This window comes from Microbacterium sp. H37-C3, from assembly GCF_027157935.1.
GTDB lineage: Bacteria > Actinomycetota > Actinomycetes > Actinomycetales > Microbacteriaceae > Microbacterium > Microbacterium plantarum.
In genome coordinates, this window is sequence record NZ_JAPVLR010000003.1 from 1 (window position 1) to 229,301 (window position 229,301).

Consider the following 229,301-nt stretch of genomic DNA (forward strand, 5'->3'; position numbering starts at 1 on the left):
ATACCTAGGTTTGCAGGTGCCTCCGACATTGGACCGGGCAAGCCCGGAATCATGCGGATTCTGGCGGTTCTCGTAGTACCCCTGGACGGATTCGAACCGCCGACCCGCTCCTTAGGACGGAGTGGCTCTTCCACTGAGCTACAGAGGCAAGGCACCCCAAGTCTAGACGGCCGCGGGCCGCGACATCCCGCCCCTCCGCAACCCTGACCAACCCCAGCCCTATGCTGACCACGTGACCCGAGATGCCCCAGCGAGCGCGCCAGCGCGCAGGCCGCTGCGGATGGCACTCGGAGTCCTCGCCGCGTTCGTGCTCTTCTTCGCCACGATGGCGACCTGGATCGGCGGGCTCATCGCGTTCCACGCGCTCGGTATCCCGATGCAGGGCGATGAGTGGCTCGGCTGGGTGCTCGCGGGGCTCATCGCCCTCGCGGTGTGGCCGCTCGCGGGACGGCGAGCACATCGCGAGTTCTGGGCTCACCAGCATCACGGAGCTACGCCGCCGAAAGCCTCCGCGACGACACCGGATCGCGCTCTCCGCATCCTCGTCATGGTCGTCGGCGCGGCGGGGCTCGTCGCGCTGTGCGGGCCGCGCAACATCACCCTTGCGCTGGCCGAGGCGTGGCAGATCATCGCTCCGGGCGGACGGCCATCTAGTGCGCTCCTGCAGCTGATCGGTCTGCTGCTGTGCTTCGTGCTGATGGTTCCGCCGATGCTCATCACCCAGCGGAGCCTCCGCCGCACCCCGCGCGATCACCCGGATCGCCTCGGCCTCGAGCTCCGGCAGAACTGGTACGTCTCGGCGACGACCGCGTGGGCCTGCTGCCTGCTGCTTGGGCTGATCGTGAGCTTCGTTCTCGCCAAAACCCTCTGACGCGGTAGTCACCCACCGACCTTCAGAATCCCCTGGGAGTCGGCGCTCACGTTTGCGTTCGGCTCGGATTCTCGGAATCGTGGCGGGCTCCGCAGCAATCCACGGAAGGAGAGCTTCATGCTCACGCTCACCGAGAACGCCGCCACCGCGGTGAAGAACCTCACCGCCCAAATCCCCGCCGAGACCGGCGGCATCCGTATCAGCGACTCCGGCTCGCCCGAGACCGGCTTCGCCCTCTCCCTCGCCGAGGCCCCGCACAGCGAGGATGCCGTCGTCGAAGCCGATGGTGCACGCATCTTCGTCGACCCGGCCGCGGCTCTCGCGCTGGATGACCGCGTGCTCGACGCGCAGGTCGACGGCGAGGGCGCGATCAGCTTCGCGCTCGGCGTCCGGGGCTGATACCCCGACAGACTTCGAGAGCCCCGGCATCCGCATCCTCAGCGCGGAGGCCGGGGCTCTCGTCTGTCCGGCCCGGCACGCTGAAAGGCCCCTCGATAGGGTCGAAGGGATGGAAGTCGAGATCATCCCCCGCATCGTCCTGTTCGTCACGATGGCCGGCTCGGGTGCTCTGCTGATCTGGATGGCGCGGGCTGCGGCATCTGGAAAGCTGAAGCGGAACTCGCTCGCCGGCATCCGCACCCCCAGCACTATGGCCAGCGACGAAGCCTGGCTCGCCGCTCACGTGCGCTCGAAAGGCGCGACGCTCGCCACCGGCTACGTGTCCGTCGCGATCGGCGTGGTCTCCCTCGTGCCGATGCCGCCGGCAGCCCTCGGGATCATGGTGCTCGTGGGCGCAATACTCATGGTCATCGTGATGATGTGGGGAACCCGCGTCGGCACCAAAGCGGCGCTGGCGGCAACCGAGGCAGCACGATGACAACATCCCCCGTCGAGATCGACCTGCACGACGACGTCGTCTTGCGGTCGCTCCGCCCAGAGGATGCCGCGGCTCTCGCCGAGGCGTACCGCGTGAACTCCGAGCACCTCGCACCTTTCGAGCCCCTGCGCCCGGCGAACTTCACCACCGAGGCAGGTCAGCGCACCGAGATCGCCGCGCTTCTCGCGAGCTGCGAGGCCGGTACGGCACTCCCCCTCGTGCTCGCCCACGGATCGCGGACCATCGGGCGGACCACGCTCTCGGGCATCACACGCGGAGCCTTTCAGAGCGGCAACCTCGGCTACTGGATCGACCAGAGCTACGCAGGTCGCGGCCTCATGACCGCGGCGGTCAACGAGATCTCGCGCCTCGCGGCAGACGACCTGCAACTGCACCGCATCCAGGCGGGCACGCTCGTAGACAACGTCGCCTCGCAAACCGTGCTCAGAAAGTGTGGCTTCATCGAATTCGGCCTCGCACCTGAATACCTGCTCATCGCCGGGCGCTGGCAGGACCACCGGCTATTCCAGAAGATCCTCGAGGCCTAAGGCTCAAGTCAGGCTGACACGATGCCTCGGTTGACACTTCGCGCCCTGTCCCGGCGTCGGTGGCGGCAGGAAGTGCCAGGCGAAACCCGTCGCGCACCCCGCGCACGACCCGCCCGTGTAGACCCAGGTACTGGTCACCCGCGTAAGTCCGAACCGCAGTCCGATGTGGCATCTCGCGCCCCTTCATAGCGTCGATGGGGACGAAAGGTGACACATGATTCGTGTTCAATCGCTATCGAAACGGTACGGGCAGAAGGTCGCGGTCGACGGCCTGAACTTCGCCGTCGAGCCGGGCCGCGTGACGGGATTCCTCGGCCCGAACGGCGCCGGCAAGTCGACGACCATGCGCATGATCGTGGGGCTCGATAAGCCGACATCCGGCACGGCCGAGGTCAACGGCCGCGCCTACCGCGACCTGCCCGCACCGCTGCGCGAAGTCGGGGTGCTGCTCGATGCCCGCGCCGCGCACAAGCGCCGCACCGCTTACAAGCACCTGCTCGCGATCGCCGCGACTCACCGTATTCGCGCCCCACGCGTGCGCGAGGTCATGGAGCGCACCGGCATCGACTCCGTGGCGAGCAAGCGCGTCGGCGGCTTCTCGCTCGGCATGGGCCAGCGGCTCGGCATCGCCGCAGCGCTGCTCGGCGACCCGCAGACGATCATCCTCGACGAGCCCATCAATGGACTCGACCCCGACGGCATCCTGTGGATCCGCCGCCTGCTGCGCGAGCTCGCCGCCGAGGGCCGCACGGTGCTGCTCTCCTCGCACGTCATGAGCGAGATGGCGCAGACCGCCGACCATCTGATCGTCATCGGCCGCGGCGCGATCATCGCCGACGGGCCGATGCGCGATGTCATCGCGGGAGCGACGCAGCCGGTCGTCCGGGTGCGCACGCACGACACCGAGCGGCTCGTGGCGGCGATCGCCCGCCCAGGAGTCACCGTCATCACGCGCGAAGACGGGGCACTCGACATCACCGACCTGACCGCCGAAGAGGTGGCAGGCATTGCCGGCGCCGCAGGAGTCGTGCTGTACGAGGTGACATCGGTCTCGGGCTCGCTCGAAGACGCCTATCTCGCCCTCACCGCCCAGGCGACCGAATACCCGTCGGCACCGAGCCACAACGAGAAGGACAACTGATGGCCCTCACCACCAAGCCCCACCGCCTCGACGCCCGCACGCAGCGCCCGCCCTTCACCGCCGTGGTGCACTCCGAGTTGATCAAGGTCGTGAGCCTGCCGTCATCCGTGCTCGCGCTCGTCGGCATCGTGGCGGTCGGAATCGGCGGCAGCCTGTTCCTGGGTCTGACCCTCGAATCATCCGGCGTGCCCTCGGTTCCATCCATCGAGCGCACAATGGCCGACGTGACCGTGCCGACGGTCGTGCTCGGGCAGATCATCGCCGGTATCTTCGGCGTCATGACGATCGGCGCCGAATACTCTTCCGGCGCCATGCAGACGACGCTCGTTGCCGTGCCCCATCGGATCCGGATGCTGGCCGCCAAGACGCTCGTCACCTTCACGACCGTCACCGCCGTGGCCCTCGCCGCGGTGTTCGGGGCGTGGGCGGTCACGAACCCGATCTACGACGGCTTCGGTCTGGGCGCTCCCCTCACCGCACCGGACGTGATGCTCGCGCTCGTGGGCTCGGCCGTCTACCTCGGGCTCTGCGCGGTGTTCGGACTCGGCGTGACGGCCCTGGTCCGCTCGACCACGGCAGGATCGATCATCGTCTTCGCCGCAACGCTGCTGCTGCCGGTGCTGAGCTCGGTGCTGCCGTTCGGGCTCCTCTCCCGCGTCATCCGTCTCGGCCTGCTCGGCAACGCCGGTGACGCCATGGGCCGGGTGGGAATCGAGGGCGGACCGTTCCTCGACCTCTGGAGCGGGCACATGAGCGTCGGAGCCGGCTGGCTCATCGCCGCGGTCTGGGCCGCGACAGCGCTCGTGGTCGGCGCGGTCGCACTGCGGACGAGGGACGCGTGAGCCCGTCGCAGCGACGACGAGACGTGGCGGATGCCGTCACCCTCGTCTCGTATCTGATCGTCGCGCTGTTCCTCGGGTACCTCTCCGTCGAGTCGACGATCGCCACTCCCCTGTGGCCGATGCTGCTGCTCGCGCTCGCCGGGGCGGCGGATGTCGCGGCCGCGCGGCGGCACCCGGCGCTCGGCTTCGGCGCCGCCGTCGCCCTGATGCTCGTATCCTTCGCCGTCGGTACTGGGGCGGAGGCCCTCCTCGTGGTGGTCGCGCTTTACCGCGTCGGTCTCGACGAGGCACGCCGCGCATGGCTCTGGTTCGGGTGGGCGACCGCGGGAGCGCTCGTGGCGTCGCTCGCGCTCGCCGTGCGGGTACGCGTCGGTCCGCCGCTGCTCGGCCTGGCACCACGAGAGGATGCCGCCGCCTGGGCCACCGACTGGGTGAGCATCGCCGTCGCGGTCGTCGCCGCGAGCCTCATCGCGACCCTGCTCGGCATCAACGCGGGGCACGGCCGGCGGCAGGCCGCAGCGCTCGCCGAGCGGGCGGAGCACCTGCGGCGCGAGCGCGATCAGGAGGCGAGCATCGCGGCCGCGGCCGAGCGCGAACGTATCGCCCGCGAGATGCACGACGTCATCGCGCACAGCCTCGCGGTGATGGTCGCGCTCGCCGACGGCGCGCAGGCCTCGGTCGACCAGCGGCCCGACGAAGCGCACCGCGCCATCGGTCGGGTGAGTGAGACCGGGCGGCGGACCCTCGGCGAGGTGCGGCGGCTGCTGACCGCGGTGCGCGGCGAGCGCGATGCGCCGCTGGCGACGGAGGCACCCCGGGTGGAGCGGATCCCGGCGCTCGTCGAGGAGTTCCGAGCGGCCGGCATCCCCGTGCGCCTGGAGCAGACCGGAACCGTGACCGAGGGCGCGGCCGTGAGCCTGACGATCTACCGCATCGTGCAGGAGGCGCTGACGAACGTCCTGCGGCACGGACGTGACGTGCGCGACGTGCTCGTGCGGCTGGTGTTTGAGCGCTCCGAGGTGACGATCCTGGTGAAGGACGTGTCGGCGCCGGCAGCCACGCCCGCATCTCCGGGGCGCGGGCTCGTCGGTATCCGCGAACGGGCCGCCTTCTACGATGGCTCGGTGGAGGCGGGACCGGTCGGCGGCGGCGGCTGGCGGGTTCTCGTCCGCCTCTCGACGGAGGAACGATGACCCAGCCCGGCGCGCCCGAGGCCCGTACGGCGGTGCTGCTCGTCGACGATCAGGAGCTCATCCGCTACGGCCTGCGGCTCGTGCTCGAGGCTCAGCCCGACCTGGTCGTGGTGGGTGAGGCATCAGATGGCGCCGAAGCCGTGCAGGCAGCGCAGCGACTGCGCCCCGACGTCGTGCTGATGGACGTCCGCATGCCGGGACTCGACGGCATCGAGGCCACCCGCCGGCTGACCGCGGCTCTGCCCGAGACGCGGATCATCGTGCTGACGACGTACGACCTCGACGAGTTCGCGTTCGGCGCGCTGCGGGCGGGCGCGGCCGGCTTCCTGCTGAAGAACACCCGCCCCGACGAGCTCGTCGCCGCGGTGCGGGCCGTGTCCACGGGTGATGCCGTCGTGTCTCCTCGGATCACCGCGAAGCTCATCGACGCGGCCATGCCGCACCTGTCGGGCACCGGCCGACCGGCATCCCCCGATGCGCTCTCGGCACTGTCGCCGCGCGAGCGCGACGTCTTCCGCCACGTCGGGCTGGGGCTGACCAACGCCGAGATCGCTGGGGCGCTGCACCTGAGCGAATCGACGGTGAAGGCCCACTTCGGCCGCATCCTCGTGAAGCTCGATCTCGCGAACCGCGTACAGGCTGTGATCCTCGCCTACGAGCTCGGAGTGGTCAGCGTCGACCGCTGAGCCTGTTTGTGGCACGGCTGCGCCGGGGTGGCTCGTCCGGGCTGGCGCTTCGCTTGGCACCTTGCGCCCCCTCGGGTCGGGGATGGGGGCCACAGCTGCCAAGTGAACCGCGTGAGCCGATGCATACTGACCTCGTGAGGATCGCGATCGCCGGCAGCACCGGCACCGTCGGCAAGCTCGTCCACAGCATCGCCACCGAACGCGGACACGACGTCGTCGCGCTCGCGCGCAGCAACGGTCACGACCTCGAGCATGCCTCGCTCCCGCCCTCGGTGCTGGACGGTGTCGACACGATCGTCGACGTCAGCGGCATCCAGACGCTCTCGCGGCATCGCTCGCGCCGGTTCTTCGAGAGCGTGTCAGCCAACCTGCAACAGGCGGGAACCGCCGCCGGAGTCGGGCACCTCGTCGCGCTCTCGATCGTCGGCATCGACAGGGTGGATGCCGCCTACTACGGCGGCAAACTCGCGCACGAGCGGGCGGTGCAGCGCGGGGCGCTCCCCCACACGCTGCTCCGCGCTGCGCAGTTCCACGAGTTCGCCGAGCAGACGCTCGTCCGCGGGAAGTTGGGTCCGCTCACGGTTGTTCCCGCGGCCCGGGTTCGCCCCGTCGCGGCAGAGGAGGTCGCCGACCACCTCGTCACGCTCGCGGAGGGCGAGCCGGTGGGCCGCGCGCGCGATCTGACCGGGCCGCGCGACGAGCTCCTCATCGACATGGTGTGAGCGCTGCTCGATGCCCGAGGCATCCGCCGCACCACGATCGAGATGCGTCTGCCGGGCTCGTTCGGTCGCGCGATGTCGTCGGGGCGCCTGCGCGGGCACGCGAACGCCGAACGCGGAACCGTCACGTTCGCGCAGTGGCTCGCGAACCAGAGCTGAGAGGCGCGCCACCGAGGCGGCGGAACTCATAAAGCACAAGAACTGTTGCGCAATGGTTCTTGTGCATCTAGCGTTGCGGGTATGACCTCTGCCGACAGCTCCGCTTCTCGACTCGAGACCGCTGCCGCCATGCGCGTGCTGGCGCACCCGACCCGGCTGCGACTGCTCGGCCTCCTGCGCGAGAACGGACCGCAGACCGCGGCTCAGCTCGGCGAAGTCGTCGACGAAGCGCCGGGCACGATCAGCTACCACCTGAGCAAACTCGCCTCGATCGATCTCATCGAGCCCGCCGAGCCGCGCAGCGCCGACCAGCGCGAGCGCTGGTGGCAGGCCGCCGCATCCGAGACGACGTGGGAACCGGCCGAACACCTCGACGACCCGGCCCAACGGGCTGCCTCATCGGCGCTGGAGAAGTCGATCGCGCAGATCTACGCCGCCCGCTACAGCGAGTACGTCGACGCGATGCCGACCCTCCCGGCCGAGTGGGTGGCCGCCGGGGCGACCGGCGACCGCACGATGCGCCTCACGCTCGACGAGCTGACCGCGATGCGCTCCGAGCTCGAATCGCTGATGCACCGGTGGCAGGAAGCGAGCGCGCGACACGACGACGCAGACGAGACCACCGCACCGGTCGCCCTCGTCTACCAGGCCTACCGCCGGCCATGACCACGACCGACTCCCCTGTCCGTTCGGCCGATGCGACGCGCCGGCGCGCAGCATCCCGCGCTCTCTACGCCCTGCTGTCGGCGCACGCGATCTCGCAGACGGGCAACGTCATCACGGCCTTCGCGATCCCCTTCTACGTCCTGGCCACGGGCGGCTCGGGCGTCGAGGTCGGGCTGGCCGCGTTCGCCGCGACCGCGCCCGTCATCGTGGGAGGCGTGTTCGGCGGGGTGGTCGTCGACCGCATCGGCGGCCGTCGCGCCGCGATCGTCGCCGACATCGTGAGCGGCGTGACGGTTCTCGCGATCCCCGCGCTCGCGCTCACGGTGGGCCTGCCCTTCTGGGCTCTGCTGGCACTCGTCTTCACGAGCGGCGTGCTCGACACCCCCGGCCAGATCGCCCGTCGCGTGATGCTGCCCGAGCTCACGGATGCCGCGCACGTCAGGCTCGAGCGGAGCGTCGGACTGCTCGACGGCTCGGAGCGCCTCTCCAAGCTCATCGGCGCGTCCGTCGCCGGCGCGCTCGTCGCCCTCCTCGGACCAATGGCGGCGCTCGTCACGAACGCTGTCGCGTTTCTCATCTCGGCTGCGATCACCCGCCTGATGGTCCCGGCGACGACAGTGCGAATGGCCGCCGACGGCGACACGGATGCTGCAGCCCGGCGCTCGTACTGGCGCGAGCTGCGTGACGGGTTCCGGTTCGTCGTGCGTGATCCGCTCATGCGGCTCATCGTCGGCATGGTGCTCGTCACCAACCTGCTCGATGCGGCCCGCAGCGCCTCGCTGATGCCTCTCTACGCGAACGCCGAGCTCGGCGGCGCCGGAGCCCTCGCCGTCATCGTCGCCGTCATGGGCGGGTGCGCGCTCATGGGCAACATCGCTTTCGGCTTCATCGCGCACCGGATGCCGCGGCGTGTGACCTTCGCGCTGTGCTTCCTCGTCGCCGGCGGCCCGTCCAGCGCGGTGTTCGCCCTCGGCGCGCCGTTCCCGGTGCTCGTCGCTGCCGCCGGCGTCTCGGGGCTCGCGGCCGGCGCGTTGAACCCGATCCTCGGCGCGGTGCAGCTCGAGCGCGTCCCGGCGCCCATGCGCGGTCGCGTCTTCGGCCTGCTCAACGCCGGCACGTGGGCAGGGGTCCCGCTCGGCGCGCTGCTCGGCGGCATCGCCGCCGATGGCCTCGGTCTCTTCGCATCGTTCGGCATCGTCGCGATCATCTACACCGTGGTCACGACGGCACCCCTCACGGGCGGAGCCTGGCGGCTGATGGAACGGCGACCGAACGAACAGGCGGCACTCTAGGCCCCTGCGCCGCGTCTCGCACGTCGTTCCCTATCCGGCATCCGCTCGTGTTGACTGCCGGGATGAGCAACTGGGCCGAGACCGTCATGTTGTGGCACGTGTACCCGCTGGGGTTCACGGGAGCACCGATCCGGCCGGACGGCGCCGACGACGACGGCCAGTCGGATGCCGGCGCCGCAGACCAGCCCGTCGAGCACCGACTGAACCGCATCGAGGCCTGGCTCGATCACGTCGTCGAGCTCGGCCTGAACGGGCTGCTCCTCGGCCCGGTCTTCCCCTCGAGCACGCACGGATACGACACCGTCGACTACTTCCGCATCGATGCCCGGCTCGGTGATGACGGCGACATCGATCGTCTGATCGCGGCCGCCCACGACCGCGGCATCCGCGTGCTGTTCGACGGCGTCTTCAACCATGTGGGGCGCGAGCATCCGGCATTCGAAGCTCTCGAGGAACGGGGCCCGGAAGCCGACACCGCTGACCTCTTCCGCGTGCGGTGGGATGGCTGGCAGCCCGGCGAGCCGGTCGACGCCGGCGTTTTCGAGGGGCACGACGCCCTGGTCACGCTGAACCACGACTCCCCCGCCGTCGCGGATCTCGTCGTGGAGGTAATGACGCACTGGCTGGGTCGCGGCATCGACGGCTGGCGACTGGATGCCGCCTACGCCGTGCCTCCCGCGTTTTGGGCTCGGGTGCTGCCGCGGGTCCGCGCCGAGTATCCCGAGGCGTGGTTCCTCGGCGAGGTCATCCACGGCGACGCCGCCCGCATCGTCGAGGAGTCGACGATCGACTCGCTGACGCAGTACGAGCTGTGGCAGGGCATCTGGCACGGCATCGCCGACCGCAACCTGTTCGAGCTGAAGCACGCGATCGAGCGGAACAACGAGCTCCTGTCGGTCTTCGCTCCGCAGACCTTCGTCGGCAACCACGACGTCACGCGGATCGCCTCGGCGGTCGGCCCCGACCTGATGCCGCACGCACTGGCGGTGCTGTTCACGGTGGCAGGCGTGCCGTCGGTGTATGCGGGCGACGAGTACGGCTACGAGGCGGTGAAGGAGGAACGTCTCGGCGGCGACGACGCGGTGCGCCCCGAGTTCCCCGATGCGCCGCCCGCCCCCGGGTCGCTGCCCGAGAGCGCGCAGCACATCCTCCGCACGCATCAGCAGCTCATCGCCGTGCGCCGGCAGCATCCCTGGTTGCATCGCGCCCACACCGACGTGATCCATATCGACAACACCGCGATGGTGCTGCGGACCGCGACGGGAACGGATGCCGTCATCACGGCGCTCAACGTCGGCGACGCGCCGGTGTCCGTGCCGGTGGCCGATGCGACACAGGTGCTCGCCGGGTCGCTGGCCGACGACATCGACAGGCGCGCCCGCGAGGCATCCCTTCCCCCGCACGGCTGGGCAGTGCTATCGGCTACCCCCGCCTGACCCGCGACCCGACCCAGATGGCGGTTCTCCCCCACGCGTGACGACCATTCGCGTCGGCTCGCATCGGGTCGCGCGGGGCGTCAGCGGAAGTCTCGTGACTGGTGCCTCACCCCCACTCGCAGGTCTTCGAAGGCGTCGGCGAGGATGTTCACGACCCCCTCGTTCGACCGTTCGAGGATGCCGCGGACGATGAGCGCCGGGCTGTCGCGCACCACTCGCCGGTAGCGGTGCCACATGCCCGTCGAGCAGATGACGTTCATCAGCCCGTGCTCGTCCTCGAGGTTGAGGAACGTGATGCCGGATGCCGTCGCCGGCCGCTGCCGGTGGGTGACGAGCCCGGCGATCTCGATACGGCGCCCCGACTCGTGCTGTCGCAGATCGTTCGCGGTGAGCACGCCGCGCGCGTCGAGCTGGGAACGGTAGTGGGTCATCGGATGGTCATCGGGTGAGATGCCCGTTGCCCACAGGTCGGAGGCCAGCACGTCGTAGCTCGACTGATCGGTGAACAGCGGCGGCTGCACGGCGATGAGCGAGTCGGGCAAGTACTCGATGCGGTCCTGCGCAGCCGACCCCGCCAGCCAGATCGCTTCGCGGCGCGTGTGCCCGAAGCACTCCAGCGCCCCCGCGGTCGCGAGCGCTTCGAGCTGCGTCGTGTCGGCTCCGGTGCGGCGCACCAGGTCGCGCATGTCGCGGTAGGGACCGGATGCCTCGCGCTCGGCGACGATCCGCTCGGCGAACCTCTTGCCGATGCCGGTGACCGCGGCGAGCCCCAACCGCACGGCGAAGCCGCCGTCGCGACGATGGGCCGCCGACTCGTCGGGGGCGTTGATGTCGAAGACCGGCACGGGAGGCTGCTCGCCGAGGCAGCTGTCGAGCCCTGTCGGCCCCGACCGCCCCGCCTCACCCGACACGGATTCGAGCACGGCCTCGGCTCCCGAGAGCTGCAGGTCGGGGCGCCGCACCTCGACTCCGTGACGGCGGGCATCGGCCGCCAGCGTCGCCGGTGAGTAGAAGCCCATCGGCTGAGCCCGCAGGAGTCCGGCGAGGAACGCCGCCGGGTAGTGCAGCTTGATCCACGAGCTGGCGTAGACGAGCAGCCCGAACGACAGCGAGTGGCTCTCGGCGAAGCCGAAGTTCGCGAACGCCTGGATCTTCGCGTAGATGTCGTCGGCGGCATCCCCCACCAGGCCGTTCTCGGCCATGCCCTCGTAGAGCTTCTGCTTGAGCGAGTCGATGCGCTCGATGCCGCGCTTGGAGCCCATCGCACGACGCAGCAGGTCGGCATCCTCGCCCGAGAGTCCGCCGATGACCATGCCCATCTGCATGAGCTGCTCCTGGAAGACCGGCACCCCGAGCGTGCGTTCGAGCACGGGCTTGAGCTTCTCGTGCGGATACGTCGTTTTCTCGTATCCGAGCTTGCGGCGCACGTACGGGTGCACGGCACCGCCCTGGATGGGCCCCGGCCGGATGAGCGCGATCTCGATGACGAGGTCATAGAACCGTCGCGGCTGCAGGCGCGGCAGCAGTCCCATCTGCGCGCGGGACTCGACCTGGAACACCCCGATCGAGTCGGCCCGGCACAGCATGTCGTAGACGGCGGCCTCTTCCTTCGGCAGCGTCGAGAGCTCGAACCTCTCCCCCGTCGCTCCCTCGATGAGGTCGAAGCAGTACTGCAACGCGGCGAGCATCCCGAGGCCCAGCAGGTCGAACTTCACCAGGCCCATCCAGGCGGCGTCGTCTTTGTCCCACTGGATGACGGTGCGGTCCTGCATCCGGGCGTGCTCGATCGGCACGACCTCGCCGACGGGACGATCGGTCAGCACCATGCCGCCCGAGTGGATGCCCAGGTGCCGGGGTGCCTTCAGCAGCTCGGCGGCGTAGCTGAGCACCCGCTCGGGGATGTCGTGGTCGGGACCGGTGTCGAGCGTGGCCCCCCAGCGTTCGACCTGCTTCGACCAGGCGTCCTGCTGTCCCGGGGAGTGCCCGAGCGCCTTCGCCATGTCGCGCACGGCGTTCTTGGGCCGGTACTGGATGACGTTCGCCACCTGCGCCGCCCGCTCGCGCCCGTAGGTGGCATAGACCCACTGAATGATCTCCTCGCGCCGGTCGGAGTCGAAGTCGACGTCGATGTCGGGTTCCTCCTCGCGGAGGGCCGAGAGGAAGCGCTCGAACGGCAGCCGGTAGTAGATGGAGTCGATCGCGGTGATGTCGAGCAGGTAGCAGACGGCGCTGTTGGCCGCCGATCCTCGCCCCTGGCACAGGATGCCGCGACGCCGTGCCTCTTGCACGATGCCGTGGACGATGAGGAAGTAACCCGGAAAGTCCTTCTGCTCGATGACCGCGAGCTCTCGCTCGATGCGGTCGCGGTCTTCGGGCGGGAGGTTCGGGTACTTGCGGGGCACTGCCTCCCACACGATCTGGCGCAGCCACGACATCGGCGTGTGCCCCTCGGGAACGGGAAGCTTCGGCAGGGCGGGCTTGGCTCGACGCAGCGGGAAAGCGAGCTCGTCGGCGAGCTCGACGGTGCGTGCCACGGCTCCGGGGAACCGGCGGAAGCGCCGCGTCATCTCGGCTCCCGACCGCAGGTGCGCCCCGGCGTGGGACGGCAGCCACCCGTCGAGCTCGTCGAGACCGCGGTTGGCCCGGACCGCCGCGATCGCGGCAGCGAGGTGGGCGCGATCGGGCACGGCGTAGTGCACGTTGTTCGTCGCGAGGACCGGCAGGCCGCGCTCACGCGCGAGGCCGGCGAGGATGTCGTTGTGCCGCGAGTCCAGCGGCTCGCCGTGGTCCATCAGCTCGACCTCGACCGCGTCGCGCCCGAACCGGTCGACCAGGGCGTCGAGCTCGGCGGCGGCAGCATCCGGTCCGCGCTCGATGAGCGCCCGGCGCACTGCTCCCTTGCGGCATCCGGTGAGGATGCTCCATTCGCCTCCGGCGATGTCGGCCAGATCGTCGAGCCGGTACCGGGGCTTGCCCTTCTCCGCTCCCGCGAGCTGGCCCTGCGTGAGCGCCCGCGCCAGCCGGTGGTACCCCTCTTCGCCGCGGGCGAGGATGAGCAGATGCTCGCCCGGCGGGTCGGCCTCGTTGCGCGCGGCGCCGACGCGCTGCGGCAGATCGAGCGACAGCTCCGCCCCGAACACGGTCTTCACCGCCAGCTGCTCGGCGGCCTCGGCGAAGCGGACGATGCCATAGAACCCGTCGTGATCGGTGACAGCCAGGGCGTGCAGCCCCAACCGTTCGGCCTCTTCAGCCAGCTCTTCGGGCGATGAGGCCCCGTCGAGGAACGAGTACGACGTGTGCGCGTGCAGCTCGGCGTACGGCACCGCGTTCTCGGGACGCTCGATCCTCGGCGCGGAGTACTTACCCCGCTTGCGCGACCACGCGGGACTGTCGCCCCCGTCCGCACCCGGCGGCGCGCTCGGCGCGCGGTTGCCGCTGAGCAGCCGCTCCATCTCGGACCATGGCACCGAGGGGTTGTTGAAGCCCATCAGTCGTACCGCCCCTCAACCGACCATTCGCCGCCGTCGCACACCAGCAGCCATGCGGTCTGGGTGGCATCGACCATCTGGAAGCGGTGGGCATGGCGCGCTCGCGCGGCATCCCACGCCCGTTCGATCACCGGCCACGGTCCCGCCCACGAGCGGATGCCGCGAGACCCGGTCGACGACACCAGAGCGGCCGGGATCGCCGTCAGCTCGCCCCGCCCGTCGACGGCCACCATGTCGCCCTCCCGATCGACGACCGCCAGCGGCAGCGCCCGCTCGAAGACCGTCGCGGGCAGCGGATCGGGCAGGCTCCCCGGCCAGGGCCGTTCGCGCGAGCTCGTCACCGGCCGGTCACCCCACGGCACGAGCACCTGCCGCTCGGCGAGCCAGCGGCCACCGCCCACGACCGGGGTCACGACGCCCGTGTGGCCGAGCATCGCCTGCACCCGCGACAGAGCGTGATGCACCCGCTGCTCGGGACCGGAGCCGAACAGCGAGACGGCGTGATGGGATGCCGCATCCACCGCTTCGGGCTCGATCTTGACCCGGGCCACACCGCTGGTGAGCTTGCCGCTCTCGGCCAGCTGCCAGCGCACCCGGTCGACGACGGCGGCGGCGTCGAAGGTGCCGGGGTGGAGCCAGACGCGGTTGCTCGTCTCGCCCCGGTCGCCGGTGAGGATGACGCGCAGCTCGGTGCACACGAGATCGACCGCGCCGAGTCCGGAGATGAACTCCTCGGCCGCGACCCTCATGCCGAACGCGACCTGGTCGGCGAGGTCGAGCGGAGGCTCGAACGAGGCCTCGCGGTGCAGCTCGGGCGGCGGAGTGCGCGGGACCACCGGGCGTGAATCGGCGCCGGAGGCGAGGCCGTGCAAGCGCGCGCCGCGGGGGCCGAAGCGTTCGACCAGTCGTTCGGGCTCGATCGCGGCGAGGTCGCCGAGGGTCTGCACGCCGAGCCGGGCGAAGAGGTCGACGGAGTCGTCGTCGAGCACCGCGACCGTCAACGGAGCGAGGAACTCCGCCGAGCGCCCGGCCTCGACCACCCGGATGGGCCGGTCGGGGCGGGTGCTCATCCGCGCGGCCTGCTGCGCCGTGAAGGGTCCGTCGGCGACACCGGCCCGCACGTCGAGGTCGCCCTCGGCGACCGCGGCCAGCAGCGCGCCGGCGGCCTCGGTCTCACCGCCGTAGAAACGCGCGGGGCCGCGCACGCGCAGCGCGCAGAGCCCCGCCTCGAGCACCTGCACTCCTGGCGCCATCTCTTCGAGGCGCGCCACGATCGGCGCGAACTCCCGGTGATCGCGCACCGCATCCGCGTCGGCCACCTGCAGCGCGGGGCATCGGGCCTGAGCGTCGCGGCGACGCTGCCCTCGTGCGACGCCGTCGGCCCGCGCAGCCGCCGAACACGCGATGACCACGCCCTTCTCGAAGACCGCGATCGGCGCGTTCGGATCGCCGCCGCTTTCGCGCACGAACGCCACGACCGGCCAGTCGGGCACCCACACCACGAGGCTGCGTACCGGTGCCGTCGCCTCCTGCTCCCCCACGTCAGACCGCCCGTCGCATCGGGATCGGCTTGACGACCGGGCCGCCCGCTAGAGCCCGCTCGTGCGGAGCAGCCGAGATCGCGCCATCGGGCGCGGGCAGCAGCATCCGCGCCGATCGGGGAACCGGGAACCGCCGGCTCGACACGGTGACCGTCAGCTCGCGGTCGCTGAGGTAGCCATCGCCGTCGCCCAATCCCGACCACCGCGGATCGGTGACGTCGAGCATCGCCTCGGTCTGCGGCCACGGCCCCTGCACGAGCAGCACCGTGCCGCGGTCGCGCAGCCGGCCGGCGAGCTTGGCGATATCGGAGTCTTTCGCCCGTTCGGGCGGACGCACCGCGACGATAGGAAGCACGTCGGCGATCGTCGCGGTGACGGCGAGCCACCGGGCTCCCGGATCGGGGATCAGCACGACGCGGGACAGATCGACCCCGGCGTGCTCCGCCGCTTCGGCCCCGAAGCCCGGCATCCCGACCACACCGCACCACGACCCGGTCTGCGACGGCTGGGCGAGCAGGGCGAACAGCAGCGAGGACGACGAGCCGAGCGAATAGGCGGCGCCGGGCCGCAGCCCCCGCCCGGGCAACAGCCCGGCCAGGGCAGGATGGGTCGGCAGCACCGGAGCATCGAGGCGGCGCCCCTGCATCCGCTCCATCTGCGCGCGCAGTCGCTGCACGTCCTCGGCGGCAGCGGGATTGCGCATGATCGACCTCACTCAGCAAGGGTAGAACATATGTTCTAGACCATCAATGTCGAGATCGAAGATACGACCGACGTCCGACATCGCGTGGCAGATTGGATCGCGTGAACGCCTCCGACACCCCGCCCGTGACCCTGCGCCCCTACCGGTCGGCCGTCTGACGAACTACCGAATGCGGAAGGTCCTGTCACACGTCACGCGTTCTGAGGACGAGAAGAGCGGCGAGCGTCGTCCATAGCGTGAAGATCGCCATGATCCCGAGTCCCACCAGCGGCGGCATCCCGCTCGTCGTCCCGACAGCGTACGAGGCCTGGCCGGCCGTCGTGGGCCAGTAGGTACCCGCGAACTCACCGACGACCCCGGGCATTCCCGGGGCGAGAGCGGGCACGAGAAGCGCAACGGACACGATGATCGCGAGCGCACCGGAAGAGCTTCGCGTGATGATGCCGAATCCGAGGCCGAGGACGGCCGCGAGGACGAGGTACACGATCGCACAGACGATGGCCCGAGCAGTTCCAGGGTCATCGAGTGCCGACACGGGCAGGCCGGCCGCAGCGAGCGCGGCCTGCGTGGCACCGAAGCTGCCTGCCACCGCCGCGACTGCCACGACCAAGCCGATGAGCGCCGAGACTCCCAGCTTCGAAGCCAGGAGAGCCCCGCGCCGGGGCACGATGGCGAGGCTCGTGACGATCTGCCCCGAGCCGTATTCACTGGTGATGGCCTGCGATCCGATGGTCGCCAGGAGGATCTGACCGACCAGGATGCCCTTGAAGCTGATGCCGGTGGGGTCAAAATCGGAAGGGAGCGCGGCCTGCCAGTCGGCCACGAGCCCGCTCACCCCCAGCAGGCTGACCATCACCGTCACGACGACGGCCGAGGCAGCGAGGATCCAGGTGCTGTGGACGCTGCGGGCTTTGATCCATTCGGAAGCGAAGAGGTTCATGTCAGGCGGCCTTCTGCTCGATTGCGGTCATGGCGAGAAACGCGTCTTCGAGCGAGTCCCGAACGAGGGTGAGCTCGAACACCTCGGCGCCGGCGGCGGAGGCGATGCGGCCGACGCTCTCCGTCGTCACCCCCGAGACGATGAGGACGTCGTTGCGATCGGCGTCTGCCCGAACCAGAAGCCCGGCTCGCCGGAGCGCATCACGCAGGACGTCGGCATTCGGAGTCCGAACGCGGACGTACTCGTTCGTGTGCGAGGCGATGAATGCGTCCAAAGACTGGTCGGCGAGCAGACGACCGTGGTTGATCACGATGAGGTGATCCGCCGTCAGTTGCATCTCACCCATCAGATGGCTCGAGAACAGCACCAATCGGCCTTCCGCAGCGAGCTCGCGCATCAGGGATCGAGCCCAGCGGATGCCTTCCGGGTCGAGCCCGTTGAGAGGTTCGTCGAAGATGACGATGCCGGGGTCGCCGATCAACGCCGTGGCGATCCCCAGCCGTTGCTTCATCCCGAGCGAGAAGTCGCCAGCCGGCCGGCTCCCTGCTTCAGCCAGGCCCACCAACTCCAGAACCTCCCCGACTCGACCCCGCGGCACGCCTCCAGCACGCGCGACGGACGCGACATGATCCACGGCCGTACGCCGCGGATGAACGGCACGCGCATCGAGCATCGCGCCGATCACCCGCATCGGATGGGGCAACTCATGCAGACGATGCCCGTTCACGGTCGCGGCGCCGCTCGTGGGCTTGTCCAGGCCGAGGAACATGCGGAGAGTGGTGGACTTGCCCGCCCCGTTCGGCCCGAGGAAGCCGGTCACGATCCCGGGCCGAACCTGGAATGACAGACCGCCCACGGCGGTGACGGTTCCATAGCGCTTGACGAGATCGTGAGCTTGGAGAGATGCCTGCGTTGTCTTCTGCACGGCAGGTACACTACACCGTACCGTGTAGCTTTGCTGCACTGGTCGGTGTAGAGTTCGGGAAGAGCAAAGGATGACGATGAGCGATGCGAGGCCGGTTAGGCAGGGCCAGGAGCAGAAGCGCTCCGCGATACTCACGGCGGCGCGAGAGCTCTTCGTCGAGGTGGGCGTCGAGCGATCGAGTATGGATGCCGTTTCGGCGCGCGCGGGTGTCTCCAAGCGCACCGTCTACGACTACTACGGCGATAAACGGCGGCTGCTGCTCGGAGTGGTCGAGAGCGCGGGCGAGACGGCCGTGAACACCCTCCGAGAGCTGGCCGAGACGCACCTGCCGGACACCGTCGCGATCGACGGCCGCGATGGATTGCACCAGGCTGTGATCGCGTTCGCCGCCGAACTCGGGGGGTTCCTCGCCACGTCGACGAACTACGCAGCCGCTGTCAAGCTGATCTCGGAGAACGAGTCGCTCCTGCCCGAACTCGAGGACCACCCGCTGGACCGAGCGCACGCCGACGTTCTCGCCGAGCGCTTCGCTCACTTCGCGACCGAGGGTCTGCTCGACCTCGACGACCCGGGACTCGCCGCCGAGCATTTCCACGCGCTCACGACGCTCCGGGTTCTCAACGAGCCCGCTCGCCGCCGGACGGACGCCGAGCGGGTCCGACAGATCATGACCGATGGCGCCGGCGCATTCCTGCGCGCTTACGGCCCGAGAGCGCGGTAGGCGCGCACCGCGGCGATCAGGCGGCGAGACTCAGGTACGGCTCCCAGCGCGGGTCGGATCGCTCCGTGCCCCGTACGGCCCACTGCGGGCCTCGCGGGGGCTTCGGCAGCCATCGCAGCTCCCACCCCATCTCCTGCGGAGTGTGGTCGCTCTTGAGGTTGTTGCACCGCAGGCAGCAGGCGACGAGGTTCTCCCACGAGTTGCTGCCCCCGCGCGAACGCGGCATCACGTGGTCGATCGTCGACGCCGCTTTCCCGCAATAGGCGCATCGGTGCGCGTCGCGGCGGAGCACGCCACGCCGCGTCACCGGCACGCGGCGCGCATTCGGGATACGGACGTACCGGGTCAGGACGATCACGGCCGGGCGTTCGTACGTTCCATCGATCCCGAGAACGGGATCGTGGACGACGTGCTCGACGATCGTCGCCTTGTCGTTCAACACCAGGAGGAGGGCCCGACGGAACGACACCACAGCGAGTGGCTCATACCCGGCGTTCAGTACCAGAGTGCGCATTTCCTGTCCTCACGAACTGCCCTGACGGCTTCAGCGGATGTTCGATGACCGACGTCGCGCGAGCCGTGCGGGCAGGCCCCGCGAGGGTGCGAGCACGAAAAAAGGCGCTGTCATGAAGACAGCGCCTTGATTCACGGCCGAGGCCGCAGTGGTGCACACGATGCCGCAGGACGTAGCGACCGATCGCATTCACGGTTCGAATGCCCGGTACTGGTCCCATCGGCTCCCCCTCGGCGTGCGCGAGCGTCGCGTTCAGGGTAATACACCCTTGACCCAGGAAGGTCGACGGGAGATGAACGGATGATGCGTGTCGTCAGCCCGCGTTCGCGACGAGCCACGACTCGGCGTTCATGTACGCACCGTCGACCACGATCTCGAGATGCAGGTGCGTTCCGAACGCGCGGCCCGTATCGCCGACCTGGCCGAGCAGCTGTCCCGCCGAGACGGTGTCGCCGACCTGCACCGCGCGGGTGCCCCAGTCCATGTGCGCGTAGAGGCTCGTGACGTTCGTGCCGTTGATGTTGTGCGCGACCTTGACGTACACGCCCCAGCCCGGACCGCTCTCGCTCGAGGCGACGACCGTGCCGTCGGCGACCGAGTAGATCGGCGTGCCACGGTCGGCCATGTAGTCGGTGCCGCGGTGACCTGCGTACGGGGTGCCGAAGTTGTTGAACGACATCAGCGGACGACGCACGAGACCGGAACCCGGCGCGACGAGCGGGATCGACTGGCTGTACGACGTCGACGACGAGGCGGTCGAGCTGCTCGCGGAGATGCGGTTCGCGAGGGCCTCGGCGGCTGCCTTGGCGGCGGCCTCCTCGTCCTTCTTCTTCTTGATCTCTTCGGGCGTGGTCGCCGTGAAGCCACTGCGGTCGAGAGACGCGGGTCCGACCTCGGACGCGACGACGATCGACTGCGCGTTGTTGGCGGCGACCTGCTGCAGCGTCATCGCGTCGGCCGACGTACCGCGCACGGCGGCGAAGGCCGGGATGGCGACGGTGGCGACAAGGCCGACCACGGCAGCGACGGTGAAGGTGCTGCGAACGGGGTGGACCCGGCGACGGCTCCGGCGGGAAGCGCGGTTCTCGATGGTCGCGACGTCCCGCTTCTGCTTCTTCGCCATCGGGAAGCGGCGGCCACGCAGGGCGCGACCAGAGCGTTCGGGATTCGTCGCGTCGACCTCGGGTACGTCTACCGACGAATCGTTGTGTTCAGCCAAATCAGTCCTCCGGCGCCTCTGCGCGATGGTCTGCGCTGGCTCGTCGACACTGCGCGTGTAGGTCCACGCGACATTCGGGTGTCACCGCGTGGACGACGAGCCGAAGAGGCAATCCATGCAGCGGTCTCGGGCGGGCTTCTCGCCTGAAGACTTCTCGAGGCTACCGGAAGGTAACGAATAAGTCACGCTGTCGTTCCCTTCCCCACCGGACGCTCAGGTCCGGTGGCCAAACGCTCGCGGACTCAGTCGCGACGCGTGAGGAAGATGTGCGACGCGACCTCGACGGGCAGCTCGAGCCCCTCGTCGACACCGTCCATCTGAACGAGGACGTACCCCTCCGAGAACTGGAACGTGCCGTCGCGGCCGGGGACGACGCCCGCTGCCCGCAGCTGCTGCAGCAGTTCGGGGTCGACCTGGGCCGGCTCGGCGAGCCGTCGCACGGTGCCCTCGATCGGCCCGCCGGTCTCGTTCAGCAGACGCACGAGGCCCACCACTCCGTCGTCGAAGGTGCGCGCAGGCACATCACCGAGCTGGTCGAGACCGGGGATCGGGTTGCCGTAGGGCGATTCCGTGGGGTGACCGAGCAGCTCGATGAGGCGACGCTCGACGAGCTCGCTCATCACGTGCTCCCAGCGGCAGGCCTCTTCGTGGACATAGGCCCAGTCGAGTCCGATGACATCACTGAGCAGGCGCTCGGCGAGACGGTGCTTGCGCATGACGTCGACCGCCTTCTGCCGGCCGCTGTCGGTCAGCTCGAGCGAGCGGTCTTCCGACACGACGACGAGTCCGTCGCGCTCCATGCGGCCGACCGTCTGCGAGACGGTGGGGCCGGAGTGCCCGAGGCGCTCGGAGATGCGTGCACGCAGGGGGACGATCGCCTCTTCCTCGAGTTCGAGGATGGTACGCAGATACATCTCTGTCGTGTCGATGAGATCGGTCATCACAGCCCTTGTCGTGCGCGTGGTCGGGAGGATCCCAGCCTATCCGCTGGTGAGGACATGCGAGGCTGCCCTTACCTCCTGCTCATGGCACGGCGGGCCCGGACGCCGCCCCTAGAATCGGCTCATGGCGCACGTCACCCTGCCCCGAGACATCCTTCCCCGCGACGGCCGCTTCGGCTGCGGTCCCGCCAAGATCCGCCCCGAGCAGGTCGCCGCCCTGTCGGGTCCCGGCTCGATCCTGCTCGGCACGTCGCACCGCCAATCGCCGGTGAAGAGCCTCGTCGGCCAGGTCCGCTCCGGCCTGTCCGATCTGCTGCGGCTGCCCAACGGATACGAGATCATCCTCGGCAACGGCGGATCGACCGCGTTCTGGGATGCCGCGGCATTCGGCCTCATCGAGAACCGCAGCCAGAACCTCGTCTTCGGCGAGTTCGGCGGCAAGTTCGGCGCGGCCGCATCCGCGCCCTGGCTCCAGGCTCCCGACATCCGCAAGGCGGAGCCCGGCTCGAGCATCTCGGCCGAGGCTGTGGAGGGCGTCGACGTGTACGCCTGGCCCCACAACGAGACGTCGACCGGTGTCGCCGCCCCCGTGCGCCGCGTCGTCGGCGACGAAGGCGCGCTGACCGTCATCGATGCCACGAGCGCGGCGGGCGGAATCGACTTCTCGGTCTCGCAGTGCGACGTCTACTACTTCGCCCCGCAGAAGAACCTCGGCTCGGATGGCGGCATCTGGTTCGCCGCGGTCTCCCCCGCCGCGATCGAGCGGATCGAGCGGGTCGCCGCGTCGGGCCGCTACATCCCCGAGTTCCTGAGCCTGAAGAACGCGCTCGACAACTCGCGACTCAACCAGACACTGAACACGCCCGCCGTCGCGACGCTCTATCTGCTCGACAAGCAGCTCGAGTGGATCCACAGCAACGGCGGCCTGCAGTGGGCGGCTGACCGCACCGCAGAGTCCTCTTCGGCGCTGTACGACTGGGCCGAGGCGTCCGAGCACGCGACGCCGTTCGTCGCCGATCCCGCCGACCGCTCCCCCGTCGTGGTGACGATCGACTTCGACGACACCGTCGATGCCGCTGCCGTCGCCAAGAGCCTGCGCGGCAACGGCATCGTCGACACCGAGCCGTACCGCAAGCTGGGCCGCAACCAGCTGCGCATCGCGACGTTCGTCTCGATCGAGCCCGACGACGTGCGCCAGCTGATCAAGTGCATCGACTACACGATCGACCGTCTCTGAGCGCGTAACGCCGCTGAGACGACAGAAGGGATGCCGCACCGCGCGGCATCCCTTCTGTCGTTCCCGTTCGAGCGGTCAGCGCTCCCAGGGCGATTCGTCATGGTCGGAGTCGTCGTTCTCGTCCGAATCATCGTCCTCGTCCGAGTCGTCATCATCGTCGTCGAACTCGTCATCCGAGTCGTCTTCGTCGTCATCGGCAGCGCCGGAATCGAGCGCGTCGATGTCGACCCCGTCGACGTCGCCCGCGTGGGTGACCGCCGTGCTGCCGTCCGCGAAGTCGTCTTCGTCCGCGTCGTCGTCGAGGTCGTCCGCGTCGTCATCGAGATCCGCCGCGTCGTCGTCGAGATCGTCCGCGTCGTCGTCGCTGTCATCGTCCTCGTCCGCGGCGGCCTGAGCGGCCTGGTAATCCGCGAGCCGCACGGCCCACGGAACCCACTCGGGAGCGAGCAGCGCTCCGACGGCCGGGAGCAGCTCGACCTCGAGCACCGTCGGCTCGGCGTCTTCGACCACGGCGACGCTGACCGTCCACAGCCACCCGGGGTAGCCGGCCAGACGGTTGGCGAAGCGCAGGGATACGACGCCTGCGGCCTCGACGACGTAGTCGACGGGATCGCCGACGGTCGACGGGGGCGTGATCTCGGCGAGCGCAGCCAGGGCGAGATCGTGAGCGGCGAGCAGACGCTCGTCGACCGCAACCGGCTCGGACGCTACGGCATCTTGGGTCGCTGCGGCCTCGCCGGACGCCGGCTGGATGACTTCGACCTCGTCCGTCGCCGACGTGTCGGCGGGCTCAGGCGTCGAGGTCATCGGCGACCTTGCGCAGCACCGCGGCGATCTTCTTGCCGTGACCCGAGCTGGGGTAGCGACCGCGACGGAGATCGGCGCCGATGCCGTCGAGGAGCTTCACGAGGTCCTCGACGATGATCGCCATGTCGTCCGCGGGCTTGCGGTTGCGCTTGCTCAGGCTCACGGGAGCCTCGAGCACGCGGACGGCCAGCGCCTGCAGACCGCGCTTGCCATCAGCGACACCGAACTCGAGGCGCGTGCCGGGCTTGAGCGACTCGGTGCCCGCCGGGAGTGCCGTGGCGTGCAGGAAGACGTCCTGGCCGTCATCGGAGGAGATGAAGCCGAACCCCTTCTCGTCGTCGTAGAACCTGACCTTGCCGGTGGGCATGTGCGTACCTCGCTGTCACGGACCGCGTTTCGCGGGCAGAACCGAATGCCGGGGCCGTGTCAGCCCCGGTAACCAGCCTACGGCACCACTGCGAACCGCTACGCTGATGCGGATGAGCACGCGCAGCACGGGCGACGACCTTCCGGTCCGCCGTATCGACCGCATCCTCGCGTTCATGTCGCTGGGGCTGCTGATTCTGGCGATCGTCTGTTTCTTCGCGATCATCATCGGCACCGCGACCGGCATGGAGCAGGCAGACTTCGGCACCGGAGCGTGGCCCACGGTCAGCGCCATCGTGTGGATCGCGCCGCCCGTCGCGTTCGCCCTGCTGCTGACGGTGCTGATCATGACCTTCATCCGACGGAGCCGGGCCAACAAGGGCCGGTGACGTGTCTCCCGTCGACGCCCGTGCCCTCGCGAGCTGGCTCGCCACGGTCGACGACGACGTCCTGACGGACCTGCTCCGTCGACGACGCGTCTCGCCCGACGTCGCCTGGGCCGATTTCTTCGACGCCGCCGAGGCCCTGCTCGATCCCGCGGCGGTGGCCAAGGCCGCTCCGCTTCTCTCCCGGCCGCTCGTCGAGGCCATGGACGACGCGGTCGCCTCCGGCGATGCGGTTCCGCCCGGTACGGCACGCGACGCCCTGCTGCATCTCGGGCTCGTCTCTCCTGGCGGGATGCCCTACGCCGGTGCCGCTGCGGCGTGGCGCGATGTCCCCCGCCCCGAGGCCCCCGGCCGTTCCATCACGAGGGGCTCGCCGGAGGATGATGCGCAGCTGGCCGAACGCGCCTTCACCGCGCTCTCATCACTCGCCGATGTCCTGTCGCTGACGCAGCCCTCGCCCCTCGGACGCACCGGTGCGGGAACCCTGGGTGCCGCCGACCGCCGCCGGCTGATCGAAGCAGGAGCGGTGGCGGATGCCGAGACAGCCGACCTCGTGATCGGGATCGGTCTCGACGCCGGGCTCCTCGGTCCGGTCGACCGCGAGTGGCGGGTGACGACCGAGGGAACCGCCTGGTTGCTCCGTGGCTCCGCCGATCGCTGGGCCGACACCGCCGGCCGCCTGCGCGACGCGCTCCCGGCGGCTCTGCGGACGGCGGGCGGCGGATGGCAGCCGCCGGCGCAGTGGCACCTCGCCTATCCGCTCGACCCGCAGTGGTACGCCCGCGCCGACCGCCTGACGGCGCAGTGGCGGCTGTGGGCGATCATCGACGCATCGGGGCGCCCGGCAGCCTGGGCGACGGCGCTCGCGAACGGAGGCGACGTCGACCGGACGACGCTGCAGGAGCACCTGCCCGGCGAGGTCGACCGCATCTTCCTCCAGAACGACCTCACGGCGATCGCGCCCGGGCCGCTCGAGCCCGCGATCGATGCGCGGCTGCGCCGGGCGGCGCGGCGCGAGTCGCGCGCGCAGGCGTCGACCTACCGGTTCTCGGCCGAATCGATCGGAGCGGCGCTCGCGGCCGGAGAGGATCCGGCATCCCTCGCCGAGTTCCTCACCGCGATCTCGCTGACCGGCCTGCCGCAGCCGCTGGCGTACGAGCTCGAACGGGCGGCCGGCCGCCACGGCCGACTGCGCGTGGGCTCCGACCCCACCGGTCGAACGCAGGTCACCGCATCCGACCAGGGTGCCCTCGACACGCTCGCCGTCGATCAGGCACTGCGTCCGCTCGGGCTCGTGCGCGATGGCGACCGGCTCGTCAGCCGCAGCTCGGTCGACGCCGTCTTCTGGATGCTGAGCGACGCTCGCTACCCCGTCGCCGCGGTCGACGAGAACGGAGAGGTACGGATCCTCGACCGCGCCAAGCTGGCCGCATCGGCGGACGACGCACCGGCGGGCACCGACGACACCCGCTTCTTGCCTCTCATCGAGCGAATGCGTCGAGCCCATTCCTCCGACGACGCGGATGCCGCGTGGCTGGGGCGCGAGCTCGAGCAGGCGGTCAAGGCACGCGCGGTGATCGAGGTGAGCGTGCGTCTGCCGGACGGCTCGACGCGTGACTTCGTGCTCGAAGCGACGGGGCTGGGCGGCGGCCGGCTGCGTGGGCGCGACCGCGCCTCGGATGTCGAACGCACTCTGCCGGTGTCGAGCATCGTCTCCGCCCGGCTGACCTGAGCATCGCAGGCACTCTCCGTACAGGCCGACGTGGGCTGAGCACCGGTACGATTGCTCGTTATGGCTGATGGCCCCCTGATCGTCCAGAGCGACCGCACCGTGCTGCTGGAAGTCGCCCACCCGAGCGCGGAGGACGCGCGGCACGAACTGGCGATCTTCGCCGAGCTCGAGCGGGCGCCCGAGCACATCCACACCTATCGCATCACGCGCCTGGGACTGTGGAACGCACGCGCCGCGGGGCACGATGCCGAAGACATGCTGGCCACACTCGACCGCTGGTCGCGCTTCCCCGTGCCGCCGTCGGTGTCGACCGACATCCGCGAGACGGTCACGCGCTACGGACGCCTGGTCATCGAGCGCGACGACGAGGGCACCCTGATCCTGCGCTCGAGCGACGCGGCCGTTCTCTCGGAGGTCACGCGCAACAAGCGCATCCAGCCGCTGCTCCTGGGCAACCCCACGCCCGACACGTATGTCATCGACGCCTGGGCCCGCGGCCAGATCAAGCAGGAGCTGCTGAAGATCGGCTGGCCCGCCGAAGACCTCGCCGGCTTCACCCCCGGCACACCGCATGAGATCGAGCTGCACGAGGACGGCTGGAACCTGCGCCCCTACCAGCGCAAGGCGGTCGACATCTTCACCGAGGGCGGCTCAGGCGTCGTCGTACTCCCCTGCGGGGCCGGTAAGACGCTCGTCGGAGCCGCAGCGATGGCCGACACGAAGACGACCACGCTCATCCTCGTGACCAACACCGTCAGCGCGCGGCAGTGGCGCAACGAGCTGCTCAAGCGCACGAGCCTGACCCCGGAGGAGATCGGCGAGTACTCCGGTCAGTCGAAGGAGGTCAAGCCGGTCACGATCGCGACCTACCAGATCCTCACCGCGAAGCGGAAAGGCGAATACGCCCACCTCGCGCTCCTCGACGCGCTCGACTGGGGTCTCGTCGTGTACGACGAGGTGCACCTGCTGCCCGCCCCCGTGTTCAAGCTCACCGCCGACCTGCAGGCGCGACGCCGGCTCGGCCTCACCGCGACCCTCGTCCGGGAGGACGGCCGCGAAGGCGACGTGTTCAGCCTCATCGGCCCCAAGCGCTTCGACGCGCCGTGGAAGGAGATCGAGGCACAGGGCTTCATCTCCCCCGCCGTCTGCTACGAGGTGCGCGTCGACCTCCCGGCATCCGACCGCCTCGAGTACGCGGCCTCGGCCGATGACGAGCGGTACCGCCTGGCTGCCACCGCGCACGCGAAGATCGGGGTCGTTCGCGACCTCGTCGCGAAGCACACAGGCGAGCAGATCCTCGTGATCGGCCAGTACCTCGATCAGATCGATGTGCTGTCCGACGCGCTGGGAGCGCCGAAGATCACGGGTTCGACGCCCGTCGACGAGCGCGAGGAGCTGTACGAGGCGTTCCGAACGGGCGAGATCCCGGTGCTGATCGTGTCGAAGGTCGCGAACTTCTCGATCGACCTCCCCGACGCCTCCGTCGCCATTCAGGTCTCGGGATCGTTCGGCTCGCGCCAGGAGGAGGCGCAGCGACTCGGGCGTCTGCTGCGTCCGAAGTCCAACGGTCACACCGCGAGCTTCTACACGCTCATCGCGCGCGACACCGTCGACCAGGACTTCGCGCAGAACCGGCAGCGCTTTCTCGCCGAGCAGGGGTACAGCTACACGATCCTCGACGCCGAGAAGCTCGAAGCCGCCTGAGCCGGTCGACGTGCGGGGCGCGTGTCAGGGCTTGGTGAGCTCGGGCGTCGGCTCGCCGGGAAGCGGCACGGTCGCCGTCGGCGTCGGCATGGGGATCGGCGGCGGCAGCTGGGTTCGCGGCAGCCCGTACGTGCGCGCGATCGGTCGCCGCCGCAGCACGTACTCGACGGCGAGACAGTAGCCCCCGAGCAGCAGCACCGACGTCGCGAAGCTGACCCAGCCGACATCCGCCGCCGCCGGGTCGGTTCCCGCCACGATCCCGGTCACGAAGGCCAGCAGGTTGTTGACGATGTGCACCGCGATCGCGGCCTCGAGTCCGCCGGTGCGCCACGTGAGCCAGCCCGCGGCGATCGCGAAGAGCGCGACGGCTGCCTGACCGACCGGGTCGTAGAGGTGTCCGATGACGAACAGGGGCACCGGCAGCAGGATGGCGAACAGCGGATGCCGCAGCCACCGCCCGATCGACTGCATCAGGTAGCCACGGAAGATGTACTCCTCTGCGGCGGCCTGGACCGGCACCACGAGGATGACCACGAGCAGACTCAGCCACAGCGTGGCGCCCGCCGGGGGCGTGAGCGACGCTCCGCCCTGCTCGGCCGGGAGCAGCGAGGTGACGATCGCGACGACGACCGCCATGGCCGCGGCGAGCCCGACGCACACGATCAGCCACCGCCAGCGCAGCCGCCCGAACACGGCGGAGGCGAACCCGAGACGACGTCCGTTGATGAGGAGCGACGCGAGCAGGTACGCGGGCAGCAGCAGCGCGATCGCGCCGAGGCCGACCAGCAGCGACAGCGGGTTCGTGACATCCAGGGAGTCGGAGGTCTCGAGCACGCGGTTCAGCGCCCGAGCCGCGTCGTCGCTCGACAGCGCGACGAGAAGCGCCGCGAGCGCGACGACGAGCAGCATGGCGAGATAGAAGACGATGCCGACGGCGCCCACCGCGAGCGGGGTCCACCACCCCGAACGACGACGTGCGAAGACGAGCCGATGGAATGCGAGACGGTCGGAATCGATCGGACGCGGCATGCCTCCATCCTCTCGCGCCCCCTACCAGGTCGACCCCTCGCGGCGCGATATCCAGCAAACCGATGGGATCCGGTGCCAGTATGGGCCTATGACAGCACCGCGCATTCTCGTCGTGGACGACGAACCGAACATCCGTGACCTGCTGATCACCGGGCTGAAGTTCGCCGGCTACCAGGTCCGCGCCGTGGGCAACGGCGCGCAGACGATCTCGGCCGTGCTCGAGGAGGAGCCCGACCTGATCGTGCTCGACGTGATGCTGCCCGACATGAACGGCTTCAGCGTCACCAAGCGCCTGCGGGGCGCGGGCTACACCGCGCCGATCCTCTTCCTCACCGCCAAGGACGAGACCGAGGACAAGATCGAGGGGCTCAACGCCGGCGGCGACGACTACGTCACCAAGCCGTTCAGCCTCGACGAGATCGTCGCGCGCATCCAGGCGATCCTGCGTCGCACGATGCAGGCCGACGAGGAGTCGATCATCCGGGCCGGCGAGCTGACGATGGACCAGGACACCCACGACGTCCAGGTCGGCGATGTCTCGATCGATCTGTCCCCCACCGAGTTCAAGCTGCTGCGCTACCTGATGCTCAACCCGAACCGGGTGCTCAGCAAGGCCCAGATCCTCGATCACGTCTGGGAGTACGACTTCAACGGCGACGCCGGCATCGTCGAGAGCTACATCTCGTACCTGCGGCGCAAGATCGATCCGCACTCGTCCGAGCCGCTGATCCAGACCAAGCGCGGCTTCGGATACATGCTCAAGGCCGACAAGTCGGCCTGATCCGCGGGAGCGCAGACGCCTGAGCGATTCCGCGAACGACGGCGTCACCCGATGGTGGCGCGGCATCAGCCTGCGCACGAAGGTGACCGGGGTCATCGTCACGTTGCTCGCGATGGGTCTGATCGCCGCGGGCGTCGGCACGATGATCTTCCTCCGGAACGCCCAAGTCGCAGCGCTCGACGGCAGCCTCCGTTCGCTGGCCCCGACCGACCTGGCGAGCACGGTGATGGATGTCACCGTCGAAGACGGCATCGCGCTCTTCGAGGCGAAGGAGTCACCGGCGCCGACCACCTTCGTCGTCGCGATCTACAGCGCCGAGGGCGAGCTGCTGTCGGTCGCGGGCGGACCCGAGTCGGTCCGCCCCGATCTGCCCGCCTCGTTCCCCCTCGACCGCACGGTCGTCAAGGGCACCGAGCCTTTCGAGCTCGCCGCCCGTCAGGGAACCGGCACCTTCCACGCGAGTGTCGATGTCCTCCAGCCCGAGGGGTCGCGTGAGAGCTATACGCAACTCGTCGCGCTGCCGCTCACCTCGGTGACACAGACCGTCGCGAACTTCATCAGCATCTACACCGTGATCGCCGCCCTCATCCTCGTGGCCGGCGCTCTCGGCACCCGCTGGCTCGTGACCCTCACCTTCCGCAGCCTCAGCCAGGTCGAGGAGACCGCGATGACGATCGCGGCGGGCGATCTGAGCCAGCGCATGGGCGACATCTCCCCCGGTACCGAGGTCGGCCGGCTGAAGATCGCCATCAACGCGATGCTCGACCGTATCGACACCGCCCTGGCCCAGCGCGACGCCACGGTCCAGCAGATGCGGCGGTTCATCGGCGACGCCAGCCACGAGCTGCGCACGCCGCTCGTGACGGTCCGCGGATACGCGGAGCTGTACCGCATGGGCGCGATCACCGACGCCGAGCACACCGCGCAGTCGATGGAGCGGATCGAGAAGGAGGCCGTTCGGATGAGCGGCCTCGTCGAAGACCTCCTGGCGCTCGCGCGCCTCGACGAACGCCGCGACCTGGTCATCGCGCCGGTCGACCTGCGTCCCATCGCCCGTGACGCCGCGCTCGACACGCGAGCGGCGGCGCCCGAGCGCCATGTCTCGGTGATCGAGTACTCCGATGAGACGCTCACGGTGGAGCTGCCGACGAACACGGGGACCGGCACGACGACGAAGCGTTCCGGCGGTGCCCGCAACCGCACCGGCCAGACGCTCTCCCGCCTGCGGCGGCGACCGAAGGACGAGCGGGGCGCTCGTTCGGGAGACTCCGGCACGGCGTCCCGGAAGACGGATGCCGCGTCCGCGAGCACGTCGCCCGGCGCGACCGCCGACACGAAGCCGCTGCTGCAGCCGAGCGAGCCGCCTCTCGTACCGGTCGTCCTCGGCGACGAGAACCGCATCCGCCAGGTCGTCGCCAACCTCATCGGCAACGCGCGGCGCTACAGCCCGGAGGGCACCCCGATCGAGATCGCCGTGGGCCTGGACCGCGACGCCCGCATGGGATGGATCTCGGTGATCGATCACGGCGAAGGCATCCCCGAACCCCTGCGCGAAAAGATCTTCCAGCGGTTCTGGCGGGCCGACACGTCGCGCACGCGCGAGACCGGCGGCTCGGGCCTCGGCCTGTCCATCGTCGCCTCGATCGTGGAGGCGCTGCACGGTTCGATCGACGTCCAGGCCACGCCGGGCGGCGGCGCCACGTTCCGGGTCGCATTCCCCTTGGCCGATCGCCGCGAGGCCGCCGAGCATCTCTGGATCGAGACCCAACCGCTGCCGCGTCTGCGCGACGAGCGCTGAGCGGAGTCGCGGCGGCTTCTCCCCCGCCGCATCGGGTGCCGGTCTCTCCCCGATCGCTTCCGCGGGCGAGCGCAGCGTGTCGGCGGCGACCTAGCGTGTCGGCATCCACCGCACACGACGCAAGGAGCGACATGGCCACCTTTTCGATCGACAGCGACGCCGTGGCGAGCGCCACCGCCGCCATCCGTGCCACCTCGGGACGCATCGAGAGCGACACCGGCGCGATGATGGCGCAACTGACACAACTGCAGGGATCGTGGACCGGCAGCGCCGCTCTCGCTTTCCAGGCCGTCGTCGAGAGGTGGCGCGCGGCGCAGCGCGAGGTGGAGGCGGCGCTCGGCGACATCGGATCGGCACTGGATGCCGCCGGCCAGCAGTACCTGCAGGCCGAAGCCGCGGCCGCGGGGCTGTTCCGCTGAAGCTCCCCCGAAACGCAGAACGGCCCCTCCCGAAGGAGGGGCCGTTCTGTATGCGATGGATCAGAAGTCCATGCCACCCGTGGGGTCGCCCGCGGGAGCCGGGGTCTTCTCCGGCTTGTCCGCCACGACCGCCTCGGTCGTGAGGAACAGGCCCGCGATCGACGCGGCGTTCTGCAGCGCGGAGCGCGTCACCTTGGCCGGGTCGATGATGCCCTGCTCGAACAGGTTGCCGTACTCGCCGGTCGCGGCGTTCAGGCCGTGTCCGATCTCGAGCTCGGCCACCTTGTTGGCGACGACGCCCGGCTCGAGGCCGGCGTTCAGAGCGATCTGCTTCAGAGGAGCCTCGATCGCGACCTTGACGATGTTCGCACCGGTCGCCTCGTCGCCCGAGAGCTCGAGACCGCTGAACGCGTTCTTGCCGGCCTGGATGAGCGCGACACCACCACCGGCGACGACACCCTCTTCCACAGCTGCCTTGGCGTTGCGGACGGCGTCCTCGATGCGGTGCTTGCGCTCCTTGAGCTCGACCTCGGTCGCAGCTCCGGCCTTGATGACGGCGACGCCACCGGCGAGCTTCGCGAGGCGCTCCTGGAGCTTCTCGCGGTCGTAGTCACTGTCGGTGTTGTCGATCTCGCGACGGATCTGGGTCACGCGGCCCTCGAGCTGAGCCGAGTCACCGGCACCCTCGACGATCGTGGTCTCGTCCTTCGTGATGATGACCTTGCGCGCACGGCCGAGCAGGTCGACGGTGGCGTTCTCGAGCTTGAGGCCCACCTCTTCGGTGATGACCTGGCCGCCGGTGAGGATCGCGATGTCCTGCAGCTGAGCCTTGCGACGGTCGCCGAAGCCGGGAGCCTTGACGGCAGCCGACTTGAAGATGCCGCGGATCTTGTTGAGGACCAGCGTCGCGAGAGCCTCGCCCTCGACGTCCTCGGCGATGATGAGGAGCTCCTTGCCCTCCTGGATCACCTTGTCGACGATGGGCAGAAGGTCCTTGATGTTCGAGATCTTCTGGTTCGCGATGAGGATGTACGGGTCCTCGAAGACGGCCTCCTGGCGCTCCGGGTCCGTGACGAAGTAGGGGTTGATGTAACCCTTGTCGAAGCGCATGCCCTCGGTGAGCTCGAGCTCGGTGCCGAAGGTGTTCGACTCCTCGACGGTGACGACGCCCTCCTTGCCGACCTTGTCGATGGCCTCGGCGATCAGCTCGCCGATCGAGGCGTCAGCAGCCGAGATCGAAGCGGTGGCAGCGATCTGCTCCTTCGACTCGACCTCCTTGGCGTCAGCGAGGAGCTGGTCGGTGATGGCCTTGACGGCCTTCTCGATGCCCTTCTTGAGCGAGATGGGGTCGGCGCCGGCTGCGACGTTGCGCAGGCCTTCGCGGACGAGCGCCTGAGCGAGGACGGTCGCGGTGGTCGTTCCGTCACCGGCGACGTCGTCGGTCTTCTTGGCGACCTCCTTGACGAGCTCCGCACCGATCTTCTCGTACGGGTCGTCGAGCTCGATCTCCTTGGCGATCGAGACGCCATCGTTCGTGATGGTGGGGGCGCCCCACTTCTTTTCGAGCACGACGTTGCGACCGCGCGGGCCGAGCGTCACCTTGACGGCGTCGGCCAGCGTGTTCAGGCCGCGCTCGAGGCCGCGGCGGGCCTCCTCGTCGAAAGCGATGATCTTTGCCATGTGTGTGTCGTCCCTCCCGGACGGTGGAGAACAGTCTTTAGCACTCGATGAACGTGAGTGCTAAAGCCATTCTGGCACTCGCCCATGGGGAGTGCAAGCCGCGTGGTCGGTGACGCGACCCGGGGAAACGACGGAGCGCACCGCGATGGCGGTGCGCTCCGTGGAGTGTTGCGATTCAGGCGACGACGCGCACCGATTCCGCTTGCGGACCCTTCTGCCCCGTCCCCACGGTGAACTCGACCGCCTGCCCCTCTTCGAGCACGCGGAAGCCGCTCATCTCGATGTTGGAGTAGTGGACGAAGACGTCCTGCCCTTCGTTCACGGTGATGAAGCCGAAACCCTTCTCGGCGTTGAACCACTTGACGGTGCCCTGTGTCATGCGAATCTCCTGATGCTGTGCGACAGCGTCATCGTATGCAGGGCGTTCCGCCGGATCCGGCGCTTCCGGTCACTGTTGACACGGCCGCATCGAGAATTTCACGAGCATGAAACACGCCCGGTCGTCAGCCCTCGCCGCCACCGCCCGCGCGGTCCTCGCCGACGACCACGGTGAGCTGCTTGCTGGGCTCCCCGTCCGCGCCGTCCGGGCCTGCATAGGCCTCGCTCATCTCCACGTCCGCTCCGCCAATCACTTGGGCGAGGCCCCGCGCGGCACCCTCGTCCTCCGCATGGACGTAGAAGATCGTGGTCGTCGCGAAGTCATGAGTGCTGGCGTCACCCGCGTCGACGACATCCGAGTTCCATCCGGCACCGACGACGGTGTCGCGGAGGGCGGTCGCCAGTCCGCGTTCCGACGTCGCGTTGAGGATCAGGACGGGATACGAGGTGTCGACGACCGGATCGGCCTCGACGGGAGCCTCGACCACGGACGTCGCCGTGGGCGCCGCCGGGAACAGCCCGATGCGACCGGTGACGATCATCGTGCCGAGGACGCCCGCCGCCACCAGGACGAGGACCGCGACGGCAGCCCAGACCAGGAGCACGCCGGCACGCAGCCGGGGGTTCTCGGCCCGGTGGGCGCCGACGCGGGTGGTGTCGGCGGGCAGCTCGTCGAAGCGGTCTTTCGGGTATGTCGTTGTCGGCACGGAGGAATGCTATCTGCCGAAGCTTCGCGTCACATGGCCGCGCGGTCGGCGCGCGAGCGCTCGGCCGCTGCACGCATGCGCCGCAGGCGGTGCACGAGCAGGGGGTCGTGCGACACCGCGTCGACCGACTCGATGATCCGCCCGAGCAGCTGGTAGTACCGCGCAGGGCTCAGCGCGAGCTCTTCGCGAACGGCCTCTTCTTTCGCGCCGCTGTGAGCACCCCAACGCGCCTCGAAATCGAGGATCGAGCGGTCGCGTTCGGAAAGTGCCACATCTCCACGCTACGACCGCGCGCGCTCGGAGCCGGGACGCCACTCCCACCATCGCCCGAGCGGGTCGGCCGCAGCGTCGATCTCCCCGTCGAGGGCGACCGCGAAGCCGTCGCGCCAGCCGGAGGGAGCACCGCCCGCCCAGCCGTCATGGGTGGCGGGCTCGTCGATCGTCAGCCAGCGCCCCAGTCCGCGCGCACGCGTGACCACGCCCGCGCGTCGTTCCCGCGGGATGTGCACGAGCACCCCGGGCGTGGTGATCACGAGCGTCGCGTCGGCCGGGGCGAGCGCTGCCACGTCCGGAAGAAGGTCGTACGCGTCGCCGGCGAACAGAAGGGGCGGGTCGGATGCCGCGACAGCCGCCGCCGCTCGGATGCGCTCCGCCCGCCCGCTCTCGCCCGGCCACACCAGGCGCGTCAGCCAGTCGACGTCGCGGGGATCGCGCACGTCCAACGGGGCGAGATCGATGCCGGCGCGCCAGACGATCTCGGGATGCCGCACGCGCGGCATCCGTGCGCCCCTCACCGCGCTCGTCAGCTCGACCGCAGACGCCCCCGCACGCGGATCGAGGCGCGTCTCGCCGTCGTCGCCCACGTACCGATACGAGTAGCGGTCGGGATACAGGCACAGTCCGGCACTGGCTCCCACTTCGAGCAGCGCGATCGGCCCGGCGACGCGCGACAGCGTCGGAAGAAGCGCCGCACAACGGAGCGGCTCGTTCGTCTGCACCGAGCGGACGAGGGTCTCCGTGACGACGGCGTCGGCGTGGGCGAGCACCCACGATGCCCACGACGATGAATCCACGTCGCCGGAACCCAGCAGGCGGCAGACCGCGAACACCAGCGGCGGCTGGCGGCGGTTCGCGGGAAGCCGCGAGAGCACGTGCTGGAGGTCTCGGTCTTCGACGACGCGACGCGCCCATGCCGCGTAGAGGTCGGAGCGTCCGGGCGCCTCGTCGACGGCGAAGCGCCGATATCGCTCGATCACGGCGGCGTACTCGTCGGACATGAAGCCATTCTCAGGGAACATCAACCGCCCGGGTCGAGTTGAATAGGACGAGGCGAAGGAGCAGACATGACCTATTCCGTGAACAAGACCGACGAGCAGTGGCGCGAAGAGCTCACCCCCGAGCAGTACGCCGTGCTGCGCCAGGCTGGTACCGAGCGTGCCTGGACGGGAGAACTGCTCGATGAGAGCCGCGCGGGCCTGTACACCTGCGCCGCCTGCGGTTCCGAGCTGTTCCAGAGCGGCACGAAGTTCGACTCGCACTGCGGTTGGCCGAGCTTCTACGAGTCGGTGCGCCCCGAGGCCGTCGAGCTGATCGAGGACCGCTCGCACGGCATGGTGCGCACGGAAGTGCGCTGCGCGAACTGCGGTTCGCACCTGGGGCACGTCTTCCCCGACGGTTTCGGCACGCCCACCGGAGACCGCTACTGCATGAACTCGCTGTCACTGTCGTTCACTCCCGAGCAGGAGAAGTGACCGGAGCCTTCGAGGCCGCCAGTGCGCGGAGATCGTGGTCGAAGGTCACCGACGCCGCGCCGACGCACGACGAACTCGCGCGGCTGGTGTCGGCCGCCGGCCGTGTCGCCGACCATTCCTCGTTGCGCCCCTGGCGACTCATCGAAATCCGAGGCGAGGGGCGCGACCGGCTGGGCCGGGCACTCGCCAAGGCCGAGGGTAAGCGCGGCGTCTCAACGAAGCCGCTGCGCGCTCCCCTGCTCATCGCGGTCGTCGCGAGCTACAGCAAGAAGACCAAGGTTCCGCGCTGGGAGCAAGAGGCTGTGGCATCCGGTGTCGCTCACATGCTGAGCCTGCTGCTCGACGAGGCCGGGTGGGGCGTGTTCTGGCGCACGGGAGGCGCGACGCGCTCCAAGCCGGTCGCTAAGGCGCACAAGCTCGGCAAGCGCGAAGAGCTGCTCGGGTGGCTCTACGTCGGCGGCAAGCCCGTCGATCGCGATTCCGGGCGCCGCAAGTCGATCGACGGCGAGGCGTTTCTGAGCCCGATGCCCTGAATCGGCCTCAGGTCGGAGGGTGCAAGCGGGATCCGAGCCTGCGTGCCGACAGCCGGCTTTCGTCGAGGAGGTCGGCGATGTCGACGTCGAGCGCTGCCGAGATCCGCGCCAGCTCTTCGATCGACATCGCCGACGGCTGCCGAACATGCAGGCGGCGGGCGAGCGTTCGCATCGGAATTCCGCTCGCCTCCGCCAGCCATTCCTGCGTCAATCGCTCATCCGCGAGAACTGCACGGATGGACCGAGCCACTCGAGCGCTTAGCAAGCCGTCTGCCATATGGCAACACTATTGACACTCTTGCCACATGGCAATAGTTGCGCCAAACTTGGCACGTGCCCACAGGAAGAACGCCGAACCCCGGCCCGCTCAGTCGCCACGTCGCAGATGCGCTGCTCGGAGAGATCGCTCGTCGCGGGTTGCGGCAGGCCGAAGTCGCCGCCCGAGCCGGCATGTCGGCCTCGCAGCTGTCTCGCGTCCTCGCCGCGAAGAAGGTCTTCACGATCGATCAGCTCGACGCGGTGTGCCGCGCCGTCGGCATCCCCATCGGGCAGGTCGTCGTCATGCCCGGTCAACGGAAGTGGCCCGGCGGCGGGGCCGTCGACGTCGCCGTAGCCAAGGCACCGCAGGAAGACCGCGGAGCCGACGACGGTGACGGTTGAGGAGGTAACGCGGCACGATGACGACAACTCCGCCAAACTGGGCATGTGCCCTCAGGAAAGACCCCGGAACCCGGCCCGCTCAGTCATCACGTCGCGAAGCTGCTGGCGACCGAGATCGCACGCCGCGGACTGCGGCAGACCGACGTCGCCGCCCAAGCGGGCATGTCGGCCTCGCAGTTGTCGCGCGTCCTCGCTGTCAAGAAGGTGTTCACGATCGACCAGCTCGACGCGGTCTGCCGCGCCGTCGGCATCCCCATCACCCAGGTCGTCGTCGTACCGGGCCAGCAGTCGCGCCGGACCCGCGACGGCTCCCCCATCCGTCGCATCGATGTCGGACCCTCACGCAATACTGAGCGGGCGGTGGCCAAAGCGCCACACGATGACCGCGGAGGGGACGACGGTGACGGATGACGAACTTCTCGACACACTTGATCTTCTCGGCGTACGCCTGACCATCACCGACCTGCCTCCCGATCGCGACGGAGAGTACGAGCACGGGCTCCGTATCGTCCGGCTCCGGCCGGGAATGGCCCGACGCCTCTATCGGTCGGTGCTGGCGCACGAGTGCGCCCATGCCGTCCACGGTGATGTGCCGCTTCGCGACCCGCACCACGCCGAACGGCAGGAGGCGAGAGCCGACGAATGGGCGGCGCGGATGCTGGTGTCCGTCGACGACTACGCGCGCGCCGAGAGCATTCACGACGGACACGTGGATGCGATGGCCCTCGAGCTCGATGTGACCGTCGACCTCATCCGGGCCTTCCAACGCACGCTCCGGCATCCTCGCACCCTTCGTATGCCGGACATTCCGACGGGCGCGCCGCGGTAGCACAGCGATCCGCATGCAGCCGACCGCATGAGTCGAGACGTAAAATCGAGGGATGCCCGGAGGCGCCTCGAGCGCGGGTCGGAGGCAGAAGCCGCTGGCCACCGGAGACACCGCGGGAGTCGCATTGCACGGAAACGCCACCACTCGTTACGACGACGTCGCCCTCCTCTCGGTGGCGAGTGTCCTCCCCTCCCGCATCACCCCGTCAGACGCGATAGAGGAGCGGCTGTCGGATGTGCTGCGTCAGCTGAAGCTCAAGCCCGGACTGCTGCGACGCGTCGCCGGCGTGAACGAGCGACGCAATTGGGCGGCGGGCGAGTCGTCCGACGACGCGACGATCCAGGCCGGTCGGCGAGCGCTCGACGAGGCGGGTGTGCGCCCGGATCAGATCGGGCTGCTCATCAACACCTCCGTGTCGCGCAAGCATCTCGAGCCGTCGGTCGCGGTGCGACTGCACCATGGGCTCGGCCTGCCCACCTCGGCCATCAACTTCGACGTGGCCAACGCCTGCCTCGGATTCATCAACGGCATGAGCCTCGCGTCGGGCATGATCCAGTCGGGCCAGATCGACTACGCGATCATCGTCAACGGCGAGGATGCCGACGAGATCCAGGTCAACACCGTCGAGCGACTCAATCGCGGCGGTCTCGGCCGCGACGGCTTCATGAGCGAGTTCGCGTCGCTCACGCTCGGCTCCGGCGCCGCCGCGGCCGTGCTGGGGCGGGCGAGCGAGAACCCCGGCGGGCACCGGATCGTCGGTGGCGTCACCCGCGCGGCCACGCAGTTCCACGAGCTGTGCGTCGGCAGCGTCGACGGGATGTTCACCGACGCCAAAGCGCTCCTGAAAGGCGGGCTCGCGCTCGTCGTCGATGCGTGGAAGGAAGCGCAGTCGACCTTTTCGTGGTCGACGATCGACCGCTACATCACGCATCAGGTCTCGTCCGTGCACACCAACGCGATCGTCAAGGCGGTCGGTCTCGACCGGCGTCGTGTGCCGGTGACCTACCCTCACCTGGGCAACGTCGGACCGGCGTCCATCCCGATCACCCTCGATGCGGAGAAGTCGACGTTGCAGCGTGGCGACCGGGTCCTGCTGATGGGGGTCGGGTCGGGCCTGAACACCAGCATGCTGGAGCTCGCCTGGTGATCCCCTCGGTGCCGCGGGAGCTGCCCGGAGTAGAGAGCAACGTATCGACGACCCGCGTCGTCACCGGTGTCAGCGCCGACGCCGGGTCGCAGCGCCGCTGGCACCTGCTCGACACCGCCCCGCTGCTCGCGCGCGAAGGAATCACGCCCGTCGGGACGATCGTCGCCGTGCACGGCAACCCGACCTGGTCGTATCTCTGGCGCGGGCTCGTCGCTGCGTCGCTGCAGCGCGCACGGGCCGGCCGGCCGGCCTGGCGGATCGTCGCCGTCGACCAGCTCGAGATGGGCTACTCCGAACGGACGTCGCTGACGAGAGGCCTGCCGCAGCGCATCGCCGACCTCGGTGCGATCATCGACGACCTCGACATCACCGGCACCCTCGTCACTCTCGGACACGACTGGGGCGGCCCGGTCTCTCTCGGGTGGGCCGTGCGCAATCGTGGCCGGGTCGACGCCGTCGCCGTGCTCAACACGGCTGTGCACCACCCGGCCGGAATGCCGCTGCCCTCGGCGCTGCGCGTCGCGGGAGCCCGATCGCTGCTGGCAACCACGACGGTCAAGACGACCGCGTTCCTCGACACGACCCTCGCGCTGGCCGATCCCCCGCTCGCGCCCGACGTGCGCGCCGCCTACCGGGCACCCTACGCGTCGAGCGAGCTCCGCCGGGGCATCGGCGCTTTCGTCGCCGACATTCCCGCGACTCCCGACCACCCGAGCACGCCGGCGCTCGATGAGCTCGCGGGCGGTCTCGTCGACCTCACCGTGCCCGCCCTGCTGCTGCGCGGACCGCGCGACCCCGTCTTCGGCGAGCACCACCTCGACGATCTCGCGCGTCGCCTCCCGCACGCCGACGTCCACCGTTTCGAAGGCGCCGGTCACATGCTCGCCGAGGAACGACCGTACGCAGAGCTGGTGCTCGACTGGCTCGACGACAAGGGCCTGTCCGGCGGCGACCCCGTCGACCGCGGCATCCGCGCCGAGGAGGAGAACGCGCACGACGACGCTCAGCCGTTCGTTCCGATCTGGCAGCGACTGTACGACCGGCGCGACGACGGTGACACCGCCGTAGTCGACCTCACCCGTCGGGTCGGCGGCGAACCGCTCGATGTGAGCTGGAACGAGCTCGCGCAGCGCGTCGACCAGCTCGCCGCCGGATTCGCGGCGTTCGGAATCCGTACCGGAGACCGCGTCTCGCTCCTGGTCCAACCCGGCCCGACCCTGACAGCCGTGCTCTACGCATGCCTTCGCATCGGTGCCGTCGTGGTCGTCGCGGACCGGGGGCTGGGCATTCGCGGACTCTCGCGGGCCGTTCGCGGCACCGAGCCCGCTTTCGTCATCGGCGAGCAGGCGGGCCTCGCAGCGGCCCGCGCACTCGGATGGCCCGGCCGACGCATCTCGGCGCCGAACCTCCCGGCGCCGGCAGCGCGCGCGCTCGGCGTCGAGGCGAGTCTGGCCGAGATCGCGGCTTCCGGGTCGCGTGCCACCGTTCCGGCACCCCCGAGCGCGCACGACGAGGCGGCCATCCTCTTCACGTCGGGTTCGACGGGACCGGCGAAGGGCGTCGTCTATACGCACGCGCAGCTGGCCGCGCTGCGCGACACCCTGGGGGCGCACTTCGACGTCACCCCGGACGTCGGACTGGTCACGGGCTTCGCTCCGTTCGCGCTGCTCGGGCCCGCGCTCGGCACGCGCTCGGCGACGCCGCGCATGGACGTCTCGGCACCGCGCACCCTCACGGCCTCCGCCGTCGCCGAAGCCGTGCGCGCCTCGCGTGCGCGAATCGTGTTCCTTTCCCCCGCTGCCGTCGCGAACGTCTGCGCCACAGCCGACGCCCTCACTCCTGACGATCGCGCAGCGCTCGCGCAGGTCCGGACGTTCCTCTCGACCGGCGCGCCGGTGAGCATCGATCTCCTGCGTCAGGCGCACCAGCTCATGCCCGCCGCCGCGGCGCATACGCCGTACGGCATGACCGAGTGCCTGCTCGTCACCGACGTCACCCTCGGCGAGCTCGAGAGCGCACAGCAGGCACCCGACGCCGGGGTCTGCGTCGGCACGCCGATCGGATCGGGCACGGTGCGCATCTCGGCTCTCGACGACGATGGGCGCGCAACGGGCGATCTGTCCGACATGCCGCACGTGACGGGTGAGATCGTCGTCTCGGCACCGCACCTCAAGCGCGGATATCACCGCCTCTGGGCTACCGACCGCGATGCCGTACGCGGCACTCAGGCGCATCCGGGACGCTGGCATCGCACCGGCGATGTCGGCCACCTCGACGGCGAAGGCAGGCTCTGGGTCGAGGGGCGGCTCCCCCACGTCATCGTCACGACCGACGGCCCCGTGACGCCCGTCGGTCCCGAGCAGCAGATCGAGAGCATCGACGACGTTCGCCGTGCCGCGATCGTCGGGGTCGGACCGCGCGGCCGCCAGGTCTGCGTCGCGGTCGTCGAGACGACGCCCGGCGCGCGTCGGCCGGGCCTCGCACCGTCGGATTTGGCCGAGCGCATCCGCGCGGCATCCGACACGCCCGTCGCTGCGGCGCTCGTCGTCCCGGCGCTGCCGACCGACATCCGTCACAACTCCAAGATCGACCGATCGCGCCTGGCGGCCTGGGCCGAGCGCGTGCTCGCGGGCGAGAAGCCGAGCGCGCCGTGATCGTCCTCGCCACCGGTGCATCCGGATTCCTCGGTCGCGCCGTCGTCGCCGAGCTGATCTCCGCCGGACATGAGGTGCGGACGCTGCAGCGTCGCCCCTCGGGTGTCGCCGGGGCGCACGACGTCCGGGGATCCGTCACGGATGCGACGACCGTGTCGGATGCGGTGGCGGGCGCCGATGCCGTCGTCCACCTCGCCGCGAAGGTGTCGCTCGCCGGTGACCGGCGCGAGTTCCACGACGTCAACGTCGGTGGCACGACGACCCTCCTCGACGCCGCGGCGGCAGCCGGCGTGGCGCGCTTCGTTCAGGTCTCCTCACCATCGGTCGCCCATGCCGGGTCTGCGCTCGCGGGAGCGGGGACCGACCCGGCCGACCCCGTCCGCGCGCGCGGCCAATACGCGCGCACGAAGGCGGAGGCCGAGCTCATCGCGCTGAGCCGCGACAGCGCAGCCATGCACGTCGTCGCGGTGCGGCCGCATCTGGTGTGGGGGCCGGGCGACCCGCAGCTCATCGAGCGCATCATCGCTCGCGCGCGGCGGCGCACCCTGCCCCTCCTCAACGGCGGCACGGCGCTGATCGACACCACGTACGTCGACAACGCCGCCTCCGGCATCGTCGCGGCGCTGCACCGGGCGGATGCCGTCGGCGGTCGCGCCTACGTGCTCACCAACGGCGAACCGCGGCCCGTGGGCGACCTGATGGCCGGCATCTGCCGCGCGGCGGGAGCCCCCGAGCCGAAGCTGCGCCTACCGGCTGCCGTCGCGCGTGCGGCGGGAGCCGCCGTGGAGAAGGTCTGGGAGGTGCGTCCCGGCGCCGACGAGCCGCCGATGACGCGTTTCCTCGCCGAACAGCTGTCGACCGCGCACTGGTTCGATCAGACCGACATCCGGCGGGACCTGCAGTGGGCGCCGACCGTCTCGATCGATGAGGGCCTCGCGCGCCTCGCGGAGCACTACGCCGCTCGTCGCTGAGTCACGCCCATCACACCTCAGCGGACTCGGCGCCGCCACGGTACGACGGCGATGACCACGCCGACGAAGGCCACACCGGCCGCGACCGTAGCGGCCAGCAGCGACGGTCCGGCCGGAGGCGGCGCGATCGCATCGAGGACGATCGATGCGGCGAGCAGCCCCACGACCGATCCGAGGCCCAGGAGCAGTACCCCGGTGCGCTTCACCAGCGCGGCCGAGATGACGATGTAGACGACCCCCATCGCGCCGCCCAGGTACATCCAGGGCTCGGACGGCAGCGCCGCGGGCATCCCGTTGACCGTCACGCTCACCGCAGCCGCGATGCCCAGCGCGATGGAGCCGCCCGTGAAGTTCACGACCGTCGTCGACAACGGGCTGCCGAGCTCCTGGCGCAGGCGCCCGTTGGTGCCCTGCTGCCAGGCGATGCCGGCTCCGGCGATGAGCGGCAGCGCCAGCATCCACCACGCGACCGGCTCACCCCGCTGACCGAGCGCGCACAGCACAACGCCGACGATCGCGAGCAGTCCCCCGACCAGGCGGGGCACGGTCACGGCGACCACCCCGGCGGGTCCGTACCCGACGCGGTCAAGTACCAGTCCGCCCGCCGTCTGGCCGGCGACCAACCCGACGGTGAAGAGCGCGACTCCGATCGTGGCGACGGTGAGTCCCTGCGTGGCGACCGTGACGGCGCCCGCGAGGCCGCCCAGCAGCATCCAGGTGGGGATGCCGCGCCCCGCCCCCGCGATCAGGAGACGGAGTCCCCGCCGCCCGCTGGGAGCCAGCAGGGTGATCGCGAGGATGAGCACCAGCCCGCTTCCGAACGAGATGGATGCCGCGACGAACCCGTCACCGATCGCTGCGCCGAGCGCGCCGTTGATGCGCGCTTGAACGGCGGTGAGGACGCCGATGAACACCGTCGCGGCGATCGCCGCTCCGAGCGGCAGAGCCGGGGGTCGAGTCTGATCGGTCACTGGGTCAATAGTGCATCAGGAGCGCCGCACGCCACGAACCCGCGAGCACTGCATCCGCCCCCTCTTGACGCTCGCAGGACGAACCGGGACCGTGGAGAAGGAGAACGGGGAACGGTTCGCGGGTCTGGTCCGCACGTCGCACATCCCCCCTCGGTGCGGCGGCCGACCCGCGAATCGTTCTTCTCGGGGACCATCATGGGGCGATTCATCTATGGCAACGGCAACACCAAAGTCGAGATCGAGGACCGCGCGCTCGCGCACCTGCAGCAGGTGATCGGGTCGAAGCTGCGGCGCAACGAGTGCTTCTTCTTCACGTGGCGCGACGACGTGAGCATTGGCGACGGGCGGCGGTCGGTCTGGATCCATCAGAATGCCGACCTGGTGTTCAAGTACCACGGTCACCGTTCGCCGCAGCTCAACCGCGACTGGCTCGAGGCGCTCACCGCCGTCGCGAATTCCGGGAGCGGTCTGTACCTGACCCCGGAGCCGACCCCTCGCGGGCGCGGCGGTCGCGATGCCGTGACGATGCACGATCGTGCCGACATGATCGGGCTGAACTGACGCGACGCTTAGGCTTGTCCCATGTACGTGGGCACCATTCGTCGTGTCGAGAACACCACCGTCGAACTTGCCGGGCACTCGCTCGAGGAGATCCGCGATCAGGCGCAGGCTGCCGCGCCGGAGGGCTTCGACCTCGTGTCGGCTCCCGTCCAGATGATCAAGGGCAGCACAGAGCTGAAGGCGACCGCGACGTATCAGCGGCGCGACGGTTTGCGCGACATCGAGGCCGATGATCGGCAGGCGCTCTTCGCGCAGGTGCCGGAGGGCTGGCAGCTCGTCAACATCCGCAAGCACTGACGACGCGTCCGCGCGCCATCTCGTCGGGATGTCGTCGGGCCATGACAGTCTTCGGGCCGGGAGAGGAGAACCCGGCCTGTGGGGACCAACAAGCGCTACGCCGATGCGATCGATCGCCGTGCCGACGAGCGCACCGAGCGGGTCCTCATGCGCATCCCGCCGTGCACGATCCCGATGCAGGCCTACGGCCCCGACCCGCTCGAGTGGCCGGCGGAGCGGCCCGCAGTGTGGGCGTGGGTGTCGTGGCCGCACAAGCCGGCCGAACGAGTCGCGGCCGTCGCACACGGATGGAACGACCGCGTCGTGGTGGTGCATTGGATGAGCCCCGCCGGCGAGCTCAACACGGTCGTCTGGCGCAACGCCGTCACGCGTCGGAGCGACCACAGGCGCGGTTAGCCCGCCGAGCGCGAGTTGGCAACCCCGTGCCGCATCGCGGGGTGCGGTGGCATCGTGCACGGCGATGCGTTACGTGAAGTACGGGGGCGAGACTTTCATCACCAGCGACGCCGTCGCCCGCGCGCTGCTGGCTCTGACCGCGAGCGTCGCCGCCACATCGGGAAGTGAAGTCGTCACCATCCTCGCGATCGAACCGGGATCGGAGGAACCCGCGCAGGTCGACCTCGTGATCGGGGCGGGCATCCACATCCTGTCCCGGCCCGCCGCCATCGACATCCCGGAACCCGACTTCGAGGATGCCGTCGGATGGCTGCAGCTTCATCCCGACTATCCGCGGCTCTCATCGGAGCCCGAAGCGACGCAGAATCCCGACGATCTCTCGTCGTGGAATGACGACTTCGGCGGAGCGATCGACATCATCTGAGAGACCCAGGGTGAGGCTGGCCGCAGGACACCGCTGAGCCCGCGCCGTCGACGCCAAGGCCGACATCGACATCCGCACCGACACCGACAGTCGTCTCCGTGCCGTCGTGCGCCGAGATGCTGACGACCGAGCAGGTGCGTGCAGCTGCTAACGACGACGCCAGAATCGGTGCGCTATCCACCATCGCGTGGAGCGCTGAAGCTCTGGCCGGCCCGCTGGCTCGCGCCGCATACGAGGGCGCCCGCGAAACGACGAGTTGCGGCTGGGGAATCCCGATGTCAGACGGCGTCGTGAACGTGGAGGTCGCCCTGCTGGAGCCGCCGGTGGCTCAGGAGCTCCGAACCGCGCTCACGGCCTCGAACGAGTACGCATACGACAGCTTCTCAAGTGTCGACGTCTTCCACCGCGACCTCGAGGACGGCATCGGGAGTGCTCTCGCATACGCGATGAGCGACGGCGTGTGGGTGATCGTCGACGGCACACTCGTCGACGAGACGACCGCCGCGGAACTCGCTCGCGAGGTGATGGGGCGAATCCTCACGAGCTGAGAGAGCCTGGAGCCGACTACGGGACTCGAACCCGTAACCCCCGTATTACAAGTACGGTGCGCTACCAATTGCGCCAAGTCGGCAAGGCGTCCAGTCTAGCGACGGACGCGAGCGGCGCCGAAACGTCGGCGGCCGCAGGCAGCCCGTCAGGACGCGGGCGCCTCGGTCGGGGTCGGAGTCGGGGTGGGCGCGGACTTGTAGTACGCGTCGCTCGCGGTCGTCAGCACGAACTGCGAGAACTCGGCCGGGTCGCTCAGGTCGCCGATGTACTGCTTGCCGTTGACGAGCACCATCGGCGTACCGGTCAGCGCCAGCCCATTCGTGTCAGGGATGCCGGCGACGGCGCGCTCGGTCGCCGACTTCGCCCATGCGGCGTACGAGCCCGACTCGATGCAGTCGCGGACCACGCGGGTCGAATCGACGCCGGAAGCCTGCGCCATGTTGGCGAGCTCGGTGTCGGAGTAGCCGTCGGAGTCGACCTCGGGCTGACGCGTCAGCAGTTCGTTGTTGAACGCGAAGAAGGCGTCGGGCGCGTTCGTCGCAACGCAGGCTGCAGCGCTGGCCGCACGGAGCGAGTACTTCGTTCCGTTCGACTTCGCCGTCAGCATCGCGACCGGGTAGTAGCTGAGCGTGACCGCACCGTCGTCGACCCACGAGGTCAGCTGCTGCGCATTGGCGACCTGCCACTCGCGCGCGCCAGCGGAGAGGTAGTCGACGTAGACCCGGATCTCGACGGGCGGTGCCGTCGTGGAGGTCGGACTAGGAAGGCCCTCGGCGGGAGTCGCGGCCGCGGCATCCGGGGCGGGCTCGGCAGGCGCGGACGCGTCGGTCTCGGCGGCGATGTCGGTGGAGACCGAGGTATTGACGACGTCGGCGACGACGAAGCCGTCGCCCGACGCGGTGGCGGGCTCGAGCTGCGGCTTGCTGCCGGCGCTCGAGACGGTCATGGTGACGGCCACCGCTGCGGCTGCCACGACTCCGACGGCGAGCACCCCGAGACCCGAGCGACGCGCGATGCGGGCGCGCGACTGCCGGGTGTGAACCTGCAGCGCCTTCTCGCGCACCGCCTCGCGACGGTCGATGACTGCCGGCGATTCGGGAGCGTCAGGAGTGTCGTCAGAAGACATGGAACCTCGGGGAACAGAAGTAAGGAGGAGGCCGCGCGGGGCGACTCGCGACGGGCCTCACGGGTCACTCGATGGTAATCAGCCAGCCTGGGAAAGCCCAGAGCACCACCCGGAATGCGTTGTCTCCCGCACGCCCGCGCCCGTGCCATACTGAGAGCGCGCCCGATGAGGGGCGTACGGGGGCGACCCCGTTCCATTCACAACGGATCGTCCGGCACGTACCTGCCGGTGAAGGAGAAGAAACGATGGCGACTGTCACTTTCGACAACGCAACCCGTCTGTACCCCGGTGGCACGCGCCCCGCGGTCGACAAGCTCAACCTCGAAGTGGGCGACGGCGAGTTCCTCGTCCTGGTCGGCCCCTCCGGTTGCGGAAAGTCCACCTCGCTGCGCATGCTCGCCGGCCTCGAAGAGGTCAACTCGGGCAGCATCCGCATCGGTGAGCGCGACGTCACCGACGTTCCCCCGAAGGACCGCGACATCGCGATGGTCTTCCAGAACTACGCGCTCTACCCGCACATGACGGTCGCCGAGAACATGGGCTTTGCGCTCAAGATTGCCGGTGTCGGCAAGGAAGAGCGCGCGCAGCGCGTGCTCGAGGCCGCCAAGCTCCTCGACCTCGAGGAGTACCTGACCCGCAAGCCGAAGGCCCTCTCGGGTGGTCAGCGTCAGCGTGTCGCGATGGGCCGCGCCATCGTCCGCAAGCCCCAGGTGTTCCTCATGGACGAGCCGCTGTCGAACCTCGACGCCAAGCTCCGCGTCCAGACGCGCACCCAGATCGCTTCGCTGCAGCGCAGCCTCGGGGTCACCACGGTCTACGTCACGCATGACCAGACCGAGGCCCTCACCATGGGTGACCGCATCGCGGTCCTCAAGGACGGCATCCTGCAGCAGGTCGGCACCCCGCGCGACCTGTACGAGAAGCCGAACAACGTCTTCGTCGCCGGCTTCATCGGCTCGCCTGCCATGAACCTGTTCACGGCGTCGCTCGCCGAGGGCGGTGTGCAGTTCGGCACCAAGGTCGCCGCGGTCGAGGCCGACACGCTCGGCAAGGCACACGGTTCGACGGTCACGATCGGCATCCGCCCCGAGGACATCATCGTCAACCCCGAGGACGGCCAGGGCCTGACCGTCGACGTCGACCTGGTCGAGGAGCTCGGTGCTGACGGCTACCTCTACGGCCACACCGACATCAACGGCAAGCGCACCGACATCGTCGCGCGCGTCGACGGCCGCCGTCACCCGAACGCGGGCGACAAGGTCGTCCTGGCTCCCGTCACCGGACACGTTCACGTGTTCGACGGCGAGACCGGCGAGCGCCTCACCGACAAGGCCATCGCTTCGGCCTGATCCGGTATCTTCGTACGCTGCGGCGCGGGTGGCCTCTGGTCGCCCGCGCCGCAGTCTTTGCGCCTCACATCCGATCGGAGAATCCGTGACCGCCTCGCTCTCGATCACCGCCAGCAGCGTCGACCCGGGTCTGCTCGCCCTACCCTGGTCGACGACCCTCGCCGACTGGTCGACGCCCGACATCGTCTACCTTCCCAAGGGCATCTCGCGTCACCTCGTGCGCTTCGCGAACCTGTCCGGACGCGTCGTCGCGATCAAGGAGACGACGGCGACGATGGCTCGGCGCGAGTACGAGATGCTCGGCTCGCTGCAGCGCCTCGACGTGCCCTGCGTCGAGCGCGTCGCAGTCATCGACGGACGTCGCGACGAGAACGGCGAGGAACTGCCGGCTGCCCTCGTCACGGCTCACCTGAAGTTCTCCCTCCCCTACCGCGCCCTTTTCACCCAGGTGCTGCGTCCCGACACGGCGACGCGCCTCGTCGACGCCCTCGCCGTGCTCCTCGTGCGCCTGCACAACGTCGGCTTCTTCTGGGGCGACGTCTCGCTGTCGAACACGCTCTTCCGCCGCGACGCCGGCGCGTTCGCCGCGTACCTGGTCGACGCCGAGACCGGCGAGCTGCACGAGCGGGGCCTCACGCGCGGTCAGCGGATGCACGACCTCGACATCGCACGCACGAACATCGCCGGCGAGATCATGGACCTCGAAGCCGGTGGCCGCCTCGAGGGCGGTGTGGACGCCATCGCGATCGCCGACGGCATCATGTCGTCGTACCACTCCCTGTGGGCGGCCCTCACCGACCAGGAGACGTTCTCGGCGAACGAGTCGTGGCGCATCACCGAGCGCGTCCAGAAGCTCAACTCGCTCGGGTTCGACATCGGCGAGATGTCGATCGACGCGGCCGCCGACGGCACGCGCGTATCGATCCAACCGAAGGTCGTCGACGCCGGCCACCACCAGCGTCGCCTGCTCCGCCTGACGGGACTGGATGTCGAGGAGAATCAGGCCCGCCGTCTGCTCAACGACCTCGACGAGTTCAGCGCGCGTGTGTCACGCCTCGGGTCGAACGAGGAGATGGTCGCGCACGAGTGGCTGACCCGCGTGTTCGAGCCCGTCGTCCTCTCGGTGCCGTGGGACCTGCGCGCCAAGCTCGAACCGGCGGAGCTCTTCCATCAGGTGCTCGAGCACCGCTGGTACCTCTCGCAGACCGAGGGGCGGTCCGTTCCCCTCGCAGAGGTGCTGTCGTCGTACGTCGAGAACGTGCTCCGTCACCGGCGCGACGAGGCGACCGTCATGGGGCCGCCGACCGAGACGATGTCGGTGCCGATCGTCACCGACTCCGTCCCGGTCGACGACGACGAGGCGGAGGTCGACTGGCGCGACCTGGTCTGAGCGCCCGGTCGCCGGCGCTCCGAGGGCGTGCCGCCGGTCAGTAGCCGACGGTGAAGCGCTCGCGGACGTGCTTCGAGTTCTCGATCTCGTCGACGACCGCGATGGCGAAGTCGGCGCCCGAAATGAACGAGTCGCCGTTCTCGTCCGTCACGAGCACGTCTCCACCGTCGCGATAGTGTCCGGTGCGCTCGCCCGGGTTGAATGAGCCGAAGCCGCCGGCGGGGTGGATGAAGAACCAGTCACGACCGCTCTCGTCGGCCTGCAGATCTTCGAGGATGCCGATCGCCTCGAGCGCCTCGTCCTTGAACTCCTCGGGGAAGCCGCTGTCGATCAGGCGCGGACCGCCCGGCGCGACGAGGCTGCCACCCGCGCCGCCGACCACGCCGACGCGCACGTTCTCGGGAAGACTCTCGACCAGCAGCGCCGTGTTCGGGCGCACCTGGCCCTGCATGTCGCCGCGCGGTGCGACGGCCGAGACCACGACATCGACGCCCTCGAGCTGACCGACGAGCGCGGGCACGTCGAGCAGGGTGCCTTCGAGGTAGGTCGCACCCTCGACGCGCTCAGCGGGAACCTTGCGGGCGACCGAGACCACGGTGTGGCCGCGCGACACGGCTTCCTCGACGATGTGGCTGCCGGCGTAGCCGGTGCCTCCGATGACAGCGATGCGTGCCATGACTGTTACCTCCGTTGGATGTCGAGCGCAGACCGCGGTCCGCGCGTGTGGCGAGTCAGCGAGCGGGCTGGGTGTGCCAGATACGGTCGATGTAATCGCGGATGGAGCGGTCCGACGAGAAGAAACCCGTGCGGGCGACGTTCAGGATGGCCGAACGGGTCCAGGCATCGCGGTCGGCGTAGGCGGCATCCACCCGCTCCTGCGCCGCGATGTACGACGTGTAGTCGGCCAGCACCATGAACCGGTCGTCGTAGAGCAGGTTCGACACGACGGGCTCGAAGGTCGAGCGGTCGCCCTCCGAGAACGCGCCCGACCCGATCAGGTCCAGGGCACGGCGCAGCTCGTCGTCAGCCTGGGCGAACTCTCCCGGCCGGTAGCCGGCGGCCCAGAGTTCCTCGACCTCGGGCTCGCTCATGCCGAACAGGAAGAAGTTGTCGTCGCCGACGAGCTCACGGATCTCCACGTTCGCGCCGTCATCGGTGCCGATGGTGAGCGCGCCGTTCAGGGCGAACTTCATGTTGCCCGTGCCCGAAGCCTCCTTGCCGGCCAGCGAGATCTGCTCCGACAGGTCGGCGGCGGGGATGACCCGCTCGGCCAGGGTGACGTTGTAGTTCGGCGGGAAGACGACCTTGAGGCGCCCCTCGAGGCGCGGGTCGTTGTTGACGACGGCGCCGACCGCGTTGATGAGATGGATCACCCGCTTGGCCATCGCGTAGCCGGGAGCCGCCTTCGCGCCGAAGATGAAGGTGCGCGGCTGCAGGTCGGATACCGCCACTCGGCCCGACACGACACGCTCGTAGAGGGTGACGATGTGCAGCAGCTTCAGCGTCTGACGCTTGTACTCGTGCAGCCGCTTGACCATGACGTCCAGCAGATGGTCGTCGGCGATCTCGAAGCCGTCGCGCTTCATCAGAACGTCGTTGAGGCGCCGCTTGTTCGCGGCCTTCACGTCGGCGAAGGCAGCGCGGAAGTCCGGATCCTCCGCGTACGATTCGAGTTCACGCAACCGCTCGAGGTCGGTGAGCCAGCCCGTGCCGAGCGCGGCCGTGATGAGCTCGGAGAGCTTCGGGTTCGCCAGCCGCATGAACCGGCGCGGCGTGACGCCGTTCGTGACGTTCGTGAACTTCTCGGGCATCATCTCGTCGAACTGATGCAGCACCTTCTCGCGCAGCAGCTGCGAGTGCAGCTCGGCGACACCGTTCACCTTCGCCCCGGCGACCGTCGCGAGGTAGGCCATGCGCACGGCCCGGTGCTCGGAGACGATCGACATGTCGCGCAGACGCTGCTCGTCGTCGCCGAACCGCTCGCGCACGCGCAGCAGGAACTCGTCGTTGATGCGGTAGATGATCTCGAGATGCCGCGGCAGCAGGCGACCGAGCAGATCGACCGACCAGACCTCGAGCGCCTCGGGCAGCAGGGTGTGGCAGGTGTAGGCGAAGCACTTCTGGGTGATCGCCCACGCGGCATCCCAGTCGAGCTTCCGCTCGTCGACCAGCACGCGCATCATCTCGGGGACGGCGATGACGGGGTGGGTGTCGTTGAGCTGGAAGATGACGCGGTCGGGCAGATCCTCGAGATCGAAGTCCTCCGGCAGCACCTTCGTCATGTAGTCGGCGATGGATGCCGCGACGAAGAAGTACTGCTGCTGCAGGCGCAGCTCTTTGCCCTGCGGAGTGGAGTCCTCGGGGTAGAGGACCTTCGAGATGTTCTCGGCGAAGGTCTGCGCGCGCACCGCCTCGACGTAGTCGCCGCTGTTGAAGGTGCGCAGGTCGAAGGCCTTCGTCGCCTCGGCGCTCCAGAGGCGAAGGGTGTTCACCCGACCGTTCTGGTAGCCGGGGACCATGTAGTTGTAGGGCACGGCACGGACGCTCCAGGCCGGCACCCACCGGCTGCGGATGACGCCGTCATCGTCGTAGGTCTCGGTGTGACCCGCGAACGACACGATCTGCGCCGCTTCGGGGTGACGGAACTCCCACGGCGAGCCGAGTGCGAGCCAGGCATCCGGCTTCTCGATCTGCTCGCCGCCCCGGAACACCTGCCGGAAGATGCCGTATTCGTAGCGGATGCCGTAGCCGATACTTGGCACGCTGAGGGTGGCCAGCGAATCGACGAAGCACGCGGCCAGTCGCCCGAGACCGCCGTTGCCGAGGCCCGGCTCGACCTCGTGGGCACGCATCGTGTCGATGTCGATGCCGCACGCGGCCAGTGCTTCGGTGGCGATGTCGGTGAGCCCCGACGCGAGCAGGTTGTTGTCGAGCTGGCGCCCGAGCAGATACTCCGCCGACAGGTAGCAGACGGCCTTCCGCTGGTCCTCGCGCTGACGTCGCTGATCTTCGAGCCACCGCGCGACGAGGTAATCGCGGACGGTCGCCGCGAGCGCCATGTACTTGTCGGTCTCGGTGGCCGCCGACAGCGCGACGCCGCGCTCCATGTTGAGGTTCAGCAGAAACTCACGCACGAAACCGTCGACCGTGGCCGGAGGCGAGCTCACCGGCGCGAGCGCCAGCGGGTGGGTCGCGACGATCGTGCGGGAGCCGGAGGTGTTGTCGTTCTCGCTCACGGTTCGAAACTACCCGCTGGATCGTCATCCCACGGGGTCGTCTCTGATGGACCGCCCGGAATTTACAGGAAGGTCATCGCTCGGTCACAGCCGGCGTCACCGCGATCACTCCTGGGCGGCGCGGATCGTGGCGACCTGGTAGAGCGCGACGGACGCCGCGATGCCGGCGTTCAGCGACTCGGTCGCCGACGAGATGGGGATCGAGACGACCTGGTCGCACGTCTCCGTCACCAGACGCGAGAGCCCCTTGCCCTCCGAGCCCACGACGATGACGACCGGGCGGTCGGCCAGCTGCAGCGCCGGCAGCGCGACGTCTCCCCCGCCATCGAGACCGAGTACGAAGACGCCCTGCTTCTTGAACTCCTTCAGCGTGGTCGTCAGGTTCGGTGCGATCACGACCGGGATGCGCGCGGCCGCGCCGGCGCTGGTCTTCCAGGCGGCCGAGTTGACGCCCGCTGAGCGGCGCTGCGGCACGATGACGCCCTGGCTGCCGAAGGCGGCCGCCGAGCGCATGATCGCCCCGAGGTTGCGGGGGTCGGTGACGCCGTCGAGCGCGACGAGCAGCGGTGTCTCGCCCGAGTCGATGACCTTCTCGAGAAGATCCTGCGGGTGGCCGTACTCGTACGGGGGCACCTTGATCGCGACGCCCTGGTGCACGCCGTCGAACCCGGCCATGCGGTCGAGTTCCTGCCGCGTGACCTCGAGCACGGGGATGCCGCGGTTCGTGGCGATCGACAGCATCTCCTTGACGCGGTCGTCCATCTCGACGCGCTGCGCGATGTAGAAGGCGGTGGCGGGGATCTTGGCGCGCAGCGCCTCGAGGACGCTGTTGCGGCCGGTGACCGTCTCGGTGTCGTCACCCGACTTCGACTTGGGCGCGCGGTTCGAGCTGCCCTGGCGCTGCTGCGGCTTGCCGCCGGCAGCGATGTAGCGCTCCTGGGCGGCCTTGCGCTTACCGGCGGGGTGCCAGGCGCGGTCTTCGGCCTTCGGGGTCGGGCCGCGCCCCTCGAGCGAGCGACGGTTCTTGCCGCCGGTGCCCTTGGTGGGGCCCTTCTTCTTGCCGCGTCCGGCGGACGGGTTTCCTGGCTTAGCCACGGTTCACACTCCAATGGGTCCCCTCGGGACCGTCTTCGAGGACGATGCCGGCCGCCGCGATCGCGTCGCGGATGCGGTCGGCCGTCGCCCAGTCCTTGGTGGCGCGCGCCTCGGCGCGCTGGTCGATCATGGTGCGCACGAGCGCATCGAGAGCGATGGTCTCGGCGTCGTCGCCGCGCGCCTCGCCGGCGGGGTCGAGTCCGAGCACAGCGAGCATTCCCGAGACGGCTGCGACGGCATGCGCCACTGCGTCTCGATCGCCGACGTCGAGAGCGGTGTTGCCCGCCCGAACCGTCTCATGCAGCACGGCGAGCGCCTGCGGGACGGCGAGATCGTCGTCCATCGCCGAGGCGAAGGCGGCGGGAAGTTCGACGTCGCGAGGCGCTGATGCGTCGGGAAGCACGCGCGCGGCGCGCTGCAGGAACGCCTGGATGCGGGCGAGCGCCGCCTCCGCCTCATCGAAACTCTGTGAGGTCAGGTCGAGGCTCGATCGGTAGTGGGCGGCTCCGAGCGCGTATCGCACGACGCGGGGGTCGCGCTCACGCAGCACATCGTCGGCGAGCAGGAAGTTGCCGAGCGACTTCGACATCTTCTGATCGCCGACCGTGACGAGGCCGTTGTGAACCCAGTAGCGCGCGAAGGCGTCACCCGCGGCGGTGGACTGCGCGAGCTCGTTCTCGTGGTGCGGGAAGCGCAGGTCGAGCCCGCCGCCGTGGATGTCGAACTCGCCGCCGAGGTAGCGCCGGCTCATCGCCGAGCACTCGATGTGCCAGCCGGGACGGCCGAGTCCCCAGGGGGAGCTCCAGGCGGCGTCCGACGGCTCTTCGGGCTTGGCGCCCTTCCACAGGGCGAAGTCGCGCGGATCGCGCTTGCCTCGGGGGTCGGCGTCCGCCGCGGCCTCCATCGCGTCGAGCGACTGGCGCGTCAACGAGCCGTAATCGGGCCACGACCGCACATCGAAGTACACGTCTCCCGATCCGTCCGGCGCCGCATAGGCGTGGCCGCGCTCGATGAGGGTCTCGATGAGCCCGATCATCTGCGGAACGGATGCCGTGGCGCGCGGCTCGTACGTCGGCGCGAGCACGCCGACCGCCGCATAAGCTCGAGTGAACTCGAGCTCGATCCGGTAGGCGAGCGCCCACCAGGGCTCGGCATCCGTCGCATTGGCGAGGATCTTGTCGTCGATGTCGGTGACGTTGCGGACGAAAGTCACCCGCCCGTGACGGTACTCGAGCCAGCGACGCAGGATGTCGAACCCGACAGCGGCCCGGACATGGCCGATGTGGGGCCCCGACTGGACCGTCGGACCGCAGACGTAGACCGTGACGTTCGACGGGTCGCGCGGCGCGAAATCGCGCAGCGCCTGCGCGCGGGTGTCGTAGAGGCGAACGGTCACTGCACCAGCCTACCGGCGGGCTGCCGCGCCGCCGTGGCATGAGCGCGCTCTGAGACGCGGTAGAACTGGAGGGTGCTGCCCGTGATCGCCGTCCTCGCCGCGGCAGTGCTGTTCGGCACGACCGGCACCGCACAGGCCCTCGGCCCCGAGAGCACCACACCACTGGGGGTCGGCGCCGCCCGGCTCATCGTCGGCGGCACGGCGCTCGCTGCCGTCGGCCTTTCGGTCGGGGCCCGAAGACAGCGCGCACGCTTCGCTCGCGACGGCATCCGCCCGGTCACGAGTTCGCGCGCCGTCGCCCTCATGGCACTGACCGGGCTCTGCCTCGCCCTCTACCAGCCGTTGTTCTTCCTCGGCACGGCGCGCAACGGTGTCGCCGTAGGGACGGTCATCGCACTCGGATCCGCGCCGGTGCTGGCGGGACTGCTCGAGTGGGCCCTCACGCGGCGGCGGCCGACGACGTCGTGGATGACCGCGACCGCCCTGGCCACGGCCGGAGTCGCCCTGCTCGCCGTCGCGGGAGGCGGCTCGGCGGGGGCGGACGGTCTCGGCGTGCTGGGGTCACTCGGGGCGGGCGCCTCGTTCGCGGTGATCGCCAACGCGCAGCGGCGGCTGATCTCCGGCGGCTGGGACGCCTTCACCGTCTCGGGCGCGATGGGAGCCGGAGCTGCGGCGTGCGGCGTCGCGATGCTCCCCTTCACCGACATGGGCTGGCTTACCGACCCCCGCGGCTGGACGATGGCTCTCTGGCTCGGGCTCGCGACCGTCGCGCTCGCCTACGCCCTGTTCACCTGGGGGCTCGGCGGTCTGAGCGACGCGACCGCGGCGACTCTCACCCTCGCCGAACCGCTGACGGCAAGTCTGCTCGGCGTCATCCTGCTCGGTGAACGTCTCGCTCCGCTCGCGCTCGTTGGGCTGGCGGTGCTCGCCGCGGGCCTGGTGCTGCTCGCCGCGACCTCGCGCTCTCGTAGCAACCCCGCCCCGACACCCCTGGAGGCCTGACATGACGGAATCGCTCACCATCGTCCGAGATGATCTCTCCGGCCTCGCGACGCGCGGGCTGCTGGCCGCACATCTGGCCGGCATGCTCGCGAACACGCCCGTCGAGAGCGTGCACGCACTCGACCTGACGGCGCTGCAGCATCCCTCCGTGCGGGTGTACTCGGCTTGGCTGGGCGACGAGATCGCCGCCGTCGGAGCGTTCAAGGTCTTCGGCAGCGACCGCGCGGAGATCAAATCCATGCGCGTCTCGGAGGCCTTCGTCGGGCGCGGGCTCGGGCGCGCGATGCTGCAGCACCTCGAGCGGGAAGCCCGGGACGCCGGCATCCGCTCGCTCTGGCTCGAGACCGGCTCCGGCGCGGCTTTCGTCCCGGCACGCGGACTCTACGAGAGCGCCGGGTTCTCGTACTGCCCGCCCTTCGGCGACTACTCCCCCGATCCGCTGTCGGTGTTCATGACGCGCGACCTCGATCCCGCGACTGAGTCCGCTGCTCGCTGAGCCGCAGCGCGGTCGACGTCGGGCGCACTTCGATGCATCAGGCGCAGCTCGAACCGCGCTTCATCCACGCAACTGCGCCCGAGCCGCGGCGGATGCCGGTCGGCCCCTCAGCGGATGCGGTGAACGAGGGCGACGGCGGTCGCTGAGACGCCTTCGCCGGCGCCGGTGAACCCGAGCCCGTCGGTCGTCGTCGCGGCGACGGAAACCGGCGCCCCGAGGGCATCTGTCAAGACCGCCTCGGCCTCGGCCCGGCGCGGCGCGAATCGCGGGCGGTTGGCCTGCACCTGAACCGAGACGTTGCCGATCGCGAACCCGGCCTCAGACACGAGCTCGCGCACCCGCCGCAGGAAGACGACGCCCGAGGCGCCCGCATACTCAGGGCGGTCGACGCCGAAGTGGGTGCCGATATCGCCGAGGCCCGCGGCCGCGAGCACCGCGTCGACGATCGCGTGGGCGACGGCGTCACCGTCGGAGTGACCGCGCAGTCCGGCCTCATCGGGCCAATCGAGCCCAGCCAGCCGCAATGCCCCGTCTCCCCCGAACGCGTGGACGTCCGTACCGATACCGACGAGCGGGATCACGGATGCCGCAGCAGTCGCCGGCCGCAACAGGTGACACGCTCGATCGAGGTCGGCGGGCGTGGTGATCTTGAACGACAGGTCGTCGCCCATCACCGTGTGGACGGGGTGACCGACGGCCGCGAACAGGGCGGCGTCGTCGGTGTACTCCTCGGCCGCCGCGGCGTACGCCGCCTCGAGGAGAGCGCGGGGGAAACCCTGGGGGGTCTGCGCCGCTACGAGCGGAGTGCGATCGACGGCTTCATCGACCACGGCGCCGGTCACGCGTTTGAGCGTATCGACGACCGGTCGGGCGGGGATGACCCCGGCGCCGGTGCGTTCGACCTCGGCGATCACCCGTTCGAAGACATCCGGCGGGGTGAGGGCGCGAGCGGCGTCATGGACGAGGACGGTCTCGACGTCGGCCCACAGCGCTGCGAGCCCCGCGGCGACCGACTGCTGCCGCGTCTGGCCACCGACGACGACCGAGACGAGATCGGAACGCCCGCCGAACGCCGCTTCGGCCTCGGTCAGCGCGTCGCCTTCACGCCCGCGCGGAACGACGATCACGACCTGCGCCGCCGGCGCAGCGGAAATGCCGTCGAGCGCGTGCCTCAGGATCGAATGCTCGTCGATGCCGACGAAAGCCTTCGGCGCCCCGGCCGACAAGCGTGTTCCGGAACCGGCCGCGACGACGACGATAGCGACGCGCGGAACGGGGATGATGCCCACGGCAGCGGATGCCGGATCGGCCTCAGGAGGCGAGGACCTCGTCGAGGACGCCCGAAGCGTGGTCCTCATCTGCCTTCAGCGCGAGCGCGATCTCGGAGACGAGGATCTGACGCGCCTTGGCGAGCATGCGCTTCTCACCCGCGGACAGGCCACGGTCCTGATCGCGACGCCACAGGTCGCGAACGACTTCGCTCACCTTGATGACATCGCCCGAGGCGAGCTTCTCGAGGTTGGCCTTGTACCGACGCGACCAGTTGGTCGGCTCTTCGGTGAAGGGCGCGCGCAGGACGTCGAACACGCGCTCGAGACCGTCCTTGCCGATGACGTCGCGAACGCCGACCAGGTCGACGTTGTCAGCCGGGACCTCGATGATGAGGTCTCCCTGGGTGACGTTGAGCTTCAGGTATTTCTTCGTCTCGCCCTTGATGATCCGGTCCTTGACCTCGATGATCGTGGCTGCCCCGTGGTGGGGGTAGACGACGGTTTCGCCAACCTCAAAAAGCATGGAGTTATATCCCTTCGGCAACATCCAGGATAACACAGGGGGCATACAGTAAGGTTTGCCGCCGCTTATGCCCCGCAGCGTCCAGCCAGTGTCGGCGGACCAGCCTCGTCACCCTCTAGACTGCTGATGACGCCGTCTGCCTGCCTGGAGGATCCGTGAAACTGCGAATCGTCGCTTCGATTGCCGTGGGCGCCGCCCTGACCCTGGGAGCCGCCGGCTGCAGCATGATCGCGCCGCAGGCGACCACGATCGACTTCTCCGCTTCGGACGGCGTGAACATCCCGCCGTCCGGCCCGCTCGACGTCCGCAACGCGATGGTCATCGCCGACGAGTCCGGCACGGCCGGCAACTTCCTCGCCGCCATCGTCAACCCCACCGACGAGGACCACACGCTCATCTTCGGGTTCGACGGCGTCACCACCGAGATCGAGGTTCCGGCCCGCGACAGCATCAGCCTGGGCGTCGACGGCAACGAGCCGATCCTGCTCGACGGCATCGACACCAAGCCCGGCGCGACCCTTCCGATGTCGTTCCAGTCGGGCGACGCCGAGGGCGTACGCATCGACGTGCCCGTCCTCGACGGCAAGCTTCCCTACTACACCGAGTACGTCCCGCTCGAGACGCCGACCCCGTCGGCGACCCCCACACCGACGGCGACGCCCACCCCGTGACGACTCGGCGCATCTGACGCGAAGAGAGGGCCCCGCGTTCATCGCCGGGCCCTCTCTTTTCATCGCGCTCGCGAGCGTCAGCCTTCGAATCGATAGCCGAGGCCCCGAACGGTGAGCAGCATCGACGGCTGCCCCGGGTCGCTCTCGATACGCGAGCGGATGCGCTTGATGTGCACGTCCAAGGTCTTCGTGTCACCGAAGTAGTCGCTGCCCCACACGCGGTCGATCAGCTGCCCGCGGGTCATCACGCGTCCGGCGTTGCGCATGAGCACTTCGAGCAGCTCGAACTCCTTGAGCGGCATGTTGATCACGCTGCCGTCCACGGCGACCGTGTGACGGTCGAGGTCGATCGTCACCCGACCGCCGACGAGCACGCGTTCGTCGACATCGACCTCTGCGGTCGCCGCACGGCGCAGCACAGCCCGCATCCGCGCCAGCAGCTCGCGCGACGAGTACGGCTTCGTCACGTAATCGTCGGCGCCCAATTCCAGCCCGACGACGATGTCGACCTCGGAGTCCTTGGCCGTGAGCATGATGATCGGGATCTTCGACGTCGTCCGGATGATGCGGCACACCTCGGTTCCCGGCATCCCGGGCAGCATGAGGTCGAGTAGCACGATGTCGGCACCACGCGACTCGAAAGCCTCGAGCGCAGCGGGTCCGTCCTCGGCGATCTCGACCTCGAAGCCCTCCCGTCGCAGCAGGTAGGCCAGCGGGTCGGCGAGGTCGGGCTCATCCTCCACGAGCAGGACACGGGTCATGATGGGTCTCCCTTCGTCCGGGCGGGAAGGGCCCGGGCGATCTTCTTTCTGGTCTTCCGGGGCGTCGGCGCCGCGCCGTCGGGCGCGGCGATCGCGGGAAGGCGGATGGTGAACGTGGAGCCGCGGCCCGGCCGCGACCACAGCTGGACCTCGCCCCCGTGGCGTTGCACGGCGTGCTTGACGATCGACAGCCCGAGCCCGGTGCCCCCGGTGCGTCGGGAACGGGCGTAGTCGGCCCGGTAGAAGCGCTCGAAGACGCGCTGCTGCTCGCTCTCGGGGATCCCGATGCCCCGGTCGGTGACGGCGATCTCCACCGTGTCGCCGTTGCCACGGATGCCCACGCCCACTTGGCTCGCCGGCGGCGAATAGACGATGGCGTTGGCGATGAGATTGCCCACCGCCTCGCTCAGCACCTGCACGTCCCCGCGGACGTAGAGCCCGCGGTCGCCACCGCGCACGAGGGCGACGCCCGCCGACTCGGCAGCGATCGCGTGCGTCTCGATCGCCGACGTGACGACCTCGTCGATCGCGACGTCGCGCAGCTCGGTCAGCTCGTCGGAGGATTGCAGGCGAGACAGGCTCATGATGCGCGAGGTCAGGTTGCCGAGCCGCATCGCCTCGGCGCTCAGCCTGCTGGCGAACGAGCGCACCTGTTCCGGGTCGTCGGCAGCGGACTCGATCGCCTCGGCGAGCAGAGTGACGGCTCCGACCGGTGTTTTCAGCTCGTGGCTCGTGTTGGCCACGAAGTCGCGTCGCATCTCGGCGAGGCGCTCGCGCTCGGTGATGTCGCGGACCAGCACGAGCGTGAAACGCGGCGTGATGCTGCTGGCGCGCGCGACGATGAGGCGTGGTTCCGCCGGCGCGACGCCGCGTCGGAGCTTCAGCGTTCCCGTCTCGGAGTGCGGCACGCCGCGGGAAGACCGCAGCAGCTCGCGCAGCTCGTCGCCGGGGATCGACTCGCCCTCAAAGAGACCGAACAGCTCGGCGGAGGGCGACGTCGCGACGATCGTGAACGACGCGTCGACGATGAGCGCAGCCTCGTCGAGGGCGCCCAGAACGTCACGCGCGCCCGCAGGCAGTTCACCGTCGGCCTGTTCCTGCGCCTGAGCGCGAGCACGCCAGGCGAGGAAGGCCACGGCGCTGATGAGAAGGCCGACGAACACGCCCGCGAGAAGGGCGAGCAGCGCGAGCTGCGTCGGATTCATTCCTCCAGATTAGAACGCGGCGCAGGGTCCGCCCATCGCGTCTCGGCCGTTCCTCCCCCGACTCGCGCGGATGTTCATCGGCTCGGCACCGTTCGTTAACCTTGTCGAGCGACAATCGCGTCGCCGTGAGTACGGCGTCGTGCTGTCTCCGCAAGAAGGAAAGGTGCTCCGATGCGCGAAGTCTTCCACCAGTCCCTCGAGGACGTCCAGACCCGCCTGGTCGAGATCTCCGAGCTGGTGACCGTCGCGATCGAGAAGGCCACGCGTGCATTCGGCACGAGCGACATCACCCTCGCCGAAGAGGTCATCGACGCGGATGCCGTGATCGACGAGAAGGCCATCGCGATCGACGAGCTGGCGATCGAGATCCTCGCCCGCCAGCAGCCGGTCGCCCGTGACCTCCGCATCGTCGTCTCGGCGCTGCGTACGAGCGCGTCGCTCGAGCGCATGGGCGACATCGCCGAGCACATCGCGCAGCTCACCCGCATGCGCTTCCCCGAGCGCGCCATCCCGAAGGGCCTGAAGGGCACCTTCACCAAGATGGGCGAGATCGACGTCGAGGTGGCGCGCACGCTGACCGAACTGCTGCGCTCGGAAGACCTCGCGCTCGTCGAGACGCTACGTGCTCTCGACGACCGGCTCGACGACCTCCACCTCAGCGTCTTCGAGAAGGTGCTCAGCGAGAACTGGCAGGGCGAGGCCGCGGCCACGGTCGACGCGACCCTCGCCAGCCGGTACCACGAGCGCTTCGCCGATCACGCGGTCACGGTCGGCAAGCGCGTGGCCTACCTCGCGACAGGTGAATGGCGCCCCGACACCGAGACGATCAACGTCATCGTGAACGAGAGCGGTCTCTGACCGACATCCGATCTCGACGCACGAAGGGGCGGTGCCGATCGGCACCGCCCCTTCGTGCGTGTCGTACTTAGGCCTTGCCCTGGTTGGCCACGGCAGCAGCTCCCGCTGCGGCCGCCTCGGGGTCGAGGTACTCGCCCGGACCGAGCGGCTGCAGGTTCTCGTCGAGCTTGTAGACGAGCGGGATGCCGGTGGGGATGTTCAGCTCGGCGATGTCGTCGTCGCTGATGCCCTCGAGCTGCTTGACGAGCGCGCGGAGCGAGTTGCCGTGAGCGGTGACGAGCACGGTCTTGCCGGCACGCAGGTCGGTGGCGATGTCGGACTCCCAGTAGGGCAGCAGACGGTCGATGACGAGCTTCAGCGACTCGGTGCGGGGCACCTCGCCGTCGATGTCCGCATAGCGCGGGTCGTTCACCTGGCTGTACTGGTCGTCGTCGGCGAGGGGCGGCGGCGGCACGTCGAACGAACGACGCCACAGCATGAACTGCTCGTTGCCGAACTCCGCGAGGGTCTGCGCCTTGTCCTTGCCCTGCAGGGCGCCGTAGTGGCGCTCGTTCAGACGCCACGAACGCTTCACCGGGATCCAGAGGCGGTCGGCCGCATCGAGCGCGATCTGAGCGGTCTGGATGGCGCGGCTGAGGACCGATGTGTACAGGACGTCGGGAAGCAGGCCCGCCTCGGCGAGCAGCTCACCGCCGCGCTGGGCCTCGGCCTTGCCCTGGTCGGTGAGTCGGACGTCGACCCAGCCGGTGAACTGGTTGGACTTGTTCCACTCGCTCTGCCCGTGGCGGAGGAGGATCAGCGTGTAGGGCGCACTCATGCTCCGAGTCTATCGAGCCGGGGCCTGCGATCATGGGGTCATGGCCCCGGGACATATCGGGCAGGCCACCCGTGGAACCACGAACACGAACCGCCTGCGTCGCGTCGATCGCTGGATCGCGCGGCATCCCGTGCTGCGCCGGTGCGCCGACCCCCTGGTGATCGACCTCGGCTACGGCGCGAGCGGCGTGACGGCGTTCGAGCTGGAGGCACGTCTGCGCCCCGCGCGAGCCGACGTCGAGGTGCTCGGGCTCGAGATCGATCCCGAGCGCGTCGCTCGCGCGCGCTCGCAGCTCGAGGAGGCGCAGGCCGGACGCACGCCCTTCGCCCCGGACGCCCGCGTCGGATTCGCGCGAGGCGGGTTCGAGGTGCCCGTGCCGGGTGGCCGTCGCCCGGCGATCATCCGCGCGTTCAACGTGTTGCGCCAATACGACGAGGCGGATGTCGCCGACGCGTGGTCTCGGATGACGTCGCGCCTCGCGCCCGACGGGATGCTCGTCGAGGGCACGTGCGACGAGATCGGCCGGGTGAGCACCTGGATCGAGGTGGGCCCGGATGCCGTACCCCGTAGCCTCACGGTCTCGCTCCGTCTCGCGGGGCTCGACTCCCCCGCGATCGCGGCCGAGCGGCTGCCGAAGGCCCTCATCCACCGCAACGTCGCCGGTGAGCGGGTGCACGAGCTGCTGTCGTCGCTCGACGACGAGTGGCGGCGGGCCGCGCCGGCATCCGCTTTCGGCCCCGTGCAACGGTGGCGCACGGCCCTGGGGGCGATGGCTGACCGCGGAATCGATCTCGGCGACCGTTCCCGGTGGCGCCTGGGCGAGTTCACCGTTCCCTGGAGCGCAGTCGCGCCGCGCTGACGCCCGCCGCGTCCGTCATCGCGAGAGGTCAGCCCTCGTTCCAGTCAGCGGCGTCCCGTCGCGCGGCAGCACGGCGAGCGATGGCGACGGCGGCCTCGTAGCCCTCCTCGGGGTACGAGACGAGGTGCTCCGTCGCGAGCGCATGCATGCGGACGTTCCACTCCCCCGCTGCCGCAGCACGGTCGATGGCGTCGCGGCCCGATTCGCCGAGCATCACGAACGCCCGGCTCAGACTCTGCTGCAGATCGTCCGGCCCGAGGCCGAAGTGCGCCGCCAGTTCCGATGCGAGCGCGGCGCGCTCGGCCTCGGGCGCGAGTCCGGCTGCCGTACGCCACGCGGTCCGCGCGACGTCGGCGTCCTCGTCGTGCAGGAGCTCCGATGTGATCGCCGGCCAGGCCCGGGGGTCGCGGATCTTCGAGAGCGTGTGGAGCGCCTGAGCCCGTGCTCTCGGGAACGGCGATCCGAGCTCGGGAAGCACCCGATCGAGAGTCGTGTCGCGGTCCTGCCGGGTGAGGGCCCAGGTCAGGGTCTCGCGAACGGTGAGGTCGGGCTCGTGCGCGCACTGCTCGACGAGAACCGCTACGTACTCGGGACGCGGGTAGGTTCCGGCTGCCATCGCGCTGCGGACCCGCTCCGACCCGTCGGGTGAGTCCAGTGCGCGGCGCAGCAGATCCGCGGCCGTGGGGGCGTTCTCGCTGGTCATGTGGCCTCCCTCCCCCTCCATCGAACACGCGCGCCGGCTCGCTTGTTCCGTCGACAGGCTGAGCGTGCCGGCAGGCCCGGTGCGGCGACGGCCGCACCGACTCAGCCTGTCCTCGGGCCGGTTCGGGGTCAGCCGACGATGTCGAGCGCGACCTTGATCCAGCCGGGCTCGCGGCCTGGCCGATCGGATATACCTCGGCCAGCGGCGAGTACACCCCGATGATCCCGATGCGGCCGTACTTCGCGGGGCCCGCCGTGTCCGAGGATGATGCCCTCCTTCATCCCCGACATCGTACCGCGGATGAAATGGAGATCGGTGCCGCAGATCGCGCTGCGGGTGATGCGGACGATGGCGTCATGCCCGTCTTCGATGCGCGGTTCGTCGACCTCGTCGAGCCGGATGTCGCCGATGCCGTGCCAGACCACTGCCTTCATGATCGCTCCTCACTCCAGGGGAAGACGACCACGCTAGGGAGGCGCCGGGATGCCGCGCGAGGCGGTTGCGAACCCCTGCTGCCTGCCGTACCGTCGGCGGGCGCTCAGATCCGCGGCATCGCAGCGCGGGCCTCGGCCTGCGGCATCCCCGCCGCCGTGAGCAGATCGACGACCAGTGGACGCAGCGCCGTGATGACGTTCTGGTCGCCGAGTGAGGAACCGGGCGCCAGACTGGTCGGATCGAGCCGGGTCGCGACCGCGAGCAGCGACTCTCGGGCGGCCGGTTCCAGCGCGATGTCGTCGATCGACTGGCCCAGCAGGTCGGCGGAGCGCGCGATCTGGGCGAGCAGGTCCGCCGCGATCGGGCGCGGCTGGCGGTCTTCGAGGGCGTACACCACGCGGCGTGCGATGACCCGGAGGTTGCGTGTCGCGAGGTCGAGGGAGGCGCGCATCCGGTCCTGACGTTGCAGCTCCTCACGCTGGCGCCGGAGGAACGGCGAGATGCGCGCTACGGCGAGCCCGGAGTCCAGCGAGGTCGTCCAGTCGTCGACGAGCGGCTGCAGCGCTCGCGCCTTCTCGAGTCCGCGGTCAGCACGCACGCGGTCGCCGCGGCGCAGCGCCTGGATGACGGTCGCCGCCGCGCCGTCGAAGTCCGCGAACAGGGCGCGGCCCGCGCGCGAGACTTCGCGCAGCGGCCGGCGCGGCAGCAGGGCCGTCGCCAGCAGCGCGGCCACCGCTCCCACCGATCCGTCGACGAGGCGAAGGAACGGCATGCTTCCGGGAATCGCGATCACGATCACCGACTGGATCGCTGCCGAGATCGCGAAGCTCGGCTGCGCCGAGAGCGCCCGTGCGGTGAGCAGCGTCGCGGCGAGAGCCAGGGCGAGCTGCCAGGTTCCCGATCCGACGACGACCACGATGAGTTCCGAGACGAGCACGCCCACCAGCATCCCGATCACCGTCTCGAGAACCCGACGAGGCCGCGCGTCGCGCACCAGACCCAGGCTCGAGATGGTCACGGTCGCCGCGAGCAGGGGCGACGGATGCCCCAGCACGAGGTGCGCGAAGGCGTAGGCCGCGGATGCCGCGACGACGATCTGCACGATCGCCGGAGCGGAGTCGCGCGCGCGCTCGAAACCGCGACGCGGGCGCACGCGCGCCCGCCAGCCGGTCGCGATGGGTGCCGTGACGGCGGGCGGCTCGTCGGAGCGCTCGGGCGACACGTCAGGTGCGGCGGCTCAGGCGCGGCAGCCTCGGCGGCGCAGCGGTGCGCCCGGCGTCGGGCGGCACGACGACCTCCTGCACAGCGGCCACGCTCTCGCCGTCCGCGTCCACCACGAGCTCGGCGTCGACGGGCACCGACCGCTTGACGATGGCGAGGGCGATCGGGCCCTGCTCGAAGTGCCGGGCGACCGAGGTGATGCGACCGACCTCGTCGCCGTCGCGGCGCACGACCGCGCCGCGTTCAGGAAGCACCGCGTCGCTGCCGTCGAGCTGCAGGGCCACGAGCCGTCGGGGTGGATGGCCGAGGTTGTGCACCTTCGCCACCGTCTCCTGGCCGCGGTAGCAGCCCTTCGACAGATGGACGGCGGTGCGGAGCCAGTCGACCTCGTGGGGAAGCGTCATGCCGTCGGCCTCGGTGGCCGCGCGCGGCCGCCACGCGGCGACGCGCAGGGCGTCCGCAGCCCATCGCCCGGCGACACGGCGACGGCCCGCGGCGGCATCGTCGGCGAGCCGGCGGAGGTCCTCGCGGTCGACGATCGCCTCGGCCCAGTCGCGTCCGGCGCCGGGATGCCCCTCACCGGCCGCGTACCCCCACCCTCCGATCGAGACCTCGGGCCACGGGTCGCGCCACACGGCGGACGATGCGAGGTCGGCCACTGCTGATGCCGTTCCGCCGACGACCGCCGTGTCGCCGGAACGATCGACGACCTCGACCCGCAGCCGGAACCGCATGCGCGTGAGCCAAGTGACCAGCGCCTCGAGACGCTCGACGTCGGTGATGAGCCAGGTCATCTCGCCATCGTCGACGACGGATGCCGCGTGCTCTACGTGACCATGCGGGTCGAGCACGAGCAGTTCGGTGCTCTCCCCCGGGAGCAGCTGCGTCAGCGCCTGCGACGTGAGCGAGTCGAGCCAACTGAGCCGGTCGGGGCCCGCGACCGTGACCACGGCACGGTCGCCCAGGGGTGCGACCGCACCGCCACTGTCGAGGAGCTGCTGCTCGCGCATCGGATTGCCGATGTGCGTGAGCCCGAGGTCGTCGCACACCGCTCCGTCGACGCCGGCGAAGGTCGCGCCGTCGCCCGGCATCACTCGGCCTTGGCCAGACGGGCGGAGGCGTGGGAGGCGAGCTCGCCGCCGAGCGCCGCGATGTCCCACGCCCAGAGGAGGTGGCCGTCGACCAGCCCGTACATGCGAGTCGCCGCGGTGTACTCCTTCGCCCCCGCCGTGCGGACGACGGCGTCCGTCGCGAGGTCGATGCGCGGCCCGCGGACCTGCCCGAGGTAGAGCTCGCTCACGCCGTCGGAGTGCACGAGGGCGACCTCCAGGTCGAAGCCGCCTTCAGCGTTGCGGAGCGCCTCGACGTCGTCGACGGTGCGCTCGCGCCCGGGTGCGGATGCCGGAAGCAGTCCCGGTCCCGCATCCTCGGCTCCAGCCGGACGCGCGACCCTCCAATAGCCGGTCTCGGCGACCAGCGGGCGGATGCGTGCACCGCTGTCATCGAGGAGCCAGGCGCTGGCGGAGTAGTTCAGATAGTCGCCACCGTCGTGGCTGAAGCTCACCTGGTGCGCGAACTCGCCGGTCAGATGACCGTCGGCCGTCTCGTAGTCGATGACGCCCGAGCCCTCCCAGACTCCGAGCAGCCACGACAGCGGGACGAGGTCCGCCGGCAGGTCGGTGGGCAGCTCGAGCACGATGTCAGCGCTGGCCGCGGTAGAGGTTCTTCACGACGACACCCGACACGAAGACGATGGCGAGCGACGCCAGTCCGAGCAGGCCCACGTAGAAGATTTCGAGCGCGAGGAGATCCATGTCTCTACTCTATGCCCGCGCGGACCGTTCACGCCTGTGGCAAGCCGTTGCGGTTGCGGTCAGGCTCCGACGAGCGACGCGAGCCCGAACCCGATGCCGATGAAGCCCATGACGAACAGCGCGCCGAGCACGCTCACGGCCACGCGCTCGATGAAGCCGCGCACCCGTCCCAGCGCCAGCTGGATCGCGAAGGCGAGGATCAGGCAGCCGCCGAGGGCCACCGGCATCCACATGGCCCGGTCTTCGGCGGGGGCGAGGATCCCGACGACGACTGCGGCGACGGCCGCGGCGATCCAGACGGCGACGACTCCGACGACGGTGCGCGGGGGTGCGAGATCGGGCGTGGTCACCGTCCCATTGTGGCCCACCATGTCGCGCGGTGCGACGGTGCGCACAGGCCGCGCCCAGCGAACGCCTAAGATGAGGTCACGTCCCGGCCGCTCCCGGAGGAATCCCCGTTGGCACAGCTTCTCGTTCTGAGTTCCACGCACGGCGGTGGTCTCGCGCTCCCGGCGCTCGAGCTGCTCAGCCACCGGGTGCGGCAGATCCCCGCCGAACCCGCACAGCTGGTCAACGCCCCCAGCGCCGAAGTCGTCTTCGTCGACGCGCGTCATGACCTCGTGGGGGCGAAGTCGCTGTGCAAGATCCTCGGCAGCACCGGCATCGACGCACCGCTCGTGCTCATCGTCACCGAGGGCGGCCTCACCGCCGTCTCCACCGACTGGGGCATCGATGACGTCATTCTCGCGACCGCCGGCCCCGCCGAGATCGACGCGCGCATCCGTCTGGCGATCGGACGTGTGAGCAAGGACGCGGTCTCGAGCCGCATCCAGACCTCCGGCATCACGATCGACGAGTCGTCGTACTCAGCGAAGGTGCACGGACGGCCGCTCGATCTCACGTACAAGGAGTTCCAGCTGCTGCACTTCTTCGCGACGCACCCCTCGCGGGTGTTCACCCGCGAGCAGCTGCTGAGCGAGGTCTGGGGATACGACTACTTCGGCGGCACGCGGACGGTCGACGTTCACGTCCGGCGACTGCGCGCGAAGCTCGGCGACCTCGAGCAGCTGATCGGCACCGTCCGCAACGTCGGCTACCGCTTCAACGTGTACGAAGACGAGCCGGTTCCCGCCGGCGGCGCATCCGCGCAGAGCTGACTCTCCGCCTCGTTCACCGGCAGGACACGCAGGACTGCCATGATGAGGGGATGATCGACACCGAGGCTCTGGACTCCGGTCTGGGCGACGCCGACGACGACGACTTCGACCCGGCCGTCGAAGACGTCGACGCGCAGCTGCCCGACCACCGCTACACCGACCGTGAGATCAGCTGGCTCGCCTTCAACCAGCGCGTGCTCGAGCTCGCCGAAGACCCGACGCTGCCGGTGCTTGAGCGGGCCAACTTCCTGGCGATCTTCGCGAGCAACCTCGACGAGTTCTTCATGGTGCGCGTCGCCGGCCTCAAGCGGCGAATCGTCACCGGCCTCGCGGTACCCACCAACGTCGGCCGAGCTCCGCAGGAGGTGCTCTCCGACATCTCGGCCGAGGCGCACGCGCTGCAGCTGCGCCACGCCGGCGCATGGGGCGACATGGTGCAGCCCGCCCTGGCGGAGGCGGGCATCGAGATCGTCGGTTGGGACGACCTCGACGATTCCGAGCGCGGCCGTCTGTACGACTACTTCCAGGCGCAGGTCTTCCCCGTTCTGATGCCGCTAGCCGTCGACCCGGCACACCCCTTCCCCTATATCTCGGGGCTGTCGCTGAACCTCGCGATCCGCATCCGCAACGCCAAGACCGGCCGGCAGGAGTTCGCGCGCCTGAAGGTGCCGCCGATGCTCCCGCGGTTCGTCGAGCTGAACACCGGCACGTCGGTCAAGCGCTACCTGCCGCTCGAGGACCTGATCGCGAACAACCTCGAAGACCTCTTCCCCGGCATGGAGATCCTCGAGCACCACACCTTCCGGCTCACGCGCAACGAGGATGTCGTGATCGAGGAGGACGAGACTGAGAACCTGATCCAGGCCCTCGAGGCCGAGCTGCTCCGGCGTCGCTTCGGGCCGCCGATCCGGCTCGAAGTGACCGAGGACATGGACGACGTCACGCTCGACCTGCTCCTCGGCGAGCTCGACATCACCGACCAAGAGGTCTACCGGCTGCCGGGACTGCTCGATCTGCGCGGACTCTTCGACCTCGCGCGCATCGACCGCCCCGAGCTGCGGTACAAGCCCCACGTCCCCACGACGGCGACCGCTTTCCAGCCCGCCGAGCAGAACGGGCGCACCGACTTCTTCGGCGCCATCCGCGCCGGCGACGTCCTCGTACACCACCCGTACGAGTCGTTCACCACGAGTGTCGTCGCGTTCCTCGAGCAGGCGGCCCGCGATCCCCACGTGCTCGCCATCAAGCAGACGCTCTACCGCACCTCGGGCGACAGCCCCATCGTGCAGGCGCTGATCGACGCCGCCGAGCGCGGCAAGCAGGTGCTGGCGCTCGTCGAGGTGAAGGCCCGCTTCGACGAGGCCGCCAACATCGTGTGGGCTCGCAAGCTCGAGAAGGCCGGTGTGCACGTCGTCTACGGCCTCGTGGGGCTGAAGACCCACTGCAAGCTGCTGCACGTCATCCGCGAAGAGGACGGCACGCTCCGCAGCTACAGCCACATCGGCACCGGCAATTACAACCCCAAGACCAGCCGGCTCTACGAGGACTTCGGCCTGTTCACGAGCGACGAGCAGGTCGGCCGCGACCTGACGCGTCTGTTCAACGAGCTCAGCGGCTACGCGATCGAGAAGAAGTTCAAGCGGCTGCTGGTCGCACCCCTCCACCTGCGGAAGGGGCTGCTGCGGCACATCGACGCCGAGCGCCGCAACGCGCTCGACGGCAAGCCCGCCCACATCCGCATCAAGGTCAACTCGATGGTCGATGAGCAGATCATCGACGCCCTGTACCGGGCGAGCCAGGCGGGCGTGCGTGTCGACGTATGGGTGCGCGGCATCTGCTCGCTGCGCACCGACCTTCCCGGCGTCACCGACAACATCACCGTCCGGTCGATCCTCGGGCGCTATCTCGAGCACTCGCGCATCTTCACGTTCAACAACGACGGCGACACGATCGCGTACATCGGCAGCGCCGACATGATGCACCGCAACCTCGACCGCCGCGTCGAGGCTCTGGTGCGCGTCGTCGCTCCTGCCCACGTGAAGGAGCTGACGACGCTGTTCGACCTGGCGATGAGCGACTCGACCAGCTCGTGGCACCTCGGTGACGGCGGAGTGTGGACGCGCCACGCGTTCGACGACGACGGCAAGCCGCTGGTCGATCTGCAGGACCGCACCATGGCTCAGGTGCAGCGGCGCCGCCGGGCGCGGGCGGTGCGATGACCGACACCGCGGTGTACGCGGCAGGCGGAGTCGTCTGGCGGTGGGTCGACGACAAGGTCAGGGTGCTGATCATCCATCGCACCAAGTACCGCGACCTCACCCTGCCCAAGGGCAAGGTCGATCCCGGTGAGATGCTCGCCGAGACGGCCGTGCGCGAGATCCGGGAGGAGACCGGCATCTCGGTCCGGCTCGGTCCGCCCGTCGGTGTCTCGAAGTACCACCTGCCGAGCAAGAAGCAGAAGATCGTCCACTACTGGGCGGCTGAGGCGACCGACCTGGCGATCAGGATGTCGACGTTCGTACCGAACAAGGAGATCGCCGCGCTCGAGTGGATGAGTCTGAAAAAGGCTCGCAAAGCGCTCAGCTACCCCGTCGACGTCGAGATCCTCGACGAGTTCGTGCGGCTCGTCGACGAGCGCGCCATCGACACATTCCCCCTCATCGCGCTGCGGCACGCAAAAGCCGTCGCTCGCGAGGACTGGGACGGCGAGGATGCCGCGCGGCCGCTCTCGTCCCGAGGCAAGAAGCAGGCGCACGCGATCGTCGGCCCGCTCGTCGCGTTCGGCGTCCGCCGCATCATCTCGTCCGACGCGCGGCGATGCGTGCGCACCGTGACGCCCCTGGCGGCCGCGATCAGCAAGCGGATCGACAAGTCTTCGCACCTGTCGCAGGACGCCTGGGAGAACGGTCAGGCCGATGTCCGGTCGGTCGTCGGTGATCGCGTGCGCGCCCGCAAGCCGGTCGTGCTCTGCACCCACGGCCCGGTGCTGCCCGACCTCCTCAGCGAGATGGCGCTGGCCACCGGCACCCTGCGCGGGTCGTATCTCGGCAGCGCCTCATCGCTCGAGACGGGCGCATTCTCGGTCGTGCACCTGCCGCGGGAGAACCCCGGCGCCGGGATCGTCGCAATCGAAACCCACATGCCGAAGGTGTGATCTTGCACGCGATGATCCCCCGATAGCCGCGTCTTTCCGGGGCTGGGGAGCGCCGTTCACCTTCTGTTCACCCCCACAGCGCACTCTCGTAAGGGACGGTGTCTACCGTTCGGGACGAACCTGCACCGGGTTCTCGTCATCAACATGCGAAGGATTCACACAGTGAAGCTCTCCCGACTCGCCCAGCTGGGCGCCGTGGCCGCCGTGGCCTCTCTTGCCCTCGCGGGCTGCGCTGCGAACGAAGGCGGCGCTCCCGACGCCGGCGCCGGCTCGAGCGACTCCTCGGCCCCCTCCCTCGAGGGCAACCTCGTCGGTGGCGGTGCCTCGTCGCAGGAGGTCGCCGTCCAGGCCTGGACCCAGGGCCTGCAGACCGCCAACCCCGGTCTCACGATCGACTACGACCCCTCCGGCTCGGGCACGGGACGCGAGTCGTTCCAGGCCGGCGCCGTTCAGTTCGCCGGCTCGGACCGCGCGTTCAAGACCGACGAGATCACCGCCGGCCCGTTTGAGGCGTGCGCCGAGGGCTCCGACCTCGTCGAGCTCCCGACCTACATCTCGCCGATCGCCGTCGTCTTCAACATCGACGGTGTCGACTCGCTCAACCTCGACGCCATGACGCTGGCGAAGATCTTCGCGGGCCAGATCACGACGTGGAACGACCCGGCCATCACGGCCCTCAACGAGGGTGTCGAGCTGCCCGCGACCGCGATCACCCCGGTTCACCGCTCCGACAAGTCGGGCACCACCGGCAACTTCACCGACTACCTCGGCAAGACCGCTCCCGACGTCTGGACCGCCGGTTCGGTCGAGGAGTGGCCGGCCCTCGGCGGCGAAGCCGCTCAGGGTACGTCGGGTGTCATCTCGGCCGTCGAGGGCGGCCAGGGCACCATCGGCTACGCCGACGCCTCGCGCGCCGGCGACCTCGGCACCGTCGCGATCAAGGTCGGCGAGGAATTCGTCGAGTACTCCCCCGAGGCTGCTGCCGCCATCGTCGACGCCTCGCCCGAGGAGGAGGGTCGCGCCGCCACCGACATCGCGATCAAGCTCGACCGCACCAGCACCGAGGCCGGCGTCTACCCGATCGTCCTCGTGAGCTACCTCATCGGCTGCGCCGAGTACAAGGACGCCGCGACCGCTGAGATGGTCAAGGGCTTCTTCAGCTACGCCGCGAGCGCCGAGGGCCAGGATGCCGCGGCATCCGCTGCCGGCTCCGCTCCGATCTCGGAGACCCTGCGCACGCAGGTGACCGAGGCCATCGAGGCCATCAAGTAATACGCTCCGGGTGCCCGGTCCGGTTTGCGCCGGACCGGGCACCTCGCGCGGTTCCCGTCCGTCGCACAGAATCGAAGCCATGACCACCACACCCGAGGTCACCCGCACCGGAGCCCCGAAGGCCAAGACCCGAGCGGGCGACCGCTGGTTCTCCGGCACGGCGCTCTTCGCCGGCTCGATGATCCTCGTGACCCTCGCCGCGGTCGCGATCTTCCTGGTCATCCAGTCGCTCCCCGCCTTCGTCGCCACCAACGAAGACGCCTCGATCCTGCCCGACAACTTCTGGTCGTACGTCGGGCCGCTCGTCTTCGGCACCGTCTGGGCAGCCGCGCTGGCGCTGCTCATGGCCGTGCCGCTGTCGCTCGGCGTCGCCCTCTTCATCTCGCACTACGCCCCGCGCCGGCTGGCTCAGGCCCTCGGGTACGTCGTCGATCTGCTCGCGGCCGTCCCCTCCGTCGTCTTCGGCCTGTGGGGCATCGGCGTACTGGCACCGGCCGTGCAGCCGATCTACAGCTGGTTCGTCGACAACGTCGGGTGGTTCCCGCTCTTCAACGGTCCGGTCTCGAGCACGGGCCGCACGATCTTCACGGCATCCGTCGTCCTCGCGGTCATGGTCACCCCGATCATCACCGCGATCTGCCGCGAGATCTTCCTCCAGACCCCGACCCTGCACGAAGAGGCCGCGCTGGCCCTCGGGTCGACGCGCTGGGAGATGATCCGGATGGCCGTCTTCCCCTTCGCCCGCAGCGGTATCGTCTCGGCCGCCATGCTCGGCCTCGGGCGAGCACTCGGCGAGACCATGGCCGTCGCCATGGTCCTGTCCGTGTCCGGCGGGGTCACGTTCGCGCTCTTCACGTCGGGCAACCCCTCGACGATCGCGGCGAACATCGCTCTCACCTTCCCCGAGGCCTACGGGACGAACGTCAACGTCCTCATCGCCACGGGCCTCATCCTCTTCGTCGTCACCTTCGCGGTGAACGCGGTCGCGCGCTACATCGTGAGCCGCCGCAAGGAATTCTCGGGGGCCAACTGACATGACCGCGACTCTCACTCCCCCGAGCACGTCGGCGCGCAGCGCTTCGACGAGCCTCACCACGGGGCACCTGCCCAAGTGGGGGCCTTGGGCGATCCTCGGCGCCTCGCTCATGGTCGTCGGCATCTTCTTCGGCGTCATCGCCGCGGCATCCGGCGATGCGCTCAACGTCCCCGGATGGCTGATCCTGTCGGCCGTGGCATACCTCGTGCTCATCACGGCGGTCTCGGCCGCCGTGGAGGGCCGCCGCAAGTCGGTCGACCGCCTGGTGACCGGGGTCGTCACCGTCGCGTTCCTCATCGCGATGGTGCCGCTCGTCTCGGTGGCCTTCACCGTCATCACGCTCGGCGCTCCCAGCTGGAGCGGCGAGTTCTTCAGCTCGTCGATGCGCAACGTCGTCGGTGAAGGCGGCGGCGCGCTGCACGCCATCATGGGCACGGTCCTGATCACTCTCGCCGCAGCCGTGATTTCGATCCCGATCGGCATCTTCACCGCGATCTACCTCATCGAGTACGGCCAGGGGAAGCGTCTGGCTCAGGGCATCACGTTCCTCGTCGACGTCATGACGGGTATCCCGTCGATCGTCGCGGGCCTCTTCGCCTACGCCCTGTTCGCACTCTTCCTCGGCCCCGGTATCCGCCTCGGCATCATGGGGTCGGTCGCGCTCGCGGTGCTGATGATCCCGGTCGTCGTCCGCTCGACCGAGGAGATGCTGCGTCTCGTCCCCAACGAGCTGCGCGAGGCGTCGTACGCGCTCGGTGTGCCCAAGTGGCTCACGATCGCGAAGGTCGTGCTCCCCACCGCCATCGCCGGTATCACAACCGGTGTGATGCTCTCGATCTCGCGCGTCATCGGCGAGACCGCCCCGCTGCTGATCACCGCCGGCTTCACGGCATCCATGAACTACGACCTCTTCAACGGTCGTATGCAGACCCTGCCGGTCTTCACCTACACCCAGTACATGAACCAGGGCATCCCCGCCGAGGCCTTCGTCGGCCGCGCCTGGGCTTCGGCTCTGACCCTCATCGTCATCGTGATGCTGTTGAACCTCGTGGCGCGCCTGATCGCCAAGTTCTTCGCACCCAAGACCGGCCGCTGACCCGAAAGAAGAAACCTCCGTGTCCAAGAGCATCGAAGTCAACGACCTCAACGTCTACTACGGCGACTTCCTCGCCGTCGAGGGCGTCTCCCTCGACATCGAACCCCGCAGCGTCACCGCCTTCATCGGCCCGTCGGGCTGCGGCAAGTCGACCTTCCTGCGCACCCTGAACCGCATGCACGAGGTCATTCCCGGCGCTCGCGTCGAGGGAAGCGTTCTGCTCGATGGCGACAACCTGTATGGCCCCGGGGTCGACCCGGTGCTCGTGCGCCGTCAGGTCGGCATGGTGTTCCAGCGGCCGAACCCGTTCCCGACCATGTCGATCCGCGAGAACGTGCTGGCCGGCGTCAAGCTCAACAACCGTCGCATCTCGAAGTCGGACGCCGACGCGCTCGTCGAGAAGTCGCTGCGCGGCGCAAACCTCTGGAACGAGGTCAAGGACCGCCTCGACAAGCCGGGCTCCGGCCTCTCGGGCGGACAGCAGCAGCGTCTGTGCATCGCTCGCGCGATCGCGGTCTCGCCCGACGTGCTGCTGATGGACGAGCCCTGCTCGGCGCTCGACCCGATCTCGACGTTCGCGATCGAGGAGCTCATCCAGGAGCTCAAGAGCGACTACACCGTCGTCATCGTCACGCACAACATGCAGCAGGCGTCGCGCGTCAGCGACAAGACCGCGTTCTTCAACATCGCCGGAACCGGCAAGCCCGGCAAGCTGATCGAGTACGACGACACGACGTCGATCTTCACCACCCCGTCCGTGCAGGCCACCGAGGATTACGTCTCCGGCCGCTTCGGGTGAGTCGAGCCCCCGGCTCGTCGTGGGCCGGGTCCGGCAAGGGCCGGGATGCAAGGGATCGTGCGCAGCGCGCCGGTGCGAGGACTCCTCGCCCGGCGCGTCGCCGTTTCCGCCTTGCATCCCGGTGCGGCGGGCTGCGTCGGGCGTTCGGGCGGCCGTCGTGCCCGGATGCAAGGGATCCGTGCCGACACCCCGGTGAGGATGCCGTTCGGGCGGGGTGTCGGGGCGAATCCCTTGCATCGCGGAACGGGGCCGGCGGGTGGGCCGGTTCCTGCACGCGGCACCGAGCACCCGAGCAGTGCACAGAACGAGCCATGTGGCCCGCGGACGGGCTCGGGGCCGGCGACGGTGAGGAGATGTGCGAGTCGCGATCGGTCTTCACGACCCGGGAGCTCCGGGCCGACGGGCTGACGCGTCGCGAGATCGCCGCGGCGGTCGACTCCGGCCGGCTCAGCCGCATCCGGATCGGCATGTACGCTTCCCCCGGCGCGTGCGCCTCGGCCCGAGCCATTGCAGCGCACGGCGGCTCGATGGCATGCGTGACGGCCGCGAGGCATCACGGCCTCTGGACCCTCGATGACGACGACGAACCGCACGTATGGCTGAAGACCGGCCAGCGAGCCCACCACGACGGGTCCTGCGGGTGCATCGAGCACTGGGACCGAGATGCGCGTGACGCGGCATCCGGTCCTCTTCCCCTCCGGCGGGTGCTGCGCCAGATCCTCGGATGCCGCGGTCCTGAGCACTTCTTCGTCACGCTCGAATCCGCGCTGCGACAGCGCAGCCTCACTCGGGACGATCTGCGGTGGCTCCGCCGGCACTCCGATGCCCGCGGCCGGGAGGCGCTGCGCCTCGCTCGAACGGATGCTGACAGCGGACTCGAGTCGCTCCTGCGGTGGCGTCTACGGAAGCACGGCCTCCGGGTGAGGACGCAGGTCTCCGTCTTCGGAGTCGGCGTCGTCGACGCGCTGATCGGCGACCGGCTCATCGTCGAGCTCGACGGCAGGGCCAATCATCACGGCGAGGCGAAGCGCCACAAGGACCTCACTCGCGACGCGAACGCGGCCTCGTGGGGTTACGTGACACTGCGCTTCGACTACGCGCTCGTCGTCCACGACTGGGAGCTCGTCGAGTCCGCCGTCCTCGGCGCCCTGCGATCGCACCCGAGCCTGGCGCTCGCGGCACCCGCCTGACGCCCACTCCACACCTTCGGCCTCGACCGCCGAGATCCGGGGTCAGTCGCGCGGCAAGAGCAGGTATGCGTTGAGGGAGGCCGTGAACTCGGCGTCCATATCGAGAGCGGCGCCGTCGAGCTCGATGATGGGTGCCGCGAGCCGGACGCTCGACACCAGCCACGCGGCATCCGCTCGTCGCAGCTCGTCGACCGGAATCGTCTCGTACGCCGTCTCGAAGCCGCGCTCCGCGAGGTGCTCGAACAGGCTCAGCTGCGTCGTGCCGTGCAGGATCCCGCCGTTGGGCGCCGGGGTGACGAATGCGTCGCCGCGCCGCAGGATGAGCGATGCCGTCGGCGCCTCGAGCACGAACCCGTCGGAGCTGAGGAAGATCGCATCGTCGGCTCCCCGCCGGTGCGCCTCGCGCAGGGCGGCCATGTTCACGGCATACGACAGGGTCTTCGCACCCAGGAGCAGCCACGGAGCCTGCGCGGGCGCATCGATGGCGTAGCCGCGGTCGAGCGTCACGACGCGGATCCCGCTCGCGCGCGGCTCGCTGAAGTCCGCCGCGGCCGCTGCCGTCGCCCACGCCGTCGGGGTCGGTCCGTGCTCGATGCCGCGGCTGAGGATCAGCTTCACGACTCCCTCGCCCGAACCGCACTCGGATGCCGCGACGGTCACGGCCTCCCGCCACTGGCCGATGTTCGGCACCGGCAGGTCGCAGAGCTCGGCGGAGTGCGCCAGGCGCTCGAGGTGCGCCTCGACCTCCTGGGGGTGGCCGTCGACCACGCCGATCGACTCGAAGATGCCGTCGCCGCGCTGGGTGCTGAGCTCCCCCACCGTCAGCGCCGGGGCCGCGGGATCGACCGCGGTGAAGGTCGACGCGAAGTCCGACCGGGTGTCATCCGCCGCGAGCGGGTCGATCATCAGCGCGAAACGCAGTGCCATGCGCCGAGCCTACGACGCGCCCGGTGCCGGGATGCACGACATCCTGAGCGACACCCCGGTACGGATGCCGCTCCCCCGGCGCGTCGCCCACGATCCCTTGCATCGCGGCCCGCCCGCCGCCGCCCGCGAGTCCCCGCCAGTACCGGCCGACCACCGGTTTTGTCTACCCCGGGAATGCCCACGTCCGAGGCTCCGTTAGACTGTATGTGCCGGGCCGCAGTAACCCCGGGCTCCATCTTCAGCCGCTGCGAGCGGCCACGCGCCGAGAGGCGTTCTGCGGCCCGGCACTTCTCTTTTCCGGGGTCTTTGCCGGCTTTCTCTCCGGACGCCGGCGCTACCTCAGGTGAGAGCCTCGCGGCGCCACAGCCCCGCGCACGAGCCCAGGTCGTCGGCGTACGTGCTCAGGCGCAGGGCGCGTGCGGTCAGCGCCGACGAACGGTCGGGTTCACTGACGTCGTGGTCGTCGGCCACCGAGGTCGCTCCGGCGGATTGCACGCGGCAGAACGACGCGGCCCGTTCGAGCGCGACGGCGAAGTCGCCGCGGAAGACGCCGCGCATGATCACGTCGATGAGGGCCACGAGCTCTTCCGGCCCCGCCGGTGTGGGAGCCCCCGCGATCACTTCGTCGGCAGAACGCAGCACGACCCGTCCACGTTCATAGAGCAGCGCGGCGGTGCGCGGGTCGCGGTGGATCATCAGCTGCAGCAGGTAAAGCCGCCAGAGCGCGCCCGGCAGCGACTTCGCGGGCGATCGCGACCACAGCTCGGCGACGGTGTCGATGCCGTGCTCGGCGGTGAATCCGACGAGGCGGTCGACCACGGCGTCGCTCGGGTCTTCGCGCACCCGCGACAACAGGGCACCCGCCGTCGCGTGGGCGACGCGAGACACCTCCGCCGGATCTTCACCCGCGAAGTGCCGATCGAACTCGTCGGCGGGTCGCCGAACGGGCTTGTGGTAGTCCCGGGATCCGTCCGTCATCATTCCAGGCTAAGCGAGAGCGGCGGCCCTCCGGCCCTCGCGGGCACAAGCTGGAAACGACGAAACGGCCGGCCCACTCGGGGCCGGCCGTTCCGCTGCCGGATAACGGGGTCGGGCAGTCAGGCGCTCGTCGGGATCGCGACGATGGGGTCGGTGGTGGGCAGGCCACTGGGCGACCCGCCGCTCTGCTCGATGGTGAGGGCGATGACGTCCTCAGGCTGCATGTCACCCTCGAGAAGCATGGCGGCCGAACCGTCGCTCGATTCGAACGCGCCCGCCGGGATCGGCGCGCTGCCGCGCACGAACCATGCCTCGTACGACTGGTCGTCGGCGATCTCGGGCAGACCTTCGGCGACGAGCACGACGCCGTCGACGCTGGGCGACCAGTGAACAGTGGCTTCGCCGCCGTCCACCAGCTGTGCGGTGCTCGACTGGGCGTCGCCGGAGCGCTCGATCTGCGCGAGCACGCTCTCGGCGGACGGCGCGCGCATGCCCTGCGTCAGGGTGCCGACACCCCAGCCGATGCCGACGAGCAGCGCGATCGAGGCGGTCAGTGCGAAGAGGCTGCGCGTCCAATTGCGACGCTGCACCAGCTGCACTTCCTCGGTCACGGGAGAGCCGACGGGGTAGCCGGATGCCGCGGCCCGCGGGTCGTCGTCCTGGAGCTCGTCCGCCGGGTCGGCGATGTCGTCTTCGTGACGCGGCGCTTCGACGGGTGCGGACGTCTCGGCCTGCGGCTCGACCACGTCGGACGCACCGATCTGCGCGAGCAGGCTCGCTTTCAGGCCGGGCGGGGGCGTCACGTCGGCGACGCCCTCCGACAGCAGAGCCGCGGCTGCGGCATCCGCCTCGACCAGGGGCATCCACTCGGGGTGCGCGTCGAGGGCCTCGCGGTAGGCGAGCTCGTCCTCAGGCGACAGCGCTCCGAGCGCGTACCCTGCCGAGAGCTCGGCGAATGTCTGTTCGTTCACGATGTCACCCCCATTGCACTACGGAGCTTGGTCAATCCGTCACGCATCCGTGTCTTGATCGTTCCGAGCGGCGCTCCCACCAGCGCTGCGATCTCGCTTTGACTGTAACCCCCGTAGTAGGCGAGGGTGATGGCCTCTCGTTGCGCCTCGGGTAGAGAGCTGAGAGCCCGAGCGACGCGCCGTCCTTCGATGCGCAGCTCCACCTGTTCGGCGACACCTTCGGGCTGTGTCGCCATCTCTCGGTAGCCCGCACGCACATCGCGATCGCTGCTCGCCTGCGACGACCGGACTCGGTCTACCGCTCGGCGGTGGGCGATCGTGAGAACCCACGATCTTCCTTGCCCCTTCTTCGGAGCGAACGTCGAAGCGGATTGCCATACCTCGAGGAAGACCTCCTGGAGCACTTCCTCGCTCTGCGCGCGGTCGACCAGCACGCGCAGGATGAGTCCGAAGACCCGTCCGGACAGGATGTCGTACAGGCGGGCGAAAGCACTGTGGTCACCGTCGGCGCAACGCTGGATCAGCTCCGCGACGTGATCCGTCGACGGCCCGTCGTCGGGCACGTCCATTCCATCTATGACCATCGCTACCAGCATGCCGCATCCTCCGACCTGTTCCCGGATGCAGCGCCGACCTGTTATCGGTTCTCTACCTGCCGCGCTCGCGGCCACGGCCGTCACGGCATCGGTGTCGCCCTTCTTCGTATGAGAGGGGTGCTTCGGATGCCTGAAAACTCGGTTTCGAACTTTCTTGAACTTTTTCCGATCCGATCGGGAGGGGCCTCCGAAGAACCCTCGACGCCGGGGACGGACCCACGGCGGAGAACACACGGAGGCAATCATGCTCAGCACCAAGAAGAAGTTCACTGCTGCCCTGGCCCTCGGCTTCGCCGGAGCCCTCGCTCTGTCGGCCTGCTCGTCGGGATCGGGTGACACCATGACCGAGGAGACCGAGGCCCCCTCGTCGTCCGCCGCTCCCATGGAGACGGCTTCGCCCGACGCTTCGATGGACCCGGCCGCCAACCTCGTCGGCCCCGGCTGTGCCGACTACGCCGCAGCCGTTCCGGACGGATCCGGCTCGGTCGCCGGCATGGCTCAGGACCCGGTGGCGACCGCAGCCTCGAACAACCCGCTGCTCACCACCCTCGTCGCCGCCGTCAGCGGACAGCTCAACCCTGACGTCAACCTCGTCGACACGCTGAACGGTGACGAGTTCACCGTTTTCGCTCCCGTCGACGACGCTTTCGCGAAGATCGACCCCGCCACCATCGAGTCGCTGAAGACCGACTCGGCGACCCTCACGTCGATCCTCACCTACCACGTCGTGCCCGGCCAGATCGCGCCCGACGAGATCGACGGCACCCACACCACCGTCAACGGTGCCGACCTGACCGTCACCGGCTCGGGCGACAACATCATGGTCAACGACAGCGCCGCGGTCATCTGCGGTGGCGTCACGACGGCCAACGCCACGGTCTACCTCATCGACACGGTGCTGATGCCCCCGATGTGACCCGAACAGCCGCGGTGAGGGGTTCCCGCGGCACGGCCTCGGTATCTCCGTGGCCGAGGCGAAGCCGCCGGTGCGAGCACACCGGCGGCTTTGTCGTGCCCGGACGGATGTCGGCGGGTCGGGTGTCGGTCGGTTCGGGGCCTCCCCCCGCGGCTACTAAGCTGGGAACCTCAGGGCCTCTAGCTCAGTCGGTAGAGCATCGGACTTTTAATCCGCGGGTCGTGGGTTCGAGCCCCACGGGGCCCACTCCTCGAAGGATGGCACGGCACGCAGAACGCGGTCAGCGCAGCACTCGAGCTGTGCTTGCGCGGACCACGAATTCCACCGACGGAAGCTGGACGGCCTCCGGTTCTTTGCCTTCGACCAGCGCGACCAGGGCATGCGCACATGCTCTGCCCCAGGCGATCACATCCTGACGCACCGTTGTCAGCGGCGGCACGATGTACGGCGCGAGCGGGATGTCGTCGAACCCGACGATCGACAAGTCACCGGGCACAGTCAGCCCGCGGTCGATGGCGGCCGACATCCCGGCGATGGCCATCAGATCGTTGGCGTAGACGATCGCCGTCGGAGGATCCGACAGGTCAAGTAGCTCGTGGGTCGCCGAGGCCCCCGCCGCACCGGTGAAATCGGCGCTGACAGCGGGCCCGGGCGGCAGCCCCAGGTGCGCCATCTCTTGCTCCCAGGCCTGCCGACGGACGTGGGAGTGGATGTAGCGGTCCGGGCCGCCGACATGCGCGATCCGTCGGTGCCCGAGGGCGCTCAGGTGGCGCACGGCGCGCCGGACGCCAGCGGCGTCGTCCAAGCCGATGGGCGCTATGTCGCCACTCCCGGGACCAGCCGGCCCGACCATGACGAAGGGCATGCCGAGGCGCGTCAACTCATCGGGCCGGGCGTCGTCCATACGCAGGTCGCCGAGGAAGACGCCATCCACCCGCGACTCGCGCGCGAAGCTGACATACGCTGCGTGCTCGGCATCTTCGCTCTCGACCACCTGGAGCATGAGCGCATAGCCGATGCCCGACAGGCCGCTCTCGACGCCAGCGATGAACTGCGGAAAGAAGGGGTCGGTGCTGAACAACTCGGGCTCGCGGCGCACGACATAGCCCAGAGCCTGCGCACGGCTGCGAGAGAGGGCACGCGCGCGCGAATCAGGACGCCAGTCGAGATCGGCCGCGGCCTGCAGGATGCGCTGACGAGCGGTGTCGCCCACACCGCCGCGTCCATTGAAGACGAACGACACGGCGCTCTTCGATACGCCCGCGCGCGCGGCGACGTCGCCGATGGTCACCTTGCGCTCCCGATGCTCGCCGCGGGACGGGCGGGGCCGGTCCTCGGGGCTCTCCGAAGCAGCCGGGCCTGGCGGGGGCGTGGTCATCGCCCCATCATAGCGCGCGTTTTAGCGCTCTTTTAGTGCGGATCGCCCGCGTTGATCCGCGTTCTGGCGCGGTGACGACGCGTTCGCGCCCGAGAGTTGACCTACGGGAGACAAACCGGTTTACTACCATCGTCGGGATGCCTGCCGTCCACCCACGACCGACGGCGCACGCGACTCGAGAATGAGGAGTGCCGCGATGACGCGCGTAGCAGACAGGGTCTCCGATCCGACCGGCGTCGTCTCGCCCCAGACGACCGCAACACCGCGACGAAAGCGACGAGTGCATCGCTGGCTGGGCGAGAATCCGATCGGCCTGCTCTTGAGCAGCCCCTATGTCGCCTTCGTCGTCGTCGTCTTCCTCGTGCCGTTCTGCTTCGGCATCTGGATGTCGTTCCACGAGTTCTTCTTCACCGCCCCCGGCGTCGCGGTACCGCATCCGTTCGTCGGATTCGACAACTTCGCCACGGTGCTCGCCGACAGCCAGGTGCGGCAGGCGTTCCTGAACCTGCTGATCTTCCTCGTCATCAACGTGCCGCTGACGGTCGTGCTCGGCCTGCTGCTCTCGAGCGGACTCAACGCCGTCGTGCACTGGAAGGGCTTCTTCCGCGTCGCCTACTACATCCCCTACGTCACCGCGTCGGTCGCGACGATCGCGGTGTGGATCTTCTTGTTCAACGGCAACGGCGTCGTGAACGCGCTGCTCGGTAGCCTCTCCCCCGACCCGACGTGGCTCGCGAATCCGACGATCATCATGCCGCTGATCGCGGTGTACGTGACGTGGAAGAACCTCGGCTTCTACATCCTGCTCTATCTGGCCGCACTGCAGAACGTGCCCGAAGAGCAGTACGAGGCCGCGCAGCTCGATGGTGCCGGGCGCTGGCAGCGCTTCCGCTCGGTCACCCTGCCGGGAGTGGCTCCGGTGACGTCACTGGTCATTCTGCTGTCCATCATCACGACCGGCCAGATCTTCACCGAGCCATATCTGCTCACCGGCGGTGGGCCGAACGGCGCCTCGCTGACACCGGCTCTGCTCATGTACCAGAAGGGGATCCAGCAGGGGCAGCCCGACATCGCCGCCGCGATCGGCATGATCCTCGTCGTGGCCGTGATGCTCGTATCGCTCGTGTCGCGCCGCCTGACGGAGAGGAAGAACTGATGACCACCGAAACCCCCCTCCCCGTCGACGCACGTACAACACGCGCCCGTAGGCCCGGCGGGTCGCGTATCCTCGCCGCGCTCCGCTTCGGCGCGCTCGGCGTCGGCGCCCTCGCCGCGCTCGTGCCCTTCTACTACATGGTCATCGGGGCGCTGCAGCGCGAACGCGACACCAGCCTGTTCGGCCTCCTCCCACTTCCGGGCAACCTGACGCTCGACAACTTCACCGAGGTCAACGAGTCGATCAATCTGCTGCGCTCGCTCGGCAACTCGCTGATCATGACGGCCGGTGTCGTCGGCTGCACGCTCGTGTTCGGCCTGCTCGTCGGCTACGCGCTGTCGATCCTCCAGTTCCGCGGTCAGGGCCTCGTGTTCGCCCTCGTGCTGCTGGTACAGGCGATCCCCTTCCAGCTGCTGATGATCCCCCTCTACGTCATGGTCGTGCGCTACTTCAACCTCGCCGACAACTACATCGGCATGATCTTGCCGTTTGCAATCAACTCGGTCGCGGTTCTGATCTTCCGCCAGTACTTCCTGCAGATCCCGAAAGAGATCTTCGACGCCGCTCGCATCGATGGGGCGAGCGAGATGCGCATCCTGCGGTCGATCGCGGTGCCCCTCGTGCGCCCCGCAGTACTGACCGCCATGCTCGTGACCTTCATCGGGCCGTGGAACGAGTTCCTCTGGCCTTTCCTAGTCACCAAGAACGCCGACCTGCAGACCCTCGCCGTGAGCCTGGCCAACTTCTCGCAGTCCAACGGCACCTTCCTCGCCAACCCGATGGGTGCCGTACTCGCCGGAGCCTGCGTACTGGCCGTGCCGGTCGTCGTGCTGTTCCTGCTCTTCCAGCGCCATTTCACCTCAGCGAACCTCGGGTCCGCCGTCAAGGGCTGACGCAGCCCGTCCCTCCGAATGAAAGACACACGATGACCACTCATTCCCCCGTGGGCTCGATGACCGACGTGCCGTACGCGCTGCGCCGGATCGGCACGATCATGACCTCCGACGCGAACGATCCTTTCGAAGTCGAAGGCGTGCTCAACCCCGGCACCGCCTGGGGCCCCGATGGAGAGCTGTACCTCTACCCACGCATCGTCGCCGAGGGCAACGTGTCTCGCATCGCACGCGCACGCGTCGTCGTCGACGACGGCCAGCCGGTCGCGGTCGAGCGTCTCGGCGTCGTGCTCGCGCCCGACGAGGGATGGGAGTACGGCGCGAGCAACGCCGGCGTCGAAGACCCGCGCATTACCTTCGTGGAGCCCCTCGGTCTGCACGTGATGACCTACGTCGCCTATGGCCCACTCGGTCCGAAGTCGGCCATGGCCGTGTCGACCGACACCGTCACGTGGCGTCGACTCGGGCCCGTGCGGTTCGCGTACCAGCCCGAACTCGACTCAGACCTGAACCTGTTTCCCAATAAAGACATCGTGTTCTTCCCGGACGCCGTTCCGGGCCCCGATGGTCGCCCGAGCCTCGCGGTGCTGCACCGCCCCATGTGGGACCTCGATTGGTTGCGCGACGGCGAGGGGGCGCGCCCTCCGGCGGGGATCGACGACGACCGCCCCTCGATCTGGATCGGCTACATCGACCTCGAGGCTGCGACACGCGACCTGTCGACGCTCACCCACATCGAGAAGTCCGAGATGATCGTCGCGCCGGAGGCCTGGTACGAGAGCGCCAAGATCGGCGCCGGCCCCTCCCCGCTCCGCGTTCCCGAAGGCTGGCTGCTGCTGCACCACGGCGTCTCGGGCGCGCAGCCGAAGGGGTTCGAGCTCGCACATGGCTCGAAGTACGCCGCGGGCGCCATCATCCTCGACGCGGCGGACCCACGCCGGATCATCGCGCGCTCGTCCGAGCCGCTGCTCGCGCCCGAGGTCGCAGAAGAGGTGTCGGGCACGCTCGGCAACGTCGTCTTCCCGACGGCCATCGAGACCATCGGCGGGCGCGACTTCGTGTTCTACGGCATGGCCGACTCGTCGATCGGCGTCGCAGAGCTGCGGCGCACGACCGACTGATCCGCACCGCGAACCGAGCCGCGCACAACGGAACCCCCTTCCACCGGGAGGGGGTTCCGTCGTGTGTGCACTCCGGCACTCGCGGGTCGGACAGACGAGTGCGGCCGGTACCCCGCAGGGCTCCGGCCGCACTGTCGCTCCGGTTTCAGGCGCGGTTTCGACGAGCGCCGCGCACCGCGGCGGCTCCCGCTACCAGCAGCGCCCCGGCGATGCCGATCGCCCACATGACGCCCGCGATCTGCCCGCCCGTAGCCGACAGCTCACCGTCGCGGTCGGGGTCCCCGGCGGACGGAGGGCCGGCGGGGTCGCCACCCGAACCGCCGCCTGCGCCGCCGTCCGAGCCACCGCCCGTGCCGTCATCCGAGGGCGCAGCGGCGACCGTGACCACCAGCGACGCGACATCCGTCTCGCCCTGCATCGCGACGAGCGTGTGCTCCCCCGGTGCGACATCGGCAGGCACCGTCGCCCTCAGCTCGAACGCCCCTTCGGCATCCGCGATGACTGCGCCCAGGTCGACAGGCGTCGAACGCAACTGCACCACGTACTCGGCGCCGCTTTCGAACCCGGTGCCGACGACGCTGATCGGCGATCCGGCCCGCACCTCGCCCGACACCGACAGCGTCGGCGTCGCGGGTGCTTCATCGACGAGGAGCCCATCGATCGCCGCGCGGAGCGCCGCGGCTCGAGCATCCGCCGTCTCCTGCGAGACGCCCGCGGGCGCCCGAAGCAGCTCCTTCGCGGCCTCGAGGGCCGGAAGCAGCGGTTGCCAGCTTTCGGCGGTGTACCGCGTGCTGTCGAGTGCGTTCGCCTGCTCGACCAGCCTCTGCAACTCCGCGGTCGAGATGGCGATGCTTACGCTCGACCACACCGGCTCGTCGCCGTTGGCGTGCAGCAGCAGCACCGACGTCGACCCCGACCGGCCCGTTGTCAGGTCGAACTCGATCCGACCGTCGGCTGCCACGCGGGCGTCACCGTCGACTGTCGCGACCGCAGCGTCGAGCGGGTACGCCGAGAACGTGTCATCGCCGTCGAGCGGGGTGATGGATGCCGCGACCACCGCGGTGCTGTCCGCTTCGGCGGTCACCGACTCGGTCAGCGACGCGAAGTTGTACCCGCCGTACAGCTCGAGCTCGAAGATCGACATGCCGTAACGAGTGACGGGCAGCCCCTCGACACGCACGTAGCGCACTTCGGTGTCGACGAAATCGACGACATTGCGCAGCTCGGTCGATGTCTTCCGCACCCGCGCGAGCTCGCTCCACGTCGTGCCGTCGATCGACCCCTGCACACGGTAGTCGTTCGACGTCGCCGCCTCCCACGTGATGACCGCCTGGTTGACCGTGCGCTCAGCGCCCAGGTCGACCTGCAGCCAGCGCGGAGTCGTATACGGCGCGTTCTGTCGCAGCGACGCCCACCGCGTCGTCGTATTGCCGTCGGTGGCGTACTGAGCGGCGAGCGCATCGCTGAACTGCGAGTCGGCTGTTGTGTCCTTGCCGAGGGCGAGATTCTCGCGGCCTGCGGGCGCTGCGTTCGCCGAGACGATGAGGTCATCGGGGAACACCTCGAACTCCCACAGCGAAACGCCGTATTGCGAGGCACTGCGCGCCGACGCCTGCATCCGGACGTACCGGGCGTCTGCGTCGATCGCGAGCACGTCGACGCCCCCGTCGCTGCCGGATTCCGGGGTGGTGTAGACATCACGCCACAGCGCGGCGTCATCGGAGACCTGGATGCGGTAGCGGGTCGCGTACGACGCCTCCCACCAGAGCCGCACCGCTCCGATCGGCTGCACCGACCCCAGGTCGACCTGCGTCCATGCGGTGTCCGACAGGTTCGAGCTCCACCGGGTGGCCATGTTGCCGTCGGTGATGCTCCCGATCGCGCTGCCTCCCGACGCGGTCGCCGACCGGCCGAGGGCGATGTTGCGCGTCGAGCTGACCTCGAACTCTGCGACGCCGTACGACCCGTCGCCGACGCTTTCGAGCATCAGCAGGCGCACGTAGGTGGCCGCCTGCGGCGCGAAATCGACCGCATCTGTACCACCGTCGCCGTCCTGCACGACCCGCTGATCGACCCAGGTGCGGCCGTCGAGAGATGTCTGCAGCAGGTAGCGCTCGGCCGCGGCATCCTCCCACTCGATCGTGACCCCTGTGACGAATGACCCGACGCCGACATCGGCGGTGAGCCACTGCACACCGGCCTCGCTCGATCGCCACGCGGTGCCGGCGTCGCCGTCGCCCGCGAACGCGGCGTCGGACCCGGCCGCCGTGCTGCTGGCGGTGAATGGCGACGCAGCGCCGCCCTCGGAATCGGTCAGCGGCGCGGTCACCGTCTGCCCCAGATAGGCGCCCGAACCGAGCGCAAACGTGCCGCGCTGGCTCGTCTCTGCGCCGATGAGGTCCACCCGCACCAGAAGCGCCGGCTTGTCAGGGTTGGCGAGGCTGACGACCGGAGAGTCGCCCGACTCGTCGAGGATGACGATGGCCGGCTGGTCGACGCGCAGCACGCGTCCGTCGCCGAGATCGAGGTCACCGGCTTCGTAGAACGTGGCCATCGTGCGCTCGAGCCCTGCGTGGCGCACCGCCTGCACCGACGCGTCATTGCGCAGCGTCTCGACTGCCGGGGCGGCGGCATACGCGGCGACCTCGCCGGGGCCGGCCGCCGGCAGGACCGTGTACTCGTAGCTCGCATCCGTCGGCCGCACGCCGTGATCGAAGTAGAGCGTGAATGCGTCTCGCTCGACGACGTCTTCCTCCACCCAGCTGCCGCTCTGCAGCTGGCGCGAGACACGCAGCGAGCCGTCGTCCGGCACGACGTAGCCGACCTGGTCGTTGTAGGCCCAGCGGGCGCCGTCGAGCGGCTGGTCCGACGTGCCGGCCTCGATCGTCTCGCCGCCCACCGAGGCGTTCGACTTCGCGGACGCCTGGTTCACGACCGTGTGCACGGCGCCGTCCGACGTCGACCGGATGCCGGTGCCCAGGGCAACCATCTCGTCGTCGAAGTAGTAGTAGCTCTTGCTCGCCTTCGACGACGAACGGTCGAGCGTGTACACGCTCGCACCGTACGTGCCGTCGGAGACACCGCCGGTGAAGCTGCCGCCGTTGCCGACGCGCCCGTTCGTGCCGCGCGTCTGTTCCTTGACGTAGGGCGCGGTCACTCCCGGGTAATGGAACCAGTCGAAGGCGGGCCCGAGCTCGAGGTACTCATGACCGGTCACCTGGATCGCGGTTGCGCCGGCGGAGTTCCAGTACACCTCGTTACCGACTGCGGGACGGAACGTCGACCGGTACTCGGCTCCGACGGTGCGGCTGGAGTTCAGGCGGGTGAAGATGCCGTAGTCATCGCGCAGCTGCGAGGAGAACTCCGAGCGCCAGAAGTACTTGTTTCCGGTTACTCCGTTCCCGACCGCCTGCCCGCGGATATTGGCCGCGAGATCGCGGTACGCGGTGGCGTACAGGGCGTCGGTGCGCACCATCTGATCGAGCGGCTCGAGGAACTCGGCGGCGTAGCCGGTGACGCCGTCGACCGTCTTGGGCGGACGGTAGCCGAGATACAGCATCCCGACCTCGCCGCGGATCATCCATCGAGTGCCGTTGATGATGTAGAACGCGATCGTGTCGAGCTGCTCCCGGGTGAAGCCGAGGCTCGTCCCGCGTGCAGCATCCGCCCAGATCGCGACGTTGGTGAAGAGGGCCATGCCGTAGCCCTCGCTGTACAGCTGGGCCTCGTGGGCCCAGAAGCTCGCATCGGGCTGCACCGCTTCGTTGACGTCACCGGACTCGTCGACTTCGACCGTCTCGACCATCGTGGCGAAACCGGCGGTGATGTCCTCGAAGTTGCGGGTCGACACCGCCTCGAAGAGGTAGTTGGTCGTGCGCCACGCACCGTTCGCGCCGACGGGGTCGAGCTTGCCGGTGTTGTGCTCCTGCGCCGCGTCGAACGCCTCGCCCGACAGCTCATCACCCACGAAGACTGCTATGCGGCCCATCACCATCGACTCGCCGATCTCGGTCTCCCACCAGTTCTGGTTGCCGGGGTCGACCCGATCCCAGTGCACGAGGGCGCGATCGAGAGCTGCTATCAGTTCAGGGTCCTCGAACCCGGGGGCGTCGGGCGACCGGTAGGCCTGGGCCATCGCGAGCATGCGGTACAGGGCGATGTAGGCGGACCACGTCGAGCCGTTCGCAGAACTCGTGCGGTCGGCGTAGTTCACGTCCTCCCACGAGCCGTCCTCGTTCTGCGAGGCGGCGTACTCCTGGGCCTCCGACGCGCGCGCGAGGAAGATGCCGTTGGCGATGATGATGTCATCGCCCTGCCCCAGGTAGTAGTCCTGCAGGCGGCTGACGATCGTGTCGACGTCGTCGTCGAGGGTGGCAGCAGCCGCCGGCGGAGCGATGAGGGCGCCGGCGCCGAGCACCAGGGCGGTGATGGTCGCGGCGAGCGCGGTAAGGGATCTCAAGACGGCTCCTTCGGCCTGACGGGCGCAGTGGAGCGTCGGTACGCAGCACTGCGGAGATGGGGATGATGCAGGACGGCATGAACACCGTCGACGGAAGGGAAAGGCCGGGCGGAGGACACCCTCCGCCCGGCCCGGGAATCAGCCCTGCGAGGCGAGCTGGTCGATCGTGTCGGCTGCGCTCTGCATGGTCTCGTCGAGATCGGCGCTACCGGTCTGCACCGCTGCGCCCCAGGCATCGCGGAAGGTCTGCCAGATCTCCGACGCGTTCGCGATGTTGGGCACGTCGACCGTCAGCGGCACCTCTTCGGCGAAGGTGGCGAGCAGCCGGTCACCGGCGAGATAGTCGGCGGCGACCTCGGTCAGGTCGGTGCGGATCGGGAACTGCCCCGTCGTCTCGAGCAGCGCCAGGTCGTTGTCTGCGTTCATCGAGAACTGGGTGAAGTCCCACGCGGTCTGCTTGTTCTCGCACGAGGAGTAGATGCCCACGTTCTTCGAGTCGCCGAACGTGTACGTCTCCTCGAGCGGAATGCCGTCGGCCGTGGGAAGCGGCACCACTCCGAACTCGACCTTGCCCTCGAACTGCGCGGCACCCCAGGGCCCCGCGATACCCATCGCCGCGACCCCGTCGGCGAACGGGCCAGCCCAGGCGTCGCCGGAGTAGGCCTCGGCCGACGCGTAGCCCTCGGCATAGAGCGTCTTCCAGAACTCGAGCGTCTCGAGTCCCTCCGGGCTCGTGAACGTTGCGGCTCCGTCAGCCACGAGCTGCTCACCGCCCGAGTTGGCCAGGAAGAAGGGGTAGAAGTCGAACAGGGCGTTCGTGTAGTCACCGGATGCCGGCGGGTACAGCGCGAAGTCCGCCGAACCCGCGGTCTTGATCGCCGCCGCGGCGGCCAGCACGTCGTCATACGTCGACAGGCTCGGGTTCTCGGCATCCAATCCGGCCTGGGCGAAGGCCGTCTTGTTGTAGTAGAGCATGAACGGATTCGCTTTCCAGGGCACCTGGTACAGGTCACCGTCGGGCGAACGGAATCCGTCTGCGGCATCGCCTGAACGCTCGGTGATGAATGACTCACCGTCGTCGAACGTCTTCGAGATATTGACCAGACCGCCCTGCTTCTGGAACGCGGGTACCGCAGCAGGCGCCGTGTTGTAGACGAGGCACGGCGTGTTGCCCGCGGTGATGGCGGCCGCGATCGCGTCTTCGGAAGACTTGCCCGAGGGGATGGCCTCGGCGGTCACCTGCGCGTCGGGATTCTCGGCGTTCCACGCGTCGACGACGGCCTCAGCCCACGCGATCTCCTGCTCGTTGGTCGAGTACCAGATCTTGATCGGGCCTTCGGTCAGCTCAGAGCCTGAGCCGGGACCGGTTCCACCACCTGCACAGGCGGTGAGCGGCAGGGCGACGGCGACGAGTGCGGCGGCCGCGACAACGGAACGCTTCATTGCGCGCTAACTCCTTCGTATGGCGCTGCCCGCGTCAGCGACGGAACTTCACTGTGATGCGGCTCCCGATGCGGTCATCGGCGACGACTTCGGCACGCCGGAACGAGTTCGAAGTCGCGTCCTGCCACGATTCACGCGTGCGGGCCGCGTTCGTCGTGACGGTGGATGCTGCAGTTCTAGTAAACCGGTTTGGTCGGAGACATGTCAAGGCGCAATACAGCCTCTCGCCCGGCAACTAAAACGGTCCATCCCGACCACGCCGGCGCACCCGCAGCACAGGATCCCCCCGGTCGATTCGCCAGGATCTGCGCATGCCTGGAGCCCAGGATCCGCCATACGTGGCGACTCGACGATCGGAGCACCCCGCAACCCCCTTCCGACCGCATCCCCTCCCCCGTAGCGTCGGCCGCATCCCCACGACGATGCGAACCATACGGAGGACGCGATGACCGATGTATCGAACCAGGGCCCGGCTGAGGGCGACGAGCGCCCCGAGCTGACCACGCGACAGGGACACCCCGTCTACGACAACCAGAATCAGCGGACGGTCGGAGCTCGCGGGCCCGCGACGCTCGAGAACTACCACTTCCTCGAGAAGATCAGCCACTTCGACCGCGAGCGCATCCCCGAGCGGGTCGTGCACGCGCGCGGCTTCGTCGCTTTCGGCTACTTCGAGGCGACCGGGATGTGGGGCGACGAGCCCATCTCGCAGTTCACGCGCGCGAAGCTCTTCCAGGAGCCGGGCAAGCGCACCGACCTCGCCGTCCGGTTCTCGACCGTCATCGGCGGACGCGATTCGTCGGAGGCGGCGCGCGACCCGCGCGGCTTCGCCGTGAAGTTCTACACCGAAGACGGCAATTGGGATCTCGTCGGCAATAACCTCGGTGTCTTCTTCATCCGTGACGCGATCAAGTTCCCCGACGTCATCCACTCGCTCAAGCCCGACCCGGTCACTTTCCGGCAGGAGCCGGCGCGCATCTTCGACTTCATGTCGCAGACGCCCGAGTCGATGCACATGCTCGTCAACCTCTTCAGCCCCCGCGGCATCCCGGCGAACTATCGCACCCAGCAGGGTTTCGGGGTGAACACCTACAAATGGGTCAATGAGCACGGCGAGACGAAGCTGGTCAAGTACCACTGGATCCCCTCGGTCGGCGTCAGCTCGATGACCGAAGCGGATGCCGCCGCCGTGCAAGCCGGTGATCTCGGTCACGCATCCCGCGATATGTACGAGGCGATCGAGCGCGGCGAGTATCCCGAATGGGAACTCCAGGTGCAGATGATGGACGACCACGACCACCCCGAGCTCGATTTCGACCCGCTCGACGACACGAAGGTGTGGCCCGAGAACGAGTTCCCGCCGCGTGTCGTCGGCAAGATGGTGCTCAATCGGAACGTGTCGAACTTCTTCGCCGAGAACGAGCAGATCTCGTTCGGCACCGGCGTCCTCGTCGACGGCCTCGACTTCTCCGACGACAAGATGCTGGTAGGGCGCACGTTCTCGTACTCCGACACTCAGCGCTACCGCGTCGGTCCGAATTACCTGCAGCTGCCGGTCAATTCCCCGAAGAACGCCTCGGTCGCGACGAACCTCCGCGATGGACAGATGGCGTACCACGTCGACAACGGCGGTGAGAATCCCCACGTCAACTACGAGCCGTCCATCACCGGCGGGCTCCGCGAAGCCCAGTACCCGACCCACGACGAGCAGGGGCCGGAGATCGTGGGGCGGCTGACGCGCAAGCGGATCCCCCGGACGAACGACTACACGCAGGCCGGACATCGGTACCTGCTGATGGAGGACTGGGAGCGCGATGACCTCGTGGCGAACTTCGTCGACCCGATCGGACAGGCCGCTCGCCCCGTCCAAGAGCGGATGCTCTGGCACTTCTACATGGTGGAGGACGACCTCGGCCGTCGCGTCGGCGAGGGCTTGGGAATCACGCTGGAAGAAATCAAGGACCTGCCGCCTCTGCAGTCGCAAACGCTCAGCGAGGCCGAGCTCGAGCGACTGCGCAATCTCGGGCACAACGGACCTCGCGACGTGGCGGGTCTTCAGATGACTCATTGCGTTCCCAATGCGCGCGCACAGGTGGCCTGAGCATCAGATAGCCACGACACGAAATACTGCGGTCACGTGGTGATGCAGAACGCCGTCAAACCGTTAATATGTCAGCCATGGCCCGCAAACAAATCACCCAGCTCATCGACGATCTCGACGGAACCGTTCTCGAGAGCGGCGAAGGAAAGCAGATCACCTTCTCGATCGAGGGACGCGCTTACGAGATCGACCTCTCGGACGACAACGCCGAGAAGTTCTACAAGGCGCTGGCACCGTTCGTGGACGTCGCTCGTTCGATCCGCGCGAACACGCCTTCGCGTTCGCGCTCCTCGCGCGCGAACAAGAGCGACCTCGACCTGACGGCCGTCCGTGAATGGGCGCGTTCGAACGGTCACACCGTCAACGAGCGCGGCCGAGTTCCGGCATCCATCATCGAGGCTTACCGAGCGGCCAACTGACCGCATCCCATCGCAGAAATGGCTCAGGCACCTCCAGGCCTGAGCCATTTCTCGTTCTCCTCGATGGACGGAGCATCCCATGACCGAGCCGCCATCCGGCGATAGCGATAGCGATAGCGCGAGCAAGAGCGGCGGTGCGAACGGGGTCGCGATCGGGATCGCGCTCGGCCTTCCGCTCGGCAGCGCCATCGGCATGCTCGCGTTCGACAACATCGCGCTCGGCGGCGCAATCGGCCTTTCCATCGGAATCGTGCTGGGCGTCGCGGCCGACGCGCGCCGCCGCGATCAGTCGGATGATGCCGATGCCGGCGCTTGATCACGCGGGTCACGGCGCCGCATGAAACCCCGAGTACGATCAGTCGTCGCGGGACGCCCGTGAACCCCGCCGCCGGCGGATGCCGAAAACCAGCGCCACCACCCAGTAGAGCGCGAGCAATGGCGAGATGACGGCGAGCACGATGCGGATGACGTCGCCGCCGTTGAGCGCCCAGGGAATCCAGATGGCCGACATCCCGACCCAGACGACCGCCTGCATGACGATAACCCCGAATGGGGTCGCGGCCGAAGCGGCTCCGATTCGCTCGAACAGACTGTGCACCCAGCGAACCTAACAGTCGATCAGGCCCCGTCTGACCCCTCCCCTAGCGTGCCGTCTAAAGGCTGAGCGCCGACCGGATCCCTGTGCTCGACAGATTCCTTGCTTCCGCCTGAGAACGGCGCAGAACTCCGCTTAGCCGCCATCTCTAAGCTGAGGTCGTGCCCGGCTTCTTCACACTGCTCTTTGCCGCGCTCGGCATCCTCCTCGCCGCCCGCGATCCACGACGACTGCTGCCGGGCGTCCTGCTGACGCTCGCGGCGAGTGCGCTCGTGGCCGAGGTGGCAGTTTTCATCCTCGGCGTGGGCCTCGTCCTGGCGACACTGACCGTTCCCGGGAACAGCGTCGTCTCGCTCGTGCTGATCTTCAGCATCCCCCTGCTCGCAGCGGTGGGACTCGGCGTCGCGCTGCTCGCCAACGGCGTGGTGATGATCCAGCGCGAAGGACGGTCGCTGGCGAACCGCCTCTCGCTCCTGGCCGGAGTCGGCGTCTTGGCCATCCTCGCGCTCGGCATCGTCGCCGTCACAGCGGGATGGTTCGAGCTCGCCGTCATCCTTCTGCTGCTCGCCGCTCCGATCGGCTACGTCGGCATGGGGTTCGTCGCCTACCTCTGCTGGTCGGCGGTGTACGCGCGCCTCGCGCGACGCGCGCCCGCGCCGGCAGCGATCGTCACCCTCGGGTCGGGTCTGCGCCGAGACGGGAGCGTGCCGCCGCTACTCGCCCAACGCGTGGCGCTCGGGGTCGAGACCCTGCAGCGCTCCCCCGGCGCGATGCTCGTCGTCTCGGGCGGCCAGGGCGCAGACGAACCGCGAAGCGAGGCGGCGGCGATGGCGGAGTACGCCGCAGAGCTCGGCGCCCCCGCGAATCGGCTGCTCGTCGAAAGTGCATCTCGCACCACCGAGGAGAACCTCACACTGACCCGCGCGATCCTCGCAGAACGCGGCATCACCGGCCCGGTGCTCGCCGTGACGAGCGACTATCACGCGTTCCGCGCCGCGACGCTGCTGCGCACCCTCGGCATGCCGGGCCACGCGATCGGCGCGCGCACCGCCCGCTACTATCGGCCGAGCGCGTTGCTGCGCGAGTACCTCGCCCTGCTGCGCGACCACCTCGTGCTCAACGCCGTCGCGCTCGGCGTCCTGATGTTGCCGCTCATCGCGTTCGTTGCGATGTCGCTGATCACTCTGTTCGCGGATTGAACGTCATCCCGCGGGGGTAGGCGAGATCCATCGACAGGCTCACGACACGAGCCCTGCCTCGGGCGAGGCTGGAAGCATGATCGAAACCGCACGATTCCTCGTCATCTCAGACGAGTGGCTGCCGCGCGAGTGGATGCCGGGGGTGGCCACATCCGTCGTCGTGGTGCTCGCCGTGATCGCTGCCCTTGCGGCGATCCTGTTCATCTCGAGCCTGATCTCGATCCTCGCTTCGCCGCGCTACACCGGCGGCGGCAAGCTGCTGTGGATCATCGGGATCTTCGTCTTCCCGATCGCCGGCCCGCTCGTCTGGTGGCTCGGTGGCCGCAAGGCTCGCATCCGCACCGACCGCGTGTGACCGGAAGCGCCCCGCCACGTCGTCAGACGATCGCGACGGCGTGCCCCGAGACGGTGATGCCTCCCTCGGCGGGGATGTCGACGGTCAGCTCCCCCGGCCGGCCGACATGGGCGCCCTGCTCGATGACGATGACCGCGGGGGCGTCGACGGCGCCGAGCGAGCGCAGGTAGGCCCCGAACGACGCCGCAGCCGACCCCGTCGCCGGGTCCTCCGTGATCCGACCGACGGGGAAGAGGTTGCGCGCTTGGAAACGATCGGATGCCGCGCGGAACGCAACGGTGATGGTGGCGGGCCACCCTCGGTCGTCGAGCAGCGCACGAACCGCGTCGGGGTCGAACGAGAAGTCGTCGAAGGTCTTCTGCTCTGCCAGCACGATGACCGGATGCGTGTTGCCCGTGTTCGCGAGCCGCGGCGGCAGCTCGGGGTCGAGGTCGGCCCGCGTGAGGCCGAGCAGACCGAGAATCGCCTCGAGATCGGCGTCGTCGAGGTCGCGGACCGATGGCTCGATGCTGGTGAAGGACGCGCGGATGCCGTCGTCGTCGCGCGAGACCGCGATCGACACGACGCCGACGGGGGTATCGAAGCGAACCGCGCCGTCTGCGGCGACCTGACCTCGCTCGGCGAGCGCGACCGCCGTGGCCACCGTCGCATGGCCGCAGAACGGAACCTCGGCGATGGGCGAGAAGTAGCGGACCGAGCGTGCACCGTCGGCGGTCGTGCCGGTGACGAAGGCCGTCTCGGCGTAGTCGACATCGGCAGCGATACGCTGCATGGCGCTGAGGTCGAGAGCGCCGGCATCCAGGACCACGCCGGCGGGGTTTCCGCCCTCGGGTCGCGTGCTGAACGCGGTGTATCGCAAGACCTCGGGCGTACTCATCCGTTCAGGCTACGCCCGCGCGTCGGTGGCACGCCGAAGCCGCCGACGACGCGGCGACGCTCAGCGCTCGGGCGACGGGGCGAGCCGGTACAGCACCTGCGGACGGCCGCGTTTGCCGTAGCGATGCGAGAGATGGATGACGCCGGTGTCGACCAGGTGCGTCAGGTAGCGGTTCGCGGTAGCGCGAGAGATGCCGCAGGCCGCGGCCACCTCGGCTCCCGTGAGCGCGACGACCGGGTCGAGGGCGGCGACGACCTGCGCGAGCGTCGGCGCAGCGAGGCCCTTCGGCAGGCCGGCGTGGTCACCACCGCCCGTCATCCGTCCCTCCCCCCGGTGCGATCCGGATGCCGCGACCGGCGCGGTTCGGATGGTGCCGGTCGACAGCAGCCGGTCGATCTCGCCCTGAGCCAGAAGCGCGTCACGGTCGCCGCTGACGATCCGCTCGCGGTCGGCGGCATAGCGTTCGAGTCGCTCGCTCAGCGCGGCCTGCGTGAAGGGCTTCACGAGGTAGCCGACGACCCGCGCCGCGAGGGCCTGACGCACGGTGGTCTGATCCTGCGACGAGCTGATGACCAGCACGTCGGGTCCGTCGTCGCCGAGCGTGCGCAGCCGATGGAGCACCTCGATGCCGCTGATGCCGGGCAGCCGCATATCGAGCAGGATCAGGTCGACCCCGGACCGGCTGTGCTCGAGAGCCGCCTCGCCGGTACCCGCGGTGGCGACGACGACGAAGCCGGGGGTGTCGGAGACGAATCCCGCGTGGAGGGCGCGCGCACCGCGGTCGTCATCGACGACGAGGACCCGGATCGGTCCGGTCATCGCGCAGCCTCCAGCTCGAAGGCGAATCGCGCTCCCCCGAGCGCCGATCTCCCGACCTCGACCGAGCCCGATCGGGCCGTGACGATTCGGCGTACGACATCCAGTCCTAACCCTCGACCGAGGCCCGTCGTGTCGGTCTTCGAGGAGTAACCGGGCGCGAAGATGCGGCGGGCGACGCGCGGCTCGACACCCGGGCCGTCGTCGTCGACCGAGCCCACGATGCGGGACCCCCGGCGGCCCAGCTCGCAGATCACATTCGCCGCGCCCGCCTCCGCCGCGTTGCGGCACAGGTTCGACACCACCGACACGACCCCCTCGTCGATGTCGTCATCGATGTCGAGGTCGAAGCGCACCCGAGCCCCGATCTCGTGCAGCTCGGCACGCACGGTCGGGATCATCGCGGCGAGCACGGGCTGGTCGTCGCGGGCCCCGTCGTCGCCGGCGCCGAGGGGGCGGCGCACGCTCGCGATGTCTTCGATGTATCCACGAGCCTCGTCGGTGTCGCCGCGCGACAGGAGGCCGTGGATGACGTGCAGCCGTGTGCTGAACTCATGCGACTGCTCGCGGAGAGCCGTCGCCGTCCGCCGCATCTGCGCGTGCTCCGCGGCGATGACATCCAGCCGGCGGAACCGGCGCTCGACCGCGGCGGTCAGGATCGAGCTCGCGAGCGTCGCGACGACGAGCGCACCGAGCGCCCAGGGCAGCAGGGCGCCGACGGCCTCGTCGAGCTCGCCGGCGATCTGCGACTCGAGCACACCCACAGCCACCATCCCGATGGGTGTTCCGTCCGAACCGCGCACCGGGACCTTCGCACGCAGCGACGGCCCCGAGGCGCCGACCTCCGTGCCGACGAACGTCTCGCCCGCGAGCACGGAGGCGTTGGCGGTCTCGACCTGCACGCCGCGCTCGGACGCGAGGGGGTGGGTGATCCGGACACCCTCGTCGTCGGTGATGACGACGTAATAGACACCCGCGGCCTCGCCGACGAGCTCCGCGATCGGCTGCAGGACCGCGGTCGCATCGGCCAGGTCGGCCGCATCCGCCAGGTCGGTCGACGACCCGGCTCCCGTGGCCCCGGTCACGGCCTCGCGCACCTCCGGAAGGTCGGCGAGGCTCGAGGCCACCTCGAGCACGCGTTCGGTCGTCGCCTCCCGGATCGTCCGTTCCTGCGCCGCGAGAGCGATGGCCACCGTGGCCGACAACGCCGCGAGGGTCACCACCGACGGGAGCACGAGCAGCACGAGGCGCGCGGCAGACGCTCTCACCGTGAACGGCATCCTGTCCACTTCCTCGTGCGATCGGACGCTGTCGGGCCGTGCCCGTGCGCATCTATGAGAACAAATCCCGCCACGCTCGGGGGCGGCTCAGCGAAGTGCCATCCTAATTCGATCTCGCGGAGACGACGATGTCCGCGCGAATGGAGTGATCATGACGCATAGCGCGACAGACGCCGGCGCGCGCCCGGCGCACCGTGGCCGCACGCTCGCGGCCCGCATCATCGGGGGCGTCGTCGCGGCGGCGGCCATCGCGACCGCTGCGGTCGGCTCGGTCACCTCGGCCGCCACCGGCCAGGAGATCAACGCCTCGATGACGATCATCGCCCCCGCGGCCGCCGGCGGCGGCTGGGACGGCGTGGCCCGCGAGCTGCAGCAGGCGCAGAAGGCCAACGGCCTCGTCAACAACGTGCAGGTGGTGAACATGCCGGGCGCGGGCGGGACGATCGCGCTCGGCAACGTCTCGGTGCTCGACGGTCAACCGGGCAACATGCTCGTCGGCGGCACCGGACTGCTCGCGGCGACGATCCAGTTCGACTCAGCCGCCAAGCTCAGCGACGTGACTCCGCTCGCGGTCGTCGTCGAGGAGTACGACGTCATCGTCGTGCCGGCCGACTCGCCGTACGAGACTCTCGACGACCTCGTGAACGCCTGGCGCGAGAACCCGAAGTCGATTCCGTGGACGGGCGGCGGATCGTTCGATCAGCTCGTGGTCACCGACCTGGCCCTCGCCGCGGGCATCGACCCCGTCGACACGACCTACATCTCGTCCGACGGCGGTGGTGAGGCCATCCAGGCGCTCCTCAACGGCACCGCGAAAGCGGCCGCCGGCGGCTACCCCGACAACATCGATCAGATCGAGGCGGGCCGGCTGCGGGCGCTCGCGCTCGTCGCGAAGGAACCGATCGACGGCATCGACATCCCCACCGCCGCTGAGCAGGGCTACGACATCTCGCTGTCGAACTGGCGCATGCTCGCGGCGCCCTCGGGGCTCGATGAGGCCGACGTGACCGCTCTGACCGAGCTCGTGCTCGACTCTGTCGCCACCCCGGAGTGGCAGGACGCGATCGAGCGCTACCGCTGGACCGAGCGGATCATCACCGGAGACGAGCTGACCGCCTTCCTCGACGACGAGGAAGAGCGCATCACGAACCTGTACGAGGAGATGGGACTATGACGTTCCCCCCGAACCCGACCGCGACCTCGGCCGTCGTCGGCGATCGCTTGAGGCTCGTCTCGGGCCCCGGCATCGCCGCCCTGCTCAAGGGGCTGACGATGCCGGTGATCATCGCCGCGTTCGCCACCTATCTGCTGGTGGGGATCTTCACGATGAAGGTGCCGGCGAACGCCGTGTTCCCCGGTCCCCAGTTCTTCCCGGCGATCATCGCCGGGGGGCTCTACATCTTCGCGGCGGCGCTCGTCGTCTCGGCGGTGAAGGAGATGCGCGAGACGAGCGCGGCACAGCCCGACATCGCAGCGGTCAGCGCCGACGTCATCGGCGGCGACGAAGCGGATGCCGAATCCGACGGGGCCGCTCCCGCCCGAGCGGTCCGGGTGGACGTGCGTTCGCTGCTGTGGGTCGTCCTGTCGTTCCTCGGCTTCGCCTTCCTGCTCGAGATCCTGGGCTGGATCATCGCGGCAGGTCTCCTCTTCTGGTGCGTCGCGCGCGCCTTCGGCTCGACGAGGCATCTCGGCGGACTCGTCGTCGGGCTCACGGTGAGCTCGATCGCCTACATCGGTTTCGACATGGTGCTCGGGATGCCGCTCCCCTCCGGCATCCTCGGAGGGTTCTGACATGGATGTGCTTCAGCTTCTCGGCGAGGGCTTCGCCGGCGCACTGACCCCCGCCAACCTGCTCTGGGTGCTCGTGGGGTGTCTGCTCGGCACCGCAGTCGGCGTTCTCCCCGGACTCGGCTCCTCGATGGCGGTCGCCCTGCTGCTGCCGATCACGTTCTCGCTCGACCCGACGGCCGCCTTCATCATGTTCGCGGGCGTGTACTTCGGCGGTCTGTTCGGCGACTCGACCATGGGCATCCTCATGAACACCCCCGGCCAGGCCTCGGCGATCGCGTCGACCTTCGAGGGCCACAAGATGGCCCTGAACGGACGCGCGGCCCAGGCACTCGCGACGGCAGCCATCGGCGCGTTCATCGGCGGCTTCGTGGCGTCGATCGTCGTGGTCTTCGTCGCTCCGGCCCTCGCAGACTTCTCGAGCAGGTTCGGCCCCGCCGAGTTCTTCGCGCTCGCGGTCTTCGCATTCGCGGCGACGTCGTCGGTCGTCACCGACAACGTCGTCAAGGGCCTCACCGCGCTGTTCATCGGCCTCGGCATCGCCGTCATCGGCATCGACGGCGTCTCGGGCGCTCCGCGCTTCACGATGGACTCCCCCAACCTGTTCGACGGCATCTCCCTCGTCACGGTGACGGTCGCGATCCTCGCCCTCGGTGAGGTCATCTACGTCGCCTGCCTCGAACGGCATACCTCGAACAAGGCGCTCATCAAGCCGACGGGGCGCCCGTGGCTCTCGCGTCGCGAGCTGAGGGAAGCCGCGCCCGCCTGGGCACGCGGCACCGCGATCGGTCTGCCGTTCGGCGTCGTGCCGGCCGGCGGTTCGGAGATCCCAACCTTCCTCGCCTACGGCCTGGAGAAGCGACTCGACGCGCGGCGCAAGAAGCCGCAGTTCGGCAAGGGCGCCATCCGTGGTCTCGCCGCTCCGGAAGCCGCCGGCAACTCCACGACGGGTATGGCGATGGGTGCGCTGCTCGCGCTCGGGCTGCCGATCTCGGCGACGGCCGCGATCATGCTGGCCGCCTTCCGCCAGTACGGCCTGCAGCCCGGCCCGCTACTGTTCGACCGGGCGCCCGACCTCGTCTGGTCGCTGCTGGCGAGCTTCTTCATCGCGATGATCGTGCTGCTCATCCTGAACCTCCCGTTCGCGATGCTGTGGGCGAAGCTGCTGCTGATCCCGCGCCCGTACCTCTACGCGGGGATCACGGTGTTCTGCGGCCTGGGCATCTACGCGACCTCGGGCTCGACGTTCGACCTGCTCATGCTGCTGGGCATCGGACTGCTCGGGTTCCTCATGCGCGCGCTCGACTTCCCGCTCGCGCCGCTGATCATCGGCATGGTGCTGGGGCCGCTGGCCGAGACGAGCCTGCGCGACGCGGCGATGAGCTCCAACGGCGACTTCTCCGTGCTCGTCCAGAGCCCGATCACGATCGTGCTCTACGCGCTCCTCGCGCTCGTGCTGATCGTCTCGGTGCGGGGCCGCGTCGTCGCCCGCAAGCGCGAGAAGCAGCTCGTGAAGAGCTGAACCCGGTACGGACGACGAAGGGCGGATGCCGCAGCACGCGGCGGCCGCCCTTCGTCGTTCTCCGCCGATCAGGCCGAGGCGAGGAGTCGATCCGCCGTGCGCAACGAGAGCGCCATCTGCGTCAGTCCCGGATTCGCCGACAACGCGCTCGGGAACGTGGAGTTGTCGCAGATCCACATGTTCGGGATGTCGTGCGACCGGCCCTCCGGATCGACGACGCCCTCTGCGGGGTCGGCACTCATGCGACACGTGCCGATCGTGTGCGCTGTGCGCGCGAGCACGCGCGTCTCACGTGCGCCCGCGGCTTCGAGGATGCGCGTCATGACCCCGACGGCATGGTCGTCGATAGCCGTCTCGTTCGGCCCGGGCGAGAAGCTGATCTCGGCGCGCGGGATGCCCCATTCGTCGGCCTCCTCCGAGAGGATCAGCCGGTTGTCGTCGGACGGGAGGCACTCACCGTTGATCCCGATGCCCGCGGAGAACTGCCAGGCGTCGAGGGCGTCCATGAGGTCCTGTCCCCAGAGCGAACCGCCGCGCACGAGCGATGTCGCATACGTCAGCGGCATGACTCCGAGGCTCTGAATGAGGTAGCCGCCCGCGAAGTCGACGCCCTCGGGCCGCACGAAGTCCTCCGTGATCGCTGCGGACGGGTAGCCCCGGTAGCCCCGGACGCTCTCGTCGAACCGGCCCCACACCTGCACGGCGCCGTGAGCGAGGAAGTTCCGCCCCACCTGTCCACTGGAGTTCGCGAGCCCGGTGTTCAGCAGCAGCCGGGGCGTCTCGATGCCCCCGCCTGCGAGAACCAGGGCGGCGCAGCGTTGCCGGTACTCGGCTCCCCCGTGCAGGTAGACGACACCGGTCACCCGACCGGCGGCATCCTGCTCGATGCGGTGCACCATCGAGTCGGGACGGATCTCCGCGCCGTGCGCGACCGCGACCGGCAGGTACGTGATCGCGGTCGTCGCCTTGTACCCGAATCGGTCTCCCTGGTGGATGCCGCCGACGTCGATGCTCGCTTTGCGCAGACCGTAGTGCGGCTGGTCGCGATCGCTGGTGATGATGGCGGCCGGAGCGTCCGTCGCGGTGATCCCCAGACGCTCGCAGCCCTGCAGCACGAGATCGGCCGGCGCGTTACGGCGGGTCGGACCGTCGAGGTATTCGCGCTGCGGATCCCACGGGTAGGGAGTGGGACCGCTGACGCCGATGACCCGCTCGACCTCGACGATGTACCGGATGAGTTCGTCGTAGTCGACCGGCCAGTCGTGGCCCTGCCCCGTCTCGCTGCGCAACGAAAGGTCGCGGCGGTCCGGGCGCGGGGTGAACGCACCCCAGTGCAGCGTCCCGCCGCCGACGCCCCAGCCGCTGTTGTTCGGGCCGAAGGCTGTGGGGGTGTCGCCGCCGCTGAACCGGTCGGACATCCAGTTGATGCGCGTCGCCTCGCGCTCATCGGGGGTGAACTCGTCCATCTCGAGGTTCGGTCCGGCCTCCAGCGCGACGACCCGCAGTCCGCGCTCGGCGAGCCTGCTGAGCAACGGCCCGCCGCCGGCTCCGGTCCCGACGACGACGACATCCACGACCTCGTCGAGGTCGTATCGGCGCATTCCGGAGAGGTTCATGCGGTGCGTCCTTTCACGGCGCCGAGGCGTCCGAGCTCTTCGGGTTCCCATTCCTCGCGCTCGCCCGCGGCCAACACGAGGTAGCCGGCGGGCTCCGGTCCGGTTCCGCCGGTCGCGAAGCCGGTGTAGCCGACACGTGCGAGCGACGCCGGGTGCGACAGCCAGACGCGGGCGAGGTCGTTACGGGCGTCCTCGAACCACAGGCTCAGCTGATCGGGGGTGAGGACCGTGCCGGAGGGGGCTTCGCCCTCGATCACCTGACGGATGACGGCATCCTGGGCGGCAGGTCCGCGCATCCAGATGGCGGCCAGTGCATCGAGTCCTGCCCGGTATGCCTCGGCATCGGTCGACATGCCGGTGGGACGCCAGCCGTCGCTCTCCCCCGCTTCGATCATGCGGTCGAGGCGGGCAGCGAGATCGATCGTCGCTCCGGCGCCCTGCGGGATGATGCGGCGCGCGACTTCGCGCAGAAGGGCGAGCTGCTCGGGGGTGAGCGCTCGCGGACGGTAGGCCGGATCGTCGACGAGCGCTCTGCGGGCGAGGGTGGCGCGCACGGCGACATCCGTCCGCGACGAGGCGATGACCTGCGCCCACGGCTCGGGAACGCGCGGGCCCCACGCGGCGATGTTCGCCGCGAGGTCGCGGACGGACGCCGCCACGTCCTCCGTCGCGGCCGCGGGCACCTCATGCTCTCGGATGCCGTCGGGGATCACCGTCCCCTCGAGCACGACCCCGGCAAGCCCGAAGACGCCGAGCGCGCCGCCGAGGATCCGCTCGACGAGATCTTCCGCGAGCCTGTGATCGTCGTAGCCGGCCACGAGGATCCACGGTGTGGTGATCTCGGCGTGGGCGATCTCCTCGATCAGAGCATCGGCGCCGAGAGCCGGGTCAACCGTGATCTGCCGGAACGGGCCGGCGGAATCATCGGACGCGTCGTCGAGCTGCGGTACGGCTCCCCGAAACGAGACGACCGCGAATGGGTGGGCGCTCACGGGGTGACCATGCCCCCGTTGACATTCAGCGTCTCGCCCGAGACGTAGCTCGACTCGGCAGAGGCGAGGAAGACGAAGGCGGGAGCGATTTCGGCGGGCTGGCCGGCGCGCTGGTAGGTGCTCTCGTCGTCGAAGGCCTGCATCTGGTCGTCCGAGACGCCGTCGCTCACCTGCAGCGCCGACCAGGTCGGACCGGGCGCGACGACGTTGACCCGGATGCCGCGGGGCGCGAGCTGCTGTGCGAGCCCCTTCGAGAGATTGTTGATCGCGGCCTTCGTCGCGGCATAGTCGACCCGGTCGGGTGCCGGCTTGTACGCCTCCAGCGAGGCGGTGTTGATGATCGAGGCGCCCGCCGGAAGGTGGGGCAGGGCGGCCTTCGTGATCCAGAAGTTGGCGAACACGTTGGTGTGGAAGGTGGCTGCGAACTGTTCGTCCGACAGGTCTTCCAGTTTCTCGACGGCGACCTGCTTGCCCGCGTTGTTGACGAGGATGTCGATACCCCCGAGGAAGTCGGCGGCCTCCGCGACGAGGGAGCGGCACGCCTCCGCGCTGGAGATGTCGGCGGCGATCGCGTGCCCGCGCACGCCGGCGTCCGCAATGAGGCCCAGGATGCGGTCAGCGTCGCGCTGCTCGGCCGGGAGGTGCACGATCACGACGTCGGCGCCCTCGCGAGCGAAGGCGATCGCGGTCGCGCCGCCGATACCGGAGTCACCGCCGGTGATGAGGGCCTTGCGTCCGAACAGGCGCCCGGAGCCGCGGTAGGTCTCCTCGCCGAGGTCGGGGACGGGATGCATGTCAGCCTGGATGCCGGGCTCGGGCTGGTGCTGAACCGGCGGCTCGACCCGGTCGTATCGGGCCACCGGGTTGTCGAAGGTGTACTGATCGCTGTGCTCCACGGGCTCACGGTAGGCCTCGTCCGAATCTCGGCGCGAACGCTTGCCAAAAGTCAAGGGAGGGGCGTAAAGCGGATCACGGACAGACGATCCGGCATCCGCGGCACGCGGTCAAGGCTGCGGCGACCCCGTGACGAGCGCGATGGCCGTGCCCACAGAGTCCGCCGCACCGGCGGCGTCCACGCGCGCGAGGGCGAACGCCGATACGACCAAACCCGTGCACGCGTCCGCGATGGTCGCGACCTGAGCGACGTCGAGGTCGGGGCGGCGCGCGGCCACGCCGCGACCGAAGGCTGCCCGGAGCTCAGCGCGGTACCCGGCGACCACGTGCGCCACGGCCTCGTCGCGCCCGATGGGAGCCGCCGCCGTGTTCACGAGCAGACATCCGCTCGATGCCGGCAGCGAGCTCGGCTGCCGGAGGGCGGCGCGCAGGCCGTGAAGGTACTCCTCCAGGGCACCCGGGGCGACCTCGTCGGCGACCAGCGGCGACAGCCTCGGTCGGATGATCTCGTCGAGGTAGCTCTCGACGGCGGCGTCGAAGAGGCCGCGCTTCGAACCGAACGCATGGTAGATGCTTGATCGATTCAGGCCGGTGACGCGCTCGAGCTCGGGTAACGGCGCCCCCTCGTAGCCCTGCTCCCAGAAGACGCCCCGCGCCGCGCGGACGACGTCGTCGCGGTCGTAACTTTGCGTTCGGCCCATGCGCCGCGCCCCCTTTTGTGTATCGGTCAGTTCAGTATATATTGAACCAAGCGATACAAAAAATGCGGTGTCTACCGCCGGAAGGGAACAGCTCATGATCATCGTCGGTCTTGCGCTCGCGGGCCTCGCAGCGCTCATCCACGTTTTCATCTTCTACCTCGAGTCCATCGCCTGGACGAGCAAGCGGGCGCGCGAGACGTTCGGCACCGGAACGGTGGCGCAGGCCGAGACCCAGAAGGCGCTGGCCTTCAACCAGGGCTTCTACAACCTGTTCCTCGCGATCACGGTGTTCGCCGGCATCGCCTTCGTCACGGCCGGGAATCCCGCCGTGGGCGCCGCGCTCGTGTTCACCGGAGCCGGCTCCATGGTCGCGGCGAGCCTCGTGCTGATCCTCTCCGATCGCTCCAAGGCCTCCGCCGCCCTGAAGCAGGGCGTGATCCCTGCCCTCGGCGTCATCGCACTCGCGCTCGGCCTCGCCCTCTGACCCGGCGCGCATCCGCGACTTCCCCTCGTCCGCGCCTCCGACCGAGTCCGCGGCATCCGTCACCCGACCCCTCACGAAGGAGCAGTATGACCCACGCAACCAGCACGCAGATTCGTCTCGCACGCCGCCCCCAGGGCTGGCCGACGCCCGACGACTTCTCGATCGAGCGCGTCGAGCTGAGCGAGCCCGCCCCCGGCGAGGTGCGCGTGGCGAACGAGTTCGTCTCCGTCGACCCGTACATGCGCGGACGCATGAACGACGTGCGCAGCTACGTTCCGCCGTACGCTCTCGGCGACGTGATCGCCGGCGGCGCGATCGGCCGCGTCGTGGCGAGCGCCTCGGACGACCTGCCCGTGGGCACGGTCGTGCTGCACCAGCACGGGTGGTCGGATGTCGTCCAGGCCGACGCCTCGACGTTCCGCGCCGTCCCCGAGGTGCCGGGCCTTCCGCTGTCGGTGCGCCTGCACATCCTCGGGATGACGGGCCTGACCGCCTACGTCGGCCTCACCGCCATCGCGCACATGAAGCCGGGCGACACTGTTTTCGTCTCGGGCGCAGCCGGAGCCGTCGGCACCGCCGTCGGTCAGATCGCCAAGCTGCTCGGAGCGGGCCGGGTCATCGGCTCGGCCGGCTCTGCGGAGAAGGTCGCGCTGCTCACCGAGAAGTACGGCTACGACGCAGCCTTCAACTACAAGGACGCGCCCGTCCGCGAGCAGCTCGCCGCGCACGCCCCCGACGGCGTCGACGTGTTCTTCGACAACGTGGGTGGCGACCACCTCGAGGCCGCGCTCGACGTCATGAACACCGGCGGACGCCTCGCTCTCTGCGGCGCGATCACCGGCTACAACACCACCGAGAAGACGCCCGGGCCCGACAACATGGCCAACATGATCACCCGCGGTCTCACCGCGACGGGCTTCACGCTCGCCGCCTACCTGCACCTCGCGCCGGAGTTCACCGAGAGGATGACCGCCTGGTTCGCGGAGGGCAAGATCGCCTACGACGAGACCGTCGTCGACGGCATCGAGAACACCGTCGAAGCGTTCCTGGCAATGATGCGCGGTGCCAACACCGGCAAGATGCTCGTGCGGACCTCCGCGCGGTAAGCCCTCGACCCGACCGAAAAGGCGGTGACGCTCCGCGCGTCACCGCCTTTCGCGTCGGCTCGGCGACGGAAGGGGGGCGTGAACGAGAGGGTTCAGCGCGATGAGGCCGCCGCGGTCGACGTCGTCTCCGCGTCGGTCGTCGCCGACCTCCGCCGGTCGCGAATGCGCAGAGCGAAGCTCGTGCCGTCCGCGAAGGTCGAGTTGGCGAGCCCGATGTCGCCGAGCACGGGCGACAGGAGAAGCGGCAGGAAGGTGATCGCCACACCGTTCACGAAGGCGCCCGGGACGGCGCCTCGACGACCACCGACGGCCTTGCCGATGACGCCCGACGGAGCACCCGTCATGAAGTGTGCGACGACGCCGGGGATGACGATCGCGGTGCCGAGCGCGGCCATCCCGAGCATGCCGACAATGCCGCCGACGAAGCTCGCGAGGAACCCGATGAGCACCGCGTTCGGGGCGAAGGGGAAGACGATCGGCACGTCGAGCGCGGGCTTGGCGTTCTTCACGAGCTTCTCGGAGATGCCCTCAAAGGCGGGCACGATCTCGGCGAGCACGACGCGCACACCGGCGAGGATGATGAAGACGCCGGCCGAGAACGTCGCGGCCTGCAGGGCGAGGAAGACGATTCGCCGAACCGACGGAAAGGGCGGTGGTGCTTCGCGCATCACCGCCCTTTCCGTCGGGTGGGCGTCCGTCAGGGCCGCGGCGCCGCGACGGGAGCCGGCCGGCGGACGAAGAACGTCAGCACCACCGCCGCCGAGGCGATGCAGGCGCCGGTGACGAACGCCGTGTGCACCCCCGTCGCGGTCGCGGCGACGGCATCCATCCCTCCGGCGACAGCCGATGCGGCACCGACCGACATCAGGGTCACGAACAGAGCGGTTCCGGCTGCGCCGGCGACCTGCTGCAGTGTGCTCACCGTCGCGCTGCCGTGGGAGTACAGCCGCACCGGCAGCGAGCCCAGCGCCGAGGTGAGCAGCGGCGTGAACACACACCCCAGGCCGAGGTTGAGGCCCATGTGGACAGCGATGATCGAGGCGATCGGGGTTCCGACTCCGAACGTCGTCATGCCCCACAGCGCGGATGCCGCGACGATCATGCCCGGGATGACCAGCGGGGTCGGGCCGAACCGGTCGAACAGCGCGCCGACCACGGGAGCGATGAGCCCCATGAGCACGCCGCCGGGCAGCAGCATCAGGCCCACGGTCAGGGTGTCGAGACCGAGCACCTGCTGCAGGTAGAGCGGCAGCAGGATGAGCGATCCGAACAGCGCCGACATCACGACCACGACCAGCACGACGGCGAGGCTGAACGGCCGCGACTGGAAGGTCCGCAGGTCGAGCAAGGCCGCATCGGTGCGCTGCAGCTTCAGCTGACGCACGACGAAGGCGGCGAGCGACAAGGCACCCACGACGAGGGGTATCCACACCGGGACCGGTGCGTGGCCGGTCGCCGACTCCCCGATCGAGCTCAACCCGAAGATCAGCCCGCCGAAGCCGAGAGCGGAGAGCACGACGGATCCGACGTCGAAGCGCGCCTCGCGTGTCTCGGTGACGTTCTGCACCCAGATCGCGCCGAGGCCGAGCGCCAGCAGCGCGATCGGAAGGACGAGCCAGAACATCCAGCGCCAGTCGAGCACCGACAGGATCAGACCCGAGACGGTCGGTCCGATCGCCGGGGCGACGGCGATGACGATGCTGATGACGCCCATCATCCGCCCGCGACGAGCGGGTTCGACCACATTCAGGACGGTGGTCATGAGCAGCGGCATCATGATGGCGGTGCCGGAGGCCTGCACGACACGACCGGTGAGCAGCATCCCGAAGCCCGGCGCGAGCGCCGCGATCAGCGTGCCCGCGGCGAACAGCGACATCGCGGTGAAGAAGACGCCGCGGATCGGGAAGCGTGCGAGCACGTAGCCCGTCAGAGGGATGACGACGGCCATCGTCAGGAGGAATCCGGTGGTCAGCCACTGCGCGGTCGCGGCGGTGATCTGCAGGTCGACCATGAGCCGCGGCAGCGCGACACCCATGATCGTCTCGTTCAGGATGACCACGAACGCCGAGGCGACGAGCAGTGCGATGACGGGGCCGGTGCGCACAGTCGTCGCGCGGGAGGCAGGAGGTGTCGGGATGGCTGAGGTATCGGGATGCTGCTGCTCAAGTGTCACTGACTGATCATATGGCAGTCTCTGCCACATTGGCGCTGTGCGACACTGAGGTCATGCACCGCGACGGCGAGAACGACGCCCCGATCATCGAGGAGCATCCCGCGGGTCTGCGCGAACGACGACGCCAGGAGACCCAGCGCGAGCTGTCGGATGCCGCGCTCGACCTCTTCGAGCAGCACGGTGTGCATGGCACCACGGTGGACGACATCGCACGCCGCGCCGGCACGTCGCAGCGCACCTTCTTCCGCTACTTCGCGACGAAGGAGGCAGCCGTGTTCGCCAGCGCCGACGACTCGGCGCGCGTCGTGGGCGACGCCATCGACGCCGTGCGCGCGGGAGCGTCCGTCGTCGAAGGGATCGAACGCAGCTGGCTGAAGCTCCTCGACCGCTTCGACGCGCATCCCGACGAGCACATCCGCGCGCTGCGCATCCGCCGTCTCGTCGGCTCGGAGCCGTCGCTGCTGGCCGTCGCGCTACGCAATGAGGCCGAAGAGGTCGAGCAGCTCACCGACGCCGCCGTCGACGCGGCGGGCGCCGACGCCGATGTGCTCGCCGCTCGCGCGGCCGTCTCGACGATGGCGCTGGTCCTCCGGCTCACGATCGACGAGTGGGTCCGGCGTGCCGAGCTCAACGAGCGCGCGAGCGTCCGCCAGATCTACCTCGAGATGCGCCGAGGCGTCGCGACGGTCGCCCGCGACCTCGAGGCCGACCCCCCGCACCACGGCTGACCGAGGTCCCACTTCGACCGGGAAAACCGGCGGTGGACCCGGCCCGAGTGGGACCTCGCAGGGTGGAGTCGGAGCTCAGGCGCGCACGCGCTGAGGCGACGCCGGGCCGCGGGTGCGTCGTCGCGGCGAGCGCGCATTGCGGCGTGCAGATGCCGGCCGGGCCGCTTCGGCGACGGCTGCAGCAGCCGCGTCGGGCGAGGCGTGCGTGCCGAGATCTGCGCCGTGGCCGCTCTCGGCGTCGAAGGTCGCCGGTGCTGAACCGGTGGTCACGAATCCGGCGTACTGGCCGTCGAGAGTCGCGACGAAGAAGTCGGCGTCCGCTTGTCGCCAGACGAGCGCGGGCGCGGAAGAAGAAAGAGTTGAAAGCACGATGTCCTGAGAATGAGCGCGCACAGCATGATGCGCGGAAGAAGAAGGGAGCTGGATGAACCAGTGATCGCGTCGGACGATCTGCTCGACAGTGAGCCAGGCGAACGACACACGAGCCCCGAAGGGACGTTTCAACGCTAGCACGCCCCCGATGAGTGGGGGCCGGACGGGGTCATCCGCTCCAATGCGCGGCCAGCCCGCGGAGCCTGACGATCGCCGCGGCGACGAAGTCGGGGTGGGCCCGGTACCACTCGGCGTGCGCTTCGGCGACGAGTGCCGGATCGACCTCGACCCCGTCGACCATCCACGAGGGCCGCGGCGCGTCGGGCAAGCCCCAGGCATCAAGCACCCAGTCCTCCTGTGGCGCCCGGACCGCGTTCAGCAGCGGACGACCCGGGTCGGTCGGGGCACCCGACTGTCCGAGCGCCGACAGCACGCGCTCGGCCAGGGGCAGCCAGACGACGTTGCCCGGATGGTTGATCGTGCGCATGACCTCAACCGAGGTGGGTCGTAGCAGATCCGACGCAGCGACATCGATCGACTCCTCCCGACGACGCAGCTCGGCGAGCGAATCGCTTTCGACCTCGTGCACGGCCCGCCGGTCCAGCAGCGGGCGCACAGGAAGCCCGGCCGCCGCGGCGAGCGTGCGGATGTCGTGGTACGCGACGATCGGCGGCACCTCCTCGATCCCGTCCACGTGCAACGCGGCCTGGAACGGGTGCAGACCCGCGTAACGGACGACCGGGAAAGTCACGAGGCGGGCGGATGAAGGGAGGGATGCCGCCAGCTGACGGGTTCCGAGGCGCAGGCCGTGGTAGTCGTCCCGAACAGGCTGAGCGACGAGGAAGGAAGCCCAGGGAAGCAGTTCGTGCAGGCGCTCGACGTCGGCGGCATCCATCTCGTGAACGGGAGGAACCCGAACCGTCGGACGGTCGGGGGCGTCGAGCACGATGCGCATCGATTCGGCCTGGCAGTTGCCGACGACGAGCCCGAAGCCCTCCGGCGGTTCGACACCCCGAAACGGGGAGGGGGCGTGGTGCATCCCTCCACTGTGACCCTCCGCCGCGACGGGCGCCGCTGTTTGCGGTCACTCCGCCCGATGCGCTATCGCCGACCGCGCCCGGTGACGACGCACGCCGTCGCGATTGGCGCAGCGAACCGAGCAGTAGCGCTGCCGGCCGTTACGGGTCACGTCGACCACGACGTTGCGGCACGGGTCGCCGGGAACACGGCCCGCGGCGCACCGCGACAGGCGCTCCATCCCCCGCGTCGTCACGTGCAGGGCCGTTCCGACCGCGATGACCGCGCGGAGCACCTGAGGCAGACGCTGGTCGTCGTCGCGGTAGTGGAGGTGCCACTCGCCGTCGTGGTCGGTCAGCCGGGGGTACGCCGTCGCTGCGGCCATGAGCCGGTTGAGCAGCGTGGCGCGCTGCGCTGCCGACTCGGCATCGACGACCTCGAGCCACGAGTCGATGACCGCACGGGTCGCATCGAGGTCGGACGGGGCCGCCGGGGCGTAGATCGCGGTCATCCCGAACTCGTATGTGCGCGCGACGATCACATCTCGATCGCTCGGCCAGTCGTTGGCCAGCGAAGCGGCGAGCAGGACCGCGTACTCGCCGTAAGGGTTGAGCTGCATAACGGCATTACATCACGATCGAATCATGTCGCCCTCATCCCCCGCATCTCCCATCGCGCCGCTGCACACGCGCACTCACGAACACGGCTGGACGACCGAGTCCGCGCACCCCACGTCGGAGGGGATCGTCCGCTACGTCCGATGCGCGGGATGCGGCATCCGACGGGTCGACCTGCAATCGACACCATCCCTCCCGCCGGTCGCGGAGACCGCGGAAATCGATTAGCCGATTTCACCCGGATGAGTGAGACGCCACCACTCGGAGGGAGGCTCGATCTCACCGTCGAGCACGACGGGCACAGTGACCGACTCCGGGCCGGCCGACCAGGTGATCTCACCGAGCACCTCGCCGTCGGTCCAGAGGCGGGGCTCGCGCACGTCTCCATCGACGACGATGGGCGTGTCGGACCACGTGCGCAACGAGGCCCCCTCCCCCAGCACGACCCGGGCGGAGCTGCCCCACGCGGTCGTGTACGTGCCGATCTGCTGGCGGGGCTGCGCGACAGAGGTGACGTGGAACCCGTCGGAGACACGTTGCAGGATGCCGAGCACACTGGCGCCCACGCCGCCTTGCGATGAGCCGCCGAGCGCCACCCCCACGACGCTCAGCGGCTCGGGAAGACCGACGTCGACGGTCGCCGTGTAGAGCAGATTCGCACCGCTTTCCTCGAGCGTGCCCGTCTTGAGTCCCGTGATCCCGCTCTGTCCGAGCAACCCGTTGGTGTTCGCCATGGCCCCCGGCCCGGGCAGGTTCAGAGACGGCGTCGCGGCGATCGCCGCCACCGTCGGATCTGCCGCGGCGATGCGACCGAGTGCGATCAGGTCGCTCGGGGAGCTGGTATTCCGGGGATCCAGGCCGGACGGCTCGACGATGCTCGTCCGCTCCAGGCCGTTCGCCGTGAGCCACCGATCGGCAGCTGCGCGGAAGCCCGACACCGAGCCGAACGCCCACACGGCGATCGCCTCGGCGTAGTTGCTCGCCGACGGGATGAGCATGGTCGCCAGGGCGTCGCGCAGCGAGAGCGAGCTGCCGATCGGCATCGGAGCGATCGTCGCGTCACGGACGAAGTACGCGTCGTAGAGCGCGTGATCGTCGCGGTCGAAGGTGAGCGTCGGCCCCCGGTCGCCGTCGGTGATCGGGTAGGCGTCGAGGACCACGAGCGCTGTGACGAGTTTGGTGATGCTGGCGATCGGGCGAGGATCGTCACCGCCCTGGACCATCCAGACCCCGGCTGCCTCCGGGCCGAGATACGGCTCGGCGCCCGCGACCGAGAGGGCGGCTGCGCCATCAGCGGTAAGACCGAGGTCGACGGCAGCCGGCGGGGCGGGCGCTCGGGGAATCGAGACCTCGCCCGCAGCCGGCTTGAGCGGGGCCGTTAACGCCCAGGCGGCGTATCCCCCGGGCGCACCGAGCATGATCGCGGCCGTAACGCTTGCGGCGATCCAGCCGGTGCGGCGTCGACGGCGGCGCGATGCCGACACTTCTTCCGGGGACGCCACAGGCACCCCAGCGGCTGCCGAGAAGAACTCCCCGAATTCGCCGAGGTCGTCGCTTTCCGAGTCGCGTCGCGTCATCGCGGTTCCCTCCGTCTGTGTCGCCCATCTTCACCCAAACGTCATCCTCATGGATGATTCGCGACTCTCAGCGACCCCATAGTGTTGAGGCGATCTTGAAACAAGGGGGTTGCACGTGCACCGCAAAACGCTTCGATGGGCCGCACCGGCCGCGATCGGTCTCGTCTTCGTTCTGGCCGGTTGCACGGCCGCCGACGGTTCCGCCGACGCGGCTGAGGAATCGCCGCTCTCCGAGTATTTCTCCGCCTTCTACGGCAGCGACATGAGCGAAGAAGAGCAGCAGGCGAAGTTCGAGAAGGAGAACAAGCAGCGCGAAGAACTCGTCGCGCAATGCATGCAGGACGAGGGCTTCGAGTACATCCCCGCCCCCAGCAGCATGTCGTTCAGCTCGGGCACCGAATGGAAGCCCGAGGATCGCGACTTCGTGGCCCAGTGGGGTTACGGCGCTGTGAAGTACCCCGAGGCGGACGAGCAGCCTGAGCCCGAGCAGATGACCCCCGACCCCAACTCGGACTACGTCATGGCGCTCTCCGAGTCGGAGCAGGCCGCGTATTACGAGGCGTTGTACGGGCCGACCCCGAGCGAAGAGGAGATGTCGGAGGACGGATCGTACGAATACAACTGGGAGACAGCCGGCTGCAACGGCTGGGCCTCTCACGAGATCAGCGGCGACGACCCCCTGCAGTCCGACGAATTCGCCGACGTGATGGACGCCATCACGAAGTTCTACGAGAACTCCGCGTCGCTGCCCGCCATCGCCGACCTCGACCGCGAATGGTCCGCGTGCATGGATGCCGCGGGATACCCCGGATTCGCTACGCAGGCGGACGCCCAGAACTCGATCTTCGACGAGCTCAACGAGATGTACGAGACCATGACGGAAGCCGGGCCCGACCAGGCGACGATGGACGAGATCCACGAGCGCGAGGTCGAACTCGCTCTGGCCGATCTCGACTGCCGCAAGGAGACCGACTACCGCGCGAAGTACGACAAGGCGCAGTTCGACGCCGAGGAGCAGTTCATCGCCGATCACAAGACGGAGCTCGAGGCGATGAAGGCGGCGGCTGAGCAGGCTCGCCCGTGAGTGGTGAGCGCGTGAACGACGCCTCGGCGGCTGACGACTCGTTCGATGAACTCGTCGGCGACCCCGCGGAGGCGCCCGACGCCGCCGACAGCACGGATGCCGCGGCATCCGCGCCGGTGGCCGGAGGTGGGCGACTCGCCGTCTGGCAGTCGGTCGTCTCACGCAACCGCGTGCTCTGGATCTCCGCAGCAGTCGCTGTGGTCGCGCTGGTCGGCGGGCTTCTCGTCGGCCGGTTCGTCATGGCGCCCGCCTCGGCGGCGGCAGACGACGCCCCCGCACCCGGTCTCGTGACCGTCCCGGTGGAGTTCGGCCCGTTAAGCAATGACGTCACCATCCGCGGTGAGGTGGGCTTCGCCGACCCCGTCGAGGTGAAGATCGACACGTCCGCGATCTCGGGTCCTGCCGTCGTCACCGGGCAGGTTCCGGCCCTGGGAGCCGAGCTGACGCAGCTCTCGATCGCGCTCGAGGTCGCGGGGCGTCCCGTCATCACGCTGCCCGGCGAGCTGCCTGCGTACCGCACACTCCGGTTCGGCGTTTCCGGCCCCGATGTCGTGCAGTTCAAGGAAGCCATGCGCTCCGTCGGCATCGACGCGGGAGATCCCGCCGACAACGTCTTCGACGAGCAGGCGGCGAACGCGGTCACCGCGCTGTACGCCGCTGTCGGCTACACCGGCCCCGAGTCGGAAGAAGACGGTGACAGCGCGGTGCGCGCGGCGCAGGACAGCGTCCGATCGGCCGAGCAAGCTCTCTCCGCCGCGCGCGCTCAGCTGGCCTCGGCCGGGCGAGACGGTGACGCCATCGCTCGCGCCGACCTCGAGGTCGCGAACGCCCGCGCCGTCCTGCAGGGTGCGCGGGATAACGGCGCCTCCTGGGACGAGATCGTCGCCGCCCAGAACCAGGTGGCTACCGCGGAGCTCGCGCGAGAGCAGGCGAACGCCGCCCCCGACACGAGCAGCGAGCGCGCCGCCGTCGACGCCGCCGCGAGCCAGCTCTCGCAGGCGCAGGACGACCTCGCCCGAGCCCGCCAGCAAGCGCTGCCCGCTCTGCCGGCCGGCGAAGTGCTCTATCTGACCGAGCTGCCCCGCCGCGTCGACGCGGTCACGGCCGAGCGCGGCAGCATCCTCTCCGGCGCGGCGATGACCGTCTCCGGAGCGACCGTGGCGCTGAACGGCTCGGCGGCCGAGGCCGACGCGAAGCTGCTCACAGTCGGCTCGGCTGCCACCTTCGCGCTGCCCGATGGGGCTGAGCACGCCGCGACCGTGACCGCGGTGGAACCGGGCACCGGCGGCGAAAGCCGGTGGAAGGTCAGCCTCGAGCCGGCGGAGCTGACCCCCGAGCAGATCTCGCAGCTCCAGGGCACGAACGTGCGCGTGACGATCGCCGTCGGCGCAACCGCCGGCGACGTGCTGAGCGTTCCCGCGGCGGCGCTGACGGCCGGGCCGGGCGGCGAGACCCGCGTCGAGGTCGTCGAGGGCGACCCGCGTGACCCAGACGCCCGTACCCGGCTCGTCGTCGTGGAGACCGGACTGTCGGCCGGCGGCGCCGTCGAGGTGCGCGCCACCGAGGGCGAACTCGCGGAGGACGATCTCGTCGTGGTCGGGCGATGACAGACACGATCGTCGCCACCTCCGACCGTTCCGCCACGCCTGACGCGGGCGAGGACGTCATCCGATCGAATGAAATTCCGCCGGTGATCGAACTGCGCGACGTCACTCGATCGTTCCCCGGACCGCCCGAGGTGCAGGCGCTCAAAGGCATCAATCTGACCGTCTCCGACGGTGAGTACGTGTCGATCGTCGGGCCGAGCGGGTCGGGCAAGTCGACGATGCTCAACATCCTCGGCCTCCTCGACCGCCCGACGGTGGGTGAATACCGCCTCGCGGGCGAGCTCACCGGCGGATACACCGAGGACGAGCGCGCCGCGGTGCGAGCACGTCGGCTCGGGTTCGTGTTCCAGGCCTTCCACCTGATGCCGCGGCGGACCGTGCTCGAGAACGTCATGCTGCCGATGCTCTACAGCGGCACACCGCGGGCCGAGCGCGCCGACCGCGCACGGGCCGCGCTCGAGCGCGTCGGCCTCGGTCACCGCGTCGACTTCCGGCCCGGTCTCCTCTCGGGCGGCGAGCGCCAGCGGGTGGCGGTGGCGCGTGCCGTCGTCACCCAGCCGCGGGTCATCCTCGCCGACGAGCCGACCGGCAACCTGGACCAGTCCACGACGGCGGACATCATGGCGCTGTTCGAGGAGCTGAACGCGGGTGGGCTGACCTTCGTCGTCATCACCCACGACCAAGGCGTGGCCGACCGCGCGGCACGGCGCATCCGCATCGCCGACGGCCGGATGAGCGAGCTGAGCTGATGCCGGCGTTCTGGAAGAAGCTCCGCGAGCGCGTCTCTCGCCGCCGCACCGACGTCGAGACGACGACTGCGGTCGCTGAGGCACGCCAGGTGGCGCGCGCCGATCGCTTCGGATTCGGCGACCTCGTGCTCGAGGCGACGACCGACATCGGCTCACGCCCGGGACGCCTCGTGATGACCGTCATGGGAACCGTGCTGGGCATCGGCGCGCTCGTCGCGACCGTCGGCTTCGCGCAGACCGCAGCCGGGCAGATCGCCCGACAGTTCGACGCGGCCGCAGCCACCCATCTGAGCATCGCCCCGACCGAAGCGCAGGCGCGGGGCGGACAGCGGGTCGCGACCGCCTCGCTGCCGTGGGACGCCCCCCTGCGCCTCGAGCACCTCGCCGGCGTCGAGTCCGCCGCCGTGCTGGCGCCCGTCACGCTGCGCGAGAACACGATCACCACCGTCCCCATCAACGATCCCTCGATCGCGGCGCCCGCTCCGCCGGCGCTCTTCGCGGCCTCGGGCGAGATACTCGACACCCTCGGCGGGCGCATCGTCACCGGCCGATCGTTCGACGAGGGGCACGACGCACGCGGCGACCGCGTCGCGATGCTGGGGTCGCGGGCCGCCGAGCGGCTCGCGATCAACCGCGTCGACACGCAGCCGTCGGTGTTCATCGGAGGGGTGGCCTACGCCATCGTCGGCATCTTCGACGAACTCGACCGCCGCGCCGAGGTCGTCGATGCCGTGGTGATCCCCACGGGCGCTGCCCGGCAGGACTTCCAGCTCGCCTCCCCGGGCGACGCGATCGCGCGCATCGTGGTCGGCACAGGTCCGCAATTGCGCGAGCAGGCACCGCTGGCCCTCGCCCCCGACGCGGTCGACACGCTCGAGGTCAGCGCACCGCAGGGGCGTTCCGACCTCGCCCGCGACGTGCAGGGAGACGTGAATGTGGTCTTCCTCATCCTCGGCGTCATCGTGCTGCTGGCGGGAGGGCTGGGGATCGCGAACGTCACGACCCTCTCGGTGCTCGAACGCACCGGCGAGATCGGGCTGCGCCGCGCGCTGGGGTCCACCGGCAGGCAGATCGCCGGCCAGTTCGTCGTCGAGTCCATCGTCATCGGATTGCTCGGTGGCCTCATCGGGTCGGCGCTCGGCGTGTTCGCCGTGCTGGGGGTCTCGATCGTGCAGCAGTGGTCGCCGGTGCTCGACCCGTGGGTAGCACTCGGCGGAACGGTCCTCGGAGCGATCATCGGCCTCGCCGCCGGCGGCATCCCGGCTCGACGAGCCTCTCGCATCGAACCCGTCGTCGCCCTGCGCGGCAACGCCTGAACCGTCGCCCCATAGCGCGGACCGGGCCCGAGCGCCAGTCCTCTTCGCTCGGGGTCGCGCAGGTCTACCGTTGCTCGCGGTGGGGACGGCCGAGGACGAGGACGCGGGATGATCGACGGTGTCGCGAACGATGATGTCGCGCTGCCGGGCGCCCTCCTGGCGGGCCGGTATCGCGTCGGCGAGCCGATCGGCTCGGGCGGCATGGCGCGGGTGTTCCTCGCGCGCGACGAGGCCCTCGGACGCCCGGTCGCTGTCAAAGTGCTGCGGCCCGAGCTGACCGACAGTGCCGCGTCCGATCGTGCGGCGATCGAGACGCGCCTGCTCGCCTCGCTGAACCACCCGGGACTGGTCACGCTGTTCGACGCCCATCTGACGGCCGAACCGCGCTTCCTCGTGATGGAGCACGTCGTCGGGACGACGCTGGCCCAGCGGATCGCGACAGGTGTGCTCGACGAGGGCGAGCTCGCAGCGCTCGGCGGCCAGCTCGCGGACGCGCTTCACGTCGTCCACGACGCGGGAATCGTGCACCGCGACGTGAAGCCGTCCAACATCCTCCTCGCGCGCTCGACGGTCCCGGGGGTTCCGCTGCGCGCCAAGCTCGCCGACTTCGGCATCGCCCACCTTCTGGACAGCGAACGTGTCACCTCACCGAGCCTGCTGATCGGCACCGCCGCCTATATTGCTCCCGAGCTGCTGCACGGGGCCGACCCGGCCCCGCCGTCGGACATCTACGCCCTCGGCCTCGTGATGCTCGAGGCGGCCACGGGCGAGCGCGCGTTCTCCGGGTCGGACGGCAATCGCGGCCAGCTGCTGGCACGCTTGTCACGCGATCCCGACATGCCCCAGGGGCTCGATCATCACTGGCGCGACCTGCTGTGCGCGATGACAGCACGCCGCCCCGAGGATCGCCCGACCGCGCTCGAGGTCATGTCACGGCTGAGTGGGGCGCGCGCCCAGGCCGACGTCGCGGGAGAAGCCACCGTCGCCTTCCCGGCGAGCACAGCAGCGACGCGATCCGGCTTCGTGCCCGCCGCGAGCCGCGCCGCTCAGGCTGACGTCGCGACCGCCGCGTGGCCGCTCACCTCGACGCACGGGACCACGTCGCCGACGAACCTCGACGCCCCCGTGACGGCAGCCGCGGCTCTCGCGGCACGCGGAGCGGGCACCGAACCCACGTTCTTCTCGCCCAGCCTCAGTGCGACCGCAACGTCCGCACCGGAACGGGTCACCGCCGCCCGACAGCGTCGCCGAAAGCGGACGGCGATGGCTGTCGGCGCCCTCGCCGCAGCGTCGGCTGGCGTGGTGGTCGCCGCACATCTCGCGCTGATGCCGCCGCAGGCCTCTCCGGTGACGGATGTCGCCGTGCCGACTGTCGTCGAGACTCCGTCCCCGTCCGTTTCGGGCATCGACGGCGATGCAGGCGAGAGCGAGGAGCCGGAGACGCCCGCGGACGATGTCACGACGGGGACGCAGACTGTCGTCGCCCCCGGCACCGGTCAGGCCGGCGCTCCGACGCAGACCACCGACACTGTGCCGGCCGACATCGTGCCAGCCGACACCCCGACCACCGAAACAGTCATCACCGACGCGCCTCCCGCGGGGAGCAACGGATCAGCACCGGGCGAGAACAGCGGCAACGGTAACGGTCCCGGCGCGAACAGCGGCGCGGGGCCGATGTCCAACGGTCCGGGCTCTCAGAAGCCGGGGAAGCCGGAGAAGCCGGGCGGCTGAGCTCTCAGCGGTCCGTGCTGGCGGCGAGCGCCGCGCCCGCGTGGGCCAGCTCGACGAGCGCGGCCGCGCTCGATTCTTCCGCGACTCCCGCCACGAGGTCGGTCAGGATGCGTACCCGACGACCGTGCGCGATCGCGTCGAGGGCCGATGCGCGCACGCAGTAGTCGGTCGCGATGCCGACGATGTCGACGTCGACGACCCCGTGCTGCGTCAGCAGGTCGGCGACGGCATGCCCCTCCTCGGTCGTCCCTTCGAAGAGCGAGTACGCGGGTACGCCCTGCCCCTTCTTCACGTGGTGGGTCACGGCGGACACGTCGAGCTCGGGGTCGTACTCCGCGCCCGCGGTGTCGGCGACGCAGTGCACCGGCCAGGTGTCGACGTAGTCGGGCTCGTCGACGGCGAAGTGCCCGCCGTTGTCATGATCGCCGTGATGCCAGTCGCGCGAGGCGACGATGATCTCGTAATCGCCGGCGTGCTCCCGGAGGTGACGCGTGATCGCCACGGCGACCGCGTCACCCCCGGTCACACCGAGTGCTCCGCCTTCGGTGAAGTCGTTCTGGACATCGACGATGAACAGGGCACGGGTCATGCGTCGAGGGTACGCCGCGTGTCCTCGCGCTGCACGTCCCGTTCGCGTCGCCACTGCTTCGAGGGCCACCAGATGGCGGGGCCGATGTCGTGAGCGAGTGCGGGGACGAGGAGCGAGCGGACGACGAAGGTGTCGAGCAGCACCCCGAAGGCCACGATGAAGGCGATCTGCGCGAGGAACAGGATCGGGATGACGCCGAGAGCCGCGAACGTCGCCGCCAGCACGAGCCCCGCCGAGGTGATGACACCGCCGGTCGCCACGAGCCCCCGGGCGATGCCTCGACGGGTTCCGTGTTGGAGAGTCTCCTCACGAACACGCGACATGAGGAAGATGTTGTAGTCGACCCCCAGCGCCACCAGGAACACGAAGCCGTACAGCGGCACCGCGGGATCGCCTCCGGGGAAGTCGAACACGTGGTTGAACACGAGGGCGCTCACTCCCAACGCCGTGCCGAACGACAGGATGGTGCTCAGGATGAGCAGCACCGGCGCGAGGATCGATCGCAGCAGCAGCATCAGGATGAGCAGGATCACGACCAGGATGACCGGGATGATGACTGTCCGGTCGCGGATCGAGGTGTCGTTGGTGTCGACGTTCGTCGCTGTCGTCCCGCCCACGAGCACCTCGGGTACCTCGTCGGCGAAGGTCGCTCGCAGATCGCGCACCGTCTGCTCGGCATCGAGCGAGTCCGCCGGATCGGCGAGCGTCACCGACAGCAGGACATCGCCCTCCGACACCGTCGGCTCGGGGGCCGGTGCCCCCGGGGGCCCGGCGGCGGTGAAGACCGGCTCGCCGTCCTTGAGAGCCACCGAGACCTGTCCGGTGGGCGAGTCCGCTGCGACCGCGGCGACCGACGAGATGCCGGGGTTCTCCTCGATCACGGCGAGCGCGTCGGCGAGACGGTCTTGCGGAACGATCACGGACGCCGGGCTGCCCGACCCCGCCGGGAAGTGCTCGGCGAGAGCGGCCTGACCGTCGCGGGCTTCTGAGGCTCCGAGCACGAGGTCGCTCGAGGGCACACCGTTCGCGTTGAGCTGCAGCACGCCTGCAGCCCCGACGAGCAGCACGACGGTACTCGCGATCCAGACCGTCCGGGCACGACGTGCGACGAAGCGCGCCTGACGCGGCCAGAGTCCGCGAACCGGCTCCCGCGGGTCGTCAGGAAGATCGATGGCGCCGGTGCGGGGGATGAAGGGCCAGAAGGCGGCCCGCCCGAACAGCGCCAGGAGTGCCGGCAGGAAGGTCAGCGCCGAGAGCATCGAGAACGCGATGCCGATGGAGGCGATCGGACCGAGCGCCTTGTTGCTCGCCAGGTCGCTGAGCAGCAGGCAGAGAAGGCCCGCGATCACGGTGCCGCCCGAGGCGAGGATCGGCTCGACAGCGCCCTTCCAGGCGCGGAGCGCCGCGTCCCAGCGGGATGCGCCCGCCCCGATCGCCTCGCGGTAACGAGCCGTGTAGAGCAGCGCGTAGTCGGTCGCCGCCCCGATCACCAGGATGAAGAGGATGCCCTGCACCTGTCCGTTGAGGACGACGATGTCGGCCTTGGCGAGCCACCAGACCGTCAGGAGGGCGACGCACAGCGCAAAGACCGATGTGAGCAGAACGAGGATCGGCAGCAACGGCGAGCGATAGACGACGACCAGGATGATGAACACCGCGGCCAGCGCGACGATCAGAAGCAGTCCGTCGATGCCGAGGAAGCCCTCGGCGAGATCCGCCGTGAAGCCGGCGGGTCCCGTGACCCACGCTTCGACGCCCGCGGGCAGGTCCCCCTGGACGAGCGCCCGGACCTCTTCGACGACGTCGCGCACCTCCCCCGAGGCGTCGATCGGCACGAAGACCTGGACAGCCAGACCGTCCTCGGACGGGATGGGCGGCGACACCTCGCCGACACCGTCGAGCTCGCCGATGGCGGTGCCGAGCTCGCCGAGTGCTGCGAGCTGCGCCTCGTCGAGCGGATCGGATGCCGCGGCGACAACGACCGCCGGGATCTCCTCACCGCCGGTGAAGTCGGTCAGGCGCTCACTGACCTTCGTCGCGTCGGCGCTCGCGGGGAGGAACGAGGACTGGTCGTTCGTGGCCACCTCGCTGACGCGCCCGAAGTAGGGTCCACCCACCGAGCCGCCCACGAGCCAGACGAGCACGAGCAGGGCGGGAATGCCGATGCGCAGCCAGCGTGGGACACTTCGTTCGCTATTCACGTAGGTAGCTTATCTAGCTACATTCGGATACGCCAGTCCGTCTGCCGACTCGAGACCCCGCTCAGCCGCGGACGAAGAGGACGATCCAGGATGCGACGAGCGCGACGACGCCCACAGCGAGAAGTCCGGATGACAAGCCGACGAGCAGTCGGCGAACCGGCGGCCGACGGGTCAGCCGCATCCTTCCCCGCCACCCGTGGCGATACCAGATGTCGGCGCGATCGCGGCCCGCGAGGAGCGCCGCCATGTGCTCATCGACCCGCGCGCTGTTCGCCTCACCCTCGTCGTCGAACCAGCGCACCCACGTGCCGTCGGGCTCGTGGTCGACGAGCGCGTCGGCCGGAAGCCACGTCCCGTCCGCCGCCCACAGCACGAGGAGTGCGATGCCGAACGTGACAGCGCCGCCGAAGCCCGCCCAGCTGAGGATCTCGAGGACCGCATCGAGAGTCGTCGTCATGCGCGCCGCCGGCTCGGGAAGCGGGTCGCTCGGGCCATGCACTCAGTATGGTTCACGCCGGGCGCGAATTCATGACGGACGCAGGAGCACTGCGAGAGAGGCAAGCGTGCGCTCAAGCTCGATCGAGGGCTCGAGGAGCCACTGGATCTGCAAGCCGTCGGATGCCGCGATGAGCAGAGCCGCCAGTTGTTCCGCCGGCACGTCGTCACGAACGGTTCCCGCACGCTGCTCGGCCCGCAGCCGCTCGGCAAGCTCGCCTCGAATGCGCTCGAACCGGGCCGTGAAGAAGCGCTTGCCGTGCTCACTCCCCGCCTCGAGCGCACCGGCGACGAGGATCGAGTAGAGCTCGACGAGGCCCGGAACCTCGAGATTGTCGACGGCTGCGCGCGTCATCACCCCGACCGCCGTTTCGGGCGGAGTCCGACCGCGCTGTCCGCGCTGGGTCTCAGCGTGCTCGTACACGGCCACGAGGAGCTGCTCGCGTGACTCGAAGTAGTGCAGCAGTGCGGCGTGCGAGACCCCGATGGCCTCGGCGATCCGCCGCAGCGACGTTCCCTGCAGCCCACGCTCCTGGAAGACCTCGATCGCGCGGTCGAGGATCTCCTGACGTCGCGCCACACCCTTGGCGTACGCGCCGGGGCGCCCCATGTTCGCGCGATCGTCGTTGCTCACACCGCGACTGTAACAAGAAACCTCCACCTGGATGTATTACGTGTTAGCGTGACGTCGTGCCACTACAGGCACCCCGCACGATGACGTACGAAAGAAGGTCGACTGTGACTCAGGTCCAGGCATCCGTCCAGCTCTATTCGCTTGCGAAGGAGTTCTCCGCCGACATGTCCGGCTCGCTGGCGAAGCTCGCCGAGATCGGATTCGCACACGTCGAGGCGTTCGACTTCGTCTCGCGTCCGACCGAGATCCGCGCGGCGCTGGATGCCGCCGGCCTCACCTCGCCGACCGGTCACGCTCCCCTGCTGACCGATGAGCTCTGGACGCCGGACGGCTCCATCCCGACCCCCGCGCCCGAGGTCGTCTACGAGGCCGCCGCAACGATCGGCATGAAGACGGTCATCGACCCGTTCGTCGCCCCCGACCGCTGGCTCACCGAGGACGGCGTCGCCGACATCGCCCAGCGCCTGAACGCGCAGGCCGAGATCGCCGCCGGATTCGGCCTGAGCGTCGGCTACCACAACCACGCGCAGGAGTTCGTCGCGTCGTTCGACGGTCAGAGCGCCTACGAGCGCTTCGTCTCGCTCCTCGACGAGCGGGTCACCCTCGAGCTCGACCTCTTCTGGGCCCTCACCGGCGGGCAGGACGTCCCCGCCCTCGTGACGAGCCTCGGCGACCGGCTCATCGCCGTCCACGTCAAGGACGGCGTCGTGCCGGCATCCAACCCCTGGGCCCCGGGAGCCGCGGAGTTCGGATCCGACAGCCTCGACCAGCGTCACGCCGGCACGGGCGACGTCCCCCTCGCCGAGTCGCTGCGCGCGGCGACCGCTCTGAAGTACGCCGTCGTCGAATACGACAAGGCACCCGGCGACGTCTTCGCCGACGTCGCCGCCAGCCTGGCGTTCCTGCGTGAGAACGGAGTCAGCGCATGACCGGGCCCGTCGGAGTCGGTTTCGTCGGCGTCGGTGTCATCAGCGACACCTACCTCGAGAACCTCGGCTCGTTCCCCGATGTCCGCGTCGTCATCCTCGGCGACCTCGACGTCGACCGCGCCAAGGCTCAGGCCGAGAAGCACGGCGTCGCCGAATGGGGCACGACCGACGATGTCCTCGCGCACCCCGATGTCGACGTCGTCGTCAACCTGACGATCCCCGCCGTCCACGTCGAGATCTCCTCGCGTGCGATCGCGGCGGGCAAGCACGTCTGGACCGAGAAGCCGCTGGGCCTCGACCGCGAGAGCACGGCGGAGCTCCTGCGCCAGGCGGATGCCGCGGGCCTGCGCATCGGTTCGGCCCCCGACACGCTCCTCGGCCCCGGCTTCCAGACGGCGAAGCGCGCGATCCAGAGCGGTGTGATCGGCGAGCCCATGTTCGCGTCGACGACGTTCCAGACCGTCGGCCCCGACCTGTGGCACCCGAGCCCCGCGTTCCTCTTCGCCCAGGGAGCCGGACCGCTGCTCGACATGGGTCCGTACTACTTCAGTGGTCTCGTCAGCCTCTTCGGGTCGGTCGACCGCGTCGCCGCCGTCGGGCGTAAGAAGCTCGAGGAGCGAACCATCCAGGCCGGGCCCAACGCGGGCACCGTCTTCCCCGTCGAGGTGCCCACCACGATGCAGGTCATCACGGCCTTCGAGGCGGGTCAGCAGGCGGCGAGCCTGCTGAGCTTCGACTCGGCCCTCGAACGCCACGGCGTGTTCGAGGTGCACGGCACCGAGGGCTCCATCGTGCTCCCCGACCCCAACCAGTTCGAAGGACGCATCGCCTACGTCAAGGCGCGGACGTCGATCTCGGACGGCAACTGGGGCGAGCAGGAGTGGATCGAGATCGAGCAGGAGGGCAAGCTCACCGGCCGCGGCCTGGGCCTGCTCGACATGGCCCGCGCGATCGCAGAGGACCGGCCGCATGTCGCCACCGGCGAGCTCGGCTACCACGTGCTCGACGTCATGCTCTCGGCGCAGGAATCGGCCGCCTCGGGCGAGTTCGTGAAGGTCGCGAGCACCGTGGCGCCCGTGCCCACCGTGCCGGTCGACTTCGACCCGTTCGCCGCGACGCTGTAAGCCGCGCGGCGGCCCGCACAGCGGGTACGCGAAAGGCCCGGACTCTTCGGAGTCCGGGCCTTTCGTTGTGGAGCCGCCTAAGGGAATCGAACCCTTGACCTATTCATTACGAGTGAATCGCTCTGCCGTCTGAGCTAAGGCGGCGCGCGTCGCTGTGCGATGCACGATCAGCAATGTTACATGGTCTCCGACCCCGTCGCGAACCGGCGGCGCGGCCGACGCCCTTATATCGGGAGACGCCGTGTTACGCGACGATTACTCCCCGTCCACCCGTGGCGCTTACCGTCGGAGGGCACCGCGATGAGGCGAGCGCGACCCCGGTCGCGCACGGGCGGGTCACCGCCCCGCGGTGCCCGATCCAAGGAGCACCACTCATGTCCAAGCGACTTCTGACCGCGGCCGCCCTGGCCCTCCCCCTGACCCTCCTGCTCGGCGCGTGCGCGTCGGACGCCGGCGACGGCGACTCAGGCGACGCCGCTCAGGACGGCCCCGTGCGCATCGGCGTCGTCGGCGCCGGCGACCCGTACTGGGAGACCTACAAGGAGGCCGCTGCCGACGAGGGGATCGAGGTCGAGATCGTCGACTTCACCGAGTACACGCAGCCCAACCCCGCACTGTCGGCCGACGAGCTGGACCTCAACCAGTTCCAGCACATCATCTACCTCGCGACCTACAACGTGAACGCCGGCGACGACCTCGTGGCCGTCGGCTCGACCGCGACCTACCCGCTGGGCCTGTACTCGACGCAGTACGACTCGGTCGACGACATCCCCGAAGGCGCCACCGTCGCCGTCCCCAACGACGAGAGCAACCAGGCCCGCGGGCTGCTCGTGCTGCAGGCGCAGGGCCTCATCGAGCTCAAGGACGGCGGGTCGGTCTTCTCGACGACCGCCGACGTCGAGCCCGGCTCGAAGGTCAAGGTCGAGGCGCTCGACGCCGCCCTCACCGCGACGTCGCTGCCCGATGTCGCCGCCGCGATCATCAACAACGACTTCGTCGAGGATGCCGGCCTGAAGTTCGACGACGCGCTCGCGACCGACGACCCCAGCGACCCGAGCGCGCAGCCGTACATCAACATCTTCGCCGCGAAGGCCGAGGACGCCGACAACCCGACCTACCAGAAGCTCGTCGAGATCTTCCAGGACACCCAGGCGGTCACCGACGGACTGCAGGAGGCGTCCGGCGGCTCGGCCGTGCTCGTGAAGACGCCGAAGGACGAGCTGGCTTCCGCCCTGAAGCAGGTCGAGGACGACATCCGCGCCAACCAGTGACATCCCCGCGTGTGCGGCCCGCTCCCCCGGACGGGCCGCACACGCATGTCCCGTTCGAGGAGCCCCGCATGACCCTCATCCGCCTGTCCGGCGTGACCAAACGCTTCCCACCGTCCACGAAGGGCGGCGAGCCCGTCGTCGCAGTCGATGGCGTCGACCTCGAGATCGGGGCCGGAACCGTGTGCGGCATCGTCGGGTACTCCGGCGCGGGAAAGAGCACGGTGCTGCGCCTGGTCAACGCGCTCGAGACGCCGACGAGCGGCAGCGTCGAGATCGACGGCCGCGACGTCACGGGGCTCCGCGAGCGCGAGCTGCGCACCCTGCGCGGTGACATCGGCATGATCTTCCAGCAGTTCAACCTGTTCGACTCGCGCACCGTCGCGGGCAACGTGGCGTACCCGCTCGAGGTCGCCGGACGCTCGCGTGCCGAGGTCAAGCAACGCGTGGCCGAACTGCTGGAGTTCGTCGGGCTCTCGGGCAAGGCCAAGAACTACCCCGAACAGCTCTCGGGCGGGCAGCGGCAGCGCGTCGGCATCGCGCGGGCGCTGGCCACGAGCCCCCGCATCCTGCTGGCGGACGAGGCGACGAGCGCTCTCGACCCCGACACGACTCAGGAGGTGCTCGCCCTCCTCAAGCGCATCAACACCGAGCTCGGCGTGACGATCCTCGTCATCACCCACGAGATGGAAGTCGTCCGCGCGATCGCCGACCGCGTCGTCGTGATGGAGCACGGACGAGTCATCGAGAGCGGTGACGTGTTCGACGTTCTCTCGGCACCGTCGCACGACGCCACGCGCCGCTTCGTGGCGAGCATCATCGATGAGGCGCCCGCGGGCGACAAGCTCGCGGCACTGCGCGCCCGGCACCCCGGCCGCATCGTCACCTTCACGATCCGCGAGGGCGAGTCGCCGCAGGCGGACGTGTTCGCGGCGCTGTCGTCGCACGGCGTACGGTTCGAGCTCATCCACGGCGGCATCAACGACATCCGCGGTCGCGTCTTCGGCCATCTGACCCTCGCTCTGTCGGGAGAAAAGGACGCCGTCGACCGTGCCGTGGCGGCGGCATCCGCCCACGCACCGCTCATCGAGGAGGACTCCCGTGGATAGGCTCATCGACCTGCTCCCCGACCTCTGGCCGGCGACGGCCGAGACGCTCTACATGATCACACTGAGCCTCGTGTTCGGCGGTATCGCGGGCTTCCTTATCGGCCTCGCACTGTACGCGACCCGGGCCGGCAGCCTGTTCCCCAACCGCGTCGTGTTCGGCATCGTCAATGTGATCGTCAACACGTTCCGGCCGATCCCGTTCATCATCTTCATGGCCGCGGTTCAGCCGCTCGCCCGCGCGTTCAGCATCCGCGGCATCGGCATCGAGTTCGCCGTCTTCGCGATCTCGATCGCGTCGATGTTCGCCATCGGACGCATCGTCGAGCAGAACCTGCTGACGGTGCGCCCTGGGGTGATCGAGGCTGCCCGCGCCGCCGGTGCGAGCCGCTCGCGCATCCTGTTCCGGCTGGTCCCCCGCGAGTCGCTCGGACCGCTCGTGCTCGGCTACACCTTCATCGTGGTCGCGCTCGTCGACATGACCGCGGTCGCCGGCGCGATCGCGGCGGGTGGCCTCGGTCAGTTCGCGCTGGTGAACGGCTTCCGTCAGTTCAACCCGTGGGTGACCTGGGCGGCCGTGATCATCATCATCCTGCTCGTGCAGGGCGTACAGTTCCTCGGCAACGCCCTCGCGCGCCGCATCCTTCGACGCTGATACCCGCCGAGGTCCCCGTTGGGCGGGGTCCGCGCCCGTCGAGGTTCCAGTTCGGCCGGGTATGGCGGCATCATTCCCGGCCCAAGTGGGACCTCGGCGGCGGGGGCTAGCCTGGCGGCATGCTTTCGGATGCCGATCTGGTTCGCATCGCCCGTGATCTTGCAGCGACGCCGGGCGTGGTCGCGGTGGCGCTCGGCGGCAGCCGCGCGCGCGGCACGCATGCCGCCGACTCGGACGTCGATCTCGGCGTCTACGTCGACGGGCGAACATTCGACCGCGGCGCCCTCTCCGCGTCGGTGTCTCGCTGGGCCGGGACGTCGGTCACCATCGGACCGTCCGGGAGCTGGGGCCCGTGGGTGGACAGCGGCGCGTGGGCGACGATCGCGGGAATGCCCGTCGACGTCATCATCCGCGACGCCGACCGCGTTCGAGCTCAGGTCGCGAGGGCTCGCCGCGGCGAGTTCGCCTTCCACGCACAGCCGGGGCATCCATTCGGGTTCCTGGACGTCGCATACGCCGGCGAGGTCGCGCTCGCGAAGCCGCTCGTGGATGGCGCGGGTTTCCTGCGCGATAGCTCCGCTGCCCTCATTCCCTACCCCGTGCCGCTGCGGCAGGCCTTCCTCGACGATCTGTGGCAGGTGGATTTCCTCGTGGACGCCGCAGCGAAGGTCGCTGGTCGCGGCGACACCGCCTACCTCAGCCTCTGCCTGAGCAACGCGGCCGTGCGGCTTGCGTACGCGTGGCACGCCCACGCCAGGACCTGGGTGATCAACGAGAAGGGCATCGTCAGCGGCGTCCCGCGCCTCCCCTTGGCGCCGGCCGACTTCGACATCCGGGTCGCCGCTGCTCTCAGCGCGCTCAACGCCTCACCCGAGGGCGCGCGGGCAGCGGTCGAGATGCTCCGGACCCTGCCTCGCCCGTCCTGACCGCCGCCGAGGTCCCACGTGGGCCGGTTTCAGCGGCCCCGTTCCCGGCCGAACTGCGACCTCACGCGGCAAGCTGGGACCGGGGGGATGCCGAGGAAGCAGAGGCCTAGCGGCAGACGAGGCCGTCCTCGGGCACCGTGTCGTCGAGGAAGAAGGCCTCGACCGCGTCGTCGACGCACGAGTTGCCCTTCTGGAACCCGGTGTGCCCCTCGCCCTCTCGCGTGACGAGCACGCCCGAGGCGAGCTGATCGGCGAGCGATTCCGACCACTCGTACGGAGTGGCGGGATCGTTGGTCGTGCCCACGACGACGATCGGCGCGGCACCGTCGGCCGTGATCTCGTCGCGGGTACCGGTGGGCGGGTACGGCCAGACTGCGCAGGCGTCGACGCCCTCCCAGTACGGTGCGACCGTCGGCGCTTCCACCGCGAGGCGCGCCTTCGACGCGGCCTCGGCCTCGGGGTCGTTCTCGACCGGGTAGTCCATGCAGTTGTACGCGCGGAACGCCTCGGACGAGTTGTCCGAGTACTGCCCATCGGACGTGCGCGCGTAGTAGAAGTCGGCGAGCAGGAACGCCGTCTGCGGGTCGCCCGCCAGCGTCTGCGAGAGAGCCTGCCGCAGGATCGGCCAGTTGTCCTGCGAGTACAGCGCGGCGATGATCGCGGTCATGAGCGAGTCGGCGCCGAGCCGGCGACCGTCGGATGCCGGCAGGGGCGAGGCGTCCACGCTCGCAAGCAGCGTCCCGAGGTCGGTCATCGCGTCATCGACGGACCCTCGGAAGGGGCAGTCCTCTTCCTCGATGCAGGCCGCCATGAACGCGCGCAGCGCCGACTCGAAGCCGACCGCCTGGGTGGCGCTGACATCGAGAGACGACACGCTCGGGTCGATCGCACCGTCGAGCACGAGACGCCCGACGTTCTCGGGGTAGAGCTTGGCGTAGGTCGCCCCGAGGAAGGTTCCGTACGAGTACCCGAGGTAGTTGAGCTTCTCGTCGCCGAGCACCGCACGCAGCAGATCCATGTCGCGCGCGGCGAACTCGGTCGTGATGAAGGGCAGGATGCCGCCGCTGTTCTCGTCGCACGCGGCGGCGAACTGCTCGTTGCGCTCCGTCAACTCCGCTTCCCACTCCGGCGTACCGCGAGGGGCGGCCGGGATGTCGAAGAAGTAGGCGTCGGTGCCCGCGGCGTCGAAGCACGCGACGGCGCTCGAGCGGCCCACGCCACGCGGGTCGAACCCGATGACGTCGTAGGCGTCGGCCAGCACTGACCCGACCGCGAACTGCGCACTGTCGGCGATCAGGTCGTACCCGCTCGCGCCGGGACCGCCGGGATTGACCAGCAGCGACCCGAGCGCTTCGCCCGATCCCGCCGCCCGCCGCACGACCGCGAGCTCGATCTCGCCCGCGGACGGCTCATTCCAGTCACGCGGCGCGAGCACCGTCGTGCAATCGTATGAACCCGAGTCGGCGCCCACGCAGGACTCCCATTCGAGTTCCTGCCCGTAGAACGGCATCAGATCCGCTGAGACGCCCTCGGTGATAGGTGTGCGGCTCGGCGCGGGCGAAGCCTGGTCGGGGCTTCCCTTGAAGACGCATCCGGTGAGGACCGTCACCGTGGCCGCGGCGATCGCGACGACGGTGACCAGACGACGGGGAGCTTTCACGGTGTCCTTCCGCTGGCGACGGTGATGAGCATGCTCTCGAGGGCGAGCAGGGGTGCCGCGTTGCCTTCGAGGGCGCTCCGCGTGGCCGAGATGCGATCGAGCACGACGAGCGTGCGGTCGGGAGTCCATGCCGACGCGAGAGCGGCGAGCTCGCTCGTCAGCTCGCGATTGATGAGGTCGCCCTCCCGGCCGAACTGCAGCATCAGCGTGTCGCGGTACATCGATTCGAGATCGGTGAGGACCCGGTCGATGCCGTCGCGCAGGCTGCGCGTCGCCCGACGCTTCTGCTCGTCCTCGAGCGCGCTGAGCTGACCGCGCACGGCGGGCGGCACGGGTGCACCCGGAGCGACCCCGAGCGTACGCCGGAGCGCCTCGCGCTCGGACTCGTCGCGTTCGGCCGTCAGAGCCTTGGCATCTTCCGTCGCGGCGCTCACGATGCGACCGGCCGTCTCGACGGCGTCGGACACCCCGCGCACCGCCAGCACCGCGCGCAGCGTCGCGTCACGGCGCTCCCGAGAGGCGGCATCCGTCGCGAGGCGCTGGGCCATACCGATGTGGCGCTGGGCGAGACGAGCGGACTGCTCGGCCACCGCTTCGTCGACACCCGTGCGCGCGGAGATGAGCCGTGCGACATCCGCCACGTCGGGCTCACGCAGTCGAAGCGTTCGCACGCGCGAGCGGATCGTCGGCAGCAGATCGGCATCACTCGGCGCGCACAGCACCCAGACCGTCTGCTCTGGCGGCTCTTCGAGAGCCTTGAGCAGAACGTTGCTCGTCCGCTCCACCATCCGGTCGGCGTCTTCGACGACGATGACGCGGTAGCGACCGAGAGACGGCGAGAAGTACGACCGTTCGACGAGCGCTCGGGCGTCGCGGATGGAGATGACCACGCCCTCCGTGCGGAGGGCCGTGAGATCGGGATGCGTGCCCGCGAGGACCTGCCGCATCGCGCCCTCATCCCCCGGCTCGGCGATCAGCGCTGCCGCGAACGCGTGCGCGAGCGTCGAACGCCCCGAGCCGGGCGGTCCCGTGATGAGCCAGGCGTGCGCGAGCTGCGCGGGGTCGGATGCCGCGGCCTGCAGCGCCGCGACGGCCGAGTCCTGACCCCAGACCTCGCCCCACGGCGGCGCGAGCGGAGCGGAGGCGGTCATGGGTCCAGCCTACGGGGAGCCCCCGACCTCGGTTACCCCGGGCCGCGCGGGCCACAGTCCGCCGCCCGCGCCGACTCAGCCGCGCAGCGAACGTTCGACGCGTGCGCGGATCTCGACGGACAGGTCGACCGGCGGACGGGATGCGTCGAGCACGAGGAACCGCTCGGGTTCCGCGGCGGCGAGCCCGAGGAAGGCGGTGCGCACACGCTCGTGGAAATCGGCCTTCTCGGCCTCGAGCCGGTCGAACGGTTTGTCGTCGGCGTCGAGACGTGCTCGGGCGGCGGCGGGGTCGAGGTCGAGCAGCACCGTGATGTCGGGCAGCGCGCCGTCGGTGGCCCACAGCGAGAGGTCGCGCACCTCACCGGCATCCAGGACCCGTCCGGCCCCTTGGTAGGCCACGGACGAATCGAGGTACCGATCCTGCACGACGACGGCGCCGTGGTCGAGGGCCGGACGGACCACGGTCGCGACGTGGTGAGCGCGGTCGGCGGCGTACAGCAGGGCTTCGGCGCGCGGAGCGATGTCTCCGCGGTGGTGCAGGACGATGTCGCGAATGAGCACGCCCACGTCGCTGCCGCCCGGCTCGCGCGTGCGAACGACCTCGCGTCCGCTCTCGCGGAGCCAGGCCTCGAGAGCGGTCGCCTGGGTGGTCTTCCCCGACCCGTCGCCGCCCTCGAGGGTGATCCAGAGTCCGCGGTCGGCGGAGCCGGTCACTTCTTCTTTGCCGCGGGCTTGCGCGTCGTCGTGGTCTTGCGCGCCGCCGTCTTGCGCTTGGGCGCCGGACCCTTGGCGCGCTTGTCGGCGAGCAGCTGAACGGCGCGTTCGAACGTGACCTCTTCGGCGTTCTCACCGCGCGGGATCGTCGCGTTGGTCTCGCCGTCGGTGACATAAGGCCCGAAGCGGCCGTCCTTCAGCTTGATCGGCTTGCCGCTGGTGGGGTCGGCTTCGAACTCCTTGAGCGCACTGGACGCCGCGCGAGCGCCGTACTTGGGCTGCGCGTAGACAGCGAGGGCTTCCTCGAGCGTGATGTCGAACAGCTGCTGCTCGCTCGCGAGCGTGCGCGAGTCGGTGCCCTTCTTCAGGTACGGACCGTAGCGGCCGTTCTGCGCGGTGATCTCATTCCCCGACTCGGGGTCGACGCCCACGACGCGAGGAAGCGACAGCAGCTTGAGCGCCTGTTCGAGGTCGACCGTGTCGACGCTCATAGACTTGAACAGCGACGCCGTCCGCGGCTTGGGGGCCGCTTCCTTCTTCTTCGTCGTCTTCTTCTTGGCGGGGGCGACCTCGCCGGTCGCCTCGTCGACGGTCTCCTCGGGCTCGGGCTCGAGCTCCTGCACGTAAGGGCCGAAGCGTCCGTCCTTGACGACGATGAGCTTGCCGTTCTCGGGGTTCTCACCGAGGACGCGGTCACCGGCGACGGGAGCGTCGATGAGTTCCTGCGCCTTCTCGGGCGTCAGCTCGTCGGGCGCGAGGTCGTCCGGGACGTTGACGATGCGCGTCTCGCCCTCGCCGACGGGGACGTCGAGGTACGGCCCGTACTTGCCGAACCGCAGGGTCGCCACGTCGCCGATGGGCGTCGCGTTGAGCTCGCGGGCGTCGATGTCACCGAGGTTCTCGACGATGTTGCGCAGGCCCACGTGGTTGTCCGAGCCGAAGTAGAACTCCTTCAGCCACGCCTCGCGCGCCTGCTCACCCCGGGCGATGGCGTCGAGGTCGTCTTCGAGCGCCGCCGTGAAGTCGTAGTCGACGAGGTCGGAGAAGTGCTGCTCGAGCAGCCGCACGACGCTGAACGAGAGCCAGCTGGGGACGAGCGCCTGGCCACGCTTGGTGACGTAGCCGCGCTCGAGGATGACGTCGATGATGCTCGCGAAGGTCGACGGACGGCCAATGCCCTTCTCCTCGAGCGCCTTGACGAGGCTCGCCTCGGTGTAGCGGGGCTTGGGACTCGTCGCATGGCCCTTGGGCTCGACATCCGACAGCGCGAGCTCGTCGCCCACGGCGACGGGCGGCAGCGACTGGTCGGCAGAGCGGTCGTTGTCGCCGCGCTTCTCGTCGTTGCCCTCTTCGTACGCCTCGAGGAAGCCCTTGAAGGTGTAGACGGTTCCGGATGCCGTGAAAGCGGCCCGCTTGCCGGCTGCGTCGACCTCGAGCGTGACGGTCGTGGTCTCGTACTTCGCGTCGGACATCTGGCTGGCGACGGTGCGCTTCCAAATGAGGTCGTACAGGCGCTGCTCGTCGCGGTCGAGACCGGACGCGACGGATGCAGGCGTGCGGAACTCCTCGCCCGACGGGCGGATCGCCTCGTGCGCCTCCTGGGCGTTCTTGGCGTTGTTGCGGTACGAGCGCGGGCTCGCGGGAACAGCACGGTCACCGTACAGCGCGACCGCCTGCGTGCGCGCGGCCGTCACGGCCTGCGCCGAGAGCGCGGTCGAGTCGGTACGCATATAGGTGATGTAGCCCTTCTCGTAGAGACGCTGGGCGACGCTCATCGCGTGCTTGGCGCTCATCGAGAGCTTGCGGCCGGCCTCCTGCTGCATCGTGGAGGTCGTGAAGGGCGGCTTGGGGCTGCGGGTTCCGGGCTTGGCCTCGACCGCGGTGACGGCGGCGGTGGCGGCCTTCTCGATCGCTGCGGCGAGCTCGCGGGCGTCCTTCTCGCTGAGGACGACGACCGCCTTCTTGAGCGAGCCGGCGTCGTCGAAGTCGGTGCCGCGGGCCAGCGGGGCGCCGTCGAGACGCGCGAGGCGGGTCGAGAACGAGCCGCCGTCCTTCGCCGCGTGGGCCTCGATGTCCCAGTACGACGCCGAGACGAACGACATCCGCTCGCGCTCGCGCTCGACGACCATGCGGGTCGCGGCGGACTGCACGCGGCCGGCGCTCAGCGCCTGACCGTCGCGGCCGGAGCCGATCTTGCGCCAGAGCACGGGTGAGACGTCCCACCCGTACAGGCGGTCGAGGACGCGGCGGGTCTCCTGCGCGTTGACGAGTGCGAGGTCGAGCTCGCGGGTGTTGTCGGCAGCCGCGCGGATGGCGTCCTTGGTGATCTCGTGGAAGACCATGCGCTTGACGGGGACCTTGGGCTTGAGCACCTCGAGCAGGTGCCAGGCGATCGCCTCGCCCTCGCGGTCTTCATCGGTGGCGAGCAGGACCTCGTCGGCGTCCTTCAGGGCGCGCTTGAGCTCGGCAACGGTCTTGGTCTTGCGATCGCTGACCACGTAATACGCATCGAAGCCGTTCTCGACGTCGATGGAGTACTTGCCGTACGCCTGCTTCTTGTCGGCCGGGATGTCCTCTTTCTTAGCGAGGTCCCGGATGTGCCCGACCGAGCTGAGCACTTCGTACTCGTCGCCCAGGTAGCCCTGGATCGACTTCATCTTGGTCGGGGACTCGACGATGACGAGTTTCTTGCCGCCTGCCACGAGTCTTCCTTTCTCCAGCGCACACCATACACGCGCCACACGGTGGAGGACGCTGGGAACGGCGCGCCATATCCTCGCGTCGGCATGCCGGGGCTCACGGGCCGCGCGGGCGCGCGCGTGCACGCGAAATACACCCTTCACAGGCCCGCCTGGCGACGGCAGGATGCGACGGGGTTCAGCCGGGAATCACGCATTGCGGATGACCCCCACGCGGCGGATGACGGACGCCCCCTACGATCGCAGCAAGCCGGCGGTTCCTGATCAGTCCCACTCGGCCAGGCCCGGTGGCTGAGGCGACCGGGCCGCTCCCCTGGGTGGCGGGTTCACGACCGCGGTCGAGACATCGAATGAGTCACTCCGGCGGGCCGGCCCGGGCGCGCGCCTGAACGGCGAACACGCCGGCCGACGACGCGACCGCGACGGTCGCGACCACGCCGTCCACCTCGCACGCTGTGAGCGCGAGCCCCGACCGTGCGACGACGTGCCCGGCTCGCTCGCACGGCACTCCCCGGACGAACCCGAGCGCGGCATCGGCCGCCGCGAGCGCCGCCGTGTCGGCGACGGCAGACACCCGCGCCGACTGGATCCCCGCGACTCCCGCCAGGGCGCAGCCCGCGGCGACCGTCGCCGTCACCGCCAGAACGCCGATGGCCGTCGCAACGCCCGCCATCAGAGCCCTCCGGTGAGCGCGCAGCTCTCCGCGCGCGGTGACGGCAGCGGCAGCGGGATCGCATGATCGGCCGTCACGATCGCGCACGTGAGGTCCGCGTCGGATCGCACGTCGAGCGCGGCGCGCCCTGCCGCCGCCTGCACCGCCGCCGCCGCGCGCCCGGGATCCTCGCCGCGCGCGACGAGCCGCGCGGCCTGAGCAGCCGCATGCTCGAGCCGGATCTGCGTGCCCGCCGCCCCCAACGCGGCGACGGCGAGCAGCACCAGGAGCATCGCGGCCGGAACGACGACCGCGAATTCGGCGGCCACCGAACCGCGCTCGTCTCGGCAGAACCTCATTCGACGGTCAACGCCCGCCGCACGAGATCGGTGAGGATGCCGCGCACCTCGTCGCTGCGCATGATCATCACCAGCAGGCCCGCGAAGGCGACGGCGGCCATCGTCGCGATGGCGTACTCCGCCGTCGCGGCGCCGGACTCGTCGGCGAAGAGCCTCGCAGCGCGCGCTCGCGTCAATCGAGGAAGGGATCGGTTCATGTTCGCTCCGTTCTGTCGTTGAGTGTTCGGATCGGGCACGGTGGGCACGGTCTGGGTCTGGTCGGACGTGAGCGCGCTCGCGCGGGGGTAGCGACGTCACAGCGTCACCGAGGTGCTCGTCATCGCGCTGAGGAGCATCGGCGCGACGCCGATCAGGAGGAACGCGGGCAGGGTGCAGACCCCGAGCGGCAGCAGCAGCCGTGATGTCAGCTGCGCCGCCCGCATCCGCCCCTCGATGCGGGCGCGGTGGCGCTCGAGCTCCGCGGTGGCGCGCAGAAGATCCACCGCGGGCACGCCTGCCGAGGTCGACAGATCCAGGACGTCGCGGTCGGCATCCGCCGGCGAGACGTCGACGGACGCCAGTACCTCCTCTGCGCGGCCGATCGATACGCCGCTCGACAGCGCGATCGCGAGGAACTCCGCCGACATGCCCGGGATACCACCGCCCGGCCGGGCGCGAGCTACGAGACGACGTGTCCACACGTGCGCGCCCACCATCAGCAGCGCCCCGACGACGAGGCACGCGGCGCCCACGGGGTGCTGCAGCGTGGCGAGCACATCGAAACCGAGCAGCAAAGCCAGCGCGACGGCGACGAGCGGCAGCCACCCGACCAGGCGCGCCGTGGCCGTCGGCTCGGCGAGCGCGACGCGGATGTCGTCACGAGCTGCCTCGGCGTCGCGGAGCGCCTCGGCCATCCCGCGCAGCGTGCGCGCGAGTGGGGCGCCCACCGTCGTCGCGACCTGCCAGGCTTCGGCGACCTCGCGCCAGGCGCCCTCCTCGGCAGCGATGGCGTCGGCGAGGGGTCGGCCCGCTCGTCGTCGTTCGTGCACGCGCCGAGGTGCCGCGTCGCCCGAGGCGGCGAGGTGCTCCCAGGCCCGGTCTGGCGCGATTCCTGCTTCGAGGAGCACGGTGAGACGGTGCAGGACGGGTGCGACATCCGCAGCTGCAGCATCCGGCTCAGCCGCGGAACGGCGCCAGCGCCAACTCCGCGTCATGCTCGTTCCTCGATTCCGAGGCGCCCGTCCCGGAGGACCGGGCGGGCGATCCCCATGACCCGTCGCACACCGCCGACGTTTCCTACGTGGACGACCGCGCCGATCGCGCTCACCACCTGGCGGGCGACGCCGTGATCGTCAAGGCCTGCCAGCGCCCCCAGTGCCTCGAGCCGGGCCGGGACGTCGGCCAGACCGCTCGCGTGCACCGTCCCCGCGCCGCCGTGGTGCCCCGTGTTGAGGGCGGTCAGCAGCTCGCGGACCTCTTCGCCTCGGCACTCGCCCACCACGAGCCGATCGGGTCGCATGCGCAATGCCTCCCGCACCAGCCGAGCGAGCGGCACCGCCCCGGCGCCTTCGAGGTTGGGCTGGCGCGCCTCGAGTCGCACATGGTGCGGGTGATCGAGCCTCAGCTCGGCGACATCCTCGATCGTGACGATCCGGTCGGTCGGGCTCGCGGCCGACAGCAGCGCTGCGAGGAGCGTCGTCTTGCCGGCGCCCGTGGCCCCTGTGACGAGGAGGTTGGTCCGCTCCTCGACGAGCCGACGAAGGTCCGCGGCGACCGCGGTGTCGAACATGCCTCGCTGCTCGAGATCGGCGAGACTCAGTTGCTCGACCGCGGGGAGCCGGATCGAGATCACCGACCCCTCGCAGGCCACCGGCGAAAGCACGGCGTGCACCCGGATGCCGCCGGCCCAGCGCACGTCGGCACAGGGCGTAGCGTCGTCGAGATGACGCCCGCCGAGGGCGATCAACGCGACGGCGAGAGCGCGCACCTCCGCCTCATTCGGACACCACCCCTCGACGGCCTCGGCGCCCCGACCGCGGTCGATGAAGACGCCGCGTTCCCCGTTGACGAAGACGTCCGTCACATCGGGATCGAGCAGATACTCGCGCAGCGGGTCGAGCGCCGCATCATCGGGGAGCTGTCGCCGCGGTCCCGGCACCGACGCCGGTTCGCCGCGTGAGGCCGCAGCGGAGCCCGGGCGCGGAACGACGACGAATGCTGATGCCATGCCCCGACACTAGAAAGCGCCCACGCCCTCATTCGCGGGCCGCCGCCATTCGTGGCACAAGCCGTGTCTTATCCCCGTTGGGGAGGAACCGGAACGAGACACTGGCATGGTGGTTCAGGACGAGTCGACCGGTGCGGTTCACCGCAACACGGGCTTCCGATGGTTGCGGGCGTCGAATGCCCTCCAGGAGACCGGACGCCAGTTCGCGACACTCGCCCTGTCGGTGACGGCGGTGGCCGTCCTCGGAGCCGAGGCGTGGCAGGTCGGTGTCATCTCCGCGCTCGGCCTGAGCGCCTATCTCGTGATCGGTCTCCCGGCCGGCGTCTGGGGCGATCGGTGGCCTAAGAGGCCCGTCCTCGTGTGCACCGAGCTCATCCGTGCTGTCGGTGCGGCGAGCGTCGTGGTCGCGTACATCGCCGGCTGGCTCTCGGTGTGGCAGCTCATGGTGGTCGCCGCGATCATCAGCGTGACGTCGGTATTCTCCGACACGGCGCAGACGGCGTTCACCCCGGCCATCGTCGGGCCGTCGCGGGTATCCGAGGCAACGGCTCGAATCCAGTCGACCGACACCTCGATGCAGGTCGTCGGCCCCGCGCTGGCAGCAGCCGTGCTCACACGCCTGGCGGCACCGCTCCTCTACGTCATCACGTCGGTCACCGGCATCCTGGCCGCCGTCGCGGCCTCGCTCATCCGCGCACCGGAGCCTCGCGAGGAGGGTGTCGCCCCTCCCCCGTTCTGGGCGTCGCTCGTCGAGGGGATCGCGTTCGTCCGGCGGCATCCCGTTCTCCGGACCATGCTCGTCACGAATGCCGGCCTGCGCGCCGAGGCGACTCCGCCACAGCTGATGGGACGAGCCACCGCCGCGAACCGATTCATCACGCAGGGCGCCATGCCCCTCGGGGCGCTCGTCGCGGGCATCGTCGGCAGCGCGGCATCGAACGGTGTCGCCCTGTTGCTGTCGCCTCTGCTGCTGACACTCGCAGCGGCCGCGTTCGCTCTCTCGCCGCTGCGGCCCCACCGTGCGCTGCCGGACGAGTGGAAGCACCACCTCGCCGCGTGAAACCCGGGAGGAAAGAAGAAGGACGGCACCCCACATTGGGGGATAGGGGTGCCGCCCACGCAACGTCCCGCCGCTTGGGGGGTAGGTCGGGCCGCCACGGGCGCGAACGATGTCGCAGCCACGGATCAGCTTACGCTGTCGAACCGGCTGCGACCCAATCACCGCACCCTCGCGCCACCGTCGGCCTGACCACCCACTATCGGCGGTAGTCTCCTGATCTCGCCGCGGTCTAGATTGACCGCACGCCGCCCGCGCGCGGCGCCATCGACCGCGAAGGAGCGTGCCGTATGAGCAGCCAGATCGACCACCTGCTGACCGAGACCCGACGGTTCGCGCCGTCGCCCGAGTTCGCCGCATCCGCCGTCGGCACCGCCGAGCTCTACGAGCGCGCCGCAGCCGACCGCGAGGGCTTCTGGGCCGACCAGGCCCGGGAGCTGCACTGGCACAAGCCCTTCACGCAGGTACTCGACTGGTCGAATCCCCCGTTCGCGGAGTGGTTCGCCGACGGCGAGCTGAACGTCGCGTACAACTGCCTCGACCGTCACGTCGAGGCCGGCCTCGGCGACCGTGTCGCGCTGCTGTGGGAGGGCGAGCCGGGCGATGACCGCGCCGTCACCTACGGCGAACTCACCGACGAGGTCAAGCGCCTGGCCAACGTCCTGACAGAGCTCGGGATCGAGCAGGGAGACCGCGTCGCGATCTACATGCCGATGATCCCCGAGGCCGTCGCCGCGATGCTCGCCGTCGCCCGCGTCGGCGCCGTGCACTCGGTCGTGTTCGGCGGGTTCTCTGCCGACAGCCTGCGGACCCGCATCGACGACGCCGGAGCCAAGCTCGTCATCACCGCCGACGGCGGCTATCGCAAGGGCAAGGTCTCTCCGCTCAAGCCCGCCGTCGACCAGGCGCTGGCCGACCGGGGTACCGGCCCGCAGCTCACCGTCGAGCACGTCATCGTCGTACGGCGCGGCGGCAACGACATCGAGTGGAACGCCGAGCGCGACCTGTGGTGGCACGACGTCGTGCCCGCGGCATCCCCCGATCACGAGGCGCAGGCGTTCCCCGCCGAGAACCCGCTGTTCATCCTGTACACCTCGGGCACGACGGGAAAGCCGAAGGGCATCCTGCACACCTCCGGCGGATACCTGACGCAGGCCGGGTTCACCAACCGCGTCGTGCACGACCTGCACGCCGAGACCGACGTCTACTGGTGCACCGCCGACATCGGGTGGGTCACCGGCCACAGCTACGTCACATACGGCCCGCTCGCCAACGGCGCGACGCAGGTGCTCTACGAGGGAACCCCCGACACGCCCCACTCGGGCCGCTCGTGGGAGATCATCCAGAAGTACGGCGTGACGATCTACTACACCGCCCCCACCGCGATCCGTTCCTTCATGAAGCTCGGCCGTCAGGTTCCGGCGCAGTACGACCTGTCGAGCATCCGCCTGCTCGGCTCGGTGGGCGAGCCCATCAACCCCGAGGCGTGGATGTGGTACCGCAAGGTCATCGGCGGCAAGAAGGCCCCCATCGTCGACACGTGGTGGCAGACCGAGACCGGCGCCATCATGATCTCGGCGCTGCCGGGCGTCACCGAGACGAAGCCTGGATCCGCGCAGGTCGCGCTTCCCGGCATCTCGATCGACGTCGTCGACGAGGAGGGCAACCGTGTGGGCGAGGGCAACGGCGGGCTGCTCGTCATCACCGAGCCCTGGCCGAGCATGCTGCGGGGTATCTGGGGCGACCCCGACCGCTTCGTCGAGACCTATTGGGAGAAGTTCCAGAAGCAGGACTACTACTTCGCCGGCGACGGTGCCCGGCTCGACGACGACGGCGACATCTGGCTCATGGGCCGCGTCGACGACGTCATGAACGTCTCGGGCCACCGCCTGTCGACGACCGAGATCGAATCCGCGCTCGTCGCGCACGAGTCCACCGCCGAGGCGGCCGTCGTCGGAGCCTCCGACGAGACCACGGGCCAGGCCGTCGTGGCCTTCGTCATCATCAAGCAGAGCTACCTCGACGCCCACTCCCCCGACGGTCTCGCGACGTCGCTCCGGCAATGGGTCGGCGAGCAGATCGGACCCATCGCACGGCCCCGCGACGTCTACATCGTGGGCGAGCTGCCGAAGACCCGCTCGGGCAAGATCATGCGACGACTGCTGCGGGATGTCGCCGAGGGCCGGGAGGTCGGCGACACCACGACACTCGCCGACACCGCGGTGATGTCGGTCATCAGCGCACAGCTGAAGTAGCCCGCGTGCGGGCTCGATCGCGTCACTCGGCGTCGCGATCGAGTCCGCGGGCCCGGATCTCCTCGATGTCGAGGTCGGCGAGGATGCGGCGTGCCACGAGGTCGTCGATCGTGCCGTCGCGCCGCAGGCGCAGCAGCACCTCGCGCTTGCGATCGAGCATCGCCAGCCGCAGCCGCGTCGCCTCCCGGTGCCGGATGAGCGGCGAGCGCTGCGTCAGGTCGATGTCGTCGCTCACGGCGAGCATCTCGAGCTGCGGCGCAGGCCGATGCCCGTCCCCGTCCGACGGCCCGGGCGGCACGGGGCCCATGCGCGAGGCATCCTCGTCGGATGAGTCGTCGTCGATGTCGGCATCCGGGTCGCGTTCCTCCGCCGCCCGCTGGCGCGCGACGGCGCGGGCGTTGGCGAGCTCGAGGCGTTCGTAGCCCTCGTGCCGGGCACGGTCGCGGACACGATCGCTGACCCCGTGCTCTGCGGCGAGGTCGTCGAGAGCCGCGAGAGCGGCGCCCGAGATCGCGCGTTGCGCGAGCTCGTACTCCTCGATCGCCGCATCGTCGGCGGGCAGCTTCGCCCAGCGGATGACGACGGGCAGCAGCGGCCCCTGCACGAGCAGCGTGAGCACGATGACCCCCGCCGTGACGAACACGATCGAGTCGCGTCCCTCGACCGGCTCCCCCGAAGCCGTCGTGATCGGCACCGACAGCGCGATGGCGAGCGACACGGCGCCGCGAAACCCCGACACGGTGCTGACGACCCGCGAGCGATGACGCAGCGATCTGTTCGACCCGACCGCCGGGCGCGAGAAGGGCGAGAACAGCCACTGGAACAGGTAGCGCACGACGAAGAGGGCGACCCACGCCGCGAGGGTGACGAGAAGCAGGATGCCGATCTCCGACGGCGAGATCTCATGCAGCACCAGCTGCACCTCGAGGCCGATCAGCACGAACAGCGCACCGTTGAGCAGGTACACCCCGAACGGCCAGGTGGCATCGGCGGCACGGCGCGACATCGCCGTCGTGATGCGCGGCGACACCCAGGCGATGATGAGCCCGGCGAAGACCACGGCGAGCACGCCGGACGCCTCGATCAGCTCGGCGATGAGGAACGCGACGAACGGGACGAGCAGCAGCGTCAGGTTGATCGTCAGAGTCGACTGCATCCGCCGCAGCGCGAGGAAGGCGAGAGCCGCGACGGCGATGCCGGCCGCAGCGCCGCCGAGGTACGAGAGGAGCACCATGCCCGTGATCGAGAGGGCGCTGACCTGGTCGCCGAGCAGGAGCGAGACCGCGATGGCGTAGAGGACGAGGGCGGTGCCGTCGTTCGTGAGGCTCTCCGCCTTGAGCTTCATGAAGGTGCGGGCGGGCAGCAGCCGGCCGAGCGCGGCCACCGCGGTGGCGTCGGGCGGCGCCACGGCCGCCCCGAGCACGAGCGCGGCCTCCCACGGCACACCGAGCCACGTCGCGACCGCCGCGACGGCGAACGCCGAGGCGACGACGAGCAGGGTGCTCATCGGCACGATGTAGCGCAGCGACCGGCGGACTGAGCGGAGCGACGTCGTCCACGCCTCGCGGAACAGCAGCACCGGCAGGAAGAGCAGCAGCACCGTCTCCGGCGGCAGCTCTATCGCTCGCAGCTCGGGCACGAACCCGAGCAGCAGACCGATCACGAGCAGCACCAGCGGCGTCGCGACGCGCAGCCGCGGCGCCAGGACGGTTCCGACCAGAAGGGCGATGCCCAGCAGAACCGTGACCTCGAGTCCCTGCATCCCTACCGCCCTTCCGCGTGGTCCCCACCAGAGCGTAGGGCCGCGAGCGACCGCACGGGCGGTGTTCCGGCCGAGGTTCGCGGCGGGCGGAGAGCGCGAGGATCAGACCAGGGCGAAGACGACCTCGACCTCGACGGGCGAGTCGAGCGGGAGCACGGGCACCCCGACCGCCGACCGCGCGTGACGACCGGCGTCGCCGAAGACCTCGCCCAGCACCTCGCTCGCACCGTTGATGACACCGGGCTGTCCCGTGAACTCGGGGATGGACGCCACGAACCCGGTCACCTTCACGACCCGAGCGAGGTTGTCGACACCGCCGGCCACATCCGCCGCGGCGGCGATGGCGTTGAGCGCGCACTGACGCGCGAGCTGCTTGGCCGCGTCGGCGGCGACGTGACCGTCGCCCTCGCCGACCTTGCCGGTCGCGGGCAGCGAGCCGTCGACCATGGGCAGCTGCCCGGAGGTGTAGACGAGACCGTCGTGCTCAGTCGCGGGGATGTAGGCGGCGACGGGCGGGACGACGGGCGGAAGCTGGATGCCGAGCTCGGCCAGACGCGCCGAGACGCTCATGCGCCCGTGCCCTCGAACTGTTGGGCCGCCTGGTGGGCCGCCCCGAGACCGGCGTTGGCTGCTCCCCCGCCCACGGGACGCTTGAAGTAGGCGACGAGCCCGCCCTCGGGTCCGGGAACGACCTGCACGAGCTCCCAGCCCTGCTTGCCCCAGTTGTTGAGGATCGCCGCGGTGTTGTGGATCAGCAGGGGCGTGGTGAGGTACTCCCACGTCGTCATCGGGGCTCCGATCTGTGGCTTTCGCACGCGCGCCGGCATGCGCGGACGCACGCGCGCAAGGGGTGGTCCTGAGGCGGATGCCCAGGTATCTCGCTTACGATCACCCTATGCCTCACAAGAAACGCACGGCCACCGGTGTGCTCGGCGGTCTCGCCGGCCTGGTCGGCCTGAGCGCTGTGGCCGGGATCCTCGTCACGGCGACCGTGACCCCCGCCATCGCCGTGTCGGGTTACGCGGCGAGCAGCGCGATCGACGTCTTCGACAACATGCCGAGCTACCTCGAGGTCGACGAGCTCATGCTGCCGACCGAGTTCTACCGCAAGGACAGCGACGGCAACGACGTCCTCATGACGCAGTTCTACGACCAGAACCGCATCCCGGTCACGTGGGATGAGGTCGCACCGGTCATGTTCGACGCGATCACATCGAGCGAGGACAAGAACTACTACACGCACGGCGGCGTCGACCTCCTCGGCACCGCGAGCGCGGTGTTCGGCAACCTGCGCGGTGGCGACACCCGCGGTGGCTCGTCCATCACCCAGCAGTACGTGAAGAACGTGCTGCAGCAGGCGTGCGAGAAGGAAGCGAAGTCGCAGGACGAGGTCGAGGCGTGCTTCCGCTCGACCACCGTCTCCTCCGGCACCGACGGCATCGAGCGCAAGCTGCAGGAGATGCGGTACGCGATCCAGCTCGAGAAGCGGTACCCGAAGAACGAGATCCTGCTCGGCTACCTCAACATCGCGCACTTCGGTGGCACCGTCTACGGCATCGGCGCGGCGTCGCAGTACTACTTCGGCGTGCCGGCCTCGCAGCTCACGATCGGCCAGGCCGCCGCGATCGCCGGCATGGTGCAGGAGCCCAACACGTACCGTCTCGATCGCCCCGACAGCGAGTCGAACGGCGCCGCCAACGGCTACGAGCTGACGAAGGACCGTCAGATCTACGTGCTCAACCGCATGTTCTCGGATGGCAAGATCACGCAGGAAGAGCGGGATGCCGCTGTCGCGGAGCCCATCACCCCGAACATCCAGGAGCGCCCGCAGGGCTGCCAGCTCGCCGCCGGCGCCGAGTTCTTCTGCGAGTACGTCCGCAACATCGTCCTCGACGACCCGGCCTTCGGCGAGTCGCTCGAGGAGCGCCAACAGAACCTGCGCCGCGGCGGCATGAAGATCTACACCACTCTCGACCCGCAGCTCCAGGATGCCGCGCTCGACGCGATGTCCGTCGTGCCCGCGACCGACGACCGTCTGAACCTCGGCGCCTCCGGCGTCCAGGTCGAGGTCGGCACCGGCCGCGTGCTCTCGATGGTGCAGAATCGCCCATTCGCGCCCACCGGAGACGACGCCGGCACGGTGACCCCGGTCAACTACAACGTGCGCAACCAGGACGGCGGCGGTGGTCACTCCGCGGGCTCGACCTACAAGGTGTTCAGCCTCATCAACTGGCTCGAGCAGGGGCACTCCGTGAACGAAGTGATCAACGGCCGTGTCGGGAACAAGCGCGTGCTGACGAGCTGCGACGGCGCCACCCAGAACGTCCGCACCGGCAACAGCGGCCGGCCGAACGAGATCGGCAACTTCCAGAGCAGCAACGGCTACTCGGGCACGATCAAGAAGTTCACCGAAGACTCGCTGAACTCGGGCTTCCTCGCGATGGCCGAGCGCATCTCGGTGTGCTCGACCAACCAGGTCGCGATGAAGATGGGCGTCATGCAGTCCAACGGCGACCCGCTGGACATCAACAACAACCCGTATGACGTGCTGGGATCCGCGGCGGTGGCACCCATCGACATGGCGGAGGCCTACGCGGCGATTGCCGGTGGAGGCACGCGGTGCGAGCCGAAGGTCATCGACCGTGCGGTCAAGTCCGACGGCACCGACATCACGCCGCAGACGAGTTGCGACCAGGCCATCTCCGCCAACGTCGCCGCCACTGCCGCTTTCGCGCTCGAAGGCGTCATGAACGCGACGGGCCAGGGCGCCCGCATCTTCGACGGCGTGCCGGTGTTCGGCAAGACCGGTATCCACGAGTACGAGCACACCTGGATGGACGGTGCGAGCACCAAGGTGGCCACCGTGGTCTGGGTCGGCAACGTCGACGGCTTCGCGAAGCTCAACGAATACCGCGTCAACGGCTGGCGACTCGATCAGATCCGAAACGCGATCTGGCCGAAGATGCAGGGCGCGGCGAACGCCAAGTTCGGCGGCGATCGGTTCCCGACCCCGGACACGAACCTCACGAAGAACACCCTCACGGAGCTCCCGAACGTCGTCGGTCAGAACGTCGATGAGGCGCGCGGCACCCTCGAGGCGGCCGGCTTCTCGGTGAACGTCGCCGAGCCCACCGACTCGACCGAGCCCGAAGGCCGGATCGTGTCGCAGGATCCGGGCGCGGGTCGCGCCGCGGGCGGCGCGACCATCACGATCACACCGAGCAACGGTCAGGGCGCCACGGTGCCGCCGGTGACGGGCAACCCGCAGGAGGCCGAGCGCCAACTGCGAGCCGCCGGCTTCACGAGCGTGACGACGGCGTGTACCGAGAAGGACGACCCGCCGCAGCCGACGGTGACGGGCACCAGCCCTGCCGCAGGCGAGGCGGTCGGCCGCGGGACGCAGATCACCATCGAGTACACCGCGAAGAACTGCTGATGGCAGGCGTCCGCAGGACGCTCTCCACGATCGCCACCGCCGGCGCCCTGGGCGCCGGCGGTGCGGTCGTCTGGGGGGTGGGCATCGAGCGCCATCTGTTCACCGTCCGTCGCCACGAAGTCCACGTGCTGCCCGAGGGCAGCCCCAGCATCACCGTGCTGCACCTCTCCGACGCCCACATGGCGCCGTGGCAGCAGCGCAAGCAGCGGTGGATCGCAGAGCTGGCCGAGACGACGCAGCCGGACCTGGTCATCAACACGGGCGACAACCTCGGCCATGCCCGCGGCCTCGCCGGCATCCGCCGCGCCTTTGCTCCCCTCCGCGGCGTGCCGGGCTTCTTCGTCCACGGGTCGAACGACGTGTTCGAGCCGAGCGCGCGGAACCCGCTGCGCTACTTCACGGGCCCCTCGCGTCACGCCAAAGCGGCGCCGAAACTCGACACCGCGGCGATGGACTCGTTCTTCGCCGACGACCTCGGCTGGTCCGAGCTCGACAACGCCGCCGCTGCCGTGCGCGTGGCCGGCATGCGAATCGACGGCGTCGGGGTCGACGACGCGCACCGCGACTGGGACGACCTCGACGTGCTGCCGGGCGCTCTGGCGGCCCTGCAAGGCCGCAGAAGCGCCGACCTGACCCTGGGCGTCACCCACGCCCCGTATCGCCGCGTGCTCGACCGTTTCGTGGATCTGGGGGCGGACATGGTCTTCGGCGGTCACACTCACGGCGGGCAGGTCCGCATCCCCTTCGCCTCGCGCGCCCTCGTCGCCAACTGCGATATTCCGCTCGATCAGGCGCGCGGCCTGAGCTCATGGGGTGCGGACCGTGTCCCACTCAATGTGAGCGCGGGCCTCGGTCACTCCATCTATGCGCCGGTGCGTTTCGGGTGCCGCCCCGAGGCCTCGGTGCTGGTCCTCCGCGCTCGGGCGTGAGCCGATTCGTCTTCCGAGCCGGATCGGGGTAAGCTTGGAGGGTTGCCACGGGGTGTGGCGCAGCTTGGTAGCGCGCGTCGTTCGGGACGACGAGGCCGCAGGTTCAAATCCTGTCACCCCGACAGCGAAGAGGCTCCGCCGCAAGGCGGGGCCTCTTTCATGCCACCGGAGAACGGAGCACGGATGCCCATCCCCCGACTGGTCGCCTTCGACCTCGACGACACCCTCGCTCCCTCGAAGAGCGCCATCAACCCGCGTATCGGGCGCCAGCTGCTCGATCTTGCGGCCCGCGTCGAGGTCGCGATCATCTCCGGCGGACAGCTCGCGCAGTTCACCGCGCAGGTCGTCGACCAGCTGCCCGAGACGGATGAAGACCTGCTGTCGCACTTCCACCTGCTGCCGACCTGTGGAACGCAGTACTACCGCCTCTCCCCCGCCGGCATCGAGACGGTCTACGCCCGCTCGCTGACCGATGACCAGAAGTCCCGCGCCCTCGCCGCGGTCGAGGAAGAGGCGCGTCGGCTCGGCCTGTGGGAGAGCGAGACCTGGGGCCCCATCCTCGAGGACCGTGGGTCTCAGATCACGTTCTCCGCGCTGGGCCAGCAAGCTCCCGTCGACGCGAAGATGGCGTGGGATCCCTCCGGCGAGAAGAAGAATGCGCTGCGAGCGGCGGTGGCAGACCGCATCCCCGACCTCGAGGTGCGCGCGGGCGGCTCGACGTCGGTCGACATCACCGAGCGCGGCATCGACAAGGCCTACGGCATGACCCGGCTGATCGAGCAGAGCGGCATCCCGCAGGACGACATCCTGTTCGTCGGCGACCGTCTCGACGAGAACGGCAACGACTATCCGGTGCTCGCGATGGGCGTGGCCTGCCACGCGGTCGAGGGCTGGGAAGAGACCGCCGACTTCCTCGACCAGCTCATCCCCACGCTTCCGCTGCGCTGACCCCCTGACGCGGGCGACTGCGCACGACACGCGCCCGGGCCCCGGGCCGAGCAGCCTAACGACTGCCGGCACCGGGGCCCGTTGCTTCGCGTCCCGTCGTCAGGCTCGCGACGCCGTTTTGGCCCGCGTGGCGGCGCGACGCGGCGCTGAGCCGGTGATCGGCACGAGCCGCTGCAGCTGCGAGACGTGACGCGGCTCGAGCTCCTCGAGGCTCGAGACGCCGAGCAGCTGCATCGTGCGCTCGATCTCGCTGCGCAGGATCGCGATGGTCCGGTCCACGCCCTGACGGCCGCCCGCCATCAGCCCGTAGAGATAAGCGCGTCCGATCAGAGTGAACTTCGCGCCCTGCGCGATGGAGGCAACGATGTCGGCACCGTTCATGATGCCGGTGTCGACCATGACCGTGGCGTCCTTCCCGACCTCGCGCACGACCTGCGGCAGGAGGTGGAACGGCACGGGGGCGCGGTCGAGCTGGCGGCCGCCGTGGTTCGAGAGCACGATGCCATCGACTCCGAGGTCGATGAGCCGCTTGGAGTCCTCGACGTTCTGCACGCCCTTGACGACGATCTTCCCGGGCCACATGCTGCGGATGACCTCGAGGTCGTCGTAGCTGATGGTCGGGTCCATCGCGGCGTTGAGGAGTTCGCCGACGGTGCCGCCGGTGGTCGTGAGCGACGCGAACTCGAGCTTGGGCGTCGTGAGGAAGTCGATCCACCACCAGGGGCGCGGGATGGCGTTGACGATCGTCCCGACGGTCAGCGCGGGCGGGATAGAGAACCCGTTGCGCTTGTCACGCAGGCGCGCTCCCGCAACCGGGGTGTCCACGGTGAACATGAGAGTGTCGAAGCCCGCCTCGGCCGCCCGCTTGACGAGACCATATGAGATCTCACGATCGCGCATGACGTAGAGCTGGAACCAGTTGCGTCCGTGCGGGTTGGCCGCCCGGACGCCCTCGATCGACGTCGTCCCGAGCGTCGAGAGGGTGAACGGGATGCCGGCCGCGCCCGCGGCGGATGCCCCCGCGCTCTCGCCTTCCGTCTGCATCAACCGGGTGAATCCGGTCGGGGCGATTCCGAACGGCAACGCCGAGCGCCCGCCGAGGATCTCGGTCGACATGTCGACCGATTCCGCCGGACGCAGGATGTCGGGGTGGAACTCGATGTCCTGGAACGCCTGCCGTGCTCGCGCGAGCGAGATCTCGCCCTCCGCGGCACCGTCGGTGTAGTCGAACGCCGTCTTGGGCGTGCGGCGCTTCGCGATGGTCCGCAGATCATCGATCGTCAGGGCCGACGTGAGTCGGCGGCGGCGTCCATTGAGATCGGGGGCCTTGAACTGCATCAGTTCGAGCAGCTCGGGAATCTTGGGCAACTGTCGGGTGACCATATTCTCTCCTCAGTTCCGGCGGGGCCGACGGGGTCGGACCGGATGGGTTCAGGTGGATTCGGGGCGCACGGGGTTCGCGGACGCGTAGTACCCCGTGATGTGGTCGTGGACGGCGGTGCGGGCATCGTCTACCCGCTGTTCGTCGATCGCCGCCACGATCGCGTTGTGCTCGTCGCGCAGGCGGTCCACCGCGCTGTCCCAATCCGGGATGCGCGCAGCACCCTGGAGCACGTAGTCCTCGATCGACGATCGGAGGCCCGCCATCATCGCCGCCACGACCTCGTTGCCCGACGCCTCGGCCAAGGCGACGTGGAACTGCGCATCGAGTGCCAGGAAGTCGGCGGGGCTGAGGTCGGCGGCATCCATCGCACGGAGCGCTTCGCGCGCCCGCTCGAGATCGACGTCGGACGAGCCGGCCAGCTCACCGGCGACCCACTCCTCGAGCAGGAGACGCGTGTTCACGACATCCGAGATGGCGAAGCCCTGCGCGGCGACCTGCAACCGGAGGAGCGCCTGCATGCCGCCGGTCGGGCGGGCCACGACGATGGCCCCCGCGCTCGGCCCCGATCCCGTCGCGGTGCGGATGAGGCCCATGACCTCCAGCACGCGGAGCGCTTCGCGCACGCTGGATCGCCCGACCCCGAGCTGCGCGACGAGGTCGCGCTCGGACGGCAGTCGGTCGCCGGGACCGAGCTTGCCGGCGAGAAGATCGGACTCGATCTTCTCCAATACGACGCGCCAGGCGCGCGCCGGGGTTCCGTCAGCCATGACGCCCCTCTCCTTGGTGGCCGGACCACGATACATCTTGTGGTCTGACCGCGCAAAGCCCTGGACAGGCGCGTCGTGAAACGTATCAGTCGCCGGACGCCTCAGGCGAGGCGACCACCCGACTCGCGGAGATAGCACTCAGCGCACATCGACTCGTACGTCACCCGGTCGAGAGCGAGTTCGTCGATCGCCACCTGGTCGCCTTCGAAGACGAAGCGGCCGCCGACCAGACGTGCGTTGAAGAGGGCCTTCCGCCCGCAGCGGCAGATCGTCTTCAGCTCTTCGAGACTGTGCGCGAGCTCCATCAGACGCGCCGAACCGGGAAAGGCGCGGGTCTGAAAATCGGTGCGGATGCCGTAGGCGAGCACCGGGACGTTCTCCTCCACCACGGTCCGCAGCAGATCGTCGACCTGCTCCGACGTCAGGAACTGCGCTTCGTCGATGAGGAGGCAGGCGACATCCGCTGCCGTCTCGGCGCGCACGCGCTCACGATGCACGCCGAAGACGGCCCGCAGGTCGTCGTCCGCACCGACGAGGAAGTCGACGTCTCGCTCGACGCCCAGCCGGCTTGCGATCTGGCCGGCGCCCTTCGTGTCGATCTCGGGCTTCGCGAGCAGCACGTGCTGGCCGCGCTCCTCGTAGTTGTAAGCCGCCTGCAGCAGAGCCGTCGACTTGCCGGAGTTCATGGCTCCGTAACGGAAGTAGAGCTTGGCCATGCCCGTCAGGGATTGATCGAGAGCGCTTCGGCCGTCGCCTCGATCGACGCGCGAGCGGCATCCGCCCGCGGGTTCAGCGGCTGCCCGTAGCTCGGGATGAGCTTCTTCAGCTCGGGCTCCCAGCTCGCGATGCGGTCGGGGAAGCACGTCTTGAGAAGTCCGAGCATGATGGATGCCGCAGTCGAGGCGCCCGGTGAGGCCCCCAGCAGACCGGCGATCGACCCGTCGGCAGAGGTCACGACCTCGGTGCCGAACTGCAGCACGCCGCCCTTCTTCGGGTCCTTCTTCATGACCTGAGCACGCTGACCGGCCTGGATCAGCTCCCAGTCCTCGTCCTTCGCGGTCGGCATGAAGACGCGGAGCGACTCCACCTTCTTGCGGTGGTTCTTGAGCAGCTCGCCGACGAGGTACGAGATGAGACTCGGGTTGTCCACGGCCACCTTCAGCATCGGCAGCAGGTTGTGGGGGCGCACCTGCGACACAATGTCGGTGATGCGGCCGTTCTTGAGGAACTTCGGGCTGAACGTCGCGAACGGTCCGAACAGCAGCGAGGCCTCGCCGTCGACGACGCGCGTGTCGAGGTGGGGAACCGACATCGGCGGAGCACCCACCGAGGCTTGCGAGTACACCTTGGCCTTGTGCTGCGAGACGACGGCGGGGTTCGTGGTCTTGAGGAACTGCCCGCCGATCGGGAAGACGCCGTAGCCCTTGATCTCGGGGATACCCGACTTCTGCAGCAGCTTCAGCGCCCAGCCGCCGGCCCCGACGAAGACGAAGCGCGCGTCGGTGTGCCCGGGGGTCTTGCCGAGGCGATTGCGCCAGAAGACCCGCCACGAGCCGTCCTTCTGGCGGCTCAGCGTGCGCACCTCACGGTCGGTGATGACCTCCACGCCCTGCTCCTGCAGGTGCGAGAACAGCTGCCGGGTGAGCGATCCGAAGTCGACATCCGTGCCGGCGGGGACGCGCGTCGCCGCGAACGGCTCGCCCTTGCGGCGCTCCTGCATCAGCAGCGGCGCCCACTGGTTGATGACGCGCGAGTCTTCCGAGTACTCGATGCCCGCGAAGAGGGGCTGGTCCTTGAGCGCCTCGTAGCGGCGCTTGAGGAACGCGACGTCCTTCTCACCGCGGACGAAGGTCATGTGAGGCGTCGCGTTGATGAACGTGGAGGGCTCGTCGAGGATGCCGCGCTCGATGAGCGAGGCCCAGAGCTGACGGCTCTGCTGGAACTGCTCGTTGATCGTGATCGCCTTGCCGGGATCTACCGAGCCGTCCGACGCCTCGGGCGTGTAGTTCAGCTCGCACAGCGCGGCGTGACCCGTGCCCGCGTTGTTCCACGGGTTCGAGCTCTCCTGCGCCAGATCCGACAGGCGCTCGTGCACCTCGATCTTCCAATCGGGCTGGAGCTGCTTCAGCAGCACACCGAGCGTGGCACTCATGATGCCCCCGCCGATCAGGACGACGTCGACCTTTTCACTCACGATGCACCAGTCTATCCCGGTGGCGGCGCGCGGCATCCCGCCGCCCCGCCGTGACGTCAGAGACGCTCGGCGACGATCTCCGCGATCTGCACCGCGTTCAGCGCGGCACCCTTGCGGAGGTTGTCGTTGCTGATGAACAGCACGAGTCCCTTGCCCTCGGGCGCGGACTGGTCGGCGCGGATGCGGCCGACGTAGCTCGGGTCGTTGCCGGCTGCCTGCAGAGGCGTCGGGACCTCCTCGAGCACGACACCGGGCGCCGCGGCCAGGACCTCGCGCGCCCGCTCCGGCGTGATGTCGCGCGAGAACTCGGCGTGGATAGACAGCGAGTGACCCGTGAACACGGGGACGCGCACGCAGGTGCCGGCGACACGCAGGTCGGGCAGCTCGAGGATCTTGCGGCTCTCGTTGCGGAGTTTCTTCTCCTCATCGGTCTCATTGTCGCCGTCGTCCACCAGGTTGCCGGCGAACGGGATGACGTCGAACGCGATCGGGGCGATGTACTTCTCGGGCTGCGGGAAGTCGACCGCCGAGCCGTCGTGCACGAGATCGAGCGTGTGTCCCTGAGCGAGGACCCCCTCGACCTGGCCGAGCAGCTCTTCGGCGCCGGCGAGGCCCGAGCCCGAGACCGCCTGATAGGTCGAGACGATGAGGCGCTCGAGCCCGGCCTCGGTGTCGAGCACCTTCAGCACCGGCATCGCGGCCATCGTGGTGCAGTTCGGGTTCGCGATGATGCCCTTCGGCGGGTTCACCGTGGCGTGGGGGTTGACCTCGCTGACGACGAGGGGAACCTCGGGGTCCATGCGCCAGGCGCTGGAGTTGTCGATGACGACGGCGCCCGCTTCTGCGAAGCGCGGCGCGTGCGCGCGCGATCCGGTCGCCCCCGCAGAGAAGAGGGCGATGTCGATGCCGGCGGGGTCTGCGGTGGCGATGTCCTCGACGATCACGTCGTGCCCGGCGAATTCGATCGAGGTGCCCGCCGAGCGCGCGGTGGCGAACAAGCGCAGTTCGCGGATCGGGAAGTTCCGCTCGACGAGAATCTCGCGCATCACCTTTCCGACCTGGCCAGTGGCGCCGACGACGGCGACGGAGAGTCCGGAATCGGAGATGCGGGTCATAGCGGTTCCTTGCGTGGAGCGTGATCGGGTTTCGGCGATTCTATCGGCGCACCGGGGCGGGTCCGACGCACGTGACAGCCGATGACCGCGCGATTCACGCCATCTCGGGGCGGTTCCACTCCCCCGGCACGTCGAGGGCGCCGTAAGCGAGGTCGACCCCGCCAGTGCCGACGGAAGCGGTGCAGACGAGCAGCGACAGGGTCGGGACGCCGTACGGACGGTTGTCGCGGATGATCGCGGCGTCGTCGGTGGCCGGGGTGGCCGCGGTGTCCTGGAGCACGTCGAGCCAGGGCTGCAGGCCGTCCGCGCGATCGAGCTCCGGCGCGGCCGCCGCGAACTCGCCGAGCCAGCGACGGATCCGGGCGGTGCGCGGATCGTCGACGTCGTCGTGGGCGATCATGTGGGTTCCGGGACCGAGGTCGACCGTCCGCAGGGTCGCGGCATCCCACATCGAGACGCGGACCCCACCGGGCGAGACATCGACGAGATTGAAGCCGTGCGTGGGCGGGGCGCCCGTCGGCGGCGAGCCCGCGACCGCATCCAGGACGATGCCGCCGCGCGACAGCGCCGGCGCGTCATCCGGGAGCACGTCGGCTCGATTCAGGATGACGGCCAGCCGGCGAGCGGCCGGGTCGGCGGCGAGCCAGGCCCCGCCGGCGCGACGGTCGCGCACGCCGACGACATCGGCGTACGTGTCGGGCCACCAGGGACCGATGGGGTCCCACGCACGCGACGGATCCTCGTCGCGGACGGCGAGCAGCCGAACCGGCCGGCTCGGATCGGCGGGCACCTGGATGACGACGGTGCACATGGGATCACTCGCTCTCGGCGGCCGGTGGTCGATCCGCGCGCCCCGCCCGGGGCCGTGGGAGGATCGGGGGCATGTTCATCGTAGTCGGGGTCACCGGTGGCATCGCCGCCTATAAGAGCGTCCAGCTCGTACGGCTGCTCGTCCAGCAGGGGCACGACGTCCACGTCATCCCCACCGAGGACTCGCTGCGCTTCATCGGCCTGACGACATGGGAGGCGATCAGCCGCAACCCCGTCACGACGTCCGTCCACGACGGCGTCGCGCGTGTGCGGCACGTCGCCCTGGGGCAGAGCGCCGACCTCGTGATCGTCGCGCCCGCGACGGCCAACACGATCGCGTCGATGGCCGCGGGTCTGGCATCCGACCTGCTGGGCACGACGCTCCTCGCCACCACGGCACCCGTCGTGGTCGCCCCGGCGATGCACACCGAGATGTGGCGGCACCCGGCGACCGCCGCCAACGTCGCCACGCTCAGCGAGCGCGGCGTGCTGCTCGTCGGGCCCGCGGACGGCCCGCTGACCGGCGGCGACAGCGGCCCGGGCCGCATGTCGGAGCCGGAGGACATCGTCGCGGCGGCTCTCGCGCTGGTGTCCCCCGCGCCGACCGACCTCGACGGCCTGCACGTCGCGGTCTCGACCGGCGGCACCCGCGAACCGCTCGACCCCGTGCGCTTCCTCGGCAACCGGTCGAGCGGTCGTCAGGGCGCGGAGATCGCCGTCGAGGCGGCGCGGCGCGGCGCCACGGTGACGCTCGTCGCGGCATCCGTCGACGCCGGCGTTCTCGACGCCGCCGCGGCCCACCCGCGCATCACGGTCCAGCATGTCGAGACCGCGGCTGAGCTCGGCGGGGCGATGTCGGATGCCGCCGCCGCGGCAGAGATCGTCATCATGGTCGCGGCCGTCGCCGACTATCGGGCCGCTCGAGTGTCGGAGCACAAGCTGCGGAAGGAGGACGGTCCGCTCGAGACGATCGAGCTGGTGCCGAACGACGACATCCTCGCAGGGCTCGCCGCCGCTCGCCGAGACGGTCAGACCGTCGTCGGGTTCGCCGCCGAGACCGCTGACTCCGACCTCCTCGAGCGCGCCCGACGCAAACGCGACCGCAAGGGCGTCGACCTCCTCGTCGTGAACGAGGTCGGGTGGGACGCCGGTTTCGGTGCGGGCGAGAACGCCGTCGCCGTCATCGGAGACGGCGGCGCGGTCGTCGCCGAAACCTCCGGCCCGAAGGACGCCGTCGCGCGCGCGATCTGGGACGCGATCGTCGCGCTCCGCGCCGCGAGCTGACGCTCAGCCCCTGGTCGGGCGCGATACATCCGTCGGATGTGTGGTGCCCACGCGCGCTCAGAGTCACGCGGAGGCGACACCAGCACCACCGGTCCTGCAGGTGTATCGCCACCGGCACGCCGCGGCGGGGCCGACTGCGGACGGGCGGGATCAGCTCAGGGCGCGCTCGCGGATGAAGGCAGTGAGTGCGGCGGCGTCGTCGGGCAGGTCGACGACGTGCTGCGGCGCATCGAGCATCGCCTGCAGCTCGTCGGAGTACGTCATGTCGATCCCGATGGCTTCACGGATGGTCTCCGCGAACTTCTCGGGCTTGGCGGTCTCGAGGACGAGCATGGCCTCGCCGGGCTCGATGTACTGGCGAGCAACGGTGACGCCGTCGGCCGTGTGCGGGTCGATGATCTCGCCCGCTTCCTCGTGGACCTCGCGGATGGTGGCGAGGCGGTCGGCGTGCGTGGACGTTCCGCTGACGATGCCGAACTCGGCGGTGAAGCGAGCGAGGTCGGCGGAGAAGTCCGCGAAACCCTGCGACTCGAGATCCTTCCACGCCGCGACGACGCGCTCGGGGTCTCGCCCGACGAGTTCGAAGATGAAGCGCTCGAGGTTCGAGGCCTTGGAGATGTCCATCGACGGGCTCGAGGTCTGCAACGTCTGCGCGGCGGAGCGCGGACGGTAGATGCCGGTGCGGAAGAACTCGTCGAGCACGTTGTTCTCGTTCGCCGCCAGCACCAGCCGACGGATCGGCAGACCCATCTCGCGCGCGTAGAACCCCGAGAGGATGTTGCCGAAGTTGCCGGACGGCACCGTGATCGAGACCTCGGCGTGGCCGTCGGCGTCCGTCGCGCGCAGCCAGGCCCAGAAGTAATAGACGACCTGCGCCGTGATGCGGGCGAGGTTGATCGAGTTGACCGCGCCGAGGTGCAGCGATCGCTTGACCTCGAGGTCGCCCGCGAGCTCCTTGACCAGGTTCTGGCAGTCGTCGAAAACGCCCTCGATGGCGATGTTGTGGATGTTCGGCTCGTCGAGCGAGAACATCTGCGCCCGCTGGAACGGGCTCATGCGGCCCTGCGGCGACAGCATGAACACGGCGATGCGCTCCTTGCCGCGCAGCGCGTACTCAGCGGCCGATCCAGTGTCGCCCGAGGTCGCACCGAGAACGTTGAGCACGGACCCCGTGCGCGCGAGAGCGTGCTCGACGACCTGACCGAGGAACTGCATCGCGAGATCCTTGAAGGCCAGCGTGGGGCCCTCGGAGAGCCCGACCAGCGTGATCCCGCCACCGATCCGCCGCAGCGGCACGACAGCATCGGGGAAGGGAGCGTATGCGGCCTCGGTCATGCGGGCGAGGTCGTCGCGCTCGATGTCGGTGGCGAAGAGCGCCAGGACCTCGGTGGCCAGCTGCGGGTAGGTCAGAGCCCGCCAGCGCTCCAGGGTCTCGGGCGAGACCGAGGGCATCTCTTGCGGCACGGCGAGACCGCCATCGGTCGCGAGCCCCTCGAGGAGAGCATCGCAGTACGGCAGCGGCTCAGCGCCGCCTCGGGTCGAGATGTACAGCACGCGGGGCTCCTCGGTGACGGGTCGGGGACGGCTTTCGATTGTCGCAGGTGCCGCGCCTGCCCGGCGCCGGCGGTGTGTCGACGACCGGCGGGGCGTCAGCGCCCGGTGCCGGCGTAGACGACCGCTTCGGTATCGCCGTCGAGCCCGTACGCGGTGTGCACGACGCGCGCCGCCTCGGCGAGCTCGTCGCCGCGGACGACGACGGAGATGCGGATCTCCGAGGTCGAGATCATCTCGAGGTTCACCCCGGCGTTCGACAGCGCTTCGAACAGCGTCGCGGAGACACCCGAGTGCGTGCGCATCCCGGCACCGACGACGGAGAGCTTTCCGATCTGGTCGTCGTGCACGAGGCTCTCGAAGCCGACCTCGCTCTGCTCGCCCGCGAGGGCGCGGAGCGCGACGGTCGCATCCGTCTTGGGCAGCGTGAACGAGATGTCGGTGCGACCCGTCGTGGCCGCCGAGACGTTCTGGACGATCATGTCGACGTTCGCGCCCGACTTCGCCACGATCTTGAAGATCTCGGCAGCCTTGCCCGGGACGTCGGGCACGCCGATGACGGTGATCTTGGCCTGGCTGAGGTCGGTGGCGACGCCCGCGACGATCGGCTCTTCCATCTCTTCTTCCTTTCGACCTTCGGGCAGCGTCATCCCGGGACCGAGCACGAACGTGCCGGACCCCGAGCTGAACGTCGACCGGGCGTTGATCATGACGCCGTGACGGCGGGCGTACTCCACCGCACGGATGTAGAGGACCTTGGCGCCGTTCGCGGCGAGCTCGAGCATCTCCTCCGCCGAGACGACGCCGAGCTTGCGAGCCTTGGGCACGACGCGCGGGTCGGCGGTGTAGATGCCGTCGACGTCGCTGTAGATCTCGCAGACGTCGGCCGACAGTGCCGCGGCGAGCGCGACGGCGGTCGTGTCGGATCCGCCACGGCCGAGCGTCGTGATGTCGCGGGTGTCGCGGTTGAACCCCTGGAACCCCGCGACGATGACGATCGCTCCCTCGTCGAGGGCTTCGCGCAGCCGCACGGGCGTGACGTCGACGATGCGCGCGGCACCGTGCGTGGCATCCGTGATCATGCCCGCCTGGCTGCCGGTGAACGAACGGGCCTCGAAGCCCATCGAGTGGATGGCCATCGCCAGGAGCGCCATTGAGATGCGCTCGCCCGAGCTCAGGAGCATGTCGAGCTCGCGGGGAGCCGGGATCGGTGCGACCTCGTTCGCGAGATCGAGCAGCTCATCGGTGGTGTCGCCCATCGCGCTCACCGCCACGACGACGTCGTGACCGGCGCGGCGGGTGTCGACGATGCGCTTCGCGACCCGCTTGATGCTCTCCGCGTCGGCGACGGACGACCCGCCGTACTTCTGCACGATCAATGCCATGTGGGACTCCCGGATGCCGGTGCCGGCGCGATTGCTACGGGCGCCCGGATGCCGCGCCCACCGGACCATCTTACGGAGCGTCCCATGCGCGCAGCGCCATGTGACGACCCGCCTGCGGGCGAGGCTCCGGGCGCACGGACCTAGGCTGGAACCCATGGGACGCCGCTCGCTCTTCACGGCGCTGAATGCGCTCGTCCACACCTCAGACCCGGCCGGCGGCCCGGCGACGGAGATGCTCCCGGTGATCGACGACGCGTTCGCGGTGCGGGTGCTCGACCTGGCGATCCGACTCGGCGAGACGATGCTCGTGGCCGGCTCGCCGGCCAGCGAGGTGACCCTCACGATCGTGCGGGTCTCGGGGGTCTACGGCCTCGACCCGGTGCACGTCGACGTGACGTACAACTCGATCACCGTCGCGCACCATCGCAGCGGCGAGGACCGACCGATCACGCTCATGCGCGTGGTCCGCGGCGCCGCGCCCGACCATGCACGGCTGCAGCGGTTGCAGGCGCTCGTGGCCGAGATCCGGTCGGGACTCCCCCTCGATGCCGCGGCCCTGCGCTTCCGCGGCATCCGTCGCACACCGTTCCGGTATCAGCAGCCCGTCACCGTCGCTGCGCAGGCGCTGCTGGCGGTCGGGGTCGCGGTGATGTTCGGGGCGAACTGGCTCGTCATCGTGCTGTCGTTCCTCGCCGCGGGGTCGGCGGCGGTGACCCAGTTCCTCCTGGGCCGGGCGCGCGTGCCGTTCTTCTTCAGTCAGATCGCCGGGGCGTTCGTGCTCACGATCGTCGCCGCGGCCTCCCCGCTTCTTCGAGCGACGGGGTGGGAGGCCGCGATGACCATGCGCCCCTCCGTCATCGTCGCCTCGGGCATCGTGCTGATGCTGGCGGGCCTCACCGTGGTCGGCGCGGCTCAGGACGCCATCGACGGGTTCGCGCTGACGGCGATGGGCCGCATCCTCGAGCTGGTGACGCAGACTCTCGGCGTCGTGCTCGGCATCCTCGCCGGCATCGAGACCGCGCGAGTCATCGGGCTGGGCCTGGAGGCCCCGACGGAGGCGCTTCCGCTCGGACCCGTGCCGCTGCAGTTCCTCGGCGCAGGTCTGATCGCCCTCGCGGTCGCCGTCATCAACGGGGCCGGGCTCCGCATCATCGTCGTCAGCGTCGCGCTCAGCGTGGTCGCGTGGCTCGGATACGTGGCCGCGGCCTCGCTCGGCTTCGAGACGGCGGCGGCGAGCGGCGTCGGAGCGTTCGTCGGGAGCCTCGTCGGCATTCTCGCCGCTTATCGTCTGCACGTTCCGTCTGTCGCGATCACGACGGCGGCGATCCTGCCCATGGTCCCCGGTGCCGCGGTGTTCCGCGGGCTCCTCGGCGTGGTCGAGTCGGGTGACAGCCCGGCGACCCTGCTCACCGGATTCAGCACCCTCGCGGCAGCCGCGACCGTCGGCATCGCCCTGGCGGTGGGTGCGTCGCTCGGCATCTACCTCGGCCAGCCGCTCCGCGCGTCGCTGGGGTCGGTCATCCGTGCGCGCGCGCGGGTGCGCTGACGCCGAGAGAAGCGAAACGGCCGCGTCACGAGCAGGCGGTGAACCTGCCGCGGACGCGGCCGAGACGAAGCGACGCGCAGATCAGCCGAACAGCGCGGCGGCCTCCTCGTAGCGGTACAGCGGGACGGTGTTCAGCTCGCCGAGGGCCTCGTCGAACGAGACGCGGACGATGTCGGTGCCCTTGAGCGAGACCATCTGACCCCAGGCACCGTCGACGAGCGCGTCGGCCGCCGCGAGCCCGAGGCGCGTGGCCAGCACACGGTCGAACGCGGACGGCGAGCCGCCGCGCTGGATGTGACCGAGCACGGTGGCGCGCGTCTCGATGCCGGTCAGGCGCTCGATCTCGGGGGCGAGCACCTCGCTGATGCCACCGAGACGGGGACGGTTGAACGCGTCGAGGCCCTTGTCACTGTAGGCCTCGTCCTGACCCTTCAGCTTGAAGCCCTCCGACACGACGACGAGCGGGGCGCGGCCGCGGTCGAACGCCTTGGTCACCTGCGCCGTGATCTCCTCGATCGACATCGGCACCTCCGGGATGCAGATGACGTGGGCGCCGGCGGCGATGCCGGCGTGCAGGGCGATCCAGCCGACGTGACGGCCCATGACCTCGGCCACCATGCAGCGCTGGTGCGAGTCACCGGTCGTGCGCAGGCGGTCCATCGCGTCGGTCGCGATGTTGACGGCGGTGTCGAAGCCGAACGAGTAGTCGGTCGCCTTCAGGTCGTTGTCGATCGTCTTCGGCACACCGAGGACGTTGATGCCGTCGTTGGCGAGACGGTTGGCCGCAGCGAGCGTGCCTTCGCCGCCGATGGCGATGATGCCGTCGATGCGGTGCTTGTCGAGGGTCGCCGCGATGTTCTCGGCGCCGCCGCGGGGGCCTTCGTACGGGTTGGTGCGGCTCGTACCCAGGATGGTTCCGCCGACCTTCGACAGGCCCTTCACCTCGTGGCGCGTGAGGGGGAAGAAGTCGCCGTCGACGACGCCGCGCCAGCCGTCGCGGATGCCGACGAACTCGATGTTGTACGAGGTGGTGCCCTTGAGCACGACGCCTCGGATGACAGCGTTGAGTCCGGGGCAGTCGCCGCCGCTGGTGAGGATGCCGATCTTCATGGGGAGATCCTTCGTTGTTGCTCAGGGTGGAGTGTGGCGACGCTGCCTCAGGTCGAGACTATCGTCGCGGCGCAGGTGCTGCCAGGCGAGCCCGCCGGGAGAACTCGCGAGGCCCGTGCGGATGCGACCAGGCGCGCCCTCCGACCACTGACGAACAGCGGAGAGGACGGCTCAGTCCGCGCCCAGCGCCTGGCGGAGCAGGTGCATGAGAGCCGACAGCTGCACCGAGTCGCTCGAGGTCGGGTCGACGGCCTCACCATCGAGCGCCCGAGCCGCGAGACCCTGCTTCGAGTCGATGAGCTCGGCGATCTTCGTGTCGATCGTGTGAGCGGCGATGATCCGCCACGCGGTGACGGGCTCCTCCTGACCGATGCGGTGCACCCGGTCGATCGCCTGCGTCTGCTCGGCCGCGGTCCACGACAGCTCGGCGAGGACGACGTTCGAGGCTGCCTGCATGTTCACGCCGACACCGGCGGCCGTCAGCGAGCACACCGCGATGGCGACATCGGGATCGTTGTTGAACGCGTCGATCGCGTCCTGGCGTGCCGTCGCGCTCTGATCGCCGCGCAGCGACACGGTCCGCAGCCCGGCGGCCGCGAAGTGGGCCTCGGCGGCGTCCATGACGTCGATGTGCTTGGCGAAGAACACGACCTTGCCGACCGAGCGCTGCAGCTGGGCCGCGTAGTCGGCGGCGAGCACGGCCTTGGCCTGGCCGATGCGGCGGACCATCGTGAAGACGTTCTCGGCGCCGGTGCCCGCGGCCTTCGACTCCTCGAGCTCCTGCGTCGCGACGAGGCGCACGATGTCGGAGTCGGCCTCGCCGATGAGCACACGGTCGCCGCGCGCCTCGATGATCCGGCGGTACCGCGCGGCGAGACGCTCGCCGAGCTCGTGCTCGGCCTGGCGGATCGACCGGCCGTACTCGTCGTCGAGCTGCACGGGCAGGTCGGCGATGAGCTTGTCGGGAAGGTCGGCGGCGACGTCCTTCTTCTTGCGGCGCACGATGCCCATCGAGATGACGGCGTCGCGGGCAGCGGGATAGAACGCCTTGTCGGCCGGCGTCAGGCCGGTCTCGTCCAGACGCTCCATGAGCACGGGGCCGGGCTTCTCGCCGTTCGTCCACCCCAGGAACCGCCAGATCGCGTCGAAGTCCTCGACGTCGTTGATCAGCGGGGTTCCGGTGAGGGCCAGCATGAGCGGGTCGCGCACCTGCTCGCGAATGCGGCCCGCGAGGGCGAGCACGTTCTGCGAACGCTGCGAGCTGAGGTTCTTGATGAAGTGCGCCTCGTCGACGACCATGCCGCGCAGGCCGATCGAACCGAGCCACGAGAGGTGGCGGTCGAGCACTTCGTAATTGACGATGAAGACGTCGGCGAACGCGTCGATCTGATCGCCGTCGCCCGAGATCACGGTCGCGCGTCGCTGCGGCGTCCAGCGCTCGACCTCGCGCGCCCAGTTCATCTTGACCACGTTCGGCACGACGGCCAGCAGCGGATAGGCGCCGGCGACGGATGCTGCGAGGACCGACTGCGCCGTCTTTCCGAGACCCGGCTCGTCGGCGAGCAGGAACGAGCGGTGACCGGCTCGCACCGACTCGAGGAACCGCGACTGGTGCGGCATGATCTCGAGACCCTTGGGCGACAGGCGGTCGAACTCCGGCACGGGAGGCAGGTCCATCGAGGCAGCCGCCCCGCCGGCGCCGGACTCGAACGCCTTGTAGAGCGGCCCCATCAGCTCCCAGCCGTCGAGTCGTCGGCGCGGGGTGTCGTGCGGCGCGTGCAGCTCGAGGTCGGGCGCGAGGAAGGGGTTCGCCTCGCGTCGTGCGATCACCTGCGGCGGTGTGACCTGCCGGTCGGCGAGAGCCGCGGGCACGACGGGCGCCTGAACCGGCGCGGCATCGGTGATGATGAGCTCGTCCTCCGGCAGCTCGGCACCCGACTCGAGAAGCCAGTCGCGCCGCATCCGCTTCGCCACCGGCGACGTCGCCTGGTCGACCTCGAGCAGCTGGATGAGAGACGTGTCGCGGGCGGCCGTCTTCGCGAGGATCGTGGCGACACCGTCGAGCCGCTTGAGCAGCTCCGCCCGGGCGGCGGTGGAGACGTTCTCGTCGGCCTTCACCCGCGCGCGCTCTTCGCGCACCAAGAAGGCGATGACCTGGAACTTGACGCGGTTCGTGGGTCCGAGCTTTCCGCGCTGGGCCTTGGCCTCGACCTCGCGCACCTTGCGCGCCAGGATCGGGATCAGCGGCGCGTCATCATCGCGTCGGGCGGACGAAGATCTCCGTCGGCGGTTGGCGGTCGCTGCGGCGGTGGCCATGGTCGGCATGCTCCTCCTGAGCCTGAGTGCCGGAGTTCCGTCGTGACGGAAACGTACGAGGTGCCGCTCGAACGGACACCGGAGCGTCATGCGAGCGAAGGGCGATCGCGTCGGTCGGCCACGGGCACTCGCTTCAGCGAGCTGCGGCGTCGAACCCGACGATGTCCCCGTGGTCCATTCTATGCCATGTCAGGCGCGCCCCGCGATGCGGCTGCGGGCGCGCCGGTGAACCGTGTCGCTACGCGCTCCGGCGCGCGGGCCGCAACGCCGATCGCAGTCGCAGGCTGTTGAGCACGACGAAGACGCTCGAGAACGCCATGGCGGCCGCGGCGACCATCGGGTTGAGCAGACCGGCCACCGCGAGCGGCACGGCGGCGACGTTGTAGGCGAAGGCCCAGAACAGGTTGCCGCGAATGATGCCGAGGGTACGGCGGCTGAGTTCGATCGCCTCGGCCACGGCCCGGGGGCTGCCAGCGGTGAGCGTGATGTCGCTGGCGTGCTTGGCGGCATCCGTGCCACCGCCCATCGCGATGCCGAGGTCGGCAGCGGCGAGGGCGGCCGCGTCGTTGACGCCGTCACCGACCATCGCGACGCGCTTCCCCGCGGCCTGACGGCGCCGTACCTCCTCGAGCTTGCCCTCGGGACGCACGTCGGCGACCACGTCGTCGATGCCGAGCTCGCGGGCGACCGCCCCCGCGGCGCCGGCGTTGTCGCCGGTGACCAGGACCACCGAGGCCCCGGTGCGGTGCAGCCGCGCCACGGCCTCGCGGGCGTCGTCGCGGACCCGGTCCGAGACCGCGATGACCGCTCGGACCGCCCCGTCCCAGCCGACGGCGACGACGGAAGCACCGGATGCCGCGGCGTCGCGCGCGGCTTCATCGAGCTCGGAGCTCAGCTCGCCCAGTCGCTGGGTGACGAAGGCGACGCTCCCCGCGGTGACCTCGCGCCCCTCGACGACGCCGCTGACGCCGCCTCCGGCGACGCCCGTGAACTCCGTCACCGGCGGCACGGTGCCGGCGGCTGCGACGATCGCGCGCGCGATCGGGTGCTCCGAGGCGGATTCGACGGCGCCGGCCGCCCGCAACGCGTCGTCGCGATCGGCTCCGGCCGCGGTGACGACCGAGGCGACCGACATCCGCCCCTCGGTGAGGGTGCCGGTCTTGTCCATGAGCACGACGTCGATGCGCTCGGCGGCCTCGAGGGCTTCGGGACCGGTGATGAGGATGCCGAGCTCGGCGCCTCGGCCGGTGCCGACGAGGACGGCGATGGGCGTCGCGAGCCCGAGCGCGCACGGGCAGGCGATGATCAGGACCGCGACGGCGGCGGTGAAGCCCGCGGCGACGGGTGCGCCGGCGATGATCCAGCCGAGAAGGGTCAGCACTGCCACGACGATGACGACGGGGACGAACACCGCCGAGACGCGGTCGGCGAGACGCTGCACGCGGCTCTTGCCCGACTGGGCCTCGTCGACCAGCCGCGCCAGATGCGCGAGGCGGGTTTCGTCGCCGACCGAGGTGGCGCGTACCCGCAACCGTCCGCCGGAGGCGATCGTGCCGCCGGTGACCTCGGAACCGGGGCCGACGTCGACGGGCACCGACTCGCCCGTGAGCATGCTCTCGTCCACCGCCGCCGCGCCGTCGACGACGATGCCGTCGGTGGCCACCTTCTCACCGGGCCGCACGATGAATTCGTCGCCCGCATGCAGCGCGTCGATGCCGACGCGACGCCCGTCCGGCAGCTCGACATCCGCCGCCCCGAGCTCGAGCAGGGCGCGCAGCGCGGCGCCCGCACGTCGCCGCGAGCGCTGCTCGATGTAGCGACCGAGCAGGATGAGCACGGTCACCGCTGCGGCGACCTCGAAGTAGACGAGCGATGTCGGGTCGTGCACGGGGCCGAAGAGGACGACATCGTGACGGATGCCGATGCGCCCGGCAGAGCCGAACAGCACCGCCCTCAGGCTCCAGGCGAAGGCCGCGAAGGTGCCCAATGTGACGAGCGTGTCCATCGTCAGCGCGCCGTGGCGCGCGTTCGCGAACGTGGAACGGTGGAACGGCCAACCCGCCCAGAACACGACCGGCGCGGTCAGGACGAGCGACACCCACTGCCAGCCGGGGAACTGCCACGCCGGCACCATGCCAAGCGCCACGACGGGCGCGGCGAGTACGATGCCCCAGATCAGCCGGGTGCGCAGAGTGGTCTGCCCCGGCATGTCCTCGACGTCGTGCTGGTGGCCCGGAGCGTCATGATGCTCCGCCGGATGCTGCGCCGGAGAGGAGCGCACTCGAGCGGTATACCCCGCCTGGCCGACGGCCTCGACCAGGTCGTCGACCGAGACGGCGGCGGGATGCTCGACGCGCGCCGACTCGGTCGCGAGGTTCACCGTCGCGTGGACACCGTCCAGGCGCTGCAGCCGCTTCTCGACCCGGGCGACACAGCTCGCGCACGTCATCCCCTCGATGTCGAGGACGGCATGGCTGCTCTCCCGCCCGGCGGTGTCCGCGCTCATCAGCGGCGTCCGGTGACCGTGTAGCCCGCCTCGGCCACAGCGGCCGAGACGACGTCGTCGTCGGGCGGCTGCACAGCCGTGACCGCGACGGTGCCGGCGTCGACGTCGACGGTGACGTCGGAGACGCCCGGGACGAGCCCGAGCTCGCGGGTCACCGCTGCGGCGCAGTGCCCGCAGGTCATGCCTTCGACGGTGTAGGTCTGAGTCGTCATGATGCTCCTTCGTGGTTCAGCGACGACAACAGGATACCCCCCAGGGGTATTCCCGTCGATGCCTCGAGATCCGGACGGCGTACGCTGAAAGCATGTCCACGATCTCCGAGCGCGAGCTCGCCGCGACCCTCGACCACGCCATCCTCAAGCCCGAGCTGACCCGCGACCAGGTCGACGCCGAGCTCGACATCGCCGCCGAGTGGCGAGTCTTCTCGGTGTGCGTACGCCCCTCCGACATCCCGCACGCTGTCGCGCGTCTCGCGGGCACCGGTGTCGCCGTCGGCACGGTCATCGGCTTCCCCCACGGCACGACGTCCACGGCGGCGAAGGTCGCCGAGGTCCGTCAGGCCGCCGCGGACGGCGCGTCGGAGTTCGACATGGTCGTCAACATCGCCGCGCTGCGCTCGGGCTTCGACGACGTCGTCGTCGACGACATCCGCGCCGTGGTCGAGGCCGCCGAAGGCAAGATCGTCAAGGTCATCCTCGAGACGAGCCTGCTCGACGACGAGCAGATCGCCCGCGGCAGCCGCCTGACCGAGGCCGGCGGTGCCGACTTCGTCAAGACCTCGACCGGCTTCGCCGGCGGCGGGGCGACAGTCCCCCACGTCCGCCTCATGCGCGAGAACGTCGGCGAGGCCGTGCAGGTCAAGGCCTCCGGCGGCGTGCGCAGCTTCGCTGACGCCGTCGCGATGCTCGACGCAGGCGCCACGCGCCTCGGCACGAGCGGCAGCGCGACCATTCTCGGCGAAGCGCGCCGACTCGAGGCCGGCGGCGTAGCCACCGGCGCAGTCGACGAGTCGTCGTACTGATCCCGCGGGCTGCGGCCCGCACGGGTGCGCGAGGCGCTGGCTTCAGGCGAGGGCCTCGCGCACGCGGACGACATCGTCGTCCATCTGCTCGATGAGCGCCGGGATACCCGCGAACGCGACCATCCCGCGGATGCGGGCCGTGAAGCGGACCTCGACGCGGTGACCGTAGAGGTCGAGATCCGTCTCGTCGAGCACGTACGCCTCGACCTGTCGCTGCGGCACGTCGTCGAACGTGGGATTGGTGCCCACCGAGATCGCCGCCGGATACCGGATGACACTCGCCGGCATCGCGCCGTCGGCACCCGGCATCCCGAGGTCGACGAGCCAGCCGGCGTACACACCGTCGGCCGGGATGAAGCCCGCGGCGTCGGTGGCGAGGTTCGCGGTCGGATACCCGAGTTCCCGGCCGCGCTTGAGTCCGTGGACGACCTCGGCCGCGACCGCGTGAGGGCGGCCGAGCAGGCGGGCGGCACCGGCGACATCGCCGGCCGCGAGCAGATCGCGCACCCACGTCGACGAGACGCGCCGGCCGGCGTCGCGGGCGCGGACGTCCGTGACGACGTCGACATCGAAACCGTGCTCGCGCCCGAGTGCGGCCAGCACCTCGGGATCGCCCTCGCCGCCTCGACCGAAGCGGAAGTCGTCGCCGACGAGGACGCCGACGGCACCGAGCGCGCGAACGAGGATGCTCTCGACGAAGTCACGCGCCGAGAGCGCGGCGAGCTCGGCGTCGAACCGCAGCACGAGGACGGCATCCACCCCGGCCGCTGCGAGGAGCCCGATCTTCTGATCCAGAGCGACGAGCGGCTCGGGGCAGAGCTCCGGACGCAGCAGGCTCAGCGGGTTGCGGTCGAAGGTGACCGCCACGACACGCGCGCCGCGGGCGGCGGCATCCACCCGGGCCCGGTCGATGACCGCGCGGTGCCCGGAGTGCACGCCGTCGAACTTGCCGATGGCCACGACGCTCGGGCCGAAGTCCGCGGGGACCTCCGCGGGGTCTCGGTACACGGTCACCATGACGATCCCTCCAGGACGGCCGGGCGCTCGCTGCTCTCCCCGGCACCGTTGCGGTGCGACACGAGCCACCAGATCCCCACGAAGGGCAGGGCGAGCGGAACCCAGAAGTAGCCGAAACCGTAGCCCGACCAGACGGTGGCGTCGTGCGAGAACAGGTCGGGCAGCACGAGGCTGAGCGTGCCGACGACGAGCACCCCGGCCAGCTCGAAGCAGATCGCGACCCACGCGATCGCGTACCAGGTGCGCGAGCCCGACTTCACCAGCGCGACGGTCGCCAGCACGTACACCAGCGCCGCGGCCGCCGACAGTGAGTACGCGAGCGGTGCGTTGGAGAAGTCCTCGACGATCTGGACGAACGAGCGTCCCGTCGCGGCGAGCGCCATCACGGCGTACACGACCACCAGAACGCGGCCGATGCCGGTCATTCGAGGGCGGGGATGATCCATGACCTCACCAATGATAGGCGTCGTGCGGATGGCTTCAGACGACCTGAACCGTCCAGATCACCTGCATCCGCCACACCATGATCGCGACCGACAGGGCGGCGACGCCGAGGATGACGGTGCTCCAGCGACTGCGTTCGATGAGCGCCCAGAACACGGCGGCGGGCGGCAGCAGGACGGCCGAGACGAGATACACCCAGAACTCCAGGAGACTGCCCGAAGGGGCGTTACCCGCGAGCGGGGCGATGATCGCGACGACGACCTGGGCGATGAGAAGCACCTCGACGAGGGCGAGCGACCCGACCGAGAGGTCGCTCGGGCGGCGGTTCGCGAGGCCGAGGACGGTACAGAGCAGACCGGCGGCGACCGCCACCGCCACCTGAACGATGGTGAAGACCGTGATCATGCGTCCTCCGCCATGTTCATCAGGCTCTTGACGTCGTCGCCGCGACGCTCGACGATCCCCACCAGTCGCCCATCGGGGTCGATCGCCGCCGGGTGCGGTGCCGACAGGCGCGCCGCCGCTCCGACGAGTCGCTTGCCGTGGCGCAGGTCGCGCGCCTCGTCGGCGCTCACCTCGAAGGCGCCGAGCACCGCGGCCGCGACATCCGCGTCGCGCAGCAGCGTCGCGTCCGGGGCGATCTCGGCCTCGGCATCCGACACCTCGAAAGGTCCGATGCGGGTGCGCCGGAGCGCCGTCAGATGCCCGCCGACGCCGAGCTCTGCTCCCAGGTCGCGGGCCAAGGCGCGGATGTAGGTACCGCTCGTGCAGTCGACGATGACGTCGACGTCGATCGCGCGGGATCCGCCCGCGACATCGTTCAGGACGACGTCGCGGACGTCGCGCACATCGAAGCGAGAGACGGTGACGCGACGCGCCTTCAGCTCGACCTCTTCGCCCGCGCGAGCGAGGTCGTACGCCCGCTTCCCGCCGACCTTGATCGCCGACACCCGGCTCGGCACCTGGTCGATCTCGCCGGTGAGCCCCGCGATGCCGCGATCGATGCCGGCGCGGTCGACCGCGGCGAGGGCTTCGTTCGTCGCGTTCTCCGTCACGGTGCCGTCGGCGTCGTCGGAATCGGTCGAGACGCCGAGGCGGATCGTCGCCTCGTAGGTCTTGTCGAGCCCCACGATGTAGGTCAGCAGGCGGGTCGCCGGCCCCACACCGAGGACGAGCAGCCCCGTCGCCATCGGATCCAGAGTGCCGGCGTGGCCGATCTTGCGGGTGCCGAGGGCTCGACGGGCTCGGGCGACGACGTCATGACTGGTCATCCCGCCCGCCTTGTCGACGAGCAGGATGCCGCGGGGCGCGGGTTCGGGCATGTCTCCCAGCCTACGGCGATGCCCCGCCGGCCCCGTCCGCGGCGCTTCGGGCGCAGTTCACAACATCGGGCGCGCTTACATCTGCGCCTCAACCTCCGAACTGCGCCCGACTCGCGTCGCCGACGCCTCCCGCGGTCAGTCCAGCGCCAGCTCGATGGTCGCGAAGGAGTGCGGCGGCATCGTCACGACGAGCTCGCCCCCATCGAGGGCGGTCGCGAGGGGCCGCGGCTCGACACGATCGCGCACGTCGGCGTCGTTGTACGTCGTCGCGCTCTCCGCCCCCAGCACACGGGCACGCACGACGCGGGCGCCACGTCCGCGGAGGCCGATGCGCACCTCGCACTCGTCGTCCGCCGAGAGGTGGGTGAGCGAGATGAGCGCCGCCCCCTCCTTCGTCGAGGCCGACATCGACACCAGCGGCAGCTCTCCCCCGCGCGCCGTCGTCGCGGGCGCGTCGAGCACGTGAGCGGCGAGCGCACGGGCGTCCTGGTGCCCCTTGTTCATCTCGAACACGTGGTAGGTCGGCGTGAGAACGAGCTTCTCGCCGTCGGTGAGGATCATCGCCTGCAAGACGTTCACCGTCTGTGCGATGTTCGCCATCGAGATGCGCCGCGCGTACCGGTGGAAGATGTCGAAATGGATGCCGGCGACGAGCGCGTCGCGGATCGTGTTCTGTTGGAACAGGAAGCCCGGGTTCGTGCCCTTCTCGGCGTTCCACCACGTGCCCCACTCGTCGCAGACGAGGCTCACCCGGTTCTCGGGGTCGTACGAGTCCATGACCGCGACGTGTCCGCGGACGACCCGCTCGAAGTCGCGGGCGTAGGCCATCGTGTCGTAGAACTGCTCGTCGGTGAAGGTCGTCGCGTCTTCGCGATTGATGCCCGATCCGGTGTGCGTGTAGTAGTGGAACGAGATCGCCTGGTACGGATGCTTGTCGTACAGGTTCGCGGCGTGCGACTCCACGAGCGTCTTCACGAGCACCCGCGTCCACTCGAAGTCGTCCTCGTTGGCGCCGGCGGCGATGAGCGTCAACCTGTTCTCGCCGTGGTCGTGGCAATAGGTCGCGTAGCGCCGCGCTTCTTCCGCGTAGAACTCGGGAGACAGGTTGCCGCCGCATCCCCACGGCTCGTTGCCGATGCCCCAGAAGGGCACATGCCAGGGCTCGTCGCGACCGTTCTCGCGGCGCAGACGCGCCATGGGGCTGTCGTCGTCGCGCGTGAGGTACTCGACCCACTCCGACATCTCCTGCACCGTGCCGCTGCCGACGTTCCCGTTGACGTACGCCTCGGTGCCGAGCAGGTCGCACAGATCCATGAACTCGTGGGTTCCGAAGTGGTTGCTCTCGACGACGTCGCCCCAGTTCGTGTTGGCGATCTTCGGCCGTTGCTCGCGCGGACCGATGCCATCGCGCCAGTGGTATGTGTCGGCGAAGCAGCCGCCCGGCCAGCGCAGGTTCGGGATGTCGAGCGCGCGGAGGGCCTCGACGACGTCGGTGCGGATGCCGCGGGTGTTGGGGATCGCCGAATCCTCGCCGACCCAGAAGCCGTCGTAGATGCAGCGCCCGAGGTGCTCGGCGAAGTGCCCGTAGATGTGCCGGCTGATGCGATCGCCGACGACGTCGAGGTCGATGACCGCATGTGCGGACGAGGTCATGTGGTTCTCCAGTGCTCGTGCTCGGTGAGCGGGACCAGCGGAGGACGCTCCGCGGTCGTGGTCAGGGCGATGCGGCGTCCCTCTCGCGCCGACCGGGTGAGGGCGCTCATGATCTCCAGGACGTGCAGGGCGACCTCACCGCTCGCACGTCCCGCACCGGCGCCGCCGCGTACGAAGTCGAGGACCCCGATGCCGCGGCCCGCGCCTCGATAGCCCGCGCGCGGCGCGATGGCCGTCCACTCCTCCGCGCGGGGTCGCCGCGTGGTCACGTCGCCGTCGAAGAAGTTGGGGTCGGGCAGGGTCAGCGATGCGCTCTCGCCGTGCACCTCGATCGGTGCGGCGTGGGTTGCGGCGGCGTCGAAGCTGAAGGTGACCGTCGAGACCGCGCCACCGGCGTGCTCGAGCACGCCGGTGACATGCGTGTCGATCTCGACGGGGATGCGCTCCCCCGCTCGCGGGCCCGAACCGATCGTGCGCTCGTCGCGTGATCGCGACGAAGCACCCGACACGCTGACGACGGGTCCCAGCAGGTGGAACAGCGCCGTGAGGTAGTACGGCCCCATGTCGTAGAGCGGTCCGCCGCCTTCGCGATAGTAGAAGTCGGGATGCGGGTGCCAGGCCTCGTGGCCCGACGACAGCCACGTCGCGACGGCCGCGACCGGTCGGCCGATCTCGCCGGCGTCGACGACCGCTCGCGCGGTCTGCACTCCGGACCCCAGCACGGTGTCGGGGGCCCCGCCGACCCAGGCGCTGGCCGCGCCGGCCATGACCCCGAGCGCTTCGTCGAAGGTCGCGGCCAGCGGTTTCTCCCCGTAGACGTTCTTGCCCGCAGCGAGTGCCGCGCGCGCGACCTCGCCGTGAGCGGCGGGGATCGTCAGGTTGACCACGGTCTGCACCGCCGGGTCGGCGACGAGCTCGGCGACCGATAGGGCGCGGGCTCCGGGGAACCGCTCGGCGACCGACCGGGCGCGATCGACGTCGAGGTCGGCCGTCGCAACGATACGGACGGCGGGGTGATCGCCCAGCGTCTCGAGATACTGGCCCGAGATGACCCCGAGGCCGACTACACCGATGCCGTGCGGCTCGCCCACAGCATCCCCCTCTCGATGATGGTGCGGACGTTGACGTCGCGCAGCACGACGAGGCTGTGCCCCGGCGTCGCGACGAAGATGCGGCCCTGTCCCCACTCGCGCGTCCAGACGGCGGGCGAGGTGATGGGGCGGTGCCAGGGGTGGTACGGCTGCACGGGATGCGTCGTCGTCGCGAGCACGTCGTTGAGATCGTCGGAGAGCACCCAGTACTGCTCCGTGCGGAGCGTGAAGTCCTCGAGCCCGGCCATGATCTCCGATCGGCGCCCCGCCTCGGTGAGGTCGACGGTGTAGCAGAGGTAGTTGTCGGTCTCGTCGCCGACGCGGGCATCGGGGTGCTTCGCGGGATGCGTCGCGAACTGGCCGCCGATGAGCTGCAGGTAGTCGGAGTTGTCGCGGTACGAGTCGGCGATGCCGCCGTGCCAGCCCGCCAGCCCCGTTCCGCGCTCGACCGCGTCGCGCAGGCCGGCGAAGGCCTCGCGTGAGATCTTCGACATCGTCACGGACTGGACGATGAGGTCGGTGCGCTCCATCGTCTCCCGGTCGGTGTAGACCTCGTTGTCCTCTTCGATGCGGACCTCGAAGCCGTTCTCTTCGAGGAAGGGCACGAAGAGGTTGGTGGCCTCGACGGGTTTGTGCCCCTCCCAGCCGCCTCGGACGATCAGCGCCTGTCTCGCGGTCATGAGCTGACCCCTTCCACTCGGATGCTTCTGCTGTCGGATGCCGCGCTCTCCTCGACCGCCGCGAGGACGCGCTGCACGCCCGCGGCCTCCGCGAACGACGGGTGCGCTTCGATCTCACCGGCGACGGCGCGGACGAAGTCGACGCTCTGGTGGGTGAACAAGTGCTCGTAGCCGAGTCCGTGTCCTGCCGGCCACCAGGCTCCGGCATAGGGATGCTCGGGCTCGGTCGCGTCGATGCGGCGGAACCCCTGCTCACCGGCAGGGAGCGTCGCGTCGGCGAAGAGCAGGTCGTTCAGGTGCGAGAAGTCGAAGGCGACGGCCCCGCGGTCACCGCTGACCTCGATGCGGTTGGCGTTGCGGTGCCCCGTGGCCATGCGCGTCGCCTCGAAGATGCCGAGGGCGCCGTCGGAGAACGATGCGGTGAACGCCGCGGCGTCGTCGACGGTCACGCGTTCAGTTGCGGCTCCGGCACCGGCTCGGCCGCCCAGCCCGACGCGCTCGTCGAGGACCGGGCGCTCGTCGACGAAGGTGCGGAGTGTGCCGGAGACGCTCGTGATGCGCGCGCCGGTGAGCCACTGGGCGGCATCGATGCTGTGCGCCCCGATGTCGCCGAGCGCACCCGATCCCGCGCGATCGCGATCGAGACGCCAGGTGAACGGCGCGTCCGGGTCGGTGAGCCAGTCCTGCAGGTACTGGGCGCGCACGTGCCGGATGCGGCCGATGCGTCCCTCCTCGATCAGACGTCGCGCCAGAGCGAGGGCGGGCGTGCGGCGGTAGCTGAACCCGCACATCGCGACGACCCCGCGCGATGCCGCCGCGGCGGCGGCATCCGTCATCCGGTCGGCGTCGGCGACGTCGTTGGCCAGGGGCTTCTCGCACAGCACGTGACGGCCGGCGTCGAGGGCTGCGAGCGCGATCTCGGCGTGGGTGTAGCCCGGGGTGCAGATGTCGACGGCGTCGATGTCGTCGCGTCCGATGACACTTCGCCAGTCGTCGCTCGACTCGGCGATGCCGAACCGCGATGCGGCGTCGGCCGCGCGTTGTGCGTCGCTGCCCGCGAGCACGACCACCTCCGGCTCGACCGGCAGATCGAAGAACCGCGGAGCGGTGCGCCAGGCGTGCGCGTGCATCCGTCCCATGAACCCGGTCCCGATGATCGCGATGCGCAATCGTCTCGACATCCTCGTCTCCCTCCGCACCGGTGCGTGTGATCGCGGACCACGATGTCACAGCCTCTCGACGCGGACGTCGGGCTTTGCGCAAAATAGGTGCATGCCGTCTTCCCGACCGAGCCTCACCGACGTCGCCACGGCCGCGGGCGTCAGCGTCGCGACCGTCTCACGGGCGCTCCGCGGCCGCGGCGAGCTGTCGCCCGAGACCCGCACGCGTGTGCTGCAGACGGCAGAACGGCTCGGGTACACGCGAAGCGGGACACCGCGCGGCCGGCCCCGCGGCGGTACGTCCCGCATCTTCGATCTGGTTCTCGGGCACTTCCATGACCCCTACACCGACGAGGTCGTCGCCGGGGCTCACACGGCGGCCTCGCGCCTGAGCTACGACCTCGTCCTCACCGCGGAGCGCGACGATCCGGGCGATGACTGGCCGGCCCGCATCCGCTCCCGGGGATCGGCGGGGGTCGTGCTCGGTCTGATCCTGCCCACCGCGGCCCAGCTGGAGGTCGTGCAGGGCGCGGGCATCCCCGTCGTCCTGCTCGAGCCTCCGTCGGGGACCACCCAGCACGTGCCGAGCGTGCGGAACACCGATCACGCGGGCGGCTCGGCGGCGGCGGAGCACCTGCTGGCGCAGGGCGCGCGGCGCTTCATCGTCATCGGCGGGGCTCCGTCGTACCGTTACGGTCGTGCGCGGATCGAGGGCTTCCTCTCGACGCTCGACGAGACGGCCCCGGCTGCGCCCCGCATCCTGACGACGGCGGACTGGGGTGCGGCGGACGCGCGACGAGCGTGCGCCGCGGCGCTCGATGACCTCGGCGGCGAGGGCCCCATCGGGCTCTTCGCCTGCTCCGATGAGATGGCCGCGGGCGCCTACCGGGCGATCGCCGAGGCTGGGCTCGCGGTGGGGCGCCACGTTCTCGTCGTGGGATACGACGATGTGCGGGGCGCGCGGTGGCTGCATCCGCCGCTCACCACGATCCGTCAGCCCATCCGCGAGATGGCCGCCGCGGCGGTCACGCTCCTGGCTCAGATGGCGGACGGTGCGCAGCTCGCCGACGAGGTGGTCGAGCTGCCGACGGTTCTCGTGGCCCGCGGCTCGACCGGCCGTCCGCGCTGACCGAGGCCGCCACCGACGGGGCTCACGCGGGCGCGACGACCGGGAAGTACACGGCGTAGCGCTCGTCGACGATCTCGTTCAGCGGCACGAATCGGATGCCGGCCGAGCCGCCGACACTGCGGTATCGCGTGAGCCACTGCGACCACTGCCTCTCGTCGTCGGCAGCCAGCAGCGTCGCCGGGTCGGAGCTGTCGCCGATGAGCGGCGTCTCACGGTCGACGAGACCCGCGAGCACCACGGCGCCCTCGACGAAGGCGACGGTCTCGGGTTCATCCGGGATCGGCACCGTCCGCAGCTCGAATCCGAAACCGAGTTCGATCTCGGTGCGCCCGCCGGGATGATCGATCTCCACGAAGCTGCCGCGCCGCACCACGGCGACGTCCGACCGGACGTGCACCTCACCCGCGGTCCAGGCGGGCACACGCGTCCGGACGCGGCCCCGAACGGTCGGCGGCGACTCGACCACCACCGAGACCCGAAGAGCGTGCGGCCGATGCGCCGGGCCGCCGGGGCCCGCGTTCGCGTCCGGACCGACGTAGAGGGCGTCGTCGATCGTGCGGACCTCGACGACCAGCTGGCCTGCTGCCGTGGCGACGTCGGCGCGGACGGGGATGTACTGCGCGACGGTGACGGCTTCGCCGTCGCTGTACACCGCCAGCGACGAGTGGCGCGTGTGCGCCTGCACCACCGTGCCGTGGCAGCACCAGAAGTCCTCGGTGGGCGATCCCCACTCCTTGCGCGCTCCGCTCTGCAGCGGCAGGAAGTAGCTCACCATGCCGGTGCCGGGATGCTGCTGCGCCAGGATGCCGTTGACGAGGTTGGCCTCGATGTAGTCGAGGTACGACGCCTCGCCCGTCCATCGGAACAGCACGTCGGCCAGCCGGATCATGTTGTAGACGGCGCAGTGCTCCTGGGTCTTCGTGCCCCGTCGCGCGGCGAAGGCGAACGGCGGCGTCCAGATCTCACCCGAGGTCTGTCCGCCCGTGCAGAAGGTTCCGCGTCGCGTGACGGCCCAGTCCCAGTACGCCTCGACGATGCGTCGCCAGCGCTCCTCACCCGTGACCTCGAAGGCCCGCGCGGCACCGAGCACCTCCGGGATGGTCGTGTTCGCGTGCATGTTGGTCAGCATGTCCTCGCCCGCCAGCAGACCGTCGAAGAGCGACCGGTGGTCGTATCGGTCGAGGAGCTCGCGATACATGTCGTCGCCGGTGGCCTCGAGGAGGTCTGCCCACACCTCCAGCATGCCGCCCGTCTCGACCTCGAGGATGGTCTGGAACTCGTCGCGCTCGAACTCCCGCGCCCACTCCGCGATCAGCGCCGCAGCGCGGTGGGCGATGCGCAGGGCTCGCTCGTCGCCGAGGTCTCGGTACACGTCCACCAGACCCATGAAGGTCTTGTGGATGTTGTACTGCGGCGCCCACACCTCGCGCCCCTCGGCGAGCCGGCGCAGGAACGTCTGCGGAATGCCGAACACCCAGCCCGCGCCGGCATCCTGGCACGCCTCGAGCTCGTCGAGGACGACGGCCAGCTTGCCCCGCAGCACCGGATCGCCGGTGACGGCGATCTCGCGCGCGGCGGCCGACATCCAGTGCCCCACGAAATGGCCCCGCAAGAGTGCGCCGGGCGTCTCCCAGCCCCAATGACGTGCCCAGCCGTTCTCGACGCCCGGTGTGACGGACGGCTTCAGGTGCCAGGCCTGATCGCCGATGCCCGCTTCGATGCGGTGGTTCTGCACGAGAGCGTGCTCGTCGAGCGACACGAGGTACGCGCGATTGATGCGACGCCGGCGATCATAGGTTCCCGGGAGCAGCCGGGAGGCATCGGGCGCGAGGGCGGATGCGGTCATGGTTGTGACATCTCCTTCGATGTGCTGAGATCGATCTCTGACTGTACCGCCCGAGCGATGTCAGCAGAATAGGAGCATGGATTCCATGCGCGTGATCCACCTCAACGCCGAGGACGTCTCCGTCGTGATCGCAACAGCGGACGATGGGATGCCGGAGATCGTCCACTGGGGCGAGGCTGTGACGTCGGCGGAGCCCGACCTCCTCGCATTCGTCGCGGCCGAGCAGCGGAACGGGATGGCCGGTGATTCCGACGTTCCGTACCGCGCGAGCGTGCTGCCGGAGCACAGCCGCGGGTGGTTCGGAGCCCCGGGGCTGTCCGCACATCGCGACGGCTCGGGGTGGGCGCCGCGGTTCGTGCTGCGCTCGCTGACTCTCGACGGCGCCGAGGCCGGACCGGGCGTGACGTCCGGCGGAGCGGGGCGGGTCGACGCGGTCCTCCACGACGATGCTGCTGAGATTGAGCTCGGTATAGAGATCGATCTCACACGAGACGGCCTCGTGCGTTCCCGCGCTCGGGTCCGGAACACCGCCGGCGCAAGCGAGGCGGCGGCACCGCTCGAGATCCAGTCCCTCGCCGTCGCCCTTCCGATACCGACGTGGGCGCAGGAGGTGCTCGATTTCACCGGCCGATGGGGGCACGAGCGTATCCCCCAGCGGCATCCGGTCGTCCGCGGTGATCACTCGCGCGTCTCGCGGCGCGGCCGCACCGGTCTCGACGCGACACTGGTGCAGGCGGTCGGCACGCCGGGGTTCTCCGCCGGCTCCGGCGAGGTATGGATCGGACACGTCGGATTCAGCGGCGACCACGAGCACACGATCGAGCGCACCGACGGGCGCCTGCACTTTCGGGGCGGCGAGTCGATCTTTCCCGGCGAGATCCGGCTGACACCCGGCGAGGAGTACACCGGCCCCTGGGTGTTCGGCAGCTACGGGCGCGGACTCGACGGCGCTGCGGCGCGCTTCCACTCCTACCTGCGCGAGCGCTCGCGTTCGTCGCGCCGCCCCCGCCCCGTGACGATGAACGTCTGGGAGGCGGTGTATTTCGACCACGACCACCGCGTGCTCGTCGATCTGGCGGCCCGCGCCGCCGAGCTCGGCGTCGAGCGCTACGTCCTCGACGACGGCTGGTTCCGGGGGCGCAATGACGACCGCGCGGGGCTCGGCGACTGGGCGCCCGACCCGATTGCGTGGCCCGACGGCCTCCGCCCACTGGGCGACGAGGTGCGCTCTCTCGGCATGGAGTTCGGGCTCTGGGTCGAGCCGGAGATGATCAACGAGGACTCCGATCTCGCCCGTGCGCACCCCGAGTGGATCCTTCGGGCGGGGCCCGAGCTGCCGCCGCGCCAGCGGTTCCAGCAGGTGCTCGACCTCACGCAGCCGGCCGCTTTCGACCACATCCTGGGCGTGCTCGACGGGCTCATCGAGGACATCGGCGTGAGCTACCTCAAGTGGGACCACAACCGCGACCTCATCGCGGCCGGGCACCCCGCCTCGGGCGCCCCTGCCGTTCACGAGCAGACCCTCGCGGTGTACCGCCTCATCGACGAGCTCCGCCGTCGCCATCCCGACCTCGAGATCGAGAGCTGCGCCTCCGGCGGCGGGCGGGTCGACCTGGGGATCCTCGAACGGACTGACCGGATCCATCCCTCCGACAGCCACGACCCCCACGACCGCTTCGGCATCCTGCGCTGGACGGGACTCCTGGTGCCGCCGGAGATGATGGGATCGCACGTCGCCTCCCCCGTGTCGAGCGTCACGGGACGCGCGCATGACCTGCAGTTCCGGTGCGCAGTCGCCTTCCTCGGCCACTTCGGCATCGAGTGGGACATCCGCGATCTCGACGAGCACGACCGGCGCGTCCTCGGCGACTGGATCGCACGATACCGCCGGCACCGCCACCTCATCGCGACGGGGCGCACCGTCGGCTCGGGTGAGCTCGACGCCGCGGCTCCGCAGGTGCGCGGCGTGGTCGCGCCCGACGGGTCGGAGGCGCTCTTCACGATCGTCACGCCGACGACCTCGGCCGACACGATCGCCCGTGTGCGGTTCCCCGGCTTGTCGACCGACCGCAGCTACCGGGTGTCGGTGAGCGGCTCGGACTCGTTCGGACCGCCCTGGCAGGTTCCGGCGTGGCTTCGGGAGAGCCCCGAGCTCGGCGGTGACGGTGACGGTGACGGTGACGGTGGCGGTGGCGGTGGCGGTGGCGGCGAGCGTGTGGGTGACGGCCCGGTCATCGCGGGTACCGTGCTCGCACGGGTGGGGCTGGAGTTCCCCACGTTCCACCCCGACCGCGCGGCGGTCGTTCACCTCGCGGCGGTGGCAGCGCCGTGATCGGCGAGCGCCGGGCCGCGGCATCCCGTCCCCCGATGGGGTGGAACAGCTGGGACTGCTTCGGGTCGTCCGTGACGGAGGCCGAGGTGCTGGCGAACGCCGAATACGTCGCGGAGCACCTGCTCGCGTTCGGCTGGGACACGATCGTCGTCGACATCCAGTGGTACGAACCCGATCCGGGGGCGCACGACTATCGCGAGGTCTCTCGGCCGCTGCTGGATGCCTGGGGCCGGCCGCTCCCCGCGCCGGGACGCTTCCCCTCCGCGGCGGACGGGAGCTTCCAGCCGCTCGCCGACCGCGTCCACGAGCTCGGCCTGCGCTTCGGGGTGCACCTCATGCGGGGCGTGCCGCGCGCCGCAGCGGATGCGGCTCTGCCCGTCTCTGGCCATCCCGACGCGACGTGCGACTCGATCGCCGACCGCTCGAACGTCTGCGTGTGGAACCCCGACAACTACGGCGTCGATATGACGGCACCCGGCGCGCAGGAGTACTACGACTCGGTCATGGCGCAGCTGGCCGCCTGGGGCGTCGACTTCGTGAAGCTCGACGATGTGCTCTACCCGCCCGTCGAGACCGCTGAGATCGCAGCGATCTCGCGCGCAATCGATCGGTCGGGACGGGCGATGGTCCTGAGCCTGTCGCCCGGCAAGCGACTGTCGCTCGCGCACCTCGAGACGCTGCGCGAACACGGCCAGATGTGGCGGATCTCGGACGACTTCTGGGATGACTGGGCGCACGTGGTCGAACAGTTCCAGCGCGCCGCCCGCTGGGCGCCGTTCCAGCGGCGCGGTGCGTGGGCGGATGCCGACATGCTCCCTTTCGGACGCATCGGCGTGCGCGGACACGTCGGCGAAGACCGTCTCAGCCGCCTGTCGGTCGACGAGCAGCGCACCGTCATGACGCTGTGGAGCATGATGCGCTCACCGCTCATGATGGGCGGCCACCTGCCCGACACTCCGCCAGAGACGCTCGCGCTGCTGCGTCATCCCGGCGTCCTCGCGCTGCGCGACGGCGAGGAGTCGCGCGAGATCGTGCGCGACGGACACCTGGTCATCTGGAGCGCGCGCGTGGGCGCGCGCGAGTACCGTGCGGTGTTCTGGCTCGGCGACGATGAGCAGGAGCTCGTCGTTCACCTCGCCGACCTCGGGCTCGGGCTCGGGCTCGCGGACATGGGGACGGCGGGTTCGTGCACGGATGTGTGGAGCGGGACGAGCGTCGAGGTCGCCGACGGACGCGTCACGCTGACGGTGCCGGCTCACGGCACGCGGCTGCTCGTCTTCGGCTGACCGTCGGGAGGAGCGGGCGCGGGGCGCTCCCGGGGCGGCCGGCGGCGAGGCGCCGCGGGTCTGTGGAGAGTCGCGGGGCATTGTCGGAGGCCCGTAGCAACATGAGAACATGCATTCGAACAACGGGATGGGCAGCGGGACGGGCAGCGACGCAGACGTCGACGCCCTCGCTCAGCTCGTCGCGGATGCCGAGGGCGTATCGGATGCCGCGCGGGCCGTACAGGTTCGCGAGGTTCGGGTGCTCGCGGCGGCCGGGGTGCTGGCTGAGAGGCAGGCCGCGGACGCGTCGGAGAAGGTCAAGGCGCGCGAGATGGCGCTGCGCGGGATCGCCGCGGAGCTGGCCGGGGTGTTCGTCGCGACCGACCGCACTTTGCAGCGGCGGATCGACGAAGCGCGGGACCTGGTTGAGAACTACCCGGTGACGATGGCCGCGTGGGAGGACGGGCGGATCGTCCGCGGGCACGTGAGGGTGATCCAGGAAGTCGGGTGCCTCGTGCCCGTGGAGGAGCGGGCGGAGTTCGAACGCGTTGCGATCGAGAAGTGCGAGGGCGAGACACCGAACCGGGTGCGGGACGCGTTGCGGATGCTGGCGGAGCGGATGCACCCGCGGACGTTCACCGAACGGCATGAGGAGGCCGCCGCGGGGCGGTGCGTGCGGGTGCAGGCCGGAGCGGACGGGATGTCGGACCTGATCGCGACCTTGCCGACGGTGATCGCCGACGGGATCGTGGACCGGCTCACGCGGCAGGCGCGGGAGATCATCAATGCGTTGGCCCAGGCTGACGCGGCGGGTGGCGGCGCTGACGCTGACGCTCAAGCCGAGGCGCCTGGCGTTCGAGCCGAGGCGCCTGGCGTTCGAGCCGAGGCGCCTGGCGTTCGAGCCGACGCGAACGGCGGCTCACCCGGCGCCGACACGACGATTCGCGACGGGTCGTCGTTCGTCGACGATGCCCGCACGATCGATCAGGTCCGCGCCGACGTGTTCTCCGACCTCCTCCTGACTGGATCGCCGGCGCTCGACCCCACCGGCACCGGTGACGGGCACGGAACCCTCGGGGCGATCCGGGCACACGTGCAGGTCGCGGTATCGGCGTTGACGCTGATGGGACAGGACGAGGGGCCCGCCGACCTGGCAGGGCGCTCCCCCATCGATGCCCCCACCGCCCGCGAACTCGCGGGAAACGCGACCTCGTGGGACCGGTTGCTCACCCATCCGGTCACGGGAACCGTCCTCGAATGCGACAGCTACCGCCCCACCGCCGCCATGGTGCGACTCCTACGGGCACGGGACCGGCACTGCCGGTTCCCCGGATGCCGGCAACCCGCCATCCGGTGCGAACTCGACCACACCATCGCCGCATCCGACGGCGGTGCCACCCACGTGTGCAATCTCGCCAACCTCTGCAAAAGACACCACGACGTCAAACACCACACCCGATGGCGAGTCCAACAGCTCGCGGGCGGAAGGCTGATCTGGACCTCACCGACCGGACGGATCTACCGCGAAGACGCACCACCACCGCTCGTCGCCTTCCCCGTCGCGGCTCCCCCGGATCACCGAGGCGATGACGCACCACCCGGGGCCTTTCCCCCACCAGGGTCACCGGGCGGAGCCGACGCGCCTCGGGAGACCGCTCCGCCGTTCTGACGGGATCGTCCTCTCCCCGCACCACCCGGATGGGGGTGGATGTCGTGCCCGTCGCCCGTGAAAGCCTCGTCCATCATGCTCGCGTCCGCCCGCCCCATCACCGGAAGACCACACGCGTCTGCTCGCGTTCGGCTGACCGTCAGGGCGCGCGGCGCGGGTCGATCCCGAGTGTGCCGGCGACGTCATCGAAGCCCCCGACGCGAGCGAGCTCCGCGGCGCGCGCCGATGCCCGCTCGAACAGGTCGTCGAACCTGACCGGGGCGCCGGCGGCCGCGGACGCCACGGCAGCCTCGACCATGGCGAGGCTGCCGATGTTGCGCGTGATCTCGCCGGACGGTACCGGACCGCCGTCGAGGGCTGCGACGAACTCGGCGAGGGCGGCATCCAGCCCCTCGGCCCCGTCCGCCAGCACAGCAGCCTGCGCGCCGCCCTCACGTGGCTGGATCACGACGTCGGTCTCTCCGTCCCAGGCAGCGGATCCATGGGCAGCGCTTCCCCGCCAGTCGCCGTTCCACGAGGTCGTCAGACCGTCGGCGCACCAGCTGCCGGAGTACGAGAACCGGCGCCCATCGGCGAAGCGGAAGATCGCCTCGGCCGCGGCGGCGCCGCGGTACCAGCTCCAGCTGGGCGAGAACTCCTCGCAGAAGACCGACACGGGTTCACTCGAGAGCAGGTACCGGGCTTGGTCGAACTGGTGGATCGCCATGTCCACGAGCAGCGGCGACGGCATCTCGTCTCGGAAACCTCCGAACCGGGGGTTCTGGAAGAAGCGGACGTCGAGCTGCTCGACGCCGCCGAGGCTGACCAGGGCGTCGCGGAACGCCCGGATCCCGCGGGAGTGCCGACGCGACTGACTCGTCGCCATCAGGGTCCCGGTCGACGCGCTGACGGCGGACAGCAGCAGCGCCTCGGCCACGGTCGGCGTCACCGGCTTCTCGCTCAGGACGGGAACACCCGCCCGCAGCGCCGCGGCGCTCACCTCGAGATGCGCCTGCGGGATCGTGACGTTGACGACCAGGTCGACGTCGACGGCAGCGAGTGCGTCTTCGACCGAGCCGAAGCTCGGGACATCGAGTCCCCGCTCGACTGCCGCGGCCCGCGCGGCGTCGGCGACGATGTCGACGAGCCCGACGATCTCGAGATCAGGACGACGAGCGACCGTGTCGATCCACGCCTTCCCCATCGCTCCCGCCCCGACGACGACGACACGACGGGCGCGCCCCGTCACGACTGCTCCTCGCCGTCCCACTCCCGCGGAACGTCCCACTCCCCCGTGCGATGCATCGCCAGACGGGCGGTGGCGCGGGGGCGGTCGTTCCGAGCCCATCGCGCCGCGTTCGCGAGGACGAGCTGGATCTCGGGCTGATGGTAGACGGGATAGTCCTGGTCACCCGGCGAGAAGTAGAACACCCGCCCGTGACCGCGGAAGAACGTCATGCCCGAGCGGAACACCTCACCGCCCGAGAAGTTCGAGACGAAGACGAGCTCGTCCGGCTGCGGCACGTCGAAGAACTCGCCGTACATCTCCTGCTCGGGGATGACGATCGGCTGCGGCACGCCGGCGGCGATCGGATGCGTCGGCGAGACCGTCCACACGAGCTCCCGGTCATGCGCCTGCCGCCAGCGCAGCGCGCAGGTCGTCCCCATCAGACGGATGAAGATCCTCGAGAAGTGCGCCGAATGCAGCGCCACGAAACCGAGCCCGCCGAGCACGTGCCGGTGGACCCGCTCGACCACGACGTCGTCGACCTCGTCGTGCAGGAGGTGCCCCCACCAGAAGAGCACATCCGTCTGCGCGAGGCGCTCCTCGCTCAGCCCGTGCTCCGGATCGTCGAGCGTCGCCGTCTCGACGACGGCAGCGTCGCCGAGCAGTCGCCGCAAGCCCGCGGCGATGGTCCCGTGCATCGTTTCGGGATAGAGGGCGCGCGGGATGTCGTGATGCTTCTCGTGATGGTTCTCGCCCCACACCAGCACGCGGATGGGGGTGGATGTCGTGCCCGTCACCCCTTGAACGCTCCGTCCATGATGCCGGCGACCATGCGGCGCCCGACCACGAAGAAGACGATGAGCAGCGGCAAGGTTGCCAGGAACGACCCGCCCATCGTCAGCGCCAGGTCGATCGACCGGTTCGCCTGCAGCTGCTTCAGGGCGATCTGCACCGTGAACAGCTCGGGCGACTTCAGCACGATGAACGGCCACATGAAGTCGTTCCACACCGAGGTGAACGTGATGAGGCCGAGCACGAAGGCCGCGGGCCGCACGACCGGGAACCCGATGCGCCAGAAGATCTGCCAGCTGTTCGCCCCGTCGATGCGGGCCGCGTGCATGAGCTCGTCGTTGAGGGTGGTCGCCATGTGCTGCCGCATCCAGAAGATGCCGAACGCGCTGGCGAGCCCCGGGACGATGATCGCCTGCAGGGTGTCGACCCAGTCCAGCCACGAGATGATCAGGTACTGCGGGATGACGCTCAGCTGAGCGGGCACCGTCATGGTGAGCAGCACGATGACGAAGAGCGCGTTGCGGCCCCGGAACTGCAGCTTCGCGAAGGCGAAACCGGCGAGCGCGCACAGCAGTGATGCGATGACGGCGATCGAGAGCGAGACGATCGCGCTGTTCAGCAGCGACTGGAAGAACGGCACCGTGTCGAACACCTTCGTCGCGATGTCGAAGAAGTTGAGCCCCGGGTAGAAGCGCGGCGGGATCGAGGTGACCGCGGAGGCACCCACCGACGCGATCACGAACATGTAGTACAGCGGGAAGACGCTGATCACGACCGCGATCCCGAGCAGCACGTAGACCGGCCAGGGCACGCGGCCGACGCGCCCGCCTCCGCGCCGCGGACGCTTGCGGGGCGCGCTCAGCGCGGTCGGATCGAGGGGACGCGGCACAGCTGTGTCGACGGCGTCGGACATCATCGGGCCTTTCGGGTGCGGGTGGTCAGGAAGAAGTTGATCGCCGAGACCACGACGACCACGACGAAGAGGGCGACACCGATCGCCGAGCCGTAACCGAACTCGAACTGGCCGAAGCCCTGCTCGTAGAGGAACAGCGCGAGGGTCTGGCACTGTCGCCCGCCGCCGCAGGTCAGCCCCGACTCGGGAGCCACCAGCAGGGGCTCCGTGAAGATCTGCAGCCCGCCGATGGTCGACATGATGACGGTGAAGATGATGATGGGCCGCAGCGACGGGATCGTCAGGTGGATGAACTGCTGCCAGCCGGACGCGCCGTCGACCGAGGCCGCTTCGTACATTTCGCGCGGGAGCGCCTGTAGCCCGGCGAGGTAGAGCAGCGTGTTGTATCCGAACCATCGCCACATCACCATCGACGAGATGACGATCCACGAGCCGACCTGAGACGACAGGAAGTTCACCGCCGGGATGCCGAAGAGGTCGAGCACCCAATTGATGAGCCCGAAGTTCTTGTCGAAGATCTGCGCGAAGACGAGGGCGGTCGCGGCGACCGAGGTGATGTAGGGCACCAGCAGCGCCATGCGGAAGAAGTTCGCCATCTTGAGGGTGGCGTGGTTCAGCAGGTGCGCGAGGCCGAGCGCCAGCAGCAGCTGCGGGATCGTGGAGATGAGGAAGATCCCAAAGGTGTTCACGAACGCGTTCCAGAACCGGGAGTCCTGGACGAGCCGCTCGAAGTTCGCCAGACCGACGAACGTCTGCTCCCCGATCGGGTTCCAGTCGAATAAGGCCACGTAGAACGTGAACAGCAGGGGGAACAGCCCGAAGATCAGGAAGATCACGAAGAACGGGGCGATGTAGATGTAAGGCGCGATGCGCTCCGCGAGCGGCTGGCGGATGGCGCGTCTCGGCGGACGCTCGCGCCGAGCGGTCTTCTTGTCGATGGTGATGGCGGTGGCGGTGGCTGTCGCGGTCATGATGCGTCCTCGATGAGGGTGGTGGCCCGCCCACGGGCGGACCACCACCGAGCGGGTAAGGTCAACCGCCGATCGCGGCCCGGGCGCTGTCGACGCCGGTCTGCCACGCGTCGCGCGGCGCGACGTTGCCCGCTTCCATGTCGACGAGGGCATTGAGCAGCGCCGCCCCGATCGCGCTCGTGTCCGGCCCGTTGTGGAAGGACTGGAACTGCAGCACCGAGTTGCTGATGACCTCGCCGATCCGGGAATCCCCGAAGAAGGGATCGGTGTAGCCGGTCACCTCGCTGCTCTCGAGAGCGCTCTTGGCCGCCGGGAACGTGCCGGTGCGGGCGAAGTGCGCCGTTTGTCCTTCCGGCGAGAGCATCGTCTCGATGTACTTCCATGCGGCCTGCGGGTTCTTCGCGCGGGCGGGGATCGCGATGACGCTGCCACCCCAGTTGCCGCCGACGCCGGGGATCGCGGCGACTCGCCAGAGCCCCTCGGTGTCGGGAGCGTCGTTCTTGTAGCCGGACAGCATCCAGGAGGGCGCGGTGCTGACCGCGAACGCGCCGTTCGCCTTGCCCGGAGCCCAGCCCGACGACCAGGCGGCGATGCCGGCGCTGATGCCCGCCTCGTAGGTGCGCACCGCGACGTCGAACGCCTCCTCCACCTGCGGGTTGGTGTCGAAGATGAGCTCGCCGTCCGGTGTGTAGTACTTCTCGGTGACCTGGTTCACGGTCGAGAAGAAGACGCTCGTCTCGACGTTGTCGACGAAGGGCTCTCCGGTCGCGGCCGTGTACTTCTTGCCCATCTCGATGAAGCCGTCCCACGTCGACCACATCTCGGCGACCTCGTCCGGGTCGGTCGGCAGCCCTGCCGCCTCGAAGAGGTCTGCGCGGTAGGCGAAGCCGAGCCCGCCGATGTCGGTCGGGATGCCGATGATCGAGCCGTCCTCACCCGTCGCCTCGGCGATGGCCCAGTCGAGGTAGCCCTCGCCGATGTCGTCGCCGCCCAGCGTGCGGAGGTCGATGAAGTTCCCGGGGTTCTCGATGAATTTCGGCAACTCGTCGTTCTGGATCATGACGAGGTCGGGGACGCGTCCGCCGGCCAGGGCCGCGGTGAGCGCGGTCGCGGTCTCGGCGGTGCTGCCGACCTCCGACAGCTTCACCTTCGCGTCCGGGTTCTGCTCGAGGTACTGGTTGACGGAGTCCTGCTGCCCGATTCCCGTGAACGACCAGAACTCGAACTCGGCGTTCGGGTCGTCCGACCCGCCGCCCGATCCACCGGACGTGCACGCGGTCATCGCGATCGCGACGACGCCGAGAGCTGCGACGGGCAGGGCCAGTCTGCGACGATTCACAACTGCTCCTCTTCTTTGGGGACATGTGATGTGCGCGGGGCGATCAGAGACCCCACTGAGAGATCGTTCTCTCATGCCGGGAAACAGTATCCCGAGATCGAACAGCTGGCAAGCCGCGGCATCCGCCAGTTTCGTCACATGCAGCGCAAGACCGGGACCATGAACGGATGGGTTGCGCGCAGCGGCTGCTGTCGTGCGAAGATCATCGCGTCAGAGAACGATCTTTCGCTCGCTGAACCCGACCTAGGAAGAGGGAGCCATGTCTCGACCGACCATCGTCGACGTCGCCCGCGCGGCCGGCGTCTCACGCGCTACGGCAGCGCGCGTCCTGGCTGGAGCGACGAACGTCGACCCGGCGATGGCGGCCGCCGTCGGCCGCGAGGCCGCGCGCCTGGGCTACGAGACGAACTTCGCCGCGCGCGTGCTGCGCGGCGGGCGCGCCGGCGCGATCGGACTCGTCATCGCCTTCGACGAGCTCGGCGGGCTGAGCGGCACGTTCTTCACCGCGGTCATGAAGGGCGCAGCCAAGGGCCTCTCTGCCGGCGAGGTGCAACCGGTCCTGCTTCCCGCCGATCACGAGGACCTCGATCGCATCCCGCGGTTCCTGCGATCTGGAGCACTCGATGGCGCCATCGTCGTGCTCCAGCACGAGATCACCCACCTCGTCGACCGGCTCGCCGACTCGCCGGTGCCCATCGCGTGGGTAGGCCGCCCACGCGGCGAGATCGGCCCCGACCCGATCGTGATCGACTCGGACAACTACGGCGGCGGGGTCCTCGCCGCACGGGCGCTCGTCGAGCACGGGCGCCGCAATATCGGCATCATCACGGGCCCCCTCGACATGGAGCAGGCGCGCGAGCGCACCCGCGGATGGACCGACGAGCTCGCGCGCCACGGCATCGAGCCCGGACCCATCGTCCACGGCGACTTCACCCTCGACAGCGGCACGGCGGCGATGGCCCGACTGCTGCAGCGCGTCCCGGCCCTCGACGGGGTGTTCGCCTGTTCCGACCTCATGGCCGCAGGCGCCATGCGCGTGCTGCAAGCGGCCGGTAGGCGTGTGCCCACCGACGTCTCGCTCGTCGGCTTCGACGACATCCTGCTCGCCGCAGCGAACGACCCCCCGCTGACCACCGTGCGCCAACCGCTCGAGGAGATGGGCCGTGCTGCCGCCGACACGCTTCTGGGCGCCATCCGCGGGGACGACGTCGAGCGTGTGCAGGTGCTGCCCACCTCGCTCGTGCACCGGGAATCGCTGTGACCTCGGCGCACTCGTGAAAGCCGACCCGGATCTGGTCTTCCGCAGCACGGAGCCCGCCGAGTCGTGGGAGCACGGCGTCATCGTCGGAAGCGGTCGTGTCGGCGCCGTCGTCCACGGACCCGGCGACGAGCTGCGCATCTCGATGGCCCACGAGAGGTTCTTCCTGCCCGCGAACCCGCGGCCACCGGCACCCCGGCTGCATCCCGCCCTGCCGCGGTTGCGGGCGGCCCTCGGGAGCGGCAACCCGGCGCTGGCCGCCGAGATCTTCGACGCCGCGCTGACCGACGCCGGGTTCGCCGAGCTCGTCTGGACCGACCCGCTCGCGCTGTGCGGCTCGCTGACGGTGGCAACCTCGGGCGGATGCTCGACCGGGACGCGCGAGATCGACCTCGTCCGCGGCGTGGCGAGCGTGGCCTGGCGCGACGAGTCCGACGCGTCCCATCGGGTCAGCGTCGTCGCACCGCGCGCGAGCGACACGATCGAGCTCGCCCTCGAAGCCGACGCCGACACCGAGATGCGGATCCGCCTGGCACTCGCTCCCGTCGACGACACCCCCGCCGCGTCGTTCGCTCCCGACTACACCGGAACCGTCACGGGGCGCCTGCGCGCGGGCGACACCGGATGCCTCGAGATCGTCGACGTCGCCGGTCGACTCCTCGCCACCGTGACCGCGGCGATCCCCGAGCCCGGCGTCGCCTGGCGGGAGGATGCGGACGCGCTCGAGGCTCGCGTGCTCGTACCCGCGGGGGTGAGGCGGACGGTGCGCGTCGATCTGTCGGTCGTGGGGCAGCCATTCGATCCCGCGCGCGCTGCCGACTGGGACGACCGGCTCCGCTCGCAGGAGCGCGATCACGGCTCCCTGGTCACCTCATCGCTGCTCGACCTCGACGTCGCACCCGGCGTGGGCACGGCGACGACCGGTGAGCTGTGGCGGGACGCCCGATCGGGAAGCGCCGACGCCGTCCGTCGCGCGATCGAGATCGCCTATGTTTCGGGCCGGTCGAACATCATCTCGTCGGCCGGAGAGCTGCCGCCGACCCTCCAGGGCGTCTGGCAGGGCACCTGGAGGCCGGCATGGTCGGCCGACTACACGATGAACGGCAACGTGCAGAACGGGGCCCTTGCCGGCGTGGGCGTGACGGGAACACCCGAGCTCGCGCTCTCGCTCCTCGGGCTCGTCCTTCCGCACCTCGACGACTACCGGGCGAATGCGCGGCGGATCTACGGCGCCGACGGGATGCTGCTCCCCTCGCGCATGTCGACTCACGGCATCGCCAACCATGTCGACCGCGCCTACCCGCACGTCTTCTGGGCCGGCGCCGGCCCCTGGGTCCTCCGGATCGCGGCCGACGTCCTGGCGCTCACGGGCGACCGCTCGATCGTGGACGATCGCCTCTGGGAGCTCGTCGAGGGCGTGCTGTCCTTCGGTGAGACCGCGACGGTGGTCGTCGACGGCATCCGCCATTTCTCACCGAGCTATTCACCCGAGAACACTCCGGCCGGGTGGGCGACGCCGCTCGCGGTCGACGCCGCCGTCGATGTCGCCGCCTACCGCGACGCCGCCCGCGCGGCCCGTCTGCTCGGTCGAGCCCGGGCAGACGGCTCGCTCGACGAGCGGTGGGACGCGCTGGCGAACACCCTCCCCGACCTGGCGGTCGCACCCGACGGGACGCTGGCCGAGTGGCTCGATCCGGCGGTACCGGAGAACATCGCGCACCGACACGTCTCGCAGCTGTACCCGCTCTGGTACGACGCCGACGAGATGTTCGCCGCCGACAGCCCCTCGTCCGCCGCGCTGCGCGAGGCCGCTCGTCGGACGATCGACGCGAAGATCGCCTGGCGTGCGCATGATCCCGCTCCCCCGCCGGGCCGGATGGAGATGGCGTTCGGGCTCGGGCAGCTCGGTCAGGCGGCTGCCGCTCTCGGCGATGCGGAGGCGGCGGTGCGCTGCGTCGAATGGCTCGCACTCCTGCATTGGCGGCCGTCGCTCACGACGACCCACGACGCCGACAGCATCTTCAACCTCGACGCCAGCGGAGCGCTGCCCGCCGTCGTCGCGTCGATGCTCACTCGGTCGACGATGGACTCCCTCCAGCTGCTGCCCGCGCTTCCGGCACGGTGGCCGCGTGGCGAGGTCACGGGGCTCCGCGCGCGCGGCGGCATCGTGATCGACCGCCTGGCGTGGGATGAGGCCTCGGCGACGGTCGAGTTGCGCAGACTCCCCGCAGCCTCGTGGCTGTGTCCGGCGGGAACCACGATCGTTCATACCGGCTCGGGGTTCACGTGGCGGGACGAGCAGGACAACGCGGACGGCAGCGCGCGCGTCGTCGAGCTGCGCGATGAGCCCGTCACCCTGAGACTGCGGCGGCGGCAGCTCGGAACGGAGGAGCACAGCCACGACATCGTAGGCTGAACGGATGCCCGACCTCGCCTCGCCGCTCATCGCGTGGTACCGCGACAACGCGCGCGATCTCCCGTGGCGACGCCCGGGGTTCGGGGCTTGGGGAACCCTGGTCAGCGAGTTCATGCTGCAGCAGACTCCCGTCGTCCGGGTGATCCCCCTGCTGGAGGCGTGGCTCGAGCGATGGCCGACACCGGCGGATCTCGCCGCGGCGGCCCCAGCCGACGCGGTCCGGCAATGGGCCAACCTGGGCTATCCGCGGCGCGCGCTCTGGCTGCACCGTGCCGCCGTCGAGATCCGCGACCGCCACGCCGGGGTTGTGCCCCGCGACGTCGACGACCTGCTCGCGCTCACCGGTATCGGCGACTACACCGCGCGTGCCGTCGCCGTCTTCGCGTACGGCGACCGGCATCCGGTCGTCGACACGAACACTCGCCGCGTCCTGGCGAGAGCCGTGCAGGGGCGTTCGCAGCCCGGGCCGGCGGCGAAGCGCGACCTCGCCGACATGACCGAGATCCTGCCCCACGACATCGCCGCATCGGCCGTTGTGAACGCGGCGGCGATGGAGCTGGGAGCGCTCGTGTGCACAGCCCGAGTACCGAAGTGCGCTGCGTGCCCGCTGGCCGACCGTTGCGCGTGGCGCGCCGCCGGCTATCCCGACACCGGCGACACCCGCGTGAAGCAGGCGCGGTACGAGGGCAGCGACCGGCAGGCACGAGGCGCGATCCTCCGAGTCCTGCGCGCTGCGACGACGCACGACGTCGCCGCCGAGGACGTCATCGGCGACTGGCCCGACGCCGCTCAGCGTGACCGCGCGATCGACTCGCTCGTCTCAGACGGCCTCGTCGAAGCCGTCGACGGCCGGCTGCGCCTCCCCCGGTGACGGGACGGAAGAGGGATGCCGCGGCAGCGCGGCATCCCTCTTCTCAGTCCTCGTCCTCGTCGGCCTCACGAGGCTTGACGTAGGGGTCGGCTTCGCCCGCGTAGCTCGCGCCCGTCGCGGTGGCCGCGGTGGCGGCATCCCGCTCGCGCGCCTCGCGCAGCAGGTGCTCGATGTGACCCGCGTTCTCGGGGATGGCATCGAGGATGAACTCGAGCGTGGGGGTCACCCGCACGCCGAGCTTGCGACCGACCTCGCTGCGGAGCATGCCCGTCGCCGCGCGCAGGGCGTCGGCCGAGTCGGCTCGCTCCTGGTCGGAGCCGTACACGGTGTAGAACACCGACGCGTGCTGCAGGTCACCCGTCACACGCACGTCGGTGATGGTCACGAAGCCGAGGCGCGGATCGCGCAGGCCCTTCTCGAGCCGCTCCGCCACGAGCACGCGGATGCGATCGGCCAGACGCGACTGACGTTCGCTGGACATACCTTCTTCTCCCTACTCAGGCCCGCTCGTCGGCGGACCGGCGATTGCGGAGGCGATGGATGTCGCTCGGATAGTCGGGGTCTTGGGGGTCCTGTTATCCGAGCGACATCCGTCGCCGTAGCAACCAACGATGGGTCAGCCGCGCGGCTTCTCCACCATCTCGGTCGTCTCGATCTCGTCGCCGATCTGGATGTCGTTGTACTTGCCGAGGCCGATACCGGCTTCGAAGTCCGTACGGACCTCGGTGACGTCGTCCTTGAACCGGCGGAGCGACTCGATGGCGAGACCATCGGCGATCACGACACCGTCGCGGATGACGCGCGCCTTGGCGTTGCGCGTGATCGTGCCCGAGCGGACGATGACACCCGCGATGTTGCCGAACTTCGAGGAGCGGAACACCTCGCGGATCTCGGCCACACCCGACTGGACCTCTTCGTACTCCGGCTTGAGCATGCCCGTGAGCGACTGCTCGACGTCGTCGATCGCGTTGTAGATGACCGAGTAGAACCGGACGTCCACACCCTCGCGGGCGGCACGCTCACGCGCCTTCGTGTCGGGACGGACGTTGAAGCCGATGACGATCGCGTTGTCGATCGTCGCCAGGTTGATGTCCGACTCGGTGATGGCGCCGACGCCGCGGTGGATGATCCGCAGCTGGACGGAGTCGTCGACCTCGATCTTGAGCAGCGACTCCTCGAGGGCCTCGACGGCACCCGAGACGTCACCCTTGATGATGAGGTTGAGCGACTCGACCTTGCCCTCTTCGAGAGCACGGGTGAAGTCCTCGAGCGAGATGCGCTTGCGGGCCTTGGCCAGCTGGGCATTGCGCTCGGCAGCCTCGCGCTTCTCCGCGATCTGACGCGCGGTGCGGTCCTCCTCGGTGACGATGAACACGTCGCCGGCTCGGGGCACCGAGTTCAGACCCTGCACCTGCACCGGGCGCGAGGGGTAGGCCTCGTCGACCGCGTCGCCGTTCTCGTCGATCATGGCGCGGACGCGACCGTAGGCCGTTCCCGCGACGATCGCGTCGCCGACGCGGAGCGTTCCGGACTGGATGAGCACCGTGGCGACCGAACCGCGGCCCTTGTCGAGCTTGGCCTCGATCGCGACACCGCGCGCCGCCTTGTTCGGGTTCGCCGTCAGGTCGAGACCGGCGTCGGCGGTGAGCAGGACGGCGTCCAGGAGCTCCTGGATGTTGGTGCCCTGTCGAGCCGACACGTCGACGAACATGACGTCTCCGCCGTACTCCTCGGCGACCAGACCGTACTCGGTGAGCTGCTGGCGAACCTTGGCCGGGTTGGCGTCGGGCTTGTCGACCTTGTTCACCGCGACCACGATCGGCACGTTGGCGGCCTGCGCGTGGTTCAGGGCCTCGACCGTCTGCGGCATGATGCCGTCGTCGGCCGCGACCACGAGGATCGCGATGTCGGTCACCTGCGCACCACGGGCACGCATGGCGGTGAACGCCTCGTGACCCGGGGTGTCGATGAAGGTGATCGCACGCTCGATGCCCTCGTGCTCGGTCCAGACCTGGTACGCACCGATGTGCTGCGTGATGCCGCCGGCCTCGCCCGCGACCACGTTGGTCTGACGGATCGCATCGAGCAGTCGCGTCTTACCGTGGTCGACGTGGCCCATGACGGTGACCACCGGAGGACGGATCTCGAGGTCTTCGTCGCTCTCCGCTTCCAGCTCGGCGTCGAGATCGAGACCGAAGCCCTCGAGGAGCTCTTTGTCCTCGTCCTCGGGCGAGACCATCTGGATCTTGTAGCCGAGCTCCTCGCCGAGCACCTCGAAGGTGGCCTCGTCGAGCGACTCGGTGGCCGTGGCCATCTCGCCCAGGTTGAACAGGATCGTCACGAGCGTGCCGGGCTGCACCGTGTAGCCGCGCAGCGCCTCGAGCTTGTCCGCGAAGTCGGCGATCGATGCACCGCGGCGCAGGCGGATGATCTCGCCGTTGCCCTTCTGGACGTTGACGCCGCCGACGACCGGCGCCGACCGCATCTCGAATTCCTGCCGCTTCGCCCGACGCGACTTACGCTGCTTGGACTTGCCGCCGCCCTTGCCGAAGGCGCCTGCGGTGCCGCCGCCGGGGCCGCGACCGCGACCGCCGCCGCCACCGGGACGACCGGCGAAACCGCCACCGGGAGCACCCGGACGCTGGAAGCCGCCGGCACCGCCGGGACGACCGGGACCGCCGGGACGCTGCTGGAAGGGAGCACCGGGACGACCGCCGCCGCCGGGACGACCGGCGCCACCGGGGCGCGGAGCGCCGGGACGGGGAGCACCGGGACGCGGGGCCTGCGGACGCGGGATGTTGCCGGGCGTAGGCCGCTGGCCCATGCCCTGCGCCGAGGCGAAGGGGTTGTTGCCGGGGCGGGGACCGGCGGGACGCTGGCCCATGCCCTGCGAGGGCGCGAAGGGGTTGTTGCCGGGGCGTGCGCCACCCGGACGCGGCGGCTGCGAGCCGCCGGGCGTCGGGCCTGCCGGCTTGGCCGGACCGGGCTTGCCGGCGCCGGGCGTCGGGGCCGACGGAGCGGAAGGCGCCGCAGGGGTCGCCGACGACGCAGCAGGCGCAGCGGGAGCTGCCGGGGCGGATGCCGCGGGGGCAGCCGGAGCTGCGGGCGCGGCGGGCTTCGCGGGGCCGGGCTTGACGGCCGGGCCGGGCTTCGCTCCGGCGGGACCGGGCTTGCCGGCGCCGGGGCGCGCCGCACCCGGACGAGCGGCACCGGGCTTGGCGCCGCCCGACGCAGCGGGAGCGGGAGCCGCGGCGGCAGAGCCGCCCTCAGCCTCGAGCGCAGCCCGCAGCTTGCGAGCCACGGGGGGCTCGATGGTGGACGAGGGGCTCTTGACGAACTCGCCGAGCTCCTTCAGCTTCGCGAGCGCGACTTTGCTGTCGACGCCGAGTTCGGAAGCGATCTCGTGTACGCGTGGTTTTGCCACAATTCTCCTGTCTGAAGGCCCACCCTCGGACAGGGCGGACCGCTTAAGCGCGGACGGGTCTCATTTCGAGCCGTTCACTTCGTGTCCATAGCCGTTCAGCCTTTGCGCTGGTGATCAATCGGGAAATCCTGCGTGTCCAGTGGGCCGGACACCCGCAGGGCTCGTCCGAACGCGCGGCGCCGCAACGCGGCATCCATGCATTCGTGCGTCTCGTGCACCCACGCGCCCCTGCCCGGCAGCGACGCGGCTCGATCTGCGATCAAGACGCCGTCGCGGACCACGACTCGTAGGAGTGAGGACCGGGAGGCACGCGCGCGACAGCCCACGCACGTTCGAACAGGTTCCATTCTACCCCCTCGACCGACGTACCGGTTTCGTCAGGACTCCAGGATCGAGTCGGGCTGGATGTCGATCTTCGCGCCGGTCAGCTTCGCGGCGAGGCGGGCGTTCTGCCCCTCCTTGCCGATGGCGAGCGACAGCTGGTAGTCCGGGACGAGCGCCCGGACGGCCTTCGTGGCCGCGTCGAGCACGAAGCTCGAGGTGACCTTGGCCGGCGACAGGGCGTTGGCCACGAACGCCGGCAGGTCGGCGTTGTAGTCGATAATGTCGATCTTCTCGCCGCCGAGCTCTTCGGTGACGGCGCGGACGCGGCGGCCCAACTCGCCGATGCAGGCGCCCTTGGCGTTGATGGAGGGATCGTTGGCCTTGACCGCGATCTTCGTGCGGTGACCGGCTTCGCGCGCGAGCGAGGTGATCTCGACGAGACCGTTGGCGATCTCGGGCACCTCCATGGCGAAGAGCTTGCGGACGAGTCCGGGGTGCGTGCGGGAGACGGTGATCGAGGGGCCCTTGGTGCCCTTCGAGACCGAGGTCACGTAGACGCGCAGACGCGAGCCGTGCCGGTACTCCTCGCCCGCGACCTGCTCCTCGGGCGGGAGGATGGCCTCGATCGTGCCGAGGTCGACGTGCACCATGCGCGGGTTCGGCCCCTGCTGGATGACACCGGCGACGATGTCGCCCTCCTTGCCCCGGAACTCCCCCAGCACGGCGTCGTCGGCGATGTCGCGCAGGCGCTGGCTGATGACCTGCTTCGCGGCGAAGGCGGCGATGCGGCCGAAGTCGTCGGGAGTCGACTCCTCTTCGCCGATGACGGCGCCCTCGTCATCGCGGAGCGGCACGTAGATGGCGACGTGGCCGGTCTTGCGGTCGAGCTCCGCACGAGCCCCTTCGGGCAGCTCGCCGTCGGGCGAGGTGTGCTTGGCGTACGCCGTGAGGACCGCCTGCTCGATGATGCGGACGAGTTCGTCGAAGGGGATCTCCTTCTCTCGCTCGACGGTGCGCAGCAATGAGAGATCGATGTCCATGGGGCCCTCCATATTCAGCTCTTGTCCGGGCGCGTTTCGCGCTACCGGCATCCATCCCACGTTACCCGATGGGGCGGGGAACGTGTTTGCCCGGCGCCGAGGACGCCACGTCGAGCGGGCGATCTCGGGATACTGGGGGCATGACCGAACGCGCTCCCCGCCTCGCCGATCCCGGACTGATCGGACTGCTCGGTTTCGTGATCGCCACGCTCACGGCACAGCTGGAGCATCTCGGACTGCAGAACGAGAGCCCGGTGTTCTGGGTCGGTGCCGTCTTCGGCGGCGTGGTTCAGGTCACCGCGGGGATGCTGTCGTACTTCGCGGGCGACGACTTTCACTTCATCGTCTACAACGCCTTCGGGTGGTACTGGATCTGCATGCCCGGCTTCCTGCTCGGCGGCGAGCTCGGGTTCTTCGAGGTCGAGGGGCCCGCGCGTGGCGTGTTCACGCTCATGTTCTCGATCCTGGCCCTCGTGTTCGCCCTCTCGGCGGCATCGCGCAACACCGTGCTACCGGTGACACTGCTAGCCGTCGCGGCCGGCCTCGGCCTGCAGACGGTCACCGCGTTCGGCGGGCCGCCGGCCGTCGGAGCAGCCGGCTCGGTCGCGTTGCTCCTGGCCTCGGCGCTCGCGGCGTACATGCTGCTCGAGAAGTTCTACGCGCGAACGCTCGGTCGCAGCATCCTGCCGCTGGGGCCCGCGTGGTTCCGCGTCGCCTCCCCTGTATCGATTCAGGCGCATACTGTTTGAGGACCGGGCGGCCCGCGCTGCGGGAGACGACGCCCGATCGTGACATCGGTCGCGACGACGGCTTCGCCGCCGCGACCGCAACGCGAAAGGAACCCCTCATGACCACCACTGCGCACGCCGCCGTTCTCCACGGCCAGGACGCACCGTTCACGTTCGAGGAGATCACCCTCGACGACATCCGTCCGAACGAACTGCTCGTGAAGGTCGCCGCCACCGGCCTCTGCCACACCGACCTCGCCGTGCAGCACGGTCACATCCCCGCGGCGTTCCCGTTCGTCCTGGGCCACGAAGGCGCGGGCACCGTCGAGCAGGTCGGCGATGCCGTCGTCGGCTACGACGTCGGCGACAAGGTCGCGGTGTCGTTCGCCTCGTGCGGCCACTGCACCAACTGCCTCACGGGACGCGAGGCCTACTGCCGCAACTTCATGGCGCTCAACTTCGGCGGGGCGCGCGAGGACGGCTCGGCCACCATGACCGCCGCGGACGGTTCCGCCGTGCACGGCTCGTTCTTCGGACAGTCCTCGTTCGCCAGCCACGTCATCGTCGAGGCCCGCAACGCGGTGAAGCTGCCGACGACCGCCGACGTCGAGATCGCCGGCCCCCTCGGCTGCGGCGTGCAGACCGGAGCCGGCACCGTGCTCAACTCGCTCGACGTTCCCGCCGGCGCATCGGTCATCGTGACCGGCACCGGCGCCGTGGGGCTGTCGTCGATCATGGGGGCGAAGGTGGCCGGCGCCACGACGATCATCGCGGTCGACATCATCCCGGAGCGGCTCGAGTTCGCGGCGAAGCTCGGCGCAACCCATACGGTCAACAGCAAGGACGAAGACGCCGTGGCGCGCATCCTCGAGATCACCGGCGGGGTCGGCGCGGACTTCGCCGTCGACACCACGGCCGTTCCCGCGGTCGTCGACACGATCGTCGCCGCCACCGCGTTCGGCGCGAAGATCGCGCTTGTCGGTGTGCCGAAGCCGGGCACGGAGATCGCGCTGGCGTCCATCTCGGGCTCGGGCAAGACCTTCGTCGGCGCGATCGAGGGTGACGCGGTGCCGCAGAAGTTCATCCCCGAGATGCTCGCGCTGCACGAGGCCGGACGCTTCCCGTTCGACCAGCTCATCACCAAGTACCCGTTCTCACAGATCGAGCAGGCCATCGCCGACACGCAGTCGGGCAAGGCGGTCAAGGCCGTCCTCGTCATGGACTGACGACCCGGATACGCCGATCGGGCCGGAGCACGCACATCGCTGCGCGTTCCGGCCCGATTCCTTCCGTCTGACGGCACGACTTCGGCCATCGCTGAGCCACCCGGCGGTCGCCCCTCGGACACCTAGCCGTCACGGAGTCTCTCCAGAGTCGGGATCGGCGCACATCGCGCCGCCCTCCCCGTCGAACAGGAGTTCCCGCGTGTCCTCACGCCTTCCGTCAGCCACTCGCACGCGTCGCACCGCCGCCGCCCTCACCGTGGCGGGCCTCGCCGCCGGTCTCGCCGTGGCCGCGCCCGCAACCACCGCGGCGACCGCCGCCGCGCCTCCCGCCGAAGACCTCGCCTCCCGCTTCACCCTCGCCGTGCTGCCCGACACGCAGTTCTACTCGCGCTACTCGGCCGACCAGTTCCTGCCGCGCTACGGCACCGACCCGTTCGCGACGCAGACGGAGTGGCTGACGGCTCACGCGGACGACCTGCGCATTCCCTTCACGTTGCACCTCGGGGACATCGTCGACCGCGCCGGGGTCGAGGCCGAGTGGCGTGCGGCCGACGCCGCCATGCGCACCATGGACGAGGCCGCTGCGCCCTACTCGATCCTTCCCGGCAACCACGACGTGCTCAACAGCGGCGTCCGCGATGACCAGCTCGACGTCGCGAACGAGCCCTTCACCCGCTGGTTCGGCGCGACACGGGCGGCGACGCAGAGCACGTACGGCGGCAGCGACCCGCTGGGGCTGAGCCAGTTCCACATCTTCGAGGCCGAAGGCCAGCGGTTCATGTCGCTCGCCGTCGCCTGGAACGCCTCGGACGCGACGCTCGCCTGGGCCCAGAGCGTGCTCGACGCGCACCCGGACGTCCCGGTCATCCTCACCTCGCACGCCCTGATCAGCGTCGCGGCCGACCAGACCTCCCCCGTCGAGACCGGCGACAGCCAGCGGATGTGGGACCGCCTCATCCGGGGCAACGACCAGATCTTCCTGACCTTCAACGGCCACTTCCACGGCGCGACGCGACAGGTCAAGCAGAACGACTTCGGCCACGACGTGCATCAGGTGCTGATGGACTACCAGATGGCGTACGAGGGCGGCAACGGCTACCTCGGCCTCGTCGAGTTCGACCTCACCAACGGCCGCCTGTCGCTCGAAACGGGGTCGCCGTGGGTCGTGCAAAAGCCGCAGGAGAGCCTCACGAGCTACGACCAGCCCCTCCTCGACGGTGAGCATCAGCGTTTCTCGGTTTCGATCGACTTCCGCGAACGCTTCGCCGGCTTCGCTCCCGGGTTCACCGCCGGTTCCGCCGATGAGCCGAGGCTGACGGAGGCCGCGCGCGCGATCCTCCTCGACGGCTTCGAGGGCCCCGATCCGATCTCGACCGAGGCCCCCGGCAACGAACTCGACTTCGTCGAGGCCGAAGGCACGCTCGCGCACTGGCGATTCAACGGTCAGGACGGCGTCGTCGACGCGGACACGGTGATCGAGGACATCGCCGGCGACAACGACCTCACCCGTCCCGACCCCGCCGACACGAACGCGGTCGGGACACTCTGGGAGGACGTGACCGTCCAGTCCTCCGACGTGCACGGCTACTCGTCGGACGCGGCGGCCGTGTGCTTCGACGACTCGTCGGGATCGCGCTTCAGCTACCTGACGACGGCCCCCGACGCCCCGATCAATGAGGCAGACCTGTCGCAGGGGTACACGATCGAGACCTTCGTGAAGATGGACCCCGACTGGAACGCCTCGGCGAACGGATGGTCGAAGGCCCTGACCCGCACCGGCAACCGGTCGCAGATCGGTGTGCCCGAGACCCGCTGGGACTGGACCGCCTCCCCCACCGCGCTGGGCATCTCGAACCTGCGCGAGTTCCAGTACACGAGCCTCGACGCCGACGCGACGCTCGGCGACCGCGTCAACTGGTCGGGCGAGATCATGGTCGACCAGTGGCAGCACGTCGCGATCGTGAACGACCCCGCGTCGCGCACGACGACCATGTACGTCGACGGGGCCCCGGTGCTGCGCAACGCCACGAACGTCGGCGGTATGGCCTGGCACGAGGGACACTCGTGGATCCTCGGGGCCGACTGGACCGATGACGCCGCGCGCAACGGATGGCACGGCTGCATCGGCGAGACGCGCATCATCGACCGCCCGACCACGCCGGACGAGTGGCTGACGCAGCGCGCCGACCTGACCGGCTTCGAGTTGCGCGAGGCGCCGTCGGGCGAGCTCGCCGCCGATGTGTCGTCCGTGCGCTTCGCGGGCGTCGGCTTCCCCGGCGCCGAGGTGCGCCTGGCGCCCGCCGTCGAGGGCCTGGCGGCACGTGCCGACCTCGGCGGCGCCGTCACCGCCGTGGCGGAGGACGGCACGTGGGAGATCGTCGTCACCTCGGGCCTGACCGCCGGCGAGCACGCCGTCGAGCTCTCGCAGGCTCTCGGAGCGCGCTCGATCACGCCGCAGCGCGTCGCCTTCGCGATCGCGGCCGCCGCGCCTGCTCCGGCTCCGACGACGCCGACGCCCACCCTCCCCGGCGGGACCGTTCCCGGCGGGACCGCATCGGGAGGCACCGTGCCGACCGGCGCACCCGCCGCGGACGTCGACGGTTCGCTGGCCGCCACCGGCGGTGACTCGGGCCTCATGATGCCGCTGGCCGTGGCGGCATCCGTGCTCACCGTCCTCGGTGGCGTGCTCCTGGCGCTGCGTCGCCGACACATCGCCCGCGGCTGATCCCCGGGCCGGGGCGCGGCGGCATCCGCCGCGTCCCGGCCCGCCGCCGCCTCCTCGCCCTCGTGCCGTCGTAGGCTCGCGGGATGGCAGAACACGGGGTGCACGACGCGGCGCGTGCCGTCGAGCGGCATCCCGCGGCGCGCGTGCTCGCCCGGGGCGGCTACGTCGCGAACGGTTTCGTGCACCTGCTGATCGGGTCGCTCATCGTCGCGGTGGCTTTCGGCGGCGACCGCGACGCCGACCAGACGGGAGCCTTCCGCGCGGTCGCCGAGCTTCCGCTCGGGTTCGTCGCGCTGTGGGCCGCAGCCGCTCTCCTGACCGCGCTGGGCGTGTGGCATCTGGCCGAGGGCATGCTCGCCTCGCGACGGCGGCGCGGCGCGGCCGTCTGGGGGCTGCGGGTCGCGGAGTGGGGACAGGCGGTCGTGTTCCTGTTCTTCGGCGGGTTGTCCGCCGCCGTGGCGCTCGGCGCCCGCCCGCAGGCCGACGAGACCGCGCGCGACGCGAGCCGCGGCATCCTCGCCCTTCCGGGCGGCGTGTTCGCGATCGTGCTCGTCGGGGTCGGCGTCGCGATCGCCGGAGTGGTCTTCGTCGTGATGGGCGTGCGGCGCTCCTTCCACTCGAAGATGACGATCCCCGATGGAGCGGTCGGTCGCGCCGTCGAGAGCCTCGGGGTCCTCGGCTTCATCGCGAAGGGCATTGCTCTGGGGTCGCTGGGCGGTGTGCTCATCGTCGCCGCCGTGCGTTCGCGCGCCGACGAGGCCGGCAGCCTGGATGCCGCGATCCGGGCGCTGCTCGACCTGACGTTCGGCCCCGAGATCGTGGTCGTCGTGGGGGCCGGGCTCATCGCCTACGGCGTGTTCACGGTCTTCCGAGCGCGCTACGCCGACCTCTGAGCCCCGGGTCTCTCGGCGGCTGCCCGTCGTCGGGCGCACTTCGGCCTATCGACCGCAGAAACACGTGCGCCGGATGCCGCAATCTGCGCGGCATCCGGCGACCGGAAGCGGGGATCAGCGGGCGGTGAGTCGCGCGACCGCGTCGGCCGCGGCGAGGGTCTCGCGTTCGCCCGTCCGACGGTCCCACAGCTCGACCTGGCCGTCGGCCGCGCCTCGCCCGACGATGAGGATGCGCGGCACGCCCACCAGCTCGGCGTCGCCGAACTTCACGCCGGGCGACACCTTCGGGCGGTCGTCGTAGACGACCTCCAGGCCCGTCGCCTCGAGCTCGCCCGAGAGCTGCTCGGCCAGCTCGAAGGCCGCGGCGTCCCGGCCGGTCGCCACGACGTGCACGTCGAACGGAGCGACCGACGCGGGCCAGATGAGTCCACGCTCGTCGTTGTTGAGCTCGGCGATGATCGCGAGGATGCGGGTCACGCCGATGCCGTACGAGCCCATCGTGACCGTGACGAGCTTGCCGTTCTCGTCGAGGACCTTCAGCCCCAGTGCCTCGGCGTACTTGCGGCCGAGCTGGAAGACGTGACCGATCTCCATGCCCCGCGCGATCGAGACCGGGCCCGAGCCGTCGGGCGCCGGGTCACCCTCGCGCACGGTGGCGACCTCGACGAACGCGTCGGCCGTGAAGTCGCGGCCCGCGACGAGGGAGTGCACGTGCTTCTGGTCGACATTCGCGCCCGTGATCCACGAGGTCCCGTCGACGACACGGGGGTCGAGGACGTAGCGGATGCCGGTGGCTGACTCCTCGCCGAGCACCGGGCCCTCGGGCGACCAGGGGCCGATGTAGCCCTTGACCAGCAGCGGGTTCTTGGCGAAGTCCTCGGCCGTCGCCGGCTCGACCTCGGCCGGCGCGAAGGCGACCTCCACACGCTTGTCGTCGACGTCGCGGTCGCCGGGCAGGCCCACGACGACGAGCTCCCGCGTGCCGTCGAGGTGCGTGAGGGCGAGCACGACGTTCTTGAGCGTGTGCGCCGCGGTGAACTCGCCCTCGAGGGTGGCGTTGACGTGTGCCACGAGCGTCTCGATCGTGGGGGTGTCAGGCGAGTCGAAGATGACCGGCTCCGGCAGCCCGTCGATCGGCCCCGCCTCGGGGACGACCGTCGTGAACGCCTCGACGTTCGCGGCATACCCGCCCGCGGAGCGCACGAACGAGTCCTCGCCGACGGGGGTCGGGTGCAGGAACTCTTCCGAGCGGGAGCCACCCATGGCCCCGGCATCCGCCTGGACGATGACATATTCGAGACCGAGGCGCTGGAAGATGCGCTCGTACGCGTCGCGCTGGGCCTGATAGCTCGCCTCGAGCCCGGCGTCGTTCGCGTCGAACGAGTACGCGTCCTTCATCGTGAACTCTCGGCCGCGCAGCAGGCCGGCACGGGGACGGGCCTCGTCGCGGTACTTGTCCTGGATCTGGTAGATCGTCAGCGGCAGGTCCTTGTACGACGAGTAGAGGTCCTTGACGAGGAGGGTGAAGGCCTCCTCGTGGGTCGGAGCGAGCAGGTAGTCGCCGCCCTTGCGGTCCTGCAGGCGGAACAGCAGGTCGCCGTACTCCTCCCAGCGTCCCGTCGCCTCGTACGCCTCGCGCGGCATCAGCGCCGGGAAGTGCACCTCCTGCGCACCGGCCGCCGCCATCTCCTCGCGCACGACGCGCTCGATCTTGGCCTTGACGCGCAGGCCGAGAGGCAGCCAGGCGAAGATGCCCGCCGCCTGCGGTCGGATGTAGCCGGCGCGGATCAGCAGCTTGTGACTGGCGACCTCGGCGCCCGCGGGGTCTTCACGGAGCGTGCGGAGGAACAGGTGCGACATACGGGTGACCACGAGTCGAGTCTACGGATGCCGCGGGGCCGCGATGCGCGCGCGATCGTTCCTCACCCCGCCGCGTCCCGCATCGCCGACAGCACGCGCTCCGCGGCATCCACGACGTCCGGCGCCTCCATGGTCTCGACGACGTTCACGCCATCTGTCGCGAGGAGGTAGGAGCTGTCCGGACGGATAGCCCCGACGCCCTGCACGGCCTCGGTCGCGCCCGCGACGTCGACCGGCACCGGGACGTCGCGTCGGCCGTCACCTGCGGCGAGTCGATCCCATTCCCATGCGCCTCCGGGGGGCGACCGCGTCGAGTCGTGCAGTGACGACCGCAGCGGCCTCATCATCTCCCACACCATGTAGTGTCCGGCACCGCCGAGAAGGTTCGCGGTCGTGCGAACTAATCTGAACGGATGACGACCGTGCTGCTGACCGGATTCGAGCCGTTCGCCGGAGACGCGACGAACCCATCGGGGGACGCGGTGAACCTGGTCGCCGACCATTGGACGGGCCCGGAGAACCTGGTCATGGCGGTACTGCCGGTGACCTTTCATGGGGCCAGGTTGCAGCTGCTCGAGCTCATCGTCGAGCACTCCCCCGACGTCATCATCGCGACCGGCCTGGCCGGGGGCCGCACGGGGATCGCCGTTGAACGAGTGGCGCTCAACCTCAAAGACGCGCGGATCCCGGACAACAGCGGCGAGCAGCCCGTCGACGAGCCGTCGGTCAGGCACGCGCCCGACGCACACTTCGCGACCCTGCCCGTGAAAGCGATCGCCGCGGGCATCATGGCGGCGGGCATCCCCGCCTCGGTCTCATACTCGGCGGGCACCTTCGTCTGCAACCACGTGATGTTCACGGCCCTGGATGGCGGCGAGCCGGGCGATCGCGCCGCCGGCTTCATCCACGTTCCCTATGCCACCGAGAACGCACCCGAGGGCCAGCCGTCGCTGCCGCTCTCGGACATCGCGCAAGCGTTGCGCATCGCCATCCGCACCTCCTTGGACACCGAGGTCGACCACTCGTACGCGGCAGGCTCCATCTGGTGAGAGGCAGCTGCCTCGTCAGCTCGCGTACGAGCCGTAATCCCGATCTGTAGCGACGGCGTCGGTCGCGCCGGCCACGTCCGGTTCGACGACCGACGACTCCGCCGAGTTACGGAACCGATCTCAGGCGGTGACGACCTGCGCCGTGCCGAGCGGCGCGTCGGGGCCGAGCTCGTCGGCGATGCGGCGGGCCTCTTCGATGAGGGTCGCGACGATCTCCGACTCGGGCACGGTCTTGATGACCTCGCCCTTGACGAAGATCTGCCCCTTGCCGTTGCCCGAGGCGACGCCGAGGTCGGCCTCCCGGGCCTCGCCCGGCCCGTTGACGACGCAGCCCATGACGGCGACGCGCAGCGGCACGGTGACATCCTTCAGACCCGCGGTGACGTCGTCGGCGAGCGTGTACACGTCGACCTGCGCACGCCCGCACGACGGGCACGAGACGATCTCGAGCTTGCGCTCCCGCAGGTTGAGGGACTGCAGAATCTGGTGTCCGACCTTGACCTCCTCGGCCGGCGGCGCCGACAGCGAGACGCGGATGGTGTCGCCGATCCCCTCACCCAGCAGGATGCCGAACGCGGTGGCGCTCTTGATCGTGCCCTGGAACGCCGGCCCCGCCTCGGTCACCCCGAGGTGCAGGGGCCAGTCGCCGCGCTCGGCGAGCTGCCGGTAGGCCTTGACCATGACGATCGGGTCGTTGTGCTTGACCGAGATCTTGAAGTCATGGAAGTCGTGCTCCTCGAACAGCGAGGCCTCCCAGACCGCGCTCTCGACGAGCGCCTCCGGCGTCGCCTTGCCGTACTTCTCGAGCAGGCGACGATCGAGAGAGCCGGCGTTGACGCCGATGCGCAGCGAGACCCCGGCGGCCTTCGCCGCGTTCGCGATCGCACCGACCTGGTCGTCGAACTTCCGGATGTTGCCCGGGTTCACGCGCACCGCGGCGCATCCGGCGTCGATCGCCTGGAAGACGTACTTCGGCTGGAAGTGGATGTCGGCGATGACGGGGATCTGGCTCTTCTTGGCGATGATGTGCAGTACATCCGCGTCGTCCTGCGAGGGAACGGCCACACGCACGATCTCGCAACCGGATGCCGTGAGCTCGGCGATCTGCTGCAGCGTCGCGTTGATGTCGGTGGTCGGCGTCGTCGTCATCGACTGCACGCTGACGGGGGCTCCTCCCCCGACGAGCACCTTGCCGACGCGGATCTGCCGGCTCTTGCGGCGAGGGGCGAGGACGTCCGGAACCTGGGGCATCCCGAGATTGACAGCTGGCACGGGCACAGCCTACGCGGCACCGCCGCAGACGGGCTGGGAGCCGCGCGACACCGCATCCCCGGCGCGGGTGTGATAATTTCGGCCCATGCGCACGCGCCTCTCCTGGTGGCACACCGCCTAGGCGGTGTGTTCGACGTGCACACGTTTCAGACCGCCCGGCGTTGAAGGCCCGGCGGTCTTCTTCGTGGGGCGGGCGCTCCGACGAAGAAAGACGACGATGACCGGTTCTCTCCCGACCCTGACCGATCTCGCGGCGAGCGGTGCGCCCTTCGCGCTCATCGCGCGCGACGGGGCGAGCGTCGAGGTGCTCCGCGGCGACGTCGTCGACGTCGACCGGCTCGCCGACATCCCGCTGGACGATCCCGACGGCACACCGCGCGAAGTGCTCGCCCTCGTGCCGTTCCGCCAGGTCGTCGAACGCGGCTTCGTCTGCCACGACGACCGGGCACCGCTGCGCTGCCTGCGCGTCGCCGACCACGATTCCCTGCCCCTGGCCGAGGCACTGCGCCAGCTGCCGTCGGAGCGGGTGCCGCTCGAGGACGCCGGGTTCGACATCTCCGACGAGGACTACGCCGATATCGTCCGTCGCGTGATCGCCGACGAGATCGGCCGCGGCGAGGGCGCCAACTTCGTCATCCGCCGTGATTTCACCGCAACGGTGGAGACGGATGCCGTCACCGCCGGCCTCACCTGGTTCCGCGCGCTGCTGCAGCACGAGCGCGGCGCGTACTGGACCTTCCTCGTCGTGACCGACGGTCACGTGGCGGTCGGCGCCAGCCCGGAGGCCCACGTCAGTGCGCGCAGCGGGGCGCCCGCGGAGCCCGGCACGAGCATCGTCACGATGAACCCGATCTCCGGCACCTTCCGCCATCCCCGCGGTGGCGCGACCGCCGAGACGCTGACGGAGTTCCTCTCCTCCACCAAGGAGACCGAGGAACTGTTCATGGTCGTCGACGAAGAGCTGAAGATGATGTCGGCGGTCTGCTCCGACGGGGGCCGGATCACCGGCCCGCACCTGAAGGAGATGTCGCGCCTGACCCACACCGAGTACATGCTGCGCGGCTCGAGCACCATGGACCCCCGCGACATCCTGCGGGAGACGATGTTCGCACCCACCGTCACGGGGTCGCCCATGCAGAACGCGTGCACGGTGATAGCGCGACACGAGCGCATGCCCCGCGGCTACTACTCCGGTGTCGCCGCCCTCTTCACCCCCGCGGCGGGGGGCGGACACGACCTCGACGCCCCCATCCTGATCCGCACCGCCTACCTCGTCGACGGCCGGCTGCGCGTACCCGTCGGAGCGACGCTCGTCCGGCACTCCGACCCGGCGGGCGAAGTGGGCGAGACCCACGGCAAGGCGGCCGGCGTCCTGGGCGCGATCGGCGCCGTCGACCGCGACGAAGCGCCCGCGGTGATCGCCGGCACGACGGCGGTCGACGAGGACGCACCCGCCGCGCACCGCCCGCGCCTCGGCGACGATCCGACCATCGCGGCCCTGCTCTCCTCGCGCAACGCGCGTCTCGCGCAGTTCTGGCTCGACCCGCAGGCGGCGGAGGGCGGGCCGTACGCGGGCCGCGAGGTGCTGGTCGTCGACGCCGAGGACCGGTTCACCACGATGCTCGGGCACCAGCTGCACCACCTCGGGTTCGCCGTTCGCATCGCTCTCTGGCACGAGGTGACGGATGCCGCGGTCGACGAGGCCGGTCTCGTCGTCTTCGGCCCCGGCCCGGGCGATCCGCGCGACGGCGCCAGCCCTCGCATCGACCGCATGCGCGAGCTCGTCGGCCGGCGCGCCGACGCGGGCAGGCCGCTGCTCGCCGTGTGCCTGAGCCACCAGATCCTGGCCGACCGGCTCGGGATCGCGCTGGCCCCCCTCGCGTCGCCCCATCAGGGCCTGCAGAAGAGCGTCGACGTGTTCGGACAACCCGCGTCCATCGGCTTCTACAACACGTTCACGGCACGCGTCGCCCCCGGCACCGAACGCCTGGGCGACACCGAGATCGCGGCGGGCCCGTCGTCGGGTGACGTGTACGCGCTCCGGGGACCGGGGTACGCCTCCGTGCAGGGGCATCTCGAGTCGATCCTGTCGCGAGATGGTCTGCCTACACTCGAGCGGCTCATCGGATTCGCGCTCGAGCCCGTCTCCGCCTGATCGCGCCGCGTCGGCGGCGAGCGCGTCAGCCGAGGATCGAGATCGGGTTGAAGACGTCGGCGAGGATCAGCGTGCCGCCCATGACGATGAGCCCGATCACGACGACGAAGGTGACGGGCACGAGCTTCGTGGCGTCGACGGGGCGCGGAGGCGGGCGGCGGAAGAGCTTCGCCCAGGCGCGCTTGATCCCGTCCCACAGGGCCACCACGACGTGTCCGCCGTCGAGAGGCAGCAGGGGCAGCAGGTTGAAGATGAACAGCGCGATGTTGAGCGAGCCGAGCAGGCTCAGCACCTGGAAGGCACGGTCCTGAATCGGCGCATCGGTCGCGGCCACCTCCCCGGCGATACGCCCGGCACCGACGACCGACAGCGGTCCGTTGGGATCGCGCTCCCCACCGGTCACGAGGGCGACTCCGGTCTCGTAGACCTTGACCGGCAGCTGCCAGATGACGCTCGCGACGGCACCCAGCCGCTCGACCGCGGCCTGCGGTCCGGTCCAGATCGGCTGCGGCTCGTTGACCCGCGTTCCCGTCATGCCGACGAACCCGACCTCCTTGACCTCGGTCGTGCCGTCCGCCGTGGTCACGGGACGTTCGGCGGCGATCGGAGTGACCTCGAGGGTGACGCGGTCGCCGTCGCGCTCGACGACGACCGGGATCGTGCGTCCCGGCGACGCCTGGATGATCGCGGTCGCCTCGACGTAGCCCGACACCTCGGTCCCGTCGACGGCGACGATGACGTCTCCGGGACGGATGCCGCCTGCCGCTGCCGGTGAGACGGGATCACCGGGCTCGCATGTCGTGCGCTCGACGCCGGCCGGAACGACGCACTCGTTCACGCCGGCGATCGTGGTGGAGACGCTCGGCAGCCCAATGGCGCTCAACGCGATACCGAAGAGCACCATCGCGAGCACGAGATTCATCAGGGGCCCGCCGACCATGATGACGATGCGCTTCCACACCGACAGCTGATAGAACGCCGGGCGCGTGTCGTTCTCGACGAGGGTCTCGGCGTTGGCGAGGCGGGCATCCTGCACCATCGCCCCGAAGAACCGGCCGCTGCGGCGCGCGGGCGCGTCGGACTCGTCGGGTGCCGGCGGGTACATGCCGGACATCGAGATGTAGCCGCCGACCGGCAGGGCCTTCACGCCGTACTCCGTCTCGCCGAAGCGCCGCGACCAGAGCGTCGGCCCCAGGCCGATCATGTAGCGGCCGACGCGCACGCCGAACAGCTTGGCGGGCACGAGGTGGCCGACCTCGTGCAGAGCGATCGACACGGCGAGCCCGACGACGAGCAGCACGACGCCGATGACGAAAGCGAGGACGGTCACGACCGCTGAGAGTACCCGCCGAGTCTTTGAATCGGCCCAGGCCGTAAACTCCCAGCATGGAGCGGGCGCAGAGTGCGGCAGTGCGGCGTGCTCGCGCGCTGCGCGGAACCGCCTCCGCAGCCATCGCCACCGTCTTCGCCGCCACCGCTCACACCATCTCGGGCGGCCTCGCGCCCCTCTGGCTCATCGTCGTCGCGACGCTGCTGGCGGCCCCTGCCTCCGTCTGGCTCGTGGGCAGGGCACCCTCGGCATGGCGGATCGGCCTCGTCGTGCTGGCGAGCCAGGGCCTGTTCCACACGTTCTTCTCCATCGCCGGCTCCACTGACCCGACGGCGCCCCTCGGGCACGTCCACGGCGGAACGCTCACCGCCCTCGCGCCTCTCCCGCACACGCATGCCATCGGCGTGAACATGACTGCCACGCACGTGGTCGCGGCCGCCGTCACCGTCGCGACGCTCGTCGCCGGCGAGCGCCTCGTGGGCCTCATCCATCGCGGCATCCGTCGGTTCGTGCGTCTGATGTCGCCGTCGGTTCGCGCGCGGACGCCCCTGCTGCGTCCCGCCGTCGGGAGCACGCGCGTCGTCCCGGCACGTCGTCTCCGTTCCTCTCTGTCGCTGCGGGGTCCGCCGGTCGCCACCGCGTGACCCCCCTTCCCGTAGCGGACGGCACGATGCCGCCCGCATGTTCCGAGAGACGACAATGACCCTCACCATCACCGCGCGCCGCCGTGCGCGCCTGGCCGTCGGCGTGACCGCCGGCGCCGCCCTCGCCCTGGCCCTTCCGCTGGCCGCCTCCGCGCACGTCCACGTGACGCCGGAGGAAGTCGCCGCCAACGGCTCGACCCGCATCGACTTCTCGTTCAGCCACGGCTGCGACGGATCGCCCACGACGGCGCTCGTCGTCGACATCCCCGCCGAGGCACAGGGAGCGACCCCCGTCATCGACGGCGCGTGGACCATCACCACCGAAGCGGGCGAGAACGGCATCCCCACGCGCGTCACGTACACGGCGGTGGCACCCATCCCCGACGCGTACGCGGCCTCCGCCGGCATGAACGTGATCTTCCCGGGATCGTCCGAGGGCGAGAGCTTCGCCTTCCCCGTGACGCAGCAGTGCGAGGCGGGAGAGGCTGCCTGGGTGCAGGTCGCCGAGGACGGCCAGGACCCGGACGACCTCGAGTACCCCGCTCCCGTCGTGGTTGTGGGGGCGGCCGCAGCCGACGCGCACGGCGGTCACTCCGAGAGCGGCCACTCGTCCGCGGGCACGTCCGACGCGGCCGACGCAGAGACGACCGCGGCATCCTCGTCCGCTGCCGACCCGCTGCCCATCTGGCTCTCGGCCGGTGCGCTCGTCGTCGCGGCTGCCGCGCTCGTCCTGGCCATCGCCCGCCGACGCGCCTGATCACACCCGGGGCGGGCGCGTCAATCGGCGCGGCCGCCCCGGAACCGGGGTGAGACAATGGTGGCAATGCCTACCGACGCCCCGAACCTCCCTCCTGTCCTCCGCCCCGAGAGTCCGCCGCGCCGCTCCCTGACAGAGCTCGCGGCGCACGTCGGCGGGCGGATCGTCGGCGCCGCCACCGACGTCTCCGTCACGGGCATCACCCTCGCGACGGCAGATCTGCGGCCGGGCGAAGTCTTCGTCGCGATCCGCGGCGCGGTACGACACGGCGCCGAGTTCGCGACGCAGGCCGCCGCGACGGGCGCCGCCGCGATCGTCACCGACACCCGCGGGGCCGAGCTCGCCGCGGACGCCGGCCTGCCCATCGTGGTCGTCGACGACCCGCGGGCCCGACTGGGCGAGCTCTCTGCCTGGGTCTACGGCACAGGCCGTGACGACCGCCTTCCTCTTCTCTTCGGCACGACCGGGACGAACGGCAAGACGAGCGTGTCGCACCTCATCGAGGGCATCCTCGGTCAGCTCGGAGCCGTCACCGGGCTGTCGTCCACGGCCGAGCGCCACATCGCGGGCGAGGTCATCGTCTCGCGGCTCACGACGCCCGAGGCCTCGGAGTTCCACGCGCTGCTCGCCCTCATGCGCGAACGCGGCGTCGAGGCGGTCGCCGTCGAGGTGAGCGCGCAGGCACTGACACGTCATCGTGTCGACGGTGTGGTCTTCGACGTCGCCGGCTTCACCAATCTCACGCACGACCACCTCGACGACTACCGCGACATGGCAGAGTACTTCGAGGCCAAGGTCCCCCTGTTCCGTGCCGACCGTGCGCGCCGGGGCGTGGTCTGCCTCGACTCCGAAGCCGGCACCCAGATCGTCGCGCGGGCCGAGATCCCCGTGACGACGATCGTCACACCCGCGATCGCCGAGTCGCCCTTCGCGACCGCGGACTGGACGGTCGAGATCGTCGCGGAGCGGCAGAGCGGCACCGAGTTCCGCCTGGTCGGGCCGGACGAACGACAGCTCACCACGACGGTTCCGGTCATCGGACGGCACATGGCCGCGAATGCCGGCCTCGCGATCGTCATGCTGCTCGAGGGCGGCTACGCGTGGGACGAACTCGTGCGTGTGCTGGACGGACAGCGCATCGACGCTCACCTGCCGGGGCGCACGCAGCGCGTCTCGGGTGACCGCGGCCCGGCCGTGTACGTCGACTTCGGGCACTCCCCCGACGCGTTCGAGAAGACCCTCGCCGCCGTGCGGCGCGTCACCCCCGGGACCGTCGTCATGGTCTTCGGGGCCGACGGCGATCGCGACAAGACCAAGCGGCACGACATGGGTGCCACTGCCGTCCTCGGCAGCGACATCCTGATCGTGACCGACCACCACCCGCGGTTCGAGGATCCCGACGCGATCCGGGCCACTCTCCTGGAGGGCGCTCGGCGAGCGCGACCGGATGCCGACATCCGCGAGTCGTCGCCGCCCGAGAAGGCGATCATCGAGGCCGTCTCGCTCGTCGGAGAAGGCGACGCGATCCTGTGGGCGGGGCCGGGACACCAGGACTATCGCGACATCCGCGGAGTCCGCACGCCGTATTCGGCTCGAGAGCTCGCCCGTCGCGCGCTCCGAGACGCCGGCTGGCCGGTGCCCGAACCGAGTTGGGCCGTGCCTTACGCCGACTGAGCGCGTTTGTGGTCGGACCACTGTGAAAAATCAGGGGTCGCCCGCCGTCCTGTCGCTCGCGTGCACGATTCCTCCACCTCCTGCGGGTGCGGCGTAGCGTCGGCCACAGGCACGCCGCGGCAGGCACGACCAGCGCCTTCCCCGCTCCCCGGCGGGCCTTCCGACAGGACGAAGGACCCACGATGAGCACAGTCATCCCGACCACGACAGCACACGACGACGACGCGGTCCCCGCCGCGTGGGCGGGCTTCGCCCCGGGCCCGTGGCAGGACGACATCGACGTCCGTGACTTCATCCAGCGCAACTACGAGCCCTACACCGGTGACGCATCGTTCCTCGTGGGACCGACGGCCCGCACGACGGGGCTCTGGCAGACGCTCAGCGAGATGTTCCCGGCGGAGCGCGAGCGCGGCGTGTATGACGTCGACGCCCTCACCCCCTCGACGATCACGTCGCACGCTCCGGGCTACATCCGGCGAGAGGACGAGCTGATCGTCGGTCTGCAGACCGACGCGCCCCTCCGTCGGGCGATCATGCCGAACGGCGGATGGCGCATGGTCAAGGGAGCCCTGGAGACGTACGGCTATCCGGTCGATCCGACCCTCGAGACGATCTTCACGCGGTACCGCAAGACGCACAACGACGGCGTGTTCGACGTCTACCCGCCGGCCGTCCGCCGCGCCCGCAGCAGCCACATCATCACGGGCCTTCCCGACGCCTACGGCCGCGGCCGGATCATCGGCGACTACCGCCGCGTCGCCCTGTACGGCACCGACGCACTCGTGGCGGCGAAGAACGTCGAGCGGGCGGAGCTCGACATGCACCCCTCGACGGAGAACATCCTGCGCTCGCGCGAGGAGAACGCCGAGCAGATCCGCGCGCTGCACGAGCTCGCCGAGATGGCCGCCTCGTACGGCTTCGACATCACCCGGCCCGCCGCCACCGCCCGCGAGGCGATCCAGTGGCTGTACTTCGCCTACCTCGGCGCAGTGAAGGAGCAGAACGGCGCCGCGATGAGCTTCGGGCGCAACACCGCGTTCCTCGACGCGTACATCCAGCGCGACATGGCGCGCGGCATCCTGACCGAGGCCGAGGCCCAGGAGCTCGTCGACGACCTCGTCATCAAGCTGCGGATCGTCCGATTCCTGCGCACACCCGAGTACGACGCACTGTTCTCGGGCGACCCGACCTGGGTGACCGAGTCGATCGGCGGCGTCGGCGAGGACGGACGCACGCTCGTGACCAAAACCGCCTTCCGCTTCCTGCAGACGCTCTACAACCTCGGCCCCGCACCCGAGCCGAATCTGACCGTGCTGTGGACCGACGCCCTGCCCGACGGCTTCAAGGAGTTCTGCGCGCAGGTCTCGATCGACACCTCGTCGATCCAGTACGAGTCCGACGACCACATCCGTGCACTGTGCGGCGACGACGCGGCCATCGCGTGCTGCGTCTCGCCGATGACGGTCGGCAAACAGATGCAGTTCTTCGGGGCTCGGGTCAACCTCGCCAAGACTCTCCTGTACGCCATCAACGGCGGACGCGACGAGGTGAGCGGCAAGCAGATCGCACCGGCCGCCGCCCCCGTCTCGGGAGACGTGCTCGGGTACGACGACGTGCGCGAGCGCTTCCGGGTGATGATGGAGTGGCTCGCCGAGACGTACGTCGACGCGCTCAACTGCATCCACTTCATGCACGACAAGTACGCCTACGAGCGTCTGGAGATGGCTCTGCACGACGGCAACGTCCTGCGCACCATGGCATGCGGCATCGCGGGGCTCTCGGTCGCCGCCGACTCGCTCTCGGCCATCAAGTACGCGACGGTCGAGCCGGTGCGCGACGCGTCGGGGCTCGTCGTCGACTACCTCGTGCACGGCGACTTCCCCACCTTCGGGAACGACGACGACCGCGTCGACGAGATCGCCCGCGAGCTGGTGTCGGACTTCATGTCGATGATCCGCAAGCACCAGACATACCGCGACGCGGTGCACACCCAGTCGGTGCTGACGATCACGTCGAACGTCGTGTACGGCAAGGCCACGGGCAACACCCCCGACGGTCGCCGTGCCGGTCAGCCCTTCGCCCCGGGCGCGAACCCCATGAACGGGCGCGACACCCACGGGATGCTGGCGGCGGCGCTGTCGGTCGCGAAACTGCCCTTCGACCAGGCCCAGGACGGCATCTCGCTGACGACGACCGTGACGCCGAGCGGCCTCGGGCGCACGCCCGAGGAACGGGTGCAAAACCTCGTGGGACTCCTCGATGCGCAGATGGCCTCGGACGGCTACCACCTCAACGTCAACGTGCTGACGCGCGAGACGCTCGAGGACGCGATGGTCAACCCCGACAAGTACCCGCAGCTGACCATCCGGGTGTCCGGCTACGCGGTCAACTTCGTGCGACTGACCCGAGAGCAGCAGCTCGACGTGCTCAGCCGCACCTTCCACACGGGGGTCTGAGTCCCGTGTCCGCCATCCTGGTGCCGGGCGCGGCCTGCACCGCCGATCTGAGCGACCCCCGTCACGACCGTCTCGCCGCGCGACGGTCCGGGCATGTCGCGAGCGTGCACTCCTGGGAGCTCGTCACTTCCGTGGACGGCCCCGGCACCAGGATGACCCTCTTCCTCGCGGGATGCCCGCTGCGCTGCCAGTACTGCCACAACCCCGACACGTGGCGTCAGCGCGACGGCGAGCTCACCGCTCTCGACGACATCGTCGCCCGCCTGCGCCGTTACCTGCCGGTCTTCCGGGCGACGGGAGGGGGGCTGACGATCTCCGGCGGCGAGCCGCTGCAGCAGGCGGCCTTCGTCACGCGCCTGGCCCGGGCCGCCGCCGAGCTCGGCATCCACGTCGCCATCGACACCTCGGGCAACCTCGGCCGGGCGGCATCCGATGCGCTGCTCGACGACGTCTCGCTCGTCCTGCTCGACGTCAAATCGGGCCTGCCCGACACCTATCGCGAGGTCACCGGCCGCGACCTGCAGCCGACGATCGAGTTCGGCGACCGCCTCGCGGCCCGCGACACTCCGGTGTGGATCAGGTTCGTGCTCGTGCCCGGACTCACGGATGCCCCGGAGAACGTCGACGCCGTCGCCGACATCGTCGCCCGGTGGCAGAACGTGCAGCGGGTCGAGGTCCTGCCGTTCCATCAGATGGGCACGTCGAAGTGGCAGCGTCTGGGCATCCCCTATCCGCTCGCCGGGCGACCGACGCCGGATGCCGAGCTGCTCGCCCGGGTCCGCGGTCAGTTCGCCGCGCGAGGCCTCACCGTTTACTGACGGCGGCCGTCATCGCGTCGCACCGATTGCCTGGTCAGCGGCGTTCCGGGCCCACGACTCGGCCTCCGCGAGCGACTCCCGCGAGAGTTCGCTCGGCGGGCGGTGCGCTTCGACGACGCGCTCGACGGTCTCCACGATGCCGAGGAAGCTCAGCGCGCCCGCATGGAACGCCTCGACGGCCTGCTCGTTCGCGGCGTTGAAGACCGCCGGATAGGTTCCGCCCTCGCGACCCACGCGTTTGGCGAGGGCGACCGCCGGGAACGCGGCGTCGTCGAGCGGCTCGAAGGTCCACGCGCTCGCGCGCGTCCAGTCGAGCGGAGCGCCGACGCCCGCGACCCGGCGCGGCCAGTCGAGACCGAGCGAGATCGGCAGGCGCATGTCGGGCGGCGAGGCCTGGGCGATCGTGGACCCGTCGATGAACTCGACCATCGAATGCACGACGGACTGGGGGTGCACGACGACGTCGATTCGGTCGTAGTCCACGCCGAACAGCAGGTGCGCTTCGATGACCTCGAGCCCCTTGTTGACGAGGGTCGCGGAGTTGGTGGTCACGACGCGTCCCATGTCCCACGTGGGGTGAGCGAGGGCCTGGTCCGGTGTGACAGAGGCCAGTTCGTCGCGGCGACGGCCGCGGAACGGCCCGCCGGATGCCGTGAGCACGAGCCGCCGGACCTCGTCAGGCTCGCCCGACCGCAGCGCCTGCGCGATGGCGGAGTGCTCCGAGTCGACAGGCACGATCTGACCGGGCGCGGCGAGCGACGTGACGAGCTCGCCGCCGACGATGAGAGATTCCTTGTTCGCCAGCGCGAGGGTGCGGCCCGACTCCAGGGCGGCCAGGGTCGGGCCCAGCCCGACCGACCCCGTGATGCCGTTGAGCACGACATCGGCCTCGACGTCACGGACGAGACGTTCCGCGTCGGCCGCACCGAGTGCGGTGTGGGTCACACCGAACCGCGCCGCCTGCTCTTCCAGCATCCGAGCGTTCGAGCCCGCGGCGAGTCCCACGACCTCGAACCGGTCTCGACGGGAGTCGATGACGTCGAGCGCCTGCGTGCCGATCGAGCCGGTGGAGCCGAGGATGAGGACGCGACGCATGCCGTCAGCCTAGGTGCTGCGAGGGTGCCGGCTTGGGTGCCGCGGCGGTGGGTGACCTCAGCCCGCGGCAGGCGCGGGAGTGCGCTGGACGCCGAGGATGTCGACGACGAAGACGAGCGTCTCGTTCTGGAGCTCGCTGCCCTCCTGCGCACCGTAACCCGCGGCCGGCGGGATGACGACGAGCACCTGCGAGCCGACCTGCTGCCCCTCGAGCGCCTGCTGGAAGCCGGCGACGACCTTTTTCGTCTCGAACGCTGCGGGCTGGCCCCGGTCCCAGCTCGAGTCGAACACCGAGCCGTCCGACCACTTCACACCGGTGTACTGCACGAACGCCGTGTCACCGGGCTGGATGGTGGCGCCGTCACCGGTCTTGAGGTTGGCCAGCTGCACCTCGGTCGGCGCGTCCGAGCCGGGGAGGGTGATGGTCGGGGCGCCGTTGTCGGCCAGGGCGACGGTCGGCATTCCGTCGACGGGGGCCTGGTCGGTGCCATCGGCTCGCGTCGGAAGCTTCTCGACGCCCTCGGCGACGACGACCACTGATGTCCGATCCTGACCGAAGGCCGAGCCGGGGATCGCGAGGGCGGCGGTCGAGCCGAGCGGCGCGCATTCGAGAGCTGCGACGAACACCGAGTACTGCTGCGGGTCGAGCAGCACCGGCACGAGACCGGAGTCATCGGGAGAGGTGTCGCGCGACTGCTCGAGCAGCTCGCCCGTCGCGCCGTCGTAGATCGCGTAGGAGCCGGAGACGAGATCGCCCGAGACGAGGTCCTCGCCGTCGCCGCGAGTTGTGAGCGTCCGCTCGATCTCGGCGGGCTCGAGGCCGGGGTCGACCTTCGCGGTCAGCTCGGGCGCCGACCCGGAGACCTCGATGCTGTCGGAGGACTCCCCCGGCTGGGCGTTCACGAGGCACTGCTCCGACGCACCGGAGGCGTTCGGGCTGGGCGACTCGGTGGCCGTGTCACCGCTCGCGCAACCGGCGAGCGCGAGCGCCGAGACGGCGACGACGGACAGGGCGGCGAACGGGCGCAGACGCACGGAGAACCTCTTCGATCGGGGGTGGGAGCTCTCATCCTCTCGCACGAGCATCGGTGTGCGCTGAGAGCGGCGGATGCACGTGCCCCTTCGGGCTGTGGAGAACCGCGGGGCGATGTCGGAGGTCCGTGGGAATATTAGAACATGCATTCGAATGGCGGGTTGAGCGGCGGGATGGGCAGTGACGCAGACGTCGATGCGCTCGCGGTGCTGGTCGCGGATGCCGAAGGAGCGGCGGACGTCGTTCGGGCTGGTCAGGTGCGTGAGGTTCGGGTGCTCGCCGCGGCCGGGGTGCTGGCTGAGAGGCAGGCGGCTGGGGCATCGGAGAAGGTCACGGCGCGCGAGATGGCGTTGCGGGGCATCGCGGCCGAACTCGCCGGAGTGTTCGTCGCGACCGACCGCACTTTGCAGCGGCGGATCGATGAGGCGCGAGATCTGGTCGACAACTACCCCGTGACGATGGCCGCGTGGGAGGCGGGGCGCATCGTGCGCGGGCATGTCCGGGCCATTCAGGAGGTCGGATGCATCGTGCCCGCGGAGGAGCGGGCGGAGTTCGAACGCGCCGCGATCGGGAAGTGCGAGGGTGAGACGCCGAACCGGGTGCGCGAGGCGCTGCGGATGATCGCGGAGTGGATGCACCCGCGGACATTCACCGAACGACACGAGGAAGCCGCCGCAGGACGGTGCGTGTGGGTACGGCCCGTGATCGATGGGATGTCGGACCTGATCGCGACCCTGCCGACCGTGATCGCCGACGGGATCGTGGACCGGCTGACGCGGCAGGCCCGGGAGATCATCAATGCGCGGGCTCAGGCTGACGCGCCTGGCACGCCTGACGCGCGAGCCGACTCAGACGGCGGCTCACCCGATGCCGACACGACGATTCGCGACGGGTCGTCGTTCGTCGACGATGCGCGCACGATCGATCAGGTCCGCGCGGACGTGTTCTCCGACCTCCTCCTGGCGGGCGCTCCCGCGCTCGACCCCACCGGCACCGGTGACGGCGACGGAACCCTCGGAGCGATCCGCGCGCACGTGCAGGTCGCGGTATCGGCGTTGACGCTGATGGGACAGGACGAGGGGCCCGCCGACCTGGCAGGGCGCTCGCCCATCGACGCCGCCACCGCACGCGAACTCGCGGGCAACGCGACCTCCTGGGACCGGTTGCTCACCCATCCGGTCACGGGAACCGTCCTCGAATGCGACAGCTACCGGCCCACCGCCGCCATGGTGCGACTCCTACGGGCACGGGACCGGCACTGCCGGTTCCCCGGATGCCGGCAACCCGCCATCCGGTGCGAACTCGACCACACCATCGCCGCATCCGACGGCGGTGCCACCCACGTGTGCAATCTCGCCAACCTCTGCAAAAGACACCACGACGTCAAACACCACACCCGATGGCGAGTCCAACAGCTCGCGGGCGGAAGGCTGATCTGGACCTCACCGACCGGACGGATCTACCGCGAAGACGCACCACCACCGCTCGTCGCCTTCCCCGTCGCGGCTCCACCCGGACCGGGAGTTCCGCCATTCTGACGAGTCCACCCTTCGACGCGCCCTCCGCGAGTTCAGCGCGCGCTCCGCGAGTTCGGCGCGTGCGCTCGGCGGGTGCGCGCCGGGGCAACATGTCCACGGAGTTATGCGTTCCGCAGTAGCCTCGTCTGGTGAACGCTGACGCAACCGAGCCGCAGTCCGGCGAGCCCGGCGAGCACGAAGAAGCCGCAGCTGCCGTCGAAGCCGTTCCCGGAATCGGTCTCACCTACGTGATCGGTCGCTGGGTGCTCGCGCCGCTGGCGCGCATGCTCTACCGCCCGCGTATCGAGGGCCGCGAGAACTTCCCCCGTAAAGGCGCCGTCATCCTCGCGAGCAACCATCTCTCGTTCATCGACTCCTTCGTCATCCCGATGGCCTCGCCCCGTCCGGTGCGGTTCCTCGCTAAGTCGAGCTACTTCGACGGCACCGGTTTCCGCGGGTGGCTCTCGCGCGAGTTCTTCTACGCCGCCGGCGCGTTCCCGGTCCGGCGCGGTGCCGGCCAGGCTGCGCTGGATGCCCTGGATCAGCAGAAGAAGATGCTCGACGCGGGATGGTCGACGGCTCTCTACCCGGAAGGCACGCGGTCCCTCGACGGCCGCCTGTACAAGGGCCGCACCGGGGTCGCCTTCCTGGCTCTGCAGACCGGCGCACCGGTCATCCCCGTCGGACTGATCGGCACGAGCGAGATCATGCCCGTCGGCGCCAAGTTCCCGCGGTTGCGCCCACGCGTCACCGTGCGATTCGGCGAGCCGCTCGACCTCAGCCACCACGGGTCGGCGGATTCCGGTCGCGCGCGCCGCAATGCCACCGACGAGATCATGGCCGCGATCCACGCCCTGTCGGGTCAGGAGCTCGCCGGCGCCTACAACGAGGCCCCGCCGCAGAACGCCGTCGAACGGATCAAGCAGGCCCTGCCCCACGAGCGCCGCTGACGCAGCGAATCATCCCTCGCCCGACACGACGATCGTCGGCTCGTGCCGGACCGGGAAGTTCACCGAGTTCGCGATGAAGCACCATTCGTTCGCCTGCGCGTGCGCCGCGATGGCTGCTTCGCGCATCGACTCCTCAGCGACGACGACGCGGGGCCGCAGAACGACCTCCGTGAACGCACCGCCGCCACGCCCGTCTTCGCGCATCATCCCGGTGGCGTCGTCCGTGTACTCGACGACGACGACGCCGGTCGTCACGCAGGCGTGCAGATACGACAGCAGGTGGCACTCGGAGAGCGCCGAGAGCAGAAGATCCTCCGGATTCCACCGGCTCGGGTCTCCGCGGAAGGGCTTATCGCTCGACGCGGCGAGGGGCGGCTTGCCCTCGATGCTCAACGTCACGGCCCGGTCATAGTCCCGGTAGCCGCTCGTCCCGGTGCCGCGGTTCCCGGTCCACTCAGCCCGCACGGAGTAGTGATGCTCACCCAACATGCGGACAGTCTGGCACGCAGCATCGCGGGGTCCGCGACGGTAGGCTGTCGGGGTGCCGCAGACCTTCGCCGTTCCCGCCGCTGTCGAGCTCGCGGTCGTCGAGCGCAGCGGTTTCATCGAGTCGCGGCATGCCGGTGCAGCGGTCGTCCTGGGCGCCGACGGCGCACCGATCCGCACCCTCGGCGACGTCGACGCCCCGATCCTGCCGCGCTCGACGCTCAAGCCTCTCCAAGCCCTCGCCAGCCTGACCGCCGGAGCCTCTCTCGAGGGTGAGCGACTCGGCCTGGCGACGGCCAGCCACTCCGGCACCGACCGGCACGTCTCCGTCGTCCGCGGCATCCTCAACGACGCCGGGCTGGGCGAGGACGACCTCGGCTGCCCTCCCGCCTGGCCGGGCGACACCGCGACGCGCGACGAGATGGTCCGCGAGCTCGGCGCCCCCACCCGCATCCGGATGAACTGCTCGGGCAAGCACGCCGCGATGCTGGCTGCCTGCGTCGCGAGCGGATGGGACACCACCACCTACCTCGACCCCGACCACCCGCTTCAAGTTCACACCCGCGAGGTCATCGAGCGACTCACCGGCACCAAGGCGTCGGCGATGGCGATCGACGGCTGCGGCGCCCCCGTCTACGCGATGAGCCTCATCGCGCTCGGACGCGCTATCCAGCGCATCGGCACCGCGAGCGAGCGATCGCCCTTCGCGTTGCACCGCATGGCCGGCGCCCTCGTCCGAGCAGTTCGCGAGAATCCGTGGACGATCGACGGCCCCGGCCGGCCCGACACCGTCGCGATCGAGCGCCTCGGCGTCTTCGCGAAGACCGGTGCCGAGGGTGTGCTCGTGATGGTGGCCCCCGACGGCACCACCGCGGCTCTGAAGGTGCTCGACGGCAACGGGAGAGCCGCGACGGCGATCGCACTCACGCTCCTCGTGAAGGCCGGTGCGCTCGAAGCGGCGCCCGTGGCCCGCGTGATCTCTCATCTTCCGCTGACCGTGCTCGGCGGCGGACAGAACGTCGGCATCATCCGGCCGACGGTGTAGCAGCTCCTCACGAGGGAGCGCAGAAAGGACTGCCATGCGCATCAGCGTTCCCACCGAGGTCAAGAACAACGAGTACCGCGTCGCCCTCACCCCCGCAGGCGTGCACGACCTGGTCGTCGCAGGCCATGAGGTCTTCGTCCAGCGCGGGGCCGGCGAAGGATCGTCGCTTCCCGACTCCGAGTATGCCGACGCCGGCGCGGTGCTCCTCGACGACCCCGACGAGGTCTGGGCACGCGCGGAACTGCTGCTGAAGGTCAAGGAGCCGATCGCGAGCGAGTACCACCGATTCCGCGACGACCTCGTGCTGTTCACCTACCTGCATCTTGCAGCCGACCGTCCGCTCACCGACCGGCTCCTGGAAAGCGGCATGACCGCCATCGCCTACGAGACGGTGCAGTTGCCCGGCGGGGGCCTGCCGCTCCTCGCCCCGATGAGCGAAGTGGCCGGCCGCCTCGCCCCGATGGTGGGAGCCTCAACCTTGCTGCGCTCCGCCGGGGGCCTCGGACTGCTGATGTCCGGCGTTCCCGGAACCCGGCCCGCCGCGGTGACGGTCATCGGCGGCGGGGTCGCCGGGGCCAACGCGGCGTACATCGCGGCGGGTCTCGGGTCGGACGTCACGATCTTCGACACCAACATCCAGCGTCTCCGCTTCCTCGACGATCACTTCCAGGGGCGCGTCAAGACCGCGGCATCCAACCCGCTCGATCTCGAACGCGCGGTCGTGGCATCCGATCTCGTGATCGGCTCGGTGCTCATCCCCGGGGCGAAGGCTCCCAAACTGGTGCGCAACGAGACCGTCGCTCGGATGCGGCCGGGCTCGGTGCTCGTCGACATCGCGGTCGACCAGGGAGGCTGCTTCGAGGACACGCGACCGACGACCCACGCCGACCCGACTTTCCGCGTGCACGACACCATGTTCTACTGCGTCGCCAACATGCCGGGCGCCGTGCCGAACACCTCGACATCGGCGCTCACCAACGCGACGCTGCCCTACGTCCGGCAGATCGCCCGCCACGGCTGGCGCGCCGCCCTGCGGGCAGACGGCGCCCTGGCGGCCGGCTTGAACACCGCCGGAGGCCACGTCGTCAACGCCGGCGTCGCGGCGGCGCACGGCATCACCGCGGGGTCGTTGGATGACGCGCTGAGCTGAGGGGCAGCGCCACCCGCCGGACCCGATCCGTCCGCGTGTCGATGACCCAGGCGCGCCCGCGCCCAGGAGTGGCGTACGGCAGCAGATCCCTGTTGCCGGTCAGAAGCCGCACCTCCCCCGCACACGAGGCATCGATGACAAGCTGGCATCGGGTCTGCGCGGCGGCCGCCGCTGCGCGCCACCGACCGATCCAGGCGTCCGGGGTGCCCCAGACCACCCTCCTCGACCGCAGCGACGTCGTCTGCTCCACGGTCGCGATCTCGAAACCACGACGATTCCAATGCTCCAGCGCGGCATGCGTGGCGGCGGTGGGCGGCGCGACGAACGCCGTGGCGTGGCGCGGCTCGAACACGTCGGGCGGCCGGGCCCGCTCCCGCGCGGGGTCGAACGCTCCGGCGTCCGCGAACTGCACGAGTATGCCGCGCCACCTCCCGCGGCCCGCTGGGGCCGTCGGGTCATGGTGAGCCCCCTCACCGCCGAAGGCGACATGCTCCGACCGGGACACGGCGGCGAGCACGGCGCGATCGGGAAGCTGGTCGACGATCCTGCCGACGGCGCCGGTCATCCGCTGTGCAGAGCAGATGAACTGAACGCCACGCGACCGCGAGTCGCGCGCCACACGTTCCAGGATCGCCGCGGCGGCGGCGCTGTAGTCATCCGGCAGCCTCGCCAGCACACGGTCGAGATCGTCGGCGACGATGAGCCACCCCGGCGGGATGTCGTCGAGTCCGACGATGACGTCCCACGCGGCCTCGAGATCGTCGGGCAGCCAGCACACCCGATCGTGGGGCACCTGGGCAGCGATGGTCCGGAGCACCGTCGTGCGCCCGGCTCCGGCTCGTCCGAGCACCGCCAC

The 229,301-nt window shown here is 69.8% G+C and carries 213 protein-coding genes and 5 tRNA genes (1 of these 218 running past the window's edge); 106 read left to right on the forward strand and 112 right to left on the reverse strand.

Annotated elements, in window-relative coordinates; genetic code table 11:
• Positions 1-76: 76 nt before the first annotated feature.
• A tRNA-Arg gene (locus tag O1W71_RS09020) sits at positions 77-148 on the reverse strand.
• A gap of 132 nt (positions 149-280) precedes the next feature.
• Here O1W71_RS09020 and O1W71_RS09025 point away from each other — a divergent pair.
• The 12 genes from O1W71_RS09025 (at position 281) to O1W71_RS09080 (ending at position 10,430) form a co-directional block, all read left to right on the forward strand.
• The gene (locus tag O1W71_RS09025) at positions 281-871 is read left to right on the forward strand and encodes a hypothetical protein (RefSeq protein WP_269267550.1); all 591 of its coding nucleotides are present in this window, start codon (positions 281-283) and stop codon (positions 869-871) included.
• Between the two features lie 117 nt (positions 872-988).
• Positions 989-1,270, forward strand: coding sequence for a HesB/IscA family protein (locus tag O1W71_RS09030; RefSeq protein ID WP_023954731.1), 282 nt, complete (start codon positions 989-991; stop codon positions 1,268-1,270).
• A gap of 109 nt (positions 1,271-1,379) precedes the next feature.
• Positions 1,380-1,748 carry an SdpI family protein gene (locus O1W71_RS09035; protein ID WP_269267551.1) on the forward strand — a complete coding sequence of 123 codons (369 nt, stop codon included), beginning with the start codon at positions 1,380-1,382 and terminating at the stop codon, positions 1,746-1,748.
• Positions 1,745-2,296 (forward strand): GNAT family N-acetyltransferase, encoded by a 552-nt coding sequence (locus O1W71_RS09040; protein WP_269267552.1) that lies wholly within the window; start codon positions 1,745-1,747, stop codon positions 2,294-2,296. Before O1W71_RS09035 ends, O1W71_RS09040 begins: the two co-directional genes overlap by 4 nt.
• 214 nt (positions 2,297-2,510) lie before the next feature.
• Positions 2,511-3,437, forward strand: a complete 927-nt coding sequence (locus O1W71_RS09045; RefSeq protein ID WP_269267553.1) for an ABC transporter ATP-binding protein — start codon at positions 2,511-2,513, stop codon at positions 3,435-3,437.
• Positions 3,437-4,279 carry a hypothetical protein gene (locus O1W71_RS09050; RefSeq protein WP_269267554.1) on the forward strand — a complete coding sequence of 281 codons (843 nt, stop codon included), beginning with the start codon at positions 3,437-3,439 and terminating at the stop codon, positions 4,277-4,279. The genes O1W71_RS09045 and O1W71_RS09050 overlap by 1 nt, the downstream gene beginning before the upstream one ends.
• Positions 4,276-5,472, forward strand: coding sequence for a sensor histidine kinase (locus tag O1W71_RS09055; protein WP_269267555.1), 1,197 nt, complete (start codon positions 4,276-4,278; stop codon positions 5,470-5,472). The genes O1W71_RS09050 and O1W71_RS09055 overlap by 4 nt, the downstream gene beginning before the upstream one ends.
• Complete coding sequence (locus O1W71_RS09060) at positions 5,469-6,158, forward strand: response regulator (RefSeq protein ID WP_269267556.1); 690 nt, start codon at positions 5,469-5,471, stop codon at positions 6,156-6,158. The genes O1W71_RS09055 and O1W71_RS09060 overlap by 4 nt, the downstream gene beginning before the upstream one ends.
• A 134-nt stretch (positions 6,159-6,292) precedes the next feature.
• Positions 6,293-6,880, forward strand: coding sequence for an SDR family oxidoreductase (locus O1W71_RS09065; RefSeq protein WP_269267557.1), 588 nt, complete (start codon positions 6,293-6,295; stop codon positions 6,878-6,880).
• A gap of 237 nt (positions 6,881-7,117) precedes the next feature.
• Positions 7,118-7,702, forward strand: coding sequence for a winged helix-turn-helix domain-containing protein (locus O1W71_RS09070; RefSeq protein ID WP_269267558.1), 585 nt, complete (start codon positions 7,118-7,120; stop codon positions 7,700-7,702).
• Positions 7,699-8,994 carry an MFS transporter gene (locus O1W71_RS09075; RefSeq protein ID WP_269267559.1) on the forward strand — a complete coding sequence of 432 codons (1,296 nt, stop codon included), beginning with the start codon at positions 7,699-7,701 and terminating at the stop codon, positions 8,992-8,994. The genes O1W71_RS09070 and O1W71_RS09075 overlap by 4 nt, the downstream gene beginning before the upstream one ends.
• A 62-nt stretch (positions 8,995-9,056) precedes the next feature.
• Positions 9,057-10,430: an alpha-amylase family glycosyl hydrolase gene (locus O1W71_RS09080; protein WP_269267560.1), complete on the forward strand. Its 1,374-nt coding sequence runs from the start codon at positions 9,057-9,059 to the stop codon at positions 10,428-10,430.
• A gap of 80 nt (positions 10,431-10,510) precedes the next feature.
• Here O1W71_RS09080 and O1W71_RS09085 read toward each other — a convergent pair whose 3' ends face one another.
• The 5 genes from O1W71_RS09085 to O1W71_RS09105 all read right to left on the reverse strand — a co-directional run bounded on the left by O1W71_RS09085 (position 10,511) and on the right by O1W71_RS09105 (position 18,027).
• Complete coding sequence (locus O1W71_RS09085) at positions 10,511-13,918, reverse strand: error-prone DNA polymerase (RefSeq protein WP_269267561.1); 3,408 nt, start codon at positions 13,916-13,918, stop codon at positions 10,511-10,513.
• Positions 13,918-15,459 (reverse strand): DNA polymerase Y family protein, encoded by a 1,542-nt coding sequence (locus O1W71_RS09090; protein ID WP_269267562.1) that lies wholly within the window; start codon positions 15,457-15,459, stop codon positions 13,918-13,920. Before O1W71_RS09090 ends, O1W71_RS09085 begins: the two co-directional genes overlap by 1 nt.
• Before the next feature lies 1 nt (position 15,460).
• Positions 15,461-16,162, reverse strand: a complete 702-nt coding sequence (locus tag O1W71_RS09095; protein WP_269268027.1) for a hypothetical protein — start codon at positions 16,160-16,162, stop codon at positions 15,461-15,463.
• 184 nt (positions 16,163-16,346) lie between these two features.
• Entirely contained in the window at positions 16,347-17,102 is a 756-nt protein-coding gene (locus O1W71_RS09100) for an ABC transporter permease (protein ID WP_269267563.1), read from the reverse strand.
• Position 17,103: 1 nt separating this feature from the next.
• Positions 17,104-18,027, reverse strand: a complete 924-nt coding sequence (locus O1W71_RS09105; protein WP_269267564.1) for an ABC transporter ATP-binding protein — start codon at positions 18,025-18,027, stop codon at positions 17,104-17,106.
• Between the two features lie 76 nt (positions 18,028-18,103).
• Here O1W71_RS09105 and O1W71_RS09110 point away from each other — a divergent pair, with 76 nt between their 5' ends.
• Positions 18,104-18,748 (forward strand): TetR/AcrR family transcriptional regulator, encoded by a 645-nt coding sequence (locus O1W71_RS09110; RefSeq protein WP_269267565.1) that lies wholly within the window; start codon positions 18,104-18,106, stop codon positions 18,746-18,748.
• A 16-nt stretch (positions 18,749-18,764) separates the two neighbouring features.
• Here the strand turns inward: O1W71_RS09110 and O1W71_RS09115 are convergent, their stop codons facing one another.
• The 3 genes from O1W71_RS09115 to O1W71_RS09125 all read right to left on the reverse strand — a co-directional run bounded on the left by O1W71_RS09115 (position 18,765) and on the right by O1W71_RS09125 (position 21,422).
• Positions 18,765-19,262, reverse strand: coding sequence for an HNH endonuclease (locus O1W71_RS09115; protein ID WP_114588335.1), 498 nt, complete (start codon positions 19,260-19,262; stop codon positions 18,765-18,767).
• 313 nt (positions 19,263-19,575) lie between these two features.
• Positions 19,576-20,481 (reverse strand): M23 family metallopeptidase, encoded by a 906-nt coding sequence (locus O1W71_RS09120; RefSeq protein ID WP_112617091.1) that lies wholly within the window; start codon positions 20,479-20,481, stop codon positions 19,576-19,578.
• A 242-nt stretch (positions 20,482-20,723) separates the two neighbouring features.
• Entirely contained in the window at positions 20,724-21,422 is a 699-nt protein-coding gene (locus tag O1W71_RS09125) for a metal-dependent transcriptional regulator (RefSeq protein WP_094259799.1), read from the reverse strand.
• A gap of 124 nt (positions 21,423-21,546) precedes the next feature.
• Between O1W71_RS09125 and serC the strand changes: the two genes are divergently transcribed.
• Entirely contained in the window at positions 21,547-22,659 is a 1,113-nt protein-coding gene (serC, locus tag O1W71_RS09130; protein ID WP_114588337.1) for a phosphoserine transaminase, read from the forward strand.
• 75 nt (positions 22,660-22,734) lie between these two features.
• On the opposite strand, the gene O1W71_RS09135 is transcribed toward serC, so the two are convergent.
• Both O1W71_RS09135 and O1W71_RS09140 read right to left on the reverse strand, forming a co-directional pair.
• Positions 22,735-23,466, reverse strand: a complete 732-nt coding sequence (locus O1W71_RS09135) for a DUF3027 domain-containing protein (RefSeq protein ID WP_269267567.1) — start codon at positions 23,464-23,466, stop codon at positions 22,735-22,737.
• Positions 23,450-23,833 carry a cold-shock protein gene (locus tag O1W71_RS09140; RefSeq protein WP_023954781.1) on the reverse strand — a complete coding sequence of 128 codons (384 nt, stop codon included), beginning with the start codon at positions 23,831-23,833 and terminating at the stop codon, positions 23,450-23,452. Before O1W71_RS09140 ends, O1W71_RS09135 begins: the two co-directional genes overlap by 17 nt.
• Positions 23,834-23,945: 112 nt before the next feature.
• Between O1W71_RS09140 and O1W71_RS09145 the strand changes: the two genes are divergently transcribed.
• From O1W71_RS09145 to O1W71_RS09155, 3 genes are read left to right on the forward strand one after another with little or no spacing between them, the layout of a single operon-like run.
• Positions 23,946-24,221, forward strand: a complete 276-nt coding sequence (locus O1W71_RS09145) for a multidrug ABC transporter ATPase (protein ID WP_269267569.1) — start codon at positions 23,946-23,948, stop codon at positions 24,219-24,221.
• 1 nt (position 24,222) lies between these two features.
• Positions 24,223-25,950 (forward strand): helicase-associated domain-containing protein, encoded by a 1,728-nt coding sequence (locus O1W71_RS09150; RefSeq protein WP_269267571.1) that lies wholly within the window; start codon positions 24,223-24,225, stop codon positions 25,948-25,950.
• 60 nt (positions 25,951-26,010) lie between these two features.
• Positions 26,011-27,654, forward strand: a complete 1,644-nt coding sequence (locus O1W71_RS09155) for a DNA repair helicase XPB (protein WP_269267572.1) — start codon at positions 26,011-26,013, stop codon at positions 27,652-27,654.
• Between the two features lie 24 nt (positions 27,655-27,678).
• On the opposite strand, the gene O1W71_RS09160 is transcribed toward O1W71_RS09155, so the two are convergent.
• Positions 27,679-28,683 (reverse strand): CPBP family intramembrane glutamic endopeptidase, encoded by a 1,005-nt coding sequence (locus tag O1W71_RS09160; RefSeq protein ID WP_269267573.1) that lies wholly within the window; start codon positions 28,681-28,683, stop codon positions 27,679-27,681.
• Between the two features lie 88 nt (positions 28,684-28,771).
• Between O1W71_RS09160 and O1W71_RS09165 the strand changes: the two genes are divergently transcribed.
• From O1W71_RS09165 to O1W71_RS09175, 3 genes are all read left to right on the forward strand, one after another.
• Positions 28,772-29,464: a response regulator transcription factor gene (locus O1W71_RS09165; protein ID WP_023954791.1), complete on the forward strand. Its 693-nt coding sequence runs from the start codon at positions 28,772-28,774 to the stop codon at positions 29,462-29,464.
• Positions 29,465-29,606: 142 nt separating this feature from the next.
• Complete coding sequence (locus tag O1W71_RS09170) at positions 29,607-31,262, forward strand: sensor histidine kinase (protein ID WP_442924315.1); 1,656 nt, start codon at positions 29,607-29,609, stop codon at positions 31,260-31,262.
• 131 nt (positions 31,263-31,393) lie between these two features.
• A complete protein-coding gene (locus tag O1W71_RS09175) occupies positions 31,394-31,681 on the forward strand; it encodes a WXG100 family type VII secretion target (RefSeq protein WP_269267574.1) in 288 nt (95 codons plus the stop codon).
• Between the two features lie 60 nt (positions 31,682-31,741).
• Here the strand turns inward: O1W71_RS09175 and groL are convergent, their stop codons facing one another.
• From groL to O1W71_RS09200, 5 genes are all read right to left on the reverse strand, one after another.
• The gene (groL, locus tag O1W71_RS09180) at positions 31,742-33,361 is read right to left on the reverse strand and encodes a chaperonin GroEL (protein WP_112617101.1); all 1,620 of its coding nucleotides are present in this window, start codon (positions 33,359-33,361) and stop codon (positions 31,742-31,744) included.
• A 175-nt stretch (positions 33,362-33,536) separates the two neighbouring features.
• Positions 33,537-33,740 carry a cold-shock protein gene (locus O1W71_RS09185; protein ID WP_023954799.1) on the reverse strand — a complete coding sequence of 68 codons (204 nt, stop codon included), beginning with the start codon at positions 33,738-33,740 and terminating at the stop codon, positions 33,537-33,539.
• A gap of 124 nt (positions 33,741-33,864) precedes the next feature.
• Entirely contained in the window at positions 33,865-34,446 is a 582-nt protein-coding gene (locus tag O1W71_RS09190; protein ID WP_112617102.1) for a LytR C-terminal domain-containing protein, read from the reverse strand.
• 29 nt (positions 34,447-34,475) lie between these two features.
• Positions 34,476-34,718 carry a DUF3263 domain-containing protein gene (locus O1W71_RS09195; protein ID WP_269267576.1) on the reverse strand — a complete coding sequence of 81 codons (243 nt, stop codon included), beginning with the start codon at positions 34,716-34,718 and terminating at the stop codon, positions 34,476-34,478.
• A gap of 9 nt (positions 34,719-34,727) precedes the next feature.
• On the reverse strand, positions 34,728-35,723 hold the full coding sequence (locus O1W71_RS09200) for a DUF2332 domain-containing protein (RefSeq protein ID WP_269267577.1): 996 nt from the start codon (positions 35,721-35,723) through the stop codon (positions 34,728-34,730).
• Between the two features lie 66 nt (positions 35,724-35,789).
• Here O1W71_RS09200 and msrB point away from each other — a divergent pair, with 66 nt between their 5' ends.
• The gene (gene msrB / locus O1W71_RS09205; protein WP_269267578.1) at positions 35,790-36,197 is read left to right on the forward strand and encodes a peptide-methionine (R)-S-oxide reductase MsrB; all 408 of its coding nucleotides are present in this window, start codon (positions 35,790-35,792) and stop codon (positions 36,195-36,197) included.
• Positions 36,194-36,730, forward strand: a complete 537-nt coding sequence (locus O1W71_RS09210; protein ID WP_269267579.1) for a nitroreductase family protein — start codon at positions 36,194-36,196, stop codon at positions 36,728-36,730. The genes msrB and O1W71_RS09210 overlap by 4 nt, the downstream gene beginning before the upstream one ends.
• Before the next feature lie 7 nt (positions 36,731-36,737).
• On the opposite strand, the gene O1W71_RS09215 is transcribed toward O1W71_RS09210, so the two are convergent.
• Complete coding sequence (locus tag O1W71_RS09215; protein ID WP_269267580.1) at positions 36,738-37,007, reverse strand: helix-turn-helix domain-containing protein; 270 nt, start codon at positions 37,005-37,007, stop codon at positions 36,738-36,740.
• Positions 37,008-37,063: 56 nt separating this feature from the next.
• Here O1W71_RS09215 and O1W71_RS09220 point away from each other — a divergent pair, with 56 nt between their 5' ends.
• The 6 genes from O1W71_RS09220 (at position 37,064) to O1W71_RS09245 (ending at position 42,991) form a co-directional block, all read left to right on the forward strand.
• Positions 37,064-37,390 carry a helix-turn-helix domain-containing protein gene (locus O1W71_RS09220; protein ID WP_269267581.1) on the forward strand — a complete coding sequence of 109 codons (327 nt, stop codon included), beginning with the start codon at positions 37,064-37,066 and terminating at the stop codon, positions 37,388-37,390.
• A gap of 45 nt (positions 37,391-37,435) precedes the next feature.
• Complete coding sequence (locus tag O1W71_RS09225) at positions 37,436-37,801, forward strand: helix-turn-helix domain-containing protein (protein ID WP_269267582.1); 366 nt, start codon at positions 37,436-37,438, stop codon at positions 37,799-37,801.
• The gene (locus tag O1W71_RS09230) at positions 37,791-38,219 is read left to right on the forward strand and encodes an ImmA/IrrE family metallo-endopeptidase (RefSeq protein WP_269267583.1); all 429 of its coding nucleotides are present in this window, start codon (positions 37,791-37,793) and stop codon (positions 38,217-38,219) included. The genes O1W71_RS09225 and O1W71_RS09230 overlap by 11 nt, the downstream gene beginning before the upstream one ends.
• A 124-nt stretch (positions 38,220-38,343) precedes the next feature.
• Positions 38,344-39,366, forward strand: a complete 1,023-nt coding sequence (locus O1W71_RS09235) for a 3-oxoacyl-ACP synthase III (protein ID WP_240309742.1) — start codon at positions 38,344-38,346, stop codon at positions 39,364-39,366.
• An 8-nt stretch (positions 39,367-39,374) separates the two neighbouring features.
• Positions 39,375-42,020, forward strand: a complete 2,646-nt coding sequence (locus O1W71_RS09240; RefSeq protein ID WP_269267584.1) for an alpha/beta fold hydrolase — start codon at positions 39,375-39,377, stop codon at positions 42,018-42,020.
• Entirely contained in the window at positions 42,017-42,991 is a 975-nt protein-coding gene (locus tag O1W71_RS09245; RefSeq protein ID WP_269267585.1) for an NAD-dependent epimerase/dehydratase family protein, read from the forward strand. Before O1W71_RS09240 ends, O1W71_RS09245 begins: the two co-directional genes overlap by 4 nt.
• 17 nt (positions 42,992-43,008) lie before the next feature.
• On the opposite strand, the gene O1W71_RS09250 is transcribed toward O1W71_RS09245, so the two are convergent.
• Positions 43,009-43,962 carry a DMT family transporter gene (locus O1W71_RS09250; RefSeq protein ID WP_269267586.1) on the reverse strand — a complete coding sequence of 318 codons (954 nt, stop codon included), beginning with the start codon at positions 43,960-43,962 and terminating at the stop codon, positions 43,009-43,011.
• A 195-nt stretch (positions 43,963-44,157) separates the two neighbouring features.
• Here O1W71_RS09250 and O1W71_RS09255 point away from each other — a divergent pair, with 195 nt between their 5' ends.
• The 5 genes from O1W71_RS09255 to O1W71_RS09275 all read left to right on the forward strand — a co-directional run bounded on the left by O1W71_RS09255 (position 44,158) and on the right by O1W71_RS09275 (position 46,188).
• Positions 44,158-44,523: a DUF7882 family protein gene (locus O1W71_RS09255; protein ID WP_269267587.1), complete on the forward strand. Its 366-nt coding sequence runs from the start codon at positions 44,158-44,160 to the stop codon at positions 44,521-44,523.
• A 21-nt stretch (positions 44,524-44,544) separates the two neighbouring features.
• A complete protein-coding gene (locus O1W71_RS09260) occupies positions 44,545-44,820 on the forward strand; it encodes a hypothetical protein (protein WP_112617109.1) in 276 nt (91 codons plus the stop codon).
• Between the two features lie 78 nt (positions 44,821-44,898).
• Positions 44,899-45,216 (forward strand): hypothetical protein, encoded by a 318-nt coding sequence (locus O1W71_RS09265; RefSeq protein ID WP_269267588.1) that lies wholly within the window; start codon positions 44,899-44,901, stop codon positions 45,214-45,216.
• 64 nt (positions 45,217-45,280) lie between these two features.
• The gene (locus tag O1W71_RS09270; RefSeq protein WP_269267589.1) at positions 45,281-45,640 is read left to right on the forward strand and encodes a hypothetical protein; all 360 of its coding nucleotides are present in this window, start codon (positions 45,281-45,283) and stop codon (positions 45,638-45,640) included.
• Positions 45,641-45,738: 98 nt separating this feature from the next.
• Positions 45,739-46,188: a hypothetical protein gene (locus tag O1W71_RS09275; protein ID WP_269267590.1), complete on the forward strand. Its 450-nt coding sequence runs from the start codon at positions 45,739-45,741 to the stop codon at positions 46,186-46,188.
• Between the two features lie 7 nt (positions 46,189-46,195).
• Here O1W71_RS09275 and O1W71_RS09280 read toward each other — a convergent pair.
• Together O1W71_RS09280 and O1W71_RS09285 are read right to left on the reverse strand one after the other, a co-directional pair.
• A tRNA-Thr gene (locus tag O1W71_RS09280) sits at positions 46,196-46,271 on the reverse strand.
• A 63-nt stretch (positions 46,272-46,334) separates the two neighbouring features.
• A complete protein-coding gene (locus O1W71_RS09285) occupies positions 46,335-47,315 on the reverse strand; it encodes a DsbA family protein (RefSeq protein ID WP_269267591.1) in 981 nt (326 codons plus the stop codon).
• Between the two features lie 245 nt (positions 47,316-47,560).
• Between O1W71_RS09285 and O1W71_RS09290 the strand changes: the two genes are divergently transcribed.
• A complete protein-coding gene (locus tag O1W71_RS09290; protein ID WP_112617116.1) occupies positions 47,561-48,664 on the forward strand; it encodes an ABC transporter ATP-binding protein in 1,104 nt (367 codons plus the stop codon).
• An 85-nt stretch (positions 48,665-48,749) separates the two neighbouring features.
• The gene (locus O1W71_RS09295; protein WP_112617117.1) at positions 48,750-50,054 is read left to right on the forward strand and encodes a DUF4032 domain-containing protein; all 1,305 of its coding nucleotides are present in this window, start codon (positions 48,750-48,752) and stop codon (positions 50,052-50,054) included.
• A gap of 37 nt (positions 50,055-50,091) precedes the next feature.
• Here O1W71_RS09295 and O1W71_RS09300 read toward each other — a convergent pair whose 3' ends face one another.
• The 4 genes from O1W71_RS09300 to cysS all read right to left on the reverse strand — a co-directional run bounded on the left by O1W71_RS09300 (position 50,092) and on the right by cysS (position 55,781).
• Positions 50,092-50,730, reverse strand: a complete 639-nt coding sequence (locus O1W71_RS09300; RefSeq protein WP_269267592.1) for an NAD(P)-dependent oxidoreductase — start codon at positions 50,728-50,730, stop codon at positions 50,092-50,094.
• A gap of 55 nt (positions 50,731-50,785) precedes the next feature.
• Positions 50,786-53,254, reverse strand: a complete 2,469-nt coding sequence (locus O1W71_RS09305) for a glycogen/starch/alpha-glucan phosphorylase (protein WP_442924318.1) — start codon at positions 53,252-53,254, stop codon at positions 50,786-50,788.
• A gap of 141 nt (positions 53,255-53,395) precedes the next feature.
• Complete coding sequence (rlmB, locus tag O1W71_RS09310; protein ID WP_269267593.1) at positions 53,396-54,385, reverse strand: 23S rRNA (guanosine(2251)-2'-O)-methyltransferase RlmB; 990 nt, start codon at positions 54,383-54,385, stop codon at positions 53,396-53,398.
• Positions 54,378-55,781 carry a cysteine--tRNA ligase gene (cysS, locus tag O1W71_RS09315; RefSeq protein WP_269267594.1) on the reverse strand — a complete coding sequence of 468 codons (1,404 nt, stop codon included), beginning with the start codon at positions 55,779-55,781 and terminating at the stop codon, positions 54,378-54,380. Before cysS ends, rlmB begins: the two co-directional genes overlap by 8 nt.
• A gap of 72 nt (positions 55,782-55,853) precedes the next feature.
• Between cysS and O1W71_RS09320 the strand changes: the two genes are divergently transcribed.
• Together O1W71_RS09320 and O1W71_RS09325 are read left to right on the forward strand one after the other, a co-directional pair.
• Positions 55,854-56,783 carry a DMT family transporter gene (locus tag O1W71_RS09320; protein WP_269267595.1) on the forward strand — a complete coding sequence of 310 codons (930 nt, stop codon included), beginning with the start codon at positions 55,854-55,856 and terminating at the stop codon, positions 56,781-56,783.
• A 1-nt stretch (position 56,784) separates the two neighbouring features.
• Positions 56,785-57,279 carry a GNAT family N-acetyltransferase gene (locus O1W71_RS09325; protein ID WP_269267596.1) on the forward strand — a complete coding sequence of 165 codons (495 nt, stop codon included), beginning with the start codon at positions 56,785-56,787 and terminating at the stop codon, positions 57,277-57,279.
• A 107-nt stretch (positions 57,280-57,386) separates the two neighbouring features.
• Here the strand turns inward: O1W71_RS09325 and ispD are convergent, their stop codons facing one another.
• Positions 57,387-58,637 (reverse strand): 2-C-methyl-D-erythritol 4-phosphate cytidylyltransferase, encoded by a 1,251-nt coding sequence (ispD, locus tag O1W71_RS09330; RefSeq protein ID WP_442924142.1) that lies wholly within the window; start codon positions 58,635-58,637, stop codon positions 57,387-57,389.
• Entirely contained in the window at positions 58,591-59,073 is a 483-nt protein-coding gene (locus tag O1W71_RS09335) for a CarD family transcriptional regulator (protein ID WP_023954865.1), read from the reverse strand. The genes ispD and O1W71_RS09335 overlap by 47 nt, the downstream gene beginning before the upstream one ends.
• Before the next feature lie 155 nt (positions 59,074-59,228).
• Here O1W71_RS09335 and O1W71_RS09340 point away from each other — a divergent pair, with 155 nt between their 5' ends.
• A complete protein-coding gene (locus tag O1W71_RS09340; protein WP_269267598.1) occupies positions 59,229-59,744 on the forward strand; it encodes a DNA modification methylase in 516 nt (171 codons plus the stop codon).
• A gap of 77 nt (positions 59,745-59,821) precedes the next feature.
• Here the strand turns inward: O1W71_RS09340 and O1W71_RS09345 are convergent, their stop codons facing one another.
• Positions 59,822-60,505 (reverse strand): response regulator transcription factor, encoded by a 684-nt coding sequence (locus O1W71_RS09345; RefSeq protein ID WP_112617125.1) that lies wholly within the window; start codon positions 60,503-60,505, stop codon positions 59,822-59,824.
• Positions 60,502-61,710 carry a sensor histidine kinase gene (locus O1W71_RS09350; RefSeq protein WP_269267599.1) on the reverse strand — a complete coding sequence of 403 codons (1,209 nt, stop codon included), beginning with the start codon at positions 61,708-61,710 and terminating at the stop codon, positions 60,502-60,504. Before O1W71_RS09350 ends, O1W71_RS09345 begins: the two co-directional genes overlap by 4 nt.
• Before the next feature lie 171 nt (positions 61,711-61,881).
• On the opposite strand from O1W71_RS09350, the gene phoU reads away from it, so the two are divergent.
• On the forward strand, positions 61,882-62,568 hold the full coding sequence (gene phoU, locus O1W71_RS09355) for a phosphate signaling complex protein PhoU (RefSeq protein WP_112617127.1): 687 nt from the start codon (positions 61,882-61,884) through the stop codon (positions 62,566-62,568).
• A gap of 67 nt (positions 62,569-62,635) precedes the next feature.
• Here phoU and O1W71_RS09360 read toward each other — a convergent pair whose 3' ends face one another.
• Positions 62,636-63,385 (reverse strand): phosphoglyceromutase, encoded by a 750-nt coding sequence (locus O1W71_RS09360; RefSeq protein ID WP_269267601.1) that lies wholly within the window; start codon positions 63,383-63,385, stop codon positions 62,636-62,638.
• Between the two features lie 40 nt (positions 63,386-63,425).
• Here O1W71_RS09360 and O1W71_RS09365 point away from each other — a divergent pair, with 40 nt between their 5' ends.
• Complete coding sequence (locus tag O1W71_RS09365; protein WP_269267602.1) at positions 63,426-64,244, forward strand: class I SAM-dependent methyltransferase; 819 nt, start codon at positions 63,426-63,428, stop codon at positions 64,242-64,244.
• 28 nt (positions 64,245-64,272) lie between these two features.
• Here O1W71_RS09365 and O1W71_RS09370 read toward each other — a convergent pair whose 3' ends face one another.
• From O1W71_RS09370 to O1W71_RS09395, 6 genes are all read right to left on the reverse strand, one after another.
• Complete coding sequence (locus O1W71_RS09370) at positions 64,273-64,947, reverse strand: HEAT repeat domain-containing protein (protein WP_269267603.1); 675 nt, start codon at positions 64,945-64,947, stop codon at positions 64,273-64,275.
• A gap of 128 nt (positions 64,948-65,075) precedes the next feature.
• Positions 65,076-65,381: an alcohol dehydrogenase catalytic domain-containing protein gene (locus tag O1W71_RS09375; RefSeq protein WP_269267604.1), complete on the reverse strand. Its 306-nt coding sequence runs from the start codon at positions 65,379-65,381 to the stop codon at positions 65,076-65,078.
• Positions 65,382-65,485: 104 nt separating this feature from the next.
• Positions 65,486-66,604, reverse strand: a complete 1,119-nt coding sequence (locus O1W71_RS09380; RefSeq protein ID WP_269267605.1) for an FUSC family protein — start codon at positions 66,602-66,604, stop codon at positions 65,486-65,488.
• Between the two features lies 1 nt (position 66,605).
• Entirely contained in the window at positions 66,606-67,694 is a 1,089-nt protein-coding gene (gene ygfZ / locus O1W71_RS09385) for a CAF17-like 4Fe-4S cluster assembly/insertion protein YgfZ (protein WP_269267606.1), read from the reverse strand.
• Positions 67,694-68,299, reverse strand: coding sequence for an FABP family protein (locus O1W71_RS09390; RefSeq protein ID WP_112617137.1), 606 nt, complete (start codon positions 68,297-68,299; stop codon positions 67,694-67,696). Before O1W71_RS09390 ends, ygfZ begins: the two co-directional genes overlap by 1 nt.
• 177 nt (positions 68,300-68,476) lie before the next feature.
• Entirely contained in the window at positions 68,477-68,767 is a 291-nt protein-coding gene (locus O1W71_RS09395; RefSeq protein WP_205289251.1) for a hypothetical protein, read from the reverse strand.
• A gap of 108 nt (positions 68,768-68,875) precedes the next feature.
• On the opposite strand from O1W71_RS09395, the gene O1W71_RS09400 reads away from it, so the two are divergent.
• The 8 genes from O1W71_RS09400 (at position 68,876) to O1W71_RS09435 (ending at position 78,121) form a co-directional block, all read left to right on the forward strand.
• Positions 68,876-69,574, forward strand: coding sequence for a winged helix-turn-helix domain-containing protein (locus tag O1W71_RS09400; RefSeq protein WP_269267608.1), 699 nt, complete (start codon positions 68,876-68,878; stop codon positions 69,572-69,574).
• Between the two features lie 50 nt (positions 69,575-69,624).
• Positions 69,625-71,793, forward strand: coding sequence for an RNA degradosome polyphosphate kinase (locus O1W71_RS09405; protein ID WP_269267610.1), 2,169 nt, complete (start codon positions 69,625-69,627; stop codon positions 71,791-71,793).
• Complete coding sequence (locus O1W71_RS09410) at positions 71,790-72,728, forward strand: NUDIX hydrolase (protein ID WP_269267611.1); 939 nt, start codon at positions 71,790-71,792, stop codon at positions 72,726-72,728. The genes O1W71_RS09405 and O1W71_RS09410 overlap by 4 nt, the downstream gene beginning before the upstream one ends.
• A gap of 162 nt (positions 72,729-72,890) precedes the next feature.
• Positions 72,891-74,000, forward strand: coding sequence for a phosphate ABC transporter substrate-binding protein PstS (gene pstS, locus O1W71_RS09415; RefSeq protein WP_112617141.1), 1,110 nt, complete (start codon positions 72,891-72,893; stop codon positions 73,998-74,000).
• Between the two features lie 79 nt (positions 74,001-74,079).
• Complete coding sequence (gene pstC, locus O1W71_RS09420) at positions 74,080-75,033, forward strand: phosphate ABC transporter permease subunit PstC (protein ID WP_112617142.1); 954 nt, start codon at positions 74,080-74,082, stop codon at positions 75,031-75,033.
• Between the two features lies 1 nt (position 75,034).
• Complete coding sequence (gene pstA, locus O1W71_RS09425; RefSeq protein WP_269267612.1) at positions 75,035-76,132, forward strand: phosphate ABC transporter permease PstA; 1,098 nt, start codon at positions 75,035-75,037, stop codon at positions 76,130-76,132.
• Between the two features lie 19 nt (positions 76,133-76,151).
• Entirely contained in the window at positions 76,152-76,931 is a 780-nt protein-coding gene (gene pstB, locus O1W71_RS09430) for a phosphate ABC transporter ATP-binding protein PstB (protein WP_112617144.1), read from the forward strand.
• A 311-nt stretch (positions 76,932-77,242) separates the two neighbouring features.
• The gene (locus tag O1W71_RS09435) at positions 77,243-78,121 is read left to right on the forward strand and encodes a type IV toxin-antitoxin system AbiEi family antitoxin domain-containing protein (protein ID WP_269267613.1); all 879 of its coding nucleotides are present in this window, start codon (positions 77,243-77,245) and stop codon (positions 78,119-78,121) included.
• A gap of 42 nt (positions 78,122-78,163) precedes the next feature.
• On the opposite strand, the gene O1W71_RS09440 is transcribed toward O1W71_RS09435, so the two are convergent.
• The 4 genes from O1W71_RS09440 to sigK all read right to left on the reverse strand — a co-directional run bounded on the left by O1W71_RS09440 (position 78,164) and on the right by sigK (position 81,593).
• Positions 78,164-79,048 carry an aminodeoxychorismate lyase gene (locus O1W71_RS09440; protein ID WP_269267614.1) on the reverse strand — a complete coding sequence of 295 codons (885 nt, stop codon included), beginning with the start codon at positions 79,046-79,048 and terminating at the stop codon, positions 78,164-78,166.
• Positions 79,049-79,387: 339 nt separating this feature from the next.
• Entirely contained in the window at positions 79,388-80,026 is a 639-nt protein-coding gene (locus O1W71_RS09445; RefSeq protein ID WP_036306059.1) for a hypothetical protein, read from the reverse strand.
• 119 nt (positions 80,027-80,145) lie between these two features.
• Positions 80,146-80,997, reverse strand: coding sequence for an anti-sigma factor (locus O1W71_RS09450; protein ID WP_269267616.1), 852 nt, complete (start codon positions 80,995-80,997; stop codon positions 80,146-80,148).
• Entirely contained in the window at positions 80,994-81,593 is a 600-nt protein-coding gene (gene sigK / locus O1W71_RS09455) for an ECF RNA polymerase sigma factor SigK (RefSeq protein WP_269267617.1), read from the reverse strand. Before sigK ends, O1W71_RS09450 begins: the two co-directional genes overlap by 4 nt.
• A 244-nt stretch (positions 81,594-81,837) precedes the next feature.
• Here sigK and O1W71_RS09460 point away from each other — a divergent pair, with 244 nt between their 5' ends.
• The gene (locus O1W71_RS09460) at positions 81,838-82,509 is read left to right on the forward strand and encodes a fasciclin domain-containing protein (protein ID WP_269267618.1); all 672 of its coding nucleotides are present in this window, start codon (positions 81,838-81,840) and stop codon (positions 82,507-82,509) included.
• A 173-nt stretch (positions 82,510-82,682) separates the two neighbouring features.
• Positions 82,683-82,755, forward strand: a tRNA-Lys gene (locus O1W71_RS09465).
• A gap of 34 nt (positions 82,756-82,789) precedes the next feature.
• On the opposite strand, the gene O1W71_RS09470 is transcribed toward O1W71_RS09465, so the two are convergent.
• Entirely contained in the window at positions 82,790-83,887 is a 1,098-nt protein-coding gene (locus O1W71_RS09470) for a LacI family DNA-binding transcriptional regulator (protein ID WP_269267619.1), read from the reverse strand.
• 196 nt (positions 83,888-84,083) lie between these two features.
• On the opposite strand from O1W71_RS09470, the gene O1W71_RS09475 reads away from it, so the two are divergent.
• The 3 genes from O1W71_RS09475 to O1W71_RS09485 are packed head-to-tail and all read left to right on the forward strand — an operon-like array spanning position 84,084 to position 87,057.
• Positions 84,084-85,043: a carbohydrate ABC transporter permease gene (locus tag O1W71_RS09475; RefSeq protein ID WP_112617149.1), complete on the forward strand. Its 960-nt coding sequence runs from the start codon at positions 84,084-84,086 to the stop codon at positions 85,041-85,043.
• Positions 85,043-85,936 carry a carbohydrate ABC transporter permease gene (locus tag O1W71_RS09480; protein ID WP_442924154.1) on the forward strand — a complete coding sequence of 298 codons (894 nt, stop codon included), beginning with the start codon at positions 85,043-85,045 and terminating at the stop codon, positions 85,934-85,936. Before O1W71_RS09475 ends, O1W71_RS09480 begins: the two co-directional genes overlap by 1 nt.
• Before the next feature lie 32 nt (positions 85,937-85,968).
• The gene (locus tag O1W71_RS09485; RefSeq protein WP_269267620.1) at positions 85,969-87,057 is read left to right on the forward strand and encodes a glycoside hydrolase family 130 protein; all 1,089 of its coding nucleotides are present in this window, start codon (positions 85,969-85,971) and stop codon (positions 87,055-87,057) included.
• A gap of 145 nt (positions 87,058-87,202) precedes the next feature.
• Here O1W71_RS09485 and O1W71_RS09490 read toward each other — a convergent pair whose 3' ends face one another.
• Both O1W71_RS09490 and O1W71_RS09495 read right to left on the reverse strand, forming a co-directional pair.
• Positions 87,203-91,516, reverse strand: a complete 4,314-nt coding sequence (locus tag O1W71_RS09490; RefSeq protein ID WP_269267621.1) for a galactose-binding domain-containing protein — start codon at positions 91,514-91,516, stop codon at positions 87,203-87,205.
• Between the two features lie 138 nt (positions 91,517-91,654).
• On the reverse strand, positions 91,655-92,959 hold the full coding sequence (locus tag O1W71_RS09495) for an ABC transporter substrate-binding protein (protein ID WP_269267622.1): 1,305 nt from the start codon (positions 92,957-92,959) through the stop codon (positions 91,655-91,657).
• Between the two features lie 445 nt (positions 92,960-93,404).
• Here O1W71_RS09495 and O1W71_RS09500 point away from each other — a divergent pair, with 445 nt between their 5' ends.
• The 3 genes from O1W71_RS09500 to O1W71_RS09510 all read left to right on the forward strand — a co-directional run bounded on the left by O1W71_RS09500 (position 93,405) and on the right by O1W71_RS09510 (position 95,795).
• Positions 93,405-95,060, forward strand: a complete 1,656-nt coding sequence (locus O1W71_RS09500; RefSeq protein WP_269267623.1) for a catalase — start codon at positions 93,405-93,407, stop codon at positions 95,058-95,060.
• A 77-nt stretch (positions 95,061-95,137) separates the two neighbouring features.
• A complete protein-coding gene (locus O1W71_RS09505) occupies positions 95,138-95,479 on the forward strand; it encodes a histone-like nucleoid-structuring protein Lsr2 (protein ID WP_269267624.1) in 342 nt (113 codons plus the stop codon).
• Positions 95,480-95,558: 79 nt separating this feature from the next.
• Positions 95,559-95,795: a hypothetical protein gene (locus O1W71_RS09510; RefSeq protein WP_269267625.1), complete on the forward strand. Its 237-nt coding sequence runs from the start codon at positions 95,559-95,561 to the stop codon at positions 95,793-95,795.
• Positions 95,796-95,834: 39 nt separating this feature from the next.
• Here the strand turns inward: O1W71_RS09510 and O1W71_RS09515 are convergent, their stop codons facing one another.
• Entirely contained in the window at positions 95,835-96,077 is a 243-nt protein-coding gene (locus tag O1W71_RS09515; protein ID WP_269267626.1) for a hypothetical protein, read from the reverse strand.
• Between the two features lie 158 nt (positions 96,078-96,235).
• Between O1W71_RS09515 and O1W71_RS09520 the strand changes: the two genes are divergently transcribed.
• Together O1W71_RS09520 and O1W71_RS09525 are read left to right on the forward strand one after the other, a co-directional pair.
• The gene (locus O1W71_RS09520; protein WP_269267627.1) at positions 96,236-97,273 is read left to right on the forward strand and encodes a YdcF family protein; all 1,038 of its coding nucleotides are present in this window, start codon (positions 96,236-96,238) and stop codon (positions 97,271-97,273) included.
• Between the two features lie 76 nt (positions 97,274-97,349).
• Positions 97,350-97,628, forward strand: a complete 279-nt coding sequence (locus O1W71_RS09525) for a PLDc N-terminal domain-containing protein (RefSeq protein WP_269267628.1) — start codon at positions 97,350-97,352, stop codon at positions 97,626-97,628.
• Between the two features lie 22 nt (positions 97,629-97,650).
• Here O1W71_RS09525 and O1W71_RS09530 read toward each other — a convergent pair whose 3' ends face one another.
• From O1W71_RS09530 to O1W71_RS09540, 3 genes are read right to left on the reverse strand one after another with little or no spacing between them, the layout of a single operon-like run.
• On the reverse strand, positions 97,651-98,505 hold the full coding sequence (locus O1W71_RS09530) for a PhzF family phenazine biosynthesis protein (protein ID WP_269267629.1): 855 nt from the start codon (positions 98,503-98,505) through the stop codon (positions 97,651-97,653).
• 60 nt (positions 98,506-98,565) lie between these two features.
• Positions 98,566-99,324 carry a response regulator gene (locus O1W71_RS09535; protein ID WP_112617160.1) on the reverse strand — a complete coding sequence of 253 codons (759 nt, stop codon included), beginning with the start codon at positions 99,322-99,324 and terminating at the stop codon, positions 98,566-98,568.
• A complete protein-coding gene (locus O1W71_RS09540; protein WP_269267630.1) occupies positions 99,321-100,601 on the reverse strand; it encodes a sensor histidine kinase in 1,281 nt (426 codons plus the stop codon). Before O1W71_RS09540 ends, O1W71_RS09535 begins: the two co-directional genes overlap by 4 nt.
• A 151-nt stretch (positions 100,602-100,752) precedes the next feature.
• Here O1W71_RS09540 and O1W71_RS09545 point away from each other — a divergent pair, with 151 nt between their 5' ends.
• From O1W71_RS09545 to O1W71_RS09555, 3 genes are read left to right on the forward strand one after another with little or no spacing between them, the layout of a single operon-like run.
• Positions 100,753-101,775: a tripartite tricarboxylate transporter substrate binding protein gene (locus tag O1W71_RS09545; RefSeq protein WP_269267631.1), complete on the forward strand. Its 1,023-nt coding sequence runs from the start codon at positions 100,753-100,755 to the stop codon at positions 101,773-101,775.
• On the forward strand, positions 101,772-102,392 hold the full coding sequence (locus tag O1W71_RS09550; protein ID WP_269267632.1) for a tripartite tricarboxylate transporter TctB family protein: 621 nt from the start codon (positions 101,772-101,774) through the stop codon (positions 102,390-102,392). The genes O1W71_RS09545 and O1W71_RS09550 overlap by 4 nt, the downstream gene beginning before the upstream one ends.
• Position 102,393: 1 nt before the next feature.
• Positions 102,394-103,911: a tripartite tricarboxylate transporter permease gene (locus O1W71_RS09555; protein WP_269267633.1), complete on the forward strand. Its 1,518-nt coding sequence runs from the start codon at positions 102,394-102,396 to the stop codon at positions 103,909-103,911.
• Positions 103,912-103,979: 68 nt separating this feature from the next.
• On the opposite strand, the gene O1W71_RS09560 is transcribed toward O1W71_RS09555, so the two are convergent.
• The 4 genes from O1W71_RS09560 to O1W71_RS09575 form a co-directional block, all read right to left on the reverse strand.
• Positions 103,980-105,527, reverse strand: coding sequence for a GMC family oxidoreductase (locus O1W71_RS09560; RefSeq protein ID WP_269267634.1), 1,548 nt, complete (start codon positions 105,525-105,527; stop codon positions 103,980-103,982).
• Positions 105,524-106,519, reverse strand: coding sequence for a gluconate 2-dehydrogenase subunit 3 family protein (locus O1W71_RS09565; RefSeq protein ID WP_269267635.1), 996 nt, complete (start codon positions 106,517-106,519; stop codon positions 105,524-105,526). Before O1W71_RS09565 ends, O1W71_RS09560 begins: the two co-directional genes overlap by 4 nt.
• Entirely contained in the window at positions 106,516-107,415 is a 900-nt protein-coding gene (locus O1W71_RS09570; protein ID WP_269267636.1) for an SDR family oxidoreductase, read from the reverse strand. Before O1W71_RS09570 ends, O1W71_RS09565 begins: the two co-directional genes overlap by 4 nt.
• 108 nt (positions 107,416-107,523) lie before the next feature.
• Positions 107,524-108,114 carry a TetR/AcrR family transcriptional regulator gene (locus O1W71_RS09575; protein ID WP_269267637.1) on the reverse strand — a complete coding sequence of 197 codons (591 nt, stop codon included), beginning with the start codon at positions 108,112-108,114 and terminating at the stop codon, positions 107,524-107,526.
• Between the two features lie 94 nt (positions 108,115-108,208).
• Between O1W71_RS09575 and O1W71_RS09580 the strand changes: the two genes are divergently transcribed.
• Together O1W71_RS09580 and O1W71_RS09585 are read left to right on the forward strand one after the other, a co-directional pair.
• A complete protein-coding gene (locus tag O1W71_RS09580; protein WP_269268031.1) occupies positions 108,209-108,598 on the forward strand; it encodes a DUF1304 domain-containing protein in 390 nt (129 codons plus the stop codon).
• Positions 108,599-108,684: 86 nt separating this feature from the next.
• Positions 108,685-109,704 (forward strand): NADP-dependent oxidoreductase, encoded by a 1,020-nt coding sequence (locus O1W71_RS09585; protein WP_269267638.1) that lies wholly within the window; start codon positions 108,685-108,687, stop codon positions 109,702-109,704.
• A 92-nt stretch (positions 109,705-109,796) separates the two neighbouring features.
• On the opposite strand, the gene O1W71_RS09590 is transcribed toward O1W71_RS09585, so the two are convergent.
• Both O1W71_RS09590 and O1W71_RS09595 read right to left on the reverse strand, forming a co-directional pair.
• Positions 109,797-110,372 carry a PTS transporter subunit IIC gene (locus O1W71_RS09590; protein WP_442924163.1) on the reverse strand — a complete coding sequence of 192 codons (576 nt, stop codon included), beginning with the start codon at positions 110,370-110,372 and terminating at the stop codon, positions 109,797-109,799.
• Positions 110,373-110,401: 29 nt separating this feature from the next.
• A complete protein-coding gene (locus O1W71_RS09595; protein ID WP_442924165.1) occupies positions 110,402-111,907 on the reverse strand; it encodes a DHA2 family efflux MFS transporter permease subunit in 1,506 nt (501 codons plus the stop codon).
• 23 nt (positions 111,908-111,930) lie between these two features.
• Between O1W71_RS09595 and O1W71_RS09600 the strand changes: the two genes are divergently transcribed.
• Positions 111,931-112,605, forward strand: coding sequence for a TetR family transcriptional regulator (locus O1W71_RS09600; RefSeq protein ID WP_112617175.1), 675 nt, complete (start codon positions 111,931-111,933; stop codon positions 112,603-112,605).
• 75 nt (positions 112,606-112,680) lie between these two features.
• On the opposite strand, the gene O1W71_RS09605 is transcribed toward O1W71_RS09600, so the two are convergent.
• The 4 genes from O1W71_RS09605 to O1W71_RS09620 all read right to left on the reverse strand — a co-directional run bounded on the left by O1W71_RS09605 (position 112,681) and on the right by O1W71_RS09620 (position 116,188).
• Complete coding sequence (locus O1W71_RS09605; protein ID WP_269267639.1) at positions 112,681-112,974, reverse strand: hypothetical protein; 294 nt, start codon at positions 112,972-112,974, stop codon at positions 112,681-112,683.
• 172 nt (positions 112,975-113,146) lie between these two features.
• Complete coding sequence (locus tag O1W71_RS09610; protein WP_269267640.1) at positions 113,147-114,016, reverse strand: WcbI family polysaccharide biosynthesis putative acetyltransferase; 870 nt, start codon at positions 114,014-114,016, stop codon at positions 113,147-113,149.
• A gap of 45 nt (positions 114,017-114,061) precedes the next feature.
• Positions 114,062-114,613 carry a CGNR zinc finger domain-containing protein gene (locus tag O1W71_RS09615; protein ID WP_269267641.1) on the reverse strand — a complete coding sequence of 184 codons (552 nt, stop codon included), beginning with the start codon at positions 114,611-114,613 and terminating at the stop codon, positions 114,062-114,064.
• Between the two features lie 222 nt (positions 114,614-114,835).
• Complete coding sequence (locus O1W71_RS09620) at positions 114,836-116,188, reverse strand: D-alanyl-D-alanine carboxypeptidase family protein (RefSeq protein WP_269267642.1); 1,353 nt, start codon at positions 116,186-116,188, stop codon at positions 114,836-114,838.
• A gap of 115 nt (positions 116,189-116,303) precedes the next feature.
• Between O1W71_RS09620 and O1W71_RS09625 the strand changes: the two genes are divergently transcribed.
• The 5 genes from O1W71_RS09625 to O1W71_RS09645 all read left to right on the forward strand — a co-directional run bounded on the left by O1W71_RS09625 (position 116,304) and on the right by O1W71_RS09645 (position 122,675).
• A complete protein-coding gene (locus O1W71_RS09625) occupies positions 116,304-117,272 on the forward strand; it encodes a hypothetical protein (RefSeq protein ID WP_269267643.1) in 969 nt (322 codons plus the stop codon).
• Positions 117,269-118,879: a hypothetical protein gene (locus tag O1W71_RS09630; protein ID WP_269267645.1), complete on the forward strand. Its 1,611-nt coding sequence runs from the start codon at positions 117,269-117,271 to the stop codon at positions 118,877-118,879. Before O1W71_RS09625 ends, O1W71_RS09630 begins: the two co-directional genes overlap by 4 nt.
• On the forward strand, positions 118,876-119,628 hold the full coding sequence (locus O1W71_RS09635) for an ABC transporter ATP-binding protein (RefSeq protein WP_269267646.1): 753 nt from the start codon (positions 118,876-118,878) through the stop codon (positions 119,626-119,628). The genes O1W71_RS09630 and O1W71_RS09635 overlap by 4 nt, the downstream gene beginning before the upstream one ends.
• Entirely contained in the window at positions 119,628-120,944 is a 1,317-nt protein-coding gene (locus O1W71_RS09640) for an ABC transporter permease (RefSeq protein WP_269267647.1), read from the forward strand. Before O1W71_RS09635 ends, O1W71_RS09640 begins: the two co-directional genes overlap by 1 nt.
• A 108-nt stretch (positions 120,945-121,052) precedes the next feature.
• Positions 121,053-122,675 carry a serine/threonine-protein kinase gene (locus tag O1W71_RS09645; protein WP_269267648.1) on the forward strand — a complete coding sequence of 541 codons (1,623 nt, stop codon included), beginning with the start codon at positions 121,053-121,055 and terminating at the stop codon, positions 122,673-122,675.
• 4 nt (positions 122,676-122,679) lie between these two features.
• Here the strand turns inward: O1W71_RS09645 and O1W71_RS09650 are convergent, their stop codons facing one another.
• The 4 genes from O1W71_RS09650 to O1W71_RS09665 all read right to left on the reverse strand — a co-directional run bounded on the left by O1W71_RS09650 (position 122,680) and on the right by O1W71_RS09665 (position 126,570).
• A complete protein-coding gene (locus tag O1W71_RS09650; RefSeq protein ID WP_269267649.1) occupies positions 122,680-123,264 on the reverse strand; it encodes an isochorismatase family protein in 585 nt (194 codons plus the stop codon).
• Positions 123,261-125,465, reverse strand: coding sequence for an MMPL family transporter (locus O1W71_RS09655; protein ID WP_269267651.1), 2,205 nt, complete (start codon positions 125,463-125,465; stop codon positions 123,261-123,263). The genes O1W71_RS09650 and O1W71_RS09655 overlap by 4 nt, the downstream gene beginning before the upstream one ends.
• A gap of 61 nt (positions 125,466-125,526) precedes the next feature.
• Positions 125,527-125,922, reverse strand: a complete 396-nt coding sequence (locus O1W71_RS09660) for a hypothetical protein (protein ID WP_269267652.1) — start codon at positions 125,920-125,922, stop codon at positions 125,527-125,529.
• A 69-nt stretch (positions 125,923-125,991) separates the two neighbouring features.
• Positions 125,992-126,570, reverse strand: coding sequence for a TetR/AcrR family transcriptional regulator (locus O1W71_RS09665; protein ID WP_269268033.1), 579 nt, complete (start codon positions 126,568-126,570; stop codon positions 125,992-125,994).
• Between the two features lie 188 nt (positions 126,571-126,758).
• Here O1W71_RS09665 and O1W71_RS09670 point away from each other — a divergent pair, with 188 nt between their 5' ends.
• Positions 126,759-127,523, forward strand: a complete 765-nt coding sequence (locus O1W71_RS09670) for a sugar phosphate isomerase/epimerase family protein (RefSeq protein WP_442924320.1) — start codon at positions 126,759-126,761, stop codon at positions 127,521-127,523.
• Positions 127,520-128,647, forward strand: coding sequence for a Gfo/Idh/MocA family protein (locus tag O1W71_RS09675; RefSeq protein WP_269267654.1), 1,128 nt, complete (start codon positions 127,520-127,522; stop codon positions 128,645-128,647). The genes O1W71_RS09670 and O1W71_RS09675 overlap by 4 nt, the downstream gene beginning before the upstream one ends.
• Before the next feature lie 68 nt (positions 128,648-128,715).
• Here the strand turns inward: O1W71_RS09675 and O1W71_RS09680 are convergent.
• A tRNA-Thr gene (locus O1W71_RS09680) sits at positions 128,716-128,791 on the reverse strand.
• Positions 128,792-129,021: 230 nt separating this feature from the next.
• On the opposite strand from O1W71_RS09680, the gene O1W71_RS09685 reads away from it, so the two are divergent.
• From O1W71_RS09685 to O1W71_RS09700, 4 genes are all read left to right on the forward strand, one after another.
• On the forward strand, positions 129,022-129,918 hold the full coding sequence (locus tag O1W71_RS09685; RefSeq protein ID WP_269267655.1) for a MetQ/NlpA family ABC transporter substrate-binding protein: 897 nt from the start codon (positions 129,022-129,024) through the stop codon (positions 129,916-129,918).
• Positions 129,919-129,986: 68 nt separating this feature from the next.
• Entirely contained in the window at positions 129,987-131,024 is a 1,038-nt protein-coding gene (locus tag O1W71_RS09690) for a methionine ABC transporter ATP-binding protein (protein ID WP_269267656.1), read from the forward strand.
• Entirely contained in the window at positions 131,017-131,676 is a 660-nt protein-coding gene (locus tag O1W71_RS09695) for a methionine ABC transporter permease (RefSeq protein WP_181574219.1), read from the forward strand. The genes O1W71_RS09690 and O1W71_RS09695 overlap by 8 nt, the downstream gene beginning before the upstream one ends.
• A 119-nt stretch (positions 131,677-131,795) precedes the next feature.
• Positions 131,796-132,602 carry a nucleotidyltransferase domain-containing protein gene (locus O1W71_RS09700; RefSeq protein ID WP_269267657.1) on the forward strand — a complete coding sequence of 269 codons (807 nt, stop codon included), beginning with the start codon at positions 131,796-131,798 and terminating at the stop codon, positions 132,600-132,602.
• A 106-nt stretch (positions 132,603-132,708) separates the two neighbouring features.
• On the opposite strand, the gene O1W71_RS09705 is transcribed toward O1W71_RS09700, so the two are convergent.
• From O1W71_RS09705 to O1W71_RS09745, 9 genes are all read right to left on the reverse strand, one after another.
• A complete protein-coding gene (locus tag O1W71_RS09705; RefSeq protein WP_269267658.1) occupies positions 132,709-134,262 on the reverse strand; it encodes an alpha/beta hydrolase in 1,554 nt (517 codons plus the stop codon).
• Positions 134,259-135,413 carry a DNA polymerase III subunit delta' gene (locus O1W71_RS09710; protein ID WP_112617192.1) on the reverse strand — a complete coding sequence of 385 codons (1,155 nt, stop codon included), beginning with the start codon at positions 135,411-135,413 and terminating at the stop codon, positions 134,259-134,261. Before O1W71_RS09710 ends, O1W71_RS09705 begins: the two co-directional genes overlap by 4 nt.
• 75 nt (positions 135,414-135,488) lie before the next feature.
• Positions 135,489-136,127, reverse strand: coding sequence for a dTMP kinase (tmk, locus tag O1W71_RS09715; RefSeq protein WP_269267659.1), 639 nt, complete (start codon positions 136,125-136,127; stop codon positions 135,489-135,491).
• Positions 136,124-138,829, reverse strand: coding sequence for a type I DNA topoisomerase (topA, locus tag O1W71_RS09720; protein ID WP_112617194.1), 2,706 nt, complete (start codon positions 138,827-138,829; stop codon positions 136,124-136,126). Before topA ends, tmk begins: the two co-directional genes overlap by 4 nt.
• A 352-nt stretch (positions 138,830-139,181) precedes the next feature.
• Complete coding sequence (locus O1W71_RS09725; protein WP_269267660.1) at positions 139,182-139,499, reverse strand: helicase; 318 nt, start codon at positions 139,497-139,499, stop codon at positions 139,182-139,184.
• Positions 139,499-139,807, reverse strand: coding sequence for a TadE family type IV pilus minor pilin (locus tag O1W71_RS09730; RefSeq protein ID WP_269267661.1), 309 nt, complete (start codon positions 139,805-139,807; stop codon positions 139,499-139,501). Before O1W71_RS09730 ends, O1W71_RS09725 begins: the two co-directional genes overlap by 1 nt.
• 26 nt (positions 139,808-139,833) lie before the next feature.
• Positions 139,834-140,034, reverse strand: a complete 201-nt coding sequence (locus tag O1W71_RS09735) for a DUF4244 domain-containing protein (RefSeq protein ID WP_114588405.1) — start codon at positions 140,032-140,034, stop codon at positions 139,834-139,836.
• Positions 140,035-140,130: 96 nt separating this feature from the next.
• Positions 140,131-141,030: a type II secretion system F family protein gene (locus O1W71_RS09740; protein ID WP_269267662.1), complete on the reverse strand. Its 900-nt coding sequence runs from the start codon at positions 141,028-141,030 to the stop codon at positions 140,131-140,133.
• Positions 141,027-142,043, reverse strand: coding sequence for a TadA family conjugal transfer-associated ATPase (locus O1W71_RS09745; protein WP_269267663.1), 1,017 nt, complete (start codon positions 142,041-142,043; stop codon positions 141,027-141,029). The genes O1W71_RS09740 and O1W71_RS09745 overlap by 4 nt, the downstream gene beginning before the upstream one ends.
• Positions 142,044-142,149: 106 nt before the next feature.
• Between O1W71_RS09745 and O1W71_RS09750 the strand changes: the two genes are divergently transcribed.
• Positions 142,150-143,103 (forward strand): MFS transporter, encoded by a 954-nt coding sequence (locus O1W71_RS09750; RefSeq protein WP_269267664.1) that lies wholly within the window; start codon positions 142,150-142,152, stop codon positions 143,101-143,103.
• Positions 143,104-143,390: 287 nt separating this feature from the next.
• Positions 143,391-145,355, forward strand: coding sequence for an acetate--CoA ligase (gene acs / locus O1W71_RS09755; protein WP_269267666.1), 1,965 nt, complete (start codon positions 143,391-143,393; stop codon positions 145,353-145,355).
• A gap of 22 nt (positions 145,356-145,377) precedes the next feature.
• On the opposite strand, the gene O1W71_RS09760 is transcribed toward acs, so the two are convergent.
• The 3 genes from O1W71_RS09760 to O1W71_RS09770 form a co-directional block, all read right to left on the reverse strand.
• The gene (locus O1W71_RS09760) at positions 145,378-147,117 is read right to left on the reverse strand and encodes a Na+/H+ antiporter (RefSeq protein ID WP_269267667.1); all 1,740 of its coding nucleotides are present in this window, start codon (positions 147,115-147,117) and stop codon (positions 145,378-145,380) included.
• A gap of 102 nt (positions 147,118-147,219) precedes the next feature.
• Positions 147,220-147,687, reverse strand: a complete 468-nt coding sequence (locus O1W71_RS09765) for a RidA family protein (protein ID WP_269267668.1) — start codon at positions 147,685-147,687, stop codon at positions 147,220-147,222.
• Complete coding sequence (locus O1W71_RS09770) at positions 147,684-147,905, reverse strand: DUF4177 domain-containing protein (protein ID WP_094261190.1); 222 nt, start codon at positions 147,903-147,905, stop codon at positions 147,684-147,686. The genes O1W71_RS09765 and O1W71_RS09770 overlap by 4 nt, the downstream gene beginning before the upstream one ends.
• A 107-nt stretch (positions 147,906-148,012) precedes the next feature.
• Between O1W71_RS09770 and O1W71_RS09775 the strand changes: the two genes are divergently transcribed.
• From O1W71_RS09775 to O1W71_RS09790, 4 genes are all read left to right on the forward strand, one after another.
• Positions 148,013-150,553, forward strand: a complete 2,541-nt coding sequence (locus O1W71_RS09775) for a transglycosylase domain-containing protein (RefSeq protein ID WP_269267669.1) — start codon at positions 148,013-148,015, stop codon at positions 150,551-150,553.
• A complete protein-coding gene (locus O1W71_RS09780; RefSeq protein WP_269267670.1) occupies positions 150,553-151,482 on the forward strand; it encodes a metallophosphoesterase in 930 nt (309 codons plus the stop codon). The genes O1W71_RS09775 and O1W71_RS09780 overlap by 1 nt, the downstream gene beginning before the upstream one ends.
• A 48-nt stretch (positions 151,483-151,530) precedes the next feature.
• Positions 151,531-151,604, forward strand: a tRNA-Pro gene (locus O1W71_RS09785).
• A 61-nt stretch (positions 151,605-151,665) separates the two neighbouring features.
• On the forward strand, positions 151,666-152,430 hold the full coding sequence (locus O1W71_RS09790) for an HAD-IIB family hydrolase (RefSeq protein WP_269267671.1): 765 nt from the start codon (positions 151,666-151,668) through the stop codon (positions 152,428-152,430).
• A gap of 99 nt (positions 152,431-152,529) precedes the next feature.
• Here the strand turns inward: O1W71_RS09790 and O1W71_RS09795 are convergent, their stop codons facing one another.
• From O1W71_RS09795 to O1W71_RS09820, 6 genes are all read right to left on the reverse strand, one after another.
• On the reverse strand, positions 152,530-153,813 hold the full coding sequence (locus O1W71_RS09795; protein ID WP_269267672.1) for an alpha-hydroxy acid oxidase: 1,284 nt from the start codon (positions 153,811-153,813) through the stop codon (positions 152,530-152,532).
• A gap of 48 nt (positions 153,814-153,861) precedes the next feature.
• A complete protein-coding gene (locus O1W71_RS09800; RefSeq protein ID WP_112617207.1) occupies positions 153,862-154,581 on the reverse strand; it encodes a FadR/GntR family transcriptional regulator in 720 nt (239 codons plus the stop codon).
• Between the two features lie 101 nt (positions 154,582-154,682).
• Positions 154,683-155,297: a thymidine kinase gene (locus O1W71_RS09805; protein WP_269267673.1), complete on the reverse strand. Its 615-nt coding sequence runs from the start codon at positions 155,295-155,297 to the stop codon at positions 154,683-154,685.
• A 5-nt stretch (positions 155,298-155,302) separates the two neighbouring features.
• Entirely contained in the window at positions 155,303-156,811 is a 1,509-nt protein-coding gene (locus O1W71_RS09810; protein ID WP_269267674.1) for a malate:quinone oxidoreductase, read from the reverse strand.
• A gap of 20 nt (positions 156,812-156,831) precedes the next feature.
• Positions 156,832-157,890, reverse strand: coding sequence for an aspartate-semialdehyde dehydrogenase (locus O1W71_RS09815; protein WP_269267675.1), 1,059 nt, complete (start codon positions 157,888-157,890; stop codon positions 156,832-156,834).
• 94 nt (positions 157,891-157,984) lie between these two features.
• Positions 157,985-158,701, reverse strand: a complete 717-nt coding sequence (locus O1W71_RS09820; RefSeq protein WP_269267676.1) for an NRDE family protein — start codon at positions 158,699-158,701, stop codon at positions 157,985-157,987.
• 71 nt (positions 158,702-158,772) lie between these two features.
• On the opposite strand from O1W71_RS09820, the gene coaBC reads away from it, so the two are divergent.
• Positions 158,773-159,984 carry a bifunctional phosphopantothenoylcysteine decarboxylase/phosphopantothenate--cysteine ligase CoaBC gene (gene coaBC, locus O1W71_RS09825; RefSeq protein WP_269267677.1) on the forward strand — a complete coding sequence of 404 codons (1,212 nt, stop codon included), beginning with the start codon at positions 158,773-158,775 and terminating at the stop codon, positions 159,982-159,984.
• 150 nt (positions 159,985-160,134) lie between these two features.
• Here coaBC and thrC read toward each other — a convergent pair whose 3' ends face one another.
• Complete coding sequence (gene thrC, locus O1W71_RS09830; protein ID WP_114588420.1) at positions 160,135-161,538, reverse strand: threonine synthase; 1,404 nt, start codon at positions 161,536-161,538, stop codon at positions 160,135-160,137.
• A gap of 95 nt (positions 161,539-161,633) precedes the next feature.
• Positions 161,634-162,920 (reverse strand): aspartate kinase, encoded by a 1,287-nt coding sequence (locus O1W71_RS09835; RefSeq protein ID WP_112617213.1) that lies wholly within the window; start codon positions 162,918-162,920, stop codon positions 161,634-161,636.
• A 154-nt stretch (positions 162,921-163,074) separates the two neighbouring features.
• Here O1W71_RS09835 and O1W71_RS09840 point away from each other — a divergent pair, with 154 nt between their 5' ends.
• The gene (locus O1W71_RS09840; RefSeq protein WP_269267678.1) at positions 163,075-164,466 is read left to right on the forward strand and encodes a threonine/serine ThrE exporter family protein; all 1,392 of its coding nucleotides are present in this window, start codon (positions 163,075-163,077) and stop codon (positions 164,464-164,466) included.
• A gap of 81 nt (positions 164,467-164,547) precedes the next feature.
• On the opposite strand, the gene O1W71_RS09845 is transcribed toward O1W71_RS09840, so the two are convergent.
• The 4 genes from O1W71_RS09845 to O1W71_RS09860 all read right to left on the reverse strand — a co-directional run bounded on the left by O1W71_RS09845 (position 164,548) and on the right by O1W71_RS09860 (position 170,610).
• Positions 164,548-165,576: a 6-phosphofructokinase gene (locus O1W71_RS09845; protein WP_023955073.1), complete on the reverse strand. Its 1,029-nt coding sequence runs from the start codon at positions 165,574-165,576 to the stop codon at positions 164,548-164,550.
• Between the two features lie 171 nt (positions 165,577-165,747).
• On the reverse strand, positions 165,748-167,901 hold the full coding sequence (locus O1W71_RS09850; protein ID WP_112617215.1) for a DEAD/DEAH box helicase: 2,154 nt from the start codon (positions 167,899-167,901) through the stop codon (positions 165,748-165,750).
• A gap of 229 nt (positions 167,902-168,130) precedes the next feature.
• A complete protein-coding gene (locus tag O1W71_RS09855; protein ID WP_269267681.1) occupies positions 168,131-170,398 on the reverse strand; it encodes a heavy metal translocating P-type ATPase in 2,268 nt (755 codons plus the stop codon).
• A complete protein-coding gene (locus tag O1W71_RS09860) occupies positions 170,398-170,610 on the reverse strand; it encodes a heavy-metal-associated domain-containing protein (protein ID WP_269267682.1) in 213 nt (70 codons plus the stop codon). Before O1W71_RS09860 ends, O1W71_RS09855 begins: the two co-directional genes overlap by 1 nt.
• A 92-nt stretch (positions 170,611-170,702) precedes the next feature.
• On the opposite strand from O1W71_RS09860, the gene deoC reads away from it, so the two are divergent.
• Entirely contained in the window at positions 170,703-171,419 is a 717-nt protein-coding gene (deoC, locus tag O1W71_RS09865) for a deoxyribose-phosphate aldolase (RefSeq protein WP_269267683.1), read from the forward strand.
• 42 nt (positions 171,420-171,461) lie between these two features.
• On the opposite strand, the gene O1W71_RS09870 is transcribed toward deoC, so the two are convergent.
• From O1W71_RS09870 to O1W71_RS09905, 8 genes are all read right to left on the reverse strand, one after another.
• Positions 171,462-172,433, reverse strand: a complete 972-nt coding sequence (locus O1W71_RS09870) for a bifunctional riboflavin kinase/FAD synthetase (protein WP_269268034.1) — start codon at positions 172,431-172,433, stop codon at positions 171,462-171,464.
• A complete protein-coding gene (locus O1W71_RS09875; RefSeq protein ID WP_112617219.1) occupies positions 172,430-172,882 on the reverse strand; it encodes a hypothetical protein in 453 nt (150 codons plus the stop codon). Before O1W71_RS09875 ends, O1W71_RS09870 begins: the two co-directional genes overlap by 4 nt.
• A gap of 34 nt (positions 172,883-172,916) precedes the next feature.
• A complete protein-coding gene (locus tag O1W71_RS09880) occupies positions 172,917-173,285 on the reverse strand; it encodes a hypothetical protein (protein ID WP_112617220.1) in 369 nt (122 codons plus the stop codon).
• Entirely contained in the window at positions 173,282-174,202 is a 921-nt protein-coding gene (truB, locus tag O1W71_RS09885; protein ID WP_269267684.1) for a tRNA pseudouridine(55) synthase TruB, read from the reverse strand. Before truB ends, O1W71_RS09880 begins: the two co-directional genes overlap by 4 nt.
• A 135-nt stretch (positions 174,203-174,337) precedes the next feature.
• The gene (locus O1W71_RS09890) at positions 174,338-175,855 is read right to left on the reverse strand and encodes an alpha-N-arabinofuranosidase (protein WP_269267685.1); all 1,518 of its coding nucleotides are present in this window, start codon (positions 175,853-175,855) and stop codon (positions 174,338-174,340) included.
• A complete protein-coding gene (locus tag O1W71_RS09895; RefSeq protein WP_269267686.1) occupies positions 175,852-176,946 on the reverse strand; it encodes a Gfo/Idh/MocA family protein in 1,095 nt (364 codons plus the stop codon). The genes O1W71_RS09890 and O1W71_RS09895 overlap by 4 nt, the downstream gene beginning before the upstream one ends.
• Positions 176,919-177,626: a ThuA domain-containing protein gene (locus O1W71_RS09900; RefSeq protein WP_269267687.1), complete on the reverse strand. Its 708-nt coding sequence runs from the start codon at positions 177,624-177,626 to the stop codon at positions 176,919-176,921. The genes O1W71_RS09895 and O1W71_RS09900 overlap by 28 nt, the downstream gene beginning before the upstream one ends.
• Positions 177,623-178,807 (reverse strand): Gfo/Idh/MocA family protein, encoded by a 1,185-nt coding sequence (locus O1W71_RS09905; protein WP_269267688.1) that lies wholly within the window; start codon positions 178,805-178,807, stop codon positions 177,623-177,625. The genes O1W71_RS09900 and O1W71_RS09905 overlap by 4 nt, the downstream gene beginning before the upstream one ends.
• A gap of 91 nt (positions 178,808-178,898) precedes the next feature.
• Here O1W71_RS09905 and O1W71_RS09910 point away from each other — a divergent pair, with 91 nt between their 5' ends.
• Positions 178,899-179,915, forward strand: a complete 1,017-nt coding sequence (locus O1W71_RS09910; RefSeq protein WP_269267690.1) for a LacI family DNA-binding transcriptional regulator — start codon at positions 178,899-178,901, stop codon at positions 179,913-179,915.
• Between the two features lie 22 nt (positions 179,916-179,937).
• Here the strand turns inward: O1W71_RS09910 and O1W71_RS09915 are convergent, their stop codons facing one another.
• Positions 179,938-181,761, reverse strand: a complete 1,824-nt coding sequence (locus tag O1W71_RS09915) for a beta-L-arabinofuranosidase domain-containing protein (RefSeq protein ID WP_269267691.1) — start codon at positions 181,759-181,761, stop codon at positions 179,938-179,940.
• A 76-nt stretch (positions 181,762-181,837) separates the two neighbouring features.
• Between O1W71_RS09915 and O1W71_RS09920 the strand changes: the two genes are divergently transcribed.
• The 3 genes from O1W71_RS09920 (at position 181,838) to O1W71_RS09930 (ending at position 187,027) form a co-directional block, all read left to right on the forward strand.
• A complete protein-coding gene (locus O1W71_RS09920) occupies positions 181,838-184,093 on the forward strand; it encodes an alpha-galactosidase (protein ID WP_269267692.1) in 2,256 nt (751 codons plus the stop codon).
• Complete coding sequence (locus tag O1W71_RS09925; RefSeq protein WP_269267693.1) at positions 184,090-185,379, forward strand: glycoside hydrolase family 27 protein; 1,290 nt, start codon at positions 184,090-184,092, stop codon at positions 185,377-185,379. Before O1W71_RS09920 ends, O1W71_RS09925 begins: the two co-directional genes overlap by 4 nt.
• Positions 185,380-185,488: 109 nt before the next feature.
• A complete protein-coding gene (locus tag O1W71_RS09930) occupies positions 185,489-187,027 on the forward strand; it encodes an HNH endonuclease signature motif containing protein (RefSeq protein WP_269267695.1) in 1,539 nt (512 codons plus the stop codon).
• A gap of 139 nt (positions 187,028-187,166) precedes the next feature.
• Here the strand turns inward: O1W71_RS09930 and O1W71_RS09935 are convergent, their stop codons facing one another.
• From O1W71_RS09935 to O1W71_RS09955, 5 genes are all read right to left on the reverse strand, one after another.
• On the reverse strand, positions 187,167-188,255 hold the full coding sequence (locus O1W71_RS09935; RefSeq protein ID WP_269267696.1) for a Gfo/Idh/MocA family protein: 1,089 nt from the start codon (positions 188,253-188,255) through the stop codon (positions 187,167-187,169).
• Complete coding sequence (locus tag O1W71_RS09940) at positions 188,252-189,031, reverse strand: ThuA domain-containing protein (RefSeq protein ID WP_269267697.1); 780 nt, start codon at positions 189,029-189,031, stop codon at positions 188,252-188,254. The genes O1W71_RS09935 and O1W71_RS09940 overlap by 4 nt, the downstream gene beginning before the upstream one ends.
• Positions 189,028-189,942: a carbohydrate ABC transporter permease gene (locus O1W71_RS09945; protein WP_240309720.1), complete on the reverse strand. Its 915-nt coding sequence runs from the start codon at positions 189,940-189,942 to the stop codon at positions 189,028-189,030. Before O1W71_RS09945 ends, O1W71_RS09940 begins: the two co-directional genes overlap by 4 nt.
• Positions 189,939-190,910 (reverse strand): carbohydrate ABC transporter permease, encoded by a 972-nt coding sequence (locus tag O1W71_RS09950; protein ID WP_112617233.1) that lies wholly within the window; start codon positions 190,908-190,910, stop codon positions 189,939-189,941. Before O1W71_RS09950 ends, O1W71_RS09945 begins: the two co-directional genes overlap by 4 nt.
• Positions 190,911-190,971: 61 nt before the next feature.
• Positions 190,972-192,249 (reverse strand): ABC transporter substrate-binding protein, encoded by a 1,278-nt coding sequence (locus O1W71_RS09955; RefSeq protein ID WP_269267698.1) that lies wholly within the window; start codon positions 192,247-192,249, stop codon positions 190,972-190,974.
• Between the two features lie 259 nt (positions 192,250-192,508).
• Here O1W71_RS09955 and O1W71_RS09960 point away from each other — a divergent pair, with 259 nt between their 5' ends.
• Genes O1W71_RS09960 through O1W71_RS09970 form a run of 3 tightly spaced genes read left to right on the forward strand, consistent with a single transcriptional unit; the run spans position 192,509 to position 196,794 of the window.
• Positions 192,509-193,510, forward strand: a complete 1,002-nt coding sequence (locus O1W71_RS09960) for a LacI family DNA-binding transcriptional regulator (RefSeq protein ID WP_114588436.1) — start codon at positions 192,509-192,511, stop codon at positions 193,508-193,510.
• Between the two features lie 13 nt (positions 193,511-193,523).
• Positions 193,524-195,923, forward strand: a complete 2,400-nt coding sequence (locus O1W71_RS09965) for a glycosyl hydrolase family 95 catalytic domain-containing protein (protein ID WP_269267700.1) — start codon at positions 193,524-193,526, stop codon at positions 195,921-195,923.
• Positions 195,924-195,927: 4 nt separating this feature from the next.
• Positions 195,928-196,794: an A/G-specific adenine glycosylase gene (locus O1W71_RS09970; RefSeq protein ID WP_269267701.1), complete on the forward strand. Its 867-nt coding sequence runs from the start codon at positions 195,928-195,930 to the stop codon at positions 196,792-196,794.
• Positions 196,795-196,837: 43 nt separating this feature from the next.
• Here O1W71_RS09970 and rbfA read toward each other — a convergent pair whose 3' ends face one another.
• From rbfA to nusA, 4 genes are all read right to left on the reverse strand, one after another.
• Positions 196,838-197,275, reverse strand: a complete 438-nt coding sequence (rbfA, locus tag O1W71_RS09975; RefSeq protein WP_071919310.1) for a 30S ribosome-binding factor RbfA — start codon at positions 197,273-197,275, stop codon at positions 196,838-196,840.
• A 135-nt stretch (positions 197,276-197,410) separates the two neighbouring features.
• The gene (gene infB, locus O1W71_RS09980; RefSeq protein ID WP_269267703.1) at positions 197,411-200,218 is read right to left on the reverse strand and encodes a translation initiation factor IF-2; all 2,808 of its coding nucleotides are present in this window, start codon (positions 200,216-200,218) and stop codon (positions 197,411-197,413) included.
• Between the two features lie 95 nt (positions 200,219-200,313).
• On the reverse strand, positions 200,314-200,565 hold the full coding sequence (locus O1W71_RS09985) for a YlxR family protein (protein WP_269267704.1): 252 nt from the start codon (positions 200,563-200,565) through the stop codon (positions 200,314-200,316).
• A 30-nt stretch (positions 200,566-200,595) separates the two neighbouring features.
• A complete protein-coding gene (nusA, locus tag O1W71_RS09990; RefSeq protein ID WP_269267705.1) occupies positions 200,596-201,582 on the reverse strand; it encodes a transcription termination factor NusA in 987 nt (328 codons plus the stop codon).
• A gap of 140 nt (positions 201,583-201,722) precedes the next feature.
• On the opposite strand from nusA, the gene O1W71_RS09995 reads away from it, so the two are divergent.
• The 4 genes from O1W71_RS09995 to O1W71_RS10010 all read left to right on the forward strand — a co-directional run bounded on the left by O1W71_RS09995 (position 201,723) and on the right by O1W71_RS10010 (position 207,154).
• Positions 201,723-202,331, forward strand: a complete 609-nt coding sequence (locus O1W71_RS09995) for an acetate uptake transporter family protein (protein ID WP_269267706.1) — start codon at positions 201,723-201,725, stop codon at positions 202,329-202,331.
• A 98-nt stretch (positions 202,332-202,429) separates the two neighbouring features.
• Complete coding sequence (locus O1W71_RS10000; protein WP_269267707.1) at positions 202,430-203,536, forward strand: NAD(P)-dependent alcohol dehydrogenase; 1,107 nt, start codon at positions 202,430-202,432, stop codon at positions 203,534-203,536.
• A gap of 199 nt (positions 203,537-203,735) precedes the next feature.
• Complete coding sequence (locus O1W71_RS10005; protein ID WP_269267708.1) at positions 203,736-206,261, forward strand: LamG-like jellyroll fold domain-containing protein; 2,526 nt, start codon at positions 203,736-203,738, stop codon at positions 206,259-206,261.
• An 83-nt stretch (positions 206,262-206,344) separates the two neighbouring features.
• Complete coding sequence (locus tag O1W71_RS10010) at positions 206,345-207,154, forward strand: DUF1206 domain-containing protein (protein WP_269267709.1); 810 nt, start codon at positions 206,345-206,347, stop codon at positions 207,152-207,154.
• 114 nt (positions 207,155-207,268) lie between these two features.
• Here the strand turns inward: O1W71_RS10010 and O1W71_RS10015 are convergent, their stop codons facing one another.
• A complete protein-coding gene (locus O1W71_RS10015; RefSeq protein WP_269267711.1) occupies positions 207,269-209,026 on the reverse strand; it encodes a proline--tRNA ligase in 1,758 nt (585 codons plus the stop codon).
• 50 nt (positions 209,027-209,076) lie between these two features.
• Positions 209,077-209,253 (reverse strand): hypothetical protein, encoded by a 177-nt coding sequence (locus O1W71_RS10020; protein ID WP_269267712.1) that lies wholly within the window; start codon positions 209,251-209,253, stop codon positions 209,077-209,079.
• Between the two features lie 174 nt (positions 209,254-209,427).
• Between O1W71_RS10020 and pcp the strand changes: the two genes are divergently transcribed.
• The gene (pcp, locus tag O1W71_RS10025; protein WP_269267713.1) at positions 209,428-210,063 is read left to right on the forward strand and encodes a pyroglutamyl-peptidase I; all 636 of its coding nucleotides are present in this window, start codon (positions 209,428-209,430) and stop codon (positions 210,061-210,063) included.
• Between the two features lie 120 nt (positions 210,064-210,183).
• Here the strand turns inward: pcp and ispG are convergent, their stop codons facing one another.
• Positions 210,184-211,314 carry a flavodoxin-dependent (E)-4-hydroxy-3-methylbut-2-enyl-diphosphate synthase gene (gene ispG, locus O1W71_RS10030; protein WP_023955151.1) on the reverse strand — a complete coding sequence of 377 codons (1,131 nt, stop codon included), beginning with the start codon at positions 211,312-211,314 and terminating at the stop codon, positions 210,184-210,186.
• A 238-nt stretch (positions 211,315-211,552) separates the two neighbouring features.
• Between ispG and O1W71_RS10035 the strand changes: the two genes are divergently transcribed.
• On the forward strand, positions 211,553-213,490 hold the full coding sequence (locus O1W71_RS10035) for an anthranilate synthase family protein (protein WP_269267714.1): 1,938 nt from the start codon (positions 211,553-211,555) through the stop codon (positions 213,488-213,490).
• 25 nt (positions 213,491-213,515) lie between these two features.
• On the opposite strand, the gene O1W71_RS10040 is transcribed toward O1W71_RS10035, so the two are convergent.
• Positions 213,516-214,820, reverse strand: coding sequence for a M50 family metallopeptidase (locus O1W71_RS10040; RefSeq protein WP_269267715.1), 1,305 nt, complete (start codon positions 214,818-214,820; stop codon positions 213,516-213,518).
• A 56-nt stretch (positions 214,821-214,876) separates the two neighbouring features.
• Here O1W71_RS10040 and O1W71_RS10045 point away from each other — a divergent pair, with 56 nt between their 5' ends.
• From O1W71_RS10045 to pflA, 5 genes are all read left to right on the forward strand, one after another.
• Complete coding sequence (locus O1W71_RS10045; protein ID WP_269267716.1) at positions 214,877-215,464, forward strand: hypothetical protein; 588 nt, start codon at positions 214,877-214,879, stop codon at positions 215,462-215,464.
• Positions 215,465-215,519: 55 nt separating this feature from the next.
• Entirely contained in the window at positions 215,520-216,221 is a 702-nt protein-coding gene (locus O1W71_RS10050; RefSeq protein ID WP_269267717.1) for a DUF1775 domain-containing protein, read from the forward strand.
• Between the two features lie 66 nt (positions 216,222-216,287).
• A complete protein-coding gene (locus tag O1W71_RS10055; protein ID WP_269267718.1) occupies positions 216,288-217,895 on the forward strand; it encodes a Mur ligase family protein in 1,608 nt (535 codons plus the stop codon).
• 182 nt (positions 217,896-218,077) lie between these two features.
• Positions 218,078-220,351: a formate C-acetyltransferase gene (gene pflB, locus O1W71_RS10060; protein ID WP_269267719.1), complete on the forward strand. Its 2,274-nt coding sequence runs from the start codon at positions 218,078-218,080 to the stop codon at positions 220,349-220,351.
• 14 nt (positions 220,352-220,365) lie between these two features.
• On the forward strand, positions 220,366-221,169 hold the full coding sequence (gene pflA, locus O1W71_RS10065; protein ID WP_269268037.1) for a pyruvate formate-lyase-activating protein: 804 nt from the start codon (positions 220,366-220,368) through the stop codon (positions 221,167-221,169).
• 9 nt (positions 221,170-221,178) lie between these two features.
• On the opposite strand, the gene dxr is transcribed toward pflA, so the two are convergent.
• Positions 221,179-222,264 (reverse strand): 1-deoxy-D-xylulose-5-phosphate reductoisomerase, encoded by a 1,086-nt coding sequence (gene dxr, locus O1W71_RS10070; RefSeq protein ID WP_269267720.1) that lies wholly within the window; start codon positions 222,262-222,264, stop codon positions 221,179-221,181.
• A gap of 57 nt (positions 222,265-222,321) precedes the next feature.
• On the reverse strand, positions 222,322-223,299 hold the full coding sequence (locus O1W71_RS10075) for an FKBP-type peptidyl-prolyl cis-trans isomerase (RefSeq protein WP_269267722.1): 978 nt from the start codon (positions 223,297-223,299) through the stop codon (positions 222,322-222,324).
• 141 nt (positions 223,300-223,440) lie between these two features.
• Between O1W71_RS10075 and O1W71_RS10080 the strand changes: the two genes are divergently transcribed.
• Both O1W71_RS10080 and O1W71_RS10085 read left to right on the forward strand, forming a co-directional pair.
• Positions 223,441-224,835 (forward strand): HNH endonuclease signature motif containing protein, encoded by a 1,395-nt coding sequence (locus O1W71_RS10080; RefSeq protein ID WP_269267723.1) that lies wholly within the window; start codon positions 223,441-223,443, stop codon positions 224,833-224,835.
• Between the two features lie 125 nt (positions 224,836-224,960).
• The gene (locus tag O1W71_RS10085; RefSeq protein ID WP_378719934.1) at positions 224,961-225,764 is read left to right on the forward strand and encodes a lysophospholipid acyltransferase family protein; all 804 of its coding nucleotides are present in this window, start codon (positions 224,961-224,963) and stop codon (positions 225,762-225,764) included.
• Positions 225,765-225,773: 9 nt separating this feature from the next.
• Here O1W71_RS10085 and O1W71_RS10090 read toward each other — a convergent pair whose 3' ends face one another.
• The gene (locus O1W71_RS10090; RefSeq protein WP_112617254.1) at positions 225,774-226,253 is read right to left on the reverse strand and encodes an OsmC family protein; all 480 of its coding nucleotides are present in this window, start codon (positions 226,251-226,253) and stop codon (positions 225,774-225,776) included.
• Positions 226,254-226,305: 52 nt separating this feature from the next.
• Between O1W71_RS10090 and O1W71_RS10095 the strand changes: the two genes are divergently transcribed.
• Positions 226,306-227,295 (forward strand): asparaginase, encoded by a 990-nt coding sequence (locus tag O1W71_RS10095; protein WP_269267724.1) that lies wholly within the window; start codon positions 226,306-226,308, stop codon positions 227,293-227,295.
• Positions 227,296-227,329: 34 nt separating this feature from the next.
• Entirely contained in the window at positions 227,330-228,445 is a 1,116-nt protein-coding gene (gene ald, locus O1W71_RS10100; RefSeq protein WP_269267725.1) for an alanine dehydrogenase, read from the forward strand.
• Here the strand turns inward: ald and O1W71_RS10105 are convergent.
• Positions 228,411-229,301: the 3' end of an FtsK/SpoIIIE domain-containing protein gene (locus O1W71_RS10105; protein WP_269267726.1), read on the reverse strand. Its footprint extends 1,851 nt past the window's final position; only the last 891 of its 2,742 coding nucleotides appear in the window; the start codon falls outside the window, past its right edge; its stop codon occupies positions 228,411-228,413. The two genes, ald and O1W71_RS10105, sit on opposite strands and share 35 nt — an antisense overlap.

Bases quoted from the DNA above. Each gene is read 5' to 3' on its own strand.
- O1W71_RS09025 (WP_269267550.1), top strand. From the start codon at position 281: ATGGCACTCGGAGTCCTCGCCGCGTTCGTGCTCTTCTTCGCCACGATG.
- O1W71_RS09030 (WP_023954731.1), top strand. From the start codon at position 989: ATGCTCACGCTCACCGAGAACGCCGCCACCGCGGTGAAGAACCTCACC.
- O1W71_RS09035 (WP_269267551.1), top strand. From the start codon at position 1,380: ATGGAAGTCGAGATCATCCCCCGCATCGTCCTGTTCGTCACGATGGCC.
- O1W71_RS09040 (WP_269267552.1), top strand. From the start codon at position 1,745: ATGACAACATCCCCCGTCGAGATCGACCTGCACGACGACGTCGTCTTG.
- O1W71_RS09045 (WP_269267553.1), top strand. From the start codon at position 2,511: ATGATTCGTGTTCAATCGCTATCGAAACGGTACGGGCAGAAGGTCGCG.
- O1W71_RS09050 (WP_269267554.1), top strand. From the start codon at position 3,437: ATGGCCCTCACCACCAAGCCCCACCGCCTCGACGCCCGCACGCAGCGC.
- O1W71_RS09060 (WP_269267556.1), top strand. From the start codon at position 5,469: ATGACCCAGCCCGGCGCGCCCGAGGCCCGTACGGCGGTGCTGCTCGTC.
- O1W71_RS09070 (WP_269267558.1), top strand. From the start codon at position 7,118: ATGACCTCTGCCGACAGCTCCGCTTCTCGACTCGAGACCGCTGCCGCC.
- O1W71_RS09075 (WP_269267559.1), top strand. From the start codon at position 7,699: ATGACCACGACCGACTCCCCTGTCCGTTCGGCCGATGCGACGCGCCGG.
- O1W71_RS09080 (WP_269267560.1), top strand. From the start codon at position 9,057: ATGAGCAACTGGGCCGAGACCGTCATGTTGTGGCACGTGTACCCGCTG.
- O1W71_RS09085 (WP_269267561.1), bottom strand. From the start codon at position 13,918: ATGGGCTTCAACAACCCCTCGGTGCCATGGTCCGAGATGGAGCGGCTG.
- O1W71_RS09095 (WP_269268027.1), bottom strand. From the start codon at position 16,162: ATGCGCAATCCCGCTGCCGCCGAGGACGTGCAGCGACTGCGCGCGCAG.
- O1W71_RS09100 (WP_269267563.1), bottom strand. From the start codon at position 17,102: ATGAACCTCTTCGCTTCCGAATGGATCAAAGCCCGCAGCGTCCACAGC.
- O1W71_RS09110 (WP_269267565.1), top strand. From the start codon at position 18,104: ATGAGCGATGCGAGGCCGGTTAGGCAGGGCCAGGAGCAGAAGCGCTCC.
- O1W71_RS09115 (WP_114588335.1), bottom strand. From the start codon at position 19,262: ATGCGCACTCTGGTACTGAACGCCGGGTATGAGCCACTCGCTGTGGTG.
- O1W71_RS09125 (WP_094259799.1), bottom strand. From the start codon at position 21,422: ATGACCGATCTCATCGACACGACAGAGATGTATCTGCGTACCATCCTC.
- serC (WP_114588337.1), top strand. From the start codon at position 21,547: ATGGCGCACGTCACCCTGCCCCGAGACATCCTTCCCCGCGACGGCCGC.
- O1W71_RS09135 (WP_269267567.1), bottom strand. From the start codon at position 23,466: ATGACCTCGACGCCTGAGCCCGCCGACACGTCGGCGACGGACGAGGTC.
- O1W71_RS09140 (WP_023954781.1), bottom strand. From the start codon at position 23,833: ATGCCCACCGGCAAGGTCAGGTTCTACGACGACGAGAAGGGGTTCGGC.
- O1W71_RS09145 (WP_269267569.1), top strand. From the start codon at position 23,946: ATGAGCACGCGCAGCACGGGCGACGACCTTCCGGTCCGCCGTATCGAC.
- O1W71_RS09155 (WP_269267572.1), top strand. From the start codon at position 26,011: ATGGCTGATGGCCCCCTGATCGTCCAGAGCGACCGCACCGTGCTGCTG.
- O1W71_RS09160 (WP_269267573.1), bottom strand. From the start codon at position 28,683: ATGCCGCGTCCGATCGATTCCGACCGTCTCGCATTCCATCGGCTCGTC.
- O1W71_RS09165 (WP_023954791.1), top strand. From the start codon at position 28,772: ATGACAGCACCGCGCATTCTCGTCGTGGACGACGAACCGAACATCCGT.
- O1W71_RS09170 (WP_442924315.1), top strand. From the start codon at position 29,607: ATGATCTTCCTCCGGAACGCCCAAGTCGCAGCGCTCGACGGCAGCCTC.
- O1W71_RS09175 (WP_269267574.1), top strand. From the start codon at position 31,394: ATGGCCACCTTTTCGATCGACAGCGACGCCGTGGCGAGCGCCACCGCC.
- groL (WP_112617101.1), bottom strand. From the start codon at position 33,361: ATGGCAAAGATCATCGCTTTCGACGAGGAGGCCCGCCGCGGCCTCGAG.
- O1W71_RS09185 (WP_023954799.1), bottom strand. From the start codon at position 33,740: ATGACACAGGGCACCGTCAAGTGGTTCAACGCCGAGAAGGGTTTCGGC.
- O1W71_RS09200 (WP_269267577.1), bottom strand. From the start codon at position 35,723: ATGTCCGACGAGTACGCCGCCGTGATCGAGCGATATCGGCGCTTCGCC.
- msrB (WP_269267578.1), top strand. From the start codon at position 35,790: ATGACCTATTCCGTGAACAAGACCGACGAGCAGTGGCGCGAAGAGCTC.
- O1W71_RS09215 (WP_269267580.1), bottom strand. From the start codon at position 37,007: ATGGCAGACGGCTTGCTAAGCGCTCGAGTGGCTCGGTCCATCCGTGCA.
- O1W71_RS09255 (WP_269267587.1), top strand. From the start codon at position 44,158: ATGGGGCGATTCATCTATGGCAACGGCAACACCAAAGTCGAGATCGAG.
- O1W71_RS09260 (WP_112617109.1), top strand. From the start codon at position 44,545: ATGTACGTGGGCACCATTCGTCGTGTCGAGAACACCACCGTCGAACTT.
- O1W71_RS09270 (WP_269267589.1), top strand. From the start codon at position 45,281: ATGCGTTACGTGAAGTACGGGGGCGAGACTTTCATCACCAGCGACGCC.
- O1W71_RS09285 (WP_269267591.1), bottom strand. From the start codon at position 47,315: ATGTCTTCTGACGACACTCCTGACGCTCCCGAATCGCCGGCAGTCATC.
- O1W71_RS09290 (WP_112617116.1), top strand. From the start codon at position 47,561: ATGGCGACTGTCACTTTCGACAACGCAACCCGTCTGTACCCCGGTGGC.
- O1W71_RS09300 (WP_269267592.1), bottom strand. From the start codon at position 50,730: ATGGCACGCATCGCTGTCATCGGAGGCACCGGCTACGCCGGCAGCCAC.
- O1W71_RS09325 (WP_269267596.1), top strand. From the start codon at position 56,785: ATGACGGAATCGCTCACCATCGTCCGAGATGATCTCTCCGGCCTCGCG.
- ispD (WP_442924142.1), bottom strand. From the start codon at position 58,637: ATGAGGACCACGCTTCGGGCGTCCTCGACGAGGTCCTCGCCTCCTGAG.
- O1W71_RS09335 (WP_023954865.1), bottom strand. From the start codon at position 59,073: ATGCTTTTTGAGGTTGGCGAAACCGTCGTCTACCCCCACCACGGGGCA.
- O1W71_RS09345 (WP_112617125.1), bottom strand. From the start codon at position 60,505: ATGACCCGTGTCCTGCTCGTGGAGGATGAGCCCGACCTCGCCGACCCG.
- O1W71_RS09350 (WP_269267599.1), bottom strand. From the start codon at position 61,710: ATGAATCCGACGCAGCTCGCGCTGCTCGCCCTTCTCGCGGGCGTGTTC.
- phoU (WP_112617127.1), top strand. From the start codon at position 61,882: ATGCGCGAAGTCTTCCACCAGTCCCTCGAGGACGTCCAGACCCGCCTG.
- O1W71_RS09360 (WP_269267601.1), bottom strand. From the start codon at position 63,385: ATGAGTGCGCCCTACACGCTGATCCTCCTCCGCCACGGGCAGAGCGAG.
- O1W71_RS09365 (WP_269267602.1), top strand. From the start codon at position 63,426: ATGGCCCCGGGACATATCGGGCAGGCCACCCGTGGAACCACGAACACG.
- O1W71_RS09370 (WP_269267603.1), bottom strand. From the start codon at position 64,947: ATGACCAGCGAGAACGCCCCCACGGCCGCGGATCTGCTGCGCCGCGCA.
- O1W71_RS09375 (WP_269267604.1), bottom strand. From the start codon at position 65,381: ATGAAGGCAGTGGTCTGGCACGGCATCGGCGACATCCGGCTCGACGAG.
- ygfZ (WP_269267606.1), bottom strand. From the start codon at position 67,694: ATGCCGGGCGACGGCGCGACCTTCGCCGGCGTCGACGGAGCGGTGTGC.
- O1W71_RS09405 (WP_269267610.1), top strand. From the start codon at position 69,625: ATGATCGACACCGAGGCTCTGGACTCCGGTCTGGGCGACGCCGACGAC.
- O1W71_RS09410 (WP_269267611.1), top strand. From the start codon at position 71,790: ATGACCGACACCGCGGTGTACGCGGCAGGCGGAGTCGTCTGGCGGTGG.
- pstC (WP_112617142.1), top strand. From the start codon at position 74,080: ATGACCACCACACCCGAGGTCACCCGCACCGGAGCCCCGAAGGCCAAG.
- pstA (WP_269267612.1), top strand. From the start codon at position 75,035: ATGACCGCGACTCTCACTCCCCCGAGCACGTCGGCGCGCAGCGCTTCG.
- O1W71_RS09435 (WP_269267613.1), top strand. From the start codon at position 77,243: ATGTGGCCCGCGGACGGGCTCGGGGCCGGCGACGGTGAGGAGATGTGC.
- O1W71_RS09440 (WP_269267614.1), bottom strand. From the start codon at position 79,048: ATGGCACTGCGTTTCGCGCTGATGATCGACCCGCTCGCGGCGGATGAC.
- O1W71_RS09445 (WP_036306059.1), bottom strand. From the start codon at position 80,026: ATGACGGACGGATCCCGGGACTACCACAAGCCCGTTCGGCGACCCGCC.
- sigK (WP_269267617.1), bottom strand. From the start codon at position 81,593: ATGCTGGTAGCGATGGTCATAGATGGAATGGACGTGCCCGACGACGGG.
- O1W71_RS09460 (WP_269267618.1), top strand. From the start codon at position 81,838: ATGCTCAGCACCAAGAAGAAGTTCACTGCTGCCCTGGCCCTCGGCTTC.
- O1W71_RS09470 (WP_269267619.1), bottom strand. From the start codon at position 83,887: ATGACCACGCCCCCGCCAGGCCCGGCTGCTTCGGAGAGCCCCGAGGAC.
- O1W71_RS09475 (WP_112617149.1), top strand. From the start codon at position 84,084: ATGACGCGCGTAGCAGACAGGGTCTCCGATCCGACCGGCGTCGTCTCG.
- O1W71_RS09480 (WP_442924154.1), top strand. From the start codon at position 85,043: ATGACCACCGAAACCCCCCTCCCCGTCGACGCACGTACAACACGCGCC.
- O1W71_RS09485 (WP_269267620.1), top strand. From the start codon at position 85,969: ATGACCACTCATTCCCCCGTGGGCTCGATGACCGACGTGCCGTACGCG.
- O1W71_RS09495 (WP_269267622.1), bottom strand. From the start codon at position 92,959: ATGAAGCGTTCCGTTGTCGCGGCCGCCGCACTCGTCGCCGTCGCCCTG.
- O1W71_RS09500 (WP_269267623.1), top strand. From the start codon at position 93,405: ATGACCGATGTATCGAACCAGGGCCCGGCTGAGGGCGACGAGCGCCCC.
- O1W71_RS09505 (WP_269267624.1), top strand. From the start codon at position 95,138: ATGGCCCGCAAACAAATCACCCAGCTCATCGACGATCTCGACGGAACC.
- O1W71_RS09510 (WP_269267625.1), top strand. From the start codon at position 95,559: ATGACCGAGCCGCCATCCGGCGATAGCGATAGCGATAGCGCGAGCAAG.
- O1W71_RS09525 (WP_269267628.1), top strand. From the start codon at position 97,350: ATGATCGAAACCGCACGATTCCTCGTCATCTCAGACGAGTGGCTGCCG.
- O1W71_RS09530 (WP_269267629.1), bottom strand. From the start codon at position 98,505: ATGAGTACGCCCGAGGTCTTGCGATACACCGCGTTCAGCACGCGACCC.
- O1W71_RS09535 (WP_112617160.1), bottom strand. From the start codon at position 99,324: ATGACCGGACCGATCCGGGTCCTCGTCGTCGATGACGACCGCGGTGCG.
- O1W71_RS09540 (WP_269267630.1), bottom strand. From the start codon at position 100,601: ATGCCGTTCACGGTGAGAGCGTCTGCCGCGCGCCTCGTGCTGCTCGTG.
- O1W71_RS09545 (WP_269267631.1), top strand. From the start codon at position 100,753: ATGACGCATAGCGCGACAGACGCCGGCGCGCGCCCGGCGCACCGTGGC.
- O1W71_RS09550 (WP_269267632.1), top strand. From the start codon at position 101,772: ATGACGTTCCCCCCGAACCCGACCGCGACCTCGGCCGTCGTCGGCGAT.
- O1W71_RS09555 (WP_269267633.1), top strand. From the start codon at position 102,394: ATGGATGTGCTTCAGCTTCTCGGCGAGGGCTTCGCCGGCGCACTGACC.
- O1W71_RS09560 (WP_269267634.1), bottom strand. From the start codon at position 105,527: ATGAACCTCTCCGGAATGCGCCGATACGACCTCGACGAGGTCGTGGAT.
- O1W71_RS09575 (WP_269267637.1), bottom strand. From the start codon at position 108,114: ATGGGCCGAACGCAAAGTTACGACCGCGACGACGTCGTCCGCGCGGCG.
- O1W71_RS09580 (WP_269268031.1), top strand. From the start codon at position 108,209: ATGATCATCGTCGGTCTTGCGCTCGCGGGCCTCGCAGCGCTCATCCAC.
- O1W71_RS09585 (WP_269267638.1), top strand. From the start codon at position 108,685: ATGACCCACGCAACCAGCACGCAGATTCGTCTCGCACGCCGCCCCCAG.
- O1W71_RS09590 (WP_442924163.1), bottom strand. From the start codon at position 110,372: ATGCGCGAAGCACCACCGCCCTTTCCGTCGGTTCGGCGAATCGTCTTC.
- O1W71_RS09595 (WP_442924165.1), bottom strand. From the start codon at position 111,907: ATGTGGCAGAGACTGCCATATGATCAGTCAGTGACACTTGAGCAGCAG.
- O1W71_RS09600 (WP_112617175.1), top strand. From the start codon at position 111,931: ATGCACCGCGACGGCGAGAACGACGCCCCGATCATCGAGGAGCATCCC.
- O1W71_RS09610 (WP_269267640.1), bottom strand. From the start codon at position 114,016: ATGCACCACGCCCCCTCCCCGTTTCGGGGTGTCGAACCGCCGGAGGGC.
- O1W71_RS09615 (WP_269267641.1), bottom strand. From the start codon at position 114,613: ATGCAGCTCAACCCTTACGGCGAGTACGCGGTCCTGCTCGCCGCTTCG.
- O1W71_RS09620 (WP_269267642.1), bottom strand. From the start codon at position 116,188: ATGACGCGACGCGACTCGGAAAGCGACGACCTCGGCGAATTCGGGGAG.
- O1W71_RS09635 (WP_269267646.1), top strand. From the start codon at position 118,876: ATGACAGACACGATCGTCGCCACCTCCGACCGTTCCGCCACGCCTGAC.
- O1W71_RS09640 (WP_269267647.1), top strand. From the start codon at position 119,628: ATGCCGGCGTTCTGGAAGAAGCTCCGCGAGCGCGTCTCTCGCCGCCGC.
- O1W71_RS09645 (WP_269267648.1), top strand. From the start codon at position 121,053: ATGATCGACGGTGTCGCGAACGATGATGTCGCGCTGCCGGGCGCCCTC.
- O1W71_RS09650 (WP_269267649.1), bottom strand. From the start codon at position 123,264: ATGACCCGTGCCCTGTTCATCGTCGATGTCCAGAACGACTTCACCGAA.
- O1W71_RS09660 (WP_269267652.1), bottom strand. From the start codon at position 125,922: ATGACGACGACTCTCGATGCGGTCCTCGAGATCCTCAGCTGGGCGGGC.
- O1W71_RS09665 (WP_269268033.1), bottom strand. From the start codon at position 126,570: ATGGGGCGCCCCGGCGCGTACGCCAAGGGTGTGGCGCGACGTCAGGAG.
- O1W71_RS09670 (WP_442924320.1), top strand. From the start codon at position 126,759: ATGTCCGGCTCGCTGGCGAAGCTCGCCGAGATCGGATTCGCACACGTC.
- O1W71_RS09675 (WP_269267654.1), top strand. From the start codon at position 127,520: ATGACCGGGCCCGTCGGAGTCGGTTTCGTCGGCGTCGGTGTCATCAGC.
- O1W71_RS09685 (WP_269267655.1), top strand. From the start codon at position 129,022: ATGTCCAAGCGACTTCTGACCGCGGCCGCCCTGGCCCTCCCCCTGACC.
- O1W71_RS09690 (WP_269267656.1), top strand. From the start codon at position 129,987: ATGACCCTCATCCGCCTGTCCGGCGTGACCAAACGCTTCCCACCGTCC.
- O1W71_RS09700 (WP_269267657.1), top strand. From the start codon at position 131,796: ATGCTTTCGGATGCCGATCTGGTTCGCATCGCCCGTGATCTTGCAGCG.
- O1W71_RS09710 (WP_112617192.1), bottom strand. From the start codon at position 135,413: ATGACCGCCTCCGCTCCGCTCGCGCCGCCGTGGGGCGAGGTCTGGGGT.
- O1W71_RS09725 (WP_269267660.1), bottom strand. From the start codon at position 139,499: ATGGCGGGCGTTGCGACGGCCATCGGCGTTCTGGCGGTGACGGCGACG.
- O1W71_RS09735 (WP_114588405.1), bottom strand. From the start codon at position 140,034: ATGAACCGATCCCTTCCTCGATTGACGCGAGCGCGCGCTGCGAGGCTC.
- O1W71_RS09740 (WP_269267662.1), bottom strand. From the start codon at position 141,030: ATGACGCGGAGTTGGCGCTGGCGCCGTTCCGCGGCTGAGCCGGATGCT.
- O1W71_RS09745 (WP_269267663.1), bottom strand. From the start codon at position 142,043: ATGGCATCAGCATTCGTCGTCGTTCCGCGCCCGGGCTCCGCTGCGGCC.
- O1W71_RS09750 (WP_269267664.1), top strand. From the start codon at position 142,150: ATGGTGGTTCAGGACGAGTCGACCGGTGCGGTTCACCGCAACACGGGC.
- acs (WP_269267666.1), top strand. From the start codon at position 143,391: ATGAGCAGCCAGATCGACCACCTGCTGACCGAGACCCGACGGTTCGCG.
- O1W71_RS09760 (WP_269267667.1), bottom strand. From the start codon at position 147,117: ATGCAGGGACTCGAGGTCACGGTTCTGCTGGGCATCGCCCTTCTGGTC.
- O1W71_RS09765 (WP_269267668.1), bottom strand. From the start codon at position 147,687: ATGAGCGTCTCGGCGCGTCTGGCCGAGCTCGGCATCCAGCTTCCGCCC.
- O1W71_RS09770 (WP_094261190.1), bottom strand. From the start codon at position 147,905: ATGACGACGTGGGAGTACCTCACCACGCCCCTGCTGATCCACAACACC.
- O1W71_RS09775 (WP_269267669.1), top strand. From the start codon at position 148,013: ATGCCTCACAAGAAACGCACGGCCACCGGTGTGCTCGGCGGTCTCGCC.
- O1W71_RS09780 (WP_269267670.1), top strand. From the start codon at position 150,553: ATGGCAGGCGTCCGCAGGACGCTCTCCACGATCGCCACCGCCGGCGCC.
- O1W71_RS09790 (WP_269267671.1), top strand. From the start codon at position 151,666: ATGCCCATCCCCCGACTGGTCGCCTTCGACCTCGACGACACCCTCGCT.
- O1W71_RS09795 (WP_269267672.1), bottom strand. From the start codon at position 153,813: ATGGTCACCCGACAGTTGCCCAAGATTCCCGAGCTGCTCGAACTGATG.
- O1W71_RS09800 (WP_112617207.1), bottom strand. From the start codon at position 154,581: ATGGCTGACGGAACCCCGGCGCGCGCCTGGCGCGTCGTATTGGAGAAG.
- O1W71_RS09805 (WP_269267673.1), bottom strand. From the start codon at position 155,297: ATGGCCAAGCTCTACTTCCGTTACGGAGCCATGAACTCCGGCAAGTCG.
- O1W71_RS09810 (WP_269267674.1), bottom strand. From the start codon at position 156,811: ATGCCGCGCGCCGCCACCGGGATAGACTGGTGCATCGTGAGTGAAAAG.
- O1W71_RS09815 (WP_269267675.1), bottom strand. From the start codon at position 157,890: ATGACCCGCATCTCCGATTCCGGACTCTCCGTCGCCGTCGTCGGCGCC.
- O1W71_RS09820 (WP_269267676.1), bottom strand. From the start codon at position 158,701: ATGTGCACCGTCGTCATCCAGGTGCCCGCCGATCCGAGCCGGCCGGTT.
- coaBC (WP_269267677.1), top strand. From the start codon at position 158,773: ATGTTCATCGTAGTCGGGGTCACCGGTGGCATCGCCGCCTATAAGAGC.
- O1W71_RS09835 (WP_112617213.1), bottom strand. From the start codon at position 162,920: ATGGCATTGATCGTGCAGAAGTACGGCGGGTCGTCCGTCGCCGACGCG.
- O1W71_RS09840 (WP_269267678.1), top strand. From the start codon at position 163,075: ATGGGACGCCGCTCGCTCTTCACGGCGCTGAATGCGCTCGTCCACACC.
- O1W71_RS09845 (WP_023955073.1), bottom strand. From the start codon at position 165,576: ATGAAGATCGGCATCCTCACCAGCGGCGGCGACTGCCCCGGACTCAAC.
- O1W71_RS09850 (WP_112617215.1), bottom strand. From the start codon at position 167,901: ATGCCGACCATGGCCACCGCCGCAGCGACCGCCAACCGCCGACGGAGA.
- O1W71_RS09855 (WP_269267681.1), bottom strand. From the start codon at position 170,398: ATGAGCGCGGACACCGCCGGGCGGGAGAGCAGCCATGCCGTCCTCGAC.
- O1W71_RS09860 (WP_269267682.1), bottom strand. From the start codon at position 170,610: ATGACGACTCAGACCTACACCGTCGAAGGCATGACCTGCGGGCACTGC.
- deoC (WP_269267683.1), top strand. From the start codon at position 170,703: ATGTCCACGATCTCCGAGCGCGAGCTCGCCGCGACCCTCGACCACGCC.
- O1W71_RS09875 (WP_112617219.1), bottom strand. From the start codon at position 172,882: ATGGATCATCCCCGCCCTCGAATGACCGGCATCGGCCGCGTTCTGGTG.
- O1W71_RS09880 (WP_112617220.1), bottom strand. From the start codon at position 173,285: ATGATCACGGTCTTCACCATCGTTCAGGTGGCGGTGGCGGTCGCCGCC.
- truB (WP_269267684.1), bottom strand. From the start codon at position 174,202: ATGCCCGAACCCGCGCCCCGCGGCATCCTGCTCGTCGACAAGGCGGGC.
- O1W71_RS09890 (WP_269267685.1), bottom strand. From the start codon at position 175,855: ATGACCTCGTCCGCACATGCGGTCATCGACCTCGACGTCGTCGGCGAT.
- O1W71_RS09900 (WP_269267687.1), bottom strand. From the start codon at position 177,626: ATGACCGCGAGACAGGCGCTGATCGTCCGAGGCGGCTGGGAGGGGCAC.
- O1W71_RS09905 (WP_269267688.1), bottom strand. From the start codon at position 178,807: ATGTCGAGACGATTGCGCATCGCGATCATCGGGACCGGGTTCATGGGA.
- O1W71_RS09910 (WP_269267690.1), top strand. From the start codon at position 178,899: ATGCCGTCTTCCCGACCGAGCCTCACCGACGTCGCCACGGCCGCGGGC.
- O1W71_RS09915 (WP_269267691.1), bottom strand. From the start codon at position 181,761: ATGACCGCATCCGCCCTCGCGCCCGATGCCTCCCGGCTGCTCCCGGGA.
- O1W71_RS09920 (WP_269267692.1), top strand. From the start codon at position 181,838: ATGGATTCCATGCGCGTGATCCACCTCAACGCCGAGGACGTCTCCGTC.
- O1W71_RS09930 (WP_269267695.1), top strand. From the start codon at position 185,489: ATGCATTCGAACAACGGGATGGGCAGCGGGACGGGCAGCGACGCAGAC.
- O1W71_RS09945 (WP_240309720.1), bottom strand. From the start codon at position 189,942: ATGATGTCCGACGCCGTCGACACAGCTGTGCCGCGTCCCCTCGATCCG.
- O1W71_RS09950 (WP_112617233.1), bottom strand. From the start codon at position 190,910: ATGACCGCGACAGCCACCGCCACCGCCATCACCATCGACAAGAAGACC.
- O1W71_RS09960 (WP_114588436.1), top strand. From the start codon at position 192,509: ATGTCTCGACCGACCATCGTCGACGTCGCCCGCGCGGCCGGCGTCTCA.
- O1W71_RS09970 (WP_269267701.1), top strand. From the start codon at position 195,928: ATGCCCGACCTCGCCTCGCCGCTCATCGCGTGGTACCGCGACAACGCG.
- rbfA (WP_071919310.1), bottom strand. From the start codon at position 197,275: ATGTCCAGCGAACGTCAGTCGCGTCTGGCCGATCGCATCCGCGTGCTC.
- O1W71_RS09985 (WP_269267704.1), bottom strand. From the start codon at position 200,565: ATGGAACCTGTTCGAACGTGCGTGGGCTGTCGCGCGCGTGCCTCCCGG.
- nusA (WP_269267705.1), bottom strand. From the start codon at position 201,582: ATGGACATCGATCTCTCATTGCTGCGCACCGTCGAGCGAGAGAAGGAG.
- O1W71_RS09995 (WP_269267706.1), top strand. From the start codon at position 201,723: ATGACCGAACGCGCTCCCCGCCTCGCCGATCCCGGACTGATCGGACTG.
- O1W71_RS10000 (WP_269267707.1), top strand. From the start codon at position 202,430: ATGACCACCACTGCGCACGCCGCCGTTCTCCACGGCCAGGACGCACCG.
- O1W71_RS10010 (WP_269267709.1), top strand. From the start codon at position 206,345: ATGGCAGAACACGGGGTGCACGACGCGGCGCGTGCCGTCGAGCGGCAT.
- pcp (WP_269267713.1), top strand. From the start codon at position 209,428: ATGACGACCGTGCTGCTGACCGGATTCGAGCCGTTCGCCGGAGACGCG.
- ispG (WP_023955151.1), bottom strand. From the start codon at position 211,314: ATGCCCCAGGTTCCGGACGTCCTCGCCCCTCGCCGCAAGAGCCGGCAG.
- O1W71_RS10035 (WP_269267714.1), top strand. From the start codon at position 211,553: ATGACCGGTTCTCTCCCGACCCTGACCGATCTCGCGGCGAGCGGTGCG.
- O1W71_RS10045 (WP_269267716.1), top strand. From the start codon at position 214,877: ATGGAGCGGGCGCAGAGTGCGGCAGTGCGGCGTGCTCGCGCGCTGCGC.
- O1W71_RS10050 (WP_269267717.1), top strand. From the start codon at position 215,520: ATGACCCTCACCATCACCGCGCGCCGCCGTGCGCGCCTGGCCGTCGGC.
- O1W71_RS10055 (WP_269267718.1), top strand. From the start codon at position 216,288: ATGCCTACCGACGCCCCGAACCTCCCTCCTGTCCTCCGCCCCGAGAGT.
- pflB (WP_269267719.1), top strand. From the start codon at position 218,078: ATGAGCACAGTCATCCCGACCACGACAGCACACGACGACGACGCGGTC.
- dxr (WP_269267720.1), bottom strand. From the start codon at position 222,264: ATGCGTCGCGTCCTCATCCTCGGCTCCACCGGCTCGATCGGCACGCAG.
- O1W71_RS10080 (WP_269267723.1), top strand. From the start codon at position 223,441: ATGCATTCGAATGGCGGGTTGAGCGGCGGGATGGGCAGTGACGCAGAC.
- O1W71_RS10090 (WP_112617254.1), bottom strand. From the start codon at position 226,253: ATGTTGGGTGAGCATCACTACTCCGTGCGGGCTGAGTGGACCGGGAAC.
- ald (WP_269267725.1), top strand. From the start codon at position 227,330: ATGCGCATCAGCGTTCCCACCGAGGTCAAGAACAACGAGTACCGCGTC.